Raw genomic sequence first — 226,409 nt, 5'->3', positions numbered from 1 at the left:
GAAATAGCGCGCCAGACTGTCGGAAAGCTGCTTCGCGCCCTGGCTGTCGACAGTTTGGGCAAGGGCCGGTGCACTGAAAGCAAAAACGAAAACAAGTGGTAAAACACGCTTCACGTCAGTTCTCCGTTGGTCTCGGAAGGCAAACCGTTTCGCGCTTCTGGTAGGGAAGAAGCGTTACGGCTGCAAGACGGTGACTGTAAGCCAAAACCCTAAGCCGCTAAAGCACCAGCCGCATCAGCGGCCGGCCGGGCTTGCGCTCCACAAGCCTCTCGAAACCGGCCTTCTCGAACACCCGTGACGAGCCGACGAACAGCCCGATCGAGCGCGAGTCACGCGAGAGATCGATCGGGCAGGCTTCCAGCAGCCTGGCGCCATTGTCGCGGGCAAAGGCGATGCCGCCGTCGACGAGGCGATGGGTGATGCCCCTGCCCCGCGCCTTGACGCGGATGAAGAAGCAGGAGATCGCCCAGACGCTCGCGTCGCCGGCGTCGGCCGGATCGATCGGCGCCGAACCCCTGCCCTGATTGTTCCACTCGGGCACGTCGGCGCGCGGACCGATCTGCATCCAGCCGACGGCCTTGCCCTCCTCGAAAGCCAGAAGTCCCGGCGGCGGGCCGGCTTCGATGCGCGCCTTGATGTGATCCTTGTTGCGCTCGCGGTCGCTCGCGCGGCGCTCCGCCGGCGTCAGCCGGAAATGCGTGCACCAGCAGCCGTAACAGGCGCCTTGCTTGCCGAACAGGTCCTCGAAGTCGACCCAACGCTCTGGTGTCAGCGGTACTATGGTCGTGCTCATACGTTCTCCCCAGGCCAAGCTTGTTGCCGGCCCTGCACTGTCGTACCATTGCGTTTGTTCTCTTTATGTTCGCAGCGATGGCGGCTCCTGTCAACAATCCCGAACACGGTTTTTGCCGCGACTGTCTGGCGCTGCAGCGCAGCGAGGCGCGCCGTTGCGAGCGTTGCGGCAGTCCGCGCCTCGTCCGTCATCCCGAGCTCTACCGGCTGCACATCGCCCATATCGACTGTGACGCCTTCTACGCGGCGATCGAAAAGCGCGACAATCCGGCGCTGAAGGACAAGCCGGTGATCGTCGGTGGCGGCCGGCGCGGCGTCGTCTCCACCGCCTGCTACATCGCCCGCATCCAGGGCGTGCGCTCGGCCATGCCGATGTTCAAGGCGCTCGAAGCCTGCCCGGACGCTGTGGTCATTCCCCCCAACATGGAGAAATATGTTCAGGTCGGCCGCGAGGTGCGCGCGCTGATGCAGGCGCTGACGCCGCTCGTCAAGCCGCTTTCGATCGACGAGGCGTTTCTCGACCTGGCCGGCACCGAGCGCCTGCACGGCATGCCGCCGGCGCTTGTGCTGGCGCGCTTCGCGCAGACCATCGAAAAGGAGCTCGGCATCACCGTTTCGGCCGGCCTCTCCTACTGCAAATTTTTGGCCAAGATCGCGTCCGACTTCCGCAAGCCGCGCGGCTTTTCGGTCATCGGCGAGGCTGAGGCGCCAAGTTTCCTCGCCGGGCAGCCGGTGACGCTGATCTGGGGCGTCGGCAAGGCGCTGGCCGCAACGCTGGAGCGCGACGGCATCCGCACCATCGCCCAACTGCAGCGCATGGAGCGCGGCGAGTTGATGCGTCGTTACGGCGTCATGGGCGACCGGCTCTACCGGCTTTCGCGCGGCGAGGACGATCGTCGCGTCGACCCCGACGGCGATGCCAAGAGCGTTTCGGCCGAAACCACCTTCGACACCGATATCGCCTCCCTGGCGGAACTTGTGCCGGTATTGCGCGGCCTGTCGGAAAAAGTCTCGGCGCGGCTGAAGAAATCCGGCATTGCCGGGCGCACCGTGGTGCTGAAGCTGAAGACGCAGGATTTCAAGCTCCGCACCCGCAACCGCCAGCTCGGCGATCCGACACGGCTGGCCGACCGCATCTTTCAGACCGGGCTCGACCTGTTGCGCCGCGAGGCCGACGGCACGAAGTTCCGCCTGCTCGGCATCGGCGTCAGCGATCTCTCCGACGACGGGAAGGCCGATCCGCCCGATCTGGTCGACATCCAGTCCCGCAAGCGCGCGCTGGCCGAAACCGCCATCGACGAGCTGCGCGACAAGTTCGGCAGGAAGGCCGTGGAGACCGGCTACACGTTCGGCAAGGGCCGCGGCGCCAGCCCGCCCGAGCCGATCGAGGAATGAAAACGGCTGCGGACGCGTCAGGCCGGCCCTGAATAACGACATACCTCGATCAGGTCCGCCGCAAATCGATCCGGCTCGTCACCATGGTCTTGCCGGTCTTCGGATCGGTGTCGGTCACCGTCAGCCGCATGCCGTCTCTGCCGGTCTTTTCGACGGTCAATTGCGCCTTGCGGTCGCCGTTGACCTCTTTTGCCCAACGGATGCCGAGGTTGAGCGCGTTGCCCTCGCGGCTGCCGTTCAACTGCGCAGGTCCCGTGCGCGAGCCGACATAGACGCCGGTATAGCCCGCGCCGCTCGCTTTCAGGTCGGCGCTGATCTCCCGCGTCATCAGGATGAGGCCCCGGCATTGGCCATCCAGCGACAGGGAGGTCGAGCTTGCGCCGGATTTGAAGGTGCAGGAGATGTTCACCGTCGGCGCACTGGCGCTCACCTTGAGGGTGCCGTTGCCGGCGAAGCTGCCCTGGAACGAGCGCAGGAAATCGGCATCGTCGGCACGGGCGTCCACGGCTGCCGTCAGGCAGCCGGCGAGCACAAGCAGCATCAGCGATTTCATTGGAGGTCTCCCCTCGGCATCGGACATGCCAAAGCTTACGGACACAACGACTCGAACGCGTGCGGCCGCTGCAGGTTCCGCCTTCAACGTGACCGTTTTTTTACGCCTCATCGCGCTGGCCCAGTCGAATGCATCGGCTAGCGGTTGCGGCAAGGGTCCTGGCTTGCGAAATAGCGCCCATGGCACCCGCTCCCTCGATCCCCAAGGCCGCGTTCTGGATGGCGCTGTCGATCGCCTCGTTCCTGGCGATGTCGGTCGCCGGCCGCACCGCGACGGCCGCGCTCAATGTCTTCCAGGTGCTGGAGCTGCGCTCGGTGATCGGCTTTTTCATCCTGCTGCCGCTGGTGATGACAAGCGGCGGCTTCAAGGCGATGCGCACCGAGCGCCCGCTCGCCCACGTCGCGCGCAACGTCGTCCACTATGCCGGCCAGGCCGCCTGGCTCTATGCGCTGACCTTGATTCCGCTGGCCGTGCTGATCTCGATCGAGTTCACGACACCGATCTGGACCGCGATCCTGGCGGTGAGCTTTCTCGGCGAAAGGCTGTCGCGGCCAAGGCTGACGGCGATCGTGCTGGGATTGATCGGGGTGGTGATCATCGTGCGTCCTGGCGTCGGCTCGATCGATCCCGGTCATCTCGTCGTGCTGGGGGCCGCCATGTGCTTCGGCGTCTCGGTGGTCATGGTCAAGTCGCTGACGCGAACCGAAAGCGTCGTGCGCATCATCTTCTGGATGCTGATCATCCAGTCCGTGGTCGGCCTCGTCCCGGCGCTCTATGTCTGGCGCAACCCGTCGGTCGAACTCTGGCCGTCGATATTCCTGGTCGCCTTCACCGGCATGTCTTCGCATTTCTGCATGGCCCGCGCGCTCAGCCACGCCGACGCGACCGTCATTTCGCCGATGGACTTCCTGCGCGTGCCGCTGTCGGCGCTGATCGGCTGGCTGCTCTACAGCGAGCAGATCGATGTCTTCACCGCGGGCGGCGCCTTGCTGATCCTGGCCGGCAATCTGCTCAACCTGCAGCGGAAAGCCCCGCCGACGGCGGAGGCGGAAGCCGCGGTTTCCTGAACTAGAGCGGGTCGGCCATTCACGGAAACGCTGACCCGCTCTAAGTATTTGTTTTACGCAATTCCGGACGGAAAACCGCTACGCACTTTTCCTGGAATTGCGCTAAACCAATTCCACTTCGACCACACCCGGCACCGCGCGCATGGCCGACGCGACCTGCGGCGAGATGCGGTAGCGATTGGGGAGCTCGATCTCCACCTCGCCCTGACCCGCGTCCTTGATAAGGACGAAGCTAACCTGCCCCTCGCCCTTCACGGAAAGCTGGTTGGCCAGGATGTTGATCGGCTGGGCGTCGCGCACGAAGATGCGCAGCGCCTTCTGGATGCGGCTTGCCTCGTCCTCCAGCGACTGCACTGTCTGGATGCGGAGATTGATGCCTTCCGGCCGATCTTCCGCCGAGACGGTGATCACCACCGAGCGGCCGGGTTCCAGCATGTCGCGATACTGCGCCAGGCCTTCGGAGAACAGCACCGCCTCATACTGACCCGTCGTGTCGGAAAACTGCACGACGCCCATCTTGTTGCCGGTGCGGGTCTTGCGCTCCTGCTTGGTGGTGACGGTGCCGGCGAGCCGGCCGGCCGCGGCGCCGCGCTTCACCGCGGCCGAGAATTCTCCCCAGTTCTGCACCCGCATCTTCTGCAGCGCGGCCTTGTACTCGTCGAGCGGATGCGCCGAGAGATAAAAGCCGACGACCTGGAACTCGCGGTGCAGCCGGTCGGCGGCAAGCCAGGGATCGGTCGCAGGCAGGTTGAGCGCCTGCGACTGGGCGCCAAGCGAGGCGCCGAAAATGTCGGCCTGGCCGGAGATTGCGTTCTGCTGCGCCAGCGAGGCGAGCCCCATCATCCGCTCGACACCGGCCATCATCTGGGCGCGGTCATGCCCGAAGCAGTCCAAGGCTCCCGCCATGATCAGGCTTTCGAAGACGCGCTTGCCGACGACCTTCGGATCGACCCGCTCGCAGAAATCGGCAAGACTCTTGAACGGCCTCTCGCCACGCATCTCGACGATATGCTCGACCGCGGCGTCGCCGACGCCTTTGAGCGCCGCCAGCGAATAGAAGATCTTGTTCTCGCCGACCTCGAATGGTCGGAAGCTGGTCATCACCGAGGGCGCCACCACCTCGATGCCGAGGCGCATCGCATCCTGCCGGAAATCGGCCAGCTTGTCGGTATTGCCCATGTCGAGCGTCATCGACGCGGCCAGGAACTCGACCGGGTAATGCGCCTTGAGATAGGCGGTCTGGTAGGACACCACCGCGTAGGCGGCGGCGTGCGACTTGTTGAAGCCGTAGTCGGCGAACTTCGCCAGGAGGTCGAAGATGAAGTCGGCCTGCGGCTTGGCCACGCCGCGCTCGACCGCGCCCGAGACGAAGCGCTCGCGCTGCTTGTCCATCTCGGCGCGGATCTTCTTGCCCATGGCGCGGCGCAGAAGGTCGGCTTCGCCGAGCGAATAGCCGGAAAGCTCCTGCGCGATCTGCATCACCTGTTCCTGGTAGACGATGACGCCTTGCGTCTCCTTCACCAGATGGTCGATCTTGGGGTGGATCGAGGCCATCTCTTCTTCGCCGTGCTTTCTGGCGTTGTAGGTCGGGATGTTCTCCATCGGACCAGGGCGGTAGAGCGCGACCAACGCGATGATGTCCTCGATGCAGTCCGGCCGCATGCCGATCAGCGCCTTGCGCATGCCCGCACTTTCAACCTGGAACACGCCGACCACCTCGCCGCGCGACAGCATCGAATAGGTGTCCTTGTCGTCGAGCGGAATGCGGGCAAGATCGATGTCGACGCCGCGCCGGCGGATGAGCTTCACCGCCGTCTCCAGCACGGTGAGCGTCTTCAGGCCGAGGAAGTCGAACTTCACCAGCCCGGCCTGCTCGACATATTTCATGTTGAACTGGGTGACCGGCATGTCAGAGCGCGGATCGCGGTACATCGGCACCAGTTCCGACAGCGGCCGGTCGCCGATGACGATGCCCGCGGCGTGCGTCGAGGCGTGACGGTAGAGGCCTTCGAGCTTCTGCGCCGTGTCGAGCAGCGTCTGGACGATCGGCTCCTTCTCCGCCTCCTCGGCGAAACGCGGCTCGTTGGCGATGGCATCCGCCAGCTTGACCGGATTGGCCGGGTTCTGCGGCACCATCTTGGAAAGCTTGTCGACCTGGCCGTAAGGCATCTGCAGCACGCGGCCGACGTCGCGCAGCACCGCGCGCGCCTGCAGCGTGCCGAAGGTGATGATCTGGCCGACCTGGTCGCGGCCGTATTTCTGCTGGACGTAGCGGATGACCTCCTCGCGCCGGTCCTGGCAGAAGTCGATGTCGAAGTCGGGCATCGAGACGCGATCGGGATTGAGGAAGCGTTCGAACAGCAGCGAGAAGCGCAGCGGGTCGATATCGGTGATGGTGGTCGAATAGGCGACCAGCGAGCCGGCGCCCGAACCGCGGCCCGGCCCGACCGGGATGCCTTGCGATTTGGCCCATTTGATGAAGTCGGCGACGATCAGGAAGTAGCCGGGGAACTTCATCTTCTCGATGATGCCGAGCTCGAATTCGAGCCGCTCGCGATATTGCTCTACCGTGTAGCCTGGCGTCGGCCCGTGCTTGGCAAGCCGCGCCACCAGCCCCTCACGCGCCTGGCGGGCAAGCTCGGCGGCCTCGGCCTTCTCGGCCGCGTCCTTGTCGGCGGCGTCGGCGCCGGTGAAGCGGGGCAGGATCGGGCTGCGGTTCTTCGGATAGTAGGCGCAGCGCATGGCGATCTCGACCGTATTGTCGATCGCTTCCGGCAGGTCCGAGAACAGCCGCGCCATCTCGGCCTGGCTGCGCAGGAAATTGTCCGGCGAGAGCCGCCGGCGGTTATCGGCGGCGACCACCGAACCCTCGGCTATGGCGATCAGCGCATCATGCGCCTCGTAGTCGTCGCGCTTGAAGAAGAAGGCCTCGTTGGTGGCGACCAGCGGCAATTCATGGGTGTAGGCGAGGTCGACCGTCGACTTCTCGACCATCCGGTCATAGCCCTGGACGCGCTCCAATTCGATATAAAGCCTGTCGCCGAACAGCGCTTTCAACGTCAGCAGCCGCTGCTCGGCGACGTCGCGGCGGTCGGCCTTGAGCGCGCTGCCGATCGGGCCGCGCGGGCCGCCCGTCAGGCAGATCAGGCCATCGCAATGGCCTTCCAGCATCGTGCTGGTCATATGCACCGGTTCGCCGGGCGGCGTCTCCAGATAGACCCGGCTGATCAGCCGAACCAGGTTGGCATAACCTACCTCGCTGGCGGCGATCAGGACGAGCGGCGACACGCCGGGTCCGTGCCGGCGGCGGTCGCGCTGGGCCTCGACCGCCTCGCCGGCAAAGGCGAGATCGATCTGGCAGCCGATGATCGGCTGGATGCCGTCCTTGACCGCCTTCTGGGCAAATTCGAGCGCGCCGAACAGATTGTTGGTGTCGGTCACCGCGATCGCCGGCGCCTGGTCCTTGGCCGCGTGGCCGACGATGGCGCCCAGCTGCAGGGCGCCCTCCAGCAGCGAATAGGCCGAGTGCACGCGCAGATGGATGAAGGTCCGCGCCGGCGCTTCCGGCTGCGCGGCCTTCACGGCTGCTTCGCGCTGCAGCGGGTCGCGTGGAAGTTCATCTGCCATGGGCTTCGTGTCGCTCGAAAGGACTCATCATCGGTGCAGATGTATTGTCCGGGAGCGCGCGATGCGAGTCCAGCGATCGCCTGTGCACAGCAAAGCCGTCAGGCGAATTCCATGATCACCGCGTCGACCGCCAGGCTGTCGCCGGGCTTGGCGTTGAGCTTCGCCACGGTGAGGTCGCGCTCGGCGCGCAGCACGTTTTCCATCTTCATCGCCTCGACCACGGCCAGCGTCTCGCCGGCCTTGACCTCCTGTCCTTCCGCGACGGCGATCGAAACGACGAGGCCGGGCATCGGGCAAAGCAGCATTTTCGAGGTATCCGGCGGCAACTTCTCCGGCATCAGCCTTTCGAGCTCAGCCGTGCGCGGCAACATGGCTTGAACCGTCACCGACATGCCTTTCCAGGCGATGTGAAACCCGTTCGGCACCGGCCGTATCTGCGCCGCAATTCCTTTGCCATTGACCGTGCCATGCCAGATCGCGTCGCCCGGCCGCCAGCCGGAGGCGACTGTCATGGGCTTGCCGCCATCGATCGACAGATCGACCTCCATCGGGATGGAGACCATGCCGTCCACGATGCTGACGGGAAGATAGTCCGTGCCGATCTTCGTCACCCAATCGCGCTTGAGATGGCCGGAATGCGGCGCCAGCCGCCCGCCGAGGCGGTCGAGCCGGTCCCGGCGCAGCAGTTCGATCGCGATGGCGATCGCGGCAAACACCGCTTTTTCCTCGCCATCCGGTTCGACCGGCGCGAAGCCATCCGGATATTCCTCGGCGATGAAACCGGTCGACAGCCGCCCCTCGCGCCAGCGCGGGTGCTGCATCAGCGCCGCCAGGAACGGGATGTTGTGCTCGATGCCGTCGACGACGAAGCTGTCCAGCGCCTCGGACATCGCGTCGATGGCTGCCAACCTCGTCGGCGCCCAGGTGCAGAGCTTTGCCACCATCGGGTCGTAGAACATCGAGATCTCCGAGCCTTCGGCGACGCCCGTGTCGTTGCGGATCACGATATCGCCGAACGTGCCCTCTTCCGGCGGCCGGTAGCGCGTCAGCCGGCCGATCGACGGCAGGAAGTTGCGGAACGGATTCTCGGCATAGAGGCGGCTTTCCACCGCCCAACCGTTGAGCTTCACGTCGCTTTGCCTGATGCCGAGCTTTTCGCCGGCGGCAATGCGGATCATCTGCTCGACCAGGTCGATCCCGGTGACGAGCTCGGTCACCGGATGCTCGACCTGCAATCTCGTATTCATTTCAAGGAAATAGAAGTTCTTGTCCTTGTCGACGATGAACTCGACCGTGCCGGCGCTCTGGTAGTCGACGGCCTTCGCCAGCGCCACCGCCTGCTCTCCCATCGCCTTGCGCGTCTTGGCGTCGAGGAACGGCGACGGCGCCTCCTCGACCACCTTCTGGTTGCGGCGTTGGACCGAGCACTCGCGCTCGCCCAGATAGAGCGCGTTGCCATGCGCGTCCGCCAGCACCTGGATCTCGATATGACGCGGATCGACGACGAATTTCTCGATGAAGACGCGGTCGTCGCCGAAGGAGCTTTTCGCTTCCGAGCGCGCGCGCTCGAAGCCGTCGCGGACTTCCGCCTCGCTCCAGGCGATGCGCATGCCCTTGCCGCCGCCGCCGGCCGAGGCCTTGATCATGACCGGATAGCCGATCTCGCCGGCGATCCTTTCGGCATGGTCGGCATTTTCGATGACGCCCAGCCAGCCGGGAACGGTCGAGACCTTGGCCTGGCTGGCGAATTTCTTCGATTCGATCTTGTCGCCCATCGCGCGGATCGCCTTGGGCTTCGGCCCGATGAAGACGATGCCTTCCTTTTCCAGCGCTTCGCAGAAGGAAGCGCGCTCCGACAGGAAGCCGTAGCCGGGATGCACCGCCTCGGCGCCGGTCTCCTTGCAGGCGGCGATGATCTTCTCAGGCAGGAGATAGCTCTGCGCGGCGGCCGGCGGGCCGATATGCACCGCTTCGTCGGCCATTTCGACATGCATGGCGTCACGATCGGCATCCGAATAGACCGCGACCGTGGCAATCCCCATCTTGCGCGCCGTCTTGATGACGCGACAGGCGATCTCGCCACGATTGGCGATCAGGATCTTCTTGAACATTCGGATGTCGTCCCTCCGGCGAAGCCTTCCAGTTCTATGGACAATTCCGGCGCGTCTCAAGTGTCTGCATCCCCTGCTCTCGGCGCCTGCCGCCGATTACGGAAAGCGCGCCGTAAAACGTCGCCGGAGGCGTTGGCCGCCACCCCCGAACCCGGTAAGGTGTGGTGGGCGCATGATGAATGGCAGGCGGTGCTCGCCGGGTAGGCCCGGCAGCCTGCCGCAAGCCGAAACTTTGAAGATAGCCTTGGGAGGAATGCCTCATGAAAACGCGTGCCGCAGTCGCTGTTGGTGCCGGAAAGCCGCTTGAGATCATGGAGGTGGACCTCGAAGGGCCGCGCGAGGGCGAGGTCCTGGTCGAGGTGAAGGCGACCGGCATCTGCCACACCGACGAGTTCACGCTCTCGGGCGCCGATCCGGAAGGCATCTTTCCGGCCATCCTCGGCCATGAGGGCGCCGGCATCGTCATCGATGTCGGCAAGGGCGTGACCTCGGTCAGGAAGGGCGACCATGTCATCCCGCTCTACACGCCCGAATGCCGGCAGTGCCCGTCCTGCCTGTCGAGGAAGACCAATCTGTGCACCGCCATCCGCGCCACGCAGGGGCAAGGGTTGATGCCGGACGGCACCTCGCGCTTCTCGGTCAATGGCGAGAAACTGTTCCATTACATGGGCTGCTCGACCTTCTCCAACTTCACCGTGCTGCCGGAGATCGCGGTCGCCAAGGTCAACCCCGACGCCCCCTTCGACAAGATCTGCTACATCGGCTGCGGGGTGACCACCGGCATCGGCGCGGTGATCAACACGGCCAAGGTCGAACAGGGTGCCACCGCGGTGGTCTTCGGCCTCGGCGGCATCGGCTTGAACGTCATCCAGGGTCTTCGCCTTGCCGGCGCCGACATGATCATCGGCGTCGATGTCAACAACGACAAGAAGGCCTGGGGCGAGAAGTTCGGCATGACGCATTTCGTCAATCCGAAGGAGATCGACGGCGACATCGTGCCTTATCTGGTCAACATGACCAAGCGCGGCGCCGACCAGATCGGCGGCGCCGACTACACCTTCGACTGCACCGGCAACACCAAGGTGATGCGCCAGGCGCTGGAGGCCTCGCATCGCGGCTGGGGCAAATCGGTCATCATCGGCGTCGCCGGCGCCGGCCAGGAGATTTCGACCAGGCCGTTCCAGCTCGTCACCGGCCGCACCTGGATGGGCACGGCCTTCGGCGGCGCGCGCGGCCGCACCGACGTGCCGAGGATCGTCGACTGGTACATGGAGGGCAAGATCCAGATCGACCCGATGATCACCCATACGCTGAAGCTGGAGGACATCAACAAGGGCTTCGACCTCATGCATGAGGGCAAGTCGATCAGGAGTGTGGTGGTTTACTAGGTGAAGGAGGTTCGGATTCGCTTCATCGACCACGAGAAGTCGACGATCCATCGGATACGGAACTTCGGCGAGGACTTGTGGCGCAGTTTTCGGGACAACAAGCAGGTCGAGATCGATCTGAATGAAATCGATCGCGCCAAAGATGAAATCTCCTATCTCGTGCATGGCAGATTTTTGAGGAGGAGCTTGAGCGAGGTGCATCGTCTGCTGAAGGTGCACTTCATGGAAAAAGAGGGTGGTCATCGACACAGGGTCGGCATGACCGAAACATGGGAGGAAGGACGAATGGCCGAGAAACTGCATCCGAAGATCGACAATGGGCTGCCCAAGGAGAGCGCATCCTTTACCGGCGGCACGCTGGTCTGCGCCTGCACCAGCAACCCGGTGAAGGTGAAGGTCAAGGGCCAGATCGCGCACAACCACGCCTGCGGCTGCACCAAGTGCTGGAAGCCGGAAGGCGCCCTCTTCTCGGTGGTTGCCGTTGCCGCCAGCGGCGATGTCACCGTGACCGAGAACGGCGACAAGCTGAAGGTCGTCGACTCCTCGGCCCTCATCCTGCGCCATGCCTGCACCGGCTGCGGCGTCCACATGTACGGCCCGGTCGAGCGCGACCATGCCTTCAAGGGCCTGTCCTTCATCCATCCCGAGCGCTTCGAGGAGGACGGCTGGTCGCCGCCCGGTTTCGCCGCCTTCGTCTCCTCGATCATCGAATCCGGCGTCGACCCGAGCCGCATGGCCGGCATCCGCGCCCAGCTCAAGTCGATCGGGCTCGAACCCTATGACTGCCTCAGTCCCGGCCTGATGGACTATATCGCCACCTGGACCGCGAAGAAGTCGGGAGCCCTGGCGGCCTGACAAGTCCTGCGATTTCTGCCATGGGGCTGGCTGACACGCCGGCCCCATGTTCGTTTGGAGTGACGATGCCCGCACCCACCATCTACGTCGATGCCGACGCCTGCCCGGTGAAAGCCGAGGTCGAGAAGGTCGCGGAGCGCCACGGCGTCATCGTCACCTATGTCTCGAACGGTGGCCTGCGTCCGTCGCGCGATCCGATGATCCGCAACATCGTCGTGTCAAAGGGCGCGGACGCCGCGGACGACTGGATCGTCGAGAACGCAAAGCTCAACGACGTCGTGGTGACGGCCGACATCCCGCTTGCCGCGCGCACGGTCGCGCTCGGTGCGCATGTGCTGGGACCCACCGGCCGGCCGTTTACGCCGGAGACCATCGGCATGGCGGTGGCGATGCGCGATCTCAAGCAGCACCTGCGTGAGACCGGCGAAAGCCGCGGCTTCAACGCCGCCTTCACCCCGCAGGATCGTTCGCGCTTTCTCGGCGAACTCGACCGCATCTTGCGGCGCGCGTTAAAATCCGTCACACCGGACTAGAAAAACCGTCGCCATCAGGCCGGCTATGACCACCGATACGCCCATCAGCGACCCGTTGCACCGGCACATGCAATTCGCGGTATCGGCCTGTGTCGGCGCCGCCGCGTTGGCAATCGCGCTGCTCCTCCGAGCGCCGTTCCCCTATTCGATCTCGATCGGCGCCAATGCGTTCTTCGCCGCCTTTATCATTCTCGTTCTGCGTCAGATGCCGCGGCTGACGGGCCGTTATCTGAGCAAGAACGCGCGAGAGATCGATCTGCCGCTTCTGGGCATCTTTGCCATCACGCTCGCCGTCGTCGGCATCGCCATCGTCCTGCTGTTCCAGCTGATCAATCACAAGGGCAGCAGTCCCATCGTGCTGAGTTTCGCGTTGCTGTCGATGCCGCTTGGCTGGTTCGCCATCCACACCATGGCAGCGCTTCACTACGCGCATGTCTATTGGATGGATGGGGATGCGCTTGATGCCGAAACCAAGAAGAAGATGCCGGTCGGCGGCCTCGAATTCCCCGGCGGCAAGCGGCCGGAAGGCTGGGATTTTCTTTACTTCGCGACTGTCATCGGCATGACCGCGCAGACTGCCGACACAGGGATCACGACATCGCATATGCGACGCGTCGTGCTTGTCCATTCAGTCCTGGCGTTCTTCTTTAATACCGTCATCGTTGCTGCCGCCGTCAACCTCGCCGTCAGCCTGGGCAGCCCGTAATAAATCCGTGATCGGATGAAACACCGCTTGGGTTGGCGACGTATTGGGGAGAGAACGCTACACTGAGGCCGCCACGGGATTGCGGCCAGAAGGGCAAGAACAATGGAAACCATTGCCAGGAGCCAACCCGCCACAGAGGCGGATGCCGCGCCGAAGGATGCGACGCTGATTTACCGGCAGTCGCGCTGGACGCGGCTGACGCACTGGCTGTGGGCCTTTTCCCTGTTCTTCATGCTGCTTTCCGGCCTGCAGATCTTCAACGCGCGACCGCAGCTCTATATCGGCAAGGAATCCGGTTTCGGATACAACAACACGATCCTCCAGATCGGCGCCGAGAACACCGACAACGGCCCGCGCGGCTTCACCCAGATTTTTGGCCATCGCTTCGACACCACCGGCGTGCTCGGCTGGTCCGGGCCGCCCGGCCAGGAGACGCCGCGCGCCTTCCCGGCCTGGGCGACAATCCCGTCCTACTACGACCTCGGCACCGCGCGCGTGGTGCATTTCTTCTTCGCCTGGGTGCTTTCCGCCACTTTGCTCGTCTGGCTGATTGCGGGCCTCGTCAACGGCCATGTCCATCGCGACCTCGCGCCGCGCCTGGATGATTTGCGCAGGCTGCCGAAAGACATCGTCGACCACGCGAAGCTGAAATTCCACCACACGCGCGAATACAACACGCTGCAAAAAATGGCCTATGGCGGCGTGCTTTTCGTGCTCTTGCCGCTGATGATCATCACCGGCCTTGCGATGTCGCCGAGCATGAATTCGGTGCTCCCTTGGCTCAATGAAATCCTGGGCGGCCGGCAGACGGCGCGCACCATCCACTTCACGGTCATGGTGCTGCTCGTCCTCTTCTTCATCATCCACATGCTGATGATTCTGGCGGCCGGCCCGATCAACGAGCTGCGCTCGATCATTACCGGCTGGTACCGCACGGACCCGCCCGAGAAACACGACGAGCCGGCCGAAAGGAGCATCTGACATGCCCAAGTTCCAGATAAGCCGAAGAAAATTCCTCACCTCCGCCAGCCTCGGCCTGTCCGGCATTATGCTGTCCGGCTGTGATGCCTTCGACAGCGGGCTCGGCATCGGCGGCGGCCTGCGCAGCTTCCTCGAAAACGCCAATGGCCTGACCTGGCGCGCGCAGCGCCTGCTTGCCGGCCGCGACGCGCTGGCGCCGGAATTCACCGAGGCAGACATCCGCCAGCCGCAGCGCCCGAACGGCGTCACCGCGCCCGACGACGACACCTATAAGGGCCTGCTTGCCAACAATTTCGCCGACTGGCGCCTGGAGGTTACCGGCCTTGTCGAAAAGCCGCTGTCACTCACCCGCGAGCAGCTCCAGAACATGCCGAGTCGTACCCAGATCACGCGCCACGATTGCGTCGAAGGTTGGAGCTGCATCGCCAAATGGACCGGCACGCCGCTGTCGCTGGTGCTCGACCAGGCTGTGGTCAAGCCGCAGGCGCGTTACGTCATGTTCCACTGCCTCGACACCATCGAGCAAAGCCTGTCTGGCGACATCAAATACTACGGCACCATCGACCTGATCGACGCCCGCCATCCGCAGACGATCCTGGCCTACGGCCTCAACGGCAAGCCGCTTCCGGTCGAGAACGGCGCGCCGCTGCGCGTGCGCGTCGAGCGCCAGCTCGGCTACAAGATGCCGAAATATCTCTACAAGATCGAGGTGGTCGACAGCTTCGCCAATATCGGCGGCGGCCGCGGCGGCTATTGGGAGGACAATGGCTACGACTGGTATGGCGGCATTTGATGGCCCACCGCCTGCAGGCCGAGCACGATCTTCCGTCAGCCGAGATCAACGCGATCGAGCAGCGTCTCAACAGCGACAACCGGCTTCTGACAGGCCGCGATGACCGTGGTCTCGTCTTTACGCTGCGGGACAAAACCGGACACGCTGTCGGCGTCGCCGCCGGCTATTCCTAGGCGGGGATCGCCGAACTCAAACTGATGTGGGTCGAGGAAACCTGCCGAGGTGTCGGCCATGGCAGGAAGCTGCTCGATGCTTTTGTCTCCGAGGCGGCCGCCCGAGGCGCGCGGCGCGTGTGGGTCTCGACACACGACTTCCAGGCGCCGGGCCTTTACGAAAAGGCCGGCTTCGAGCGCATGGCCGAATCCGCCGGATGGCCCGAAGGCCTTTCCAACATCATCCTTTGCAAGACGATGGTCCCCCGATAGGCAGCAACCGGGCGCGTCTGGCATTCAGTTATGCAGATCTTGGCGACACGATCATTCGTCCTGTGTGTCGTCCGGATTATCCACCATACAGCCGACTCCGTGGCATCCCTGATAGTTGCCGTGGGTATCGAAATTGGGATTGCCTTCCCTGTCGAATTGCGGCGTCGGGTCGATCCATCGGTCGTCGCGGCGCGGCTGCGGCCTCGGATAGTAATTGTCTGAATGGTGGCCGTGCTGGTTGTTGTTATCGAGGATCGCGCCGACGATGCCCCCGACAATGATGGCCGCCGCCGCATCGCCGGGAGACGGCCTGCGGCCGGAGCCGGCGACCAGGAATTCCGCCGAGCAGCCCTTGTCCACCCAGACGCCGCCGCCGTCATAGCCCCAGCTTGTGCCGTACTGGCAACGAGACTTCGACAGCCGGTTGGTCAGTTGAACGCCGCCGCGCGTGTCGACCCCGCAATAGGAATAGCGATAGTCCGCGCTGGAGCAGACCACGCGTCTGGGGCCTGCCGCCTGCGCTCCCTCGGGCAGAAGCGACAGCTTTGCCGGATTGCCCAGGAAGCAAGCCAGGAACATCATCGAGCCGGTAACTGCCATCCGCGCCGACATTGGCAAATCTCCATCAGGTTCCGCTATCGACAGAATGGCACCGCTGTGTAAATCTGACAACCGGAGGGGCCAGCAGCGAGGTTATATTCATGCGAGCTAAGATAGTCGCCGCGATTATACTTGCCTTTTCTGCCTGGTTTGCTCTTTTGCCGGCACGCGCCGATGACAGCCTCAAACATGTCATCGATCAGAAGACGCTGACGGTCGGGGTGGCAATCAATCCGCCCTGGATCCTCAAAAAGGCCGACGGGAAATTCGCGGGCTACGATGTCGATCTGACCAATGCGCTCGCCTCGGATCTCGGCGTTGAATTGAAGCTGGTCGAAGTACCCTGGAACGACCTGAAGACGCGGCTGCTCAAGGGCGACTTCGACCTGATCGCGGCCGGTTATGCCAACACGCCGGAGCGCGCCCGCGACGTCGTGTTCTCCAACCCCACGGGCACCGCCGACATTCGCATGGTTGCCTCAGTAGCCAGCGTCGGCAGGCGGCCAGGCAAGGCGCTGACGGCGCCCGGCTACAAGATCGCCGTGCTCTCCAATTCGACCGACGAGGCGGCGGCCAAGGAGGCTTTCCCGAAGGCGGAGATCTTATCCTTCGCCAACACCACCGACGTCTTTGCGGCTCTCATCGGCGGTGACGCGCAGGCCATGGTGGCCACGTCGCCGACGCCGCAGATGGCGGCCAGGCTCTATGACGCGAAATTCAAGCTGGTGGGTGGCCCGCTGCTGCGCACGCCGGAAGCCTTCGCCTTGCGCCCTGATGACATTCGCCTCGTCCAGTACGTCGACAACTGGATCGGCGCGCGCACCGCCGACGGCACCATCGCCGGCATCCGCCGCTACTGGTTCGGCGGCTTCAAATGGATGTCGCGCTTCGACACCAACGCCAAGCCGGACCAGGCCAAGCCGAAGCAGTAGCCTCAAGCCACCTTGTCGAGCAGCGGCTTCAGCGCCGGATGGATTTCCGGCGAGGCGTGCTTGATCAGCGTCAGCAGCGCGCGCTCATTGTCGCGCAGCGGACGCCGTCCATCGCCGACGCGCTCGGCAAGCCACCTGGCCTCGCCGGCGTCGATCGTCTCGGCGCGGCGGGCAAGCGCCTCGGCCGCCCTGTTCTTGGCTTCCCACTCGGCCTCGATGTCGCCGGGCGAATGGTAGGCTTCCATGATACCGGCGAGCCCGCCCGACACCATGCGGCTGAAGAAGCCGCCGATCTCCGGTTCGGCATGCTCCAGGAAGGTTTCGTGGCGCAGCGCCACCTCGCGCGTCGGCGGCTCGTAACCGGCCGAGCACATGACGTAATTGGCGATCGCCTTGACGAAGAGGTCGTTCCACGACGGATCGTTGCTGGCGGCCGCGGTCCGGTCGTTGATCCGGAACAGGATCTCGGCTTCGGCCTTGGTGACGGCGATGTTGCCGTGGCCGCCATAGGCATAGAGGATGCGGCGCAGAAGATCGACCTCGGCCTCGGCGATCAGCCCGGGTACAAGGTTGCCGCCAAGCATCAGCGGGCCTTTGCCGGCGATCACCGCATTGGCGACCTGCTCCAGCGCATAGGCCGAAAGTTGGCTGGGTGAGGATTTCGCCTCCTCCAGCACATGCACCAGAAGCTCGAGTTCGGTGCGGCTGTCCACCATGCCGTCGCGCGAGATGGTGCGGACCAGCCAACCGGCGTTCTCCTCGGAGATATAGCCCTCCGGTTTCTCCTGATAGACGATGTAGTCGGTCACCGCCTCGACGAAGAACAGCGCCCATTCCGGGCACTTGTCCCGTGCCGTCTGGTCGAGCGCGAAAAGCGCCTCGGCCTCGCCGCGGCTCACGACGCCGTCGGCGAACACTTCGCGCCGCAGCATCGTCACGTCCTCGGCCGTGATGCAGTTCTTGGAGGTCAGCCCTGCCACCGGAGCGCTCATGATCGATTCGCCCATCTGCCGTCCCTGCCCGTCGCCTGTTGCCGGCGAACCCAATGCATTGTCCGATTGAGCCTTATCAGCATTGTCTTGAGAAACCGGCAAATGACGTGGTTAGCGAAGACTTGTCAGCCAATGCATGCGGAAGCGCAGCAGCCGTCATTTGCAGGCCGGCATCACCTGAATATCAACACACCTAGATGTCGCTGGGAGGTGACAAGGTGTCGCCGACGGGCTATGGATGGCGCGTCGGGGACTCAGGCGACTGAGTCCCACCTGTTTGCGGGAGAGAGCAGCGAGAGCTGTCGCCGAAGGGGAAATCGCCCGAAATCTCTCAGGCAAAAGAACCGTTGACGGGAAAGACAACTCTGGAAAGTCGGGATTTTTCCCGCGCCGAAGGTGTAAGCGCTGCCGACAGAGTTACGGGGCGCGAGTCTCTCAGGCTTCAGACAGAGGGGCACGGACTGGACCGCGATTGGCGGTCGATTGCGTGCGACTCTGGAGATGACATGACGGGCGAAGACACCAAACACCTACCCCTCGAGGATTTGCACGGCGCGGCCGGCGCGCGTTTTGGCGCATTTGCCGGCTGGTCGATGCCACTCACCTATCCACCCGGCGTGATGAAGGAGCACCTCCACACGCGCGAGCATGCCGGCCTATTCGACATCTCGCACATGAAGCTGTTCGAGGTCGGCGGTCCGGGAGCCGCGGCGCTTCTCAATCGCGCCTGCCCGCTCGATGCCGGCGTGCTGGAGATTTCCCAATCCAAATACACTTTCTTGCTTAATGAGGCCGCCGGCATCAACGACGACCTGATCGTCACAAGGCTCGGCGACAATCGCTTCATGGTGGTCGCCAATGCGGGCAACGCGGCGGAGGACGAAAAGCACCTGCGTGCGCTGGCCGCTGATTTCGACGCCAGGCTCGAGCCGCTCGACCGCGTCTTCCTGGCGATCCAGGGCCCGGATGCCTGGGCAGCCCTTTCGCGCGCCGGCATAGAGACCGGCTCGCTGCTGTTCATGCACGGCGTCGAGCCTCGGCCAAACTGGTTCATGAGCCGCTCAGGCTATACCGGCGAGGACGGTTTCGAGATCGGACTGCCGGAGGCGGACGCCCGAGATCTTGTCGCCAAGCTGCTGCAGGACGAGCGCGTGCAATGGATCGGCCTTGCCGCCCGCGACAGCCTGCGGCTGGAGGCGGGGCTGTGCCTGCACGGCCAGGACCTGACACCCGAGATCGATCCGGCAAGCGCCGGGCTGATGTGGGCCATCCCCAAGGAAGTCCGCGCCTCCGGTGGTTTCATCGGCGCCGACGCGTTGCGCTCGATCCTCGAGCGCGGGCCGTCGCAAAAACGCGTCGGCCTGAAGCCGGATGGCCGCCAGCCGGTGCGCGCCGGCGCGGCGCTGGTCGACGCCGACGGCAAGCCGGCCGGCCACGTCGCCTCGGGCGGCTTCGGCCCTTCGACAGGCCACCCGGTCGCCATGGGATACGTCAACACCGCGCTGGCCAAGTCCGGTACCAGACTGTTCGCCGATGTCCGCGGGACGAAAATCCCGGTCGACGTCACGTCCCTGCCCTTCACGCCACACCGCTACCGCAAAGGATGATTTCCCGATGGCAAACACCTATTTTACTGAAGACCATGAATGGTTGCGCGTCGAAGGCGGGGTCGCCACCGTCGGCATCACCGACTACGCGCAGGAGCAGCTCGGCGATCTCGTCTTCGTCGAACTGCCGGAAATCGGCCGCAAGCTCGCCAAGGGCGACACCGCCGTCGTCGTCGAATCCGTCAAGGCGGCTTCCGATGTCTACGCGCCGGTGGACGGCGAGATCATCGAAGCCAACACGTCGCTGTCGTCCGACCCTTCGCTGGTCAATTCGGCGGCGACCGGCGACGGCTGGCTCTGGAAGATGAAGCTTTCCAACGAAAGCCAGCTCGCCAGCCTCATGGATGAGGCCGCCTACAAAGCCCATATCGGCTGATACCGGGATTTTAGAAATGACCGCAGCACCTATTCCCTTCTTGGCCCGCCATATCGGTCCCGGCCTCAACGATGTCAGAGCCATGCTCGCCGTCATCGGCGTTCCGTCCGTCGAGACACTGATCAGCCAGGCCGTGCCGAAGTCGATCCGTCTGGACCGGCCGCTCGCCCTGCCTGCTCCGGCCAGCGAAGCCGAAGCGCTGGCGGAATTATCGGCGATCATGGGGAAGAATACGGTGCTGAAGTGCTTCATCGGCGCCGGCTACCATGATGTTTTTGTACCGCCGGTCATCCAGCGGAACATGTTCGAGAACCCGGCCTGGTACACGGCCTACACGCCCTACCAAGCCGAGATCAGCCAGGGCCGTCTGGAAATGCTGTTCAATTTCCAGACCCTGGTCACCGAATTGACCGGCCTGCCGGTGGCCTCGGCCTCGTTGCTCGATGAAGCCACCGCCGTTGCCGAAGCGGTCGGCATCGCGCTGCGCCATCACCGCGACAAGCGCACCAAGGTAGCACTCGCCGGCACGCCGCATCCACAGACGCTCGATGTCGTGCGCACTCGCGCCGAGCCGCTGGGCACCGAGGTCGACGGCGAGACGATCGACGACAACACCGCCGCACTCCTCGTCTCGTGGCCGGACACCTTTGGCGTCTATGGCGACCACAAGGCAGCGATCGAGAAGGCCCGCGCCGCCGGCGCGCTGGTCGTCTTCATCGCCGACCCGCTTGCGCTGACGCTGACGGAGGCGCCGGCGAAGCTCGGCGCCGACATCGCCGTCGGTTCGATGCAGCGCTTCGGCGTGCCGATGGGCTTTGGCGGCCCGCACGCCGCCTATTGCGCTGTCACCGACAAATTGACCCGTCTGATGCCCGGCCGCCTTGTCGGCCAGTCAACCGATACCATGGGTCGCCCGGGCTATCGCCTCGCGCTGCAGACGCGCGAGCAGCACATCCGCCGCGACAAGGCTACGTCCAACATCTGCACCGCGCAGGCGCTGCTCGCCAACATGGCGACGGCCTATGCGATCTGGCACGGTCCCACCGGCCTGCAGGCGATTGCCGGGCGCGTCCACACCCTCGCCGACCGCCTTGCCACCGGGCTCAAGGCCGCCGGCATTTCGGTGCTCGGCACACGCCGCTTCGACACGGTGACGGCCGAGGTGAAGGGCAAGGCAGGCTCGATCGCCGCCGCCGCCGAGAAGACCGGCCGGCTTCTGCGCGTCATCGATGCCGACAAGATCAGCATCGCCTTCGACGAGACCTCCACCGACACCGATCTGGAGGCGATCGCGGCCCTGTTCGGCGCCAGGCCCGGCGCGGTGGAAGGTGGTTCCATGCCGGGCAAGCCGCGCGGCAAGGAGTTCCTCACGCAGCCGGTTTTCCATGAGAACCGCTCCGAGACCGAGATGATGCGCTTCCTGCGCCGGCTGGCCGACAAGGACCTCGCGCTCGATCGCGCCATGATCCCGCTCGGCTCCTGCACCATGAAGCTCAACGCCGCCGCCGAAATGATGCCGGTGAGCTGGCCGAGCGTCGCCAACCTGCATCCCTTCGCGCCGTCCGGCCATTCGGTCGGCTACCGCGCCATGATCGGCGACCTGGAAGCCTGGCTATCGGAGATCACCGGCTTCGATGCTGTGACCTTGCAGCCCAATGCCGGCAGCCAAGGCGAATATGCCGGCCTGCTCGCCATCCGCGCCTATCACCGTTCGCGCGGCGAGGGTCATCGCACGGTCTGCCTGATCCCGTCCTCAGCGCATGGCACCAATCCGGCGAGCGCGGCCATGGCCGGCATGAGCGTGGTGGTGGTGCGCTGCACCGAGGACGGCAACATCGACGTCGAGGACCTCAAGGCCAAGGCGGCCGAGCATTCGAAGGACCTCGCGGCGCTGATGTTCACCTACCCGTCGACGCACGGCGTCTATGAGGAAGGCGCGCGCGACCTCTGCGCCATCGTGCATGAGCACGGCGGCCAGGTCTATTTCGACGGCGCCAACCTCAACGCGCTGGTCGGCCTAGCCCGTCCAGGCGACATCGGCGCCGACGTCTGCCACATGAACCTGCACAAGACCTTCTGCATCCCGCATGGCGGCGGCGGGCCGGGTGTCGGTCCGATCGGCGTCAAGGCGCATCTGAAGCCTTATCTGCCGGGCCACGTTACCGAGGGCACGACCCATGCCGTGGCGGCGGCGCCCTTCGGCAGCGCCTCGATCCTGCCGATCACCTGGATGTACATCCGCATGATGGGCGCTTCGGGCCTGAAGCAGGCGACGGAGACGGCGATCGTCTCCGCCAACTACATCGCGACCCGGCTCGCGCTGCACTTCCCGCTCCTCTACAAGGGCAGGCACGACCGCATCGCCCATGAGTGCATCCTCGACACCCGCGTGCTCAAGGAGAGCGCCGGCATCAGCGTCGACGATATCGCCAAGCGCCTGATCGACTACGGCTTCCACGCGCCGACCATGTCGTTTCCGGTTGCGGGCACGCTGATGGTCGAGCCGACCGAGTCCGAGCCCAAGCGCGAGCTCGACCGCTTCTGCGAGGCGATGGTTGCGATCGCCGGCGAGGCGGCGAAGGTGGCGAAGGGCGAGTGGCCGCTGGCCGACAATCCGCTGGTCAATGCCCCGCACACCGCCGCCGAGGCACTCGCGGGCGAGTGGAAGCATCCCTATTCGCGGCTCGAGGCAGCCTATCCGGCGGGCGACGCCGATCTGGCGGCAAAATACTGGCCGCCGGTTTCGCGCATCGACAATGTCGCCGGCGACCGCAACCTGGTCTGCTCCTGCCCGCCGTTAACGGAATATCTCGGCGCCGCTGAGTAGCGGCCAACGTCAGGCAGTTTTCAGGGCTGGCCCGGTATCGGGCTGGCCGGTCTCTTCCTGAACGACGACGCGATTCCTGCCGGCGCGCTTGGCAGCGTACAGCGCGGCATCGGCCTCAGCCAGCACCTCGTCCAGGGTTCGGCCGTCGGCGCCGCCAAATCCCATGCCGCCGCTGACGCTGCTGCGCAGCGGGCCGCGATGGGTCGGAACGATCTCGGTACCGAAAGCGACGCCGATCCTGCTTGCCATGTCATGCGCCTTTTCCGGTGTCATGCGCGATATGACGAGCGCGAATTCCTCGCCGCCCAGCCGGAAGGCGTCGACACCGGTCCTGCCGTATTTCTTGATCACGGCCGCGAAGCGGCAAAGGACCTGATCGCCGACAGGATGGCCAAAGACGTCGTTGGTCGTCTTGAAATGGTCGAGATCGAACATGGCGACCGCCATGAACGGACCGAAGCTGCGATCGCCGTAAAGCTCGTTGAGCGCTCGGCGGTTCATCAGGCCGGTCAGCGGATCGGTCATCGTCTCGGCCTTCAGCTCGATCTGCGCCTGCAGATGGTGCAGCGAAAGCGTGAGCGCCCCGAGGCCGGTCATGCAGGCAACCGCGACGACGGAGTTCAACTGCTCCGCCCAGTTGTCGGGCGCGGCGCCGAGAACCCATTGCCCCTGGACGAGCAGCACCAGGCCGCACAGCGCGAAGGACACGCCACAGGCGCCGCTCAGGAATGAAACGACGAGCAGGATCCGGCGGTCGTGATCCCCCTTCATCCAGAACATCGTTCCGATCGCGCCGAGCAGCGCCGTCACCGCCGAATAGGTGATGAGGAAGCCGATGCCGTCGAAACCGAGATAGGTGATGGCGGCGCAGGCGGCCATGGCCGCAAACGTCGGCACGATGGCGCGGCGGTAGTCCCGGAAACCGAGATATTGCATGGCCGAGAGGCAGATAACGAGAAAGCCGAACGTCAGCAGCGCAAGCACGACCTGGCAGAGCCAGGGGCTGGCGTCCTTGGTATAGCGCCAGAACAGGACGACATGGGCAACGAGCACGAGTATGCCGCAGGCGACCGTCAGGATGAAGCGCCCCCGCGGCGTGGTGAACCAGATCGCAAACATGGTGATGCTGAGGCATGTGCCCGACAGCGCCGCCGCGAGCAGGAGCGAACTGAAATCCAACATTGTTGAGCCGCAGCCTCCTGGAAATCGTCGGTAACGCTGCATTCTAGGTTAACGGCGGCCCGTTGATACCGTTTTTAGCTAACCTTTCGACCCAACCTTGGGACAAGGTTTACAAAGCATCCACTACTTCGCTTGACAGACGCGAAGACTAGAAATTTCTGGTTTATATTGAAACAGTTCTTTCCACGAGCGCGAGGCAATCCGTGCGAAAACGGCATTCGCCCGATGTTGTGCACCTGGTGAGCCGGCTGACAAGCGGGCCATCCGCCAGCTGGAAATTCCGCCCTGTCGCTTTGATTTCGTCAATCGACAGACAGGAAATTGCCCGGTGAATTCCGGCGCAACGATTCAATCCAAGCCCGACAGGCTCTAGCTCTTGTTCAGCAGTGCCAGATTGGCATCGACCACGGTCTGGTCGGCCATTCCGGCCTTTGCTTCGAGCAGCAGGGTCCTTGCCTTGTTCTTGTTGCCGCGCAGGAGCTGCGAATAGCCCATGTTGTTGACGATCTGCGGCTTGCGCCCGGCGACCCTCAGCAATTGGGCATAGGCGCGGTCGGCGAAGTCGAAGCGGCCGAGTTCGTCATAGGAGGCGGCAAGTCCCATCCAGGCTTCCGCATTGTCGGCCTTGAGCTCGACCGCCTTGCGGAAATGCTGTTCGGCAAGGCCGAAATTCGCCTCGCGGAACTGCGCCTTGCCCTCCGCCAGGTCGGCGGCGCTGACGTCCTTGGCCGTCGGCTGGATCGCGGTGGTCTTGGTCGTGTCGACGTTTGCGTTCGTCGTGCAGCCGGTGATCATCAAGACGGCCGCCAACGCCGCCGCTGCCGTGGGAAGTCCGTGACGCATGCCCCTGCCCCATCGCCCGATTTGCCGGGTCGTTCTTCAACAAGGACAATACAGCACAGCGATTAAGCTTCGGTGCCGAAATGCAGCTAAATTTCGGTTGCGTGCAAAGGATGCGTTAACCAGGTGCCGCTGACGGGCTCAGTGCGAAGTCAGCTTCACGACGATCGGGATAATGGCGACCATCAGCACCACCGGCAGGATGCAGACCGTCACCGGCACCGACATCTTGGCCGGCAAGGCGTGCGCCTTCTCCTCGGCAAGCGACATGCGCTTGTGGCGCATCTCGTCGGAAAAGACGCGCAGCGAGCCCGACAGGCTGGTGCCAAGCTCCTTCGACTGCTGCAACAGCGTTGCGAAGGAGCGCACCTCGTCGAGGCTGAGGCGGTCGGCGAGCGCCTTCAGCGCATCGTCGAGGCTGCGGCCGGCCCGGAGTTCCAGCGACACCAGTTGCAGGTTCTGGCTGAGCGACGGATAGGTCCTGGCGAGTTCCCTCGAAACGCGCTCGATTCCGGCCTCCATGCTCATGCCGGCATCGGAGCAGACGATCATCAGGTCCATGAAATCGGGAAAGCCGTTGCGGTACTCGCGCATCTTTTCCCGCACCTTCTGGGTCAGCACCAGGCCCGGCAGGAAATAGCCGGCCGCTCCCGACAGGATGATGAAAGTCCAGCGGCTGGTCATGGTCGACTCGGCGCTGGCCGCCCAATGGTTGATCAGGAACGTGGAAAATGCCACGCCAACCAGAGCGGCAAAACGGATCAGGAAGAACATGCCGACGGCGCGTGGTTCCATGTAACCGGCCTGGATGAGCTTCAGGCGCAGCCGCGCGACGTTTTCCGGATCGCTCTTGGCGTAGAACTCCTGCGCCCGCCTCACCGCCTTCTCGTGCACGGCGCTGGTGTTCTTCCTGGGCGCCGGCTCCGCCTGCTCGACCGGTTCAGCCACCTCGACCTTCAGGCGGCGCTTGACCTCATTGCGATCGCCCTTGGCGACGACCAGCGGCCAGGCCATCGCGCCTCCGCCCAATACCAGCAGCAGCACCGCCACCGGCAGCGGCGAGGTCGGCGCGAGCGAGGCGAGGAAGCTAATGATGTCTTCCATCTCAGAACCTGAAATTCGACATCTTGAACATGATGGCGTTGCCGAGCAGCAGCCATAGGATGGAGCCGCCAAGCATGTACCAGGTTTTCGGTATCCCCCATACTTCCCGGTAGAACTGCGGCATGAGCGCCATGATGGCGGTGAACAAAAGCACCGGCACGGCGGTCAGGATATAGGCCGACATGCGGCCTTCGGTCGAAATGGCGCGCACCTTGCGTCGCAGCTTGCCGCGCTCGCGGATGGTCGACGACAGCCCGTCCAGAATCTCGCGCAGATTGCCGCCCGAACTGCTCTGGATCGACACGGCGGTGACGAACAGCGGCAGGTCCTCATGGCCGACCCGGTCGAACAGGTTGTTGAGCGCCGAAACCAGGTCGGAGCCGTAAGTCACCTCGTCGGCGACGACGCCGAACTCGGTGCCGATCGGATCGGCCATCTCACGCGCCACCATCGCAATCGCCACCGGCACCGGGTGGCCGGCCTTGAGGCCGCGCGTGATCAGCTCCAGCGCTTCCGGCAGTTGCAAACCGAAGCGCTTATGCCGGCGCTTGCGCAGAAAACGCATCGCCATCACCGGCAAGACCGGCAACAGCACCAGGAACAAGCCCAGGCCGAACAGCAAAGGCAGGCCGTACCAGACTGCGACAAGCGCCAGCGCGAACGCTATCCCCGACGTGATCATGAGGAATTTGGGCAGCGGCATGATCATGCCGGATTGCGTCCGCAAGGCGCGAAAACGATCGAGCGAGAACAGGGACCTGCCGCCTTCGACGCCGCGCTCCTTGCGCAGTTGGATCAGCACCTGCTCCTGGCTGATCTTGTTCTCCGCCAGCTTCATGCGGCGGTTGATCGCCGTGCGCTTGTCGCTGCGGCCGGCATAGAGGAGGTAGCAGCCTTCGGCGATCATGATGCCGGTGAGCGCTGCCGCGGCGTAGACGGCGTAGATCGGGCTGAACCCTTCGAACACCGGCTACTCCTGCGGCCGGCCGGGTTCGAAATATTTGCCCGGAAATTCGATGCCCATGTTGCGCAGGTCTTCGAGGAAGCGCGGGCGGATACCCGTCGCCTCGAAATGGCCGACGATCTTGCCGTCCGCCTCCATGCCGGTGCGCACGAAGCGGAATATCTCCTGCATCTGGATGACGTCGCCTTCCATGCCCGTCACCTCGGCGACGCTGGTCACCTTGCGCTTGCCGTCGGACAGGCGCGTCAGTTGCACGATGATGTCGAGCGCGCTGGCGATTTGACTGCGGATCGACTGCACGGTCATCGGCATGCCGGTCATGCCGAGCATCTGTTCGAGGCGCGAGATGGCGTCGCGCGGCGTGTTGGCATGGATGGTCGCCATCGAGCCTTCGTGGCCGGTGTTCATCGCCTGCAGCATGTCGAAAGCCTCCTCGCCGCGGCATTCGCCGAGGATGACGCGGTCGGGACGCATGCGCAGCGCGTTTTTGACCAGGTCGCGCTGCTTCAGCTCGCCATGGCCTTCGATGTTTGCCGGGCGCGTTTCCATGCGCGCGACATGCGGCTGCTGCAATTGCAGCTCGGCGGCATCCTCGATGGTGATCAGGCGCTCGTCCTCGGGGATGAAGGCCGACAGGGCGTTGAGCATCGTCGTCTTGCCGGTGCCGGTGCCGCCCGAGATGATGGTGGTCTTGCGGGCATGCACGGCCGCCGCCAGCACCTCGGCCATGTTCTGGGTGATGGCGCCGAATTCGACCAGCTTGTGCAGGCCGAGCTTGTTCTTGGAGAATTTGCGGATCGACACCAGCGGCCCGTCGACGCCGACCGGCCGAATGGCGGCGTTGAAGCGCGAACCGTCGAGCATGCGGGCGTCGACCATCGGCTGCGATTCATCGACGCGGCGGCCGACGGCGGCAACGATTTTGTTAATGATCCGAAGCAGATGCGCCTCGTCCTTGAACGGGATGTGAACCTGCTGCAGCTTGCCGCGCCTTTCGACGAAGCAGTTCTGATGGCCGTTGATCAGGATGTCGTTGATCTCCGGATCCTTGAGCAGCGGCTCCAATGGGCCGAGGCCGACCATCTCGTCGACGATATCGTCGACCAGCGCGTCGAGCTCGGCGGTGTTGATCGCCATCCGCTCCTCGCGCGTCTTTTCGGAGACGAATTCATGCACCTGGCGGCGCATCTCATCCTTCGGCAAACGCTCCAGCGCGACGAGGTTGATCTCCTCGAGCAGCATGCGGTGGATGCGCACCCTTGCGTCGAGCACCTTGTTGGCGCTCTTTCCAGGCGCGGCGTCCGGCTTCGGCGCGACCGGCTTGCGGGTCGTCGGAATGACAACGGCATGGTGCGCGACGGGCGCCGGTTCGGGCGGCCGCTGCGGACGGACGTCGCGGTTCTGCAGGTTGGAGAAGCGGCTGCTCATCCGGCTTTCCTCTTCAGCAAGCCTTTGCCGAGGCCGAAAAGCGACTTCGATTTCGCCGTCGTCGTGACCGCCTCCTCCGGCAGGATGATCTTCTTCAGGTCGTTGACGACATTGGCGTTAGGATCGATATCATGCAGCGGCACGCCGCGGTCGACGGCCTCGCGCACCAGCCGGTAATTGTTGGAGATGCCGCCGACAAAATGCTCGCCGAGAATATCCTGGACGTCGGCCTGCTTGATGCCGTTGTCGAACATCTTCTGCTCGAAGCGATTGACGATGACGTTGGGCTTCACTTCCTTGCCGGCCGTCTCGTAGATGGCCTGGATAAGGCGCTGCGTGTGGCGCAGGCAAGGCACGGTCATCTCGGCCACGATATAGAGCTTGTTGGAGCCGAGCAGCACCGTCTCGGTCCACGGAAACCAGGTGCGCGGCATATCGATGACGACATTGTCGAAATAGGCCGAGACGAGGTCGAGCATGCGCACCACGACGTCGGTCTTGAAAGACCGCATTTCCGACGGACGCGTCGGCGCGGCGAGCACACAAAGCCCGCTTCGATGTTTGGACAGCATCACGTCCAGCAACTGCCGGTCGAGGCGCTCGGGCTGGTTCTCGATTTCGGTGATGTCGAAACGCGGCTCGAGGTCGAGATATTCGGCGCAGGCACCCTGCTGGAAATTGAGGTCGACCACGCAGGTCGAGGCGCCGCGCGTCACCGAATGATGCAGCTGGAAGGCGGTCTGGAGCGCAAGCGTGGTGGTGCCGACGCCTCCGGCGGCCGGCATGAAGGTGTATATCTGCGACTCGCTGTTTTCCTCCCGCCCCGGCCCCTGCAACGCGCGGATGACGGAACGCACCAGATCGGCGGTGGTGATCGGCTTGACCAGGAAGTCGGCGACCTTGAGCTGCACCAGGATGCGCACCGCCGCGGCATTGAACTCCTGCGTGACGACGATCACCGGAACGCGGCCTTCCAGCCGGCGCATGATACGCTGCAGCGACTCGATCTCCTCGAGCTTGGCGGCGTCCATGTCGACGATGACGGCGCCGAAGTCGGTTTCCTGGACCTCGCCACGCAGCTCGTTGACGCTTTTCTCCACCGTCAAAAGCTCGATGACCTCGGAGGCCGCGAAAGCTGTTCGCGTATCCTGCGAAAACGCCCGGTCGGTGGAAACGAGCAGGATCTTCCTGGTGTTGGTGCCCGATGCCATGGTCTTCAGCCCGTCAGTTCGATGCCGTTGATGCTGATGTCGTTGGTGCCGACCCCGAACCGGCTTTCGCGCCCGCGGCACTGGTCGAGGAACTCGCGCTCTGCGCCGGAACCAGAAGCCTGGTGTTCTGGACGCCGTACTGCCAGGGGTCGACCATCTGCATGACCGTGTTGGACGCCTGGGCGTTGCCGGCCGCCGGCGTCACGCCTTCAGTGCGCACGTAGTCGTCGCTGGTGCACCCGGCGAGGGCGCCGGCGAGCAGCAAGGCGATGCAAGGAGCCAGACGCATGGGCTCAATCCTTCGGCAGATCGAGGAAGTGACCGGACGTCGTGGCGGCCACCGGGCGGGCTGCACTGCCGTCGGCCAGCGCCACGGGGCGCTTGGGCGCCGAGGCATTCACTTCCTCGGTGTTGTTCAGGAAGTAGTCGACATTGCTTGCCGGCCGCGTCCCGTCGGTCGGCTCGACCATCTTCTTCGACGGATCGACCGGCTTGACCAGGTAAGGCGTGACGATGATCACCAGGTCGGTCTCGCGCCGCTGATAGGATTTCGAGGAGAACAGCGGACCGAGCACCGGCAGCTTGCCGAGCCCCGGCAGGCGCGAGGTGGTGATGTCGTTCTGCGACTGCAAAAGGCCGGCGATCATGAAGCTCTGGCCATTCTTCAGGTCGACCGAGGTCTTGGCCCGGCGCACGATGAAGGCCGGGATGGAAATGCCGCTGCTGACCTCGATGGAGGCAGAAGTGTCGATCGAGGATACTTCCGGCGCGATGTCGAGGCTGACCAGCCCGTCCTTGAGAACGGTCGGCGTGAAATCCAGGCCGACGCCGTATTTCTTGTAGGTGACACTGATCTTGCCGTTGTCTTCGGAAACCGGGATCGGGAACTCACCGCCGGCAAGGAAGCTCGCCGTTTGGCCGGAGCGCGCGATCAGGTTCGGTTCGGCCAGCCGTCGAGCCAGGCCGCGCTCTTCCAGCGCCTTGATGGCGATGTCGATCGAGACGCCGTTGGAGAGCAGCCGACCGATGATCTCGCCGGTTCCCGCCCCCGTTATCTCCCCCGGATCGATGACGACGTCGCGACCGCCCATGCCGAAGGCAAAGTTGGCGCCGTATTTGGCACCGAGATCCTGTCCCGCCTGGCGGTTGATCTCGACGAAGCGGACATTGAGCTGAACCTGCTGCGAGGAGGAGATATTGACCGAGTTGATCACTTCCTCGTTGCCGGAGAAACGCGACGCGATCTTGCTCGCCTTCTCGGCCGCAACCGCATCGTCGGCCTCGCCCGACAGCACCACGCGGCCATTGGCCGATCCGACCTTGATCTTGGCATCCGGCACGCTGGCGCGGATGGTGCTCGCGAGTTGGTCGGTATCCAGCGTCACCTCGATATCGATGGTGCCGACGAGGTGCTTGTCCTGGTCGAAGAGGGCAATGCCGGTGGTGCCCAGATTGTTGCCCAGCACATAGAAGGATTTGTCGGTCAGCGGGTTGACGTTGGCGATCTCCGGATCGCCGATGACGATCTGGTAGAAGGCGGCGCTCGTCATGATCGTCTTCGGCTTGCCCTTGGCGACTTTGATCGAGGCGTTCTTGGTCGCCGACACGTAGACGACGTCATTGTTCGCCTGGGCCGGCGCCCCGAAGGCAAGCATTCCGGCGGCTGCCAGGAAGGCGCCCGCCGCCATTGCACGCAGAAGGCGCAGCCCTCTCGTCGTCCGTTCTTTGTTCAACACAGGCATTGTCCCGTCCCCGACCGGTCCCCACCGGCTATTGTTCTTGTTCCTTGGAAGGAACGACGTCTCCCTCGGCTTGCTTGGTAGGAACCTTGTATTCCTCGACCTGCGTGCCGCGCGACACGATCACCGTCTTGAACTTTGGCTCCTCCGGCTCCTTCGCCACCGCATTGGCCAGCGAGGCGGCGCTTGCCTCTGCGCTCGCGGCAACCGAGCCGCCGAAGGAGGAGATGGTGGTGAGCCCATTGTTGCCGGCGCTGGCGTCGGCGGCGGACCGCAAAGACAGCGACAAGGTGCCGACGGTGCGGGCGAGCGCGACTTTCTGCGCCCCTTCGTTCGTCACCTCGAGGGTCACGGAATTGGCGACCTGCGGCTCGGTCTTGCGCTCGTCCGCGCCCTGCCCGACGGACAGCACCTTGGCGTCCGAGACGACGATTTCGGATGTGACCGTCGAGCCGGATGCCCCTTGAGCATTCTTGGCCACTTCCTGGATTTCGCCGGCATCGCGCGTCAGCACGACGTCGACCCGGTCGCCCGGCGTGATGAAGCCGCCGACGCCGGCGATCTCGTCGGTGCGGATGGTCACCGCCCGCATGCCGGGCGAGAGCATGTTGGAAAGCGTCGCGCGGCCGTTCGGTCCCGACAGCTTGGCAAGCAGCACCGGCTCGTTGACTTCGATCGGCGACAGCACGACTCGGCTGCCTTCGGCAAGCAGCTTGTCGATGGTCGAGAAGGCGCCCTGCGGCAGCGAATCCTGCGGCCACGGAATTTCGGCGAGCGCGGACCGTCCGAGTTCCGTGCCGTAGCGCAGCGGCGCGCTCGCCACCACGATGGTCTTGAACTCGACCTTGGGCTCTTGCGGCACCGCGACCGATGCCACCTTCTGCTCGGAGGAGGCCCTCGCCTGGCTTTTGACCCAGAAGTCCGCGGCAAAGATCGAGATCGCGCCGAAAACGGCGGCGATGCCGATCATGGTTATGGCCCTGCCCCTCACAACGAAAACCCCTGACGCCCCGCGGTCTTTTGCTTGTTGACGCCCACGGTAACCATCATTGTTAAAGAATCAGGAATCCCGGGAGGCGCGGGCCGCCCTATTTCCGGCGGCTTGGTTATCGAATGGTTTTAGAATAAGAGAGACTTTGATCCCTGAACGGAACAGGAACCTCGTTCGCCCGCCAAAAGCGTGGCAGTATCGAGGAGTGATTCGCAGTACCGGACTTAATGGCCAGCATGGACGACAACAGCGATCTTTTCGGCAATCGGGAAAAGCAGCCGCAGCAAGTGCGCGCACCGTCGCGCCCGGCTGATCCGCTGGTTCAGGCGGCAAAGCGCTCGACCGCCGCCCGCGACGGCAGCGAAGGCTACAGCGCAGCCGACATCGAGGTGCTGGAGGGGCTGGAGCCGGTGCGGCGGCGGCCCGGCATGTATATCGGCGGCACCGACGACAAGGCGATGCACCATCTGTTCGCCGAGGTCATCGACAACTCGATGGACGAGGCCGTCGCCGGTTATGCCACCTTCATCGACGTCGAGCTTTCGGCCGACGGCTTCCTGACCGTCACCGACAATGGCCGCGGCATCCCGATCGATCCGCATCCCAAATTCAAGAAGCCGGCGCTCGAAGTCATCATGACGACGCTGCACTCGGGCGGCAAGTTCGACTCCAAGGTCTACGAGACCTCCGGCGGGCTGCATGGCGTCGGCGTTTCGGTCGTCAATGCGCTGTCCGATCACCTCGAGGTCGAAGTCGCGCGGGGCCGGCAGCTCTACCGGCAGAGATTCTCGCGCGGCATTCCGGTAAGCGGGCTGGAGCAGCTCGGCGAGGTGCACAATCGCCGCGGCACCAGGACGCGTTTCCATCCCGATGAGCAGATCTTCGGCAAGGGCGCAGCCTTCGAGCCGGCGCGGCTCTACCGCATGACGCGCTCGAAAGCCTATCTGTTCGGCGGCGTCGAGATTCGCTGGACCTGCGATCCTTCGCTGATCAAGGAGAAGGACCAGACGCCGGCTAAGGCCGAATTCCATTTCCCCGGCGGCCTGAAGGATTATCTCAAGGCCACGCTCGGCGACGAGTTCCAGGTCACGCGCGAGGTCTTCGCGGGAAAAAGCGACAAGCAAGGCGGCCACGGCTCGCTGGAATGGGCGGTGACCTGGTTCGGCGGTGACGGCTTCCTCAACTCCTACTGCAACACGATTCCCACCGGCGAAGGCGGTACGCACGAGGCCGGCCTCCGCAACGTGCTGACGCGCGGTCTTCGCGCCTATGCCGACCTGATCGGCAACAAGCGCGCCTCGATCATCACCACCGAAGACGTCATGATCTCGGCCGCCGGCATGCTGTCGGTATTCATCCGCGAGCCGGAATTCGTCGGCCAGACCAAGGACAGGCTGGCGACGATCGAGGCGATGCGCATCGTCGAGACCGCCATCCGCGACCCGTTCGATCATTGGCTGGCCGACAACCCGCAGGAAGCCTCGAAGCTTCTCGAATGGGTGATCGCGCGCGCCGACGAGCGGGTGCGCCGGCGCCAGGAAAAGGAAGTCTCGCGCAAGAGCGCGGTGCGCAAGCTGCGGCTGCCCGGCAAGCTCGCCGACTGTACGCAGAACGCCGCCGCCGGCGCCGAGCTCTTCATCGTCGAAGGCGACTCGGCCGGCGGCTCGGCCAAGCAGGCGCGCGATCGTGCCAGCCAGGCGGTGCTGCCGCTGCGCGGCAAGATCCTCAACGTCGCCAGCGCCGGCAACGACAAGCTTGCGGCCAACCAGCAGATCTCCGACCTGATCCAGGCGCTCGGCTGCGGCACGCGCACGAAATACCGCGACGAGGACCTGCGCTACGACCGCGTGATCATCATGACAGACGCCGATGTCGACGGCGCGCATATCGCCTCGCTGCTGATCACCTTCTTCTACCAGGAGATGCCGAACCTCGTCCGCGGCGGCCATCTCTATATGGCCGTGCCGCCGCTCTATTCGATCCGGCAGGGCGGCAAGGTGGCCTATGCCCGCGACGACGCGCACAAGGACGAGCTGCTGCGCACCGAATTCACCGGGCGCGGCAAGGTCGAGATCGGCCGCTTCAAAGGGCTTGGCGAGATGATGGCCTCGCAGCTCAAGGAGACCACGATGGATCCGAGGAAGCGCACGCTGCTCAGGGTCGACGTGAGCGAAGCCGAGGCGGCGACCAAGGATACCGTCGACGCGCTGATGGGCACCAAGCCTGAAGCGCGCTTCCGCTTCATCCAGGAACGCGCCGAGTTCGCCGAAGCCGACGTGCTGGATATCTGAACGCGGACTGGTCCATAACAGGCTCCGATACGGAGACTTTGATGTGGCCTGGACGCGGCTGAAAGAGTTTGTCGAGATACCGCTGAACGGCCTGACCCAGCCGACGCGCTCGGACTGGATTTTTGCCCTGCGCACGGTTTCGGCCGGGCTGATCGCGCTGCTTGCCGCCTACGCCCTCAACCTCGATCATCCGCAATGGGCGATGATGACGGTCTTCATCGTCGCCCAGCCGGTCGCCGGCATGGTGCTGGCCAAGGGCTTCTACCGGCTGCTCGGAACGCTGGCCGGCGGCCTGGCCGCAATCGGCATCACATCGCTGTTCGGCACCAATCCCTGGGTGCTGGTGACGGCGCTGGCGGTGTGGATCTGCATCTGCACGCTCGTCTCCTCGCTGCTGCGCAATCCGGAGGCCTATGGTGCGGCCCTTGCCGGCTATACGGCGATGATCATCAGCCTGCCGGCGTTCGGGCAGCCGCATCTCGTTGTCGATCTCGCCATCGCGCGCTGCGCCGAAATCGTGCTCGGCATCGTCTGCGCCGGCGTCACCAGCCGGCTGATCCTGCCGAAGCTGGCGGCGGACGCCATCATATCGAGACTGAAGCGCAGCATTCTCGATCTCGCGGACTATGCCGGAGGCGCCTTTTCCGGCGGCGACCCGGCTAGCCTTGCCGCGCTGCAGCGCAAGCTGATCACCGATGCCCAGACGCTTGCCGAGATGCGCACCTATGCGCGGCTGGAGGCGCCGAGCTTCGCCCCGCGCGCCCATCCGGTGCGGCGCACGATCGGGCAGCTTCTGTGGGCGCTCTCGGCGGCACGTGCGCTGCATACCCATGCCGCGCCGAAAAACGCGACGCTCATCCCCGTGCGCAGCGACTTGCAGGCTTTCGTCGGCGACCTGTCGGAAACGCCCGGCGCGCTTGACGATACCGGCCCCTGGGTTGCCCGGCTCGACGCGATCGCGGTCAAGGCGCGGGACGCGCCGGCCACGCCCACCGAACCCGGCGAAGACCGGGTCGGCACCCTCACCCGCCTCACCATCGCCGCCGATTTCGCGGAGGCACTGAAGCAGGTGATGCGTGGCCTGGACGCGCTTCGCTCGCCGGTCTCCGGGCCTTCCCGCGACCGGCGGCAGCCGGCGCTGGTGGTGCATCGCGACTATCACGCCGCCTGGCGCAACGCCGTGCGCGCCGCTCTCGCCACGCTCCTGGTGGCGGCCTTCTGGCTGACGACCAAATGGTCTGAGGCAGCCGGCACCGTCATCCTCGTTGCCGTCGTCTCCAGCCTGTTCGCAGCACGTCCCGATCCGGTCCAGTCCGCCTGGGGCTTCTTCACGGGAACGCTGCTGGCACTGCCCTTCGCCTTCCTCGTCGGCCAGGTCGCCCTGCCGGCGCTGCCCGGCTTCGGCTGGTTCACGCTCTTTGTCGTGCCGATCCTGGTGCCGGCGGCGCTCGGCATGGCCAATCCGCGCCATGTCGGCGTCGCCACCGCCTTCGCCATCAACTTCCTCGCTTTCCTCAGCCCGCACCAGCTGATGACCTATGATCCCGGCCCGTTTTTTGCCGGATCGGCATCGATCCTGGTCGGCATCCTGATTGCCATCGGCGTCTTCATCGTCGTGCTGCCGGCAAATCCCTGGGTCACCGTCGAGCGCATCTCGCAGGCGATGCGAGAGGACCTGGCGCGCCTTTGCCTGCACGAGCGCATCCCCCGGCGTTCGGCCTTCGAGAGCCTTGCCTATGACCGCATCAACCAGTTGATGCCGCAATTGCAACGGACAGGCAGGAAGGGTGATCCCATTCTGGGCGGCAGCATCGCCGTCGTCACCGTCGGGCTCGAAGTGCTGCGGCTGCGCGGCGCACAGGTGAATTCCGCCATGCCGCATGAGACGGTGGAATCGATCGCCAACTTCCTGCGCGGCCTGGCGCGGGAACTGCTGTTCAGGAGACATGGCGAACCGCAGACATCGACCGTCGCCGTGGCGAGACAATATGCGGCCGGCATCGCCGATCGCAGCGACCGGCCCGAAATGCTGCAGATCGCGGCCTCGCTGCGCATCATCGCCGCGGCGATGGAGGATTATCCGGATTTTTTCGCAAGGGGCCGAGGCTGACGCCTCATGCCGCTGCAATCGCCAGCGCGTGCCCGCGCGCGTTCTCTCGCAGCGCATCGAGGTGGATCGACTTCACTAGCCCGGCGAGATCGCCCTCGGCCGATTGCCCGCCGAGCTCCTTCAGCATCAGCCAGCTCACCTCCTGCACGCCGGCGACGCGCTTGCCATTGGCGACCTCGCGCCAGACCTTCAGCGCCCGCAGGATGATGCCATGCGTGGCGGCGGCGAGGCCGGCGCTGCGGAACAGCGCCTGCAGCGCCACGTCATGCCCGCCGGCCAAAAGTGCCCTCACCCGATGCTCGGATTGCTGGGCGAGCGCCACCAGCGCTGAGCCGAAGAAGTCGACCTTGCCATGCGCGATGGTGCGGATGATGAAGCCTGCGGTGAGATCGCCGCGCAGCCTCAGATGCTCGATCAGCGCGGCATGCTCCTCGGCGCGCGTGCCCTCGATCAATGTGACCGAAGCCTTCACGCAGGCATCGCGCATCACACGATCGGCGCGAGCGGCGCCCATCAATGCCAGCACCAGCGGCGAACCCTTCAGCGTCTCGCCAAGCTTGACCAAAAGCGTGTGCCTGCAATCGGCGGGAAGACGCGCGTCGGCGATCAGCGCCTCGCGCACAAGCGGCAGGTGACCGTGCCGCTCGGCCATGCGGCGGAAGCTCAGCGACGCGATGTGGGCGCCGCTGTTGGCGATCAGCGTGGCGCAGGCTTCCGGCTCGCCGATCTCGGCGATAGCGGCGGCAAGCGACATCGAGACGACCGGACGGTTGGCTATCAGCTTCTGGGTGGCTTTCTGGCCGCAAGCGACGCGGTCGATGAGATCGGCATCGGTAAGCAAAGGCGAACGCGCCAGCACCACTGCCGCCACTTCCGGCTGGTCGGAGGCGAGTGCTGCGATCACCTGCGGCGGCGCGTGGTGGCTCATCGACAGCGCTTCGGCGAGCGCCTGGCGGACCTTGGCGGAGACGTCGTCGAGCAGCAGTGTGAGCGCTGCCTCAGCCGCGCAGCGATCCTCGAACGGCAGGTCGGAATTGATATAGGCGCGGGCCAGCGCGCTCGCGGCTGCGGCTCGCTCGGAAACCCGCGCCGTATCGATCCATTTCAGAAAATGCGAAACAATCATGCCGACCAGCTACGCCCTTGCCGGAACGTTCCCGGCCCCGCTGGGAACGTTAGGCTGGAAATGGTTTACGAACGGTTCACCATGTTTCTTAACCGGCTTGATGGAGCCGCGACCAACGCCTATCAAGCAAGGATAAGCAGAGGAGATCGACAATGGCCGGGCTTTATCTGGAGGAGTTCGTCGTCGGCCATGTCTTCCGGCACACGCTGCGCAAGACCGTCACCGAAAGCGACAACATGCTGTTTTCGGTGATGACGCTGAACCCGCAGCCCCTGCATATCGATTTCGACTTCGCCGCCAAAAGCGAATGGGGCAAGCCGCTGGTCAATTCGCTGTTCACGCTCGGCCTGATGATCGGCATCTCGGTGAACGACATCACCGTCGGCACCACCGTCGCCAATCTCGGTATGAAGGAAACGGTGTTTCCGCATCCGGTTTTCCACGGCGACACGATCCGGGTCGAGACCACGGTCGTTTCGGTGCGCGGCTCGAAATCGAAGCCCGATCGCGGCATCGTCGAGTTCGAGCATCGCGCCTACAATCAGGCTGACGTTCTCGTCGCCAAATGTACGAGGCAGGCGATGATGATGAAGAAGGCAGCCTGATGCGCTCGCTGCTCTTCGTGCCCGGCGATTCCGAGCGCAAGCTGGAAAAGGGCCTTGGCGCCGGCGCCGACGTGGTCATCGTCGATCTCGAGGATTCCGTCGCCGCCGCCAACAAGGCAGCGGCACGCGCGGTTGCGGCGAGCTTCATCGCTAGCCGCCGGCAGCACATCAACTCCGCCATCTATGTGCGCGTCAACGACCTCTCGACCGGTCTGACCGACGACGACCTCGCGGCACTTGTTCCCGTAAAACCCGACGGCATCATGCTGCCGAAGTCGAACAGCGGACAGGATGTCCAGCAACTCGCCGCCAAGCTTCGGGTGCACGAAGCCGAGAACGGGTTGCCGGACGGCGGCATAAAAATCCTGCCGATCATCACCGAAACGGCGGCCGGCGTGCTGGCGGCGGCGAGCTATGCCGGAGCAAGCGCAAGGCTTGCCGGCCTGACCTGGGGCGCTGAGGACTTGTCGGCGGCGATCGGCGCGCGCTCGGCGCGTGACGAGAGCGGCCGCTACACCGACGTCTTCCGCCTGGCGCGCACGATGACCATCCTGGCCGCCGGCGCGGCCGAGGTCGCGGCGATCGATACGGTCTTTCCGGATTTTCGCGACATGGCTGCCTTCGAAGCCGAATGCCGCGAGGCCGAGCGCGACGGTTTTGCCGGCAAGATGGCGATCCATCCGGCGCAGGTGCCCGTCATCAACGCCGCCTTCACGCCGTCGGCGGAGGCGGTCGAGCGATCGCAGGCGATCGTCGCTGCCTTCGCAGCGGCGGGAAATCCCGGCGTGGTCGGCATCGACGGCAAGATGTACGACCGGCCGCATCTCAGACTGGCCGAACGGCTGCTGGCCCGCGCCAGGGCGGCGGGAATATCCGGCTGAATCCGGAGTCCGCTACCAGACCAAAGGGATCAGCCGGTAGCGAACAGCCGCAGCATAGTCATCATATCCGCGCAGGCCGGCGCGCAGCGCTTTTTCTTCGATGAAGGTGCGGATGGCGAGCAGCACGATGAAGACGAGCACCGATGCCAATCCCCACCAGGATCCGAGCAGCAGCGCGGTGCCGGCGAAATAGAGTATGGCGCCGGCATACATCGGGTGGCGGACGTAGCTGTAGGGGCCGGTGGTGATGACGCGTTGCCCGCGCTCGTCCTGGATCTTCACGACTGGCGCCGCGAAGCTGTTTTCGAGCATCGTCAGATAGCAGATCCAGATGCCGACAAGCAGGACCAGCGCGCCGATCGCTTGCACCCATACGGGAACCGCCGACCAGCCGAAACGAACATCCAACCCCATCAGCGCCAGCCAGCCGAAGATGCCGAGCAGCAATATGCTCAGCAATATCTTATCGGCCGCGGACTGGGTCTTCTGGATCGGAAGGCGGAGGCGCTCATTCATCAGACCCGGATCGCGCCGGGCGAGCGCCACACCCATGGTAAGGCTTAGGCCGACCATCACGACTATGTAGACCCAGGCTGCGGCCCAGTGCAGCGTACCTGCCGACCCAAACATCAGTGCGCCCATGACGCCGAACCACACGAATGTCTGGAGAACCAATTTCGCGATCATGACCAACCTTCCGTGACATGCCCCACGCTATTGGCCATATTAGACCAGCGGTCTATTATACCGACCGATGGTCTATTCTCAAGTCTTATCGACGTTCAGGCATCTGGACGGGAACGGTCGCGACGTGCAGAAGGTTTCGCTATGCCACGCATCATCAAGCATCCGGAACTCAGGCGAGAAGAACTGCTGAACCATGCCCAGGCCCTGTTCCTGGCGCATGGCTACGACAAGGCGAGCCTCAATGACGTGATTGCCGCCGCCGGCATCTCGAAAGGCGCCTTCTATCACTACTTCCCCTCCAAGGAGGCGCTGCTTGAAGCGCTGGCCGAGCGCTTCGCGAGACAGGCGCTGGCAGGTGTCCAGGACGTACTCGCCGATCCGGCGCTCGATCCGCTCGGGCGCCTCAATGCCCTGCTCGCAAAGTCGCGGCAGGCCAAGATCGAGACCGCGGCGGAAGCCTGGGCGCTTTTCGAGACGTTGTTCCGGCCTGAAAACCTGGTGCTGTTCCACCGCATCAATCTGGCGGCCAGCGCGTCGTTCTCGCCCGTGCTTGTCGAGATCATCCGGCAAGGCGTCGAGGACGGCACGTTCCGAACATTCGACCCGGAAGGCGTTGCCGACATCGTCATGCAGTTCGGCATGGCCACGCACGACGTCATCGCCAAGGCGTTCGCCAGCGGCAGCGATGCCGACTTGGAAATAGCGATCGAAGCCCTGGAGAGGCGCGTCAGGCTCTACGAGATCGCGCTCGACCGCATCCTCGGGCTGCCTGACGGCAGCATCCGCATCGGCGAACCGGGCTATGTGCGCGCCGTGATGACGGCAAGGCGCTCTAATCCTTCCCCCAGCGCGGCCGCCGCATCGAGAAAATCTCGTTGACGCTGGCATAGTCCATATAGCCGAGCCGGGCGACATTGCCGGCCCTGACGATGTCGAACTGGCCGTCCTTGAGATAGGCATCGTCGATATGGACGCCGACGACCTCGCCGGCGACGACGACGGCGCTGGTTTGCGTGCCGTCCAACGCCCGCGGACGAAGGATTTCCGTCACCTTGCATTCCAGAGCCGCCGGCGCTTCCGCCACACGCGGCGGCGCGACCAGGCGCGACGGCGCCATGGCGAGATCGGCGTACGCGAACTCGCTGACGCCGCGCGGCGCATCGACGGCCGTGCGGTTCATCTTCTCTGCCAGCTCACGGCTGACGAGATTGGCGACGAATTCGCCGGTCTCTTCAGCGAAGGTGGCGCTGTCCTTCGCGCCTTCGGATGAGAACCAGACAATGAAGGGTCGCGTCGAAAACGCATTGAAGAACGAATAGGGCGCGAGGTTGATCTCGCCGGCCTTGTTCAATGTCGATATCCATCCGATGGGGCGGGGCGCCACGATCGCCTTCGACGGATCGTGCGGCAGGCCATGCCCCTTCGAAGGCTCGTAGAACATTTTAGCCGGCCCAGGGTCCGGTGTAGTCGGCATAGAGCTTCGCCGGATCGGGCCGCGGCCGCTCCGGCGCAGGTCCTTGGTATGAGCCGATATGGACGAAGCCGATGACGCGCTCCTGCGGCGACAGCCCGAGGATCGCCCTACCCTCTGCGACGTCGGAATACCAGTTGCTGATCATGTTGGTGCCATAGCCCAGCGCATTGGCCGCGATCATCAGATTCATAGCCGCCATTCCGCCCGACAGGAACATCTCCCATTGCGGGATCTTGGGATTCTCGCGCGGCACCGACACCACGCCGATCACCAGCGGCGCGCGCGAGAAGCGCGCCAGTTCCTGGTTGTGCCGCCCTTCCGGCAGCGGCCCCTCGCGCTGCTCGGCAAGGGCCGCGAGCTTCTTGCCGATCTCGGCCCGCGCCTCGCCGCGGTAGAGGATGAACCGCCAGGGCTCGAGCCGGCCATGATCAGGAACGCGCGAGGCGGCTGCGATCATCGTGGCGATCTCCGCATCGCTCGGCGCCGGCTCCTTGAGGTCGGGAATGGGCGCGGAATTGCGGGTCAGCAGGAAGTCGATGATCGGCGACGCCATGGGCGCAAGTCTCCTAGAAACATCCAATTTTGAGCTGAAGCGCGCCATCGGGAGGCCGGGCGGCTCGGGCGATGACGCATTATGCGCCGGATAAAGAGCCCTGGCGGAACGCGGCAGGCTCTTGAGCCTTGAAATTGCCACCGCCTTGGGCTTCAACGCAAGGCATGTTTGAGGGGACTCTGCGCCTTGTCGTGGTCTGGCTGGTCGCCGCGCTGTTCGCGGTGCCGGTTTCGTTCGCGCTGGCCCAGAACGCCAACGAGGTCGACAAACTCAAACTGCCGGGCATTTCGAGCTATGCGACGCCGAAAAGCGAGAGGTCGCTGGCGCTCGGCAGCGGCGGCGCGATCACCCTTTCGGCGCAGCTGACCGACAAGGGCGCCGACATCACCCGCGGCATCGTCTGGCGCGTGTTCAGGCCGGAGCCCGCCAGCGACGGCAAGCTGCCGATGGTGGCGTCCGCGCATGGCGGCACGGCCGTGTTCCAGCTCGATCCCGGCAGCTACCTCGTCCATGCCTCCTATGGGCGGGCCGGCGCGACCAAACGCATCACCGTCGGCAAGGATGCCAAGCGCGAGAGCCTGGTCCTCGACGCCGGCGGCCTGAAACTTGACGCCGTGACGTCGGGCGGCGCGCATATCCCGCCGAAGAAACTCCGCTTCTCGATCTATGAAGGCCAGGCCGAGGCCAATGGCGACCGCGCGCTGATCGCCCCCGATGTCGAGCCGAACTCGGTGGTGCGGCTGAACGCCGGCACCTACCACGTCGTCTCGACCTATGGCGCGGTCAACGCGGTGATCCGCTCCGACATCCGCGTCGAGGCCGGCAAGCTGACGGAGGCCACCGTCGAGCACCGCGCGGCCGAGATGACGATGAAGCTGGTGCGCGAGCCCGGCGGTGAAGCCATCGCCGACACCTCCTGGTCCCTGCTCAACGAATCCGGCGATCCAATCAAGGAAGCCGTCGGCGCCTTCGCCTCGATGGTGCTGGCCGAAGGCCAATACACCATCATCGCCAAGAACCGCGACCGCATCTACCAGAAGGATTTTACGGTCGTGGCCGGGCAGAACCAGGAGATCGAGGTCGTGGCCAATGAATCGTCCGCCATCGATCCCGAGGAAGGCGCGGATTAACCTGTCGAGTTAAAGCATGTCTCCCGAAAGTGGGAGCCGGTTTCGGGACAAGACATGCGTAAAATCAAAAACCTAAAGCGCACGGAGCGAATCTGAAAGATCGCGACGCGCTTTAGGCGGCCTTGCGCATCCGCTTCGGCAGGAACGGTACGCGTCCCCTCGGCGCAGCCGGCGATGCCAGATCGAAAACGGCGCGATAAAGCCGGTCGAGCAGCGCCTTGCGGTCGCGCAGCGGCTCCAGTTCGTTCCATCCCAGCACATCGCCGATGCGCACCTCGATCGCCTTGCCGGACAGCCGCGCGAACTCGCGGATGAGCAAGGACGTCCGCAGCGTCAGCGACGCCTTGCCGACGAATTTCGCCACGCGGTTGTCGCGCTCGGCCATGTTCATCGGTCCGCTGACCAGGTGGAACAGGCGGCCGTTCTGGCCGGAAAAATGCATCGGGATGACGGAGGCCTTGGCTTCCTGGATGAGCTTGGCCGGGAACATCTTCCACGGCAGGTCGATCGCCCGGCCGAACCCTTTCGGCGCCGTGGCGACGCCGCCGGCCGGGAAGACGACGATGGTGACGCCTTCCTTCAGCAGCCGCACCGCCTCGTGGCGCACGGCCATGTTGTTCTTCAGCGCTTCCTTGGTCTCGGAAAAATCGATCGGCAGCGAATAGGCCTCCATCTCACGGATCCTCAGCAGATCCTTGTGGATCATGACCCGGAACGGTCGGCCGAGTTGCTCGACGAGCGACAGGACGGCAATGCCGTCGCCGATACCGAACGGATGGTTGGCGACGATCACCAGCGGCGTGTCCGGCAAATTCACCGGCGGCCACTGGGTGGCATTGCGCACCCTGACATCGATCAGCTCCAGCATGCGGCTGAACACGCGTTCACCCGTTGGGGCAACCTGGCGGCGCCAGAAATCATAGAGCACGGCGAAGCGGTCGCGTCCCGAGAGCCCTTCGACCGAATGGATGAACCACCGCGTCAGCGCCGGCTGATGCTGGTTGGCATAAGAGAGCTCGGGAAAGGGTCTTTCCCGCAGTTTCGGCTTGAGCATGACGGCTCGTTACAGGTTTGGCGTGACAGGCATGTGAAAATGGCGGTGGACCATGCCACCGCCATTGGAGGAGAGGTTCACGCCGCCCGGCGCTTGCGGTCCGGCGAGACCGCCTCGTCGGTCAGCGACTTCACCGCATCGGCGAGCTTCAGCGATTCCTGGTCGCTGGAGCCGAGCCGGCGGATATTGACGGTCTCCTCTTCCGCCTCGCGCTTGCCGCAGACGAGGATGACCGGCACCTTGGCTAGGCTGTGCTCGCGCACCTTGTAGTTGATTTTCTCGTTGCGCAGGTCGGCCTCGGCCAGCAGGCCGGCCGCCTTCAGCCGCTCGACGACCTTCATTGCATACTCGTCGGCATCGGAGGTGATCGTCGCCACCACCACCTGCAGCGGCGCGAACCACAGCGGGAAATGGCCGGAATAGTTCTCGATCAGGATGCCGAGAAAGCGCTCCATAGAGCCGCACACGGCGCGGTGCACCATGACCGGCTGCTTCTTCTCCGAATCCGAGCCGATATAGAAGGCGCCGAAACGCTCCGGCAGGTTGAAGTCGACCTGCGTGGTGCCGCATTGCCATTCGCGGCCGATGGCGTCCTTCAGCACGTATTCGAACTTCGGGCCGTAGAAAGCGCCCTCGCCCGGGTTGATCGAGATCTTGATGCGATTGCCGGAGCGCGTGCGGATCGTCTCCAGCACATTGCTCATGATCGCCTCGGCATGCTCCCAGGCCTCGTCGGTGCCGACGCGCTTGTCCGGCCGCGTCGACAGCTTCACGGCGACCTCGTCGAAGCCGAAATCGGCATAGGTCGACAGGATCAGGTCGTTGATGCGCAGGCATTCCGCGGCGAGCTGCTCCTCGGTGCAGAAGACATGCGCGTCGTCCTGCGTGAAGCCGCGCACGCGCATCAGCCCGTGCAGCGCGCCCGACGGCTCATAGCGATGCACGTTGCCGAACTCGGCAAGCTTTACGGGCAGTTCGCGGTAAGACTTCAATCCATGCTTGAAGATCTGCACATGGCCGGGACAGTTCATAGGCTTCAGCGCGAAGATGCGTTCGTCGTCGGTATCGTCGCCGGCAACCGTCACCTTGAACATCGCGTCGCGATACCAGCCCCAGTGCCCGGAGGTTTCCCAAAGGCTCTTGTCCAGCACCTGCGGCGCGTTGACTTCCTGGTAGCCGTGCTCGTCGAGGCGGCGGCGCATGTAGTTGACCAAGTTCTGGAACATCTTCCAGCCCTTGGCGTGCCAGAAGACGACGCCGGGGCCCTCCTCCTGGAAATGGAAAAGGTCCATCTCGCGGCCAAGCTTGCGGTGGTCACGCTTTTCGGCTTCTTCCAGCAGCGTCTGGTATGCCTCGAGCTGCGCCTGGTCGGCAAAGGCGGTGCCATAGATGCGCGTCAGCATCGGGTTGTTGCTGTCGCCACGCCAGTAGGCGCCTGCCACCTTCATCAGCTTGAAGGCGTTGCCGACCTGCCCGGTCGAAGCCATGTGCGGCCCACGGCAAAGGTCGAACCAGTCGCCCTGCGCGTAGATCTTGATGTCCTGGTCTTCGGGAATGGCGTCGACCAGTTCGACCTTGTAGCGCTCGCCCCTTTCGGCAAAGACCTTCTTCGCCTTCTCGCGCGACCAGACCTCCTTGGTGAACGGCTTGTTGCGGGCGATGATCTCGCGCATCTTCTTTTCGATGGCCGGGAAATCCTCCGGCGTGAACGGCTCGTTCCTGGCGAAGTCGTAATAGAACCCGTTCTCGATCACCGGCCCGATGGTCACCTGCGTTCCCGGCCAAAGCTCCTGCACGGCCTCAGCCAGCACATGTGCCGCGTCGTGGCGAATGAGTTCCAGCGCGCGCGGGTCGTCGCGGGTAATGATCTCGACCTTGCCGGATTTGCCGAGCGGGTCGGAAAGGTCGCGCACGGTGCCGTCGATCGCATAGGCCACGGCCTTCTTGGCCAGCGACTTTGAGATCGATTCGGCAAGGCCGGCGCCGGTCATCGCCGCGTCGTAGTCGCGGACCGAGCCATCGGGAAATGTCAGGGAAACGGAATTCAGCATCAGAGGTCTCCTATCCAGTCCCGCAAACGAGCGCGGGTGGTGAAAATGCATGTCGCAGGAATGTGCTGGAGCATGCAGAGGGTTAGCCGGAAGCGTCAATCACATGGACGATGGCCGGCGGGCGCGGTTTTAGAGGCAGTGTCGCGTCAGGTAAAGAGCCCCGTCAGGAAATGTCACCAGCGATATCGCAGCTTGGTCGCGAAGACTTGCGAACGGTCCGGGGACGGATTTGGATGACCGGATGGAAGACGCCACACCCAGTCGAACCGCCCTTCGCGTCGCGCGCTTGCGGGCAGTGCATCAACTTTCACCGCAGGCAGGACTGTTTCGCGACCGCTACGCCATAACAATTCTGGGTGACGGCGCCCCGGCGGCAGAGGAGCTCGAGCAGGAAGACGAGCACAGCCGCCGCATGCGCCTGTTCGTGGCGGCGCGCGCCCGCCTCGCCGAGGATTGGCTGGCGGCGTCCGTGCGGCGCGGTATTCGCCAGCTCGTGGTGCTCGGTGCCGGTCTCGACACCTTTTCGCTGCGCAACCCGCACCCCGATCTCGCGGTCTTCGAGGTCGACCACCCGGCAACGCAAGCCTGGAAACGTCGGCTTATCGCCGATGCCGGCCTCGCAGAGCCGCTGGGCGCCAAATTTGTGCCGGTCAATTTCGAGCGCCAGCTTCTGTCGGAGGAACTGTCGTCCGCCGGCCTGAGGCCGGCTGAGCCGAGTTTCTTCATGTGGCTTGGAGTGGTGCCCTATCTTACTCGGAAAGCGATCTTTGGCACGCTGTCCTACATTGCCGGCATCCCCGGCTGCGAGGTCGTGTTCGACTACAGCGAACCGGCTGAGAACCGCGATGCGGCCGGACAGGCCGCACTTGCCTTCCATGCCGGGCGCGTCGCATCCGTCGGCGAGCCCTGGATCAGCTTCTTCGATCCCGGCGCGCTGGCGAAATCCCTCAATGATCTCGGCTTCGACGAAATCGAAGATCTCAAAAGCGGCGCAATCGCCGCCCGTTTTTCGCGAGCCCCAAACGGCGCGACGAGCAATTCCGGCGGGCACATTCTTCGCGCCCGCCGAAGCGTCTGAAATCGGTCACTTCACCAGCCGCGGCAGGTCCTTCAGGAAAGCCGCCCGCGTCGCGGGACCCTTCGGCATGTCGCCGCGCCTGGCGTCGACAACCAGCCGGGCGAACACGATGCGGCGGCCGTCCTTCTCGGCCCAGCCGACGAACCAGCCGACCGACCGCTTGTTCTTATCGAGCGCCGTGCTGCCGGTCTTGCCTTGCACCGTCCAGTCGCCGGCCTTGAAGCTCGGGATAATCGCTTTTGTCATCTCATGCGCCTTCTCCGACACCGGCATTTTGCCGGCCAGCAGCCGGCGCAGGAAAGCGGCCTGCTCGACGGGCGAGATTTCGAGCGAGGAATCCACCCAGGAATTGGTCAGGCCGTCATCCTTGCCGGCGGTTCCGGAGACATCGGCATTGCCGTAACCGAATTTCGACACATAGCCGGCGAAACCTTTCGCCCCCAGCCGGCGCGTGATCTCGCGCGAATACCAGATGATGGAATCGCGTTCCCAGATCGTCGGATCTACCGTCTTGCGGTCGCGCTTCACCGCGTTGAACTCGGGCTTGTAGTCCCAGCTCGGCGTGTGCTGGTCGCTCAGGATGCCGGCATCGTAGCCGATCAGCGCCAAGGGCACCTTGAAGGTGGAAGCCGGGCTGACGCGCCGGTCGCAGACGCCGTCCTGGTAAAGCGTCGCGCCGCTTTCCGCATCCTGGATCAGCGTGCAGTGGATGTCTGCAAGGGGCGCCGATTGCGCCCGCATCGGCAGGCCGAGCATCCAGGCCAGAAGGAACAGAATAACGGCAATAAAGAACGGATAGCGGTCCATCTGGCGCATCGAAGCTCACTCCTGAAAGGGATTACGGGAGAGCGGCTTAGCGAGGCGTCTTGTCTCGATTTTGTCTCAAATTCGCAGTGTTTGTGCAGCTTGTCGTTAACCCTACCGGACCGTAAACGCAGCCTGCGAAACGTCGATGCGATCAGCCATCGGCTTGCCCGCGTTTCCTGCCGATCTGCCAGTAGCGCCACGGCATGAACCAGACATAACGCTCAGCAAGCGTCTCCGGAACGCGGTCGATGCCATGCGTTCCGAACGGCCCGCAGCGCGAGACCCGGAACAGCGCCATCCAGCCGCCGGCCCACAAGCCGTGGCGCGCGATCGCCTCATGCGCGTATTCGGAACAGGTCGGCAGATGCCGGCAGTTGTTGCCGACAAAGCCGGAGAGCGTCAGTTGGTAGAGGCGCACGAGCGACGTGCCGAGGACGCGGCCCGGCGTCTTGCGCCAGGGTCCCGGCCAGTTGCGCCCGCGCTGGGTAGGCCGGGCGCTGTGCATATGCCCATGGTGGTCAGCCAACCACTAGCTCCGCAGCGCGTTTCGCTGCGCGATAGATGTGGGCTTCAGACCCGGAACGCAATGCCCTTTTGCTCTCATGGCCTGGATCGGCGGATGGGATGCCTGTCAGTCCACGGTGCGTGGTGCAAGGAAGCCTCTGGATGGTCACGGCAACAGCGGCTGCGCGCGGCTTCGCCATGCCACTGAAAGGTGGCGATCCGTATGACGTCGCTCAAAATGGCCAGCAACTGGTTCATGGCAGGTCTCCTTCGAGCACCGATTAGACTGCCGCTGGCCTTCGCCTTCAAACGAGTATAGTTTCCGCTTCGGATAACTTGAGGTTATGCAAAATGAAGCGGGGCCGGTTGCCGCTGACGGCGCTGAGGAGTTTCGAAATGGCCGGCCGGCACTTGAGCTTCAGCCGCGCGGCGGAGGAACTTTACGTTTCGCAGGCCGCAATCAGCCGGCAGATCCGCGAGCTCGAGACCTTCCTGCGCCAGCCCCTATTTCTCCGCCTCCATCGCCGCGTCAAGCTGACGGATGCTGGTCGCCGGCTCCTCGACCAGTTGGTCAGGAGCTTCGATGACATCGACCGCGTGCTTTCGGATCTGGCAACCTCGCCGCCGCAGTCGGTGGTGCGCGTCAGCGTCGAACCCTCGCTTGCAGCGGTATGGCTGGTGCCGCGGCTCAACGGCTTTCGCCAGTTGCGGCCCGATATCGACGTTTACCTGGAGGTCGATCCGAGGTTGATCGAGTTCCGCAGCGATCAGCCCGAGCTTGCCTTGCGCTTCAGCCAGCGCGCGACCTCATGGCCGCGCAGCGATGCCGAGCGTCTGGCTTCGACCGTCGATTCACCGGTCCTGTCGCCGGCGCTGCTGGCGTCCGGCCCTCCCCTGGAGAGGCCGATCGACCTTCGTCATTACACGCTGCTGCACGAGGAAAACCGCCAGAGCTGGGCGCGCTGGTTCGAGGCGGCCGGCGTGCCGGCCGATGCCGTGCCCGCGCGCGGCCCGATGCTCGCCGACGCTTCGCTTTCGAAGCAGGCGGCATTGCTCGGCCACGGCGTGGCACTGGGCGATCTCTTGCAGATCGGCGACGAGCTTGCCTCCGGCGCGCTGGTCAAGCCCTTTGACATCGACGTCGCGTCCGGTGCCTACTGGCTGGTGGCGAGAAATTTGCGGGATCTTTCCGAGCCGGCCAGGGCTTTCGCCGACTGGATACGAAGCGAATTCGCCGTGACAAGGCGAGCGGCCTAGCACCCTGTCCTCAAGCCGCCTGTCCGGCGCGCTTCTTCTCAATCTGGCCGATCGCGTCGACCACGGCGTCGAAGGTCAGCATGGTCGAGGCGTGGCGCGCCTTGTAGTCGCGCACCGGCTCCAGATATTTCAAGTCGGCAAAGCGGCCCTCCGGCGGGGCGCCGTTCTCCTTCAGCATCTTCAGCATGGTCTCGCGCACCGCGCGCAGCTCATCCGCGTTGGCGCCGATCACATTCCGGGCCATGATCGAGGAGGAAGCCTGGCCGAGCGCGCAGGCCTTCACGTCATGGGCGAAATCGGTCACCACATCGCCATCCATTTTCAAGTCGACGGTGACGGTCGAGCCGCACAATTTGGAATGCGCCCTGGCGGTCGCATCGGGGTGATCGAGACGGCCGATCCGGGCGATGTTTCCAGCGAAGCCCAGAATTTTCGCATTGTAGACGTCGTCGATCATATTTTTCCAATCCGTCGCCGCCGAGCGAACAGCGTTTGCCGCTGTTGTGTCTTCCTTTCGCTCAGCACGACCATATATAATGGTCGCAGCCGGGCATCGACAAGGCAACCTCAAGCTATTGTCATTGCTCATCTGTTCACGCCGCTTGCGGGCTGGAAACCGGGCGAGTTTCACCCGAAGGTCGTGGTCCGTTCAACTCGTCCCACCTTTGAGTGGGACTACGGGAGACGCCTTTATGGATGCCGTCATCAAGAAACTCATGCCCCCTTCCTCCTACATGGAAAAGCCGGTTACCGACCGGCCGAGCGAGGCCGAGGTCGAGGCCGCCGTGCGCACGCTTTTGCGCTGGACCGGCGACAACCCCGATCGCGAGGGCTTGGTCGACACGCCGAAGCGTGTCACCAAGGCTTTCCGCGAAATGTTCAACGGCTACGACATGTGCCCGGCCGAGGAGCTTGGCCGCACTTTCGAGGAAGTGGCCGGCTATGACGATCTCGTCATCGTCAGGGACATCAAGTTCCACTCCCATTGCGAGCACCATATGGTGCCGATCATCGGCAAGGCGCATGTCGGTTACCTGCCGGACGGCAAGGTCGTCGGCCTGTCCAAGATCGCGCGCGTCGTCGACATCTTCGCCCATCGCCTGCAGACGCAGGAAGCGATGACCGCGCAGATAGCGGGCGTCATCCAGGACGTGCTCAACCCGCGCGGCGTCGCCGTGATGATCGAGGCCGAGCATATGTGCATGGCCATGCGCGGCATCCGCAAGCAGGATTCGACCACGCTCACCTCGACCTTCACCGGCGTCTTCAAGGACACGCCCGAGGAACAGGTGCGCTTCGTCACCATGGTGCGTGGCTGATCGCCGGCTTTCAGACCATGGTCCCGAAAAGTGGGACCCGGTTTTCGGATAAGATCATGGTCAAGCAAAAAGACGAACCGGCAATGTCGTCACTGCAATTTCCCGAAGCTCCAGCAGACAAGAAGGCGCTGGAGGAAGGCGCCGTCCTTTCTCCGCGCTTCGATGCCGCCGGCCTCGTGACCGTTGTCGTCACCGACGCCGGCGACGGCATGCTTTTGATGGTCGCGCACATGAATGCGGAGGCGCTGGCGCTGACGCTGGAAACCGGCATCGCGCACTACTGGTCGCGTTCGCGCAACGCGCTATGGAAGAAGGGCGAGACCTCGGGCAATTTCCAGCGCGTCGTCGAGATGCGCACGGATTGTGACCAGGACGCGATATGGTTGAGCGTCAAAGTATTGGGCCACGACGCAACTTGTCATACCGGCAGACGTTCCTGCTTTTATCGGACGGTGGGGCTCAGCGACGGCAAGGCGACGCTTGCCGACGATGGCAGCAAGCCGCTGTTCGATGCGCAAGAGACGTATCGGAAGCCGGTGTGAACCATTCAATATTCACAAATCCCTTATATTCACTATTCTCAAACATCCTTGTGGTAGAAGGGATACGGGACAAGGGGAGATCATGATGCTCGAATGGGCGTCATTGCGCAGCAGACCTGACGTTCAGGAGGCCAACGGCCCTGCATCGTCCGGCGGCGTGCCCGAACCGAAGTCGGCGAAGAAGATGGGCATCTCGCTGGCGCTCGGCGGCGGCTGCGCCCGTGGCTGGGCCCACATCGGCGTGCTGCGCGCGCTGGACGAAGCCGGCATCGAAGTGTCGATGATCGCAGGCACCTCGATCGGCGCGCTCGTTGGCGGCTGCTATCTTGCCGGCAAATTGGACGAGCTGGAGGAATTCGCCAGGAGCCTGACCAAGCGGCGCATCTTCGGGCTTCTCGATCTCAATTTCCGCGGCAGCGGCCTGTTCGGCGGCATGAAGCTCGATGCGCGTCTGCGTGAGCACGTGGACGGTATCCGTTTCGAGGATTTGATGAAGCCGTTCGTCGCCGTCGCCTCGGAAGTCCGCACCGGTCATGAGATCTGGCTGTCGAACGGCTCGCTGATCACCGCCATGCGCGCGTCCTACGCGCTGCCCGGCGTCTTCGAACCCGTGAACTGCAATGGCCGCGTGCTGGTCGACGGCGCCCTGGTCAACCCGGTGCCGGTCTCGGTCTGCCGCGCCTACGAGCAGCCGCTCGTCGTCGCCGTCAACCTGCATTACGACCTGTTCGGCCGCGCCGCGGTGATCAAGCACAGCGCCGGCGAACTGGTCGTCGAGAAGGACGCGCCGAGCCCCGGTCAGGCCAATCCTCAGCATCATCCACACCAGACCCGGCTCGGCGTCACCGGCGTCATGGTCGAAGCCTTCAACATCATCCAGGACCGGATTTCGCGCGCCAGGCTTGCCGGCGATCCGCCCGACATGTCGCTGCAGCCGAAGCTCAGCCATATCGGCCTGACCGAGTTCCACCGCGCCGACGAGGCGATCCGCCTCGGCTATCAGGCGACGATGTCTCAGATCAGCGAATTGACGCGGCTGCAGACGGTCCTGGCCTGATTTTTCCCCGCCTTATGCGAGCGCCGCATCCATGATGCGGAATTGCACCGTGCGATTGCCGTTCCAATGGTTCGCCGAGAGCGAACCGGCGACATGCACGGTCTTGCCTCTGTTCTTGAACAGAAATTCGCCGAGCGCGGTGTCGACGGCGCGGAATGCGATCGCCTGGATGTTGCCGCCGCTTTGCGACTGCAGGTCGGCGCGGATGTGATTGGTGCCGATCGGCCGCGCATCGGCAAGCCTGTGACGCGGCAGCACGAATACCGGCGCGATATGCCCGGCACCGAACGGGCCGGCTTTTTCCAGCGCATCGAGAAGCGAAAGCGTCGCGCCCTCGGCGGCTAAGGCTCCGTCGATCGCCAGGCTTTCCTCGCTCTGCAGCCGGAACACGTCCGCCGCCGCGCGCTCCTCGAAGAAGGCTCTGAGCGCGCCGAGCTTGGCGCGCTCGACGGTGATGCCGGCCGCCATGCCGTGGCCGCCACCCTTGACGATCAGCCCGGCATCGGCCGCCTCGCGCACCAGCCGGCCGAGATCGAAACCGGATACCGAGCGTCCCGAGCCTGTGCCGATGCCATTGGCATTGAAGGCAATAGCGAAGGCGGGACGGCGCGCATGCTCCTTGAGGCGGGAGGCAAGCAGCCCGACGATGCCGGGATGCCAGCTGTTGCTGGCGGTGACGACGATGGCCGGGCCGTTGCCGCCGGCGAGTTCGGCATCGGCCTCGGCGCGCGCCTGCGCCAGCATCTCCATCTCCATCTGCTGCCGTTCCTGGTTGAGCCGGTCGAGCGTCTCGGCAATGCTCGCGGCTTCCACCGGATCGTCGGTGGCGAGCAGCCGGCTGCCGAGCGCGGCATCGCCGATGCGCCCGCCGGCATTGATGCGCGGCCCGATCAGATAGGCGAGATGGAAAGTGTTGATCGGCTCGCCGATGCGCGAGACCCGCGCCAGCGCCGCCAATCCCTCATTCTTCTGCTGGCGCGCGACCTGCAGCCCCTTGACCACGAACGCGCGATTGACCCCGGTGAGCGGCACCACATCGCAGACCGTCGCCAGCGCGACGAGGTCGAGCAGGGAAAGCAGATCGACAGGGTCGGCGTTCGGCAGCCTCTCGCGCAGCAACTTCGCCGTCTGCACCAGGCATAGGAAGACCACACCGGCCGCGCAGAGATGCCCCTGCCCCGAGAGGTCGTCCTCCCGGTTCGGATTGACCACCGCGTCCGCCGCCGGCAGCGCGCCGCCGACCTGATGGTGGTCGAGCACCACCACATCAGCGCCGGCTTGCTTTGCCGCCTCGATCGAGGCGGCGCTGTTGGTACCGCAGTCGACGGTGACGATCAGCTTCGCGCCGCGCGAGATCAGCTCGCGCATGGCTTCCGGATTGGGGCCATAGCCTTCAAAGATGCGGTCGGGAATGTAGATTTCGGACGGCACCGAGAAATGCGTGAGGAAGCGCTTCAGCAGCGCCGACGACGCTGCGCCGTCGACATCGTAATCGCCGAAGATCGCCACCTTCTCGCCGGCCACGATCGCATCCGCCAGCCGCGCCGCCGCCTTCTCCATGTCGGTCAGCGAGGCAGGGTTCGGCAAAAGCTCGCGGATGGTCGGATCGAGGAAACGCTCGGTCTGCTCGGCCGTCACGCCCCGCCCCGCGAGCACCCTGGCGACGATGTCGGGCACGCCGTGGCCTTGCGCGATGGCCAAAGCCACCATGTCCTGCCGCTCGGTCAGCCGGTGCCCCCAGGAGACACCGGTCGCCGACTGCCTGACATCGAGGAAGAACCGTCTTTCGCCCGTCATGCGGCGCGCCGCCTGCACATCATCCTCTGGCAGATATCAATATGCGGCGGCCGTAGCAATTCCGGGAAAGCGAGCGGCTAAAGGAAACTGTGGAACGGCTTTCCGTCCGCAATTGCGTCGAAAGAATTCAAGCAAGGCGAAATCAAAACTTGTCCAGATCCTGATGGCGCGCCTTGATCTCGCGCACGGTGCGTGAGGACGAGCGCAGCACGATGGTATGGGTGGTGATGAAGGTACGGCCGAACTTCACGCCGTCGAGCATATTGCCGTCGGTGACGCCGGTTGCCGCAAACAGCACGTCGCCGCGCGCCATGTCCTGGGCGCGATAGACCCGCTTCGGATCCGAAATGCCCATCTTTGCGGCCCGCGCCACCTTTTCCGGCGTGTCGAGGATCAGCCGGCCAAGCATCTGCCCGCCGGTGCAGCGCAGCGCTGCCGCTGCAAGCACCCCTTCCGGCGCGCCGCCGGTGCCGAGATAGATGTCGATGCCGGTCTCTTCCGGATCGGTGGTGTGGATGACGCCGGCGACATCGCCATCGCCGATCAGCCGGATCGCCGCGCCCGTGGCGCGCACGGCGTCGATCAGGCTGGCATGACGCGGCCGGTCGAGGATGCAGGCGGTGATATCGGTCACCGCGACGCCCTTGGCCTTGGCCAGATTGGCGATGTTTTCGGCCGGTGAGGCGTCGATGTCGATGGTTCCCTCGGCATAGCCCGGACCGATCGCGATCTTGTCCATGTAGACGTCGGGCGCGAACAGCAGGCTGCCTTTTTCCGCGATGGCGATGACGGCCAGCGCGTTGGGCAGGTTCTTGGCGCAGATGGTCGTGCCTTCGAGCGGGTCGAGCGCTATGTCGACTGCTGGACCTTTGCCGGTGCCGACCTCCTCGCCGATATAAAGCATCGGCGCCTCGTCGCGCTCGCCTTCCCCGATGACAACCGTGCCCTTGATGGCCAGACGGTTGAGCTCCTGGCGCATGGCGTCGACCGCGACCTGGTCGGCGGCCTTCTCGTCGCCGCGACCGCGCAGCCTTGCGGCGGCGACCGCGGCTCGCTCGGTGACGCGCACGACTTCCATGGTAAGGATCCGGTCGAGGCCGGCAACGATGTTCTGGGCCATGTTCATGGATGGGCATTCCTCGTTGACGAACGCGGTTCAGTTCTGAACCGCTCTACTCTTTGCTTCGAGCAATCCCGGACGCAAAACCGCAGCGCACTTTTCCCGGAATTGCTCCACCTCCCGCCAGAGGCGCGCTTCTTCTGGCAAAGCTCCATGACAACGGCAAGACTTGCCATGTCAATTTTTGAAATTGCAGCAATATCAATCGATTGAAGGCGGAACGTGACCTAAAGCACGCCTCCCGCAAGTGGCGAGATCGCGACGCGCTTTGGGGTTATTCCGCCCGCTCGATGCGGATCACCTGCGGCTTGTCGGTGAGATGGCCGTCCTTGGTGACGCCCTCGACCGCCTTGCGCACCGCTGCTTCCGTCGTCTCGTGGGTGACGAGGATCACCGTCTTTTGCGCTTCGGTTTCCGGCCCGGCCGCCTGCTGGACGATCGATTCCAGCGAAATGTCGTTGTCGGCCATGCGCTTGGCGATTGCCGCGAAGACGCCGATGCGGTCATGCACGGTGAGCCGGATGAAATAGCCGCCGGCGTGGCTTCGCATCTGCGCCTTCCTGTATGGCTTCAGCTCCTTCGCCGGCCAGCCGAAGACCGGCCCGTGCTGGAAGCCCGGCCGGCTCTTGGCGATGTCGGCGATATCGCCGACCACCGCCGAGGCGGTGGCGTTGCCGCCGGCGCCGGGACCGGAGAGCAAAAGCTCGCCCAGAATGTCGGTCTCGATCGCCACCGCGTTGGTGACGCCGTGCACCTGCGCGATGACGGAGGCCGTCGGCACCATGGTCGGGTGCACGCGTTGCTCGATGCCGCTTTCGGTTCGCTGCGCGACGCCGAGCAGCTTGATGCGGTAGCCGAGATCGGCGGCCGCGCGGATATCGGCCTGGGTGATGTTGGAGATGCCTTCCATATAGATGTCGTTGGCGGCGATCCTGGTGCCGAAGGCAAGGCTGGTCAGGATCGACAGCTTGTGCGCCGTGTCGTGGCCCTCGATGTCGAAGGTCGGATCGGCCTCGGCATAGCCGAGCCGCTGCGCGTCCTTGAGGCAGGCGTCGAAGGAGATGCCTTCGGCCTCCATGCGGGTCAGGATGTAGTTGCAGGTGCCGTTGAGGATGCCGAAGACGCGGGTGACCTGATTGCCGGCCAGCGCCTCGCGCATCGTCTTGATGACCGGGATGCCGCCGGCCACCGCCGCCTCGTAGTTGAGCAGCACGCCCTTCTTCTCGGCGATCTCGGCGAGCTGCACGCCATGCTTGGCCAAAAGCGCCTTGTTCGCGGTGACGACATGGCGGCCGGCCTCGAGCGCCGCCTTGACCGAGGCCCGCGCAGGCCCTTCGTCGCCGCCGATCAGCTCGACAAAGACATCGATATCGGCCTTTTCGGCCATCTCCACCGCATCGTCGAACCACTTGGCGGTGGAGAGATCGACACCACGGTCGCGCTTCGGGTCGCGCGCCGAGACGGCTGTGACGACGATGTCGCGACCGCACTGGCGGGTGAGCTCGGCCGCCTTTTCGTCGAGCACGCGCGCCACCGAGGCGCCCACCGTGCCGAGGCCGGCAATTCCAACACGCAACGCTTCAGCCATGTCCGGCGACGCCCCTCAAAGATTGGTCGGTGTGATGTGCGGCGAGATCAGCGGCGGGCCGTGAGCGGCACGACATTATTGGGCTGCTTGGCGGTCGAGGCCAGGAAGCGCTTGATGTTGCGCGCCGCCTGCCGGATCCGGTGCTCGTTCTCGACCAGCGCCAAGCGCACGAAGTCGTCGCCGTGCTCGCCGAAGCCGATGCCCGGCGCCACCGCGACGTCGGCATGCTCGATGAGCAGCTTGGAGAATTCGAGCGAGCCGAGCTGGCGGAACTGTTCCGGGATCGGCGCCCAGGCGAACATCGAGGCCGCCGGCGCCGGAATGGTCCAGCCGGCGCGGCCGAAGGAATCGACCATCACGTCGCGCCGCTTGTGGTAGACCTCGCGCACCTCCTCGATGTCGGCGCCGTCACCGTTCAGCGCATGCGCCGCCGCCACCTGGATCGGCGTGAAGGCGCCGTAGTCGAGATAGGATTTGACCCGGGTCAGCGCCGCGATCAGCCGTTCGTTGCCGACCGCGAAGCCCATGCGCCAGCCAGGCATGGAAAAGGTCTTCGACATCGAGGTGAACTCGACGCAGACGTCGATCGCGCCCGGGACCTGCAGCACCGAAGGCGGCGGGTTGCCGTCGAAGTAGATCTCCGAATAGGCAAGGTCCGACAGGATGATGATGTCGTTCTTCTTCGCGAAGGCGACCACGTCCTTGTAGAAATCGAGCGAGGCGACCAGCGCCGTCGGGTTCGACGGATAGTTGAGGATCAGCGCTAGCGGCTTCGGGATCGAGTGGCGGATGCCGCGCTCGACGGCCGGGATGAAGCCGTCATCGGGCTCCACCTGCAGCGAGCGGATGACGCCGCCCGACATGATGAAGCCGAAGGCGTGGATCGGATAGGTCGGATTGGGGCACAGGATGACATCGCCCGGCGCGGTGATCGCCTGCGCCATGTTGGCGAAGCCTTCCTTCGAGCCAAGCGTCGCCACCACCTGCGTGTCGGGGTTGAGCTTCACGCCGAAGCGGCGGGCATAGTAGTTCGCCTGGGCGCGGCGCAGGCCCGGAATGCCGCGCGAGGACGAATAGCGATGCGTGCGCGGATCGCGCACCACTTCGCACAATTTGTCGACGATGGATTTCGGCGTCGGCAGGTCCGGATTGCCCATGCCAAGGTCGATGATGTCGGCACCGCGCGAGCGGGCGCTGGCCTTCAACCGGTTGACCTGCTCGAACACGTAGGGCGGAAGCCGGCGGACCTTGTGAAACTCTTCCATTTCAGTTCCAGACGATCAAAAGGGGGCGCTTTCGGCGCGCGATATAAACCTAATTGCAGTTAGGGTCGAGGGCCGGATCGCATTTGCCCTCGATCTGCTTCAGCGTGTCGTCGCCATGCGTCCTGGCGAGTGTGTTGAGCGCGGCCGTATTGGCGGCTGGTTTCGCGCCGCCGCCCTTGGCGAGCTGCGCCTGCTCGTCGGCCTTGAGCTCGCCGAGCTTGGCGGCGGTCTCCTCCTTGCTCAGTTGCTTGGCCGCGACCTGGGGACGAATATTGAGGTTCGGATAGGAACCGGTGTCCTTCGGTCCCTCCGCCAGCGCCGTCGGCGCCGAATTGTTCGCGCCGGTGCTGGTGCAGCCGCCGGCCAGCAGCGGCGCGCACAGCAGCGCGGCCGCGGCAGCGATGCGGCAAATCGAACCGGCGCCGAGAAAATAAGTCCCGCCAACATCAATCGTCATATTGTTTTCCTGGCAGCCGGGTTAGAGCGAGTTGGACCCGGTCGGATGTCCCATGATAATATGTCAAGAAAACGCTCCGGGAGGAACCCCGCGAACCATGTCCAAAGCGACCGATTCGGACAAAGCGGAAAATGACGGACCTTCGACCGTCGAGCAATATCTGGTGAAAGATCCCGAACGGTTCGCGCTGAACATGGCGCGCATGGTCGAGCAGGCCGGCAAGGCGGCCTCCGCCTGGGCCGAGCCGCGCGAGAAGGGCGAGGTGCGCGACCATGTCGCCGAACCCGTGGTCGACATGGTCAAGACCTTCTCCAAGCTCTCGGAATACTGGCTGGCCGACCCGCAGCGCGCGCTGGAAGCGCAGACGCGGCTCTTCGCCGGCTACATGACGGTCTGGGCGAACGCCATCCAGAAGGTCAGCCCCAATGCCGAAAGGCCCGAGGACGCGGTGAAGCCCGAACGCGGCGACAAGCGCTTCCAGGACCCGGAATGGGGCCGCAACGCCTTCTTCGATTTCCTGAAACAGGCCTATCTCGTCACCTCGCGCTGGGCCGCGGACCTGGTCGAGCATGCCGAGGGCCTGGACGAGCACACCCGCCACAAGGCGAGCTTCTACGTCAAGCAGGTCTCCAACGCGATCGCGCCGTCGAACTTCATCCTGACCAACCCGGAATTGTTCCGCGAGACCGTCGCCTCCAACGGCGAGAACCTGGTGCGCGGCATGAAGATGCTGGCCGAGGACATCGCCGCCGGCAGGGGCGACCTGAAGCTCCGCCAGGCGGACTACGCGCCGTTCGAGATCGGCAAGAACATCGCCACGACGCCCGGCAAGGTGATCGGCCGCAGCGACGTCGCCGAGATCATCCAGTACGATCCGACGACGGAGACGGTGCTGAAGCGGCCGCTGCTCGTCTGCCCGCCATGGATCAACAAATACTACATCCTCGATCTCAACCCGCAGAAGTCCTTCATCCGCTGGGCGATCGAGCAGGGCCACACCGTCTTCGTCATCTCCTGGATCAACCCGGATGAGCGCCACGGCGCCAAGGGATGGGAGGCCTATATCCGCGAGGGCCTGCAATACGGCCTCGACATCGTCGAGAAGGCGACCGGCGAGAAGGAGGTGAACGCGATCGGTTATTGCGTCGGCGGCACGCTGCTGGCGGCAGCACTTGCGCTTCTGGCGCAGGAAGGCGACCACCGCATCAAGTCGGCGACCTTCTTCACCACCCAGGTCGATTTCACCCATGCCGGCGACCTGAAGGTTTTCGTCGACGAAGACCAGGTTGCCGCGGTCGAGCGCTCGATGAGCGAGAAGGGCTACCTCGAAGGCACCAAGATGGCGACCGCCTTCAACATGCTGCGCTCGGGCGACCTGATCTGGCCCTATGTCATCAACAACTACATGCGCGGCAAGGACCCCCTGCCCTTCGACCTGCTCTACTGGAACGCCGATTCGACCCGCATGGCGGCGGCCAACCACTCCTTCTACCTGCGCAACTGCTATCTTGAGAACAATCTCTCGCGCGGCACGATGGAGCTTGCCGGCCGCACCGTCTCGCTGGCCGACATCACGATACCGGTCTACAACCTTGCCACGAAAGAGGACCACATCGCGCCGGCGCTCTCGGTGTTCCTCGGCTCGCAGTTTTTCGGCGGCGACGTCGAGTATGTGATGGCGGGCTCGGGCCACATCGCCGGCGTCGTCAATCCGCCCGCGGCGCACAAATACCAGTTCTGGACGGGCGGCAGGCCGGTGGGCGACTTCGGCCAGTGGTTCGCCACCGCGCACGAGCATCTGGGATCCTGGTGGACGCACTGGCAGCACTGGATCGAAAGCCAGGACAATGTGCATGTGCCCGCCCGCAAACCGGGCAAGCGTATGAAAACCCTGGGAGATGCGCCGGGCACCTATGTCAAGATGCGTGTGTAACGGACTGTAATGTCTGGTGAGTTGACGGGCTGGCAAAACAGGCCGAAATGGTGGCGTTAATCGTTTTCGCAACCTCAATTCGCCTTCAGACGCAGAATAAATCCGAGGCTTGCAGATACGATACAGATCCCGTTTCCGGTTCGGGAACAGGAGGTCGTCGCCAGGGGCACTGGAGCGCCACGGCGATGATGAACGGACCGGATGCCAAGGGGGAAATTTGTTTTGAAACCAGAGGGTTGGCGTCTCGCACGAAGGGAAAGCCGCAGCATAGCGGCAGCGCTTTTCTCAGTGCTTCTGGCCTCCTGCACCTCGACCGGCGACCCGACGATGTCGGTCGTCACGCCGGCCTATAATTCGACCGCCACCGAGATGAGCGCGGCTTCCGGCGCCAAGCCTGCAACTTCGACCGATTCGACCTTGCAGGTGACGTCGGCCTCCTCGGAAGCGTCATCGACCGTGATGAGCGAGGACGACAAGCCCCTGCCGGAAAAGGTCGCCTATGTGCCGGAGACCCGCCCCGGCGCCACCTTCCCCAGCGTCGCCGTTCCAGCGGGCGCCACCTCGATAGCCGGGAACACGCCGCAAGCGCTGGCGCAGCCCGCGCAGACGGCCGACGAGACGAAAGCCGCCGCCGAGAAGGTCGCCGCCGGCGACGCCGCAGCGGCCGCATCACAGGCGCAGGCTCAGGCTGCGCCGGTCATGAACGATGGCGGCGTCTACGTGACGGCGGGCGAGCCGCCGCAGCAGCCGATCGCCGCGCCCAAGAAGGGCCTTTTCGCCTCGCTGTTCAGCACCACGCCGGCCTCCGCCGCCACCGCGCCGCTGGTCAACACCCGTTCGGCCGACCAGCCCGCCGCCCAGGCCAAGACCACGCCGCCGCCGGCGAAGCCGATCGTGACGCTGGCCTCCGCGACGCCCGGCGACAAGCCGGTGCAGCTCGCTTCCCTCGGCGACGACAGCGGCAGCCACATCACCGGCGCCGACGCCCTGCCCGGCGTGCGCCAGACGGCGCTGTTCGAGATCAAGCGCAAGTCCGGCATCGACGACGAGAGCGACGTCGACCTCAACGAGGACGAAGGCGGCGGCTCCTACCAGGTGGCGTCCGCCGCCGGTATGGCGAGGCTCGCGCCCAACGGTCTGTTGAAGCAGAACGAAAGCGTCGACGTTGCGTGCCTCAAGCCCTCGCTGGTGCGGGTGCTGAAGACGATCGAGGGCCATTTCGGCCGCAAGATGGTCGTCACCTCCGGCTATCGCGACCCGTCCCGCAACCGCCGCGCCAACGGCGCCAAGAACTCGCTGCACATGTACTGCGCCGCCGCCGACATCCAGGTGCCAGGCGTCTCCAGGTGGGAGCTGGCGAGCTATGTCCGCTCGATGCCCGGCCGCGGCGGTGTCGGCACCTATTGCCACACCGAATCGATCCACGTCGACGTCGGCCCCGAACGCGACTGGAACTGGCGCTGCCGCCGCCGCGGCGGCGGTGGCGACGGCTGAGCCTCCCCAACCTCGTCATCCTTGGCGTAGCGACGCAAGCGGTGCGGGGACCCAAGCATCCATGCCGTGGCCCATGGGCGCAAGGGCAGTGCAGAAGATCCGAAACGCTGGCGGGACAGTACCCCCCTCTGTCCTGCCGGACATCTCCCCCGCAAGGGGGAGATTGGCAGTTTCGTCGGCGGTGCTCTTCCTCCAAAGTAGGCGATTGGCGAAAGCGGCGGTAACGTCCAATCTCCCCCCTTGCGGGGGAGATGTCCGGCAGAGACAGAGGGGGGTGTGAAGGAACGCGACGCCACAATAGCTGGCCAAAACCGCCCTTTTTCCCACCCTTGAAAAAAGTTGTCGCATGTGGCTGCAGATGGGTTGCCGGTTGCGAACAACGCAATTATAAGCCGCTTCGTCTGAGCGCGCCCATCGTCTAGCGGTTAGGACACCGCCCTTTCACGGCGGTAACAGGGGTTCGATTCCCCTTGGGCGTACCAGCTTTTTCAATAAGTTAGTTTCTGGTCGGCGTTTCAGTCCTGATGAGGGACCCGAAATGCAGTTTGTCATCTCGCCGATTCACCAAGCCGCGCCCAAAGGCGGACCCGTAAAGGTCAGACCGAAACGCGCTCCGATAGCGGCGATCTGATCCATGTCATCGGGGATGCGGCACTTGTGTGTCGCCATCTCCGCGAAGAAGCCCTCGAAGCCGCCGGGTGTCATGACGGTGAGCATTCTGGCGGGGCGATCGTCGAGCACCCGGAATGCGTGCTCGGTTCCGCGCGGAACGTGGACGACGCTGCCCGGACCGACAATACACGTTTGCCCGTTCATCCAGAACTCCACCTCGCCGGACTGGATGTAGAAGGTTTCGTCCTCTTCGTCGTGGATATGGCGCGGAGGACCATATCCCGGCTGGCTCAGGCTTTCGAATATTCCGAGCCGCGAGACCGTCTGCTCCGCGGTCAGGCAGATCCTATAGGTCGTGCCGAGCCATTGGACATTGTAAGGTACCGAAGCAGCGGCCATCGAAAACTCCCACGATCCGACGTCATTTCCGATGAAGGAGACTGCCAGAATCGATTTCATAATTGAAATCGATAGTCATTATAAAATATATTCGAGCGATGAATTTATCGAACTTCGATCTCAATCTTCTGCGGGTGCTCGACGCGCTTTTGCGCGAGCAATCGACCGTAAAGGCCGGAGAACGCATCGGACTGTCGCAACCAGCGGTCTCAGCCGGCCTGGGACGGCTTCGGCAGTCGCTGGGCGACCCGCTGTTCGTGCGCGAAGGGCAGCGCATCGTGCCGACGCAATACGCCCGCAACCTCGAACTTCCGCTTCGTCGCATCCTCGATGAACTGTCGGCGCTGCTTGCCGAGCCTGGCAGCTTCAATCCGGCCGACGCCGAGCAAAGTTTCAAGATCGCAGGTTCGGATTTTTTTGCCGAAATGCTGATGCCTCCGTTGGCCAATGCAATTTCCCAGCTTGCTCCAAGAATACAGGTCCAACTGGTGGACCTGGTGCCCAACGACTATGTCGGCACGCTCGAAAAGCATGGCATCGACCTTGCCCTTGTTCCCAAGACCGATTTCCCGGCCTGGATCGACTATCTTCCTGCCTTCCGGTCGACGTTCGTGACGATTGCCCGCGCCGGGCATCCAAGGCTCGAACGGGCGAAGGTGAAGCCGGGAGATGTCGTTCCGATCGACCTGTTCTGCGACCTCGGCCATGTCGTCTTCTCGCCCGAGGGCAAACTCAAGGCCATGGGCGATGCCGCGCTGGCCCGGATGGGGCGCGAACGGCGGGTGGCCATGACCCTGCCGGTGTTCGGCGGCGTCTGTAACGCGGTGGCGGGAAGCGATCTGGTCGCGCTCGTACCGGAACAACTCGCGCGCAAGGTGGCGTCCCGCTTGAGGCTGGAGATCTACATTCCGCCCATGCCGATCAATCCTGCCCTCGTCTGCATCGTCTGGCACAAACGCAATACAACCGATCCTACGCACCGCTGGCTGCGGGAAGTGGTGCTGAAGCTGCTCTCGCAACTGAATGCCAGTGAAACCGATAGCAGCGCCCATGAACCCCACGTGAGTGGAGAGCCGATGTCAGTGCCTGCTTGTGAGCTCAAGGGAAAGGGATAAGGCAGTCAAAAAACCGCCTTTGCCCGATAGTGCAAGAGTGGTTGAGGAAGCAGGCGCACATATCGACTAGCAGCCTCCGACCGCCTAAACCGTCCCAAACACCACTGTCTGCACCAACCCTCCCCCCGTGCGGTTCTCCAGCCGGATCGACCCGCCATACCGCTCGATGATCTCCTTCGCGATCGCCAAGCCCAATCCCGCGCCCGGGATGAACTGCGTGCGCGCCGGGTCTACCCGGAAGAACGGCTCGAACGCCTTGTTCAACAGGTCCGGCGGAATGCCGGGTCCGCGGTCGGCGATGGTCAGCACCGCACGGCCGCCCTGCCCGGACAGCGAAACGCTGCAGCTTTTGCCATGCGTGGCGGCGTTGACGATCAGGTTGCGCAGCGCGCGGCGCAGGCCGAGCGCGCCGGCCTTGACCGAGACATGATCGAGATGGTCGATCGTCACGGCGTGGCCGAGCGCCGTCATCTCGGTCTCGATGTCGCGGACCAGCCTGTCCAGTTCCACCGCCTCGACCGCGTCCTGGTTGACCTCCTCGCGCACCAGCCGGATGGCACTGTCGGCGATGCGGTCGAGTTCGTCGAGATCGCTCAGCCATTTCTCGCGGTCCTCGTCGAGGAATTCGGCCCTCAGCCGCATTCGGGTCATCGGCGTCCTGAGATCATGGCCGGCGGCCGCGACCAGGCGCATGCGGCTTTCCATCGCCGCCTGGAGCCGCGCGGAGAGCTGGTTGAGCGCATGCGCGGTGGCCCTGACTTCGGCCGACCCCTTTTCCGGAACCGTCGTCAGCACGCCGTCGGAACCGATCTTGCTGACAGCGGCCTCTAGCATTTCGAGCGGCCGCACCAGGACGCCGGTGAAATAGATCGACACCGGCGTGGCGCCGAGCACGATCAGCACCATCCAGCCCGCCAACCCGTCCCAGACGTCGCGCGGCGGGCCGAAATCGGGAACGTCGACGATCATCCAGCGATGGTCGGGCAGCGCGACCGAAGCGACCATGCCAGGTCTACCGGCATTGCGGCTGACGACCGCGGAGACGCCGACACCGTCATTCTGAAGAATCTCGTTCAGCACCCGTGTGTGCTTCCGGTCCTCAAAACCATTCGCCGGGCGGTCGCTCACGGTGACGGGCGCATCGCCGGCCTGTCGTACATGGCCCGGAACCAGCTGCACCATGTACTGGATCTGGTGGGCGAGCGGGCCCATGATCAGTTCGGGCGACGGCCCGCCGAGCACCTTGACCGCGACGAACGTGGCGAGGCCGACCACGCCCAGGATCGAAACGACAAGCAGGATGATCAGCCGGCGGCGCAGCGAAGTCATGCCTCAGTCTCCGCCGTTTCGACGCGGGCGGTCAGCTGATAGCCGCCATTGCGCACGGTCTTGAACAGCGGGTCCTCGCCGGCATCGGCAAATTTCCGCCGCAGCCGGCTCATCAGCACGTCGACGGAGCGATCGAGCGGATCGCGCTCGCGCCCCTGGGTCAGGTCGAGCAACTGGTCGCGCGACAGGAGTCGCCCCGGCCGGTCGAGGAAGACCTGCAGCAGGTCGAACTCGGCCCCGGTGAGGTCGATCGTCGAGCCGCCGGCATCGATCACCTTGCGCGTGTCGGGCTCCAGCCGGTAGCCGGCGAAATGGTAGACGCGAACCTTGGGCGGCGCGGCCTCTTCCGGCGCGGAGCGCCTCAGCACGGCGCGGATGCGCGCCGAGAGCTCGCGCGGATTGAACGGCTTGCCGAGATAGTCGTCGGCGCCGAGCTCCAGCCCGATGATGCGGTCGACATCCTCCTTCAGCGCGGTGAGCAGGATGACCGGAATATGCGGTTTGCGGTCACGCAAGCTCCGGCAGATGTCGAGCCCGGACCCGTCCGGCAGCATGACGTCGAGCACGATCAGGTCGAACTGGCCGGTGCCGAGCTTCTGCTCGCACTCGCGCCGGTCCGCCGCCACGGAGACCCTGAATCCCTGCCCGTCGAGATAGCGGCCGAGCAGCGTCCTGATCTCGCGATCGTCGTCGACGACGAGGATATGGGATTGTGCCTGCATGTCTGCCCGATTTGCCTTTTCGCCCCCGATAATAGGGAGTGGGGATTATAAGGAGTGCCGCCGCCGAGCGGCATGGAAAATTGCAACCGAATGTTTCTGTGGTGGCGCCGGAAACATTGGGAAACAAATCTCCTTTTTGCGGAAACCTTCGGCAACGCGCCGAAGCAAAGCGGCAAAAGACGCTTCCTATCCTCCTGCCATCGCAAGCATGAAGGAAAGGATTACGTCATGCGAAGCAGACTTTTGGCGCTCGGCCTGTTCTCGGTCGCGGCCATCCATCCCGTGCTGGCCGCCCAACCCGACCCTGGCGCACCGGGCGACCAACCGCCGGCAATCGGCCGGCAGGACGACGCGAATCCTGGCCCGATGCCCTGGCCCGGCCCGCATGGGCCGATGCGACACGGACCGCAGGGGCCGGAGGGCTTCCGCATGGGGCCGCCGCCGCCGGAAATGCTCGCCGCCCGGCTTTCGGCGCTCGAGACCCGCATCGGTATCCGCTCCGAACAGCTCGATGCCTGGCGCGACTACACCAGCGCGCTGCAGGCGGTGCTGGCGCCGCCGCGCTTCGACCACGGCTCCGGCGCTCCCGGCGGCCCTGAGGCAGGCGGACCGGCTGCTCCCGGCGCCCCCGACCAGGCGCAGCGCGATCCCTTCGCCTTCCAGGAGCGGCTAGCCGACGAGGTGACCAAACGCGCGGCCGCGGCCGCGAAGCTGAAGGACGCGATCGCCGCGCTGCGCGGCAAGCTGACGCCCGAACAGCTCGAAATCCTCGCTTCGGCGGATCGGCCGCACGGCCCGCCCCCCGGTCCATGGAGCGATCCGCCGGACGATGCAGCCGGCCCCGGAGGTCCGCACGGACAGCTCCAGCCACCCCTACCCCGGAATGGCGGGCAACTCTGACCGGCTGCGCCGGCCGGCCCGTTGACCCACCCGTTCACGGGCCGGCCGGTCCTTTCCTCCGATCGACGATGCCTCGCGCGGCCGTGGCTGCGCGGGGCGCATGGAGAGCACCATGTGGGAAGCCCTGATGATGCTGAGGCTGATCGCATCCGTCGCGCCCGGCTTCCCGGTCGGACGGCATGCGCCGCCGCCTACCCGGCGGGCCGCCGCGATCAAAGACGCGATCCGATTGAGCTTCGGGCGTTATCGCCTCGCGCTGCCACCGGCAACCGCCGAAGAGCCGCTTCGACGCACTGCTCGACCCTTGCCGACCACAACCGTCGCAACCAATGGGCGCTTCCTTCGATAGCGCTCCGCTTTGCTCGTACTCGGCCAACGCTCCCTCTTGAGGGTCGGATCGTCTAGCAACGATCTTCCAGCGCAAACCTCCAGCGAAAGATGATCCACGCCATGCGAATTCCATTCAGCCAGGCCTTCCTGCCGACACGCCGGCAAGCAACAATGGCGGCGCTCGGCTCAGCCCTCTTTCTGGCAGCCTGCTCGCAGGAGAAGAGCCAGGTGCCACCCGGCATGGGAGGCTCCGGCAGACCCGAGGTCGGCGTCGTCACCCTGCATCCGCAATCGGTCGCGATCACCGCCGAACTGCCGGGCCGCACGGCTGCCTCGCTCATTGCCGAGGTGCGCCCGCAGGTCGACGGCATCATCCGGCAGCGACTGTTCCAGGAAGGCGCCGAGGTGGTGGCAGGGCAGCCGCTCTACCTCATCGATCCGGTGAGCTATCAGGCAGCCTATGACAGCGCCGTCGCCGCCCAGCAGAAGGCAGAGGCCGCGCTCCCCACCGCGCAGGCCAAGTTCGACCGTTACTCCGGATTGCTGGAGCAGCATGTGGTGTCGAAGCAGGATTATGACGATGCCGCCGCGACATTGGCACAGGCTCAAGCCGATGTGGCGTCCGCCAAGGCCGGCGTCGAAACCGCGCGCATCAGCCTGAACCGCACATCGATCACCGCGCCGATCGCCGGCCGGATCGACAAATCCTCGCTGACGCCCGGAGCACTCGTCACCGCCAACCAGGAAACGGTGCTGACCACCATCCGCTCGCTCGATCCGATCAATGTCGACGTCACGCAGTCGAGCACCAACCTGCTCAATCTGCGCCAGGCGATCAACGAAGGCCGGCTGAAATTCAGCGGGACCAATGTCAGCGTCAAGCTGAAGCTCGACAACGGCACCATCTACGCGCAGAACGGCAAGCTGGAGTTCGCCGGCGCCAATGTCGACCAGTCGACCGGCACCTTCGCGCTCAGAGCCCAGTTCCCCAATCCCGACCGGCTGCTCTTACCCGGCATGTATGTGCGCGCCATCGTTGAGGAAGGCGTCGCGCAAAACAGCTTCCTGGTGCCGCAGCGCGGCGTCACCCGCGACCCCAAGGGCCAGGCGACGGCCATGGTCGTCAATACCCAGGGCAAGGTCGAGCAGCGCGTGCTCGGCGTGCGCAACAGCGTCGGCAACAATTGGCTGGTGGATTCCGGCGTCGGCGACGGCGACCGCGTCATCGTCGAGGGCCTGCAGCTGGTGCGCGCCGGAGGCGACGCGACAGCGGTCGAAGTGACGATCGACGAAACGACCGGCGAGATCAAGGACCGCGAGCAGAATTCCGCCTCGGCGACCGCCGCCGGCGGCAATGCCGCCGGTGCCGCCAAGCAGCCGGCCTCCGGCGCAACCGGGAACTGAAGCGATGTCGGGATTCTTCATCAACCGGCCGATCTTCGCCTGGGTGATCGCCATCGTGATCATGCTGGGCGGCCTCTTGGCGCTGCAGTCGCTGCCGATCTCGCAATATCCGCAGATCGCGCCCACCACGGTCAACATCAGCGCCAGCTATCCCGGCGCCGATGCCCAGACCGTCGAGAACTCGGTGACCAAGGTCATCGAACAGGGCATGACCGGCATCGACAATCTCGACTATATGACGGCGACGTCGACCTCGACCGGACAGGCCTCGATCACGCTGACCTTCACCAGCGGCGCCAACGCGGACACCGCCCAGGTGCAGACGCAGAACAAGCTGCAGCTCGTGCAGTCGCAGCTGCCGCAGGTCGTGCAGAGCAACGGCATCACCGTCTCCAAATCCTCGACCGGCTTCCTGATGGTCATCGGCTTCGTCTCCAGCGACGGCAAGATGAACTCGACCGACCTCGCGGACTATGTCGACTCAACCGTCAACGACACGCTGAAGCGTGTCGAAGGCGTCGGCTCGACGCAGCTTTTCGGCTCCGGCTATGCCATGCGCATCTGGCTCGACCCGGACAAACTAGCGCAATACGCGCTGATGCCGAGCGATGTCGCCACGGCCATCGAGGCGCAGAACACGCAGGTCTCGGCCGGCCAGCTCGGCGGCCTCCCGGCGCGCAAGGGCCAACAGCTCAACGCCACGGTAACGGCGAAGAGCCGGCTGCAGACCGCCGAGCAGTTCCGCAACATCATCCTGAAGAGCAACACCGACGGCTCGCTGGTGCGGCTGAACGATGTCGCCAAGGTCGAGATCGGCGCCGAAAGCTACACCACCCAAGCCCATTACAACGGCAAGCCGGCCGCCGGCGTCGCCGTCAGCCTGGCGACCGGCGCCAACGCGATCAGCACGGCGGAAGCGGTGCGCACGACGATCAATCGCCTGAGCTCGACCTTCCCGCAAGGCGTCGAAGTCGTCTACCCGTACGACACCTCGCCCTTCGTGCGCCTGTCGATCGAGGAAGTGGTGAAGACGCTCGCCGAAGCGATCGTGCTCGTGTTCCTGGTGATGTTTCTGTTCCTGCAGAACCTGCGCGCCACCATCATCCCGACGATCGCCGTACCGGTAGTGCTGCTCGGCACATTCGGCGTGCTCTCCTTCTTCGGCTATTCGATCAACACGCTCACCATGTTCGCCATGGTTCTGGCCATCGGCCTGCTTGTCGACGACGCCATCGTCGTGGTCGAGAATGTCGAGCGCGTGATGCAGGAGGAAGGCCTGCCGCCGAAGGAGGCGACGCGCAAATCGATGAACGAGATCACCGGCGCGCTGATCGGCATCGCCACCGTGCTGTCGGCCGTGTTCGTGCCGATGGCCTTCTTCGGCGGCTCCACGGGCATCATCTACCGGCAGTTCTCCGTCACCATCGTCTCGGCGATGGTGCTCTCGGTGCTGGTGGCACTGGTGCTGACGCCGGCGCTCTGCGCCACCATCCTGCGCCCGGCCAAGGACCATGCGAGGCAAAGGGGTCCGTTCGGCTGGTTCAACCGCATGTTCGATCGCGGCACCATCGCCTACCGCGACGGCTCGCACGGCATCATCAACCGTTCCTGGCGCTTCCTCGTCGTCTTCCTGGCCATCGTCATCGCCATGGGCTGGATGTTTGCCCGGCTGCCGAGCTCGTTCCTGCCGGAGGAAGACCAGGGCATCCTGATAACCAGCGTGCAATTGCCGGTCGGCGCGACGCAGGACCGGACCGAGCGCGTGCTTGCCCAAGTGACCGACCACTATCTCAAGGAAGAGAAGGACGCGGTCGACGGGGTGTTCACCGCTTCCGGCTTCGGTTTCGGCGGCGCCGGACAAAATGTCGGCATCGCCTTCGTTCGGCTGAAGGATTTCGACAAGCGCACAACGCCGGCAATGGCCGCGCAAGCGGTCGCCGGCCGCGCCATGGGCGCCTTCTCCAGGATCAGGGATGCGCAGGTCTTTGCGCTTGCTCCCCCCGCCATCCAGGGTTTCGGCAACACCAGCGGCTTCGACTTCTACCTGCAGGACGTCAACGGCGCCGGCCACGAGGCGCTCCTTCAGACGCGCAACCAGTTGCTGGCCTTGGCCAGCCAGAGCAAGCTGCTTGCCAGCACCCGCCCCAACGGCCAGGAAGATCAGCCGCAGTTCTCGGTCGACATCGACCAGGAAAAGGCCAGCGCCCTCGGCATCGGCCTCGCCGACATCAACAACACGCTGTCGAGCGCCTGGGGCAGCGACTACGTTAACGACTTCATCGATCGCGGCCGGGTGAAGCCGGTCTATCTGCAATCGGATTCGGACTTCCGCATGCAGCCGGAGGATCTGGACAAATGGCAGGTCCGCAATTCCGGCGGCGCGATGGTGCCGTTCTCGGCCTTCGCCTCCAGCCACTGGACCTATGGCTCGCCCAGGCTCGAGCGTTTTAACGGTTCGGCGGCGGTCGAGATCCAGGGCGCCGCGGCCGCCGGCCAGAGCTCGGGCGCCGCCATGGACGAGATCGACAGGCTGGTCGCGCAACTGCCCGCCGGCTATTCGCATGAATGGACCGGCCTGTCGCACCAGGAGAAGCTTTCCGGCAACCAGGCGATGTCGCTCTATGCGATTTCGGCGCTCGTCGTCTTCCTATGCCTCGCCGCGCTTTACGAGAGCTGGTCGATCCCGTTCGCCGTCATGCTGTCGGTGCCGATCGGCATCTTCGGCGCGCTGGCGGCGGCCACACTCTTCGGCCAGACCAACGACGTCTATTTCAAGGTCGGCCTGCTCACCACGATCGGCCTTGCCTCGAAGAACGCCATCCTGATCGTCGAGTTCGCCATTGAGCGGCAGGCGGCAGGCATGGGCCTGGTCGAGGCGACGCTCGAAGCGGCGCGACAACGCCTGCGGCCCATCCTGATGACGTCGCTGGCCTTCATCCTCGGCGTCACGCCTCTGGCGATCGCCAGCGGCGCGGGCTCGGGCGCGCAGAACTCAGTCGGCATCGGCGTCATGGGCGGCATGATCGCGGCGACCGTGATCGGCGTCTTCCTGGTGCCGCTTCTCTTCGTCACGGTGCGCCGCATCTTCAAGGGCAAGGCAGCCAAGCAGGATTCTGGGCAGGATACGGGCGGGACGCCAGCCACAGCCACTCAGCAATAAGGGTTTCTCACATGACAGGTTTCGAACGTGGTCTGCGGACCGCGAAGGGGCTGCTTTTGCCCGTGTTCACCGCCGCTCTGCTTTCCGGCTGCGTCGTCGGCCCCGACTATCGGACGCCTTTGATGGTGGTGCCGGCGACCTGGAGCGACCGGACGGGGACAAAGCCGGCCAAGCCGGCGGAATTGTCCAAATGGTGGCTGAAGCTGCGCGATCCCGAACTCAACGCGCTGGTCGAAGAAGCCGTTGCCGGCAATCTCGACGTCGCCGCCGCAAAGGCCAAGATTCGAAAAGCCCGCGCAAGCTACCGCCAAAGCGCAGGTGCATTGGCGCCGTCGCTGGACGGTTCCGCGTCGGCTACGCGCAACAAGTCGGCCGCGACCACCTCGGGCTCGAATTCCGTTTATAGCGAATACCAGGCCGGGTTCGACGCCAGCTGGGAACTTGACCTTTTCGGCGCCAACCACAGGGCCGTCGAGGCCGCACGCTATGGCCTGGACGCTTCGCAAGAAGAGCTCCGCTCGACCCTGCTGACCCTGGTTGGCGATGTTGCCTCCAACTACGTCCAGGCCCGCGGCTACCAGACACGCATCGCGCTCGCCCGGCGCTCGGCCGCATCGCAAAGGCAGACCGCCGAGCTCACCCGCACGATGGCGCTGGCCGGCACGGCTACCGCTGCCGATGTCGCCAAGGCCATGGGACAGGCGAGCAGCACGGAAGCCGACGTTCCGAGCCTGGAGGCGGGCTATGCCGAGTCGGTGCATCGCCTTTCCGTGCTGACCGGCCGGCCGCCGGCCGCGCTCATCGCGCGGCTGAAGCGCCCCACCCCGATCCCGACGCCGCGCCTGCCGATCCCGACCGGCATTCCCGCCGATATCCTGCTCACCCGCCCGGACGTGCGGATGGCCGAGCGGCAATGTGCTCAGTACACGGCCAAGATCGGCCAGGCCGAGGCGGCACGCTATCCGAGCGTCAGCCTGACGGGCGACATCAGCACCACCGCCCTCAAGCTCGGCGATCTCGGCAGGAATTCCACCATCGGCTGGTCCTTCGGCCCGACGCTCAGCGTGCCGCTGTTCAACGCCGGCCAGTTGCAGGCAGCGGTCGACGTCGCCAAAGCCCAGCGCGACCAGTATTTCATTGCCTATAAGGCCGCCGTGCTGACGGCGCTGGAAAACGTGGAAAACGCTCTCGTGTCGCTCTCGCAGGAGCGCATCAGAAACGGCAAGCTCGCCTCTTCCGCGAAATCCTATGGCGATGCCGCCCGGCTTGAAAGAACGCTCTACAAGGCGGGCGAGACAAGCCTTCTCGACGTGCTGGACGCCGAGCGTTCGGCCTATTCGGCGGATGACACGCTGCTGCAAAGCCGTGTGTCGATCGCCACCGATTACATCGCCCTCAACAAGGCGCTCGGCGGCGGCTGGGACGGCACGATCGACAGCTCGAAGCCGGAGATCATCGATGCCAAGACCGGCCCGCGACTGGCATCGAATACGCAGTGACAGGCGGGCCGCGATGTCCACCCGGCGTTCAACGGCTCAACAAATCTCCGTGAGCAATGACCGGACGCAATTCGCCACTATATTATTCACCCGTCGAGGTAATGATATGTCCAGCGCCTACGATCTTGGAACCAATCTGGTCCGCCGCATCTATGAAAAGCGCATAGATGCACCGGCGATTCTTGACGCCGGCACGCATTTCCCCAATGCCGCGAAGTTCACCGCGGCCTGGCAGGAGATCCGCGACGAGGCGCTTGCGGTGAAGCTGAACAAGGTGCCGCGTTTCCACGACATCATGCCGGAGCAGGCCGAGATTTCGGCCAATGACGGCCTCGATTGGCGCATGTTCGTGCTCAAGGCCTACGACATGACGATCCCGCAAAACCTGGCGCGGATGCCGACCCTCAGCCGGCTGCTGTCGGAATGCCCCGAGGTCAAATCGGCAGCCGTCTCATTCCTGGCGCCGCGCAAGCACATCCCGGCCCATCGCGGCCCCTTTCGCGGCATCATGAGATTTCATCTCGGCCTGGTTATTCCGAAACAGGCGGATGGCCGGCCGGCGACGATCATGATGATCAACCATGAGGAAAGGCGGATCGCCGACGGTGAGTGCATGCTGTGGGACGACACCTTCGAGCATGAAGTCATGAACAACGCCGATCAGCCACGAATTGCCTTGCTGCTCGATGTGTGGCGTCCGGAGATGCCGCTGGACATGGAGATCCTGTCCAGGCTGATCGTTCGCGGTGTGCAGGTGGGAATGCGCTACAGGGGCGTGTCTTTCGCCGGCTGAACCGGACGATTGAAGGTTATGCCCTCGCCTCGCGAGACGCCCTTACAGCATTGCCGCGCTTGCCGGGGAACATCACGTCCCTGGCGAGCAACCCGCTGACGCGGCAGAAGGCCATGAAGGCCCGGCAGGCTTCCTCCGCGCTCGCGACATCGACCGTCGCGCCGAAGCAGGCGTTGAAGGCGGCGTCATAGACCTTGCTCTGCCGGCGCTTCGGCCAGTTCTGCAGGAAGTCGAGCGCCTGTTCGACGCTGTAGATTTCCTCGACCGGCAGGCCGGGCGCGGGCGTGATGCGCACCGGCACCTCGAATTGCAGTCTGTCCATTCCCTGTCTCCCGAACTGGCGCGGTTGCAGCAACGCCATCCGTTCTGAAAAGTTTGCAAAAGTTGCTTTTGCGGCTTTCTGGCCCAGGAATGTGACCTCAGTGCGGTCGGCGGTGCGAGCCGAGGTACGGCGGATCGGCACTTGGCCGCGTGCTGCGTGGATATGTTCGTTCGACGGAGCGATGTAACCGCATCGCCCCGTCTGCCCGCCTTGCCATTGCATCTACTGGTTCGCCGGATCCGTCTCCGCCTCGTAGGCCATGCGAGAGACCACCATCAGCAGATAGGCGGACGGCCCGGCGAAGATGACGCCGAGCACGACCGCTGCCGTCCCTTCCATGCGAAGCGTTTCGGCGATTGCCCAGTAAACGGTGCCGATGCAGATCAGCGCCTGGACGGCGAGAAATGAAGCCGCCGAGGCGGCGCGCGTGAGGGCTTTGAACGTCTTGATACGTTGCATCGCGAAGTTCCGAATTGGCGCGCCATGCAACCGGCGGACGGCCGATAGCCGTCCCCGGGTCGCGGCGCGAAGGAATGTTTGGAGTGTGAAAGCTGCGGTCAGCGACCGACGGGCTCAGGAGGTTGGTGGCGCCCGAGGCTGGTTGGCATGCGAGAGCGGCGCTGCCGCAAAGGCAGGCACGATGTTCGTCGGCGCCGGCGAAGCCCGGCCAACGACGAGGAAATCGAATGACGGGGCGAGCGCGCCGGGATTGCCGTTGACGAGCTTTATGGGCGCCGGCCGCCCGGCGCGGGCTTCGACGCCCGGCGCCTTGCCGGTGACCCTCAGCAATGCAAGCGTTTCGCCCTGCCGCGTCGCGCTGATGCCGGCGCCGCCCGAGACCGCGGCTGCGGAAGCGGAGACTTCAGCCTGGGCGAAGCCCACCAGCGCGAGCATGAGCAGCGCCATCAAGGCCGAGCATGCGGCCCTGACCGGTAGCAGCCTCGATCTTGCGCGTTCCGATGCCGTCAACGGCACAAATCTCCTGTATACTGACTCGCCCTAACGCACGGGTTGGCGAAAGGAAAGCCCTGCGAACAACCCAGCCCGCGCCAACCCTGCGCCAGCGAATATTCCCCGCAACAGCCGGCTGAAGGCACTTCGTCCTTGAACCTTGCGGCTTCCGGTGCCAAATCTGGAGAAAATTCAGGCATCGGCTCGCGTCAGGAGCCAACCCACAAACGGACAAAATGGTCACTTATCTCGACGCCGCGACGGCACCCTTAAGAAACACCGGCCAGATCCGCCTCTATGGCGAGGAAGGCTTTGCCGGCATGCGCAAGGCTTGCGACCTGACCGCGCGCTGCCTCGACGAGCTTGTGCCGATGGTGAAGCCCGGCGTCACGACCGAGACCATAGACCGCTTCGTCTTCGAGTTCGGCATGGACCACGGCGCATTGCCGGCGACGCTCAACTATCGCGGCTACACAAAATCGTCCTGCACCTCGATCAACCACGTCGTCTGCCACGGCATTCCCGACAACAAGCCGCTGAAGGACGGTGACATCGTCAACATCGACGTCACCTATATCCTTGACGGCTGGCATGGCGATTCCTCGCGCATGTATCCCGTCGGCACGATCAAGCGCGCCGCCGAACGTCTGCTCGAGGTGACCTACGAATGCCTGATGCGCGGCATTGCCGCGATCAAGCCCGGCGCCCGCACCGGCGCCATCGGCGCCGCGATCCAGACCTATGCCGAGGCCGAGCGCTGCTCGGTGGTGCGCGACTTCTGCGGCCACGGCGTCGGCCAGCTCTTCCACGACGCGCCCAATATCCTGCACTACGGCATCGTCAACGAAGGCGTCGAAATGCGGCCGGGCATGATTTTTACCGTCGAGCCGATGATCAATCTCGGCCGCCCGCACGTGAAGGTGCTGTCGGACGGCTGGACGGCGGTGACGCGCGACCGCTCGCTGTCGGCGCAGTACGAGCACACGATCGGCGTCACCGAGACAGGCTGCGAGATCTTCACGCTGTCGCCGAAAAAGCTCGACCGCCCCGGCCTGCCGGCCTGAGGCGTATTGAGATTCGGGTCAGGCCGAGCCGAGACTAACGGGTTTCCGAGAACCGGGCGGGAGCGCATTTGCAGTACGTGAGCCCCGGCCGACGCCGACCGAGCCTTGACTACATAGTGACTCATGAGTGCTTCGGCCGGCGAATGCCGGAAGCGCAGGGCACTGCCATTCGCAGGCCGGCACGACTTCCGACTCTCTGCCTCCTGTAGCTATCCGATCTTCCAGACCTGAGCTCGGCCGGTTGTCGCGATCGTCGTGTAGCATTTTTGTTACACGCGACATCGGAAACCAATGCCGCTTCAACTACCTCATCGGACCATTGATCTGAGTCAACCGAGCATCTCTCCACGGCTGTCATTGCTGCAGCGCACCAAATTCGAAATTTCAAGGAGAGATATTATGGTGAGAGACTGGATGGGGTCGCGGCGGGGGATCACAGTTGCCATCGCCCTTGTCTTGGCAGGACTGCAGCAGGCTGCGGCGGCGGACGTGCAATCCGTGGACGTGACGCAGGCTCCTGTAGCCGCATCCGGCCCTTGGCAGATTCGCGCGCGCGCCCTGGGCGTGATCACGGACGACAAGGGCAACGTCAACGGAATCCCCGGCTCTGACCTTTCCTATTCGGATACGGTGACGCCGGAATTGGACATCTCCTGCTACTTCACGGACAATCTCGCCGCTGAACTCGTTCTCGGCACCACCTACGCCAATATCTACGGCGAGGGAACGATCAGCGGGTTGGGCAAGATCGGCAAGGTCTGGGTGCTGCCGCCTACGCTCACGCTGCAATACCACTTCACCGATTTCGGCGCCTTCAAGCCCTATGTCGGTGCCGGCGTGAACTACACGATCTTCTATAACCAGGATGCCGGCAGCGCCGACGCTCTCCATGTCAAGGACACATTCGGCGGCGCCCTGCAGGTCGGCTTCGATTACATGCTGGATCAGCATTGGGGCCTCAATTTCGACGTCAAGAAGCTCTTTTTGGAGCCGAAATTCGACGTCACGGTCGGCGGCACGAACTTTACAGGTAAAGCCAAGCTCAATCCCTGGCTGATCGGCACGGGCGTCACCTATCGCTTCTGACCAGGCAAAACGAAGCCGCTTGCCTGCATTTGAGTCGCTGTTCGGAGGGTGCTTTCTCGCGCCCTCCTCGCGCTGTGAGCGCCTTCGTCACCTTCAACACGCAAGCGCATACCGTCGACATGACCGAAGCCGAGGCGGGATTTCTCGCACTCGCGCCGAAAAAACTCGACTGGGCCCGGCCTGCCGGCTTAGAGTTCCTTCCTGCCGGGCCTTTTCCGGCCAAGAGCGGGCGGCCTATGGGGGAAACCGGCGACGACGAGCGGGGATTTTTCGCGGAGCTGCCGATCCGGCGGCCCGCGAAGGCCGAACCGGCCGAAAAGCCGCATTACCACGGCCATCGCGATCGTCTTCGCGAACGTTTCGTTGCCGGCGGCGCGGACGCCCTGCCTGACTACGAGTTGCTCGAGCTCCTGCTCTTCCGGCTGATCCCGCGCGTCGACACCAAGCCGATCGCCAAGGCGCTGATCGCCCGCTTCGGCTCGCTCGCCGAAGTGCTCGGCGCGCCGGCGTCGCTGCTCGAGGAAGTCAAAGGCATCGGCCCGGCGGTGGCGACCGATCTCAAGGTCATCGCCGCCACGGCACAGCGCATGGCGCGCGGCGAAGTGCGCGGCCGCGAGGTGCTGTCGAACTGGACGCAACTCCTCGACTATTGCCGCTCCGCCATGGCGTTCGAGACCCGCGAGCAGTTCCGCATCCTCTTCCTCGACAAGAAAAACGCGCTGATCGCCGACGAGGTGCAGCAGACCGGCACCGTCGACCACACGCCGGTCTATCCGCGCGAGGTGGTCAAGCGCGCGCTCGAACTTTCCGCCAGCGCCATCATCCTGGTGCACAACCATCCGTCCGGCGACCCGACGCCGTCACGCGCCGACATCGAGATGACCAAGCAGATCATCGATACGGCAAAGCCGCTTGGTATCGCGGTGCACGACCACATCATCATCGGCCGCAAGGGCAATGCCTCGATGAAGGGGCTGCTGCTGATCTAGGCCCCCCGCGGGCGCAAATAGCAACATGTGGCCACCGGCTAGTCGGCTCTGGAATTTCAACTGGAAATCGAGCATGATGCGGCTTGGCATTCCTGAATGCTTCGCTCTCCTGGGAATGCCGGGAGGAACGGGACATGGCGATTGCGCTTGTACTCGTTTTAGTCGTTGTGGGCTCGGTGTTGTTCCACTTCCTGAGCCCATGGTGGTGGACGCCGATTGCCTCGAATTGGGACTATATCGACAACACCATCATCATCACCTTCTGGATCACCGGCGTCGTCTTCAGCGCCGTCGTGCTTTTTATGGCCTATTGCGTGTTCCGCTTCCGCCATCGCGAAGGCAACCGCGCGGCCTATGAGCCGGAGAACAGGCGCCTCGAATCGTGGCTGACGGTCGTCACCGCCGTCGGCGTCACGGCCCTTCTGGTTCCAGGTCTGTTCGTCTGGAGCCGCTTCGTCAACGTTCCAAGCGAGGCGGCCGACATCGAGGTTATTGGTCAGCAATGGCAGTGGAGCTTCCGCCTGCCCGGCAAGGACGGCAAGCTCGGAACTTCGGATACCCGCGACGTAACCGCTGACAATCCGTTGGGCGTTGCCCCCAAAGATCCGAACGGCCAGGACGATGTCTTGGTCGAGGCCGCCGATCTGCACCTGCCGGTCGGCAAGCCGGTCAAGGTGCTGCTGCGTTCGATCGACGTGCTGCATGATTTCTATATCCCGGAATTTCGCGCCAAGATGGACATGATCCCCGGATCCGTCACTTATTTCTGGTTCACTCCAACCAGAACCGGAACCTTCCAGGTCTTGTGCGCCGAGTTATGCGGCCAGGGGCACCCGCTGATGCATGGCGTGGTCGTGGTCGACACCGAGCAGGACTACCAGGCCTGGCTCGGCCAGCAACAGACTTTTGCGCAATTGTCGGCGCCCCAGCAAACGGGCTCCGCGGACCGCCGGCCAGGAGAGACGACGGCGTCCGGTCCCGACATTGCGGCAAAACTCGAAACTGTCGAGGCCCGCTGAACAGGGCACGGAGGTGCTCCAAATGGTCGACGTCACACCCGCAGATGCCGTTCCGCCCGCCGAAGTCGGAGAGGTGGAACTGTACCATCCGCATAGCTGGTGGACGAAATATGTCTTCTCTCAGGACGCCAAGGTCATTGCGGTCCAGTATTCGGCGACGGCAACGGCCATCGGTCTTGTGGCGCTGGTGCTGTCCTGGCTGATGCGCCTGCAGCTTGGTTTTCCCGGCACGTTCGACTTCATCACTCCGGAAGCCTATTACCAGTTCATCACCGTGCACGGCATGATCATGGTGATCTACCTGCTCACCGCGCTCTTCCTTGGCGGCTTCGGCAATTACCTCATCCCGCTGATGGTCGGCGCCCGCGACATGGTCTTTCCCTATGTCAACATGCTGAGCTACTGGGTCTATCTGCTCGCCGTGCTCGTTCTGGTGTCGAGCTTCTTTGCGCCGGGCGGACCGACGGGCGCAGGCTGGACGCTCTACCCGCCGCAGGCCATCATGACCGGCACGCCGGGCGGCCAGGATTGGGGCATCATCCTGATGCTCTCTTCGCTCATCCTGTTCATCATCGGCTTCACCATGGGTGGCCTGAACTATGTGGTGACGGTGCTGCAGGGCCGTACGCGCGGCATGACCCTTATGCGCCTGCCGCTCACCGTCTGGGGCATCTTCACCGCCACCGTCATGGCGCTGCTCGCCTTTCCGGCGCTGTTCGTCGCTTGTGTGATGATGCTGCTCGACCGTCTGCTCGGCACCTCCTTCTTCATGCCGGCGATCGTCGAAATGGGCGAGCAGCTGCAGCACAATGGCGGCAGCCCGATCCTATTCCAGCACCTGTTCTGGTTCTTCGGCCACCCGGAAGTCTACATCGTGGCCCTGCCGGCCTTCGGCATCGTGTCCGACCTGATCAGCACGCATGCGCGCAAGAATATCTTCGGCTACCGCATGATGGTCTGGGCCATCATCGCCATCGGCGCGCTGAGCTTCGTGGTCTGGGCGCACCACATGTATGTCAGCGGCATGAATCCTTATTTCGGCTTCTTCTTCGCCACCACGACGTTGATCATTGCCGTGCCGACCGCGATCAAGGTCTATAACTGGGTGCTGACGCTGTGGCGCGGCGACATCCACCTCACCATCCCCATGCTGTTCGCGCTCGCCTTCATCGTCACCTTCGTCAACGGCGGCCTGACGGGCCTGTTCCTCGGGAACGTCGTCGTCGACGTGCCGTTGTCGGACACGATGTTCGTGGTCGCCCATTTCCACATGGTGATGGGCGTCGCGCCGATCCTGGTTATCTTCGGCGCGATCTATCACTGGTATCCGAAGGTCACCGGCCGGATGCTCGACGAGACGCTCGGCCGCTTCCATTTCTGGGTCACCTTCCTCGGCGCCTATCTGATCTTCTTCCCCATGCACTATCTCGGCCTTATGGGCGTTCCTCGGCGCTACGCCGAACTGACCGACATGACGATAATGACGGAGTCGGCCCATCATCTGAACTCGTTCATCAGCATCATGGCCTTCATCGTCGGCTTCGCCCAGATGGTGTTCCTGTTCAACCTGATCTGGAGCATCCGCCATGGCCGCGAGGCCGGCGGCAACCCTTGGCGGGCAACGACGCTCGAGTGGCAGACGCCTGAGACGCCGCCTGCGCACGGCAATTTCGGCAAGGAACTGCCGATCGTCTATCGCTGGGCCTACGACTACAGCGTGCCAGGAGCCAAGGAGGACTTCATCCCGCAGAACGTGCCGGGCTCCTTCGGCCTCGGCCCCTCCAGGGAGCCGGCATGAGCGTTATCGTTGTCTTTTTGCTGGTAATCGCCGGCTTTGCCGGCTGGTGGCTTTCGCACCAGGGGCTGACGGCGAAGCCATGGCTCGAGCAAGGCATGGCCGGGGATTTCGTCGACCTCGACCGGTCGCCCCTGCCCACCGCCAAGATCGGCCTCGGCGTCTTCCTCGCCGTCGTCGGCTGCCTGTTCTCGCTGTTCACCAGCGCCTATTTCATGCGCATGGGCCTGTCGGACTGGCGGCCGCTGCCGCTGCCGCGCCTGCTGTGGCTGAACACCGGCGTGCTGGTGCTGAGCAGCGTCGCGCTGCATTGCGCCGTGGTCGCCGCGCGCAGAGGCCAGTTGGACATGGTGAAGCTCGGTCTTGCAACGGCCGGGCTGACCGCCCTCGCCTTCCTGGCCGGCCAGTTGGCGGCCTGGCGGCAGCTGACCGAAGACGGCTACCTGCTGGCCTCCAACCCGGCCAACAGCTTCTTCTATCTGATCACCGCAATGCATGGCCTGCACATAATGGGCGGGCTGGTCGGCCTTGGCAGGACGAGCGCCAGTGCCTGGAACAGCGCCCGGCCGGAGCGGTTGCGCCTCGGCGTCGAGCTCTGCGCCATGTATTGGCATTTCCTGCTTTTCGTCTGGCTCGGCATCTTCGCCGTTCTGGCCGGCTGGGCGGCGACATTCATCGACATTTGCCGGCAATTGCTGACCTAGGAGGCAGGCGATGGCTGAGACGACACATAGCGGCCAGTTGAATCGCCCCGAGGGCTGGCGCGGTATCGCCGCCGATTGGGCCTCGGATCAGCGCGCGTTCAAGAACGTGTCCTGGGGCAAGGCCATGATGTGGATCTTCCTGCTCAGCGACACCTTCATCTTCGGTTGCTTCCTGCTTTCCTACATGACGGCGCGGATTTCCACCCGCGTGCCGTGGCCGAATCCAAGCGAGGTCTTCGCCTTGCGCATCGGCGGCTCGGAGATCCCCCTCATCCTGATCGCCATCATGACCTTCGTGCTGATCTCGAGCAGCGGAACCATGGCCATGGCGGTCAATTTCGGCTACCGCCGCGATCGCCGCAAAACCGCGATCCTGATGCTCTTGACCGCTGCGCTCGGCGCGACATTCGTCGGCATGCAGGCCTTCGAATGGACCAAGCTCATCACCGAGGGGGTGCGGCCCTGGGGCAATCCCTGGGGCGCCGCGCAGTTCGGCTCGTCCTTCTTCATGATCACCGGCTTCCACGGCACCCACGTCACGATCGGCGTGATCTTCCTGATCATCGTGGCTCGAAAAGTCTGGCGTGGCGACTTCGACACCGGGCGGCGCGGTTTTTTCACCAGTCGCCGTGGCCGTTACGAGAATGTCGAGATCATGGGACTCTACTGGCACTTCGTCGACCTGGTCTGGGTGTTCATCTTCGCCTTCTTCTATCTTTGGTGAGAAGCAGCTTTGTTGAGAGGCAGATATGGCTGAAGCAACCGCAAACGGTCTCGGACAACACGCACTGCATTCCACCCACGATGCGGCGGCCGTCACCAAGGCGGACACACATCAGGAACATCCGATCAAGCTCTATCTGGTGGTCTGGGCGTGGCTGTTCATCCTCAGCACCTGCTCCTATCTGGTCGACTATTTCGGTATCCACGGCTACCTCAGATGGTCGCTGATCCTGATCTTCATGATGCTCAAGGCGGGACTGATCGTCGCCGTCTTCATGCATATGGCCTGGGAGCGGCTGGCGATGATGTATGCGATCATCCTGCCGCCGATATTGGTGCTGGTTTTCGTGACGATGATGGTCCTCGAAGCCGACTATACGCTGTTGACCCGTATCGCATTTTTCGGGCCCGGCCCCTGACGCGCGGTTCGATCCAGCCGCGACACAACCAGCCGGGAACGGCGGGTGCCTTTGCCATGAAACAACTGGCCGTGAAACAATAAGGCCGCCCGTCCATTTTGGTTTGACGCATGCGTCGTGAACTCAAGCAGAGGACGCGGAAAATGACGATAGCAAGCAGACTAAGGAACTTTATTGACAGCAAGGGAATCCTCTACGACACCGTCGCGCATCATCGAACCGCCACCAGCAGACAGAGCGCCATCGCCGCGCATGTGCCCGGCAGCATCATGGCGAAGTCGGTGGTCGTTCACCACGAACTCGGTTATGCGCTGGCGGTGGTCCCAAGCACCCACAGGATCGAGCTCGGCAAGCTGCAGGACGTCATGGACAAGCGCCTCGGGCTCGCGTCCGAGGACGAGGTGGTATCGCTCTTCGATGATTGCGACATCGGCGCCATACCGCCGATCGGCGCCGCCTATGATGTGCCGGTTATTCTGGACGAAAGCCTCGGCGATGCCGCCGACATCTATTTCGAGGGCGGCGACCACAAGACGCTTGTGCATGTCAGCGGCAAGGATTTCCGCAACCTGACCACGGGCGCGCGTCAGGCGCGGTTCAGCCACCGGGCCTATTGAGCGCACACCGGCACTCTCGCCGGTCCGTCACAACAGGGCCTGCTCAGTTCGCCGGTCTGGGGCCAGCCGGCGGCTCTATAACCTTGCGGTACAAATGCCAGGTGGCGTGACCGAGAATCGGCAGCACCACAGCCAGTTCTGCGTGACGCGCATTAATGCATGTCGCCCAAAAGTGCGCAGCGGTTTTGGGAGAACGACATGCATCAAAACAAAGACTTAAAGCGCGTCGCCCGAATCCGCTTCAGCGTGACGCGCATTAATGGTCAGCCGCAGCGGCGCGCTGGCTCCAGAGCTGCTTTTTCGCTATCCTCAGGCTGCGAAGGTGAACGTCATGGACACGCGGACGCTTCTCATACTCGGCCTTGGCATAATCATCCTGCTGGCATTGGGCTTCTTTGCGCTGCCTTCGTGACGGCGCAGGGCGCAGCATTCCGGCAGCAGTGCCGACGATCTTCCTTCAGGATGAGCAGGCCACCACCGGTGGGGTTGCTTATTTGGAAAACTGTTTCAGATAAGCGATGACGTTGGCTATGTCCTGATCGTTCTTGAGGCCGGGAAACGCCATCTTCGTCCCTTTGACCATGGCCTTGGGATCGTGAAGATACGTTGTCAGGGTGGGCTCGTCCCATTTGACGCCGGATTTTCCGGCTTCGATCATGGCTGTCGAATAGGTGAAATCGGGGTGCGTGCCCGCCGTCCGGCCGATGACGCCGTTCAGCGATGGACCAACCTTGTTCTGGTCCTTGTCAGCGACGTGGCAAACCTTGCATTTGGTGAAGACCTTCTCGCCTGCAGCGGCATCCTGTGCCCGTGACGGATTCACGGTGAAAGCGACAGCAGGCATGATGGCTAAGAACGCGATTGCGCGCATGGCATTTCCTCCCTGATCGCCGTTGTGCCAGCGTGCCGGTCGCGGCGGCATGCCGCACTTCATGGCAGAGCGGAATATCCGCATCTCCGCAGTGGAGTTGCGCTACCTGCATACCACAGAATCCGGCCATCGGATAGGAAAGCCAACATTTTGCGAAGGGTTACAAGCCGAGCCGGCTCACGGCGGATCGGTGTTGCAGCTTGCCGCGATCTGGCCGATCGCCTCGGAGAGCCCGGCGAGCTCGAAATCGGCCTCGCCGCGCCCGGACAACAGGCCGAAACGCCATGACAGCAACAGACGGTTCGCCGAAACCAGCCGCTTGATGCCGTCATCGCCTTCCCTGACCAGCAATTTGCCGCGCGGGCCGACAGACCAGCTCTCATCGAATTTGCTGCCGCCGTCGACCATGACCGACATGGTGATCTTGCGGCTGGCGGAGACCGCGTCGTTGAGCTGCAGCCATTCGCTCCAGCGCGGCTCGCCGCCAGGCCGGCAGGCCAGCGTCAGCACCGGACTGTAGCCCAGCGCACCGCCGCCGGTGATCAACTTGTTGGTGGCGTGGAGTGATGCCGTTACCTGGCCGTCGCCGCCGGCGTCGACACGCCAGTTGCCGAGATCCGGACCGGCCTGAGCATTCTCCATGGCCGCGGCAAGCAGGAGCGCCGCGGCAACAACCACGCCCCTCGTCCTGAATGCCTGCCTCACCGGTACCTCCAAACGACCCTGCGAAATGCGATACCGCGCAGATAATCATCAACGTTCGGTATCGCCAGCAGTGGGAATTCATCTGAAGTCTGCTGTGTTGCCGTGCGGCAACAACGAAAAAGGCCGCCCGAGGGGCGGCCTTTCGAAATCAGATTGTCGAGCCGTTTTACTCGGCGTCCTTGGCGGCCTTCTTCTTCGGCGCGGCCTTCTTCTTGGGCTCTTCCGCCTCGTCGGCGGTTTCGCCCGCCTTTGCTTCGCTTGCCTTGGCCTCAGCCTTCTTCGAGGAAGCCTTCTTCGCCGGCTTCGCCTTGGTCGCGGTCTCTGCCTCCTCGTCGTCGGCCATCAGCTCTTCCTTGCTGACCTTGACGTCGTTTACCGAGATCTGGCCGAGCAGATAATCGACGACCTTTTCCTCGAACATTGGCGCGCGCAGCGAATTGATCGCCTCCGGGTTGTTGCGATAGAACTCGAAGGCTTCCTGCTGCTGGTTGGCCGGGAAGCGGCGAACCTGTTCGAACAGGCCGCGCTGCAACTCCTCGTCCGACACGGTGACGCCGGCCTTCTCGCCGATCTCGGCGAGAACCAGGCCGAGACGCACGCGGCGTTCGGCAAGACGCATATATTCGGCGCGCGCCTCTTCTTCCGTGGTCTCCTCGTCGGCGAAGGTACGGCTGGCCGCTTCGAGGTCTCGGTTGACCTGCGCCCAGATGTTGTTGAACTCGGCTTCGACGAGCTTCGACGGCGCCTCGAAGGAGTAGGCGGCGTCGAGCTGGTCGAGCAGCTGGCGCTTCACCTTCTGGCGGGTCATCGAACCGAACTGGTTCTCGATCTGGCCGCGCACGATCTCGCGAAGACGCTCCAGCGATTCCAGGCCAAGGTTCTTGGCGGTCTCGTCAGTGACTTCGAGTTCGCCGGGCTTCGCCACTTCCTTGACGGTGACGTCGAAGGTGGCTTCCTTGCCGGCCAGATGCGCCGCCTGGTAGTTCTCGGGGAAGGTGACGGTGACCAACTTCTCGTCACCGGCCTTGGTGCCGATCAGTTGATCCTCGAAGCCCGGGATGAACTCCTTGGAGCCCAGCACCAGCGGCTGGTCCGTGCCGGCGCCGCCGGCAAAGGCCTCGCCGCCGATCTTGCCGACATAGTCGATGGTCACGCGGTCGCCTCCGGCGGCCTTGCCATCCTTAGGCTCGTAGCTGCGCGCGGATTCGGCGACGCGCTTCACCTGGTCTTCGACTTCCGACCCCGGCACGTCGTAAACCTGGCGCGTCACCTTGATGTCGGAGAAATCCTTGATCTCGATCGCCGGGATGACTTCGTAATTGAGACGGAACTCGAAGTCGGCGCCGCCGGCCAGGATCTTCTCGGCTTCCTTCTCGTCCTCGGTCATGATCACTTCGGGCTGCATGGCAGCCTTTTCGCCGCGGCCCGAGATGATCGAGCGGGTCGAGTCGTTGAGGATCTCGTTGACGACTTCGGCCATGAACGACTTGCCGTACACCTTGCGCAGGTGCTGCACCGGCACCTTGCCCGGGCGGAAGCCGTTGATCCGCACCTTGTCGCGGGCGTCGTTGAGCCGCGCCATCAGCTTGGCTTCCATGTCACCGGCCGGCACGGTGATCTTGATCTCGCGCTTGAGACCGGAGTTGAGCGTTTCGGTGACCTGCATCCTAAAACCTTTGTTTTCACCAATGAGGCTGCCAAACGGTTCCTAGCCGTTCACAGCCTGCCGGTATAATCTTGCCGGAAATGGCTTTTGGTACGGAACCCGGTGATCTGACCGCTGTCGCGGCTCAAACTCTCCTGAACTACGCTTCCAAAATGTGAAGAAGTCTTTGTTTTTCCTACTTCTTCTTGCATTCTGCAGAAGCGGATAGTCGCGTCCCGTCACATTCGACACGCCTTTTGTCACAGGCTAGGCTAATTTTCAACTATCTTCGCGATTAGGCGAATGACGGCCATTTGGACCCCGACCCATTTGGACCCTCACATTGACAGAATGATGGCTACATGGGATTGCCGGGGAACGCGGATGTGGCGGAATTGGTAGACGCCCTGGATTTAGGTTCCAGTGCCGAAAGGCGTGGGGGTTCGAGTCCCTTCATCCGCACCATCCTTCGCTCTGACGAGCTTCGGGCGACGAGCCACCTGAAGATCAGTGAGCAAAAGGGCCTCTCCGAAGCCTTGGCAAAAGAACGACCGGAGCAATCAATTCCTGGCGGCGCGAGCAAGGCCTTACGCCCGCGGAGACAATTCCGCTTTTTGCCTATCCGATGCACTTGAAATAGCCCGTTAACAGGTTCTTAGTTGCAGCAGGTGGGTTGGGGCTCTGTCAGGTTGTGCGCGTCGTTTCTCTGGTTCTAGGGGTTGGGTCAGCTGTCGCCGCAGCGACATGTCAGGTTGAGGCTTTAGAGTACACTGCGGCCTCCTCTCCGGGCGGGCAGCCGATGCTTGTTGTCTCCGGTGAATTTGGCGCCAACGAACCCGTGAACGCCTTAGGCAACGCGGTTGCGAGCAGCGGGGCCAGGGTGATCGTATTCAACTCGCCCGGCGGCAATGTCGGCAGTGCGATTCGGCTGGGGCGCATGATCCGCGCGGCAGGGTTGGATACGCTTCAGGTTCGCCAATTGCAGTGCGCTTCGGCCTGCTCACTGGCCTTCTTGGGTGGCGTCCACCGTATTGCCGAACCAGGTTCTATCGGTATTCACCGGCCGTTCCTCAAACCGGCTGACGGGATGTCCAACGAAGAGGCTGACGCCCGTGTCCAGCTCGGAACGGCCGCAGTCCTAGCCTATGTAGTCGAGATGGGAGTGGATCCCAAGCTGATGGAATTGGCTTCGAGCTACGGCAAGCATGATATAAGATACCTGTCGGCGAGCGAAATGGCTGACTTGCGCGTGACCAATGCCGAAACGAGCCAATCGCCGGCAGATACATCGCAGATGTCTGCGAGGCCAAATCCCGCGCCCGTGCCTTCCCCTGTACCCGATGCCACGCAACAGCCGGAAAGCGTAGCGGTCGCCTTCGTCAAGGATCTCATCGAGCATCATGGCGACAACGACGATTTCGCTCTTGCTCAAGCTCAGGCGTCCTACGCTCCCACGGTCGACTATTATGGCAAGTTGACGAACCTGAGCTCGATCATTCAGGACAAGAGGAACTATTATCAGCGATGGCCTGAACGCGGATATAGCGTCCGCAATGACAGCATTATGGTCAACTGCGTTGACGATCGCTGCATTGTCTCGGGCGTCTATGACTGGGTTGTACGCAGCCCCTCGATACACAAGCAGGAAAAAGGCGTAGCAAACTTTAGCTATACGATTTCGATTGGTCCCTATCTCAAAATCATCGCAGAGACAGGCAGTGTTCAGCGATAACCGAGACCACCGTTCAGGCGGACCGTCGCGCTCACGCCAAGGCCGTACACACTAATAAAGCGGCTCCTCGAACAGCGTCTTGCTGCCGTCCATGAGCGCCTTGATCTGCGCCGCGCCGTTGGCTGACAGCGCCAGCTTGATGCCGAACGGCCGCACGCGCATGTCATTCTGGATCGCCACGCCCTGGCCTTCGGGCAGATAGAAGCGCTCGATCCCGTATTCCGGCGCGATCGTCATGTTGGGTGAGCGTAGATCCCAGCCATCCGCCACATGGCCGACAATGTCGGCCTCATCGGAAGCGGCAGGCGCCGGCGCCTGATCGAACCATGCCGCGCTCGGCTGCCAGTAGCCGTCGGCACCCTTCTTCAACCTGACGACGAGCTCGGAATCGTTGCTGGTGAACTTGCCTGGCGGAATGTTGGCGATGAGCCTCACCGGGATGCGCGATATGTCATAGCCAAGCGAGATGTAGTCGCCGCGCAGAAGATCGCGTGGGTCCACAGGCTCGATCTTCAAAACCACTTCCTTGCCGTTGCGCAGGATCGCCGCGCGTCCGGCAATGATCCAGCTCAGGAAGCCGATCTGGAAAAGCGCCAGCACCAGCGCCGAGATGATCAGTCTTTTCCCGGTCATGCCGCTGCTCCTCCCCCGGCAGGCGTCTTCATGCGCTTTTCGACGCGGATGATGACCAGCGCCAGTATCCCCAGCAGCACGGCCGCGGACAGGAAGAAGCCGGCCGTGCCTAGCATCGACTGCAACATCACAACATAGATGATGGCGAGTTCGAAGGCGAAGCCGGCATAGGCCACCCAGCGCAAGCCCCTGCTCTCACGACCGCCCAGCATGATCGCCGCGACGATGCCTGCAAGCGCGGTCGCTGAGGCAATCGCAAAGCCGCTGTTGTAGCTCGCCTCATCGCCCAGTTCGAACTGGACCATCGCCAGGCCGGCGAGAAAACCGATAAGCGCGTGCAAGGGCAGCCGGCCGCCGAGCTGCACGATCCTGTCGACGGGTTCCGCCGCGAAGATCGCAGCCGCGAACAGCGCCGCCGAGACGAGCACGAGCGGAATGGCGACTTGCAGCGTGTTGTGATCTATCGCCAGCAGCACGAGATAGAACAGGATCGACAGGACGATCAGGTGTCGCGCCGCCTGGCTGCGTGTCCAGAATGAAATGGCAAACAGCACCAGCGCAATTGCCGCGAAGAGATAGGGAAACTCGGCCCGGCGGAAAAATCCGCCCCATTTGAGGAACAACCAGGCATCGGCGATGCCGACCGCAGCCACGGTGAGGGGGTTCGAGCGCAATGCGACCGCCGCCAGCGCGGTGCCGGCGCACCAGGTCAGCAGCGCCGCGGCCTCGTCTCCCGACAGGTGATACATCTGGCCGATCAGCGCGATCGATCCGCCGAAGGCCGCGGCGGCGACGACCCACAGCGCCTCGCCGATCGCCGCGTGATCGCGTGTCTTCAGCAACGCACCGCCGACATAGCCGCCGACGATGACGGCAAACAGCGCTGCCACGCGCGCCAGCCGGGGAATGGCTTCCCAGTTGGCGGCCACGAAGATGAGTATCGCAGCGCCGAACAGCAGTGCGGCCATCATCGCCAGGATCGAGCCGAAGCTCAGCGAGGTGCGCTCGTTGGCGGCCACGTCGCGCGCCAATGCATCGGCCGTCGCCGCATCAATCAGGCCCGCCTCCCGCCAGCGGGCAATATCCGCCCTCACCCGTGTCGCATAGCCCGCCATGCGTTTCCCCCAAGCTTGGTCATTTTTTTAGCCGCAAGGGCCAAACCGTTGACGCAGCGGCATTTTCCGATTCGGTCTTCTTTGTGTCGCAAGCGTGAAGGGTCGTTAATGTTGCATTGCACAATTTGCATTGCTGCCATGCGCCAATGACACTTTTAAACCGATATGATCCGACCTATTTTCTGTTCGTACACAAACGGAATGATCCGAACTAAAGACGAAACGAGCACTACCATGAACCTGATCCGCAACTACCGCAACTGGCGCCGCTACCGGGAAACCGTTTCCGAGCTGAACCGCCTGTCGAACCGTGAACTGACCGACCTCGGCATCAGCCGCAGCGACATCCACTACGTCGCCCGCAAGGCGGTCTAATCCGCTTCGGACCGCGAATGGTCCGAACCAGTTTTGAGAAGAGTAAGACAATGAACCTGATCCGCAGCTACCGTAACTGGCGCGTTTATCGCGAGACGGTTTCCGAGCTGGGTCGGCTTTCGAACCGCCAGCTCTACGATCTCGGTATCGTTCGCGACGAGATCAAGACGATCGCCCGCAAGGCGGTCTAAGCAAGGCATTTCGCCAGGGTCGACCTCCTCCCCGACCCTGACGGATACGGCCAACCCTCACCTCCTCCCGAGGGTTGACCACCGAAACGGCGCCCGCCGGACCTCCTCCCCCGGCGGGCGTTGTTCTCCAAAAGGTTCCGCCCCTTTTCAACATGTGGCGGAAGGAATTTCGTCAAAGCCGACCTCCTCCCCGGCGATGGCGAATACGGTCGATCTTCACCTCCTCCCGAGGATCGACCCCCAAAACGACACCCGCCGGACCTCCTCCCCCGGCGGGTGTTGTTGTTTTTGGAGCAATTCCAGAAAAAGTGTGCAGCGGTTGGGCTCGGCGACGTCGCCGTAAGCCTCGTCCGGAATTGCGTAAAACAAATAGCTAGGGGGCAGTCTTCCCGCACCAGCCCGCCGAAGCCGGCAATTGCATTCGCCGCGCCAAGCGACTATTCCGGCGCTCATGAGCAAAGATCCCGTTCACGTCATCGGTGGTGGCCTCGCCGGCTCCGAGGCGGCATGGCAAATCGCCGAGGCCGGCGTTCCGGTCGTGCTGCACGAAATGCGCCCGGTGCGCGGCACCGATGCCCACAAGACCGACGGGCTGGCCGAGCTCGTCTGCTCCAACTCGTTTCGCTCGGACGACGCCGAGACCAATGCGGTGGGCCTGCTGCACGCCGAAATGCGGCTTGCCGGCTCGCTGATCATGAGCGCCGGCGACGCTCACCAGGTGCCGGCTGGCGGCGCGCTCGCCGTCGACCGTGACGCCTTCTCCGATGCGGTCACCGCGAAGATCAACGCCCACCCGCTGATCACCATCGTCCGCGAGGAATTGCCTGGCCTGCCGCCGGCGGAGTGGGACCAGACGATCGTCGCCACCGGCCCGCTGACGGCGCCCTCGCTTGCCCAGTCGATCGCCGAGGCCACGGGCGCCGATGCGCTCGCCTTCTTCGACGCCATCGCGCCGATCGTTCATTTCGACACGATCGACATGAACACCTGCTGGTTCCAGTCGCGCTACGACAAGGTCGGCCCCGGCGGCACCGGCAAGGATTACATCAACTGCCCGATGGACAAGGAGCAGTACCTCGCCTTCGTGGCGGCGTTGCTGGAGGGGCAAAAAACCGAGTTCAAACAGTGGGAAGGCACGCCCTATTTCGACGGCTGCCTGCCGATCGAGGTGATGGCCGAGCGCGGCGTCGAGACGCTGCGCTACGGGCCGATGAAGCCGATGGGCCTGACCAACATCCACAATCCGTCGGTCAAGGCCTACGCCGTCGTCCAGCTCCGCCAGGACAATGCGCTGGGCACGCTCTACAACATGGTCGGTTTCCAGACCAAGCTGAAGCATGCCGAGCAGGTGCGCATCTTCCGCACCATTCCGGGGCTAGAGAACGCCGAGTTCGCGCGCCTCGGCGGCTTGCACCGCAACACCTACATCAACTCGCCGACGCTGCTCGATCCGTCGCTGCAGCTCAAATCGCGGCCGGGCCTGCGCTTTGCCGGCCAGATCACCGGCTGCGAAGGCTATGTCGAGAGCGCCGCGATCGGCCTGCTCGCCGGCCGTTTCGCCGCCGCCGAACGGCTCGGCCAAGCGCCCTCGCTGCCACCGCCGACCACCGCCTTCGGCGCGCTGCTCAACCACATTACCGGCGGCCACATCGTTTCGGACGACGAGCCCGGAAAACGCTCCTTCCAGCCGATGAATGTCAATTTCGGCCTGTTTCCGCCGGTGGAGGCGCCGAAGGTCCAAGGAAAACGCCTGCGCGGCAAGGACAAGACCATCGCCAAACGCCATGCGATCACGACACGCGCGCTTGCGGATTGCCGCGAGTGGCTGGGATTGCCGGCGCGAGCGCAAGCCGCGGAATAGGCTTTTCGGTTCCGATTGGACGACCCATATGAAGTAGGATACTATCCTACTTTATATGCATGGAGCTATCCCGTGGAGTCCGCCGAGAAACTCTCCATCACCGTCACGCCAGCCATGGCCCGGATGATCCGCGAAAAGGTCGAGGACGGCTCGTTCGGGTCCGCGAGCGAAGTCATCCGCGCCGCACTCCGCGCCTTCCAACGCGAGGAAGAGGAGCATGCCGAGCGCATGGCCTCGATCCGGGCGCGGGTGAAGGCTTCGATTGAGGACAAGAGGCCAGCCGTTCCGCTCGATGAGGCGATCGCGAGGGTAAAGGGTCGGATTTCGCAGATGGCGCGAGACAGTGATGATTCAACGTCTCGCCGTCGTTCTTAGCGAAGCGGCCATATCCGATCTCGATGCTATTGCCGCCTATATTTTCGAAAGCAGCGGTAGCGGCAGTATCACTATAAGCTTCGTTGATCGCATCAGGGACCGCTGTCACAGCATCGGCAATGCGCCCCGCGGCGGGCGCCAGCACGATGACATTGTGCCGGGTCTGAGGACTGTCCCGTTCGAGCATTCCGCCGTCATCGCCTATATCGTCGAAAGCGATATCGTGCGCATCGTCAATATCTTCTACGGCGGCCGCGACTACGAAGCGCTGCTACGTGGCGGCGGTGAACCGTCCTGACTACTCCGCCGGCTCTGCGCCTGCGGCCGGCAGCCCTGGCCTGCCCGCCTCCGCCGGATTTCTCCGCACATAAGCCGCCTTCAGCGTCTCCGACGTGTCGCGCGAGCCGTCATGGCTCCAGCCGGGCGGCTGGATGAGATAGTTGAGGCGTTGGCTGAGCGTCAGCCCCGGCTTAGCCGCATCCTTGAACATGCCTATCCATTCGTGGAAGGCCACCTTCAGCGGATTGAAGGTGCCGATGTTCTTGACGATGCCGTAGCGCGGCCGGTCTCCCTCCAGTTCCTCGACGAAAGTGCCGAACATGCGGTCCCAGATGATCAGCGTGCCGGCAAAATTGGCATCGAGATAGCGCGGGTTGGTGGCATGGTGGACGCGGTGATGCGAGGGCGTGTTGAAGATGAGTTCGAACCAGCCCCACATCTTGCCGATCGTCTCGGTGTGGATCCAGAACTGCCAGACGAGGTTGAAGCCGAAGACGAAGGCGATCACGGCCGGGTGGAAGCCGGCGAGCACCAGCGGCGCCTGCAGGATGAAGGTGAAGGTGAAGAGGCCGGTCCAGCTTTGCCTCAGCGCCGTCGAAAGATTGTAGTGCTGGCTGGAATGATGGTTGACGTGCTCGGCCCAGACCCAGCGCACCCGGTGCGCGATGCGGTGATAGACGTAGTAGCGCAGGTCATCGAGCAGGAAGGCGGCGACAAAGACCCAGACCGACAGGCCGAGATTGAAGAAGCGGAACTGCCAGAGCCACACCAGCGCCCAATAGGACACGACGCCGAGCAGCAGACCGGCGACGACATTGCCCGTGCCCATCATCAGGCTGGCCAGCGTGTCGCGCGTCTCGAACGATCCCTTGGCGCGGCCGGTGCGCACCAGCCAGAGCTCGATCAGGATCGCCGCGACGAAGAACGGGATGGCAAGCTGGGTGACTTGCGGAAAATTGTAGTCGTCCATCACGCCGCCTTTCGGGTCCGATCGCGGGCTTGCAGCGCCGCCGCCATGGCCAGCGCGTCGGCTTCGTTGGCAAAGGCAAACCGCCCGCCTTTCCAGGTGAAATCATCCATCCGCAGCAACACCACGCTCCCTTCCCGCACCAGGGCGAGAACATCCCGCGGCGTGACGATGCGCGTCAGGAAACAGTCGCCGATGCTGTGAACGATGCCGCAGCGTTGCGAGCCGAGTTCGAGGAACGCGGCATGCCTGTCCGATGTCAGCCGCACGGCACCCGGCTTTTCGTCCGGAAAGTCTTGGGCAAAACGTGCGAGCGCCTGATCAGCAGTGGCAAACGTCGCGGTTGTCGTGCCACCGGTGAAATGCACGGCGGCGACCGACAGCGCGATGCCGAACACGACGAGGACAACCAGGACTGGCAGTGTCATGGAATGGCGGCTCCTCCGGCGGCTCGCATTTCTCTGACGCGAGTCCACGCGACGGAATCCCTAGCACGATTGACGTTTACGTCAAAGAGGCGCCCAGCCGCGCATGGCATGACGCAGGAGCAGCCAGTGCCGCCGCAAGGTCGAGAGCGTCGCAGTCGCAACGCGTGGGGAGCGGTCCGCGCTGTCCATCCTGGTGAGATAGGCGCGCGTCAGCGCAAGTGGCAGAAACGCGGGGCGCAGCGAAACGGGGAGAGCCGGCGCGCCCTTCTCGAAAGCGCCGAGATGCTCTCGCGCCAGCGCAATCATCGCCGCCACTGCGCGCTCCGCGCCAGGACCGCCGTCGCCCTTGACGAACTCTTCCGGTGTCGTTCCCGCGGCTGCCAGGATCTCGGCGGGCACGTAGCATTGGCCTCGCCTGCGATGCAGCGGCAACAAAAGCAGCAGGCCGGTGATCGCCTGCGCGCAGCCTGCCCTGCCCGCCAGTTCGGCAAAGCGTGGCGCGGCAGTTGGATCGAGCACCAACGCCGCAAGCTGGATGAGCGCCGCGGCCGTCTCGCCGCAATAACCCTCGAGGTCGGTCCGCGACGGCATCGGGTCGTCATAGAGGTCGAAGATGCGCGCTTCGAGCATGTTGTCGAAGGCCGCCTTCGGCAGGTGGCTGGCTGCGACCGCAGCCCTCAGCGCATCGGCGGTCGGATGACCGGTCTCCGCCCCGCCTTCGGCCATGATGACATCACGCCACCACTGCAGCCGGACCTCGCCCGGCAGCGGCTCATGGATGCGGTCGCGCACGCTGGCGATCTCGGCATTGAAGGCATAGAGCGCGAGCAGCGCGTCGCGCCTGTCGGCCGGCGCGTAGAGCGCGGAGAGGTAGCGGTCAGGGTCGGCGGCGCGCACCGCGTCCATGACGATGGTTGAGCCGCCTGCCATTCAATCGACGGCAATCAGCGCTGCGGCCACGGCGCGGTCCTCGGCCAGAAGCACGTTGTAGGTGCGCACGGCCGCCCCCGTCGACATCGGATCGGCAGAGATGCCGGCTTGCTTGAGCGCGGCGCGCAGTGCACCCGGCAGCGGCCGCAGATCCTTGCCGGTGCCGACGAGCAGGATCTCAACCCTGTCCGCTTGGGCGAAAAGCTTGTCGAAGTCCGAGGCTTTCAGCGCCAGCGGATCGGCCGGCTCCCAGCCATGAATGCCCGACGGCAGGCACAAAAGCGATCCGCGATGCGACATGTCGGCAAAGCGGAAGCCGCCATTACCATAAGCCTCAATCGGCGCCCTGCCCGGGAAATGCGCCTCGCGGATGATGATGCCTTTGGCCATGGGTCTAGAGCATGATGCCGAAAAGTGTGGAGCGGTTTTCGGACGATATCATGCTCTATCTCTTTGATTCAGAGCCGGATTCAGATTTCAGGTCGACTCGACCTGAAATCATCCGGCTCTGACGGCGTCAGGTCGTCACGGCCTTGCCGTTCGCCGTCTTCGTCTCCTCGGCGGTCGCGGATTGCGGCCGCAACTTGAAGAGGATCAGCAGCGGCGCGGCGATGAAGATCGACGAATAGGTGCCGAACACCACGCCGAACAGCATCGCCAGCGTGAAGGAACGGATCACCTCGCCGCCGAACAGCACCAGAGCCAACAGCGCCAGCGATGTCGTGACCGAGGTCAGCGTCGTCCTCGACAGCGTCTCGTTGATGGCATTGTTCAAGAGCTGCGGCAGCGGCATCTTCTTGTATTTTCTGAGATCCTCGCGAACGCGGTCATAGACGACAATCGTGTCGTTCAATGAGTAGCCGATGATGGTCAGGATCGCCGCCAGCGACGACTGGTTGAACTCCAATCCGGATATGACGAAGAAGCCGATCGTCATCACCACGTCGTGGACGGTCGCGACGATCGCGCCCACCGCGAACTGCCATTCGAAGCGGAACCAGACATAGAGCAGGATGCCGACCAGCGCGATCAACATCGCGATCGTGCCCTGCTTGGCCAGCTCTCCGGAAACCGTCGGACCCACCACTTCGACGCGACGGAAGTCGTATTGATCCTGGAGCTCGCCCCTCACCTTGTCGATAACCGTCTGCTCGGCATTCTCGCCGGCATCTTGTGTTCCGACGCGGATCAGGACGTCATTCGGGGCGCCGAACTGCTGCACCTGGATCTCGCCGATGTTGAGCTCGGATAGCCTGCTGCGGATGTCGCCGAGATCGGCGTCGCCCTGCTTGGACTGCACCTCGATCATCGAGCCGCCCTTGAAGTCGATGCCGTAATTGATGTCGATGGTCAGGAACCCGACGACCGACAGGATCGACAGCACGCTGGACAAGGCGAACGTCCAGCGGCGGATCCCCATGAACGGGATCTTGGTGCCCGGCGGGATGAAGGTGACGGGCGCCCTTGGCAATTCCTTCGGGCGGGCACGGCGCAGCCAGATCGCGACCAGCATCCGGGTGAAGGTGAAGGCGGTGAACACCGTGGTCAGGATGCCGATGGCGTAGGTGATGGCGAAGCCCTTGACCGGACCGGTGCCAAGAAAGAACAGCACCACGGTCGCGATCAGCGACGTGACGTTGGAGTCGACGATCGTCGCCAGCGCCTTGGAGAAACCGGTGTCGATCGCCTGGATGACGGAGCGGCCATTTCGTCGCTCTTCGCGTATGCGCTCGTAAATCAGAACGTTGGAGTCCACGGCCATGCCGATGGTCAGCACGATACCCGCGATACCTGGCAAAGTGAGCGTTGCGCCAAGCAGTGACAGCGCCCCCACGATCATCGCAACGTGCACGGCCAAAGCCACATTGGCGAGGAAGCCGAGGAAGCCGTAGGCCACGAACATGAAGGCGACGACGAGGATCGAGCCGATCACGCCCGCGATCTTGCCGGCATGGATCGAATCCTGACCAAGGCCCGGACCCACCGTGCGCTCTTCAATGATGGTGAGTTTGGCCGGCAAGGCGCCGGCGCGCAGCAGCACGGCGAGATCGTTGGCGCTCTCGGCTGTGAAGTTGCCTGAAATCTGCCCCGTGCCGCCGAGAATAGGTTCACGGATGACGGGCGCCGAAATGACCTGGTTGTCGAGGACGATGGCGAAAGGTTTACCGACATTCTGCTGGGTCGCCTGACCGAACCGGGTGGCGCCTCGCGAATTGAACGTAAACGAAACCACTGGCTCGTTTGTCTGCGAATTATAGGTCGGCGTCGCCTGCGACAGGTCTTCGCCCGACACGATGACGCGGTTCTCCACCAAATAGGGAACCGGAGGATCGTCTTGAGAATACAGGATCGAGTCGCCAGCCGGCGGCCGGCCTTTCATGGCGTCCTGGACCGGCATCGAGGTGTCGACCATCTGGAACGTCAGCTTGGCGGTCTGGCCGATAATGTCCTTAAGCCGCTGAGGGTTCTGAAGGCCAGGCACCTGAACGAGGATGCGATCGTCACCCTGCCGCTGCACGATCGGCTCGGTCGTGCCAAGCGCGTTGACGCGTCGTTCGACAACTTCGATTGCCTGTGACAACGCCGTTGTGGTCCGGTACTTGAGGCCGGCATCCGTGACGGTAAATTTCAGCAGCCCAGGCTCTGAATCATCCAGCGTCATCGACTGAACGGAGCCGCCGGTGAATAGACCGGCATTTACCGGATTTGTAATGGGTTTCAGCGCTGCCTTGGCCGCATCGACCTGGTTCTGGTCGCTGATGCGCACCTGCACGGTGCGACCGGTGCCGGAAAGCCCGGTATAGTTGATCTTGGCTTCGCGCAGCAGGGTCCTGATCTCGTCGCGCGTCGTCTCCAGTTGGTCCTTGATCAGATCGTTCTGATCCATCTGGAGCAGGATGTGCGAGCCGCCTTGAAGGTCGAGGCCGAGCGTCATCTGCCGTTTCGGCACCCAGCTCGGCAGTTGCGCCAGCGTGCTTGCCGGGAAGAGATTGGGCGCGGCGAGGATCACTGTGACGGCCACAGCCAGCCAGATCAGGATCATCTTCAGGCGCGAGAAATACAGCATTCGTTCTTATCCGTTCAGGCGTACAAGCGGCAGCGTTCCGCCATCGAGGTGATGATTACTTCTTGGCGTTCTGGTTCGCCACCGGCTCGCCCTTGACGCGCACGTCGGAGATCGTCGAGCGCAGCGCCGTCACCTTGGTTCCGCCGCCAAGGTCGATCTCCAGCTCATTGTCGTCGATCACCTTGGTCACCTTGCCGACGAAGCCGCCGCCGGTCACCACCGTATCGCCGCGGCGCACCGCGGCCAGCATCTCCTGGCGCTTCTTCAGCTGCGTGCGCTGCGGCCTGATGATCAGAAAATACATGATCACGAAAATCAGGACAAACGGCAAAATGCTGATGAACATATCGGGCGAGGTGCCGACGCCTTGGGCGTATGCCGGTGTGACGAACATCAAGAAACTCCTGGATGATTGAAAACCGCCCGGGGCGGCCCCGCAAAATTTGGGCGGAATATAGTCGGTAAAGTTGCCAATGCAACTGCGCGGGCTGGCGAATCCGTTGCTTTTCCAGCCGTTTGGCGCGTGCTAGAGCGTCGCAGCGGGAAGCGGCTTCGGCCTTGCCCAAAAGATCATGCTCCAACAAAAGCTTGGGGCTGGTTCTTGCAGCGCCGCCATGAAGCTTTATCCGCATTCCGAGATGCCAGGACAAAGATCCGAAATGACCGATAGCCAGGATGCCCTGAACAAGAAGCTCGACCGCCTGATCGAAGCGGTCTCCCGCCTCGCCCCGCCACCCGTGCCGGAGACCGACCTCGGCGTGGCCGATTGTTTCGTCTGGCAAGCCGATCCCGGCCATCTGGAGCCGGTGCGCAAGGTCAACCGCGTCGATATCGGTCTGATCCGTGGCGTCGACCGGGTTCGCGACATCCTGCTCGACAACACCGAGCGCTTCGCTTCGGGCTTTGCGGCCAACAATGTGCTGCTCTGGGGCGCGCGCGGCATGGGCAAGTCGTCGCTGGTCAAGGCCGTGCACGCCAAGGTCAACGCCTCGGACAAGCTCGACCTCCCGCTCAAGCTGATCGAGATCCACCGCGAGGACATCGACACGCTGCCCAAGCTCATGGGCCTGCTGAAGGCGGCGCCCCATCGCTTCATCCTGTTTTGCGACGACCTGTCCTTCGACCACGACGACACCTCCTACAAGTCGCTGAAGGCGGCGCTCGAAGGCGGCGTCGAGGGCCGGCCGGCCAACGTCATCTTCTACGCCACGTCGAATAGACGGCATCTGCTGCCGCGCGACATGATCGACAATGAGCGCTCGACCGCCATCAACCCGTCGGAGGCAGTAGAGGAAAAGGTCTCGCTCTCGGACCGCTTCGGCCTGTGGCTCGGCTTCCACAAATGCTCGCAGGACGAATATCTCGACATGATCGACGGCTACGTCCGCTATCACGACCTGAAGATCGACGCCGAAACGCTGCGCGCCGAGGCGCTCGAATGGGCAACGACGCGCGGCAGCCGCTCCGGCCGCGTCGCCTGGCAGTTCACGCAGGATCTGGCCGGCCGGCTTGGCAAGCCGCTTAAGGATTGACCGCGACCATGATCCCGAACCGGAAGGTCAGCAAAGCAAAAATTGGAAGCCGGTTTTCGGACAAGATCATGGTCAAACAAGACAACTGAAAAAGCCCGCCCCTGGCGGAGCGGGCTGAAGACGGCGGGCCGGACTGGAGGTCAGGCGGCCCGCAATTGTTCTTGTTCTATTCGAGGTAGCCGGACGGGTCGACCGGGGCCGAATTCTTGCGCACTTCGAAGTGCAGCTTCGGCGAGTCGGTGGTGCCGCTCATGCCGGACAGCGCGATCTCCTGGCCGCGCTTGACCTTCTGGCCGCGCTGCACCTCGATCGAGCTGGCGTGACCGTAGACGGTGACCAGTCCGTTCTCGTGGCGCACCAAAACGGTATTGCCGAATTCCTTGAGGCCGTCGCCCGCATAGATGACGACGCCGTTCTCGGCCGCCTTGATCGGCGTTCCTTCCGGCACCGCGATGTCGACGCCATCCTTGCCGGAGCCGAAGCCGGAGATGACGCGCCCACGCACCGGCCAGCGCATCTTGCCGATGCCGGTCGCATCCGGCGCCACCGCATCGTCGTCCTCGGCCTGCTGGATGACCTTGGCGTCCTTCTTCGGCGGCGTGTAGGAGGCGAGCGTCTCCGACGGCGTGGTCTTCGCCGGCGGCGTGGTCGCCGTCGTTACCGGATCGACGGCAGGCTTGGCGGCAGTCGCTGCAGGCTTGGCGGCGGCGACAACCGTGCCGCCGGCCGGGACCTTGAGCGTCTGGCCGATCTTCAAGAGGCCGTCCTTCATGCCGTTGGCCTGCTTGAGCGCCGTGGCGCTGACGCCGGTCTTGCGGGCAATCGAAGACAGGGAATCGCCCTGCTGGACGGTGTAGGTGCCCCCGGCGCCGGCCGGCTTGGCCTCGGCCATCTGCGGCGCGGGCTTGACGTTCTTCGAGCCGCTGGCGGCAGCCGATGCATCGACCTGCGCAGTCGACTTGCCGTCCTTGACTTTCGGCTGCTGCGGCAGCACGGCAACCTTCTCCGGCGCTCCGGCAGGCTGTTTCGGCGTAGCGGGCTTGGTGTTGTCGGCAACCTTCGGCTCGGCCTTGCTCGAATAGGCATAGGCGGGGATGACGATTTTCTGACCGGTCCTGATACCCTTGCCGGCATCCAGCCCGTTGACCTTGATGATCGCATCGGCCGGCACATGATACTGCCGCGCGAGGCCCGAAATCGTCTCGCCTTCCCGGACCACGATCTCGGTCGCGTGCGGCGCGGCACTTGCGTTGCGCACGGCATCGGGCTCGGCGGTCTTGAACGGCTTCGCGGCCGGCGCGACGGTGCCGGTGGTCGTCTTGTCGAGATGCGGCGCGGCGGGAGCTGGCGCGAGCGCCGGGGCCGAGGCGGTGCGCATCGGCTTTGCGGGTGCAGCGGCCTGCTGCGAGGGCGGAGGCAACTGCTGCGACGTCACCGGCTCGAGGCTGGAGCGGCTCACCGACTGGGTGTGGCTGCCGTCGACCGGCGCCGGCGCGGCCATATCGCCCGGATAGGGCTGGTCGGCGTTCTGCTTGCTGATGATGGAGCGCTGGTTGTTGGTGGACGACGTGAAGACGTCGTCGACACCGTTGAAGCGCATGGCCTGCGAGCTGCACCCGGCCGCGGCGCCGGCGATCACGAGGATGGCGCAGCCGCGCGCCAGATTGCGTCCGTTTGCCTTCAAACCATTGAATTGCATCGCACTAACCCGCACAGACCCGGTACACATTGGCCATGATTAAAGCGCGTTAATGTTACTGCGGGGTTAACCCATTAGAATCCGACGAAAATTTTCTTAAAACATTTTCGAGGGCCGCTTGGGGCGAGCTGAGATTCAGGTTAGCTCGAGTCGAGAAAGGCACGCGAGCACCAGCCTACGCCGGCCGAAACCCTAATTTAATTGCCACGCCACTCATGAGTGCTTCGGTCGACGATGGCCGGAAGCATTTGCAGGCCGGCCTCACCTGAATCCCAACCCAGTTAGATCACCGCGGCGACGCTGCGCAGGATTGGCTGCAGCCTGACCATGCCGATGTCCTCGCGCTCGAAACGGCTGCCGACCTTGGTAAGCTTGGCCAGCACCTGCTCGCCCTCCTCCGGGCCGATCGGCGCGATGACGATGCCGCCGCTCGACAATTGATCGAGCAGGAAGCGCGGCAAGCTCTCGAAGGCCGCCCAGGCGACAATGCGGTCGAACGGGCCTTCGTTGGGCAGGCCGTTGGAGGCATCTGCCTGGCGCACGATGGCATTGCTGATGCCCAGCGCCTCGAAGCGCTGCTTTGCCTGTTCGGTCAAGGTTTTGTAGCGGTCGACGGTGACCACGCGCGCAGCGAGCCGCGACATCACAGCGGCAGTGTAGCCCGATCCGGTGCCGATCTCGAGCACGCGGTTGCCCGGCTCGATGGCTAAAGCCGCGATCACCGCCGCCTGCAGATCCGCGCCTTCGATCGCCTCCCCGCATTCGATCGGCAGCATGCCTTCCGACCAGGCGATCGGATGGAACTGCGCGGACAGGAAACCGCGCCGCGGCGTCGCCTCGAAGGCGGCGATCAGCGCCTTCGGCGCCGTGCCCCTGCCGCGCAGGCGAAGCAGGAAAGCGGCAAAACCTTCGCGGTCGTCGAGGGTCGTGTTCATGCCAATGCCTTGTTCATGCCAATGCCTTGGTAAGCTGGTCGCGGAGTTCATGGGCGGTGAGGTCGAGCTGCAGCGGGGTCACCGACACCAGCCGGTTGCGCAGCGCGTGGAGGTCCGTGCCCTTCTTGCCTTCGACCGGCTCTCGGCCGAAGCGCAGCCAGTAGTAAGGCAGTCCGCGCCCGTCGCGGCGCTCGTCGACCCACAGGCTGTGCACGAGCTTGCCCTGCGACGTGACGACCGTGCCTTCGATCTCGTCGGGCGCACAGTTCGGGAAATTGACGTTGAGCAGAACGCCTTCCGGCAGCGGCGTCGCGACCAGCCTCTTCAGCAGCGCCGGCGCGAGCGCCTCGGTCGTCTCGTAGGGAACGACGCGGTCCTCGCCGACATAGGAATAGGCCTGGCTCACCGCGATCGAGCGCACGCCGAGCAGCGCGCCTTCCATGGCACCGGCGACGGTGCCCGAGTAGGTAACGTCGTCGGCGATGTTGGCGCCGGAATTGACGCCCGACAGGAGGAGGTCCGGCGGCTCGGGCAGGATCTTCTTCGTGCCCATGATGACGCAGTCGGTCGGCGTGCCGCGCACGGCAAAATGCTTCTCGCCGATCTTCCTCAGCCTGAGCGGTTCCGAGATCGACAGCGAATGCGCGTAGCCGGACTGGTCCTGCTCGGGCGCCACCACCCAGACGTCATCCGAAAGCGTGCGGGCAATGCGCTCGAGCGACGCCAGCCCCTCGGCATGGATGCCGTCATCGTTGGTCAGCAGGATGCGCATGAACTCATTTCGATTCGATCTTCGCGAGACCACCCATGTAAGGCCGCAGCACTTCAGGAATGGTTACGCTGCCATCCTCATTCTGGTAGTTTTCGATGACAGCAATGAGAGCGCGGCCGACCGCCGTGCCCGAGCCGTTGAGCGTGTGGACAAAGCGGTTGCCCTTGCCGTCCTTGTCCTTGTAGCGGGCATCCATGCGGCGCGCCTGGAAGTCGCCGCAGACCGAGCAGGACGAGATTTCGCGATAGGCGTTCTGGCCCGGCAGCCAGACCTCGATGTCGTAGGTCTTGCGCGCGCCAAAACCCATGTCGCCGGTGCACAGCGTCACCGTGCGGAACGGCAGGCCGAGCCGCTTCAGCACCTCCTCGGCGCATTGCGTCATGCGCTCATGCTCGGCAAGCGAGCTCTCCTGGTCGGTGATCGACACCAGCTCGACCTTGTAGAACTGATGCTGACGCAGCATGCCGCGCGTATCGCGGCCGGCTGAACCCGCTTCCGAGCGGAAGCACGGCGTCAGCGCCGTAAAGCGCAGCGGCAATTTCTCATGCGGCGTGATTTCCTCGCGCACGAGATTGGTGAGCGGCACCTCCGCCGTCGGGATCAGGCCCAGGCGTCCGTCGCCATGCGGCGTGAAGAATAGGTCCTCCTCGAATTTCGGCAGTTGGTTGGTGCCGAAAAGCACCTCGTCGCGCACCATCAGCGGCGGGATGATCTCCTCATAGCCGTGCTCGGTCGTGTGCAGGTCGAGCATGAACTGGCCGATAGCCCGCTCCATGCGCGCGAGCTGGCTCTTCAGCACCGTGAAGCGCGAGCCGGACAGCTTCGCCGCCCGCTCGAAATCCATCATGCCGAGCGCTTCGCCGATCTCGAAATGCTCCTTCACCCAGTTCGGACGCGCCGGCACCTCGCCGACGATGCGCTTGACGACATTGTCGTGCTCGTCCTTTCCGACTGGCACGTCGTCGAGCGGCACGTTGGGCAGCACTGCGAGTGCGTCGTTCAGCGCCTTATCGAGCTCGCGCTCGCGCGCCTCGCCGTTCTGGATGAACGCCTTGATGTCGCTGACTTCGCCCTTGAGCTTTTCTGCCAGCGCGGCATCGCCGGAACGCATGGCGTTGCCGATCTCCTTCGAGGCGGCGTTGCGGCGCTCCTGCTTGACCTGCAACTCGCTGAGATGCGCGCGCCGCGCCTCATCGCTGGCGATCAGGCCGTCGACCGTGGATTGCGCGTCGCCGGCCGACCACGAGCGCTTCACCAGCGCATCGATCAAAGCCTTCGGGTTGTCGCGAATCCATTTGATGTCAAGCATGGTTGATCCGTCCTCAAAGTAAGGTTCGAGGGCGTAAACCGCATCCTTGATCGATGCAAGACAGACGGGGCCGCCTGCCGCGTTTTTCCGGCTTTCGCCTAACCTGGCGCCTGCGTTGAAGAAGCGTCCGGCGCCTTCTCGTCTACGGTCTTTCCGCTCTCGCTCGCCTCGCGCGCCAGCCGATCGCGCTCCTGGCTGCGCTCGATCAGACGCGAGGACCAGATAGCGACCTCATAGAGAATGATGGTCGGGACAGCGAGGCCGCACTGGCTCAACGGGTCGGGCGGCGTCAGCACCGCGGCGACGACGAAGGAAAGGACAATCGCCCATTTGCGCTTATCGGCCAGCGCCTGCGACGACAGCAGGCCGACGCGAGTCAAAAGGCTGGTCACCACCGGGAGCTGGAACACCAGGCCGAAGGAGAAGATCAGCGTCATGATCAGGCTGAGATATTCCGACACCTTCGGCAGCAGCGAAATCTGCACCTGGTCATTGGTGCCGGCCTGCTGCATGGCGAGGAAGAACCACATCACCATCGGGGTAAAGAAGAAATAGACCAGCGAGGCGCCCATCAGAAACAGGATGGGCGAGGCAATCAGGAACGGCAGGAAAGCGTTGCGCTCGTTCTTGTAGAGACCCGGAGCGATGAACTTGTAGATCTGCGTGGCGATCAGCGGAAAGGCGATCACCATGCCGCCGAACATGGCGAGCTTCACCTGGGTGAAGAAGAACTCCTGCGGCGCGGTATAGATCAGTTCGACCTTGTGTGGGTCGAGCCCCGCCCATTGCGTCGCCCATTTGAACGGGATGACCAGAAGGTTGAACAGGCGCCTGGCAAAGAAGAAGCAGACCAGGAACGCGACGAAGAACCCACCCAGAGACCAGATCAGGCGGCGACGCAGTTCGATAAGGTGCTCGATCAGCGGCGCCGACGATTTCTCGATCTCTTCCTTCTCTTTGTCCGAGACGCTCACTTGGCGGCTCCCGCCGTTTTCTTGGCGTCGGCGGCTTTTTTCCCGGCCGGCTTCTTCGCCGCAGCCGGCGCTGCCTTAGCCTTGGGCGCTACCTTCTTGGCGGGCGTCGCGGCCTTTGCTCCCGCCGGCGCGGACGTTGCCGCCGATGCCTTGACCGTCTTCACCGCTCCACCCGCAGCCTTCGTCTTCGATGTCGCTGCCTTTTTTGCCGGCTCCGCGGGTGTGGCGGTCTGGGCAACAGGCGCAGTCACTGAAGCGTCGCTCATGGCCGGGAAGATCGGCGCGGCCGGGGCCGCTTCGGTCCCGCTGGCGCCGGGCATCTCCGTCGCGCCGTTCTTGAGCGGCTCGGCGGCTTGCGGCGATGCGTCGGGCGCCGCCACATCGGCGGCCGGCTTGGGCTTCATCATCGTATCGACGCCGGCCCGCACGTCGGCTGCCGCCTGTTCGAACGGATTGAGCTGCTTGCGGATTTCGGTCATCGGATTGAGGCTCCGAAGGCTGTCGACCGAACTCTTGACGTCATCGAGCTCGGCTTCCTTCAGGGCGTCGTTGAACTGCTTCTGGAAGTCAGCCGCCATCGCGCGCAATTTCGCCGCGGTGCGGCCGAACGTGCGCAGCATGTTGGGCAGATCCTTCGGCCCGACGACCACGATCATGACGACCGCGATCACCAGCAGCTCGCTCCAACCGACTTCGAACATGGCAATCTATTCCGACTAGTGCATGCCGCCCAAAAGCGCGAAGCGGTTTTGGGCTAACGGCATGTACAAAGCAACAACCGGGCTCAGCTCTTGCTGACCTTTTCCTTGCCCGGCGAAACGGTCTCGTCGGCGCGGTGCTCGACGGTACGCTTGTCGTCGACGTCGTCGTCAGCCATGCCCTTCTTGAAGCTCTTGATGCCCTTGGCCATGTCGCCCATCAGCTCGGGAATCTTGCCCCGGCCGAACACCAGAAGCACGATGACCAGCACGATCATCCAGTGCCAAATCGAAAATGAACCCATTGCCTGTCTCTCTTGAATGTTTTCCCTCGGCGATGATCTATGCGTTTTCGCTCAGGGATTCAAACACAACCGCAGTGAAGTTGATAAAATGGCTGCCCGATGTCACGCACTTTCGGCGTCGGCGGCTTGCTACGAATCGGCGCAGTCCTGCCCTTGAGCACCCAAGAGCGGCTTTTTTGCGTCACTCTTCCGTGACGCGCGGGGTCAGCAATCCGAGTTCCTCGAGGTCGATATCGGTCAGCGCATCCTCGTCCTCGGTCAGCGCATCCGGATCGGCAGGCGGGACGGGCATCGAGAAATTGGACGGCATGCGCGTCGACAGGAGCCCGGCGCCCTTCAGCTCTTCCATGCCGGGCAGGTCACGGATTTCCTCCAGCGCGAAATGGTCGAGGAAGGCGTCGGTGGTGCCATAGGTCACGGGACGGCCGGGCGTGCGTCGCCGGCCGCGCATCCTCACCCATTCGGTTTCGAGCAGCGTGTCCAGCGTGCCCTTGGAGGTTTCGACGCCTCTGATGTCCTCGATCTCGGCGCGCGTCACCGGCTGGTGATAGGCAATGATCGCCAGCACCTCGAGCGCCGCGCGAGAGAGCTTTCGCTGCTGGACCGAGTCCCGGCTCATCAGGAACGCAAGATCGCCGGCGGTGCGGAATGCCCAGGCATCGCCGACCCGCACCAGATTGACGCCGCGCTTGGCGTAGATCTCCTGCAGATCGGCCATTGCCGCCGTGATATTGACGCCGTCGGGCAGGCGCGCCGCCAATTGCCTTTCGCTGACCGGCTCGGCGCTGGCGAATATAATCGCCTCGGCCATGCGGACAGCTTCCGACAACTGCAGCCGCTCGGCGAGGTTCTCGATAGAGCCCAGTTCGGCCGTCTCGTCTTCCGGTTCGTCGTCGACCTTGAACGGGATGACCGAAGCGTTGGCGCGTTCGCTCATGATACCACCTCGACTGCCTTGACCCCTTGCGCGCGGCCGCGCAGATAGATCGGTGCGAAAACCTGATCCTGCCGCACTTCCAGTTTCCCCTCGCGCACCATTTCGAGCGTCGCGGCGAAGGAGCTGGCGACCGCCGTCCGCTTCTCTTCCGGCGTCGCCAGATATTGGATCAGGAAGCTGTCCAGCGCGGTCCAGTTGCTGACCGTCCCGATCAACCGCGCCAGCACTTCGCGCGCGTCCTTAAGCGACCAGACGGCGCGCCGGGCGATCGTCACATTGTTGATCGCCTGCCGCTGGCGCTGTTGCGCATAGGCGGTCAAAAGATCGTAGAGCGAAGCCGAATAGGCGTTGCGCTTCTCGATGATGACCATTTCCGGCATGCCGCGCGCGAAGACATCGCGGCCGAGCCGGTTGCGGTTGACCAGCCGCGCCGCGGCATCGCGCATCGCCTCCAGCCGCTTCAGCCGGAATTGCAGCACCGCCGCCAGTTCCTCGCCGCTCTCGCCCTCTTCGCCTGGCTGTTTCGGGATCAGCAGCTTCGACTTGAGGAAGGCGAGCCACGCCGCCATCACGAGATAGTCGGCCGCAAGCTCCAGCCTCAGCGCCCTCACCTTCTCGATGAAAGCCAGATACTGCTCGGCGAGCGCCAGGATCGAGATGCGGGCGAGATCGACCTTCTGGTTGCGCGCCAGATGCAGGAGAAGGTCGAGCGGCCCCTCGAAACCGGCGACGTCGACCACCAGCGAAGGATCGCCAGTGAGGCGTGAATCGTCGTTCTCGGCCCACAGACGGTCCATCGGTGCGGCCTTCGCGGCCTTGCTGTCCAATGTCTCCGCCACTTGCCCTTCCATCCCTTCGGTTCAGGCCACCGCTTCGAAATAGGTGGCGAATTCCTCGCGTATCGCGGTTTCGTCGGCGACGTCGCGGCTCCTTATATAGGTCAGTGCCCGCTCCGCCCTCGCCAAGGACTTGCCTGCGAGGGCCGTCGTGCGCGACGCGATGCCGGACATTTCCTCGAAAACGCCGTTGCAGTGAAGAACGAGATCGACACCTGCCGCAAGGATCGCGGCCGCCTTTGACGGGAAATCCCCAGAAAGTGCCTTCATCGACGTGTCGTCACTCATCAGGAGCCCATCGAAGCCGATCTCGCCTCGGATCACCTCGCTCACAACCTTGGCCGAGGTTGTCGCCGGATTGTCCGGGTCGACAGCGCTGTAAACGACATGCGCCGTCATCGCCATCGGCAGGTGATTGAGCGCCTTGAATGGAGCGAAATCGCGTCGCCGTAATGCGGCGAGCGGTGTATCGACCGTCGGCAGCGCGAAATGGGTGTCGGCAAAAGCGTGGCCGTGGCCCGGAATGTGCTTCATGACGGGCAGGACGCCGCCCGCCATCAAGCCTTCGGCCGAAGCTCGGCCAAGCTCGATCACGGCATTGGGCTTCGTGCCATAGGCACGAGCGCCGATCACCTCGCTCGCGCCTTTGACCGGAACATCTAGGACCGGCAGGCAATCGGCGGTGACGCCATGGCGCAGGAGATCGAAGGCGTGCAGGCGCGCCAGGAGCCATGCGGCGCGGCGGCCGGCTTCGCGATCGTCACGCCAAAGGGCGCCAAGCGCGCCGCCTGCCGGATAGTTCGGCGCCAGCGGCGGCCGCAGCCGCTGCACACGGCCGCCTTCCTGGTCGATGAAGACCGGAGCGTCCGGCCGTCCGACACAGTCGCGCATCGAAGCGACCAGGTCGCGGATCTGCTCGGTCTCTCCGATGTTGCGCGCGAACAGGATGAAACCCCAGGGGCGTTCATCCCGATAGAAGCTGATTTCCTCAGGAGCGAGCGATTTCCCGGCACAGCCGAGGATCATGGATTTTGATTCGGTCATGAATGGAATCTTAGGGCTTTGGCCAAGCAAAGGGAATCACCCCTGGCCCGCGACGCCCGAACCGGAAAACCGTCCACAACGAAACGCCGGCGCGGCCTTGCGGCGGCGCCGGCGTTGAAACGATCTGGGACGATCAGCGCGAGACGAAGCAGGTGCCGCCGGCCGCCTTATAGCTGGTGCACAGGTTGATCGCGTCGTTGCGCGACTGCGCCGGAACCCGGACGCGGTAGAACGTGCCCTTGCCGGCGATCTCTGCCTTGACGATGTTAGCCTTGCGCCCGGAAAGCACGCTGCCGTAGCGGCGCTGCAGGTCCTGATAGGTCGACTGGGCGCTTTCAACCGTCGGCTGCGAGGCGATCTGCATCGACCACGAGCCGCTGCCTGCCGCCGCCGCCGGATCGATGGAAGCGACCTGGTCGGGCTTGACCTCGCCGACGATGTCTACCGGCTGGTCGGAAGGGCGTGGCGGCGCCACCGGCACCTTCGCCGGCGTGTTGGCCGACTGGGCCTTGGCTTCATTCTTCGGCGCGGCATTGGGTATCGCTGGCTTGACCACCTCGGTCTGGTCGCCCTGACCGGCAGTCTGGTCGGTGGCCGGCGTGACCGTCCCCGTCGCCTGGGCGTCGCCCTGCCCGGCCGGAGCAACGTGCTGCGGCGCCGGATCGGCTGGCTCGGTTGCCGCCACTTTCGGCGCGGCAGGAGCCGGATCCTCGTGCGCGACCAGCGAGCCGTCAGGCTTCACCATCATGGTTTTGACCTTGCGCGGCGCTACGGCGACGACGTCATTGCCGGTCCCCTTGTCGGCCTCTTGCAGCACCTGGGCGATGCGGTCCTCCGATTTCGGCGTCGGAGCGGCCGGCTGCGCGGTGCCCTGGGCGCTACTCGGCGCTGCCGCGTCAGGACCCGACGCTACTGCGTCCGGACCCGGCGCTGCCGCGTCGGGATTGGCCGCTGCGTCGGCGCCAGACGCTGCATCGGTGTCGTCGGGCGAAAGATCGACGATCCGGCTCTGCGGCGGTTCCTTGGACGCCACGTCGATCGGCTCCTCGATGTTGGTCACCAGTTTCTGCTGCACCGGCTCGGCAGGCTTGGCCGCACCACCCTTGGCGACCGCGTCATAGACCTTGCTGTCCTGGTTCGGCACCACGGCGCCACCCGGATTCTCCGGCTTGACCTTGATCGGCGAATTGTCGGCCTTCACGATCACGGGCGCTTCGCTGCCGCCCTTGCCGCCAAAGGAGAAGGCAAGCGCGCCAAGGCCGCCCGCGATAACCACGGCGCCGACGAGCGCGGCAACCATCATGCCACGGCTGCGCGGCTTTGCTGCCTCCCGTTCGGCAAGGCCCGGCACAGTCATCGCCTCATCGAGTTCGGGATCGTAGTCGAGGTCATCGGTGGCGAAATCGTCCGCCTGCGAAACCGGCCGGCTGCCGGGCAAGTCGTCGGCATCGAATTCGCTCGCGGCTGCGGCATAGGACGCGGCCGCCGGAGCGGAGGTCGTCTCGGCGCGCAACTCGCGGCGATCATAGCCGGTCTTGAATCCGGCGCTGTAGGATTCGTCGTCATAACCCCGGCTCGGCGCCGGCGCCGTGGCGATCTCGGTCGCGTTCATCTCGCTGAGCAGACCCGCGAATTCGGCGTCGAGATCGTCATAGGCGGGCACCGCCGGCTGATCCTCCTCGAAGCTGAGCTCCGGAATATCGAGGTCGTCGGCCAGTGCGACTACGCGCTCCGGCACGTCGACCGTCTCGACATCGGGCACTTCCTCATACTGGCGAGGCTGCGGCGCCGAAGCCGGCTTGGCGTAGGCGGAATGGTCCTTCGCCGGCTCATCGCGGTAGGCCGGAGCCGCTATCTGCGGCGCGGGAGCCACCGGCTGCGGCGCGAACGACGCTTCCACCGGGGCGGCGACCGGGGTCACCCGACTCCACGACCGTGACGGCTCGGCGGGCGCGACCGGCGCGTCCATCTCGATGCCCTTGGCGAAGGCGGCATCGAAAGCCTCGTCATCGAAATCGATGCTCGGTTCGGCATTCTGCTCAGGCGCCGCCTCTTCGAAGCCCTGCCGGTCGAGTTCGTCGGCGAGCAGGCTATCGAGATCGGCATCGGCGGGTCGAGCGGTCTGCTCGTCGCGTGCAGGCTCGTGCTCATCGAGATCCCAATCGAGATCATCGGCGGCGGCCTGATGGCCGGTGTGGCCGGCCGGCTGCGGTGCCGAAGCGGGTTCCTTGGCGACTGGCATCGGGGCGGCTGCAATGGGGGCGGCCGGAGCCGGAGCGGCCGGAATGGGCCGCGCGGTCATGGCGCCGAGCAACGCGTTGAGTTCGTCTTCCAGGCTCCGCTCGCTGCTGGTCGCAGCCGGCTTGGCCGGCTCGACTGCGGCGACCGGCGGAACCGGCGCCGATACGGCCGCAGCAGGCTCGGCGAATGACGGCTCAGCCGCGGCGGCTGGCTCGACAGCGGGAACTTCCGGCTCCTCGGCAAGAGCATCACCGAAGTTGAGTTCGAAATCGTCTTCGATGACCTGATCGGCTGCGGCCTCGTGATCGGCGACGGGTTCAGGATCGACGGCGGGGGCCTCCGCCTCCTCGGCAAGGGCGTCACGGAAGCTGAGCTCGAAATCGTCTTCGACGACCTGATCCGCAGATGCTTCGTGGTCGCCAACAGGCTCGTAATCGGCGACGGGTTCGGGATCGGCTGCGAAATGCGCAACTTCCGCAGGCGCCTCGGCGGCCTCCAGCTGCTCGTCCTCGACAGCCGTCGGCTGCTCGTCCTCGACAGACTGCGGCCGCTCGTCATCGACCGACAGCTCCTGTTCCAGGATCAGCTCCTGCGGCTGATCGAAACCCAAATCGACGTCGGACATTACCTGATCGAATTCGGCCTGATCTACCTGGCTGTCGAAATCTTCGTCGGCGATCGATTGCTCGGCAGCGGCGTGAGCTTCCACCGGCTGAACATCGGCGGCCCCGGGGTGCTGCTCGATCTCGCGGTCGTCGAACGCCAGTTCGTCCTCGAGCGACATCTGCACGGCGTTGTCGAAATCGGCATCGAATGCGGCCTCGGCCGCGGGCTCGACAGCGGCAGGCTCGGCAGCCGCGACGGCGCCATGGCCGGCGTCGGGCCCATGATGGTCGATCTGGAAGCCGTCATCCAGCGAGGCTGCCATTTCCTGATCGATGGAAAGGTCGTCCTCCAGAGGCGAAACTTCGTCCTCCAGAGGCGAAACTTCGTCCTCGTGCGGCGAGACTTCCAAAGAGCGCGCGACCGCCTTGTCGAAATCATCGTCGAAGGGGTCGAAATCATCGTCGGAGGCAATATCGGCGGCCGGCTCCGGCGCACGCGGCGTGGCAAAGTGGGCGTGATCGGCCGCGTCGTCAAAGACGAAGTCCTGTTCGAAGGAAGCGGCAAGCTCGTCGTCGGTGAGTTGGTAGGCCGGCTGGTGCTGGACTGCCGGCTGCGTGACCGGCGCGCTTTCCTCGGCAGCGTCGAATTCGCCCATCAATTCCTTTTCGAGGTCGATGTCGAAGTCGCTCTCTTCCGCGGCCTGGTTTACGGGCGCGGCCTTCGCGGCCGCCGGCGTCTGCGGCCTGACCGGCTGACGCGGATCGAAGCCCATGATGCGGGTCAATTCCGCGAACGGATCGTCATCGGCGATGTGGTTGCTTGCGGCTGCTTTCAGCTGGGTTCTGTCTGCCATTATTGTTCCCGAACTCGCACACAGTCGGACGCCATGGACGTCGCGCAGGGTTGGCCCTTACCAGCGCAATGTGGGCAAAAGGTGACAGGTTTTTTAGTCAAACCTAACGCATTTCGGTAGGCGCATCAGCTCCTATCAGCGTCAGGCCGGAGGTCAAAACATCCGAAACAGCCTGCACCAGCCCTAGTCTGGCATACGTCAATTGTGGGTCGTTAACCTTAACAAAACGTAAGTCTGGGTTGTCGGTGCCCCGATTCCAGTGTGCGTGGAAGCTCGACGCCAGATCGTAGAGGTAGAATGCCAGCCGGTGCGGCTCCAGCGCAAGTGCGGCGGATTCGATCAGCCGTGGATATTCAGCCAGCTTCCGGATCAGGCCCATCTCGCCCTCATCCGTCAGCGACGAAACCGAGGCCACGAGCCGGTTGCGGTCGAAATTCGCCTCGCCCAGTTGCTCGCTCGCCTGCCGGAACACCGAGTGGCAGCGCGCCGAGGCGTATTGCACGTAGAACACCGGATTGTCCTTGGACTGCTCGGTGACCTTGGCGAAGTCGAAATCGAGCGGCGCGTCGTTCTTGCGGTAGAGCATCATGAAGCGGATCGGGTCGCGGCCGACCTCCTCCACCACGTCGCGCAGCGTGACGAAATCACCCGACCGTTTCGACATGCGCACGGGCTCGCCATCGCGAAACAGCTTCACCAGTTGACAGAGAAGGACCGTGAGCTTCACCGTATCGCCGGCGACCGCGCGCGCCAGTGCCTCCAGCCGCTTGACGTAGCCGCCATGGTCGGCGCCGAGCACATAGATCAGATCGACGAAGCCGCGCTCGACCTTGTCCTTGAGATAGGCGACGTCGGCGGCGAAATAGGTGAACGAGCCGTCGGACTTGACCAGCGCGCGGTCCATATCGTCGCCGACGGCGGTCGAGCGGAACAGCGTCTGCTCACGGTCTTCCCAGTCGTCCGGCTTCTCGCCCTTCGGCGGCGGCAGCTTGCCCTTGTAGATATGGCCCTTGAGCGTCAGGTCGGCGATCGCCGCCCGGATCTTCTTGGCATTGTCGGCATGCAGCGTGCGCTCGGAGAAGAACACGTCGTGATGCACGTTGAGCAGCGCCAGGTCCTCGCGGATCATCGCCATCATGGCGTCGACCGTGCGGTCCTTGGCGATCGCCAGCGCTTCCTCTTCCGGCATCTCCAGCAGGCTGCGGCCGAATTCTTTGGCCAGCGCCTGGCCGACCGGGACCAGATAGTCACCCGGATAGAGGCCCGGCGGGATCTCGCCGATGTCTTGGCCAAGCGCCTCGCGATAGCGCAGCATGGCCGAGCGTCCCAGCACGTCGATCTGCGAGCCGGCGTCGTTGATGACATATTCCTTGGTCACGTCGTAGCCGGCGAAGGCCATCAGATTGGCCAAAGTGTCGCCGACGACGGCGCCGCGGCAATGCCCGACATGCATCGGACCGGTCGGATTGGCCGAGACATATTCGACATTGGCCTTGCGGCCGCCGCCGATCTTCGAGCGGCCATAGTTGCGGCCCTCACCGAGCAGCGCCGCCAGATGCGCCTGCCAGAACCCGTCCTTCAGCCTGAGATTGACGAAGCCCGGCCCGGCGACGTCGGCGGACGCGATATCGGCATCGGCGCGCAGCACCTCGACCAGCTTCTCGGCAAGAGCGCGCGGGTTCTGTCCGGTGGGTTTCGCCAGCACCATCGCCGCATTGGTGGCAAGGTCGCCGTGGCTGGCGTCGCGCGGCGGCTCGACCGCGATGCGCGACAGATCCGGCGATGCGCCATCCTTGCCCTTCAGATCAAGGGTTTCGACGGCTTTTACGATCCGCGCGTTGAAATCGGCGAAGATATTCATCGGGTATGCTCTGGAAAATTGGTTATCGGACCGCCCGGAAGAGTCCGCTTCGAAACTCGCCCCGATGAGTCAGATGGCGTGGCTTTCGAGAACCGGAGCGGACATTTAAGTCCGTGAGCACCGGAAGCGGAGAAAGTCGCGTCAGATGGCCGCCAGGGTAGAGTTTCGAAGCGGGCTCTAGCTCAAATCGGGCGTATGGTCAAACAATCGCCTGTGCTCCTTGAGCGCATAGGTGTCGGTCATGCCTGCCAGGAAGTCCGCAACGCTGCGCGCCTTGATGCGATCTTCAGCGCGGTCGAGCCCTTCGCGCCATCCGTCGGGCATGGCGCGCGGATCGGCGAAATAGACATCGAACAGGTCGCGAACGATCCGTTCGGCGTCGGCCCGCACACGCATCACTTCGGCATGCCGATAGAGATGCTTGTAGAGAAAGGCCTTCAACTCCTTCTCTTCGGCAGCCATGCTTGCGGAGAAGGTGACCATCGTCTCGCCCGCCGCCCTCACCGCATCCGCGCTCTCCGGCTTGAGGCGCTCGATATTGGCGGTGGCGGAAGCAATCACATCCTCCACCATCAACGTGATCTGCCGGCGCATCAGCTCGTGGCCGGTGCGCACGTCATCGAGCTGCGGGTAGCGGGCGCGCACGCCCTTCAGGATCGAGCCCGGCAGGCCGACGTCCTCCAGCATGTCCAGCGTCAGGAAGCCGGAGCGCAGGCCGTCATCGATGTCATGGCTGTTGTAGGCAATGTCGTCGGCGATCGCCGCGCACTGCGCCTCGATGCCGGCGAAGCGGTCGAGCTCGAGGTCGTGCAGTTCGGAGTAATCGCGGATCGCCTGCGGCACGGGACCCTTGAGCCCTTTCCCGCTTGCGTCGGTCAGCGGCCCATTGTGCTTGACCAGCCCCTCCAGCGTTTCCCAGGTGAGGTTCAGCCCGTCGAAATCGGCGTAACGCCGCTCGAGCCTGGTGACGATGCGCAGCGACTGCGCATTGTGGTCGAACCCGCCCCAGGCAGCCATCTTCTCGTTCAGCGCCTCCTCGCCGGTATGGCCGAAGGGCGTATGGCCGAAATCATGGACCAGGGCGACGGCTTCGGCGAGGTCCTCGTCGCCGCGCAGCGCCCGCGCCAAGGCGCGGGCGATCTGCGCCACCTCGATCGAATGCGTCAGCCTGGTGCGATAGTGGTCGCCTTCATGCGCGACGAACACCTGCGTCTTATGTTTCAGCCGGCGAAAGGCGGTGGAATGGATGATGCGGTCGCGGTCGCGCTGGAACGGCGTGCGGGTCGGGCTTTCGGGCTCGTCGAACAGCCGGCCGCGCGACCGCGCCGGATCGCTCGCATAGACGGCGCGCGGCCGATAGCCGAATCCGATATCGCCGAGAGCGTCCTTGCTCATTCGCCCACCAGTTGACTTGCCCCCGCCCGCTTCATACCTATCATGGGAAACCGAAAGCAAGGTGACGCCGATGGGCGCGGATGCCAAGACTGCCATGAAGGTCGAGATGACCGACGCCGCCGCGAAGCGGATCGCCAAGATTGTCGCTGGCGAACCCGGCAAGAGCGCCTTGCGCGTTTCCGTCGAAGGCGGCGGCTGCTCCGGCTTCTCCTACAAGTTCGATCTCGTCGACAGTCGCAACGACGACGACGTCGCCATCGAGAAGGACGGCGCGACGATCCTGATCGACGACCTCTCGCTGGTCTATATGGGCGGCTCGGTGATCGACTTCGTCGACGACCTGATGGGCCAGTCCTTCCAGATCAGGAACCCGAACGCCGTCGCCTCCTGCGGCTGCGGCACCAGTTTTTCCGTCTGAACGATCCGATGCCTGCGATCGGCGCGGTCCGCCAGGTCGCGCTGTCGGCCGGGCGCGATCTCGATGCGACGCTGGCCTTCTGGCAGGGCGTGCTCGGCATGAGCGTGCATGCGCGCTACGATCCGCCGGGCATTGCCTTCATCATGGCCGGCGATGTGCGGCTCCTCTTCGCCGACGGCGTGCCGCCCGGCACCGTCTATCTCGACATTGCCGGTCTCGAGGCCTTCCATGCCGAGACGAAGGCCGCCGGTATTCCCTTCACCGCGCCGCCCGCGCTCGTGCACCGCGACACCGAGGGCCGGTTCGGTCCAGCGGGGGAAAGCGAATGGATGGCCTTTCTAAAGGATCCCGCAGGCAATACGATCGGCCTTGTCGAGCGCCTTGCGCCGGAACGAGATTGAGGTCCCCATGAAGATCGTCACCTGGAACATCAACGGCGTTCGCGCCCGCATCGGCAACCTCACCCACTGGCTGACCGAGAGCGCGCCGGACATCGTGTGCCTGCAGGAGATCAAGACCCTCGACGATCAGTTCCCGCGCGCCGAGATCGAGGCGCTGGGCTACAATGTCGAGACCAACGGCCAGAAGAGCTTCAACGGCGTCGCCATCCTCTCGAAGCTCCCCTTCGACGAAGTCAATCGCGGCTTGCCCGGCGACGATGCCGACGACCACGCGCGCTTTATCGAAGGCGTTTTCTCGACCGACAAAGGCGCCCTGCGCGTCGCCTCGCTCTATCTGCCGAACGGCAACCCGGTCGATGACGAGCGGAAGTTTTCCTACAAGCTGGCATGGATGGCGAGGCTGGAGCGCTGGGCGCAAGAACGGCTGAGGCTCGAGGAAGCGCTGGTGCTCGCCGGCGACTACAACGTCATCCCCGAGCGCGCCGACGCCAGGTTCCCCGACAACTGGCTCGGCGACGCGCTGTTCCAGCCGGAGACGCGGCAGGCCTTCCGCCGCCTGAAGAACCTCGGCTTCACCGAGGCCGTGCGCGCCGTCACCGACTCTGCCGATGTCTATACCTTCTGGGACTATCAGGCCGGCGCCTGGCAGAAGAACAACGGCATCCGCATCGATCATCTTCTGCTGTCGCCCGAGGCCGCCAACCGCTTTTCATCGGCCTCGGTCGAAAAGCATGTGCGCGCCTGGGAAAAACCCTCCGACCATGTGCCGGTGGCTATCGATCTCGCCTTGCAGCCGGCCTGAAGAAGCTATTCAGGTAACTCTCGCAGAACCCTGATATTGCCACAAATCGCGCGTTTGATGCGGGCTGTTGCGGGGGTTCGATGACGATCCGATTTGTTCTTTGCCCGATCGGCGTTGCGCTGGCATTTGCCACACCGGCGCCGGTGCTGGCCGCCCAAGCGTGCCTTGCCAACGGCAAATCGTTCAAGGTCGGCGAGACAGCCTGCCTGACTGTTGCCGGCGAAAGTCACCTTGCGCGCTGCGACATGGTTCTCAACAACACGTCCTGGACGAAGGTCAAGGACGTGTGCCCCGGCGAAAGCCAGGCGCCGAAATTGCACCCAACCTCGATATCGACGCCGACGCCAAGCGTGGTGCCGACGGAACCTACCGAGAACTGAGGAGCTGCCGATCTCCCCCCAAAGGGGGAGATTTGGCGCCGCTTACTGGTCGCCGTTGTTGCCCTTGGTCAGGATGTCGTCGGCGAGTGAAATCGCCGTGCGGCGGTCCGCCTCGCCGGCGGCGGCGAAGGCTTCTTCCTGCATGCTGCGGATCCAGGGCTGATCGGCCGGCGGAGCCCGCTCAAGTGCGGCCGTCATCATCGCCAGGCCGCGCACGACCTTGCCGCTCTGGAACAAGAGATTGCCGAGCGTCGCCTGCGCGCCGGCATGTCCCTTTTCGGCCGCGAGCTGCAGCCAGCGTCCGGCCTGCTTGACGCTGGCCTTCACACCGCCCTCGCCCTTCAGGAACATCTGGCCGATCTCGAACTGGGCGTTCGGGTTGCGGTAGTTGGCGGCGGCGCGCATGTAATATTCCTGCGCCGCGACCTCGTTTTCCTCGACCGGGCTGCCGGGAATGCCTTTGCGCAGATAGTCGCCGAGCGCCACAAGCGCGTCCGAGACATAGCTTTCCTCGGGCGAGCCCGGCTCGACATCCTGGTCGACGATCTCCGAGAAGAACTTGAAGGCCGCGTAGTCGTCGCGCGCCACGCCGTCGCCTTCGGCATACATGCGCGCAAGCTTCCAGGTGGCGCCGATCTGGCCGTTCTCGGCGGCGTATTTATAGGCCTCGACCGCCTGGTCCTTGTGGCCGTTCTTGTAGGCGGAAAAGCCGAACTGGAACACGGCCCACGGGCTCGACTGCGGCTTCACGCCGGTCTTGTCGTCGAACACCTTGTCGTCGAAGGCCATGGCCTGTCCGACGGCGCCCAAGGTCGCGACAGCGACCAGTGCCGGCAAGACAAATGACCTCAACACCTCAAATGTCCGCATAGCAGTGTGTTTCTTTCGCACCGCCCGGATGGGTGACCGCGCCGTCGCGGGCCGACCCTACGGTCTGCGCATATTTCCAGATCGCGCCGGACTGATAGTCGGTCTTGCGCGCCTTCCATTTCTTTGCCCGTGCCGCCAGTTCGGCATCCGACAGCGCCACCTCGATCGTGCCTTTCACGGCGTCGATCGAAATCACGTCGCCATCCTTGACGAGCCCGATCGGCCCGCCGACCGCCGCCTCCGGCCCGACATGGCCGATACAGAAGCCGCGCGTGGCGCCGGAGAAGCGTCCGTCCGTGATCAGCGCTACCTTGCCGCCCATGCCCTGGCCGTAGAGCGCCGCCGTCGTCGACAGCATCTCGCGCATGCCCGGTCCGCCGCGCGGCCCCTCGTAGCGGATGACGAGAACCTCGCCTTCGTGATAGTTGCGCTGCGTGACCGCTTCGAAGCACTCCTCTTCCGAATCGAAGCAGCGCGCCGGGCCTGAGAATTTCAGCTCCGACATGCCGGCGACCTTCACGATCGCGCCTTCGGGGGCAAGGTTGCCCTTCAAGCCCACAACGCCGCCTGTCTTGGTGATTGGCCGATTGGCGGGACGCACAACATCCTGGCTGTCATTCCAGGCAACATGCTCCATGTTTTCGGCCAAAGTGCGGCCAGTGACCGTCATGCAATCGCCGTGCAGGTAGCCGTGGTCGAGCAGCGTCTTCATCAGGAGTGGAATGCCGCCGGCCTCGAACATGTCCTTGGCGACATATTTGCCGCCGGGCTTGAGATCGGCGATGTAGGGCGTCTTCTCGAAGATCGCCGCCACGTCGAAAAGGTCGAACTTGATGCCGGCCTCATGCGCGATCGCCGGCAGATGCAGCGCCGCGTTGGTCGAGCCGCCGGTGGCCGACACGACCGTCGCGGCATTCTCCAGCGCCTTGCGGGTGATGATGTCGCGCGGCCGGATGTTCTTGGCGATCAGCTCCATGACCTTCTCGCCGGAGGCGAAATTGAAGCGGTCGCGCATCTCGTAGGGCGCCGGCGCGCCGCAGGAATAGGGCAAAGCCAGGCCGATCGCCTCGGCGACGGTCGCCATGGTGTTGGCGGTGAACTGGGCGCCGCAGGAACCCGCCGACGGACAGGCCGCCTGCTCTATCTCGAGCAGTTCCGCATCGGAGATCGTGCCGACCGAATGCTGGCCGACCGCCTCGAACACGTCCTGCACGGTGATCTGCCGGCCGCGATAGCTGCCGGGCAGGATCGAGCCGCCATAGATGAAGATCGACGGCACGTTGAGGCGGACCATCGCCATCATCATGCCGGGCAGCGACTTGTCGCAGCCGGCCAAGCCGACCAGCGCGTCGTAGCAATGGCCGCGCATGGTGAGCTCGACCGAATCGGCGATCACCTCGCGCGACACCAGCGACGACTTCATGCCCTGATGGCCCATGGCGATGCCGTCGGTGACGGTGATGGTGCAGAATTCGCGCGGCGTGCCGTTGGCGGCCGCTACGCCCTTCTTGACCACCTGCGCCTGGCGCATCAGCGAGATGTTGCAGGGCGCGGCCTCGTTCCAGCAACTGGCGACGCCGACCAGCGGCTGCGCGATCTCGGCCGCCGACAGTCCCATGGCGTAGAGGTACGAGCGATGCGGCGCGCGCGCCGGACCAACGGTCACGTAGCGGCTGGGCAGCTTGGCCTTGGAGATCACCCTGGCGTCCATACTCGTCCTTGCCGCCCCTCAATGCGGCCTGCCTCATCGCCGGGCCAACCTGGCACGCATCCCGAGACCTATTCGAGTTGCTCCGGGTTTATGGCGGGAAATGGGCAGTTCCCCCGACCTGACTTCTAGCGCAGGGGTTGTTCATAAACTGTTGCTAAAACGTCACAATTGTGAAGGGCGCGGTTTGTGACCCGCATATGCAACATAACGTCGGCCGATCGGGCCAGGCCGTTGATTGCACAACGAAAAAGGCCGGGCATTGCCCGGCTTTTTTCCCAATCCTTCGTGGCGACTTAGAACTTGATCTTTACGCCGCCCGAAATCGCGGTGACCAGATCGTTGCCGAAGTCGTAGCTGGCATCCGCCCCGACGACTTTGCCGTTCTCGCCAATCAATATCCCTGAATGGCCGCTGGTCATCACGCCAATCGCACCAGCCAGCCGAACCTCGATATTCGGCTTCGGCGTGTAGGCGACGCCGCCGCCCAGCGTCCAGGTATCGGTCTGGGCACCATAACCATGCGAGGTGCCGCGATCCCAAGAAAGCTGACCAGCGGCGCTCCACTGATCGTTGAACTTGTGGCCGATGCCGCCTGAAACCGTCCAGCCGTCCCGATACATCAGGTCAAGCGAGGTCACCTCTGCTGGAGAATTCGTGAAGCAAAGCGCGGCGGGAACACCCACAGGGCAGATCGGCACGCTCTGCAGCACGCTCCAGTTGACCCACTTGATCGAACCGAAGGCGAGCCAGCCCGGCGCGACGCCCGACTGTAATTTCAATTCCACCACATCCGGCATGTATTGCGTCGAGCCGTAGATCGGGATCGTACCCAAGCCAACATTCGTCAAGTCCAGCGTGCCCGAGATGTTGTCGAGCTTGACCTTCGAATTGTAGACGAGGCTCGCGCGCAGCGCGATGTCAGGGATTTCATAGGCGATGCCGGCGCGCCAGCCCCAGCCGTTGCTCGTCAGGTCCACACGACCAGTTCCACCGAAGTTGGGCACCAGCGGTGACACCAAGTCTTCCTTGAAGCCATAAACCTTCTGATAGAAAACACCGCCAATAAAGCGGAGCTGGCCCTTGCCCGCATCCATTTTGTAAGAGCAGGTTGCAGCGTAGTTGTCGCTCTTGATGTCGGTCTCCATGTTGGAGAACGCGCCGTTCCACACGCCGGGCGCAGTGTGCGCGCCCCAAGGCTGTGAGTAATCGACCATACAGTCGACACCCTGGACAACCTGGACCTTGCCGCCGATGCGCGGCACCCAATAATCCTCGGCTCCGTCAGCCGTGGTTCCGAAACCGAGGTCGGCCCCTCCGGGACCGCGCGCATTCTTGTACTTGCGATCCGGCATCACGAAAGTCGCTTCCGCTTCCGTGGCGAAAGGCGCTGGATCGAACAGCAGATCGATGTCGTAGCCGCCGCGCTCCAGGCCGCCGGCATGCGCCGGATGCATTGCCGCACCGATAAGAGTCAGCGAAAAGCACCCTGCCCCCAGCAGTGCTTTGAGCCGCAAAATGTTCATGGATTCCCTCCCCGAAAATACGCGGGATCAAGCTAGAACCAATTCGGGTAAATGGCGCAACAACGAATTCAGGGGCTGTACACGTACGCCCTTGACAGCTCGCATTTTCGCCATTGTACCCGGCCGCGAAATCGAGCCTAATCGCGGCCAATAGGTATCGATTGGCAGAAAAAAGCTGCAAAAACCTTTCAATGCAGCTCAAAAACAGGCCATTTTAGGGGAAAAAGGCCCCATTGTTACATTATGGCAACAATAGGGCCTAAAGTTTCCGTTTACGTCAAAATTAACGCAACGGCATGCCTATCTCGCAGGCAGATGACGCTTCGGAAAGTCGCTCTCCAGCGGGAGCGAATCTTGCCGTTCAGCCGGCGTCGCGAACCCTGGTCAAAGCGACCGAAAGCTTCTCCTGCGCCTCGCGATATTCGGCAAGCTTTTCGCGCTCGGCCTCGACCACTTCCTCCGGCGCGTTGGCGACGAACTTCTCGTTCGACAGCTTCTTGTGCAGGCGGGCGATCTCCTCGGTCACCTTGGCCAGTTCCTTCTGCAGCCGCGCGGCTTCGGCCGCAAGGTCGATCAGGCTGCCGAGCGGCAGAGAGATGGTTGCCTCGTTGAGGACGATCTGTGCCGAGCCCTTGGGCGGCGTCTCCGCCAGCGATATGCTGCCGATGCGCGCCAGGCGCTTGATCGCCTGGTCGTGGCGTTCGAGCCTCTCGCGCGTCGTTGCATTGGCGCCGATCACCGCCAAGGGCGCGATCGCTGCCGGCGGCACGTTCATTTCCGAGCGCACCGAGCGGATGCCCGAGACGAGATCGACCAGCCAGTTGATGTCGGCGGCCGCGTCGTCATCCTCGAAATCCGGCGACGGCCAGGCGGCGTGGCAAAGCAGCGAACCGCGCTCCTTGCCTTCGCCCGCCGTCTGTGCCCAGAGCTCCTCGGTCATGAACGGCATCATCGGATGCAAGAGCTTGTAGATCTCATCGAGCACGAAGGCGACGCAGGCACGGCTCTCAGCCTTGGCGGCTTCGTCCGTACCCATGAACACCGGCTTCAACAGTTCCAGATACCAGTCGCAGAACAGGTTCCACACGAAGCGGTAGGCGGCACCCGCCGCCTCGTTGAAGCGGTAGGTGGTGATGCCCTCGGTGACCGCGCGCGCCGCCCGCGTCAGCTCCGTCAGGATCCAGCGGTTGACCGCGAGCTTGGCGTCGTTCAGCCAGAAATCGTCGTTCCTGGCGACTTCGTTCATCTCGGCAAAGCGCGTCGCGTTCCAGAGCTTGGTGCCGAAATTGCGGTAGCCGGCGATGCGCGCCGGGTCGAGCTTCACGTCGCGCCCCTGCGCCGCCATCACGGTCAGGGTGAAGCGCAGCGCGTCGGCGCCATACTCGTCGATCAGATCGAGCGGGTCGATGACGTTGCCTTTCGACTTCGACATCTTCTGCCCGTTCTTGTCGCGCACGAGCGCGTGCACATAGACGGTGTGGAACGGCTCCTCGTCCATGAAGTGCAGACCCATCATCATCATGCGGGCAACCCAGAAGAAGATGATGTCGAAGCCGGTGACCAGCACATCGGTCTGATAGTAGGTCTTCAGCTCCTGCGTCTCGTCGGGCCAGCCAAGCGTCGAGAACGGCCACAGCGCCGAGGAGAACCAGGTATCGAGAACGTCCTCGTCGCGCGTCAGGATCTCGCCCGGCTGGAAATTCTCCAGCTTGTCCTCGACCCAGGCCTTCCACGGACCTTCCAGCGCCAGATAGTATTCGATCGCCGCGGCAAGCGCCTCTTCCTCGGTCTTCTCGACGAAGACGCGACCGTCCGGCCCGTACCAGGCAGGGATCTGGTGGCCCCACCAGAGCTGGCGCGAGATGCACCAGGGCTGGATGTTCTCCATCCAGTCGAAATAGGTCTTTTCCCAATTCTTCGGCACGAAGTTGGTACGACCTTCGCGCACGGAGGCGACCGCCGGCTTGGCGAGTTCTGCCGCGTTGACGTACCACTGGTCGGTCAGGAACGGCTCGATCGGCACGCCGCCGCGGTCGCCATGCGGCACCGTGTGGTGATGCGGCTCGACCTTGTCGAGGAAGCCGCCGGCTTCCATCAGCTCGACGATCTTCTTGCGCGCGACGAAGCGGTCGAGCCCGTCGAGCTCGTCCCAGACGGCGTGGCGCTCCGGCGTCACCTCTAGACCAGCGAGGTAGTCCTCATTGTCCTTGAGCTTGACGGCGGCTTCGACGGTCAGGATGTTGATCGCCGGCAGCTTGTGGCGCTTGCCGACCTCGAAGTCGTTGAAGTCGTGCGCCGGCGTGATCTTGACCGCGCCTGAGCCCTTCTCCGGGTCCGAATATTCATCGGCGACAATAGGAATCCGCCGGCCGACGATCGGCAGGATGACCTTCTTGCCGACCAGGTTGCGAAACCGTTCGTCATCGGGATGCACGGCCACCGCGGTGTCGCCGAGCATGGTTTCGGGACGCGTCGTGGCGACGGTGATGAATGTCTTCGGATTCTCGGGGTCGAACACCGCGCCTTCGACCGGATAGCGGAAATGCCAGAGATTGCCGTTGACCTCGTGCTGCTCGACCTCGAGATCGGAAATGGCGGTCAACAGCTTCGGATCCCAGTTCACAAGGCGCTTGTCCTTGTAGATCAACCCTTCCTTGTAGAGGGTGACGAAGACCTCCAGCACCGCCTTGGACAGGCCCTCGTCCATGGTGAAGCGCTCCCGGCTCCAGTCGGCCGAGGCGCCCAGCCGCTTCAGCTGGTTGAAGATCGCGCCGCCGGATTCGGCTTTCCACTCCCAGACCTTTTCGATGAACTCCTCGCGCGTCAGGTCGCGGCGATGGATCTGCCTTTCCATGAGCTGGCGCTCGACCACCATCTGCGTAGCGATGCCGGCATGATCCATGCCGGGCTGCCACAGCACGTTCTTGCCGCGCATGCGTTCGAAGCGCACCAGGATATCCTGCAGCGTGTTGTTGAGCGCATGGCCCATATGCAGCGAGCCGGTGACGTTCGGCGGCGGGATGACGATGGTGAAGGCTTCCGCCCCTTCCTCCGCGCCGGCGCCGGCGCGAAACGCGTCGGCCTCTTCCCAGATTTTGGCGATCTTCGGCTCGACGGTCTTGGCGTCGTAGGTTTTATCAAGCATGGAGGAATGGTCCGAGCTGTCGGGAATAAGCGTCCGGTGTAAATCGGAAGCTCTTGGCCGAGTCAACCGCGAGGAAGATAGTCCGTCTCGCCGAGATAGGCTTGCCGCGATCGACGGCAATCCCATGCGTCATCGCCAACGATCCCGCGGCCGCATTTTCCGGAAACGAAAGCGCCGCCCGACGGCGGTGCATTTTACCTTGAACGCGCGGATGAAATCACTGCGCGCCGCGCGCCACGCGCTCGATTTCCTCGCGCACCAGCCGTTCGACCAGCGTCGGCAGATTGTTGTCGAGCCAGTCCTGCAGCATCGGACGCAGCATCTCCTCGGCCATCTCGTCGAAGGTCTTCTTGCTGCGGCTGGCGAAGGCGTCGGAAAGCTCGCCGAACGCCGCCGCGACCTGCCGGCCCGCATGCTCGGAGAGGATCGCCGGCCGCGCCGACGGCGAGTCGGCTGACGATGGCGTCGAAACCTTGCCGGGCGCCGCGGTTTCGACAGTTGGCGCGGCAAGATCCTCCTCGTCGAGCTCGACTTCGGGCGCCGCTTCTGCCGGGCGCGCGGCCACCTTGGCCTTGACCGAGCTTCCGCCAACGGCGGCGATCTCGCGCCGCCAATCGGCGACGATCGTATCGGCGCTTTGCGGCGCGCTTGCCGCGGCAGCCGGCGCGTCGGGCTCCGCGGCGACCCTCGCCCCGACTTCGGCCAGAGAGTTGGGGGCCAGTGTGGCGGGGCCCGAGGTGGTGGGCGCAGGCGCCGTCTTTACCGGCTCGGGGCGCGCCTCGGCGCGCGCGATCGCCGGATCGGAGGCCGCGAGTTGGGCCTGCACCTCGGCCAGCGTCACCGGCTTCCTCGGGGCGGATTCCGCATTCAGCTCGGAACGGAAAGCATCGACTTCGGCTGACGGCGGCGCCGGCTGGAGGTCCTGGCGCAAGTCGGCGCTGTCAGCCGCCGGCTGCTTGCGGCCGGTGTCGCTGTCCTCGATGATCCTTCGGATGGAAGCCAGTATCTCTTCCATGGAAGGTTCGCGCTGTGCGCTGCTTGCCGTCGCCATCGTCACATCCGCCGCCCTTGTGACCAGTTCAAGATCTCCATTCCGGTCGGGCCGGAATTCGAATCAACGACGACAGCGTAACCGACCGATCGTCATCCGAGAATCCCCAATCTGGGGAGACGTTGGATTTCAACAGATTAGCTGATTCCGCCGCCAGCAGCCGGCCGGCTGCTTCTCCAACAAAAAAGCGCCGCGCATCCATCGGACGCGCGGCGCTTTTTGAAGCTTACACGAAAATCAGCGGCCGTCCGGCGTGCGCAGCCCGATCCACTTGTCCTTGACGGCGTTGTAGTGCTCTTCCGGCTTGTATTTCGTGACCGCCAGGCCGAGACGCTCAACCGACAGCCGCCCGACAGCGGAGAGGATGGCATAGCTCGCCACCACGACGTCATGCTCGGAGTTCGCCTGGTTGATCTTGGCGGTGATGACGGCGTTCTGGGCGTTGAGCACGTCGAGCGTGGTCCGCTGGCCGACATTGCGCTCCTCGATGACGCCGTTGAGCGCCAGTTGCGCGGCGGCGATCACCTGCCTGTTGGCATCCACGCTTTGGCGGGCAGCGGTGTATTGTGTCCACGCCGAGGCCACAGCCTGGCGCACCTGGTCACGGCTGACGTCGACTTCGATGCGCGCCTGGCTGAGCGATTCCTTGTTCTGCCGCACGATCGCCGAGGTCCGGCCGCCGGAATAGATCGGAATGGTCAGCGTGGCGCCGATATTGGCGGAAGTCGAAGTGCCGTTGGTGCCTGTGATGTCAGGAACGGAGTGGCTGTAGTTGTCCGAAATGCCGGCGGAAGCCGAGACCTGCGGCAGCAGCGCGCCTTCCGCCGATTTCACCGAAAACGCCGCGGCGTCGACGAGATGTTCGGTGGCGAGGATGGCCGGATGCTCGGCGGCGGCGATGGTGAAGGCCGAATCGATGCTTCCCGGCAACAGCTTGCCAACCGGCGCGGCCGCCTTGAGCTTGCCCGGCTCGTCGCCGACGATCTGGTGATAGGTAGCGGCACTGGCAAGAGCCGTCGCGCGGGCGGCGCTGAGCTGGGCCACTGCCGTGGCGCGCGAGGCATCGGCCTGGGCGACGTCGGTGCGGGTTCCCTCGCCGACCTCGAAGCGCGATCGTGCGGCGCGCGCCTGCTCGGTCAGGAACTGCAGGTTCTGTTCGGTCAGCACCGCGATCTGGCGATCGCGGATCACGTCCATATAGGCGCTTGCCGCGTTGAACAGGATATTCTCTTCGGTGTTGCGCAGGCTTTCGACCGAAGCCCTCACCTGCGATTCGGCGGCGGCGACATTGTTCTTGGTCTGAAATCCATCGAACAGCGTCTGGTTGATTTGGACGCCGAAGCTGCCCGTCGTTATTCTCCTGCTGATGCCCTGCCCGTGCGTGTTGGTGTAGTCGATGCTGCCCGAACCGGTGACGGTCGGCCGCCAGCCCGACTTGGCGATGGCGACGCCTTCATCGGTGACGCGCACGCCGGCCCGGGCGGAGTTCAGCTGGGAGTTGTATTGATAAGCTTTGGCGAGGGCGCCGGTGATGGTTTCCGCCGATGCGGCCAGCGGCGAGAGCGCTGTCGCCGAAATGAGCATGGCTGTCAGAAAAGTCTTGTGTAGGGGCGGCACGTATTATCCCTCATTCGTTTTGCATGGGAACCACGCCACGCAGCCTCTCCTTTCGGATCAGCCAGCGCCGCGTTGGTATCGTTCCCCCGCTGACTGCCCCCCGAAAATCCCCGGTCGAGCAAATCAGCAACGATTGTTCAAGCGCAAGCGATCATGACAGCGTCTTCGCCGCAAGGCAAAACCGCTTAAAATTCGAACGCATGGGCACGTTCGAAGCCCGGTAGTGGCTTAATTGCCGCATTAAATGCACGTCTTCCGGTTACAACCCCCCCTGCCTTGAAAAATAGGCGGGCCACGCCAGAGTTGCCCTGCCCCTCGACCACAACCAGGCGGCCGTTCTCGGCGAGTTGATCGAGCAATGCCGCAGGCACCTCCTCGACGCTGCCGTCAATGAAGATGACGTCATAGGGCGCCTTGGCGGCATGACCCTGCGGCAAAGGCCCGATCACCACCGTCACGTTCTGGCAATCCAGCGTCGAGAGCGTCGACTTCGCGGTTTCCGCCAGCGCTGCATCGCTTTCCAATGCAACCACCGATTTTGCGATTCGGGAAAGCAGGGCGGCCGAATAGCCGGTGCCGCAGCCGACATCGAGCACGCAATCGCCGTCGCCGATCTCGGCCAGTTGCAAAAGCTTTGCGAGCGGCGAAGGTTCCATCAGGTAGCGGGCGCCGCTGCCGTTGGCGCCTTCGGAAACACGGATGTCCTCGTCGATATAGGCGAGGTCGCGCTGGCCGTTACCGACAAAGGCTTCGCGCGGCACGGAAAGCATGGCTTCGATGAGCGGCGCGCTGGTCACGTCGGTGGTGCGGACCTGGCCATCGACCATCTTCACGCGGCGTTCGGAGAAATCAGCGTTCATGTTCCAACCAACCCGCTTTCCGCGTCAATCCGCTTCCCGCGCCCCATCCGATTCTCGGGCCAAGTTCGCGAGCCAATTCGACTGGAACCTGACGCTCCGGCGCGACGGCGCTGGAGCCCGGGCATTTGGAGGCCTCGCCCGGAATCGAACCGGGGTGCAAGGATTTGCAGTCCTCTGCGTAACCACTCCGCCACGAGGCCTTCCATGCTCCCGGCGTTCCGAGCGAACTCATTATGTTGACGGTGAAAGGTCGTCAAGCGCCGCAAGTTATTCCCGGCGCTTTCCCATGCGTCATCGGAGACAGTGGTTGCCAATCGCTTGCGGCCGATCTCGCGGTGCTTTCGGAACTTGCCGGTCCCTCTGGCGAGCACTCAGTCCGGCCGACGCCGGCGCTGCCACCAGACGACGAAGCGCCGCCTGTGGCGACGCACCATCGCGAATTCGTAGGACAGGACCAGCAAGCCCAGCGGAATCATCCAGAAACCGAGAACGGGCAGGAAGCCGAGGATGCCGCCGGCGATGAGCAGCACGCCGATCGCGATCCGCGACCCTCGCGAGCGCGGCATGGTGAATTCGCGGCCGAAGATCGTGATCTTCCGCGCCGGGGCGTTATCGTCGTCAGTTGCCGTCATTCAAACCAGATCCCATCCCGCGCAACCGAAGCCATCGCTACCAAAGCGACAACCCGACCGCTTTGTTCCGTGCCAGTGTGAAGCCGCTCATATGTGGGCATGCCGAAACGATGCCACAAATGGCCGCACAAAAAACTGGAGAAAAATTGCGAATTGCTGCTTTGCAAAGCCGAAAGGTGTTTGCTATAGGCTGCGCCACTCACGTCAGAGCCTCCGTTCCCCGGTAGCTCAGTGGTAGAGCAACCGGCTGTTAACCGGTTGGTCGCTGGTTCGAATCCGGCCCGGGGAGCCAATTGCCATTGATTTCATTACGTTTTTCGCGATAGTCGGGAACCTTCCCCGCTTTCTCTCCCTTGACGCTCGTGAAGAACTCCGCCGATTAGGCCGTTACCGCCCCAACTGGAATCGCCCGCCGCACTGTCTGCAGCCATATCGGTTCGCGTCATCGGATTTGTCCTCAAGGGCCTCGAGTGTCGATGGCTTGTTCCCTAAAATGTGACAGATCGGACACATGGCTAAGCCGTCTGCGACCGGGTGGTACTTGCGCAATCGCTCACTGACAAAACTGACGTGTCGGTGACGCTCAGCAGTCTGGGTCGCGATTTCTACTAGTCCACCATGTAGGGGCAACTCTGAGGCGTGCGCATGCATCTGGGGCTCCCGTTCTGACGGCTGCGAAGTCAGTTACCGTACCGCCGAATCACACCATAGGACGCACCCGCCGAAAAAAGTCTGCGCGAGTACACGAAAAAGCCCGACTCCCTTTCGAGAGACGGGCCTCGCACGGCTACCGGTATGGTTGACCACGGACGTCTGTGACCTAGCTTAGGGCTGACGATGGACCGTGCACACTCCGAAATGGCGGCATGGCGCGCACCGTGGGAGAACTCTCGGGACGTTGAGGACGGAGCGGTGCGAGCCGGCTTTTCGGAGTTCGGCGCGCTCTCGGCGGCCGACAACCAGCGGCCACGGCATCTTCAGGTTTCGTTTCAGGCGAAAATCATCTGCGCCGGCATGCCTGTTCGCGCAACCGGCGCCCCGCCATGCAACGACAAATTCGCACGGCACTGGAGGGCCCTGAAGCAGTGACGGCTTCGAGGGCAGGCAGAGGCTTTTAGCCAGCACCAACGCGAGGACCCACACACCGCCTCTCGAGCTTAAGATTACACCGAAGACCGCAAGGCACGGCGATGCCAGACCATCTTGCCGGAATTTACGCAGACAACACTGATCTCGCTCTCCTAGGGGGGTTGACGATCTTTGCCTTGATAGGCGTCTGTCTTGTGCTCCGGCGCATCCTTGTTGCGGTGCAACGGCATCATCTGAAACCAGATCCCTACCTGAGCGAAAGCAGGGTTGTTCCGCTCGAAGAGGCTTCCTGGGCTTGGGACCGCCCGGTCGACCTTGCAGCCGCGCCTGCATCTTCTCAGGCTGCCGTGCCCTCGACCCCGGTCCCGGATGTCCGACCTCAGGATCTCAACGATCGTCAATCCGGGGTGCGAAACGAGTATTTCGAAACAACATCCGAGGCTGGCGAAAGCTCATCCGGGGCCCTGCCCAATGCTTTTGCTCCGGCGACCGGCATCGCCATTGCCTCGCCTCCCCGCGTTCACAGCCCGACGAGTCTCGCGTTACGCTTGGGCGTCGCCGCAATCTGTCTGGCCGTGCCGCTTGGTTATGCAGTGACGAGACAAAGCTCTGTCGAAAGCGCCCCCGCTGTTTCGCAGGCTGATAGCCACCCCGATCTTTCACGTCCCGTCGAGCCTCCGGCGAGTGCTGCATTGGATATCAGTGGATCAACCCGCGGGCCCACGAGTGTCGAGTTGCCTAGCCTGGATCTGACGGCCGCCAAGCCACAGGTCGAGGCAGCTCTTGCTCAGGCGGCCGCTGCAAGGGAATTGGCCGGTCAGGAGCATCGGGCGATGGAAGAGGAGCGCGCCAGGAGTGCCTCTCTGCAGAGTGCGCTCCTGGAGTCGCGCAAGCAGATTGACGCGCTGAAGACAAGCATGGCAGCCGCCGGCGACGCCAGCGAGAAGCGTTTGCGCAACGAGCTCGCGGCAGCCCGCACACTCGACGCATTGCGGTGGATTACGCAAGACGCCCGCGCGCTGCTCGGCGAAACCCTGAACCATGTCGTTGTACAGATGCCCGCTGCCCGCCTTGAACGCCAGCGAACCGAACGGATGATGCGCGACCTGTCGCAAGCGCGGGCGCAAATTGAACAGCTTGGGGCCAAAGCTGCCGAGGATCGCGGCAAAGCCGAGGATTCGCTGGCGCAAGCGAGCGGCATGCTTGAGGAGGAGCGTCGCAAGTCGAAAGATCTTCGTGGCGACATCGCCGAAATGGAGCTGTCCAAGGCTGCGATCGCGGATACGGCCGAGCGGGAACGGACCGGCGCAGCCACAGCGCGAGAACGGGTCGAGCAGACCGCAAGCGAGACGGCGCAGGCGCTGGCACGGGAACACGCTTCAGCAGTCGCCGCCCGTGAGGACCTCAACAAAGTTCGCCTTGAGCGCGACGCGGCCGAACAGGAGCGAGCCAAGGCTATCTCAGCGAGAGAGCGTGCGGAGCAGGCCGCAGCCGAGACGGCGCAGGCTTTGGACCGGGAGCGCGCTTCAGCAGCCTCGACCCAAGAGGACCTTAACAAAGCTCGCCTCGAGCGCGACGCAGCCCGAGCACTTATGGGACAGGTCTCCGGGCTGAAGGAGGCTCTGGACAAGCAACGTGAAGCCACTGTTGCTCTGGCCCGCGACCTGGCCGCCGCGCGCGCCGACAATGACAAGCTCAGGGCTGAGCGCCGCAGCGCGCAGATTGAGCCGCCACTGAAGCCGCACTCTGGCCGCGCATCGGCCGGCACAGGCGAGATGAAGGCCGTCAGTCAGAAGACTGCGCGCAGCAAGGTTCGAAAGTCGTCGCGCGTGATCCGCGTGCGTTCTATCGCGCTTCCCTTTTCCCTCCGGCCAACACACTCGACGTTGGATTGAGCCCAAATGACTGGGAAGCTCGCGTTGAAGGCTCTGATCCTTGAGAGCGTCGGCGAGGCGTTCCGTGCTGTGCGCTATGTCAGCCCGATCACGCTGCCTTTCGCGTTCAATTCGCACCCGACTTGCGCCTGACGCGTCTCCCCACTGCCTTGATGTGCATAGTCGATGCTGACCTGAACGGGGGCCGAGATCGTATCTGGGCCCAACCGATTTAGGGGACCTGCGCTGCTGACGCGCACACTGGTTGCGCCAAACTGGGCGGCGGCCTGCTCGATTGCGTCATGGCAGGCCCGAACGACGTTATCCGGGACGCCCGGCAGCGCTTCGATTGGATAGACCGCTGGTGGAATAGCGATGTCTTCGGAAGGCTGCAGGGCGGGCGGCAGGTCGAGTGACTGTCCGCCGTCTGAAGACGGGGCGACCGTGGCGGCTTTGGCGGCCGTAGTTGGTGACACTGTCCCCATTGTAATGGTGCTGATCCCGTCTCCCTCCGACGGTGGGGCCGACGGTGGATCGCTGCTGGGGTCGCCGGGATCGCCGCCAGGTCCTTTGGGCGGGCCGCCGTTGTGGCCGTCGTCGTTTTGGCTGCCAGGGTCATGACCGCCGTCCTGACCGTGATGGCCGCCACCATCATGCCCTCCGCCATGCTGGCCGCCGGCTGCGGCTCCTGCGTAAGCTACCGCGACTGAGCAAGCGAATACGAAACATGCCAAGCTGGATCCTGGGGATTGGCGCACGGTAACCTCCAAAGGTGCGTCGGCCCGGCCATCCTTCCGCGGCATGCGGTCAGAACGGCGCAACCGCCGGTGTCCCCAGGCAAAACTCGCGACCTCGGCGCCCGCGGAACTAACTAGGGGATGAATCCGGTGTATCAAGGACGGGGGGCGTGGCGATGCCTGGCATCACCCATGGCTGAGGAAGGAGGCGGTTATCGTTGGGCCGCCTTGGTCCGACGGCTATCCTTATCCACGTACATCGCCCGTCCGCTGCTACCAAATCGTCGATTGCGGCAAAAAATCCGTCGCCAAATGCAAGAGGATTTCCGCTCCGATCTGCGAAGGGCGATAAAGCAATTTGGGCTCGAAGCCTCGCTACAACGCGGGGTCATGCGCTGCATTGTAGCGCTCGCTGTCATCTTGGCAGGATTTCTCGTCTGGATCGCCATCCGTCACTGACAGCCCGGCCACCCAAGCAGCCGGGCCAACTGTCACTTGTTGCCGGCTTATGTGACTAGCGTCTAGGCAGGGATGGTGCCACGTCCTACCACCCCAAGTGGATTATCTGGGAAAGATCGGCGATGTCGCCATAGATCATCGAACCTTTGACGAGAAAACACTTGCCATCCAGGACCTCGAAGAGCGGACTTGACGCCGTGCAAACCGGTGGAATCTTGCGGCCCCCGGCTTCGGCATAGCCGACGCTGATCGCGAGGATCGCGATAGTAATGAGAGTGGTCTTGCTCATATCTAACCGCTGAAGCCAACTGGCTCTTGGGCCGCAAAACCGGGTTGCCACCCCTTAAGTAGCATCGGGCAATGATGGCTTCATCATCGATTGGAATGACGAGGCAGTTGCATAACCATTGAGGCACGCGAACAAAAAGGCCCGGAAGCCCGAAGCCGCCGGGCCGCAAACGTTGGTCAACTTGGCAAACGTTTCCTTCGTTTGTATGGCGGAGACATTGGCAAGGGTTGATAATCTCCATTCAGCCGGAGCGATGCGAGCCCCGCCGGTCAGGTCCGGCGTGCGCTGGCCTACCCCGCCAGCCTTGCCGGGCCGCTAGCGCTTGGCAGCCGCCTGCCGGTGTCGCTCGAAGATTGCAATTTTCTGCCCGTAGGTAAGCCACATCTCGTTATGGCATCCGTCGCAGGTGAATGCCTTGACGCTCTTGATCCAGTAACCCTTCCTGACCATCGCCCGATTGCAGATTGGGCAATGAAGGATCATGTCTTAGTCGAACAGCGGCGATCTTCGTGAATAGGGTCGCCGCACCGGGAAGGATTATATTCCTCATCGCTTGCCGATTGCCAAGGGGTCAATCGGATTCTTCGATGTCTCTGGAGCCGTTAATCGCAGCCCGGATCGCCTCATAGGCACTGCCGATTTCCTCTTCAATCTCGTCCTCGGAAATACCTGCGGCCTTCGCATCGGTGAACAGCTTGGTCGTCAGCTCCGCTACAGAAATGATGTCCGCGCCTACGTTGCCGCGCATCACGTTGTCGGTGATCCACTTTCCAAAGAACTCTGCCCCGCGTTCGCTCATAATCGATGCCGCTCTTTGAGAATGTGGGCCTCCCGAAGCAGAGAACTCCAGTCAGTTCCAATCAACTTGATCAGCTCATGAGCCTGTTCTTGAGTGATACCCGCCTCTCTGACCAACCTATCCGCCAGCAGCAAAAGGACGCCTTCGCCTGTGCCTGCATTGCCGTTCTTGTTGCTCATGAAATCGACCTCTTAACCTATTCAACGATCAAGAGGGCGAGCCGTTCAGGTCACACGTAAGATTCCGCAGCATTAAGCCGGAGGTGACGACACCAGGCACATTGGGGGACACAGGTACCCGGCCTGTCGGGGAGTCGAGGGGTGACTAGGGCGTACAGGCCGGGCCCGTTACCCCGGTGTGGACGGGGCAGACATCCACTATGCACCGGCTTTCAACGCCCGGCACTGCTAATTTTTAGGATTATCTCGCCCAAAAGTGCGCAGCGGTTTTGGGAGAACGACATGCATCAAAACAAAGACTTAAAGCGCGTCGCCTGAATTCATTTCAGCGTGACGCGCTTTAATAAAAGCCCGTCGCCGGGACCATGTGGCGACGGGCTCTCGACCCAGAAGCGGACATGACCGCTGCCAGCCACAACCAGCAATGGCGAACGTCTGTTCCATGTACTTGCGAAAATATTAGCATCCGCTTGACGAAGCAGCCGGCCGCAGGGTCCGCCGTCCAGCCCTATTTCCTCGGCTATCGGCGGGCTGCCTTGGTCCGACGGCTATCTTTATCCACGTACATCGCCTCGTCCGCCTCAGCGATCAAATCGTCGATAGATTTCAACGTTTCCGTTGTTGGATTGTGGTGGGCGAAGCCCAAACTGAGGGCCAGCGCCGGCTCCCCCGCCGATTCGCTATTGTGATCTTCCACGGCGCTCGTGAGGCGGCGACGGAGAAGTTCGACGGCTGTCCCGTCGACGCCATCTGCCATCGCGATAAACTCGTCGCCACCGATTCTGGCGATCACATCGGACTCCCGGAAGACGGAACGCAAAACCTCCGCGGTCCTGATCAACGCCCGGTCACCCGCCTCATGGCCAAAATAATCGTTGATGTGCTTCATGCCGTCCAGATCGACGAAGGTCACCACCAACCCCGTTCTGGTCCTGGCGGCGCGCTTCACCACCTCTCTGGCGAGCACTGCGAAGCCACGGCGGTTGTGAAGGCCGGTAAGGTCGTCGACGAGCGACAAGTCCCTTATCTGCAGCACCATCCTATGGCGCTCCCGGGCATAGCGAATGGCGCGCACAATTTGCTGCCCGTCGATTTGCCCCTTGACGAGATAGTCCTGAGCGCCGTCGCGAACCGCTTGAATCGCCGATCCTTCGTCGTTGAGGCCGGTCAGCACGATGACCGGGACGTCGGGGGCTGTCGCCTGAAACCGCCGAAGCGTGTCCAAACCCGTGCTGTCGGGGAGAGACAAATCGAGCAATACGAGATCGAAGCTCTGGTCGGCGAACTGCTCGAGGCCATGGGCCAACCGATTCACTTCAGAGATCACGAAGCTCGTGCCACTGCCTTCCGCGAGCAGTTCCCGGATCAGCCGAGCATCACCGGGATTGTCTTCAACGAGGAGTATGTTTAACGGGCTTTCGCTCAACTCGCATTACTCCGGCGGTAGCTTCACAATCGAGAGCCAGAAGTTCTCGATGCCCCGTACCACGCGTACGAATTCATCCAGGTCGACGGGCTTGGTGATGTAACAGTTGGCATGCAGGTTGTAGCTGGTCAGGATATCTTTCTCGGCCTGCGAAGTGGTCAGCACCGCAACCGGGATACGCCGCAAGTTTTCGTCCGCCTTGATTTCGGCGAGAACCTGGCGGCCGTCCATTCGGGGCAGATTGAGATCAAGCAGGATCAGGTCAGGACGTGGCGCGTCGGCGTAGCGCCCTTCCCGCCGTAGCATTGACATGGCCTCGACTCCGTCTTGCGCGACGTTGAGTTCATTGCGCACCTTTGCGTCTCGCAACGCCTCGATCGTGAGCCGAGCGTCGCCTGGATTGTCTTCGACGAGGAGGATGTTGATGGCGCGTTCAGTCGAGTTGATGTTCATACCGTATCCATTTGAGGTGCCGAAGATGTTGGAGCCAACTTCCGTGCTTGGCTAGTGTCCTCTATATCCCGGCAGGGAAGCGTGAAGAAGAAGGTCGAGCCATGGTTGACCTCGGATTCGACCCAAATTCGGCCGCCGTGGCGTTCGACGACTTTCTTGCAAATGGCGAGACCGATGCCGTTCCCCGGATATTCGGCCCGTGTGTGCAAGCGCTTGAAAACGGCGAAAAGCTGCTCGATGTACTTGGCATCAATCCCGATACCATTGTCCGCGATCGAGAATAACCATTCCCCGCTGTCTCGCCGCGCCGCGATGTCAATTTCCGGGACGCGCTCGCCACGGAACTTGATGGCGTTGCCGATCAGGTTTTGGAACAGTTGGACCAACTGGAATCGATCGGCATCGATTTTCGGCAGTTCGGACTTTCGGATGATTGCGCCGCTCTCGATCAGCGCCGCCTTGAGGTTCGTCAAGGCGCGCTCGACCACAAGGTTGCAATCGATCGCCTCGAACGCGCTGCCCTGCGTGCTGACACGTGAGTAGACCAGCAGGTCGTTGATCAATGCCTGCATCCGCGCAGCGCCGTCCACGGCAAAATGGATGAACTCGTCGGCATCGGCATCCAACCGTCCCTTGTAACGTCTGCCAAGCAGTTGGGTATAACTTGCCACCATTCGCAGCGGCTCCTGCAAGTCATGCGAGGCGACATAGGCGAAGCGCTCCAGCTCGATGTTCGACCGGGCCAACTCGCTTGCCCTCAGGTCGAGCTCGCGTGTCTTTTCCGCGACACGCTGCTCCAGGGTGGCAGCATGCGCGTGCAGCTCGGATTCCCGGCTTTTGAGCGCGGTCGTCATTCGATTGAAGGCACGCGCCAAACGACCGAGCTCGTCGCTCGACGATTCAGGCAACACCACATCCCGCTCGCCAGCCTCGACTCGTCTGGCGCCCGCCTCGATGCGGCGGATGGGGTTGGTGATGGTTCGCGACAACAATCCCGACGCTGCCGATGCGACGAGCAAAAGCAGGCCACCAGCGATCGCGAGGCTCTGGCCGAGTTGATAAACAGGGGCGAATGCTTCGGCCTTGTCGAGTTTTGTGATGAGACACAAACCAAACTTCGGCATCCAGCGATAAACGGTGATCGCCGGAACGCCGCGGTAGTCATTGGAGAGATCCAGCCCATCATTGTGGTCAAGACAGAGCCGGGCCGCCACGCTTCGGTCCGAGGTAATGGTGCTCGCGTCGGCGTCGGTCAGCAGGCGCGGTCTGTTGACAAACTGCTTATGCGTGTCGATCAAGTATGCTTCGTCGGTCGCGCGGAGCCCCGCTCGTCGATCGACGGTACCAGCCAAACTCTCCGTTCCGAGACGGGCGACCAGAACGGCAACAAGTGCGCCGTTCCCGGCACGAAGCGGCGCGGACAAGAACGGCGACAACAGGGTGAGGTTCCTTGAACGGTCCGGCACCAGGTAGAGGCCGGCGCGGTTCTTGCCATTGGTGAAATAAGGCTCACCCGCGCCCTGGCGGCCGCGATCGGTAGGATCCGTTGCCGTCAGGACTCGGCCCGATTTCGGTTCCATCACGAAAAGTGCCACAAAGTCCTCGCCCCCTCCGGTGCGCGCTGCAAGATCTTCGCGGAAGTCAGCCCAATCGTCAGGCGTCGCATCCGCAGGAAGACCGGCAAGCTTGCTGAAGTCTTCGACAATGTGGGGCGATTCGCTGAGCCCTCGCAGCTCGCTCAGCTGCCCGTCAAGCCATGACCCGATCGCGGCCTGTTTTTCCAGTGCACGCGATTGGACCTCGGCAACTACGCTGCTCTCAAGCGCCGCCCTGCCCTGGTTGAACGCCAGCCATCCGGTCGCGCCGAGAAGAATTGCAGCGAAGAGCGCAAAAAGCAGGGTAAGCTTTTGTGAAATCCCAAGCCGCAAGAGCGGCAAGGGCTCTTGCGGATCTGCATGCGGTCGCATGCTCATTCCGCACTCGGTCGCGCGCGGCGGCGAAGCCGCAGCAAACCGATCCCCAACCAGGCGAGAGCCAGCGCTAGAAGGGCAGCGGGCAGCCAGATCTTCGCCGCCAATATGCGCCGTCGGACCGAAGTCGCCATGCCGAACAGGTCCGCCTTGGACTGCGCGGAATATCTAGCCTGCCAGACACTAAAGTCGCCTATCGACTTCCCCGTGGCTGGATCGACGAAAAAGCTGTGGCCATTATCCGTCATGTCGACGAGGGTACCTGAGACGGGCTCGACCCACAGAAAGCCTTCGCCGTCAGTCCCGACCCCGAAGCGCTCGGGTACGTCGGGAAGATAATCATAGGTCTTGGTCTCATCGAGGTCCGCAATCGTGAAGCGGTACACTGCGAGCGCCAGACCATCGACCACCTCATTGCGATCGAAAGCCAAGTGTCGTGGACCGCCATAATAGGGGTCCCAGACCTCATCAGCGACGTCTCTCAGCTGCGGCGGGAACATGAATTGCCCGCTGCGGCTAAGGTCGCCGTAACCCGCCACATTCCGGCGGGTCTTGCGATCGACGCCATAAAGGCCCGTGGTTTGATAGTTGACCTCACCGGTGTCGGTCGTCCAATCGATATGGCTCTGGACGATGGCAACGTCGCCGGTGGCGCTCAGCACTTGGTCGACACGACGGCCGTTCTGGTGGAACGCGGAGAAGGCCGCATCCGGCGTCTGCCGAAAGCGGCTGTCCGATTCGAGTATGACGCTACCGGTGTAGTCTGCCGGCAGCCTCTCCAAGACCGGTCCAAGGCTCAATCGAACAATCGCTGCGGCAGCGATCAAGAGCATTGGTGGCGCAAGGACCCACAGGAAACGCATCCAGCGCCGCGCCTGCGGCGCATTCACCATTGCCGATGCATGCGGAGCATCAGCTCCCATCGTTGCTCCCTTGGCTCGCCAGCGGCAATCGGGATCGCTCCTATGCAGACCAATATTCCATGCATACGTTCAGTCTATCTGCGAGCGGTCCTAAGTTAACTGCTTCCCACAGAGCTATCAAGATCAAGGATCTATTGCCCCTTGCGGATTCTCTTATCTTATCTGCAGAATAGCTAATATTTTGCTTACGATTTCGCCTCAAGCACCAGATGGTCCGGTGCAACGGGCCTTGGCAAGGTCGGGACATTGGCACGATCGGCGTCGGCACACCGGTACAACTGACTAGGGTTGTATCGCCTGCACGAGAAGCGGGAGGAAATCGTCCAGGCGACGATCAACGCACGCTACCTGAAGCGAAACCAGCCAACAGTCTCGCAGCTGGTCCGGGACGAGCTGACGTCGGAGAGCTGAAGCCGCCGCCGCATCGCCGAAACGATCATGGCCCTCCAGAAGCGTTAGCTCGGGAGCGACCTCTGACGCTGACGCGTGCGGTGCATGAGCTATGTCGGCTTTTCCCTCGGCCGTGGCCCTGAGCATGATTGCCAGAGAGATTTGGCTATGCGCGTTGATAGTCCGGCCCGAACGTCCGTGAGAACAGGCCGGCGGCCACGGTCCGCCGCCGAAGCTCCTCGATATCCTGCGAGTAGTCGCCGGTGTAGAGCTTAACGATCATCTGGTCGCGCGCCGCTCCAGTCAGATCGTAATGGAGATGGCCATATTTGAACGGGCTGGTATCCCGGCGTCTCCCCTGTGCGCGCCTGGTGACAACCCTGAGTTCCGCTTCGAAGGGCTCGACGCCGTGCAGCGCTACTTCGACGACCTTGCCGGTCTCGACGTCGGTTCCGATGGGGATTTCGACCACGGCTTTGCCGAGCGTGAGGCTGACAGCCCGCCCGGCGATGCCGCCAAACCGCGCCGGCTCGTCCGCACGGAGGCTCTCGGAGGCGGGATTCGTCTTCTCGAAACAGATCAGCGCCGCAATCGTGAGCACCACAAGGTTCACCAGTGCCCAATAGATTGCGACTGGCGAGAATTCCCCCGGAGGAATGCGCGCCCATTCCGGAATGATGTTGATCACAAGTCCGAGCGCAGTGGCCGCAATCAATATTGCCAGGCAGGCAAAGGTGTAGCCGTCGAATTTGTTGTCGACATTCGAGCTTCCCTTGGGTGTCACCCGAAACGGCCGCCCAAATGGCCGGATCAGGCTCGAAATCACCGTCGGCAGCATCCGGAAGGTGGAGAAGGCGCCGACAGCGCTCGAAACCACCGGCAGATAGCGCGTCGGCGTGATCCAGTGCATCAGCAGGAAATAGGCGACGAGAACAGGCAGCTGGTGGCTGACCAGATCGCCTGCTTCCGTGAAGAAGAGCGGAGGATACCCCGTCCAGAAATACATGGCAGGGACGATGAGGATCGCCAGGCGCACGAAATACTGCACGAGCCAGCTCACAGGCAGGAACATGATGCGCTGGAACAGGCTGAGACCCGGACCGCGAAGGGGTCCGTTGTGCACGAAAAGCGTCTGGATCCCGCCCTGGCACCAGCGTTGGCGCTGCACGAAATAGCCCTTCAGGTTTTCCGCGGCGAGCCCGATGGAAAGCCGCTCGTTGAGGTAGCGCGTCTTGTATCCCTTGTTCAGCATCGTCAGGGTCGTCAGCAGATCCTCGGTGATCGATTCCGTCGGAAAGCCGCCTATTGCCTCCAGTGCCGCGCGACGCGTGATCGAGCACGAACCACAGCAGAAGCTTATGTCCCAGGCATCCCTGCTGGCCGCCATCTCATCGAAAAAAAGGCGCTGTTCGTCAGGCCAGGACCGCTCCAGTCCGAGGTTGATCTGGACGGGATCCCTGTTGAAGAAATGCTGCGGCGTCTGCACGATGCCGATGCTGGGATCGGTGAAGAAAGGCAGTGTGCGTCGAAGAAAGTTCCGGTGTGCCACGAAATCCGCGTCGAACACTGCAACGAACTCGCCATCGCTCACCGTAAGGCCGTTGTTCATGTTGCCGGCCTTGGCGTGGGCATTATCCGGTCGGGTAACGTGGATTGCGCCCTTTTCTTCGCAGAACCGCCGAAGCCAATCCCGGCGCTGGTCGTCCAGGACGTATACTTTCAGCTTTTCCCCGGGATAGTGGAGGCCGAGCGCGCCAATGATGGTTCGCTCGAGCACGTCCAATGGTTCGTTGTAGGTCGGGATGAAGACGTCGACCGTCGGAAGCTCTTGCCGAGGCCGGCGGAAGAAATCGCTTGCGAGCGCATCCGCTTGGGCGCTGCGGTCGACATACCGGCTCATGATGATGAGGAAGAGCGTTATGTCGAAGAATGCGAGCAGTTCGATGCCATAGAGAAACCACACCCAATAGAAATCGAGGCCATCATCGGGATAGGGCAGCACGGTATCGGTGAGACGCCACCACAGATACCGGACAGCGACCGCGAAAACGATTGCGCAGGTGACGGTGCGCGCCCAGGTCTGGTACCGCGACCAGCCTTGGACGAAGATGAGGAAGAATGCCGCGACCAGAAAGGTCGGCGCCAGCGCTACCAGATACTGAACCATAGCCTCGTCAGCCACTGGGCCATCGTGAAGCTGCGCGTGTGGAAGCGGACCTGGACCGACCGCCCGACATGGCAGAAATTGCTGTAGTCGGTGTTGAGAGACGAGTTTGCGAGCGCCACCCTGATCCGGGCGTTGCGCCCTCTGCCGCTTGGAGGCATCGCCGCGAGTGTCGGCTCCTCTACCACCGCCGAATTGCCACGAACCGAAGTGACCTCACCGTCAATGACATTATCAGTCCCGAGGATGCGGACGTCCGCGGCTCGGCGCGGATAGATCTGGTCGAAATCGACCTCGGGAACCAGAATATCCACGAAAAGGTCGCGGCAATCGAGCACGCGCAGCAGTTCGTTTCCGGCGACGACGTTGGCTCCCGCAACGACGTTGTTACGCCAGATTACGCCGTTGAAGGGCATTGTCATGACCGCGCGTTCAAGGCTGTCGACCCGTCGCGCCTCCTCTGCCAGCTGCTTGGAAATCTCGCCCTGACGGGTGCGGCTTTCTGCGGCACGCGCATCGAGATCGGCGATCTGGATCGCCAACTCGTCCTGCCGCTGGTGCGAGTAAGGAACGTCGTTTTGCCCGTCCTCGAGAAAAACGCCTTGCCGCATCGCCTCCAGCTGCCGCTCCAGCCGTTTCAGGGTCAGGTGTTCGACTTCGACCTCCGCCGAGGCCGCGATCTCTGTCGCTTGCGCCTCGTCGACACTGCTCTGCGAAACGACGCCCCTCGCTATCAGCGCGGAATTGCGCTGGAGTTCCGCCGCACTCGCCGATCGCCGGGCCGCCAGCATCGTGATGCGTTGACGTGAAATCGCAATCTGCTGTTCGATGCTGTTGATCATCGCCTTGCTATAGGCATCGAAGCGTCGGCCCAATCTGGCACGCAGCGCCTCCAACTCGCTGCGCTGATTTTCGAGCGCCTGCACCCTGTTCCGCGTGGTCTCAAGTTCCGCGGCCAGCGATGTTTCGACGGCGCGATTCACCCGCTCGTTCCGGATCGTCAGCAGTACTGCATTTTCTGGCAGGTGCGTGCCGGTTTTCGGCGGCGTCTGCAGCACGGTGCCCTCGATCGGGGCCGAGATCTCGGCGAAACGCGCATTGATGGTGCCGTCGAGGCTGGTATATCCCGTGAGTCCAGGCAAGAGAGCAAGAACTGCGGCAACCAGCAGCAGGAACCCTACTGCAACTCGGACAAAGCGTTTGTTCCAAAACATGGGCGCCCACAAAACGATCTAACAGTCGTCATTGGTGACGGCACCCCTCGCCCGATCGCTACCTTAGCGCGCAACCGTTAACAATAACACTCCCGTTCAATGAGGGATTGGCGACAGAGGGAGGCTTGGCCTACGCAGACACGCCCTTGCGAACAGGGTTCGCGGACGGTCGGTGGCCTATCGGCGAGCTTGCGCGAAAAGGCGGCAGCTGCCGCCCCGCTGTGGGCCTTCTGGTGCTCGGGGCGATCATTCCGGATCTCGATCAGGTCGTTGCGGTGAACAGGAGACCCCCTGCGCCCTTAGGTCCGATCCTGCGGCACTGCTCGCCGGGGTAGCTATCGCCGAGCGTTCTTGCCAGCGGGTCTTCGTACTGAGCCCCGGTGAAGAGGTTGACTGACGGACAACTCGGTTAGTCCATCAAAAGCACCAAGGCGGGATGCAGCTTCTTCAGATTCGGCAATGATTTCGATTGCCAAGGGATGTCGGGCGTTCCACGCACGACGAGTCGAACATCGGGATGCTTGCGCACCTCGATGGTAAATTTCGCCAGCAGGTTGATACCGGACGAGTTGAGAAAGTGAAGGTCCTTCAAATTGAGCGTGATGGAAGCGGGATTTGAGGCAAGAACACTGGTCGCCAAAGCCGTGATCGGCGCACCGGCCTCGGAACTGGCAAGCCGCATTGCACCGTCGAAAAATATATCGCTTCCCTCAGTCCACACGCGGTAGTCGTCCGTCTTGATTTCCATAATCTGGCTTCGTTTCATTAGTTGTGAGTTTGCGAGATCGGTATGGAGGCATAAGTCTCCAGGCAGATCCGATCGTTTTCGTCGGCGGAGCTGAATATCCAGGCCAGGCGCGCGCCATAGTCGCTCATCAACGTCAGCAATCCGAGCCCGGAGCGCCCCGCGTCGGGGTTCGCGGCATTCGCTTCAATTCGCTGTATCAGCAGATCCTTGGGGTCGCCAACCGTGATGTCCGCCAGCAGGCTTTGGAACTCGGACGCGTTTTCCCCATCGACGTCATTCGACACCTTGAGCTTGAAGCTCTCCGAATCCATCGACGCCTCGATCACGATCTCGCCCGGTGCGCGAAACTTGACGGCATTTTCGATGAGTTCGTTGGTCAGATATCCGATGCTGTGCCGCACCTCCATGTAGTCATTGCGGGACGACTGGAAGCGCAATGCGAAAAGATCGGCGATGAAGTCCGAGGTCGTAGCACAATGACGCCAACTCAAGTCGAGAGGCCCGTCGAACAGCCGCACACGACTGACGCTCTCCTTCATCCCGATTGCAATGTCAGGGGTACCGAACAGCGCTGTCATTTCTATGTGTGCCTTATGATCACGAGTGTGATGTCGTCGTGGATCTTCTGGATTCCGATATGGGTCATCAGATCCTCGACGATTCCGGTCTTGATTTCCTCGGCGCTCCTGCCGTGACGCTTTTGCACGCTCTTGCAGAGCCGATCGAACCCGAACAGTCTTCTGTCTTCGTCCTCCGCCTCGGTCACTCCGTCGGTGTGCAACACGATCACGTCGCCGCTCCCGAACACGATGTCACGCGTGTCGATAAACTGCGAGATGTCATTCTCCAGGCCAACCGGCAGCCCCAGGTCAAGCGTATCGATGCGTTCGACGTCCCCATCCGCGCGCACGACGAGAACGTCCTCGTGCTGGCCGGAAAGCGTCACCCGTCCATCCTCAAAGTCAAGAAAGGCCAGCGAAAGATGCTTGTTGGTGTTCGTCCGCTCGATGTTCTTGAAGATCGCGCTGTTCAGCCGAACCAGAAACTGGTGCGGATCCCCTTCGTTGGCCTCCTGCAAGGCGCGTGCAACGGATTGGACCATCAGCATCAGCACGCCGCTCTCGAGACCATGACCGGTCACGTCGCCGATGCCGATCTTGACCCGTGATCCGTTCTGCAGGACGTCGTAGTAGTCCCCGCCGACCTCGTCGGCCGGCCGCATGTAGGCCGCGATCTCCAGCCCCGGAATCGCTTCGAGTTCGAATGGTTTCGGCAGGACCATCATCTGGATCTGCCTGGCAACCGCGAGCTCTGCGCCGAGGCGGACGTTCTCGTCCCGCAGCTTTTCGTTGAGTGCGGAAATCTCCTGATTTGCGTCGCCGAGCTCCCTGGTCCGTTCGTCGACGAGTTGCTCGAGGTTTTCCGTGTGAAAGCTGATCTGCTCAGCCATGCGGTTGAAGGCGATCCCTGCCGCTCCAACCTCGTCGCGTGTTGGAATGCTCACGCGCACTGAATAGTCTTTGGACTGGAGCCTCTGCGCGGCACTGGCGAGCGCCCTGAGGCCCGCGGTGATGCGCTTCGAGATTCCGAGCACCGCCGCAAAGACGATCAGAAGCGAAACGACGATCGCGGCGATCTGAAAGAGCAGGATACGGTTGGTTGCGCGCGAAATACTCTGCTGCGCGGTGAACAGGGACGCATAGATCTCCCGTTCGGGAACGACGATCCCGACCGACATCGTCTCGGACTTGACAGGCCCCGAACTCCACAGATTGATCGGCTTCAACCTCTTGAGGACGACGATATAGGGTACCCGCTCGCCGTTGTTGTCGAGCATGATGTGCTGGATGACCCCGTCATTGTTCTGGTCGAGCGGCAGCGATGCGATAGCCGGCTGCGTGCTTGCCCGCAGCGACCTCTCCAGGCCGGTGACGCCCTGCGTGCCCGCATCGCTCGACGACGTCAGGCCGATGATCGCCTGGCTCGACGGATTGATCGCCACCACGTTGCCAGTCGACATCGTGAGGAAGCCGAACCCGGTTTCGGCGATCTTCACGCGCTCGACGACTTCCGCGAGCTGGTCGAGCGTGATATCTGCACCCGCTACGCCGGCGATACCGGTATGATCGCGCGTCCACAGCGGGTGGAAAAAGCTGACGATCAGCTTTCCGGTGATGGCATCGGTGTAGGGCGCCGTCTGGGTAATATCGTCGGGGACCGGACGCGAGGCCGGGTCTCTCGCCCACTGCTGCCATGAGCCATAGATTCCCGGAAAGAAGAACTCCCAGAACTCCGCCTTGTTGTGACCTGGATAGAGTCGGTCGAAGGTCTGTGCCTGGTTCGTATACGGCACCGTCCTGAAGATCGGCCGTTCTTTTGGACCAATATAGTACATCTGCAGTTTGGACGATCCGCTGGCCATGAGAGTCGGCGCGACGAGATCGATCACGGTACTGTCTTCTATTTCCTGCTGAACGCCCGGCAGCGGACTGTGGTCGGCGCCCAGCAGGTAGCCCCAGACGCTTACCACGGAAGGCGCGCCCGGCAGATTCTGCGCCCAATCGCCCTGCGCGTCGTAGACGATCTTGACGGAGCCGGGCGCTTCACGCGCCAGCGTCGCTCCGACCTGTTGCTGCCTCTTCGGATCGTCGATCTGGGCCTGCAGCACGCCGGCCAGCGCCTTGACGTCCCCATGAACCCGATCGAGCAGCAGGTCGACACTCAATGCCGTCGACTCGGCATAGGAACGAATGTATTCCTGGTTTGCGGTCGTCAGGCCCTCGCCGACTTCCGATGTGGCATCGTGCGACAGCTTTTGAACGTTCCAAAGCGCCAGACCACCGCTCATCAGGAGATCGAACAGCACCGCGCCGCCAACGACCAATACGAATTTCGCCCGAAAGGAGCGCAGGCCGAAGCGCGGTGTATGCCCGCTGTCGGCTTTCATTGCGGTCGTCGCCCCGAAGCGACCCAAATCGGCCAACCCGCGTAACCCTTAGGGTGGAGCGCAGCGAATATATGGTCCTGGAAGCCCTGCCGGAACCGCGCAACGAATTCCGGTCCGTCGCCGCGCCTGGTCGCCATCTCGCCCGCATAGACATCCGCCCAGGCTGCAATGACATCCGCGAAGTCCTGCGGATCGCCGTCCAGGTTAGTGACCATGAAGGTCTCGACACGTATGTCTTCGAATCCGGCTTCGATCAGGTATCGCCGACTCTTGGGCCCAAGCTCGACATCCATCTCGAAATGCGCGAACAGCTTCGCCACCTCGTTGTATGTCCAACGAATGCTTTCGGCGCGCGGCTCGCCGAGGCAATGCGAATTCTTCTCGTTGGTGATGTAGACCCGTCCGCCCGGTCTGCATATGCGGTAGAGTTCCTTGAGGATGAGTTCAGGTCGATTGAAGATTTGAAGGGAATGCCGGCAGGTCACCAAGTCGAACTGCGCTTCGTCGAGCAGCATCTCCGATGCATCGCCATAGGTATATTCGATGCCCCGGAGATCGAACTCCCGCATCACGCGTCGGGCATAGGCGAGGCTTGATATGGAGTGGTCTAGGGCGACGATCCGAGATGGCTGGAACTCCTTCTGCACGAGCACGGCGAAATCGCCGATCCCACAGCAGATGTCGGCCATAACGATCCCAGGCCTCATGCCATGTCGCGGCAAGATTGCGCGCTCATGGCGCCAGGTCATCTTTGTCTGGGTGCGGAGGATTGGAACGAACCCGCCTTCCTCTAGGAAGCCCTGTCCCGGATAGAATGCACTGTCATACTCCTCGACGGTGATGTTCGGTTCGATCCTACTCAAGCGACCGAATTTTCGTGATGTCCATCCGACGACGCTTGACGTGATGACGACGAATCTCAGATCGGGTCGAGCGCGGCAGGCGTCGATGATGATCCTCGAAAAGGCGTGAAACGCCGCGTTGTTCATCTGCGTCAGGCGTCTGACATTGACGTAGAGGACGCCGCGCACACGGTCGATCGCATCGCGGAGCAAGGCTATGCTGGGCCCAAGCTCATCGATCGCCTGGGGCCGGACTACCCCCGATATGGCGAACTCCTGATTGTTCGCGTCGTAGCGCGCCTTGAAACGCGGGAGGAGGTCGTAGGGGCTCACCTCTGTTGGCCCTCAAGCAGAAGATCCACGACAAGCTTGATCGCGTCGCCGTCGGCTTCCTCGACCCTGAGTGTCGCGCCGTAGTCGACAGCCAGTTCCAGGAGTACGACCTCCCGGCTGGGCGCGAGATCCCCAGATACCGAGTTAAGGTATCGCTCCCTGGCTTCGGATCCTGCGACTTGCGCCACGGCCTCTTCGTAGAATTGGCGCTCCTCCGGCACGCAAGGAAATGTCAGCTCAATCCTATCCGTCGCGCCATGGCGAGACACCCTGCATGCCAGTTCGCCGTCGGCATGGCGCGTGCGAAAGACGACTTCCAGTAATTCGTTGAAGGCAGAGGAAAAGAGATTTGAGTGCCGTACCGAATCCGACCTGGTTTGACTGATCATGCGGGCCATGTAGGTCGAGACATAATCGCAATGCCTCCAAGCGGAGACAAAAGCCTTCATTTCCATGTCGATCTGGATCATGGGCTCAAAAGTCGGCTCGCCAGCCAGATCATGATGAACAGATCTCATCGGCAACCTCGCTTGTTCCATCAGAATTTGTGCCCCGGCGGGCGATGGCCTCCGAGACGATCGACCGTGATGCGCAAGTCACGGACTAACTCGAAGAATTGCGTAGTACCTGCCTCGATCGTTTCCTCTCTTCACATAGGGCGCAAGGCGCTAGCCCGCCCCGTTTGTTCCTCCATTGCTCGTCCCACCCTCCGCGGGACCCGATTGATGAAATCGCCAATTGCCTCGATTCCGAGCGGCTGTCCCAGGAAATTTCCCTGCAGGCAATCGCAGTTTTCCTTGATCAGCCACCGTGCCTGCGCCGACGTCTCGACGCCCTCGGCAGTGACGCTCATTCCCAGGCCGTGCGCCAGATTTATGATCGATCGCACGATCGTTTGGCCTTTGGAATCAGTCTCTAGGTCAGTAATAAAGTACTGGTCTATCTTCAACGTATCGAAGGGGAAATTCTTCAGGTAGCTTAAAGATGAATAATGCGTTCCAAAATCGTCCAGCGAAATGCGTATTCCCAAGACATTGAGAGTATTTAGTGTATCGATATTGTCGATCGTCTTCTCGAGAAGAACCGTCTCGGTTATCTCAAGTTCAAGTCGTTCGGCCCGGATTCCAACTTCATCGATGATCTCAGCGACCGTGTCCGTCAGCGAACCGCTAAGGAACTGAGCCGGCGACAGGTTGACCGCGACTGTCAGCGAGGAAGGCCACGTCAATGCCTGGCGACAGGCTTCATCGAGCACCCATCGTCCAATCTCGTCCATCAGACCGTCGGCTTCGGCGATCGGTATGAACACGCTGGGAGGAATGATTCCGATCTCGGGGTGCCGCCACCGCAATAAAGCTTCGAAACCGACCACCGACGAAGGAGGCCGAATGAGCGGCTGATATTCCAGATAGAGCTCTCCGCGCTTCAGCGCGGTTCGAAGACTACGCCTCAGATTCTCGCGTTGCTCGAGCAAGAGCAGCATCGCACGGTTGAAGATTCGAGCGCAGCCGCGTCCATCCGTCTTGGCTGCATAAAGGGCAATGTCGGCGGCTTTCATCAGCTGCTCGCCATCGGTCCCGTGCTCCGGCGCGAACGCAATTCCGATACTGGAGCCAACGAACACGGGGATGTCGTTGATGACGAACGGCTCCTTGAACGCATCGACGAGCGATCCGGCAAGGCGCTCCGCTTCCGCGGGCTGCTCCTTTGCCAATTGGATGACGGCGAACTCATCGCCGGCATAGCGGTACGCGGATTCGCCCTCCTGCAGCGCGTCGCGGATTCGGCCTGCCGCGAGTTGAAGAAGCGTGTCGCCCGCGCCATGGCCGAGCGTGTCGTTGACCGCTTTGAAATCGTCAAGGTCGATTTGCAGCAGCGCGGCTTTCGGCTTTGGTCCGCCGACGGCAGCCAGTGCCTGCTGCAGCCGCTCGCCGAACCGCCGCCGATTCTGCAGGCCGGTCAGCACGTCGTGCGTCGCCTGGTGGAGCAGAACTACATGCTCCTGTTCCTCCGCTGCGCTCCGCCCGCCCTGCCCTCTCGATTCGATGATTCCTACACCTTTTGCAGTGCCGAAGACGAAAACGGACCGGGGTGCCTCGCCCGATGATCGCGGCAAGTCGATGCTTGTCGGAGAGCCGCCCTGGAACACCCGGAGAAATTCGTCGCGACACCTCGCATCGAGGAAGCTCGGGTAGACCTCCCAAATGGCGGCGCCCGGCGTCACCACACCGCCGTACACGCCTTTGAGTCTGGTTGCGTAGTGCGTCAGGCGGAAGTCGCGGTCATAGAACGACACGAGATCGGCTGTGTTCGACAAGAGGTGAGCGAGAAGCGCTTCGTCAGTACTTGGAGCGCTGGAGGAAGGCCCCTCACTCTCCGTGCCGGCGCCGGATGCCTTTGGATGCAAGTGCCACCTCCATAGGCCTCGCCAATATGTCTCCCTCAGTCAAAAAATAGCATAACTGTCAAGCTTGGCAAACTTTCAACTCGCATGCTTAACAAGCGCGGTGTGCGGCGTAGTCGCGATGCGTGCTCAGCTGCGACTGACGGCCGTTTATCGACACGATGAACATTAATTAAACTTTACTAAATTAGCAATTCGCAGATAATTGGCGCAGCGCCAGACGTGAGTCGAAATATTGCGGCCCACGGGGAGCGCAGCGGCGCTCGCTGCCCGCGCGGGACTACCCTAGCAATTCGAAATCGGCTTTCTCGAATATTCGGTCTCCAGCCATGTTTTAGACGGTCCGCTCTCGTAGCGGCTGTCGGCGCGTTTCGAAATGACGCCATTGAGCCCGATTTTCGCGATGGCGCGAAAGAGCGCCAGCGCGTCGCCCTCAAAATGCTCACAGTATTGGATCTTGCCGGCGCCAGGCTGAACCAATTGCCGCAGCGCCCGCTTGCGCTGCAGCAAGGGCAAGGAGGCAAGATTGCGACCGTCGAGATGGAGGATGTCGAATGCGACGAACACCAGCCGGTTCGGCTCGTTCCAGATCGCGGCTTCCAGCCCAGGGGAATCGGGCGCACCCCGCACGCCTGACACAATCACCTCGCCGTCGAGGATGGCGGCCCGGCATGGCAGTTCGACCGCCAGCGCGATGGGCCAGTATTTTGTCGTCCAGTCACGGCCGTTCTTGTTGTAGAGACGCACGCCGCCCGTATCGATGATGATCTGCGTCCGGTAGCCGTCGAGTTCGGCCTCGTGAACCCACCCCTCATCTTGGGGCGGCCGCTCGACAAGAGTTGGCATCTGCGGCGGAATGAATTCCAGCCGGTCGCCGTCCACCTTGTCACGCTTACCCAACTACGCCACCATCTTTGACGGATAGCGGTGGCGCGAGCGGCACAGGCGATCCGATGTCCCCCAACTCGGACACCTGCCGCCTGTGCCGAGCCCCCCACTAAGCCATCGGGCCCCCACTAAGCCATTCTGCGACGGAATGAACGCCAGCCGGCCGCCCCGGCACGCTAACCTCGATTACGCCACCATCTTTGACGGACAGCGGTGGCGCGATCGGCACAGGCGGTGCGATATTCCCCCCAACTTGGAAACCTGCCGCCTGTGCCGAGCCCCCGCTAAGTCATCGCAAACATCTACGAATGAGGTCGCATTGTCGTTAGCTGCCCATCCAAATACTTATCCCGGCGTACATATCTCGATATCGGCGCGGCATCTCTCCCAGGGCTTGTGCTATTTGGGGTGCCGTCAGCCCACGCAGTCGCCGTGCCCAGTTACGGGATTGCCACCCGGCACGCAGCAGAACTCCGGGCCGCATTCTGATGAAAACGTCGCCGATCTCGACCGACGCCGACGGCCTGCTCAGCGTCCAAGCGCCTTGAGCCAATCCTCAAAGGAGGAGGCCTTCTCGTGCTCGCCAGGCGAAACAGAGTGAGCCGGGTGCGGCAATACCATGGTCCTGCGGCCTTCCCGGGGGCTGTAACCGAATTCCTTGCTGAACGCCCGGCTGAAGTTTGCCGCCGAACTGAACCCGAAGGCTTCCGCAATTTCAACAATGCGCCGGCTGTCCGCCGGATCGCTAAGCGCAAGATGGGCCGCCAAAAGTCGGCGACTTTGAATGTAATGGAGAACACCACCACTCGGTTCGAACAACTGATAGAGGCGAGATCGCGAGACGCCGAGCGCCCGGCACATCGAATCCGGTGTCAGACGAGCCGCATCCAGATTGTTTTGGACGTATCGACGCGCTCGCTCCATCAGCGCGACGCTCGCCAGTTGTTCGGCCGCCGCGGCATGTTCGGCCGGAGGCGCGAGGCAGGCAATGATCATGCTGCGTGTTGCGTGTACGATGCGGGGCAGATCTTCCGATGTGAGATTGCGCAGTCTTGTTACGATGCTGTTGATGTAGTCGATCAGAAGGTTAGCAAAGTTGCCCGACAGAATTGAATTGTTGTTTACGTCGAGGGTCCCCGCCGCATCGGCGAACAAATCACGCGGCAAATAGAGAAAGACACTTTCGGATTCCGTTGTCCTTCCGCGAAACGGGTAGCCAAGCGATCTGATCTCCAACTGGCCCGGCTGACCCTCCGCGACGCGGCGATCGACCTCCGTCCATGACCGGCCAGTATGTGGCAAGACGACATACCAGTGGTCGATCGAGCTGGACCGAAGCTTCGCGGCGGAACGCATATAGCTGTGCGCCGGCGCGCGCTGCTCAACGATCAGCATGCCACCAAGATTCCAAGCCGTGTGGTCGGCAGGAAAGCCGTCGTCCCGCGATTTGTTATCCGGCAACTTGACCTCGACAAGCGGCGCCACATGCGCTTGCCAAGCGGTGAATTGATCCTCTGGTGCCAGTTTGAGCGTTGAGAAGGACAACGGCTCCAGCACCGGCGCGAGTGGTGGGGCGGCCTCAGGTTGAACGTCGCGTGGCCAACGGCGTCGCTCACGCTCCGGCGCTTGCCCAGCATGCGCTTCGTCTTGCCTCTTAGCGTCTATCGCGCGTGGTGCCATATCCGATTCCGGTATGCCCATGCCCTCGCAATCATGTGGTGTATCCCGGGTATCTGGCAAGCCTGTCGACCGCATCGGCGATCACGCTGGATTACAGCAAGAAATGCATCCGGAGATAAGTTTCTGGATGCGAAGATAACGACACTCTTCAAACTGGTGCGTATAGATTCCAGCATCGTGAAAGCGATGTTGAGGAGACCACGAAATGAACGAAAAGCTCAAAGGAGAAGCTCGCCGCAAGATAATTCTTGATGGATACGTTAACAACGAGCCATTGAAAGATATTGCAGCGAAGCTCGGATGCTCGCTGGCGAGCTTGAAAGTCAGCGCCAGCAAGCTCGGTTGCACCAGAACACCAAAAGAGGCGGCGGACTTTCGCCGCGGCTTTTGCATACCGGAAAACAAGCGGCAAGATTATTATCAACTGATGACCTCCGGACAATATAGATCCCGCGAGTGTGCGCAGATTTTGGGGTTATTGACAACGCAATCACGAGGCGCAGAGTAATCTTTGCCCCGCTACTATGAGCGTTATTATCGCTTAGGCCACAGCAAAGGCCCGCCGCAAAGTACGAACGGCGGGCCCTGAAAGGCACTCAAATGCTGCGTCGGCGTTTCAATCGCACCTGTCTTAGCCCTCTCGATCTGGATGTTTGCGAACGCGTGTTCAATCAGGTCTGCGCGGATGAAGAGCTCGATCCTTTGGGCCTGGGCGCTGAAATTCTGGCGGTGATGGTTGTGGCCATTTTTCGAAACGCTCACACCAACGAGCGCGAACTGCTGGAGGCGGTCAGATCTCACCGGCAAAAAATCACGGAAATCGGCCGCTAGTACGCGCCGCTCAAAAATGCTCGTCGGCGCAGATCTGAAGGGGATCGGCAGCTCATAATTCGCCGTTTCGTTCAGCCCGGGGAGCCAAGTTTTCCAAAGCCCATGCCAGGTTTCCAACGTGCCGTCCTTGCGCACGGATGGCTCCTGCGCGATCTTGCCGACCATTTTCGGGAGGAAATCGTGCGAAACACTCTGGCATCGGCGCTGCTGTTGACGGCCGCCCTTTACGCGACTGGCGCCAACGCCCTGGACAGCAGCGGAACACCGGTTGTCGTAACCCCGCTTGCGTCCAAGACGACCACGGCCTCCGGCCAGCCGATCACGCTGCCGCAGAAGAATGTCGAGGTTCAGGTTTCGGCCTATCAGATCGCGCCGGGCGCGACCTTGCCGGTGCACAAGCACCCCTTCCCGCGCTACGCCTATGTCGAGGCCGGAACGCTTAAGGTCACCAATGTCGAGACCGGCGCCAGCAACACCTACAAAACCGGCGACTTCATCGTCGAGATGATCGGCCAATGGCACCAGGCCACCAATATCGGCGCCGACCCGGTCAAGCTCCTGGTGATCGACCAGGTCGAACAAGGCGCCAAGAACACGATCTTGCAGAACTGACCGAACGCATTGACGCGGACTGGTACCGCTGGCGGTAGTTGCTCATTGCACCACCACGCCGACGAGGGCTTGCGCGTATGCGTGAAGCTTGCGGGCAGCCTGCCGGTATTCGATCTCATCACCGCTGCAAACGGCCATGAACTGCGCCGCGAACTCCTGGGGGTTGTGGCGGGAGTTGCGAGCATGCCTTCCACGATCTTGGACATGTCGTGGTAGACGCGTTTCAGATCATTGTCGGAAATATCGAAGGAGATCGAATCCCTGAGCGCCTCCCAGCGCCGGAAGCCCGTCATGATCGGGCTTTCGTTCAAGTTTGCGGCGGAAGCCCTTTCCGTCGCGGCGGCTCCCATGGACGAAATGGAGACGATCGTGCCTGGCACGCTGCGTCTGGCCGTTTCATGAGATGTCATTTCCAAGTCCCCAAGGTTGAAGAAAAGCCAATCCGTATAGCCGGCGGCGCGATGCCGCATTGCTCTGCGTCAAATTCGACGACAGCCCGCGCTGGACCGATCGAAGCGGCTTCCGCGGCAATCGCCGCGATGCTAGGGCTGGTCTCTCTTGCAGGCTGGATGGATACTGGTGACCGACGCCCCAAAACCCCTGATCGAAATCTGCGTCGAGGGCATTGACGGCCTGCTCGCCGCTCAGGCCGCCGGCGCCGACCGGGTCGAGCTCTGCGCCAGCCTCGTCGAAGGCGGCATCACGCCGAGCCTCGGCACGGTGCGCGCCGCACTCGAACGCGCGACCATCCCTTTTCATGTCATCGTGCGTCCGCGCGGCGGCGATTTCCTCTACAGCGAGGCCGAATATCGGTCGATGCTTGCCGATGTCGGCGCCCTGCGCGATCTCGGCGTAGCCGGCGTCGTGGTCGGCTGCCTGACCGCTGACGGCGCCGTCGACGAGCTGCGCATGAGCGAGCTGACGCAGGCAGCCGGCCCGCTCAACGTCACCTGCCATCGCGCCTTCGACATGACGCGGGACCCAGCCGAGGCGCTCGAAGCGCTGATCCGCTGCAAGGTCGGCCGCGTGCTGACCAGCGGCCAGCGTGACACAGCGCTGGAAGGCGCCGATCTGCTCGCGCAGCTTGTTCGCCAGGCGGGCGGGCGCATCATCATCCTTGGCTGCGGCGCGCTGGCGCCCGACAATATCGGTGAAGTCCTGAGGCGAACGGCGCTGAGCGAAATGCATTTCGCCGCGCTTGCCGACGTGCCGAGCGCCATGCGCTACCGCAACCCGCATGTCGGCATGGGTGGCACCGACCTCGACCGTGAATATCGCACCACGGTGACCGACCAGACCCAGGTGGCGGCCACCATCGCGGCCGCGAGGGCCTGATGCCGGAAGAAACGATGTCGAAGGATCGGCTGCCGATCGAACGCGTCTCGCCTGCTGCCGAGGCCGCCATCCTTGCCCTCAACAACGAACATGCGGCCGAATTGTCCTGGCTGGAGCCGGAGCGGTTGTCGTTCCTTATCGGCCAGGCTTTCTACACGCGCCGCATCGGTGCTCTCGAAGCCTTCATCATGTGCTTCGATCAGAACGCCCGCTACGACAGCCCGAATTTTCTCTGGTTTCGCGAGCGTTATCCGCGCTTCGTCTATGTCGACCGGGTGGTTGTAGCGGCCGAGGCGCGCGGCCGCGGCCATGCCCGGCGCCTCTACGAGGATCTGTTCGACCATGCCCGGCGCGCCGGCCACACGATCGTCACCTGCGAGGTCAATGCCGATCCGCCGAACCCCGCCTCGGATGCCTTCCACGCCGCGCTTGGCTTTGCCGAGGTCGGCGATGCCGTGATTCATGGCGGCAAGAAGTCGGTGCGTTATTACGCCAAACCCATCACCGGCTGAACGGCCACTGGCCACCAAAACAAGCTGCAGCTAATGTGAGTGCTCCGCAGGCTGGGGGTGCGGCATCATGCCAAGCAACGTCTTCCGCTTCGACGAAAGCTGGGACATCCCGGAGGGGACGCCGCAGGAAGTGTGGGACGTATTGTCCGACGCCGAGTTGCTGCCGCTCTGGTGGGGCGACGCCTACAAGGAAGTCAAGCCCCTCGACAGGAAGGGCAAGGGTGTTGTCGGCTCGCGGGCCAGAGCCAGGGCGCGAGGCGCCCTGCCCTACGAGTTGAACTTCGTCATCGAGGCCGCCGAGCTCGAGCCAGGCCGTCTGGTGGTGGTGAAGACCTTCGGCGATTTCGACGGCCTGTGGCGGGCCGAATTGTCGCCGTCTGGAACCGGTACGCACGTCGACTTGATCTGGCAGGTCACGGTGGAGAGGCCGATCCTCAAACTCCTGGCGCCGTTGCTCAGGCCGGCATTCGCCTGGAACCACCGCTGGACCACGCCGCGCGGCGAAGCGGGGCTTCGGCGCTATCTCGCCGCGCGGAAGGGCAGCCAGGTCTGACCCACATTCACCAATTGCGGTTGAGCCAGCCTCGCGCCGGTTTTTCGACGATGTAGTAGCTCGCCAGCGCGCAGGCGAAGACCGCGGCCAGCATTGGGATCGGCGCGCTGTCCCGGTCATAGACGAATTTGTAGAAGGGCTGCTGCCAGAGATAGAGCGAATAGGACCACAGCCCGAGCATCACCATCGGCCGCGACGACAGCAATCCGGTCAGGTAACCGCCGGCGAAGTCGAGCGCGTTGACCGCAAGCGCCAGCAGCGGCACGCCGAGAATGTAATGCACAGGCGTCGGCACCGGATCGAGGAACAGCAGCACCGCGCCCGCGGCCGCCGCCAGCGCCACATGCTGGTTCCTCACGAAGGCCGGCAACCGTCCGTCGGCCTTGAGCAGGCAGATCGCGGCCGACAGCAGGATCGAAGCGATGTGCACGTCGGTGCGCCAGTAGCTGGTCTCGTAGTCCATGCCGAGAACCCAGTATGAGATGGCGCCGTTGGCCATTGCCAGCAATGACAATGCCACAAGCAGCCGCACGACATTGGCGCGCCCTGACACCACCACGCTGATCAGCGCCAGGATGACATAAGAATGCCCCGATGGCGAGCGACCAGAATGTGGCGAAGAAGGTCGAGCGCACCGGCGCGGTTAACGAGAATGCCGGCATAGTTATAGGTGAAGGTCAGCGCCGTCAGCGCCGCCTTCCACTTGAAGGCAATGAACGTGCCGGCGAGCCCGATCATTGCGGTGGCCACGAATACCAGCAGCGCCGGATAGATGCGCGAGAAGCGGCGCTTGAAGAATTTCTTCAGCGGAAAGCGTTCGATGAACAGTATCTCGCCCATCAGCCGACCGCTGAGCACGAAGAAGAACTCGACGCCGAGGACCCCGAGATTGATTCCCGGAACCGGGAAGAAGTGGCCGATCAGCACCAGCGCAATCGACAGGCCGCGCCAGCCGTCGAGATAGGCCAGCCTGGTTCGTGCCGCTTTGTCGGCTGCGGCCCGTGGCAGGGCGCCGGCCGTCGCGGAGATGTCGGTCATGCCGTCCCTTCGCAACTCGGAGGCCCCGGCACGGATAGCCGCGCCCGGGAACCGCTTCGTTTCCCGCCGCGCTTATTTTGCAATGCGGGATAATCTTGTGCAAGTGCGAAGGCATGAATTCTCAGGTAGCTCCTGCCAAGTAGCTGCAAATACAAAAGAAAAAGGGCCGCGACGGCCCCTCTCCTTTTCATCCAGGCAGCAGCGTTCAAGCGTTGGCAGCGGCCACCGCGCGCTTCGCCATCACCGCGATCAGATTGGCGCGGTAGTCGGCAGAGGCATGGATATCGCTCATCAGCCCCTTTGCCGGCACTTTCAGGCCGTCGAGCGCCGAGGCGTCGAATTTCTTCGCCAGCGCCGCCTCGATTTCCTTGGAGCGGAAGACGCCGTCGTCGCCGGCGCCGGTCACCGCGGCCCTGACCCCATCCTTGCCCTTGGTCACGAACACGCCGACGATCGCATAGCGCGAGGCCGGGTTGCGGAACTTTTGGTAGGCCGCCTTGGCAGGCGCGGTGAAGGTCACCGCCGTGATGATCTCGCCCTCCTTCAGCCCCGTCTCGAACAGGCCCTTGAAGAACTTGTCGGCCGCGATCTGGCGCTTGTTGGTGACGATGGTCGCTCCCAGCGCCAGCAGCGCCGCCGGATAGTCGGCCGCCGGATCGTTGTTGGCGATCGAGCCGCCGATCGTGCCCTTGTGACGCACCGCCGGATCGCCGATCAGCGAAGCCATATGGGCAAGCGCCGGACAGGCCTTCTTCAGCTTCTCGTCATTGGAAACGTCGTAATGCGTCGTCGCCGCTCCGATGGTGACCGTCTTGCCGGACACCTTGACGCCCTGCAGGTCCTTCAGCCGCGACACGTCGACCAGATCGGAAGGCGCCGCGAGCCGCGTCTTCATGGCGGGGATCAGCGTCATGCCGCCGGACAGAAGCTTGGCATCGCCGCTCTTCAACAGCTTGGCGGCCTCAGCGACAGAGGCGGCGCGATGGTAGTTGACCGAGTACATTTGTCTTCCTCCCTTCGGGGAAAGAGCGAATAGCGAGTAGCGAATAGCGAATAGGACCAATCCCTTCGCATCGCGCTTTCCCCTATTCGCTACTCCCTATTCCATATTCGCTTCATTTCAGTGCTTCTTGGCGCGGATCGCCGACCATACGGTCGACGGCGACGCCGGCATGGCGATATCGACGACGCCGAGCGCATCGGTGATGGCGTTGATCACCGCCGGCGGCGAACCGATCGCGCCGGCCTCGCCGCAACCCTTGATGCCGAGCGGATTGCCTGGGCACGGCGTGTTCGAGGTCGAGACCTTGAACGACGGCAGATCGTCGGCGCGCGGCATGGTGTAGTCCATGTAGCTCGCCGTCAGCAGTTGCCCGTTCGCGTCATAATGCGCGCCTTCCAGCAGCGCCTGGCCGACGCCTTGCGCGATACCGCCATGCACCTGCCCTTCGACGATCATCGGATTGATGATGTTGCCGAAATCGTCCGCCGCGACGAACTGGACGATCTCCGTCAGGCCGGTCTCCGGATCGATCTCGACCTCGCAGATGTAGCAGCCTGCCGGGAAGGTGAAGTTCGAGGGATCGTAGAACGCGGTTTCCTTCAAGCCGGGCTCCATGCCTGCCGGCAGATTGTGGGCGGTGTAGGCGGCAAGCGCCACCTGGAACCAGGGCAGGCTCTTGTCGGTGCCGGCAACCTTGACCTCGCCATTCTCGATGACGATGTCGCCCTCGTCGGCCTCGAGCAGATGGGCAGCGATCTTCTTCGCCTTGGCCTCGACCTTGTCGAGCGCCTTGGCGATGGCGGACATGCCGACGGCGCCGGAACGCGAACCGTAGGTGCCCATGCCCATCTGCACCTTGTCGGTATCGCCGTGGACGATCGAAACCGAATCGATCGGCACGCCGAAACGCTGGTTGACCAGCTGCGCGAAGGTCGTCTCATGGCCTTGGCCATGGCTGTGCGAGCCGGTCAGCACCTCGATGGTGCCGACGGCGTTGACGCGCACTTCCGCCGATTCCCAAAGGCCGACGCCGGCGCCGAGCGAACCGACCGCCGCCGACGGCGCGAGGCCGCAGGCCTCGATGTAGCAGCTCATGCCGATGCCGCGCAGCTTGCCGCGCTTGGCGGCATCCGCCTTTCGCTTGGTGAAGCCGGCATAGTCGGCCGCCTTCATCGCGGCGTCGAGCGAAGCGTTATAGTCGCCCGCGTCGTAGCTGAGGATTACCGGCGTCTGGTGCGGGAAGGAGGTGATGAAGTTCTTGCGCCTCAGCTCGGCGGGCGTCACGCCGAGCTCGCGCGCGGCCGTCTCCATCGTGCGTTCCAGAAGGTATGTGGCTTCCGGCCGCCCTGCCCCGCGATAGGCATCGACGGGGGCGGTGTTGGTGTAGACGGTGCGCACATTGGCGTGGATGGCCGGGATATCGTACTGGCCCGACAGCAGCGTGGCGTAGAGATAGGTCGGCACGCAGGACGAGAACAGCGACATATAGGCGCCGAGATTGGCTATCGTGTCGACTTTGAGCCCGGTGATCCGGTTGTCCTTGTCGAACGCCATTTCCACCATCGAGACATGATCGCGGCCATGCGCGTCGGCGAGGAAGCTTTCGGTGCGGTCGGCGACCCATTTGACGGGCACGCCGGTCTTCTTCGACGCCCAGAGGCAGACGATCTCCTCCGGATAGATGTAGATCTTGGAGCCGAAGCCGCCGCCGACATCCGGCGCAATGACGCGCAGCTTGTTCTCCGGCGCGACATTGTAGAAGGCGCTCATCACCAGCCGCGCGACATGCGGATTCTGCGACGTCGTCCAGCAGGTGTAGTGGTCCTCGGCCTTGTCGTAGTGGCCAAGCGCTGCCCTTGGCTCCATCGCATTCGGCACCAGCCGGTTGTTGACGATCTTCATGCGCGTGACATGTGCCGCCGACTTGATCGCGGCATCGGTTGCCTTGCCGTCGCCGATCTCCCAGTCGAAGATCAGATTGTTCTCGGCCTCGGCATGGATCTGCGGCGCGCCCGGCTGAAGCGCCTTGGTGGCATCGACCACAGCCTTCAGTTCCTTGTAGGTGATCTCGACCGCCTCCGCCGCATCGCGCGCCTGGCCCTTGGTGTCGGCAATGACGATGACGACGGCGTCGCCGACATAGCGCACCTTGTCGACGGCGAGCGGCGACCAGGCGCCCATCTTCATCGGCGAGCCGTCCTTGGAATGGATCATCCAGCCGCAGATCAGGTTGCCGATGCCGTCGGCCTTGAGTTCCTTGCCGGTCAGCACGCCGATGACGCCGGGCATGCCTTGAGCTTTCTTCACATCGATCTTCTTGATCTGCGCGTGCGCGTGCGGGCTGCGCACGAACGCGGCATGCTTCATGCCGGGAACCACCATATCGTCGACATAACGGCCGCCGCCGGTGATGAACCTCTTGTCTTCCTTGCGCGCCACGCGAGCGCCGACACCTTCGATACCCATTGCGGAAATTCCTCCCGTAAACAGCGAGTAGTGAGTAGCGAATAGCGAGTAGGGAACGATTGGAGTGGAGGCCGCCCAAACAGAGACCGGCTACTCGCTACTCCCTATTCGCTACTCGCTCGGGCCTCACGCAGCTTGCTTGGCCTTGCCCTTCGATCCCTTCGCCATCGCTTGCGATGCGGCGAGGATCGCCTTGACGATGTTGTGGTAGCCGGTGCAGCGGCAGATGTTGCCCTCAAGCTCGGAGCGCACGGTGGCCTCGTCGAGGCCTTCCGGATGGCGCGCGATCATGTCCGTCGCCGTCATGATCATGCCCGGCGTGCAGAAACCGCACTGCAGACCGTGATGCTCCCTGAAGGCTGCCTGCACCGGATGCAGATCGGCGCCGTTTGCCAGCCCCTCGATCGTCACGACGCTCGAACCCGAGGCCTGCGCCGCGAGCATCGTGCAGGACTTCACCGCCTTGCCGTCGACAAGCACGACGCAGGCTCCGCATTGCGAGGTGTCGCAACCGACATGCGTCCCGGTGAGACCGAGATTCTCCCGCAAGAAATAAACCAGAAGCGTTCGGTCTTCGGCAACGCCGCTGACTCGCTTTCCGTTTACCATCAACGATATGTCCGACATGAATCCTCCCTAGGTATTACCTTGGTAGTCCCGGCGCGGGTTATTGCCCGGCTGCCCCGGGCTATCCGCTATTCCTATACCGTATAATGCACCGGAAGAAGTGCCCCAAAGCGCCACGCTGCGAGAATGCAGTTCGTCCGAAACTCCGCATATTGTACTTTCGGTCATGCAGCACGAGGCCCGCCATTGCCAAAATGGCGGTTGAAGACAACAATGCCTTTCGACGCAAGCGGGCTGAACGCATACAAAAAAGCGTCGGAGGAAATGCAGGGAGGAAGTCGCTGGCCAACTCACGGACGCACTATGCTTGCGGCCTCTCGGCGCTCACCACGGATGAGCCCGACGCAACCGCCTTCGCCCGGATGGTCGCGGCGGAAGCCGTGGCCATGGACGCCGGCTTTGCGCTGCTTTTCTTTTCCCAGAGCCTCGTCGATGCGGCCGCCCTGTCGGAAGCGCTCAAGACATATGCACCCTCGCTTGACTATGCCGGCTGCTCGACCGCCGGTGAAATCACCCCTCAGGGCCTCGAGGAAGGCCATGTCCTTGCACTGCTGCTTCCTACCGCGTCCTTTTCGACGGCAAGCATCATGGTCGACAACCTCTCTTCGTCGAGCATGGACAGGATCACCGGCGAGGTGGCGGCGCTGAGACGTTCGCTTCGCGACCGTGTCGGGCAAGGGCGGGCCAAGGACACTTTCGCGCTCTGCTTTATCGACGGGCTGTCCTATGCCGAGGAAGCGGTGACCTCGGCCATCCACTGGGGGCTGGACGACATTCCGCTGATCGGCGGTTCGGCCGGCGACAACCTGAAATTCGAGACCACCAGTCTTATCTCGAACGGCAAGGTCGCTTCCGACAGCGCCATCGTCGTGCTGATCGCGACCGAGATCCCCTTCCACGTCTTCAAGACCGACAATTTCATTCCCACCGACGAGAAGCTGGTGGTCACTCAATCTGATCCCGATCACCGCATCGTGCGCGAATTCAACGCCACCAACGCCGCGGAGGAATATGCCGCCTCCGTCGGCATCGTGCCGGAGATGCTGACACCCTTAAGCTTTGCCTCGCACCCTGTCGTGGTGAAGGTGGGCGGCGAATATTACTGCCGCTCGATCCAGCGCATGCATGCCGACGGCTCGCTGTCATTCTTCTGCGCCATCGACGACGGCGTCGTTCTGTCCATCGCTCAGCCGAAGAACATGGTCGAAGCGACACGCGCCGCCCTGCAGGACGTCGAGCGCAAGCTCGGCGGCATCGACATGGTGCTCGGCTTCGACTGCGTGCTGCGCCGGCTCGACGCGCGCAACCGCCAGGTCTTCCGCGATATTTCCGAGCTCTACCGGACCAACAACGTCATCGGCTTCGGCACCTATGGCGAGCAGTACCGCTCGATGCATCTCAATCAGACCTTCACCGGCATCGCCTTTGGTGAGCGTCGGGCCGCCGAGTGACTGCCATGCCGCTTCGCGATATCGACGACCTCGAGAAGCTGAAGAAGATCAACGCCGCCCTGGTCAGCCGCGTCGAACGCTCGATGGACCAGCAGGTCAACGCCTTCTCTTTGTTCCAGACGGCGATTTCGCTGGAGAACCGGGTGCGCACCCGCACCGAGGAGTTGCACGCGACGCTGCACCGGCTCGAGCGGTCGAACATCGAGCTCAGCGCTGCTAAGGAAAACGCCGAGCAGGCGAATCTTTCCAAGACCAGGTTCCTCGCCGCCGCCAGCCACGACGTGCTGCAACCGCTCAACGCCGCGCATCTGTCGGTCTCGGCGCTCGCCGAAGTACAGACCAGCGAGGAAGGCAAGAAGCTGGTGCGCCAGGTCGAGCGCTCGCTGGAGACGATGGAAGACCTGCTGCGCACGCTGCTCGACATCTCCAAGCTCGACGCCGGCGTGGTCCAGCCCGAAATCAGCGATGTCAGCCTGGAGGCGTTGTTCTCCTCGCTGCGCTCGGACTTTCTTCCCGAAGCCGAAAAAAAAGGCCTGTCGCTAAAATTCCGGCCGGTCAATGTCGTCGTGCGCTCCGACCGCACGCTGCTGCGCCGCATCCTGCAGAACATCCTCTCAAATGCACTGCGCTATACCCGCTCGGGCGGCGTGCTGGTGGGCACCAGGCATCGCGGCGATACCATCCGCATCGATGTCGCCGACACCGGCTGCGGCATCCCCGACGACCAGCGCGAGGCAGTGTTCGAGGAGTTCCACCGCGGCATCTCCACGCTTGCCGATGGCGGACTGACGGGCGGGCTGGGCCTCGGCCTCGCCATCGTGCGTCGCATGGCGGCAGCACTTGGCCACCCCGTCACCTTTTCCTCGAAAGTCGGACGCGGAACGATCTTCCACATCGACGTGCCGATCGGCATGGCGCCAGCCGAGCCGGCCTCGACCGCCGCCGACATGGACCGGCCGCGCGGCTACGGCCTGTTCGGCACCAGGGTGCTGCTGGTCGAGAACGACACCGACGTGCTGAGCGCCATGACCTCGCTGCTCGAGCGCTGGCAGTGCCTGGTGCGCGCCGCGACCTCGACCGACGATGCGCTCGACCTCATCGGCGACACCGACTGGGTGCCCGACATCGTCATCGCCGACCAGCATCTCGACGGTGGCGATCTCGGCACCGCCACCATCGCCGAAGTGCGCGACTATCTGGGCCGGCCCGTGCCGGCGCTGATCGTCACCGCCGATGGCTCGGAGCTCGTCGCCAAAGCCGCCCGCGCCGCCGGCATCGAATTGATGCGCAAGCCGCTGAAGCCGGCACAGCTGCGCGCGCTATTGGCGCATCTGCTGGCTTAGAAATTACGCTCAAAACCCAGTCTGATCCCTGAACAGCTCCGTATTGTCCAGCTTCGACACCTCGATCACTGCCTGCGTGCGGCTGTAGACATTGAGCTTGCGCAAAATCTCCGAGACATGCGCCTTAACCGTAGTCTCGCCCACCTGCAGCTCATAGGCGATCTGCTTGTTCAGCATACCCTGGCGCAGCATCTGCAAAACCCTCAGTTGCTGCGGCGTCAGCGTCGCCAGCCGCTGCACCATGTCGGCGCGGTCGGTGCTGTCGGGGTCCGCCGGCTGTCCGCCATAGTTTTCCGGCACATAGACCGCGCCGTCCATCACCGAGCGGATGGCCGCGGCGAGATCGCTTTTCCTCGCCGATTTCGGGATGAAACCCGCGGCACCATAGGACAGCGCCTCGGAAATGATCTTCGGCTCCTCATAGCCCGACACGATCACCACCGGCAGGCGCGGATAGCGGGTCCTGAGCTGCAGCAGCCCTTCGAAGCCGTGCACGTCGGGCATGCTCAAGTCGAGCAGCGCCAGGTCGAACGGTTTTGCATCGGCGAGGAGATCGATCGCCTCCGCGATCGAGCGCGCCTCGACCGTATCGACGTCAGGATAGGCCATCTGCACGGCGCTATGCAGCGCCTCGCGAAACAGCGGGTGGTCATCGATGATCAGAAAGCGGGCGCGATCGCTGACGGGGGTCATTGCTCGGATTCAGGCATCGGTTCGATTTCGGTCGGCACAGGATAGTCCCGTCACCATGGTCAGATTATTGCCAAATAGTACATCGCCCGAAAGTCGCCTTGTCGGCAAAATAACAGGGCCAACGGTTTCATGATCGCCGTGCCTTGCCTGCTCGCCGAAATCGGCCGAATGTGCAGGCAGATTCACACTAAGGCAGAACCCAGCCGATGACAGACTTCGTCCTCCCGCCGCCAGCGATCGCCTCAGTCGCCATTGCCGGCTCGGGGGAGCGATTTGCCGTGCGTCGCATCTTCTGCGTCGGGCGCAATTACGCGGCACACGCGCGCGAGCTCGGCAATGACGAGCGCGACCCGCCCTTCTTCTTCACCAAGCCGGCCGACGCGGTGGTCGACAGCGGCGCCGAGATCCCCTACCCGCCATTGACCGCCAACCTCCACCACGAGATCGAGCTGGTCGTGGCGATCGGCAAAGCCGGCTTCCGCATTCCCCGCGGCGAGGCGCTCGCCCATGTCTGGGGCTACGGCGTCGGCGTCGACCTGACCCGCCGCGACCTGCAGGACCAGGCGAAGAAAGCCGCCCGCCCCTGGGACTGGTCGAAGGCTTTCGACCGCTCCGCGCCCTGCGGTCCGCTGGTCCCGGTCTCGAAGTCAGGCCATCCCGACAAGGGCCGTATCTGGCTCGCCGTCAACGGTGAGGTAAAACAGGACGGCGACCTCGCCGAGCTGATCTGGCCGGTCGCCGATGTCGTCTCGATCTGCAGCGAGGCGGTCGAGCTCCGGCCCGGCGACCTGATCTTCACCGGCACGCCGGCTGGCGTCGGCGCGGTTCAAGCAGGCGACAAGATCACCGGCGGCGTCGACGGCATAGGCGCCATTGAGGTGGCCATCGGCCAGCCGAGACCGTGATCCGATGAGCGACCTCGTCCTCCACAACTACTATCGCTCCTCCACCTCCTACCGGGTGCGGATCGCGCTGGAGATGAAGGGGCTGAGCTACACCTATGTGCCGCATCACCTGCGCCATGGCGAGCATCTCGAGCCGGCCTATCTCGCGGTCAATCCGCAAGGCCTGGTGCCGGCGCTGGTGCTGGACGACGGAACGCTGCTGACGCAATCACTGGCGATCATCGAATATCTCGACGAGATCGCGCCAGAGCCGCCGCTGCTGCCGAAGGATGCGCTGGGCCGGGCGCGGGTCAGGATGCTGGCGCAGATGATCGCCTGCGACATCCATCCGGTGAACAATCTGCGCGTGCTCACCTCGCTGCGCACCCTGTTCGGCGCCGGCGACGAGGATGTCGTGAACTGGTTCCGGCACTGGGTGAACGAAGGCTTCCAGCCGCTCGAGAAGATTTTGGCTTCGTCGCCTCAGACCGGCACCTTCTGCCATGGCGAGACGCCCGGACTGGCCGATATCTGCCTCGCCGCCCAGGTCACCAACAACGCCCGCTTCGGCGTCGACATGACGCCCTACCCGGTGATCTCGCGCATCCACGCCGCCTGCATGGCGCTGCCGGCGTTCCAGAAGGCGGCACCGCAGAACCAGATCGATGCCGAATAGAGAAGCCACAGACCCGGACGAAGCAAAGACGCTCGCCGACATTGAAGCGTATGGCTGCCACATCCTGTATGTCTTGGCAGAAGACGAGCTTCCGCCTTTCGCCTACTCGGTGGGGATAGAGCACAATTTCAAGGCTCCCGAATTGGTCATCATCGGGCTGAAACCGGAGCTTTCCCAAAGTATCATCAACGAGTATTGCCGGCGGGTGCGAAACGGCGAAACGTTCAGCATCGGACAGCGAGCGTCAGGTTTCCTGGGCGGCGGCTTCGACTGTCAGTTCGGCTCCGTCCATCCGGACCAATATCCCGAACATTTCGGTTGGGACATCTGGTTCTACGACGGTCCGGATTTCCGCGTCATGCAACTCGTGTATCCGAATACCTCGGGCATTTGGCCCTGGGACGCCGAAGCCGACGAGTGGTTCCGCAAGCGGCAGCCACTGCTCGACCAACCGCCATCGCCAACTTAGTTACGGACCGCCCAAACCCGCACTGTCTTTTGAATTGAACATATGAAAGCACTCCCATGAAAGCTGTCGTCTTCGAAAAATTCGGCGAGGCGCCGACGATCCAGACCGTGCCCGACCCGAAGCCGGCAGCGGATGGCGTCGTCATCAAGGTCGAGGCGACCGGCCTCTGCCGCAGCGACTGGCATGGCTGGATGGGCCATGACGACGGCATCACGCTGCCGCATGTTCCGGGACATGAACTGGCGGGCGTCGTCGTCGCCGCCGGCAAGCAGGTCAGCCGCTGGAAAGCCGGTGACCGCGTCACCGTGCCCTTCGCCGTCGGCTGCGGCCGCTGCTTCGAATGCACCTCCGGCAACCATCAGGTCTGCGAGCACCAGACCCAGCCGGGCTTCACTGGCTGGGGCTCGTTCGCCGAATATGTCGGCATCGAGCATGCCGACACCAATCTCGTGCGCCTGCCGGACGAAATGGAATTCGCCACCGCCGCCAGCCTCGGCTGCCGTTTCGTCACCTCGTTCCGCGCCATCGTCGACCAGGGCCGGGTGACGCCGGGCGAATGGGTGGCGGTGCATGGCTGCGGCGGCGTCGGCCTTTCCGCCATCATGATCGCCAGCGCCATGGGCGCCAATGTCATCGCCATCGACCTCACGGATGAGAAGCTGGAGTTTGCCAAGAAGATCGGCGCGGTGGCGACGATCAATGCCTCGACGACGCCCAATGTGGTCAAGGCGGTCAAGCAGATCACCAATGGCGGCGCGCATATGTCGATGGACGCGCTCGGCCACCCGACCACCTCGTTCAACTCGATCGCCAATCTGCGCCGGCGCGGCCGCCACGTTCAGGTCGGGCTGATGCTGGGCGAACATGCCCGCCCGCAGATACCAATGGACAAGGTGATCGCCTTCGAGCTCGAAATCCGCGGCAGCCACGGCATGCAGGCCTACCGCTATTCAGCGATGATGGAGATGATCCGAACCGGCAAGCTGAAGCCCGAGTTGCTGGTTGGCAAGAGGATCAGCCTCGAGGAAGCGCCCGCCGCGTTGATGGCGATGGGCGGTTTTGAAGGCATCGGCATCGGCGTGGTGACGAAGTTTTGAGTAGACCTTCTACCGCGCAAACTTCTTCGCCCCGAACACGCAGGCCACCACGCCAAGCGTGACGACCACCATCAGCGGGCTCACCTGTTCGTGCAGCAGCGTCGCCGCCAGCGCCAAGCCGAAGAAGGGCTGCAGCAATTGCAACTGCCCGACGGCGGCGATGCCGCCCTGCGCCAGGCCGCGATACCAGAACACGAAGCCGATCACCATGCTGAACAGCGAGACATAAGCGAGGCCGATCCAGGCGCCGGAGCCGACGCCGGCGAAGGACGGCGGCAGCGTCGCAAAAGTCAACGCCAGCATGACCGGCAGCGACAGCGCCAGCGCCCAGCAGATCACCTGCCAGCCGCCGAGCTTGCGCGACAGCGCCGCTCCTTCGGCGTAGCCCAACCCGCAGGCAACGACGGCGGCAAGCATTAACCCGTCGCCGACCGGTGACGCGGTCACGCCTTGCGTCAGGGCAAAACCCGCGACGAGCGCGCTGCCCAGGCATGAGAACAGCCAGAAAGCCGGGCGCGGAGGGTCGCCGCCGCGCAGCACGCCGAAGATTGCGGTCGCCAGCGGCAGCAGGCCGACGAAGATGATGGAATGCGCGGCGGTGACATGTTTGAGCTCCAGCGCCGTGAGCAACGGGAAGCCGACCACGACTCCAAGCGCGACGACGACGAGCGAAACCAGGTCCCCTCGCTCCGGGCGCTTCTCGCGGAACAGGAGCAGCATCGCGATCCCGAGCAGGCCGGCGATCGCCGCCCGGGCCGACGTCAGGAAGGTCGGGTCGAAATCCAGCACCGCCATACGCGTCGCCGGCAGCGACCCGCTGAAGATCAGCACGCCGATGAAGCCGCTGAGCCAGCCGTTGAAACTCTTGTCCATCATCCGCTCCGTTTGCGCTTCCGTATCGGGGCGGCGCATGGTGTTACCAGAGACAATGGAGTACAATTTCGCAAAACTGTAATGGTCTGCGGGGAAGTACAGATGGACAGGCCTGACCCGAATGCAGGCGGCCGAACGCTCGTCGAAACGGTCATGTCGGCCATCCGGCAGCGGATCGCGGCGCGCGTCCTGACGCCTGGCGCGCGCCTGCCGTCGATCCGCGCCTTCGCCGGCATCATGCAGGTGTCGAAGTCGACGGTGGTCGAGGCCTACGAAAGGCTCGCGGCGGAAGGCATGATCCGCTCGCGGCCCGGTTCCGGCTTCTATGCCGCCGGCCCGCTCGCGCCGCTGTCGCTGGCCGAGATCGGCCCGCGCCTCGACCGCGCCGTCGATCCGCTCTGGGTCTCGCGGCAGTCGCTGGAGGCGGGCGGCGAGACGCTGAAACCCGGCTGCGGCTGGCTGCCGGCCTCCTGGATGCCGCAGGCCTCCTTGCGCCGGGCTTTGCGCGGCGCCGCCCGAACCGACGATGCAGCGCTCGCCGATTACGGCACGCCGCTCGGACTGCCGGCGCTGCGGCAGTTGCTGCCCGCCGCCTCTCGGCGCACGGTGTCGAGGCTTCGCCCGACCAGATCATGCTCACCGAATCCGGAACACAGGCGATCGACCTGTTGTGCCGCTTCCTGCTCGAGCCGGGCGACACGGTACTGGTCGACGATCCATGCTATTTCAATTTCCATGCGCTTCTGCGCGCCCATCGGGCCAAGGTGGTCGGTGTCCCCATGACGCCTTCGGGGCCCGACATCGATCTTTTCGCGCAAGCGCTCGCCGAGCACCGGCCGCGCCTCTACATCACCAACTCCGCGCTTCACAATCCGACCGGCGCGGCGCTCTCGCCGGTCGTTGCGCACCGGCTTCTCAAGCTCGCCGATCAGTCGGACCTCGCCATCATCGAAGACGATATCTTCGCCGATTTCGAGCACACGCCGGCACCACGGCTGGCGGCCTTTGACGGCCTCGGCCGCGTCGTCCAGATCGGCTCCTTCTCCAAGACGCTTTCGGCTTCGGTGCGTTGCGGCTTCATCGCCGCGCCACGTGACTGGATGGAAGGGCTGATCGACCTCAAGATCGCCACCTCTTTCGGCGGCGGGCGGCTCTCCTCCGAACTGGTGCTGACCCTGCTGAAGGACGGCAGTTACCGCAAGCATGTCGAACAACTGCGCGCCCGCCTGGCCAGCGCCATGGCCGAAACCGCCGGCAAGCTGACAGCGATGGGCATCACGCCCTGGATCGACCAGCCCACAGGCATGTTCCTATGGTGCCGCCTGCCCGACGGCATCGACGCCGCCGACATCGCTCGTCACGCCCTGGCGGAAAATGTCGTGCTGGCGCCCGGCAATGCCTTCAGCCTGTCGCATACCGCCGGCCGGTTCATGCGCTTCAACGTCGCCCAATGCGGGGATGAACGCATTTTCAGGGCGCTCGAAAAAGCGATGGCAAAGGGAGGAAATGCGCCCCTGGACAGCGCTGCTTAGGTTGCTGCCCGCTTGCGGCGCTCATACATCATCACCAGCGTCTCGGCGGTCAGCGCTGGCTTCTGCTCGCCTTCGATCTCGACGGTGTTCGCGGCCTTCATCAGATACTGGCCGGGGCCGCGGTCCTCCATGGAAAGCAGCGTCGTGCGCAGCCTGATGCGCGCGCCGGATTTCACCGGCGCAAGGAAGCGCACCTTGTCGAAGCCATAGTTGAAAGCGGCTTGCGTGTTTTCCGGCACGATGCCCATCTCCAGCGCCAGCGCCCCGATGATCGACAGCGTCAGGTAGCCATGCGCGATCGTCGTGCGGAACGGGCTCTGCCGTTTGGCGCGTTCGGGATCGACATGGATCCACTGATGGTCGCCCGTGCATTCGGCGAACTGGTCGATGCGCTGCTGGTCGACCGTCGTCCAGTCCGACACGCCGACCTCCTGGCCGGCCATTGTGCGCAACTGCTCGAAGGTCGGCGGCGTTCTCGGCCGATTTTCCGTCATTCCTGCTTTCCCGGTGGCTCCCTGCCCGTCTCCCGACCACGAACCGGCGGCTCCTGTCAATTCGCGGCGCCCCGATTTCGTTCCCAGATGGGATTTCGCTCATAGAGTTGACGGTTTTACGGCAGGCAGAGACCGTGTAGCCGCGCCCGTCGGTTGTTCAACTGCCTGAATCGATGCGGAAAACTGGAACAGGTATGCCAGATGTTCACTTCTTGTCATAGCCGGCGCGGATTTCCGCCATTGCATCCTTGATCCTGTCGCGCAGGATTTCGATCGATTCGGTGCCCGACTTCTTGACGATCTCGGCCACCTCGCCGGCATTCTTCAGCGTCGTCTCGAAGGATTTCCTGGCGAATTCCACCTGCTTCGTCATCAACTCCTGCGGATGGCCCGGAACCTGGTAGTTCTGCGCCATCCGGGTGATTTCGCTGAGCGCGTCCTGCACCATCTCGCGCTGCCGCGACAAAACCGAGGACGCGCCGGCAGCACCTGCCCTGGCCGACTTTTCAAGAGCCTCGAGATTCTTGCGGTGGTGATCGAGGATTGCCTGAACGTCGACATTCGGCAGCTTCAGGTCGCGGCCGAATTTGCTGAACATATCCAGGAAAGAGTCGGATTCCGGTCGTTTCGCCATATCATCGCCTCCCGATCAGCCGCGCTTGCGGCGCCCTAAGGAGAGAATAGTGCACGGCCGGCCCGCGTCAATTGACGAGAAACAGCCGCTCCGCCGTGTAAAGCACCAAACCGGCCAAGCCGCCGATCACCATGCCGTTGAAGCGGATATATTGCAGGTCCTTGCCGATGTTCATCTCGATCAGCCGCGTCAACTGGGCCAGATCCCAGCGCTTGACCTGGTCGGCGATGAATTTCGACACACCGCTCTTCTGGCTCTCGACGAACGAAGCGAGCGCGACGACGAAGCCCTGGTTCATGTCGGCCCTGATCTGCGCATCGTCGGCCAGATGCCGGCCGACCTCGACGAACATATTGGCAAGATGCTCGCGGATCGCCGAATTCGGCGCGTTGGCGTCCTGCTCGATGAACAGGCGCAGACTGGCCCACGTGTCTCCGGCCAGCGCCCTGACTTCCGGACGGCCAAGGAAATCGCGCTTCAGCTTCTCGGCACGCCTTGCATATTGCTTGGACGTCCGCAGCCGTTCGATGAACGCAAACGCGAAACGGTCGAATTCGGCGCGCATCGGATGATCGGGATCGGCCCGCACCTCCTCGAGCAGCGACCCCGCGGAAGCGACGATCTTCTTCAACAGATAGGCATCGGCGCGGAACAGGTTGAACAGCGACGGTAATTCCTCGCGGATCTTTTCGCGCATCGCCGCCAGGGCCTTCTCGTCATTCAGGAAACGCCCGACCACCCTGATGAACTCGTCGAACAGCCTTTGATGGCGGCGGTCGTCGATGAGCGCCGACAGCAGCTCCGCGGCTAAAGGCGCCAGCGGCACCTTTTCTATCTGCTCCAGCAAGCGGCTGGTGACGAAGTCGCGCAACCCGGACTGCTCCACCGCGGCAAGCGTCTGCGGCACCAGCCGCGCGACGAATCGCGACAACCCCGCTGCGCGTTCGGTATCGGCAAGCCAGTCGGCGACGAGACCGGCAAAATCGACCTCGGCGAGTTTTTCCCGCACCGGCTCCGGCGCGAGGAAATTGGCTTCGATGAAACGGCCGAGATTGTCGGCGATGCGGTGCTGGTTCTCCGGGATGATGGCGGTGTGCGGGATCGGCAGGCCAAGCGGCCGCTTGAAGAGCGCCACGACGGCATACCAGTCGGCCAGGCCGCCGATTGTCGCCGCCTCGGCAAAGGCGGCGACGAAACCGAGCCATGGATGGCTGCCCTGGAAAGACGTGGCGAGCCCAAAGACAAGGATGCATAGGCCAAGCGCCGCGGCGGCGATGAACTTGATCCGCCGCAACGCCGAGAGCTTTGCCTGCGCGTCGGCGTCGAATCGAACCGGCGCGAGGGCTGGAGCTGATTGTGACATGAAAAGGCCGTTCCCTATTTGCACCCGAATTTATCTAGTGCCTGCGCCGGCGAATCGCTCGTTCAAAGCGTATTGGGGCGTACTGGGTTGCCATATGCGCCGACGTGCACAAAAAGTTGACAAGATTATTCAGCTATGTACCCCTCCAGTCTGGAATTGTTCCAAACTATGGGCCATATTCGGTCCAAGCTAATGTTTTCGCGAGGATACCATGCGGCTCACGCGCCAAACCAACTACGCGATGCGCATCCTGATGTATTGCGCCGCGAACACCGACAGGTTGAGCCGTATCCCTGAGATCGCCGCCGCCTATTCGGTTTCGGAGCTGTTCCTGTTCAAGATCCTCCAGCCGCTAGTCGAGGCCGGCCTGGTCGAGACGGTGCGCGGCCGCAACGGCGGCGTGAGACTCGGCCGCCCGGCGGAGCAGATCAGCCTGTTCGATGTCGTGCGCGTCACCGAAGAGAGCTTTGCCATGGCCGAATGCTTCGAGAACGACGCCGCCGAATGCCCTCTGGTCGATAGCTGCGCGCTGAATTCGGCGCTGCGCGAAGCGCTCAACGCCTTCTTCGCCGTGCTCTCCCGCTACACGATCGCCGATCTCATCGCCGCACGCCCGAGCGTGCGCCATCTGCTCGGCATCGACCTCTTGGAGCAGCGCGCCCCGGCTGCCTAAGCGGCCGATTGCGGCAGCACGAACGGCATGTTCGCCGAAGGCAGCACGCCAACCTTGAGGCGGCAGTCGAACACCTTCTCGATCAATTCGTCTTTCAGCACGTTCGCTGGCGTGCCGGCAGCCGCCAGTTGGCCGTGATGCAGCACGAAAATCTGGTCGGCATACATGGCCGTCAGGTTGAGGTCGTGCAGGATCGCCACCACGCCGCCGCCGCGGCGGGCGAAATCGCGCGCGATGTTCATGATGATCAACTGGTGCTTGACGTCGAGGCTGGAGACCGGCTCGTCGAGGAAGAGATAGCGCGGCCTGCCCTCCAGCACCGGCGCCCAGACCTGGCACAGCACGCGAGCGAGTTGTACGCGCTGCTGCTCGCCCCCGGAAAGCTCCTGATAAAAACGGCCGGCAAAGCCGTCGAGATCGACGCGCGCCAGCGCCCGCTCGGGCAGGCGCGCATCCTCGCCGGGCAGCACGCCCGAACGACCGCCGATCAGGCCGAGACGAACGATCTCGCGCACGGTGAAGGGAAATGACAGCGAGGTCGACTGCGGCAGCACGGCGCGCAGCGTTGCCGCTTCGACCGGCTTCATGGTCGATAGATCGCGGCCGTTGAGCGTGACAGCGCCGGTATAGGCGAGCTCGCCCGTCAGCGCCTTGAGCAGCGTCGTCTTGCCCGACCCGTTCGGTCCGACGATTGCCGTCACCTCGCCCGGCAGCGCCGCGAAATCGACATGGGATACGATGTGCTTGTTGCCGACCGCCACGGAGATGTCGCGTGCTTCGATCATGGACAGCTCACAAATCGACGATGCCGCGCTTGCGCAGCAGGATCCAGAGGAAGAACGGCGCACCGGCGACTGCCGTGACGATGCCGATCGGCAGTTCGGCCGGAGCGACGACGGTGCGGGCGACCGCGTCGGCGATGAGAAGCAGTGAGGCGCCGAGCACGGCCGAGGCCGGCAAAAGGTAACGGTTGTCCGGACCGATGGCGAGGCGCAAGAGATGCGGCACGACGATGCCGATGAAGCCGATGCCGCCGCTGACGGCGACCGACGCGCCGACCGCCGCCGAAACCCCGACGATGGCCGTATATTTCAAACGCTGCACCGGAATGCCGAGATGGCCGGCGGTCGCTTCCCCGAGCGCCAGCGCGTTGAGCCCGCGCGACAGGAAAGGCATCGTCGCCAGCGCCAGCAAGATCACCGGCCCGACGGTGCCGATCTTCGGCCAGGTCGCGCCGGCAAGCGAGCCGAGCTGCCAGAAGGTCAGGTCGCGCAATTGCCGGTCGTCGGCCATGAAGATCAGGATGCCGGTCAGCGCCATGGTAAGGGCTGCGATCGCCAGGCCGGCGAGAAGCATCGTGGCGACCGACGTCCGGCCGTGCCGCGTCGCGATGGCGTAAAGCAGCAACGTCACCGAAAGGCCGCCGAAGAAAGCCGCCAGCGGCAAGGCGAGAGTACCGAGAGCGAGCGTGACAGGTGCAAGCCAGGTCGTGCCGAGCACGATGATCGCCACCGCGCCAAGGCTCGAGCCGGCGGAGACGCCGATCAGCCCGGGATCGGCGAGCGGATTGCGGAACAGACCTTGCATCACCGCGCCGGAAACGGCGAGCGCGGCGCCGATCAGCACGCCGAGCAGGACACGCGGCATGCGGATGTCATAGACGATCAGCTGGTCGCGTGCGGCGAGCCCCGCATCGGCTGGCACGGCTCCGGTAAGCCAGTCACGAATGACGCGGACGGCGGACGCGTCGGAGGCGCCCGAGGTCAGCGACAGGAATATGGACAGCGCAAGCGCGAGCGACAAAAGCAGGATGACGGCCCTTGCCCGTGCCGAGCGGTCGCCATTGGCTGCCGTCGCCACCTTGCCTGCCGCGCCAGCGATCGACTGATCGGCCATTACCACTGGTCCGTGACCTGGCTGCCGTAGAGCGAGACGGCGAGATCGTGGATGGCTTCGGCTGTGCGCGGCCCGAAGCCCAGCAGATAGCCGCCGTCCATGCTGATCACCTTGCGGGCGGCACCCGCAGGCGTCGAGGCGATCGACGGATTGGCGAGCAGCTCATCCTCGGAGACCGGCGGCCCGGCGTTCTTCATGGTCAGGATCACGTCAGGCCTGGCCGTGACGATCGCCTCGTCCGACATCTGCTTGTAGCCGGAGAAACCCTCGACTGCGTTGACGGCGCCGGCCAGCTTGATGATGCCGTCGCCGGCGGTATCGCTGCCGGCGGCCAGGACCTTGCCGCCCTGCGTCGACAGCACGAACAGGATGCGCTTGCGCTGCTTGATCGAAGCCGCCTGCTTCTCGGCCGACTTCAGCTTCGCATCCATCTCGACCGCCAGTTTCTCGGCCTTGGCGTCGACGCCGAGCGCCTTGCCGACGACGCGGATCTTTTCGAGGATGCCTTCATGGCTGTAGTGCTCGGGCACCTCGATGAAGGCCACGCTCGACTTCTTCAGCACGTCGACGGCGTCCTTCGGGCCACTGCCGTGCAGGGCCAGGATTCCGGTTGGATTGACCGACAGCACGCCCTCCGGCGACAGCGCGCGCATATAGCCGACATCGGGCAGCTTGAGCGCGGCTTGCGGAAAATAGCTGGTCGAATCGCGGGCGACGAGATGCCCCTCCTCGCCAAGCGCATAGACGATCTCTGTGATCGAGCCGCCGATGGAGGCAATCCGCGAGGTGTCGGAAAAGACGACGGTACTGTCGTTGGCTTTCGCAGGCAGAACGGCGAAGGCCAGCATAAGACCGAGCAGTGGTGCAAGCACCGGGCGGAAACTGAAAACAACACGCGTCGGGTCTTGCCTCATGCAGCGGTCGGGCTGGGAATGCGGGGCAGGTTCTCGGCCAGGAAACGCCAGTCTTCCCGCTCGCTTTCGCCTTCTCGGCGCTTGCCGAAGAACTGGATGATCATGCCGCCATTCGCATCATAGGCCTCGAGCGAGGTTACATGGCCGTCCTTGGTCGGCTTTCGCACCGCCCAGACCTCATGGATGTGATCGGTCCTGAGATGCAGGTGGAAGGTCTCGTCGAGCACGTTGATCCAGGGTCCCATCGGCTTGACCGATTTGATCGGGCCGGAATGGATCTGGATACAGCCGCGGTTTCCCACGAAGCACATGATCGGCATCTCGCCCTCCGCGGCATGGTGGAACATGGCGCTCACCGCGCCATTGTCCAGCAGCCAGGCAAAGTCCTGGCCGACCATGCGCACCGCCTCGCGGCGGCTGAGCTTCAGCGTCTTCAGCATGCCGAAGAACTGATGCACGTCGGTCATCCGGCTCCAGCGGTCGCGCAGATCGTCGATGCTGGCAACCGAACCTTGGGCCTCCTCGCTGCCTTCCGAAACGCTTGAGGCGATCGCGATGGTCGGTTCCTGGTTCGACGATTCGAGGCCAGCCACCAGTTTCTGGTAGGCATAGAGGTTGGAGGCGGGGCGCAGATGCACCTTATGCACCGCCTCGCCGGCCGCATCGAAGAATTGCAGGCTGCGGCGGATCTCGCCGCCGTCGCGTTTTTCGACGGCAAAGCCATGCGCCCATACCTTTGGGAAGATGCGCAGGTCGATGTTCTCGCCGAGCGCCATGGCGTTGTGGTTGCCGGTGACGACCTTGTCGTAGACGCCGATCTTCTCGTGCACTGCGCTGTCGTTGCGGGTCAGCGCCATCACCTCGCCGACCGCTTCAAGGCCGGTCAGCAGGTCGTTGACGCGCGGCTCGACGCGTACCGCGCTAAGGCTGCAATGCGCCGCGACCAGTTCCGCCTCCGAGATGTCCAATTGAGCGGCTAGATCGCGCTCCCGCATTTTCGGATTATCTTCCCGCGCCCGCCGGATCTCTTCCGGCGACGGCTTAACGCGCTGGTCCATATCGTCCACCCGTATTGCCTGATGTCTCGTCAACCGCCTGCCGATCCTGTTCACTTGTTGAGGATCAACTTGCCCTGACGGGTGATCTTCAGGCGGTAGAGTGCGCCGTGATGCTCGATGCCGATCTCGTGCTCGCCCTGGAACAGCGTGTTGCTGGACAGCGTCCTCACCGCCATCGGCACCCTTTCATAGCGCATCTGCGTGTCGTCCGGCCGGCGGACGCGATAGCGGAAGTCGTTGGGATTGTGCGTGTTCATCGGGTCGGTCCTTCTGCTGTGCCGGCTGCCAGGCCGGGCCCTCTTAATGCCGATTCAATTCTTGACTCGAATTATCATGTTTACTAGTCAGTGCATTACCGGACTAAATGAGTCAACATTTAAGGCGCCGGATGTGATCAAAAATGCGAGCGAGCCCCGCGCCAGCCAGCATCGAGCCTGAAAATTGGAGTTGGGGCATGGGGTTGGTGAATTGGGGACAGACGGGCCAGGCGGACGCGGGCCCGGGCTTCCGATGGATGGCAAGCGGCATTGCCATATTGATGGCCGGAGCAGCGGCAATCGCGCTCGGCGTTCCGGCCGCGAAAGCTCAACAGGCGGTGCAGCCAGCGACCGATCAGCAGGCCGACCAAAAAAAGAAGGCCGATGAAAAAGCCGCTGCCGAAGAAACTCTGCTCGACAAGATCCTGGTCATCAGCCGCACCGGCGAGACGGCGATCCAGTCGCTGGCCTCGGCCAGCCATGTCGACCAAGAGCAGCTCGACCGCCGCATGGCGACGACGCCGAACGAGATGCTGCTCGGCGTGCCAGGCGTCACCGTGCAGGCCGACGCACGGCGCGTCAGCTCCAGCATCAACATCCGCGGCCTGCAGGACTTCGGCCGCGTCGCGGTGATCGTCGACGGCGCCAGGCAGGATTTCCAGCGCTCCGACCATGGCACGCAATCGACCTTCTACGTCGATCCCGAACTGATCAAATCCGTCGACGTGATCCGCGGCCCGGTCGCCAACACTTATGGCTCCGGCGCCATCGGCGGCGTCGTCTTCTTCGACACCAAGGACGCCGAGGACTTCCTCAAGCCGGAAGAAAGCTGGGCCGCCTCCGTCACCGGACGCTATGAAAGCAACGGCAAGGGCTGGACCACCAGCGCCAGCGGCGCCTACCGCTTCAACGAGAACTGGGACGTTCTGGGCAACATCGTCTATCGCGACTACGGCGACTACAAGAACGGCGGCGGCGACACCGTTGCCGGCACCGGCTTCGACGTGCTGAGCGGACTGCTCAAGACCACCATCCGTCCGAGCGAGAACAGCGAATTGAAGCTCGGCTGGGTCGGCTCGAGCGACGGATGGACGGAGACCAGCGGCGGCGTGCCCGCGAACGATGTCGATCTCAAGTCGAACACCTTCACCGCCCGCTACAACATCACCGACGATGCCAAGAGCTGGCTCGATCTCCACATCAACGCCTCCTACAACAAGACAGTTCTCGATCTGACGACGCTCGTTCCGCAGAACCGTTTCGATCCGACAACCGGCCTTCCCGTCGTGCTGCCCGCCGGCTCGCTGTCGACCTTCGATGTAGGGACGACCGACATCGACATCTGGAACACGTCGCGCTTCGAGACCACTGGCATTGCGCATGAGCTGACTTATGGCGGCGACTGGGTCGGCGACGACGTCGAGACGGGCGGCACGGCCGGCGGCGACAGCTTCTACACGCCGTCGGGCAAGCGCGACGTCTCCGGCGCCTACATTCAGGACAAGCTGACCTGGGAATGGCTCGAGGTCATCACCGGCCTGCGCTACGACAGCTACAGCCTGAAGGACTCCGACCACGAAACGTCAGGTGACCGGCTGTCGCCCCGCATCACCATCGGTGTCTCGCCTTTCGAAAGCGCTGGCCTCGCAGGCCTGCAGTTCTACGGCACCTATGCGGAAGGCTACCGCTCACCCTCGCTGACGGAGACGCTGATCAGCGGCAATCACCCGGCAGGCGTCACCTTCCCGTTCCTGCCCAATCCCAACCTCAAGCCTGAAACCGGCAAGACGGTCGAGTTCGGCGTCAACTACAAGCAGAACGACATTGTCGAGGCCGGCGACGCGCTGCGGCTCAAGGCCGCCTATTTCAACAACAATGTCGAGGACTATATCGACGGCGTCACGCTCTCGGCCTTCGACCCGACCAGCGGCTGCCCGTTCGGCCCGGGCATCCCGATCTGCTTCCAGTATCAGAACTTCGCCAAGGCCAAGATCAACGGCTTCGAACTGGAAAGCGTCTATGACGCCGGCTGGGGCTATGCCGGGCTTTCGGCTTCCATCATAAACGGCCACACCATCTCTTACGAAGGCGAGCGCGCCGACCTCGCCACCATCCCCTCCTCGCAGGTGACGGCGCAGCTCGGCTTGCGCTTCCTCGAAGACAAGCTGACGGTCGGTGGCGAGGTGCAATACAACGGCAAGCCCAGGGGCAACCCGGTGGCCAAGGACTATACGCTGGTCAATGCCTTCGCCAGCTACCAGGCGACGGACAATCTCAAGGTCGACTTCCGCGCCGACAATCTGTTCGACGTCAAATACACCAACCCGCTCAACGGCAGCACCACCGCCGTTCTCTATGAACCCGGCATCACGCTGAAGTTGGCGGCAACCATGCGCTTTGGAGGCTGAGAACTATGAACTTGACGGCATCGCTTCGTCTCCTGACCTCGGCGCTGGCGATGTCGCTTGGCCCGGCGCCGACCTGGGCTCAATCCGCGTCGGCGCCGGCCCTAAGCCTCGAGCTCAACGCCGCCCAGCCTTCCGACAAGGGCTGCCGGCTGACCTTCGTCGTCAACAACACGCTCGGCGCCGACCTGTCGAAAGCGGCTTTCGAGATCGCGCTGTTCAATGAGGCCGGTGTCGTCGACCGCCTCACCGTGCTCGATTTCAAGGACCTGCCCGCCGGCAAGACGAAGGTCACGCGCTTCGACCTTGCCGGCGCCGACTGCGGCAAGCTCGGCCGCGTGCTGATCAACAGCGCGACGGAATGCGCCGGCAACGGCGTCGAGCCGGCGGCCTGCATGCGCGGCCTGAAGACCTCAACCAAGACCGGCATCGCTTTCGGTATATAGAGGTGGGGTTGCATCCGGCCTTCCCACGAGACGCCATGGCATGGTCTGCCTGCGGTCTGCCGCCATGGGCGGCAACCGATCTTGATTTGACAATCACATGCCCTGCACGGCAGGTCTCGGCGCGAGACATGCAGGACATCAATCACCCCTTCGATGCAGGCGGCGAACCGGCGATCAAGCCGGCCGAGCCGCTCGTGCAGGCGCGGCAATCCGGCGGAGACCGGAGATGGACGGTGGCGATCATCGCCTCCGGCCTGCTCCATGGCGCCGCGGCGGCGGCGTTTCTGCTCGCGCCCCCCGGAACATTCGACGCCATGGACGCGATTCAGGCCGAAGGCACAGATCAGTCCGGCGCCAACGTCACCGGCAGCGCCCTGGACGACCAGTCGTCCGGCGCCGTGGATGTCACCTTGGTGCCCGATCCGCAGCCGGTGAAACGCCAGGCCGCGCAGCCCGCTCCGCCGGTCGAAGCGCAGCAACCTGCAAGCGAACCCCCGGCGCCTCAGCTTCCGCCGCAAGCTGTCAAGGAAGCCACTTCCACGCCCGATATCCTGGCGGCCACCAGCCCACGCCAGGACGACCAGAGTGTCCCCGCCGACAGCAAACCTACGCCCGCGACCGAACCGCAAAGCGCTGAAACGCCCCCTGCCGAGCCTCAACAGCCACCGGTCCCCAGTGCGACATCGAGCGCCCCGGCCGCATCGGCAGGGCCAAGCCAAACCATTGAAACCGGCGGCACGGCGGATGGCGACGCGCGCGATGCGCCGGTTATCGCCAGCAAGGGCAAGATAAAGGCCGCCGCCGGCAATGCCTTGGAATCCCGCTACAGCGGTGAAATCCAGAAGAAGCTCGCCCGCGCCAACCGTCGCGTTTCGAAATCGATCCAGGCCAAGGCTCGCAACAATGCCAGGGTGGTTTTCGTCGTCGCGGCCGACGGCAGCGTCAGCGACCTGCAGCTCACTGAAAGTTCAGGGTCCGCCGAGCTCGATCAGTTCGCTTTGACGCTGGTGCGCAAGCAAGCCCCGTTCCCTCCCATTCCGCCCGAGACCGGAAGGTCGAGTTGGGTGTTCAAGGCGCGGATCGGCCCTTTTTAAAGCCTTCGCCATCCTAATAATTAGAATTCATCCATTTCGAAAGGAAGCCAATGTACATCGCCATGAACCGCTTCAAGGTCCAGAACGGCTCGGAAGAAGCCTTCGAGGACGTCTGGAAGAACCGCGACTCCAGCCTTTCCGAGATGCAGGGCTTCAAGGAGTTCCACCTGCTGCGCGGTCCGGTCAACGAGACCGAGGGCTATACGCTGTTCGCCTCGCATACCGTCTGGGCAAGCCAGGAGGATTTCGTCGCGTGGACGAAGTCGGAGAACTTCCGCGCCGCCCACCGCAACGCCGGCACCTCGAAGGTGCACTATCTCGGCCACCCCCAATTTGAGGGATTTTCGGTCGTCGAAGGCGCCTGACCGCTAATGTGCAATGGCCAATCTCGACCGATAGTTAGGGTGTGTTGAGATTCAGGTCAGGCCGAGTCGAAAACGGCGGTTTCCGAGAACCGGAGCGGAGCGTACTTGAAGTACGTGAGCACCGACCTACGCCGGCCGTAGCCTTAACTGCCACGCCACTCTCATTTCATTTATGCTTCGGTCGGCGAAGGCCGGAAGCGCAGGAAGCCGCCGTTTGCAGGCCGGCATCACCTGAATATCAATACGCCCTAAGCAGCCGCGAGCAGACTGGCATTGCCGCCCGCCGCCGTGGTGTCGACGCAGACCGCGCGCTCATGCGCGTAAGCCGCCGGGTTGAGCACTTCACGGACCAAGGGCACGATCGGCCCGGCGCGCTCGGCGATCACCTTGCGCACGATGCGCGCCGCTTCTGGCGTGCCGGAGAAGGCGACGACGTCAACCTTCAGGGCCCGTGCCTCGACCGGATCCGGACGGCCGTCGATTGCAGCAAGCGGCAGTCCCTTGCCGGTCAGCGCCGACAGCACCGCCGGCGCGCCAGGCGCCACCGCCAGCACCGCATTGCCGGCGGCTAAAGCCTGGATCGTCTGAGCAAGCAGCGTATCGGCATCAGGTCCGAGGCAGAGCACCCGCCCGCGCGGCGCCAGCGACAGCGTATTGGCCTCGCCCGTCGGACCAGGCAGGTCGACCTGACCGAAATCGAGGCTCGCGGCGGCGGCAATTGCAGCCGCCCCCTTGCCGCGCAGATGTTTTCTCAGGATCGCCACGCGATCCGGCCGCGTCGACCAGCCGCCCAGCGCTGGATCCGGCAGATTGTCGGCAAGCTCGGTGGCGGTCACCTTGTGGCCTTCGCCAACCTCCGTGCCGGCCTCCGGACCTTTGCGGAAGCGGCGCAGATAGTGCGGCCCACCGGCCTTCGGCCCGGTGCCCGACAACCCCTCGCCGCCAAAAGGCTGCGATCCGACGACAGCGCCGATCTGATTGCGGTTGACATAGATATTGCCGGCATGAATGCCGTCGACGAAATGCTGGACGCGACCCTCGATACGGGTGTGCAGGCCGAAGGTCAGGCCATAGCCCTTGCGATTGATGGCCGCGATCACAGCATCGATATCGTCGGCGTCGAAACTGGCGACATGTAACACCGGTCCGAACACCTCGCGCTCCATTTCCTCGATGCCTTTGACGCGGAAGACATGCGGCGCGACGAAACGGCCGCTCTTCGGCGCTTCCAGCTTGGCGATCAGCCTGCCTTCCAGCCCTTTCTTGGTGCAATAGTCGCTGATCGAGGCTTGCGCCTCGTCGTCGATGACCGGGCCGACATCGGTCGAGATCACCCAAGGATCGCCGACGGTGAGCGCTTCCATCGCGCCCTTCAGCATTTCCAGCATCTTCTTCTCGACATCCTTCTGGACGTAAAGCACGCGCAGCGCCGAGCAGCGCTGCCCGGCGCTCTGGAAAGCGGAGGCAAGGATGTCGCGCACCGCCTGCTCGGGCAGCGCGGTGGAGTCGACGATCATCGCGTTGAGCCCACCGGTCTCAGCGATCAGCATCGCGTCAGGCGCCGCGGTTTCGGCAAGCTGTTTCTCGATCAGCTTGGCAACCTCGGTCGAGCCGGTGAAGCAGACGCCGGCGATGCGCGGGTCGGCGGTGAGCGGCGCGCCGACCGACGGACCGTCGCCCGGCAGAAGCTGGATGACGTCCTCCGGCACGCCGGCCTCGCGCAGCAGCTCGACGGCGCGGAAAGCGATCAGCGGCGTCTGTTCGGCAGGCTTGGCGATCACCGAATTGCCGGTGACGAGCGCCGCGGCGATCTGGCCGGTGAAGATGGCCAACGGAAAATTCCACGGCGAGATGCAGACGATCGCGCCACGCGCCTCAGTGCCCGCTTCCGCACTCGCCGCCTCGGCCGCGTAGTAGCGCAGGAAGTCGACGGCTTCACGCACTTCGGCGACCCCGTCGGCCAGCGACTTGCCGGCCTCGCGGGTGGCCAAAGCGAAGAATTCGGCCGCATTGGCCTCGTAGAGATCGGCGGCGCGGTTGAGGATCGCAGCGCGCTCGGCGACCGGACGCTTCGCCCAGGCAGGCTGCGCGTCGACGGCAATGCGCACGGCGGTCGCCACCTGCTTGGCCGCCGCCTCATGCACCGTGCCCACGACCTCGTCGGGCTTGGCCGGGTTGACGATCTGGCGCTGCTTGCCGTAGCCGGCGGCGCGCGTGATCGGCTTGGCGTGCCAGCGGTCCGCTCCGGCAAATTCCGCCCTCGCCTTGTCGATGGCCGCCAGCGTCACGGTGTCGGTGATGTCGAAGCCCCTGGAGTTGCGCCGGTTGGCGCCGAAGATCGCGGCTGGGCGCGCGATCGCCGGATTGGCGGCCGGACCCTGTTTCTCCACCGCCTCCAGCGGATCGCGCGCGATCTCCTCCGGCTCGACCTCTTCGTCGGTCAACTGATGGACGAAGGAGGAGTTGGCGCCGTTTTCCAACAACCGCCGCACCAGATAGGCGAGCAGGTCGGAATGCGCGCCGACCGGCGCGTAGATGCGGCAGCGCGTACCCTCGGACTTGCGCACCGTCTCGTGCAGGGATTCGCCCATGCCGTGCAGGCGCTGGAACTCGAAGGAATCGCGATCCTTCGCCATCGACAGGATGGCGGCCACGGTATGCGCGTTGTGCGTGGCGAACTGCGGGTAGATACGGTCCGTCATCGACAGCAGCTTTCGCGCACAGGCGAGATACGAAACGTCGGTGTTGGTCTTGCGGGTGAAGACAGGATATCCGGCAAGACCGAGCGTCTGCGCCCGCTTGATCTCGGTGTCCCAATAGGCGCCCTTCACCAGTCGCACCATGATGTTGCGGTTGTACTTCCTGGCAAGCGCGTAAAGCCAGTCGATGGCGAGTGCCGCGCGTGGCCCATAGGCCTGAACGACGACGCCAAAACCGTCCCAGCCGGCGAGCTCCGGCTCAGCCAGCACGCGCTCGATGACGTCGAGCGACAGGTCTAGCCGGTCGGCCTCCTCGGCATCGATGTTGAGACCCATGCGCGAATGCCGCGCGGCGAGCGCGAGTGACAAGAGACGCTCGGCCATCACCGGCAGCATCTTGTCCCTCTGCGCCACCTCGTAGCGAGGATGCAGCGCGGAGAGCTTGACCGAAATGCCGTGGTTGTAACGGATGTCGGGACCGTTCGAACCGGAATCGAGCGAGGAAATCGCGTCCGCATAGGCCCGGTGGTAGCGCAATGCATCGGCCTCGGTGCGGGCCGCTTCGCCCAGCATGTCGAAAGAATAGAGATAGCCTTTCTGGGTCATCGGCCGGCCGCGCTTGACGGCTTCGGCGATCGTGCGGCCGAGCACGAACTGCTCGCCCATCTCGCGCATCGCCGCCGCCACCGCCCTGCGGATGACCGGCTCGCCGAGCCTCCTCACCATGGCGCGCAGTGTGCCTTCGATGCCGCCCTCGCCTTCGTCCAGCACGCGGCCGGTCAGCATCAGCGCCCAGGTCGAGGCATTGACGAAGATGGAGCTCGAGCCGCCCGAATGCGCCGACCAGTCATGCGGCGCGATCTTGTCGGCGATGAGATCGTCGATCGTCTCGGTGTCCGGCACACGCAGCAGCGCCTCGGCCAGGCACATCAGCGCCACGCCTTCCTTGGTCGACAGGCCGTAGGCCGAGAGGAAAACCTCCATCAATCGAGGGTCCGTCGAGCCGCGCACCGCGCGCACCAGATCGGCGGCGCGGGCCGAGATCGCCTTGCGCTCCTCGGCTGAAAGCCCGGCCGTATCGGAGAGGCGCTTCACTGCCGCGTCTTCGTCGGGCAGGTAGTTGGCACGGATCTGCTGGCGGATGGCATCGAGCGGCATGTCGGGTCCATGAAAGCGAGCGTTGGGGAGCGGTCCGGCGGTCACCGGACCGATCGGCGAAAGCTAGCACAATTGGAAAATCCAGGTCGGTCCAAAGAAATCGACAGGATAGTCCATTTGAACTATCATATAATGTTGAAACCAATCATTTTGACCATCATATCGATGACCGAAGACCAATTGGACCGCATAGACCGCAACATCCTGTCCGCCCTCGGGCGCGACGGCAGGCTTTCCATGTCCGAACTGGCTTTGAAGGTCGGCCTGTCGAAGACGCCGGTGCAGGCGCGGGTGAAGCGGCTGGAGAAGGACGGCTACATAAGAGGCTACCGCGCCATCGTCGACCGCGAGCGCATGGGCGAAGGCCATGTCGCCTTCGTCCAGGTCAAGCTTTCCGACACGCGCTCAGCGGCGCTCGACGCGTTCAACCGCGCGGTGCAAGGCGTGCCGGAGATCGAGCAATGCCATATGATGGCGTCGAGCTTCGATTATCTGCTGAAAGTCCGCACAACCGACATCGCCGCCTATCGCCGGGTGCTCGGCGAGCGTATCTCGGCACTCCCCCACGTGGCGCAGACGTCTACCTTTGTGGCGATGGAGACGGTGAAGGATCGTTAGCGGAAGGCTCCCTGATCGGATCGGCTTGATCTCTAGCCCTTATCGATGCTTCGACAATCGCGAATTCCTCTCGCAAGGCCGCGAATTCGGCAACGAACTCGGGATCCTTGAACCAATCCTTGGCGGCGTCTTCAACGAGAACTGTTTTCCGGCTCATCGGACCTTCTTATCCCTTCATTCCGACAGCGTCTTGAGGAACGCCACCAGCGCCGCCCGCTCACGGTCGGAAAGATCGAGCGGATGCACCTCCGAAGCGCCTTCGACGCTCGCCGGCGCCTTCGAATAATGCTCGATCACTTCGTCCAGCGACGAGAACTGTCCGGCATGCATGTAAGGCGGTCGGGTGGCGGCGCCCCGCAGCGACGGCGTCTTGTAGGCGCGCACAAGCTGCTCACCGTCCTTCACCATGAAGCGCAGCTCGCGGCAGGCGCTTGCGTCCCCGTCGCGGAACTTGCCGAAGCAGTTGAAGGGATCTGCCTGAACTTGAGCCACCGCGTCGACCCGCCCGCGATCCGGCGGCAGATCCTTGACCGGTGGCACGCCGGTGTTGTGGAAAGCGTTGTCGGTGAAGCGCGGGCCGTTGTGGCAGGTCACGCAATTGGCCTTGCCGATGAACAGCTTCAGCCCGAGGATCTCTTCCGGCGAGAACGCCGCGTCGCCCTCAGGCCTGGCGCCGGTCGCAAGATCGATGGCGAAGCGGTCGAAGCGCGTCTCCGGAGGTTCGATCGAGCGCTCGAAAGCCGCGATCGCCTTGCCGATATTGGTAAAGACGCGATTGACATCGTCGGCCTGTCCGGCGGGCATGGCGCTCCACGCGGCCTTCTCTGCCTCGGTGCCGAGCGGGCTGGCATTGGCCGGCACCGTGGAAAGGTCGGGCAGCGGACCGAATATCCGCTCATAGCGCTCGCCGAACCGGTTCTTGATGTAGTGCGCGAAGGCGGCGCGGTTGCCGGCCTGCTCGAGCGGATTTTCGAGCGGCGTCAGCGCCTGCGCCCATAGGCTGTCGCGCCGCCCGTCCCAGAAGAACCATGGATCGCGCGCCACGCCGGCCAGCGGCATGGTGCGCCGGTTTGTGCGGCCGACGCCGACCGCTTGCGGCAGGTCGTCCTGGAACTGGCGGTCGATCTTGTGGCAGGTCGAGCAGGACACCGTGCCGTCGCGGCTCATGCCGGCATCGAAGAACAGCGTCGACCCGAGCGCCGCCGCGGCCGGCACGTCGGCGTACTGGTTCGTGGTGTCCGCTTTGAGCGCCGGCAGCGTGTTCAGCGCCAGCGAGGCGATGGTCTTCTTCTCGGCGTCGCTGAACCCGGGCTCGCCGCAGCCGCCAAGCAAGACGAGCGCGGCCAGAGTGGCCAGGCTTGCGACGTGGGCAAGACGCCTCATCGGCCACTCACAACACGATGTTGAAGACAACGGAATCGGAGCCCGCCGCCGCCGAGACGGCGAAGCGCAGCTGCCACCAGCCGCCCATGGTGAATTTCACCCCGTCGATGCGGTAGCGCCCCTCGCCCAGATAGTCGGTCGCCTGCGGACTGGTCGGCAGGCCGTGATTGTGCTGTGGCATGCCGCCGGAAACGGTGATCGCGGCGCCTTCCACCGGAGCACCGGCGGCGGTCTTCAGCGTCAGCAGCCAGGATTGCAGCTCGCCTTGCCGTATCACGCCGCGTTCCGGCTCGAAGCTCGCAACGAACAGGCCATTCGCCGTCTTCTTCGAGCGCGACGTGTCGGGACCTTGCGGCGAGTGCGGCGCCGTCAGGTAGACAACCGTCAGGACGCCGACCACCAGGGCGGCCAAACCAAGACCAGCGAGAATGTAACGCCATATCGATGCCAAACCGGTTCCTCTTCGGCTGATAACGTCACGGGCTGCGTGCCGCATCCCGTCCCGCCTGTGGGAAATCGCTTCTGGCGCAAAATTCGGCCTTAGCCAAGCATGGCGCTGCCGGTTGCAAAAAGCTACAGCAGCATCGTTTTAGGAGAAAGGAACCCCCATGGCCGCCAACGGTGTTGCTTCGATCGGCGAATGCATGCTCGAACTGTCGGGCCAGGCGGGGCCGAACTGGCGCATGGGCTTTGCCGGCGACACCTTCAACACGCTGTGGGCGCTGCATGCGCTGAGTCCGGACCGCCCGGCGACCTATGTCTCGGCCTTCGGCGATGATCCTTTTTCGCGCGATCAGATCGGCTTCTTCGCACAAAACGGTATCGGCATCGGCAACAGCCCGGTCATCGCCGGCGCAAGGCCCGGCCTTTACGCCATAACACTCACCGGAGCCGAGCGCGCCTTCACCTACTGGCGAAGCGACGCGGCGGCGCGCCAGCTGGCCTCCGATCCTGCAGCGCTGGCGAAAAGCCTTGAAAACCAGGCGCTTGTCTATTTTTCAGGAATCACCTTGGCAATTCTGGACGAAGCGGCGCGCAAGACCTTGCTTGCCGCTGTCGCCAAAGCCGGCGCAGCCGGTTCCCTCGTCGCTTTCGATCCAAACTACCGCCCCAGGCTCTGGCAGAACCGCGAGACGGCGCAGGTCGCGATCCTGGAAGCGCTTGCCGTCGCCGATATCGCGCTGCCGACTTTCCCCGACGAGCAGATGCTGTTCGGCGACGAGACACCGCAGGCGACCGCGGAAAGGATCGAGGGGCTGGTCGGCGAGGTCGTCGTTAAGAATGGCGAGCAGCCGGCGATGCTTGCCGTGAGCGGAGCGTTACAAACCGTGGCGGCCGTTCATGTCGCCACGCCAGTCGATACCACAGGCGCCGGCGATTCCTTCAATGGCGGCTATCTGGCCGCCCGGCTTGCCGGCCATGCGCCCGCCGACTCGGCTGTCCTTGCACATCGCGTCGCCGCCGCCGTCGTTCAGGTCCGTGGCGCGCTGGCGCCGTTCGAGACCCTGCGGGCTGCCTTCGGGAACTAAGGCTTCCCGATACCGCGATCAGGGCAGTCTGAACCGATATTCCGTCACTTGACGGTAGATCTGCCCCGGCCACAACGTGGCCTGCGGGAAATAGGGCCGGTTCGGCGCATCGGGCCACGCTTGCGCTTCGAGGCAGAAACCCGAAAACGCCTTGTAGCGGCGGCCATCCAGCCCGGGCGACGATGGCGCGACATACTGGCCGATATAGAGCTGCAAGCCGGGTTCCGTCGTCCAGACTTCCATCTCGACGCCCGAATTGGCGCCTTGCACCCAGGCCGCCTGGTGAAGCGGTCCACGGCTGGAGGCGAGGCAGAAATTCAGGTCGTAGGGAAGCTGCTCGCCTTCCGTTTCCATACGCAACGGCCGCGCCTGGCGGAAATCAAAGGGCGTGCCGTCGACCGGCTTTACCGCACCGGTCGGGATCATCTCGCCGTCGACGGGCGTGTAGGCGCTGGCATTGAGCATCAGCCGATGGTCGAGGATGTCGCCGTCCCCGCCATCGTCGAGATTGAAGTAGGAATGCTGCGCGAGGTTGCAGAGCGTCGGCTCCTCGCAGGTGGCGGTCAGTTCCATGCTGAGCGTGCCGGGGATCTTCAGCCGATAAGTGCAGGTGACGTCCAGCGCGCCGGGAAAGCCCATTGTGCCATCCGGATCGTGCAGCGTCAGCGTCACGAAATCGCGCCCATGCAGCGAGACGGTCCACGGACGGTGGAAATAGCCTTCCGAGCCGCCATGCAGCGTGTGCTTGCCCAGAAAGTTGCGTTCCGTCTGGTAGCGATTGCCGGCGATTGTGAAGCGGCCGTCGCGAATGCGGTTGGCGAAGCGGCCGACAACTGCGCCGAAATAGGCGCGGTCGGTCTCGTAGGGCTCGAACCGGTCGTAGCCCAGCACCAGCGGCGCGTCGTGACCGGTGAGCCGCAGATCCTGGATGATCGCGCCGAGTCCGATGATGTTGGCGGTGAGGCCGCCGCCGCGGATGGTGAAGCGGCGAACGGCCTCGCCCGCCTGCGTCGTGCCGAAGACCTCGCCGTCCTTCATCGCCATGCCCGAAATGCCAGTTTTTGATCAGTCGATTTAGGCCGGCGCCCTTTGATCCGGCAAGGGCAGGCCAGGCGCCTGCCCCGCTCCGTGATCGGCTATCAGAGGCCGAGGCCGCCGATGCAGACATATTTGGTGTCGAGGTAATCCTCGATGCCCTGATGTCCGCCTTCCTTGCCGAGGCCCGATTCCTTGACGCCGCCGAACGGCGCCTCGGGGGTGGTGATCAGGCCCTCATTGACGCCGACCATGCCGTATTTCAGCCCTTCCATGACCCGGAAGGCGCGGCCGAGATCGCCGGTGTAGAAGTAGCAGGCCAAGCCGAACTCGGTATCGTTGGCCAAGGCGATCGCCTCCTCCTCGGTGTCGAATTTGAACACCGGTGCGACCGGCCCGAAGATCTCTTCCTTCATGAAGCGCATCTTCGGCGTCGCATTGGCGATGACGGTCGGCTGGAAGAACGAGCCGCCGAGCGCATGGCGCTTGCCGCCGGCGACGACCTTGCCGCCCTTCGACGTCGCGTCGGCGATCAGTTCCTCGACCTTCTCGACCGCCTTATCGTCGATCAGCGGCCCCTGCTGGACGCCTTCTTCCAGGCCGGAACCGACCTTCAGATCGTTGCTGGCGGCGGCCAGCTTCTCGACGAACTTGTCATAGACGCCGGCCTGGACGAGGAAGCGGTTGGTGCAGACGCAGGTCTGGCCCGAATTGCGGTACTTGGCGGTGATGGCGCCGGTGACGGCGCGGTCGACGTCGGCGTCGTCGAAGACGATGAACGGCGCATTGCCGCCGAGCTCCATCGAGACTTTCTTGACCGTCACGGACGACTTCTGGATGAGGATCTTGCCGACCTCGGTCGAGCCGGTGAAGGTGATCTTCTTGACCAGCGGGTTGGCGCAGATCTCGTCGCCGATCTCGCCGGCCGAGCCGGTCAGGATGTTGATGACGCCCTTGGGGAAGCCGACCTCCTCGGCGAGCGCGCCCCAGGCGAGACCGGAGTAAGGCGTCTGCGAGGCCGGCTTGACCACCGCCGTGCAGCCTGCGGCCAGCGCCGGGCCGAGCTTGCGGGCAAGCATCGAGGACGGAAAATTCCAAGGCGTGATGGCGGCGATGACGCCGACCGGCTCCTTGGTCACCAGGATGCGGCGGTCGCCCCACGGCGACGGCACGATGTCGCCATAGGTGCGGCGGCCCTCCTCGGCGAACCAAAGGATATAGGCCGCGGCGGAGCCGATCTCGCCCTTGGATTCGAACAGCGACTTGCCCTGTTCGATGGTCAGCAGCTCGGCAAGCACGTCCTGATTGTCCATCATCGCGTCATGCAGCTTGCGCAAGAGCTTCGAGCGCTCGAGCGCGGTCGTCTTGCGCCAGGTCTTGAACGCCTCCTCGGCGGCCTCGATGGCGCGGCGCGTTTCGGCTTTGCCGGCCTTCGGCACGGTGCCGATCTTGAGGCCGGTGGCCGGGTTGTTGACGTCGACGGTCTGGCCGCTGTCGGCCTGCACCCATTCGCCGTTGATGAGATTGGCCTGGCGCATGAAATGGCTGGTTTTCTGAAGCATGGTCTGGCCTCCGTTCGGCGCGCTGATCGGCCGTTTTTCTGGATATTCGATGGGCGTGCAGGGCCGCACGCTGGCGCAATGCTCTTACCTAGGGAAAGCCCTGCAAGCAATCACAAGATGGCATATAGGGGTTGGGCCAGCAAAAGCGAGCGCCGGCCGGGCCGATTGGCTCTAGCCGAACACGTTGACGACCACCGTCAGCCAGAATGACGTGGTCAGCACAGCGCTTGCCGTGGCGATTGTCATCTGGTTCGAGGCCAGCGCCTGGCCGGTGTTGAACTGGACGGCGATGAGGTAGGAATTGACGCCGGATGGCAGCGCCGCCACCACCACGGCCACCTTTGCCGTCAGCGGCGGCAGGCCGAGCAGCCAGACCAGGAGAAGAACAAGCGCCGGCATCAGGAACAACTTGAGCACCGACAGCGTGAGCGCCGGCCGGATGTTGCCGGAGATGCCGAAGCGGCGCAGGCTGAGCCCCATGGCAAACAGCGCTATCGGCCCGGCCGTATCGGCCAGCGCGTCGACCAGCCGCCCGATAAGCGCCGGCAGCGGCGCGCCGATGAAGCGCCAGGCAAGCCCCGCCAGAATGCCGATGATCAGCGGATTGACGAACAGCCGCCTGAGAAAGTTCTTGATGACGCGCAGCGGATGCACCTGCTCGCCGCCGTTACGGCCGAACATTTCGAACAGCACGATCGAGGCCATCATCATGATCGGCAGGTGAACCGAGACCAGCAGCGACAGCACCTCGAAGCCGCTCGGACCAAAAATACCGAGGATGAAAGGTGCGCCGAGCAGCACGACATTGGAATAGGCCGAGGACACGCCACCGACGATGCCGGCGCGGGCGTCACGGCCGAAGATGCGCGTCGTGACCAGATGGCCGGCGGCCCAGGTGACGGCAGCCGACACAAAATAGGCGCCCCACAGCGACCAGGGCGCCACGCCGTGGAAATCGGACTTCACCATTGTCTGGAAGAGCAGCAGCGGCATCGCCACGTTGACGGCGAACTCGGATATGCCCTCCCCACTTGCCGGCCGCAGATAGCCGGTGAACCCGGCGAGATAGCCGAGCGCGACGAGGCTGAAGACGAAAAGAACGGTTTCGGTGAGCGGAGTCATTTTCGGGGCGGAGACATTTTTCCCGTGATAGGCGAGCCCCGATCGCGGTGCAATCGGCCAACGGAACCACCCTTCACCCACCCGCCGGTCCTCCGCTTGTTTTTCAGCCGGCTTTGCGGTCCCTATATGCCGATCATGGCCCCCGGCCTCTTGGGCAGCCACAAGGACTTCTCATGCTGCGACTTGCCCTGGCGCTTTTCCTGCTTGCCGTTCCGACCCTCGCCCACGCCACCGACGCGGGCTGGGCGCTGCTGCGCGACGGCGGCCATATCGTCCTGCTTCGCCACGCCTTCGTAACAGGCGCCGCGGACCCGGCGAATTTCGACATCGGCAATTGCTCGAGCCAGCTCAATCTTTCGGAGCGCGGCAAGCAACAGGCGAGCCGCATCGGCGCGCTCTTCGCGGCCCGTGCGGCCCCCATCGAGCGTGTGCTCTCCAGCCGCTACTGCCGCTGCCTCGACACCGCTCGCATCGCTTTCGAGTCCGAACCGGAACCCTTCGCGCCGCTCGATCTTCTGAAAACCGATCCGGCTGAGAAGGCCGCGCAGATGGCGGCGATCATAAAGGAAATCCGGGGCTATTCCGGATCCGACAATCTGGTGCTGGTCACGCATCTGGAGAACATCGTGGCGCTTACCGGCATCGCGCCGCGCGAGGGCGAGGCCGTGGTGGTGGCGCCGGACGGCGACGGCCTCAAGGTGCTCGGCCGGGTTACCTTCTGACACAGCCTCATGCTGGTGTTGCCGAAATACAACTCCCGGAAGACGCCGCAAATCCACCGCGACAATGGCGCTTGCGACAACCCGTCGCAGGGTCTATAGGCGCGCTCCCGGTCACGAAAACCGAAGCGAGCACAACGGTTGGAGCTTTCGTCTCCGCCCGCGCAGGCGGCTTTGCCGCGCTGTGTACGGTGCCGTTTCGGAGTGTTGGGACTTGCGGGTGTAGCTCATGGAGAGCGCCGGATTTGGCTCCGGAGGCAGGGTTCGATTCCCACACCCACGACACGGATAGCTCAGTTGGGTAGAGCATCAGACTCATAATCTGACGGCCGAAGGTTCGAATCCTTCTCCATTTGGCTGATAAGCCAAGGCACCCTTTTACGGTGTTATCTGAAAAACGGTCCGGGGACCGGATTGCGAGGACTTCACGGACGGCAGGGCTTCGGCCCCGCCGGCCCAAGATGTCTTGCGCCATCGGCTCGCGGCCAGGCCCGCGGTGACGATCAAGGCGCGGCAGTGCCGGCAAAGGAGGCTTTGGCCTCCATGCCCGCCTCGCCGCCCCGCGATCCGCTCCCGAAGGCCCGCCGCTTGGCGATGCCACCGGTCTCCGGATCATTCGTGCCCGGAATTGAGAAGAGACGATGGAAACGAGAAACGAAAGGACGATCGACGCATGACTTGACGCCTCGCATGGGGCCATGCCCGACAGGAGTAAAACAATGAAGACCATTCTCGAAAAGCTTCTTGGACGCCGGCGCGTCCTCGTGAAGGAAAATGAGCGTGCCGTCGCCCTCTACAAGGGCGAGATCCAGGCTGTCCTGATGCCGGGCGAGCATTGGCTCGCCAACCGGCGCGGCAACCTGGAAGTCTCCAGGCACGACCTGAAGAACCCGGAATTCGTTTCGGCTTACGAGAAGGCGTTGTTCGACAAGCTCCCGGATGTGGCCGCGCGTCATTTCACCGTCGTTCGCACCGGGCGCACCGACATTGCCGTCATCGAGCGCGACGGCGCCCTCCACGCCGTTCTCACTCCGGACCGCAAGCTCGTGCTGTGGACGGATGCCGGCCCGTGGAAGGTGACGTCCGTCGACACGGCGGCCGATCTGGCCGTCGATCCGGCCTTGATGCGCCGGATCGGGCAGGCCCGGAAGACGGAACACACGTTCCTGCATCCGGTCGTGGACGGCCAGGTCGGGTTGCTGTTCGTGGACGGCGTCTACACCCGCACGCTTGCCGCGGGCGTGCACGCCTTCTGGAATGTCGGACGTATGGTCCAGGTGAAGGTCGTCGACCTCAAGCGCCAGTCGCTTGACGTCGCCGGGCAGGAAATGCTGACCAAGGATCGCGTGACGATCCGCGTCAACATCGCCGCTGAATACCGGGTCGTCGATCCGGTGACGGCGGTGAGCACGGTGAAGGACTTCGCGGAAGCCCTCTACCGTGCCCTGCAGTACGCCTTCCGCAAGACGCTTGGCGCGCTCACGCTCGACCAGATCCTCGACAAGAAGGTGACGGTCGACGAGGAGGCGGCGGCCAAGGTGCGTGCCGACATGGCCGCGATCGGCCTCGAGGTCAGCGATATCGCGCTCAAGGATGTCATCCTGCCGGGCGAAATGCGCGAGATCCTCAACCAGGTGGTTTCGGCCGAGAAGCAGGCCGAGGCCAACGTCATCCGCCGCCGCGAGGAGACGAACGCCACGCGTTCGCTGCTCAACACGGCCAAGGTGATGGCCGAGAACCCGGTGATGCTGCGGCTGAAGGAGCTCGAGGCTCTCGAGGCCATCGCCGGCAAGGTCGAGCGGTTCACCGTCCACAACGGGACGGGCGGGCTGCTGAACGACCTGGTCAAGCTCCGCGAATAGCGGAAGTGTCGCAGCGTAAAATGGGAAGGGCCGCCGGTTCGACCGGTGGCCCTTCTTGTGTTTCCCCAACCCCCTACCCATCTGCCTCCGGCGCATCAGGCCTTTTCCTGCCGGGAAAAACCGATTAGACAGCGCCCAAACAAGATGCGGACAGATTCCGCCCGCAACCCGAAGGAAGAGCCCTTGTCCACGACGTTCGAGAAAGTCGCCAAGATCATTGCCGACACCAGCGAGATCGATATCGACACCATCACCCCCGAAAGCCACACCATCGACGATCTCGGCATCGACAGCCTCGATTTCCTCGACATCGTCTTTGCCATCGACAAGGAATTCGGCATCAAGGTGCCGCTGGAGAAGTGGACGCAGGAGGTCAATGACGGCAAGGCCTCGACCGACGATTACTTCGTCATGAAGAACCTGTGCGCCAAGATCGACGCGCTGGTCGCGGCCAAGGTCGCCTGATGCCGGTTGAGCGCGCGACCTTGACGCGCTCGGCGCGTGACCACGAAAATCGGCATCGATTTTCGGAAGGGATCATGCGCAAGACCAAGAAGCAGCCTCACCCGCAAAGCCGTCCATGAGCAGCCCCCACGACGTCGTCATCACCGGCATCGGCCTTGTCTCTTCGCTGGGAGAGGGTCCGGATGCGCATTGGCAGAAGCTGACCCGGCCGGGCCTCGAGCCGGTGCTCGATGCGACGCGCTTCGCTCCCTACACCATCCACCCCCTGCCCGAGATCGACTGGAACCTGCAGATCGCCAAGCGCGGCGACCAGCGCCAGATGGAAACCTGGCAGAGGCTCGGCACCTATGTTGCCGGCCTGGCGCTGGACGACGCCGGCATCAAGGGCAATGACGAGCTCTGCGCGACCATGGACATGGTGGTGGCGGCCGGCGGCGGAGAGCGCGACGAGGCCGTCGACACTGCAATCCTGGCGGCCTCCGAAACCCGCAACGATCGCGACGTGCTGCTCAACGAGAAGCTGACCACGGAATTGCGGCCGACGCTGTTCCTGGCCCAGCTTTCGAACCTGCTCGCCGGCAACATTTCGATCGTCCACAAGGTCACCGGCTCGTCCCGCACCTTCATGGGCGAGGAAGGCGCAGGCGTCTCCGCCGTCGAGACGGCCGCCGCGCGCATCCGCTCCGGCCAGTCGACCCATGTCCTGGTCGGCGGCGCGTTCCAGACAGAACATTCCGACATGCTGCTCGGCTATGAGCTTGCCGGTTACCTGCATCGCGGCCCCTGGAAGCCGGTCTGGCAGCGGCAGGGCGCCGAAGGCGGCGGCGTGGTCACGGGCTCCGGCGGCGCTTTCCTTGTGCTGGAGCGGCGCGAGCATGCGAAAAGCCGCGGCCGCAGGATCTACGCCGAGCTCGGACCGGTCGTTTCCGGCCGCGCCCGGCGCCGGCGCGGCGAGTTGAACACCGAGATCGCCAAGCTGCTGAAGCAAGCGGCGCTGCCTGATGGGGAGTTGCTGACCATTTCCGGTGCGTCGGGCGCGCACGCCGCCACCGCGGCCGAGAAGGAAGTGCTCGACGCCAACCCGGCGCTTGCCGTGCGCGCGTTCTCGACGCTCACCGGCCATATGAAGGAAGCGCAATTCCCCTTCGCGGTGGCGCTTGCGGCACTCGCCGTCGACCGCAAGGCCGGTTACCCTGTCTTCGATGCCACAGTGGAGCGGCCATTCGAAGGCGCGCCCAATTCCGTCCTTGCAACCGCGATCGGCTATCACCAATTCGAGGGCCTGGGGCTGATCAAAGCCGCATAGATTTGTTTTATGCAATTCCGTACGGAAAACCGCGACACGCTTTTCCCGGAATTGCTCTAGACCGAGGCACACAAAAACATGGCCAATCTCCGCGATCACATGGGCAGGCCGGTCGTCGCCGTGACCGGCATCGGCGTGGTGACCTCGCTGGGCGTCGGCAAGGCAGACAACTGGGCGGCGCTGACCTCCGGCAAATCCGGCATCCACCCGATCACCCGCTTCCCCGTCGATCATCTGAACACCCGCATCTCCGGCATGGTCGATTTCCTGCCGTCGAGCTCCAAGGGTGCCAGCCCCCTCACCTATGAGCTTGCCGAGACGGCCGCCCAAGAGGCGGTCTCGGAAGCGGGCCTCGATTCCGGCGATTTCGGCGGGCCGCTGTTTCTTGCTTCGCCGCCGGTCGAGCTCGACTGGGCCGACCGTTTCTCGCTCTACAATTCCGACAAGAAGGACAATGGCGCCGAAAGGTTGCTGCGGGTGGCGCGCGGGCTGAAGGAGCTCGACATCTTCGAGACCACACAGTTCGGTTCGATCGCCGATCACCTCGCCGACCGCTTCGGCACGCGCGGCCTGCCGATCACGTTGTCCACCGCTTGCGCCTCCGGCGCCACGGCCATCCAGCTCGGCGTCGAGGCGATCCGCCGCGGCGAATGCGACAAGGCGCTGTCGATCGGCGCGGACGGATCCGCGACGGCCGAAGCGCTGATCCGCTTTTCGCTCCTTTCGGCGCTCTCCACCCACAACGACATCCCGGAAAAGGCTTCAAAACCCTTTTCCAAGGATCGCGACGGCTTCGTCCTTGCCGAAGGTTCCGGCGCGCTGGTGCTGGAATCGCTGGAGGCGGCACTTGCCCGCGGCGCGACCATCCTCGGCATCATGCGCGGCTGCGGTGAGCGCGCCGACGACTTCCACCGCACCCGCTCCAAGCCCGATGCCTCGCCGGCGATCGCCACGGTGCGCGCCGCCCTTGCCGATGCCGGCTTGAGCGAGGACGAGATCGACTACGTCAACGCGCACGGCACCTCGACGCCGGAAAACGACAAGATGGAGCACCTGTCGCTGTCGACCGTGTTCGGCGAGCGGGTCGGCTCGATGCCGATCTCTTCGAACAAGTCGATGATCGGCCACACGCTGTCGGCCGCCGGCGCGGTCGAGGCCGCATTCTCGCTGATGACCATGCGCGAAAGCGTCATTCCGCCGACGATCAATTACGACAATCCGGATCCAGCGATCGTGCTCGACGTGGTGCCGAACAAGAAGCGCAACGCCGAAGTCGGCACGGTTCTGTCGAATTCCTTCGGCTTCGGCGGCCAGAACACCTGCCTTGTCATGGCGCGGGAACCGGTCTAAGCGGACGTTTTTCCGCCTCCAAAGTACCGACAGGCCAAATGCGCGCATTGCAACTTATCGAGGACCGCCGCCTTGAAACGGTGGACCTGCCGCCTCCCCCGCCGCCTTCGCTCGGCGAAGTGACGCTCCGCATCAAGGCGGTGGCGCTCAACCATATCGACGTCTGGGGCTGGCGCGGCATGGCTTTCGCCAAGCGCAAGCTGCCGCTGGTCATCGGCGCCGAGGCCTCCGGCGAGGTCGAGGCGGTCGGACCAGGTGTTTCCAATCTCCTGCCGGGACAGTTGGTGTCGATCTATGGCGCGCGCACCTGCGGGCTCTGCCGCGCCTGCCGCGAAGGCCGCGACAATCTCTGCGAGCATGTTTCCGGCGTCCACGGCTTCCATCTCGACGGCTTCGCGCAGGAGAAGATCAACCTGCCGGCCCGCCTGCTGGTGTCTGCGCCGCCCGGCGTGTCTGAGATCGGCGCCGCGGTCGCCCCCGTCACCTTCGGCACGGTCGAGCACATGCTGTTCGACAATGCCAGACTCGAGCCCGGCGAGACCATCCTTGTCCATGCCGGCGGCTCCGGCATCGGCACCGCCGCCATCCAATTGGCCAAGCGCATGGGTTGCACCGTGATCACCACCGTCGGGTCGAACGACAAGATCGACAAGGCGAAGGCGCTCGGCGCCGACAATGTCATCAACTACCGCGAGGACCGTTTCGAAGGCGTCGTGCGCAAGCTGACCAAGAAGAAGGGCGTCGACGTCGTCTTCGAGCACGTCGGCGCCGATACCTTTGCCGGCTCGATGCTGTGCTTGAAGCGCGGCGGCCGTCTCGTCACCTGCGGCTCGACCTCGGGCGTGTCGACGCAGGTCAATCTGATGCAGCTTTTCCAGCAGCAACTGAAGCTGCTCGGCTCCTTCGGCTGCCGCATGGAGAACATGGCCGACGCCATGCAGAAAATGGCGGCCGGACTCGTCTCCCCCGTGATCGATACCGAAGTCGGCTTCGACGACATCGACGCCGCGCTGAAGCGCATGGAAGGCCGCGACGTCTTCGGCAAGATCATCCTGCGCGTTTAAAGATGGTCGGCAAGGTGCTCAAGAAAGCCCGCCGGGACTTCATGTTCCGCTATGGCCGGCGGTTGCGCCAGATGGAGCACTGGCTGGTGGCGCGGCTGGCCATGGCGATGATCGGTCTGCTGCGTCTCTTGCCGCCGGACAGCGCGCTCAACTTCGCCGACCGAGTCGCCCGCCGCATCGGGCCGCTGGTCGGACGGCATCGGGTGGCCGTCAGCAATCTGCGCCTCGCCTATCCGGAAAAGAGCGATGCCGAGATCGAGGCCATCGCATCCGACATGTGGGGCAACATGGCCCGGCTGGCGGCCGAGTACATCTTCCTCGACGCCCTCTTCGATTTCGACCCGAACGCCGCCAAGCCGGGTCGGGTCGAGGTTCGCGGCATCGACCATTTCGTCGAGATCGCCGGCGAGAAGAAGCCGCATATCCTGTTCACCGGCCATCTCGGCAATTTCGAGTTGCTGCCGGTGGCGGCCGCCACCTTCGGCATGAACATCACGGCGCTCTTTCGCCCGCCCAACAATCCCTACCTTGCCGACTATATCCACTCGACACGCCGCTCGACGATGGGCGGCCTGCTGCCCTCCTCGACCGGCGCGTCATTTGCTCTCGCCGCCATTCTGGAGAAGGGTGGCACCATCGGCGTGCTGGTCGACCAGAAATTCACGGACGGCGTCGAAACGACTTTCTTCGGCCGTCCCTGCCAGAGCAACCCGGTGTTGGGTATGCTTGCCCGCCACTATGAGTGCGATGTCTATCCGGCCCGCTGTGTCAGGTTGCCGGGCAACCGGTTCCGCCTTGAAATCGAGGACAAGCTCATCTTGCCGCGCACCGAAGGCGGCAGCGTCGATGTTCATGCCACCACACAGCTTCTCGCCGACGTCGTCGAGCGTTGGGTGCGCGAGGATCCCGGACAGTGGATGTGGTTCCACAAGCGCTGGGAGATGAGCGGCCGCCGCCGCAAACGGCGTGGGCAGGCCAGAGAGGTCAGCTGAGCCTTCGGGCGGCATCAGGCGCTCAGCGCCGTTCTCCGGCTTGATCAACCCAGCCCGGGCACAACAGCGCCGATGTCTGCACAAGGAAAAGCCGCGAAGATCACGCTTCGCGGCTTTGATCCAGGCTAGCTGAACTGGCCGAGCAATTCCTAGAGGAACGGTATCGTTAGGTTGGGCCGATAGGTATCCATGGTCGCGCCATTGCGGTCTTCGGAGAGCAATGTATCCGAACCGAAGCTTGCCCGCAGCCCGATCACATATTTGTGGACGTTTACGCTGCCCGATGCTTCGGAGAAAGTCAGGTGGTCCAGCTGATAGCGGCCAAACACCGACCAAGGGGTCCCCGAGAACCGGTAGGTAGCCTGCAATGCCGCCGTGACGGTGTCGAAATGCTCGCCAAAGCCGGACAGCCGCGAGAAGCCGAGTTCACCGTCGAAACGCAGATCGTCCTGCGCGAAATACCGCACGATCCCACGGCCGCCCCAATTGTCGAAATGTTCGGACTCGCCGCTGGCCCGCAACTGTCCGTAGTAGACCTGGCCGTAAACCGTCACGTTGCCGAAATAGGCTTGGGCTTCGGGACCTACCGTGAAGGTATAGAGATCTTCGTCGCCAAACTCATCGCCGCCATATCCGGTGATCGTCGCAAATCCGCCCAGCGCATAGCTGCTTGGATCGCGCCAGTAGCCATGGATGGCGCCGCCGTAGCTGTAGATGTTGGTGCCTTCGATCCAAATCGAATCGATAACGGCGTCGGTCTGGATGTTCCAGCGGGCATCGATCGGGAAATTGATCCGAGCGGCGCCACCGGCAGTGGTGCCGTTTGCATCGTCCCCGGGAGTCGCGAAATAGATTCCGCCGAGATATACCTCCCCGTAGCCGGAGATATGCGGTTGTGCGAGTTCCTGGTCCAAAACGACTGGCGCATCGGCAGCAAAAGCCGAAGTTGCGGTTGCCGCGATCGCGGCGCCCAAAAGGAATCGATACATCATAGTTCCCCAAGCCGTCTTCGCTTACCATTGCCGCGTAGTGAAGGCCAGCTTACGCAATAGTGAAGGCAGCATAAGCTGTTGTTTTTCTAAGTATGTGAGGCTTTGCTGCAACGCTCCGAAAAGGGGCAGGCGCGCAGGCAGCAATTTCTGCCTGCGACCATCGGCGAACCTCTCCCGGCCCGTTTTCAGTCGGTCACGACGATCCGCGTGTTGCCGTAGCCGACTTCCTTCACCATCGAATAGAAGGTCGCCGCGTTGGCCGTATGCAGGCGCACGCAGCCATGTGAGGCTGGGCGTCCGAGATACCTCACTGCGCCCGTGCCGTGGATGGCATAACCGCCGCGGAAAAACACCGAATAGGGCATCGGCGACATCTCGTATTTGCGCGAGTACCACATCCGGGCTGTCCATTGCGGCCTATAGCTGCCGCGCGGCGTGAAGTAGCCCTTGCGCGCCGTCGACACGCTCCAACGATAAAGCACCTGGCCGTATTTGCTGACGGTCATCGTCTGCGACGACACGTCGATGTTGGCGACCAGCGAGGCCGCCCGACTTGCGATCGGCGTGCCGAGCAACGTGCTCGCCAGCACGGCTGCCATGAGAACGGACTTTTTCATGCGATCAAACCCCTTCGATTGCCCCTTGCCGTCACGCGGTTTTTTTCCATCATTTTGCCCGCAGGTGCGTTAAATACCACACACTCGTTGACGAATCCGCCAATCCGATGCTGCGAATTTGAACGATTTTCCCGCCATGGTTGCCGGTGCGGCACGCACTCTCGACGGTTTAACCCGTTGAGCCTGCCCTGATCATTGTTTGGCTCCGATTATTGTTTGACCCGATTATTGTTTGACGGCGAGCCAGAGGCCGCTTGCAAAACCACCGCGTTCCTCTTTCAATCCATCGGATGAATGAACTGCTGCTTCGGGCCGTCGATGACCGGGTCGACGACCTGGTCGCGCTGACCGCCGACCTGATCCGCTTTCCGACCGTCAATCCGCCAGGCGAGGCCTATCGGCCATGCGCCGAGTATCTTGGCGCGCGCCTCAAGAAGCTCGGCTTTGAAACCGAGTTCATTCGCGCCGAGGGCGCGCCCGGCGATACCGACCGCTACCCGCGCGTCAATGTCGTCGCCCGTTTCGATGGCCGCGCGCCGGGCGCTTGCGTCCACTTCAACTCGCACATCGATGTCGTCGAGGCCGGCGACGGCTGGACCGTCGATCCTTTTGCGGGAGTGGTGAAGGGCGGCCGGGTCTATGGCCGCGGTGCTTGCGACATGAAGGGCGGGCTCGCCGCTTCGGTCATCGCCGCGGAAGCTTTCATGCAGGTCTATCCCGAATTTCCCGGCGCCATCGAGATATCGGGCACGGTCGACGAGGAGTCCGGCGGCTTCGGCGGCGTCGCGCATCTGGCGAAGCTGGGCTACTTCTCCAGGCCGAAGGTCGACCACGTCATCATTCCCGAGCCGCTGAACAAGGACCGGATCTGCCTTGGTCATCGCGGCGTCTGGTGGGCCGAGATCGAGACCAAGGGCGAGATCGCGCATGGCTCGATGCCTTTCCTTGGCGACAACGCCGTGCGCCATATGGGCGCCGTGCTGCAGGCCTTCGAGGACGAGCTTTTCCCGGCGCTCGACCGCAAGATGACGCGCATGCCGGTGGTGCCCGAGGGCGCCCGGCGCTCGACCATGAACATCAACTCCATCCATGGCGGCCAGACCGAGGATTTCCGGCCAGGGCTCCCCTCGCCCAACGTGCCCGATTCCTGCCGGCTGACGATCGACCGCCGCTTCCTGCTCGAGGAAGACCTCGCAACCGTCAAAGGCGAAGTCACCGGCATCCTCGAACGGCTGAAGCGCGAGCGGAAGAAGTTCGATTACGAGATCCGCGACCTGATGGAGGTGCTGCCGCTGATGACCGAGCGCGACGCGCCGGTGGTCAAGGCCGTGGCCAAGGGCATCATGGAGGTCTTCGACCGCGAACCGGATTATGTGATCTCGCCCGGCACCTATGACCAGAAGCACGTCGCCCGCATCGGCCATATCTACGACTGCATCGCCTACGGCCCCGGCATCCTCGACCTTGCTCATCGGCCGGACGAATGGGTTGGCATCGCCGACATGGTGGAATCGGCCAAGGTGATGGCGATCGGCCTCAACGTGCTGCTGCGCGGCACGACCGGCTGATCCGGAAAAACATTTCCCTTGGCGCCGCCCGGCAGCACGAAACGCAATTTACTCGCGGGCCAAATCACGCTTCTATTCGCCGGGTTTGCGCGAATTTAAGCAAATGGGAGTTCAGCGATGAAATTGTGGAAGACCATTCTGGCCGCGGCCGTGCTGTCGCTCGCTGCCGCCACGTCGGCCTTTGCCGCGCGCACCGATCTCGTCATCGGCATTCCGCTCGAGCCCCCGCATCTCGACCCGACCGCGGGCGCCGCGGCGGCGATCGACGAAGTGCTCTATGCCAATGTCTTCGAGGGTCTTACCCGTATCGGCCCGAACGGCGAGGTGCTGCCCGACCTCGCCGAAAGCTGGACCATCTCGGATGACGGCAAGACTTACACCTTCAAGCTGCACACCGGCGTCAAATTCCATGACGGCAGCGACTTCGGCGCCGACGACGTGAAATTCTCGCTCGACCGCGCCCGCGCCGACAATTCGGTCAATGCCCAGAAAGGTCTGTTCGCGCAGATCGACAAGGTCGACGTGGTCGACCCGGCGACCGTCAAGGTGACGCTGAAGAATCCGCAGGGATCATTCCTCTACAATATGGGCTGGGGCGACGCGGTGATCGTGTCGCCGAAATCCGCCGACACCAACAAGGAAAAGCCGATCGGCACCGGTCCCTTCAAGTTCCAGGGCTGGGCCAAGGGCTCCTCGATCACGCTGGTGAAGTCGGACAATTACTGGGGGGCGCCTGTCTCCCTCGACAAGGTCGAGTTCCGCATCGTGCCTGACGCCGCCGCCGCCGTGCCGGCGCTGCTTTCCGGCGACATCCAAGCCTTCCCCTTCTTCGATCCCGACAGCGTCTCCCAGGTCAAGGACGACCCGCGTTTCCATGTGGTGATCGGCGCGACGGAAGGCGAAACCATCCTCTCGATCAACAACAAGAAGCCGCCCTTCGACAAGCTGCAGGTGAGACAAGCGATCTCCTATGCGCTCGACCGCAAGGCGATCATCGACGGCGCTTCGGCCGGTCTCGGCGTGCCGATCGGCTCGCACATGTCGCCCGCCAACAAGGACTACGTTGATCTCACCGGCCTCTATCCGCACAATGTCGCCAAAGCCAAGGAACTGCTGAAGGAGGCCGGCCTCGAAAACGGCTTCAAGGCGACGCTGAAGCTGCCGCCGCCTTCCTATGCGCGGCTTGGCGGCGAAATCATCGCCTCCGAGCTGCGCGATGTCGGCATCGACCTGGAGATTATTCCGGTCGAATGGGCGCAGTGGCTGGATCAGGTCTTCACCAAGAAAGACTACGACCTGACCATCGTCTCCCACACCGAGCCCAACGACATCGATATCTATTCGCGCAAGGATTATTACTTCAATTACGACAACCCGACCTTCGACAAGATCATCGCCAGCCTCAACCTCACCTCGGACGAAGCCAAGCGCAAGGAACTGCTCGGCGAAGCGCAGAAGATCCTTGCCGACGACGCCGTCGTCGGCTTCCTCTACGAACTGCCGAAGGTCGGCGTCTGGGACGCCAAGCTGCAGGGCCTGTGGGAGAACGCGCCGATCCAAGCCAACGACCTTACCAAGGTGAAGTGGACGGACTGACGGCCGGTGCGATCCCCCGGTCGCCTCCGATGACCGCCTACCTCGCAAAACGCCTCATCATCGCGGCCGTCACGCTGGTGCTGGCCTCGATGGTGGTGTTTGCGGTGATGGAAATCCTGCCCGGCGACCCGGCGCGTCTGATGCTGGGCTTCAACGCCAGCGCTGACCAGGTTGAGCTCTTGCGCAACCAGATGGGGCTCAACGCGCCGCTTGCCCTGCGCTACCTGCACTGGGCGGGCGGATTGCTCAGCCTCGATTTCGGCCGCTCCTATACCTATTCGGTGCCCGTCGTTGATCTTGTGCGTGAACGCGTCGTGGTCTCTCTGCCGCTGGCGCTGATCGCGCTGGCGCTCTCGACGGTCATTGCCATTCCGGTCGGGCTGTTTTCCGCCAGCCGGCAAGGCCGGGCCGGCGACACACTTGCCATGGGAGCAGCCCAGCTTGGCGTCGCCGTGCCGAACTTCTGGTTCGCGCTGATGCTGATCTACCTCTTCGCCGTGTGGCTGCGGCTGGTGCCGGCCGGCGGTTTTCCTGGCTGGAATGCAGGCGTCTGGCCAGCGCTGAAGTCGTTGCTGCTGCCGGCCGTCGCGCTGGCGCTGCCGCAGGCCGCGATCCTGGCGCGCGTCGCCCGCTCGGCGCTGATCGAGGTGCTCAACGAGGACTATATCCGCACCGCGCGCGCCAAGGGCCTGCCCTACCGCGCCGTGCTCTGGCGCCATGCGCTGCGCAACGCCATGATCCCGGTGCTCACCATACTCGGCCTGCAATTCGCCTTCCTGCTTGCCGGCACCATTATCATCGAGAATGTCTTCTACCTGCCGGGGCTCGGTCGGCTGGTGTTCCAGGCGATCACCCAGCGCGACCTGATCGTCGTCGAGAGCGTCGTCATGCTCTTGGTCGCGGCCGTCATCGTCGTCAACCTGCTGGTCGATTTCTCCTATGCGGTCGTCGATCCGCGGCTGAGAGGCCGGCAATGACGATGCGCATCGAGCTGCCAGAGGAAACCTTCGCCGGCGTCCTGGCCAAGGCCTTCGGCAACCGCTCGTTCCTCATCGGCTTCGTCATCACGCTGCTGGTGGCCGCGGTCGCGCTGCTTTCCTTTGTCTGGACGCCCTATGACGTCACCAGGCTGGTGATCGCCGACAAGACGCAGGCGCCCTCGGCGGCGCACTGGTTCGGCACCGATCATTTTGGCCGCGACATCCTGTCGATGATCATGGTCGGCGCCCGCAACTCGATTGCCGTGGCGCTGGTTGCGGTCGGCATCGGCATGGGCGTAGGCGTGCCGCTCGGCGCCTTTGCCGCCGCGCGCGGCGGCATCGCCGACGAGGCTCTGATGCGCGTCAACGACCTCGTCTTCGCCTTCCCGGCGCTGCTTTCGGCGATCATGATCACCGCCATCTTCGGCCCCGGCGCCGTCAACGCCATCATCGCCATCGGCATCTTCAACATCCCGGTCTTCGCCCGCGTCGCCCGCGCCGGCGCGCTGGCGATCTGGCCGCGCGAATTCATCCTTGCCGCGCGCGCCGCCGGCAAGGGCATGACCGAGATCACGGTCGAGCACATCCTGCCCAACATCGCGACCCTGCTGCTCGTCCAGGGCACCATCCAGTTTGCGCTGGGCATCCTCGCCGAAGCCGGTCTTTCCTATGTCGGCCTTGGCGCGCAGCCGCCGATGCCGAGTTGGGGCCGCATGCTGTTCGACGCGCAGACGCGTATGGTGACGGCGCCCTGGATGGCGATCTTTCCCGGTATGGCGATCGTCGTCACCGTGCTGGGGCTAAACCTGCTCGGCGACGGCATCGCCGACATACTCGATCCGAAATCGCGGCGGCAGCGATGAGCCTGCTCGATATCGAGAACCTGTCGCTGTCGATCGGCGGGACGCCGATCCTGAAGGAAGTCGATCTTGCGATCGCGCCCGGCGAAGTGGTCGGTCTGGTCGGCGAATCGGGCTCCGGCAAATCGATGACGGCGCTGACAATCATGCGGCTGCTGCCGCATCTGGCCCAAGCCAGCGGCCGCGTCACCTTCGACGGCATCGATATCCTCGGCGCGAGCGAGGACCAGATGTGCGCGCTGCGCGGCGATGATATCGGCATGGTCTTCCAGGAACCGATGACGGCGCTCAATCCGGTCAAGACGATCGGCGAGCAGGTGGCCGAAGGCATTCGCTGGCACACCAAGGCTGGCCGCGCCGAGGCAGAGGAACACGCACGAAAAATCCTGGACCGGGTCGGTCTGCCGGAGACAAGATTCCCGCTGTCGCGCTACCCGCATGAACTGTCCGGCGGCCAGCGCCAGCGCGTCGTCATTGCGATCGCCTGCGCGCTCAAGCCAAAGCTCTTGATCGCCGACGAGCCGACGACGGCGCTCGATGTGGTGCTGCAGGCGCAGATACTCGACCTGCTGCGCGACCTGGTCAGCGAGAACCGCATGGGCCTTTTGCTCATTTCGCACGACCTGGCGGTGGTGACCGAAATGTCTGACCGCCTGACCATCCTGCGCCGCGGCGAGGTGACGGAAGCCGGCGACACCGCGCGCACGCTGTCGGAGCAGCTCCACTTCTACACGCGCGAGCTGGCGCTAGCCTCGATGCACGTGCCGGCGCGTCCGAAAACCCACCTTGCCGGCTCCGCCAAGCCGCTGCTCGAAGTTGAGAGCGTCAGCCGGGATTATCCGGGGCGACGCAAATCCTTGTTCCGACCGGCAGCGTCGATCCGCGCCGTCGACGAGGTCTCGCTGACCATCGAGCCGGCCCAGTCGGTGGCGCTCGTCGGGCGCTCCGGCTGCGGCAAGTCCACGCTTGCCCGCATGATCCTGGCGCTGGACAAGCCTACGGCCGGCGCCATCCGCTTTCGCGGCGAGACCATCACCGGCAAGGCGGAGGCAGCGCTAAGACCGGCACGGCGCGACATGCAGGTGGTGTTCCAGGATCCCTACGGCTCCTTCGATCCGCGCCAGAAGGTCGAGAGGCTGGTCGCCGAACCGCTGCATCTTCTGGAGAAGCAGCCGACCAGGGCCGAGCGCCGCGAGATGGTCGCGCACGCGCTCGACGAAGTCGGGCTCGGTCCGCGCGACATGGACAAATACCCGCATGAATTCTCGGGCGGCCAGCGCCAGCGCCTGTCGATCGCCCGCGCCATCATCACCCGCCCGAAACTGGTCGTCGCCGACGAGCCAGTCTCGGCGCTGGATGTCTCGATCCGCGCCCAGATCCTCGATCTCTTCGCCGAACTCAACCAGAAGCTCGGCATCGCCTATCTCTTCATCACCCACGACCTGACGGTGGCTCGCGCCATGTCGGACGAGGTGCTGGTCATGCAGGAGGGCAAGATCATCGAGCGCGGTCGGACCGCCGACGTGCTCGACAACCCACGCTCGGAAGCGGCGCAGGCACTGGTCGCGGCGGCGCCCGATCTTCACCGCGCGATCACGCGGCGCATGCAGGAACAAGGGTGAGCAGCCGGTTCGCACCGCGCCGACAGCGAGCGCCGGGACGCTGCGAAGCAGCGGAGACCCGGCCGACCGCCGGTCCTCAGCTTTCCGGCTTGACCAAATCAACCGGGCTGATGCCGAGCAGGTCGAGCGTGCGGCGCAGAAGCTTCACCTCGCTCTCCGCCAGCTTGGAATCCGCCTTGGCGATTTCGGCCATGTGTCGGGCGAGCAGTTTGCGCCGCTCGACATCGAGGTCGCGGAACAGCGCGACCGCCTGCGAGCCGTTGGTCTCGTAGCCATAGTCGTTGAGATATTCGATGACGCTGTCGATCGAGGATTCTTGAATGCCGAAGGCTTCCCTGCAGATGCGCCGGAAGGTGACCATCTCGCTCTCCGAAACCGACCCGTCGGCCAGGATCATGCGGAACAGCATCAGAAGCTCCGCCGACAGCACCGGATCGTCCGCCACCTTGCGCACCCCCGGGTCGCCCTCGAAGATCGAGCGTATCTGATCAAGCAGCGCCATCGCCATTAGCCTTCCTTCGCTATTCCGTTCGATTGTTAGCGTGAAATCGGTCTTGCGCAAACTGGGCGCGCATGATGGAAGCTGCGGCTCCCCCCGCCTTGACCTTGGCCTGATGATCGACCTTACCCTGCAGACCGTCCTCATACTCACCGCCGCCGCTTTCGCGGCGGGCTTTGTCGATTCGATCGCCGGCGGCGGCGGCCTGATCACCATTCCGGCGTTGCTTCTGGCGGGTTTCTCTCCGGTCGCAGCGCTCGGCACCAACAAGCTGCAGGGCATGTTCGGCTCCGGCTCGGCCACCATCCACTATGCCGCCAACGGCCAGGTCAATCTGCGACGCCAACTCCCCTCCGCGCTGCTGGCGCTGGTCGGCGGCGCCATCGGCGCCCTGCTGGCGACGGTCGTGCCCGGAGACCTCCTGCGCGCCCTGCTGCCGGTTCTTCTGGTCGCGATTGCGCTCTACTTCGCGTTCAAGCCCAACATGGGCGACGTGGATCGTGTCGAGCGCCTGTCACCGTTTCTGTTCGGTCTGACGGTCGTGCCGGCCGTTGGCTTCTATGACGGTTTGTTCGGCCCGGGCACCGGCTCATTCCTCATGCTGGCCTTCGTTGCGCTCGCCGGTTACGGCGTGCTCAAGGCGACGGCGCACACCAAGCTGCTCAACTTCGCCTCCAACATCGGCGGCTTCACCGTCTTCGCCGCCGTCGGTGTCGTCTACTGGAAGATCGGTCTGATGATGGGCGTGGCGCAGTTCCTCGGCGCACGCCTCGGCGCCAGCCTCGCCATCCGCATCGGCGCCCGGCTGATCAAACCGCTGCTGGTGATCGTGTGCGTGGCGCTGGCGATCAAGCTCCTGGCCGACCCGGCCAATCCGTTACGTCAGCTGATTGGTGTGTGACGGTCCTGCTGGTAGAATTCGGGTGTTGCGAATCATGTTGGAGGGACAGACATGAATCTCAGTGCACCCACCCAGATCGTGTTCATCATTTCGTTGGTCATCGCCATCATCGGCCTTCTCGCCGCTCTCGGCCTTCTTGCGTTCATTCCTCTCGCGGCGGTGTGGATCATGCTCATCGCCTATATCGTGCTTGCCGCCGGCTGCCTGATGCGCGGCGCATAGCGACTCGCAGATCTCTGGCAACTCGAAGCGCCCGGCCCTGCCGGGCGCTTTTGATTCTAGGGCATGGTCTGCTAGGTTCGGCCGATGTCTGACGAGACTGAGCGCCATCGACAAGACAATCGGTCCCCGGCCCTCCATTTCGAGATGGTCCGGCGCCAACCCGCCGCGTCGCTCGCCGGCATCGTCACCGATATCTGCGGCTACCGTGAGATATCGCCCGGCCATTTCCGCATCGTGGAATATGCCTCGCTCACCGTGCCGCTGGTGATCAGCTTCGCCGAGGCCTTTGCGATCGGGCTCGGCCGCAGCCCAGGCGACAATGACCGCTACGCCAGCTTCGCCGCCGGCCTCTATGCCGGGCCGGTCATGATCGAATCCTTCGGCGGCGCCTGCTGCGTCCAGGTCAATTTCACGCCGCTGGGCGCCAGGCAATTCTTCGGCCTGCCGATGAGCGAGTTGCGGGACCGCATGGTCGGGTTGGACGATGCGCTGGGCTTTGACGGCATCGCATTGCGCGAACGGCTCGGCGAAGCGTCGGATTGGGACACGCGCTTCGACATAGCCGAAGGCTTCATCGCCGGCCGCCTTGCGGAGGCAAATGCGTTGTCGCCGGAAATCGCCTGGGCCTATAGGACGGTCATTGCATCGGGCGGCCGCACCCGCGTTTCCGCGATCGCCGGCGAGATCGGCTGGAGCCGCAAGCATCTCGCGGCCAAATTCACCGACGCGATCGGCATCGGCCCGAAGACATTGTCACGCATCGTGCGCTTCAACCGCGCGCTTTCCCTGTCGAAGCGGCAGGACGATGACTGGGCCGGCATCGCCGCCGATTGCGGCTATGCCGACCAGGCGCATCTGGTTCGCGAGTTCCGCCAACTTGCCGGCGAAACGCCGACCGCGCTCGCCGCGCTGGCATAGGCTCTCGCCCCGACCAGGTAACATTTCTTCAAGACGCCGGAACGCTTTAGCCTGAGATTGGCTTCCATCAAGTCATCAGGGAGTTTGTCATGCCCACGGCAACGGAAGCACCTCGCATCTATCCCGCCTTACGCTACAGGAACGCGGCCCAGATGATCGACTGGCTCCGCGATGCGTTCGGCTTCGAAGTGCGTGCCCGCTATGGCGATGGCGATATCGTCCATCATGCAGAGCTGACCTTCGCCTCCTCGATGATCATGCTGGGCACGGCGCGCGACGACGACTACGGCAAGATGGTCGGCGAGCCGGGCGGCGGTGGCGGCAAGTCGATCTACGTCGCCGTCGACGATGCCGACGCCGCCTATGCCAAAGCCAAGAAGGCCGGCGCCAAAATCATCCAGGCGCTGGTCGACCGTGACTACGGCAGCCGCGAGTTCATCTGCCTCGACCCGGAGGGCAATGTCTGGTCCTTCGGCACTTACTGGCCGAAAGCCGGCGAGAAGGCGTGAGGCCTCATCGACGGCGCTCGAGGTTAGCGAAAGCAGCCCAACTTCGTCATCCACGGGCGAAGCAGGAGGAGACCCGAGGATCCATTCCGTGACCTTGATCGAAGGGCGCAGCGGAGCAGAATTCTGCACCGTTGCAACGCCTTGACGTCACGGCATGGATTCAATGGTCTGCGCGCGTCGCTTCGCTCCTTGCTTCGCCATAGAATGACGAACCCGATGAGCGTCTTCACCAAGTTCAAACGTATTTGGTGAGAAGCCTATCGCGCCAGGGCGAAAATCGCGTCGCAGTCGAGATGCCTCTCCAGCTCCGCCGCGACCTCGTCCAGCGCCTTCTCGACATCGGCGCGGTAGTCGATGCCGCCGCCGCTGACGCCCAGGCTCTTCAAATACGCGGCACGGAAAGCGTCGGCGGAGAACAGCCCGTGCAGGTAGGTTCCGATCACCTTGCCGTCGGCGGAGACCGCGCCGTCCTCGACGCCGTTGATGATCGCTGACGGCCGCGCCGTGTCCGGACCGGTGGTGCGGCCGAGATGGATCTCATAGCCTTCGAGCGGCAGGCCGAACTGCACCGAACGGGCGCTTGAATTGCGCACCGTCTTTTCCGGCTCCATCACCGTTTCGATGTCGAGCAGACCGAGGCCTTCGGCCTCGGTGACGCTGCCTTCGATGCCTTCGGGATCGCGCACCATGCGGCCGAGCATCTGATAGCCGCCGCAGATGCCGACGACATGGCCGCCGCGCTTGCGATGAGCGGCAAGATCGCGATCCCAGCCATTCTCGCGGAATCTTGTCAGATCGCCGATCGTCGACTTCGAGCCGGGAATGACCACCAGCCCGGCGTCCTCCGGCAGCCTCTTGCCCGGCGGCACGAACACCACCTCGACCTGCGGCTCGGCCTTGAGCGGGTCGAGGTCGTCGAAATTGGCGATGCGCGCCAGCATCGGCACCGCCACCTTCAGCGCGCGCTTCTCGCCGGAAGCGAGACGCTCGAGCACGACCGAATCTTCCGACGGCAGGCGCGCAGCAGCCTTCAGCCAGGGAACCACGCCGAAGCACGGCCAGCCGGTGAATTTCTCGATCGCGCTTATGCCGTCGTCGAACAGCGAAACGTCGCCGCGGAACTTGTTGATGAGATAGCCGGCGATCATGCGCCGGTCTGCCTCCGGCAGGATCAGATGCGTGCCGGCGACCGAGGCGATGACGCCGCCGCGGTCGATGTCGCCGACCAAGATCACCGGCACATTGGCGCGCGTCGCGAAGCCCATATTGGCCATGTCTCGGCTCCTGAGATTGATCTCGGCGGGCGAGCCGGCGCCTTCGACGATGACCAGGTCGGCGCCCTCGCCGACCTTCGCCCAGGACTCCAGCACCGCATCCATCAGCCGGGCCTTCATCGCCTGATAGTCGCGCGCCCGTGCCTCGCCGAACACCTTGCCCTGCACCACCACTTGCGAGCCGATATCGCTTTGCGGCTTGAGCAGCACCGGGTTCATGTGCACGGTCGGCGTCACTCCGCAGGCCAGCGCCTGCAGCCATTGCCCACGGCCGATCTCGCCGCCGCCGGCTTTGTCGTCGCCGGGAATGTCGGCGACGGCGGCATTGTTCGACATGTTCTGCGGCTTGAACGGCCTGACCTTCAGCCCGCGTTTTCTCGCGGCCCGGCAGAGCCCCGCCACCAGCACGGTCTTGCCGACATCCGAGCCGGTGCCCTGCAGCATGATCGCTTTGGCCATCAGCCCCTGCCCCCGGCGCCGCCAATAGTCGACTTCTGCGCCAACGGTCCGCCGCGCCAGACATAGAGCGCCATCAGCGGCTCCTTGCCGGTGCGCATGGCGTGACTGACATTGGATGCGTGATAGACGACTTCGCCGGCCTCGCGAACGTGAAAGTCGCCCTCACCCATGCGCCACTCGGTGCCACCGGTCAGCGGAATATAGATCTCTTCGGCGATGAGATGATGGTCGGGGTAGACGATGTCGGGCCCGAGGATCAGCAGGCCGGCCGCGACCGCGTCGTTGACGAAATGCCCGCGCGTGCCGAAAACCTCCAGCCAGCCGTAATTGTCGATGAAAGCCTGGCCGAAATCGGCGGCCGTGTAGGTCTGCCCCCAGCGCAACTCGTTCCGGTGATCGGCCGCGAACTGCGCCAGCGGCCTGATGTCCGGCGGCGCAAGCTCCGTGATGCGATCGAGATGGCGTACGCAGCCGAGCGAGCGCGGTTCGAGCGGGCGAGAGGGCATGTGCCAATCGATGCGCGCGACCGCGTCCGCGATCAGATCGCTGTCGACGCCGGCGAGATAGAGGTGGAACCGGTCCAGCAACTCATCGAAAACTGTCGGCACGCCGGGCTCCGTTGATCAATCCATGCACAGCCGGTCCGCAGGGCGCCGGGTTGCGCGGCGGCATCATTGGTCTAGATTGGTCGCTGCGCAAAGCCAAAAACGACAGGCCACAAGGCCTGAAACGACAGGGAGCACGCCATGGACGCGGCAGTCGATGCGGGCACTGGCCAATTCGAACTCACCGAGGAGCAGCGCGCCATCCAGGAGATGGCTCAGGCCTTCGCGGCAGACCGTGTCGCGCCGAATGCGCTCGACTGGGACCGGGCCAAACACTTTCCCGCCGATGTGATCCGCGAGACCGGACCTCTCGGCCTCGGCGGCATCTATGTCCGCGATGATGTCGGCGGCTCGGCGCTCGGGCGTCTCGATGCGGTGCTGATCTTCGAGGCGCTGGCCCACGCAGATCCGGCCTTCTCATCGTTTATCTCGATCCACAACATGGCCGCCTCGATGATCGACCGCTTCGGCAGCGACGAGCAGCGCCAACGCTTTCTGCCGAAGCTGACCTCGATGGAATGGCTGGCGAGCTATTGTCTGACCGAACCCGGCTCGGGCTCGGATGCCGCTGCGCTGAAGACGCGGGCGGTGAAAAGCGGTGGCGACTATGTCTTGAACGGCGCCAAGCAGTTCATCTCGGGCGCCGGCGACAGCGACCTCTATGTCGTGATGGCGCGCACCGGCGGCGACGGACCGAAAGGCATCTCGACCCTCGTCGTGCCCAAGGATGCGCCGGGCCTCTCCTTCGGCGCCAACGAGCACAAGATGGGCTGGCACATGCAGTCCACCCGCCAGGTGATCTTCGAGGACTGCAAGGTGCCGGCCGAGAACCTGCTTGCAACGGAAGGCGCGGGCTTCGGCATCGCCATGGCCGGGCTCGACGGCGGCCGGCTCAACATCGCCGCATGCTCGCTGGGCGGCGCACAATCGGCGCTCGACAAGGCGCTGACCTACACGAGCGAGCGCAAGGCCTTCGGCTCCAAGATCAACCAGTTCCAGGCACTGCAGTTCAGGCTGGCCGACATGGAGACTGAGCTGCAGGCCGCCCGCATCTTTCTCTACGCCGCCGCCTCGAAGCTCGACCGCAAGGCGCCCGATGCCGGCAAATGGTCGGCGATGGCCAAGCGCTTCGTCACCGACATCGGCTTCAATGTTGCTAACGAAGCGCTGCAACTGCATGGCGGCTACGGCTATCTGCACGATTACGGCATCGAGAAGCTGGTGCGGGATCTGCGCGTCCACCAGATCCTCGAAGGCACCAACGAGATCATGCGCGTCATCATCGCACGCACGCTGATAGGCCGCTGAAAGCAGACATTTTCGGGAGGAAACAATGACCACCATTGCCTTCATCGGCCTCGGCAACATGGGCAATCCAATGGCCGCCAATCTGGTCAAGGCGGGCCATGCGGTGCTGGGCTTCGACCTCGTGCCCGAGAATCTTACAGTCGCGAAAGAACACGGCGTGACAGTGATGGCGAACGCCGTCGCCGCGGTGAAGGACGCCGATGTGGTCATCACCATGCTTCCCGCCGGCAAGCATGTGCTGTCGGTTTATGAGGACATCGCGTCGAAGGCAAAGAAAGGCGCATTGCTGATCGATTCCTCGACCATCGATGTCGAATCGGCGCGCAAGGCGCATGCGATTGCAGCCAGGCACGGCCTGCCCTCGATCGACGCGCCTGTCTCAGGCGGCACCGGCGGCGCCACCGCCGGCACGCTGACCTTCATGGCCGGCGGATCCAACGAGGCTTTTGCCGCCGCCGAACCGATCCTGAAGCCGATGGCCGGCCGCATCGTCCATTGCGGCGGCGACGGCGCCGGCCAGGCCGCCAAGATCTGCAACAACATGATCCTCGGCATCTCGATGATCGGCGTCGCCGAGGCCTTCGTGCTGGCCGAGAAGCTTGGCCTGTCGCATCAGGCGCTGTTCGATGTGGCCTCCACCTCTTCCGGCCAATGCTGGTCGCTCACCACCTACTGCCCGGTGCCAGGTCCCGTTCCGGCTTCACCCGCGAACCGCGACTACAAGCCGGGCTTTGCCGCTGCGCTGATGCTGAAGGACCTGAAACTGTCGCAGGAAGCCGCGCAGGGCGCAGGCGCAGTGACGCCTTTGGGCGCCGAGGCGACGCAGCTCTACGCGCTGTTCAACGCCCAAGGGAATGCTGGCGCCGATTTTTCCGGCATTATTAATTTCCTGCGCGGCGATCGAACCTAAGCTACTGCTTTCAAAGGATTATTAGTGCCATTCTTTGACAGACAGCCGGCAAATTTAGATTTGCTTAAGGTCTCGATAACTCACCGGTAACGATGTGCCTTTAAAACGGACTGCGAGGCGGACATCGCAACCGCCCGGCGCTCCGGATCAGGTCTCGCGTACCGGAGCCCGTAAGTTTCGCAAGTCGCTCGTAGCGAAACGCCATGCGTATCTGGCAAAGCCGCGTTCCCCTTGGAGCGCGGTTTTTGCGTTTTGCGGTGCAGCTATATCCCGATCGCCGCGTTCGGGATCGGCACGTGATCTTCATTCTTCAGCACGATCGGCGCATCGACGCCGTCGATCCGCACCACGAGCAGACGCATGCTCCATTGGCCGGCGTTGCGGACAAGGTGCGAGAACACGGTTCCCTTGCCCCTGGCGCCATGGATCGGAATGCCGAATTGGGCATCTCCCGTCCCGCTCGCTTCGACATTGATGTGGCCCCCGATCCAGAAATTGTCGGTCATATCGTCGCCAATGGCTGCTTTCACGCGCTCGTCCGCGCGGATGACATCCATGGTCATCCGATAGGCGTCGTTGCCTTTCAGGATATAGGGAACGCTGCCGACCGTCGCCGCGCAGCCGCCGATGCCGACCACCCAGACGACAAGGCCGGCAATCGCCCAGTTGCGCTGCGTCCTGCGGAAGTGCTCGGCATCGCGCCAAGTCCCGTTCCGCCAGGCCCAGCGGCTGCCGCGCGCGCCCAGCACGAAGATCATGACGATGTTGACGAGAGGGATCAGCGCCAGCAGCGCGATGAAGGTGTTGTTGCCGATACCCCAGATCCAGTTGAGCAGGAATGCGCCCCAGTTCCAGCGGTCGAGCTCTGGCGGGATCTGGGCAGACTGGTTGAGCGGTTGCACGGCCATGATTTCCTCCCGGCACAGTTGCCTGACGGGTTTTAGAGCATGATCGGCGGCAGGGAACAGCCGGGCGTCATCATGATGACGCCAGGCTGTGGTTTCGTCAGCGCTTCCGCAGATCCGCCTCGGCAAGGTCGAGCGCCCTGGCGATACGCTCGCAGGCCATGTCGATCGTGTCGCGCGTCCAGATCAGCGGCGGCGAAAGAATCATCGTGTCCCCGGTGGCGCGCAGCATCATGCCTTGCGAAATCGCGTGGTCGCGCACGACCACGGCAGCGCTGCCCGACGGCAGGTAGCGTTCCTTGGTCGCCTTGTCCTTGACGATCTCGATTGCCCCCATCAGGCCGATCGAGCGCACCTCGCCGACCAGATTATGGCCGGCGATACGCTCCTGCAGCGCCTGCGCGAAATAGGGACCGGTGTCGGTCCTGACCCGTTCGACGAGGCCCTCCCGCTCGATGATCTCAAGGTTCTTCAACGCCACCGCGCAGGCGACCGGATGACCGGAATAGGTGTAGCCGTGATAGAACTCGCCGCCCTTCTCGACCAGGGTCGAGGCAATGCGGTCACTGACCAGCAGCGCCGACAGCGGCTGGTAGCCGGAGGTCAGCGCCTTGGCGGTGGTGATTGTGTCGGGCTCGACGTCGAAGGTCTGCGCCGCGAACCATTCGCCGGTGCGGCCATAGCCGGTGATCACCTCGTCGAGCATCAGCAGCACGTCGTATTTGCGGCAGATGCGCTGCACCTCGGGCCAATAGCTCATCGGCGGGATTTTTACGCCGCCCGCGCCCATCACCGGCTCGCCGATGAAAGCCGCGACCTTGTCTGCGCCGGCTTCGAGGATCGCGTCCTCGACGGCCTTGGCCGCGCGGATGCCGAAATCATGGTCGCTTTCGCCGGGCAGCGCGAGCTCATAGGCATAGGGCATCATCACATGAACGATGTTGGGCACCGCGCCGCCAAGCTGTTTGTGCATCGGCTCCATGCCGCCGAGCGAGGTGCCGGCGATCGTCGAGCCGTGATAACCCATCTTGCGCGAGATGATGCGGTTCTTCTCCGGCTTGCCTTCGAGCGCCCAGTAGTGGCGGACGAGCCGCAACGCCGTGTCGTTGGCCTCCGAGCCGGAGGAGCCGTAGAAGACCTGGCTGACATGCTTCGGCGCCAGCTCCGCCAGCTTCTTCGACAAAAGCACAGGCGTCGGCGTCGAGCATTTGAAGAAGGAATTGTAGTAAGGCAGCTCCTTCATCTGGGCATAGGCAGCGTCCGCCAGTTCGTCGCGGCCATAGCCGACATTGACGCACCAAAGGCCCGCCATGCCGTCGAGGATTTCCGCTCCTTCGGAATCGTAGATGAACGGGCCGCCGGCGCGGGTGATGATGCGCGAGCCGATCTCGCGCAGTTCCTTGTGGTCGGTGAAAGGGTGAAGGTGATGCGCGGCATCGATTTGCTGAAGCTGCTTCAGCGAATAGTTCTGATAGGTCATGGATTTGATCTTTCCTCTTGAATCAATCCGGCGGGAGCCGGGGCGGATTCGTCAGAGGAAACGGGGCGGCGAATAGCCAATGCGGGCGCACAGCCGCAAAAGCTCGGCACGAAGCGTGCGCGGTGACGGCGTCACCGCGACCCCGAAGGCGCCTGATGTGCTGATGCGGACCATGGCGGCAGCTTAAGCTGCCTGCCATATTGAATTCAAGCCGTGCCGCGTTTTCAGTCTAGCATCGGATCGTCCGAAAACCGGCTTCCACTTTTCGGTCCGATGCTCAGCGCCCGCTGCAGAAAGACATAGCGCATCGCCGTCTGGGCAGCCTGCGGGCGCCGGTCGCCGCGTCCGCCATGTCCGCCTTCGGTTTCCTCGAAGAACAGCGTCCTAGTGTACCCTGCTGCCTGCAGCCGTGCCGCCATCTTGCGCGCATGACCGGGATGGACGCGGTCGTCGGCGGTCGAGGTCATCAACAGCACCGGCGGATAGGCGGCGCCGGAAGAGATGTGCTGATATGGCGAATAGGCGCCAAGCCATTCCGCCTCCTCCGGCTTCGACGGGTCGCCATATTCGGCGATCCAGGAAGCGCCGGGAGGCAGTTCGGTGTAGCGCAGCATGTCGAGCAGCGGCACGTCGATGATGACGGCGCCGAACAGCTTCGGCCGCTGCGTCAGCGACACGCCGGTGAGCAGGCCGCCATTCGAGCCGCCCTGGATGCCGAGCTGTGCCGCCGTGGTGATGCCGCGCCTGACCACATCCTCGGCCACCGCGGCGAAATCGTCGAAGGCCTTCTGGCGGCTGCCCTTGAGAGCGGCCTGATGCCAGGCCGGACCGAACTCGCCGCCGCCCCGGATATTGGCCTGCACATAGGCATTGCCCTTGTCCAGCCAGAGCCTGCCGCGAATGCCGGCATAGCCGGGCAAGAGCGGCACTTCGAAGCCGCCGTAGCCATAGAGCAGCGCCGGCACCGGCCCTTGCTGGGCGCGTCGCCGCACGACGAAATACGGGATCATCGTGCCGTCCTTCGAGCGCGCCTCGAACTGCTCCGAAACATAGGGCGAGGCGTCGAAGCGGGCCGGCTGCGATTTCACGGTTGCCAGCGTTTCGCCATTGTCGTCCGACCAGATGATCGAGCTCGGCGTCAGGAAATCGGTGAAAGAGAAGGAGACGCTGGAGCCGAAATGCTCGGCATGGCTGATGCCGACATTGCCGTTGTCCGGCAGGCCGACCGGCTTCAGCGACCAGCCGTTCCCGGTGCGATCGCAAACGACGACCTTGCCGCGCACATTGTCCATCAGATTGATGAACAGCCGGTCCTGCGTCCTGGCGAGGCCGGCAACGGAAACACGATGCTCCGGTTCAAGCAGGGTTTCGAATGGTCCAAACACGCCGGTTTCGATCCAGCTCTCGAAATCCACGGAATAGAGCCCGTCGGGCAGGCAGCGCGTGCCGTCGGGCGCGGTCCATGGGCTGCGCACGCCGAAGACAAGCTGTCCCTTGAAGATCGCCGTGTCGGTGGCATCGTCGGGCAGCGGGATGCGCTTGTTCTCGCCCGAAGCCAGCCGCAGGAAGCTGTGCGAAGTGAAGAAGTCGATCGTCTTGCCAAGCAGCACATGCCGCTTGTCGCCGTCGAACTCGACGCCGCCGCCGACCGCGAGGTGCTGCTTCTCGGCCTCGAATATCGGCGTTGCGTCTTCCAGCTTCGTGCCGCGTCGCCAGAGCTTGATCACGCGCGGATAGCCGGACTGGGTCTTGTCACCGTCCTCGAAGGCCGCCGAGACGATCACCGTGTCCTTGTCCAGCCAGGAAAAGCCCGACTTCGAGGCCGGAGCGCGAAAACCGTCCGCGATGAAGGATTTCGTCGCGATGTCGAACTCGCGCATCTCGCTGGCATCGCCGCCGTCTGGCGACATGGAAAGCAGGCAGCGATCGAAATCGGGGTAGAGCCGGCTGGCGCCGCCGAACACCCATTTCACGCCCTCTTTGGCCGAGAGCTGGTCGAAGTCGATGATCGTTTCCCATTCCGGCTTTTCGGTCTTGTAGGAAGCGACCGGCGCGCGGCGCCAGAGGCCCAGCGCATTGGTCTTGTCCTGCCAGAAATTATAGACGTGGCCGGCAAGTGCCGCCCCTACCGGGATATTGTCCTCAGCGGTCATCAGGTCGAGCGCGGTCTCGAACGCCGGCTGATAGGAAGGATCGCCCTGCAGTTCGCCGACCGTCACCGCATTCTGGCGATGGACCCAGTCGAGCGCCTCCTTGCCATCGCGGTCTTCCAGCCAGAGGAAGGGATCCTCGGGCGCCATTTCAGAGTGGGTTTTGGTCATTGCACTGGTCATACGGGTCTCCGGGTCTGGCGGCCCTGCCTACATCGCGTTCGCCGCGCCAACATTCAAGAGCGACGCTGCCTGAGCCCGGCTTGGCAGATCGGGCCAGCCGAAGTGCCGTTCCGTCATGTCGCTTCCCTCGCCCTAGTGGTCGCCGCCTCCTTACCGGCGCCATTGCCGGCGGTCCATTATGCCGGCCACTTTCGCATCCCATGAGGCTTCTTATGACTGCCGCTCTTCATCCCGCCGAACCGGCATTGGCAACCGATCGCGCCCGCCGCGGCGGCCGTGCGGGAAAGCGCGCCGGCGGATCGGCCGCCTTCGAGCAGCCTGCTTTCCGTCAGTTGAAGAACCCACTGACGCCGACGAAGTTCGTCTCCGACGACGAATTGGAATCGATCCACCTCGCATCGCTGCGTGTCTTGAAGGAAATCGGCGTCGACGTGCTGCACGAGGAAGCCCGCCGCATCATGAAGGCGCATGGCGCAGATGTCCGCGAGGGCAGCGAGCGCGTACGCTTCGACAGCGACATGATCCTTGAGCTTGTCTCGCACTGCCCGTCGGAATTCACGCTCCATGCCCGCAATCCGGCGCATAATCTGCGCTTCGGCGGCAACAACGTCATCCTTTCGATGATGGCTTCGGCGCCCAATTGCTCCGACCTCGATCGCGGCCGGCGGCCCGGCAACCAGGCGGATTACCGCAACTTCCTGCGCCTGGCGCAGATGCACAACATCCTGCAGTGCACCGGCGGCTATCCGGTCGAGCCGATCGACATCCATCCCTCGATCCGGCACCTCGAATGCATCCGCGACCTCGCCACGCTGACCGACAAGGTCTTCCACATCTACTCGCTCGGCAAGGAGCGCAATGTCGACGGCATCGAAATCGCCCGCATCGCCCGCGGCGTCAGCCACGAGCAGCTGATGGAGGAACCGTCGGTCTTCACCATCATCAACACCAATTCGCCGCTCAAGCTCGACGTGCCGATGATGGAAGGCATCATCCAGATGGCGAGCAAGGGGCAGGCCGTCATCGTCACGCCCTTCACGCTCTCCGGCGCCATGGCGCCTGTCACCATCGCCGGTGCGCTGGTGCAGCAGAACGCCGAGGCGCTCTCCGGCATCGCCTTCGCGCAGATGGTGAAGAAGGGCGCGCCGGTCGGCTATGGCGGCTTCACCTCCAACGTCGACATGAAGTCCGGCGCGCCGGCCTTCGGCACACCCGAATACATGAAGGCGCAACTCGTCGGCGGCCAGCTTGCCCGCCGTTATCAAATTCCCTATCGCACCTCCAACACCTGCGCCGCCAACACGGTCGACGCCCAGGCGGCCTATGAGAGCGTCTTCTCGCTCTGGGGCGCCATCCAGGGCGGCGGCAATCTGATGATGCACGGCGCCGGCTGGCTGGAAGGCGGCCTGCGCTGCTCCTATGAAAAGACCATCCTCGACATCGATCTCCTGCAGATGGTGGCCGAGTTCCTGACCCCGCTCGACCTCTCCGAGGATGCCCTCGGCTTCGACGCCATCCAGTCGGTCGGTCCGGGCGGCCATTTCTTCGGCACCCAGCATACCCAGGAACGCTACAAGACCGCCTTCTACTCGCCGATCGTCTCCGACTGGCGCAATTTCGAGACTTGGGCCGAGGCCGGCTCGCCGACGGCGCTGGAGCGGACCAACAAGGTCTGGAAGGAGCGCCTTGCCGCCTACGAGGAGCCGTATATGGACCCGGCCATCCGCGAAGAGCTCAACGACTTCGTCGAGAAGCGCCGCGCCGAAGGCGGCGCGCCGACGGATTTTTGATCATCAATGTCATTGATGAACAGTCGACCCCCACTCCGTCGAGCTTCGCTCGCCACCTCTCCGCCGATCGACGGAAGAAAGGAAAGGCGCGAGCCTTTGCCGGGAGGCGCCCTTCCTCTCCCTCCGGAGGGGGGAGAGGTGGCGCTGCGAAGCAGCGACGGAGTGGGGGAAGCCGTTCGTGAAACGCGAAGTCGCCGCAAAGCGGGCGCGACCCAGCAAGCAGGAAATCAAGCGGATTTGGTGCACGGTCGACCCCCACTCCGTCGAGCTTCGCTCGACACCTCTCCCCCGATCGACGGGGGAGAGGAAAGGTGCGAGGCGATTCCAGCTGGCTCCTTTCCTCTCCCTCCGGAGGGGGGAGAGGTGGCGCCGCGAAGCGGCGACGGAGTGGGGGAAGCCGCTGATCAAACCCGCAGTCGGCGAAAACCCGGGACAACCCTGCGGGCACGAAAGCTCAGACAGACAGGCAATCAGGCCGAAGCATTGCTTTGGCTCGAACTGAAGGGTCGCAAGCTCGGCGGCTACCGCTTCACGCGCCAGTTTTCCATCGGCCCCTATTTCGCCGACTTCGCTTGCCGCGAGCGTTGGCTTGTCGTTGAGGTCGATGGGCACCAACACGCCGACAGTTCATATGACCGTCGCCGTGACGACTTCATGCGCGCGCAAGGCTATTCGGTCCTGCGTCTTTGGAACCATGACGTTCTGAAACATCGTGCTTCCGTCTGTGAAACCATCCTCGCCGCGCTTGACGGCAGGCTGGCCGAAGACATCGCCGTGTCCGATCTCCGCTTTGTTTTCACATCCCCCTCACTCGATTCAGTCTCTGCAAAAACGGACCTATCTGTATGAAATCCCACGTAAAAGCGGTTGTCATTGGTGGCGGCGTCGTCGGCTGCTCGGTGCTCTACCACCTCGCCAAGGCCGGCTGGACCGACATCATGCTGATCGAGCGTTCGGAGCTGACCTCCGGCTCGTCCTGGCACGCGGCGGGCGGCTTCCATACGCTGAACGGCGACCCGAACGTCGCCAAGCTGCAGGCCTATACGGTCCAGCTCTACAAGGA

General features: G+C 63.6%; 211 protein-coding genes, 5 tRNA genes, 1 pseudogene and 1 riboswitch (2 of these 218 cut by a window edge). Of the genes and pseudogenes, 101 read left to right on the top strand and 116 right to left on the bottom strand.

Annotated elements, in window-relative coordinates:
* Positions 1–114, bottom strand: partial view of a hypothetical protein gene (locus tag EJ070_RS23545; RefSeq protein ID WP_126093488.1) — the start only. The gene continues 1,449 nt to the left of window position 1, outside the view; the window shows 114 of its 1,563 coding nt (coding positions 1–114); its start codon is at positions 112–114; its stop codon lies beyond the left edge, outside the window.
* A 103-nt stretch (positions 115–217) separates the two neighbouring features.
* Positions 218–793 (bottom strand): GNAT family N-acetyltransferase, encoded by a 576-nt coding sequence (locus EJ070_RS23540; protein ID WP_126093487.1) that lies wholly within the window; start codon positions 791–793, stop codon positions 218–220.
* Positions 794–858: 65 nt separating this feature from the next.
* Here EJ070_RS23540 and EJ070_RS23535 point away from each other — a divergent pair, with 65 nt between their 5' ends.
* Complete coding sequence (locus tag EJ070_RS23535; protein WP_126093486.1) at positions 859–2,187, top strand: DNA polymerase IV; 1,329 nt, start codon at positions 859–861, stop codon at positions 2,185–2,187.
* 49 nt (positions 2,188–2,236) lie between these two features.
* Here the strand turns inward: EJ070_RS23535 and EJ070_RS23530 are convergent, their stop codons facing one another.
* Positions 2,237–2,740, bottom strand: coding sequence for a hypothetical protein (locus EJ070_RS23530; RefSeq protein ID WP_126093485.1), 504 nt, complete (start codon positions 2,738–2,740; stop codon positions 2,237–2,239).
* 179 nt (positions 2,741–2,919) lie between these two features.
* On the opposite strand from EJ070_RS23530, the gene EJ070_RS23525 reads away from it, so the two are divergent.
* Positions 2,920–3,807, top strand: a complete 888-nt coding sequence (locus EJ070_RS23525; RefSeq protein ID WP_126093484.1) for a DMT family transporter — start codon at positions 2,920–2,922, stop codon at positions 3,805–3,807.
* Positions 3,808–3,909: 102 nt separating this feature from the next.
* Here EJ070_RS23525 and dnaE read toward each other — a convergent pair whose 3' ends face one another.
* Positions 3,910–7,434 carry a DNA polymerase III subunit alpha gene (dnaE, locus tag EJ070_RS23520; protein WP_126093483.1) on the bottom strand — a complete coding sequence of 1,175 codons (3,525 nt, stop codon included), beginning with the start codon at positions 7,432–7,434 and terminating at the stop codon, positions 3,910–3,912.
* Between the two features lie 98 nt (positions 7,435–7,532).
* The gene (locus EJ070_RS23515; RefSeq protein ID WP_126093482.1) at positions 7,533–9,545 is read right to left on the bottom strand and encodes an acetyl/propionyl/methylcrotonyl-CoA carboxylase subunit alpha; all 2,013 of its coding nucleotides are present in this window, start codon (positions 9,543–9,545) and stop codon (positions 7,533–7,535) included.
* A 260-nt stretch (positions 9,546–9,805) separates the two neighbouring features.
* Here EJ070_RS23515 and EJ070_RS23510 point away from each other — a divergent pair, with 260 nt between their 5' ends.
* The 8 genes from EJ070_RS23510 (at position 9,806) to EJ070_RS37185 (ending at position 15,226) form a co-directional block, all read left to right on the top strand.
* Positions 9,806–10,933 carry an S-(hydroxymethyl)glutathione dehydrogenase/class III alcohol dehydrogenase gene (locus tag EJ070_RS23510; RefSeq protein WP_126093481.1) on the top strand — a complete coding sequence of 376 codons (1,128 nt, stop codon included), beginning with the start codon at positions 9,806–9,808 and terminating at the stop codon, positions 10,931–10,933.
* A gap of 285 nt (positions 10,934–11,218) precedes the next feature.
* Complete coding sequence (gene gfa, locus EJ070_RS23505; RefSeq protein WP_126092883.1) at positions 11,219–11,788, top strand: S-(hydroxymethyl)glutathione synthase; 570 nt, start codon at positions 11,219–11,221, stop codon at positions 11,786–11,788.
* A gap of 65 nt (positions 11,789–11,853) precedes the next feature.
* Positions 11,854–12,321, top strand: coding sequence for a YaiI/YqxD family protein (locus EJ070_RS23500; RefSeq protein ID WP_126093480.1), 468 nt, complete (start codon positions 11,854–11,856; stop codon positions 12,319–12,321).
* Positions 12,322–12,346: 25 nt separating this feature from the next.
* Positions 12,347–13,027, top strand: coding sequence for a DUF1345 domain-containing protein (locus EJ070_RS23495; RefSeq protein ID WP_126093479.1), 681 nt, complete (start codon positions 12,347–12,349; stop codon positions 13,025–13,027).
* Positions 13,028–13,129: 102 nt separating this feature from the next.
* Positions 13,130–14,008 (top strand): cytochrome b/b6 domain-containing protein, encoded by an 879-nt coding sequence (locus EJ070_RS23490; protein ID WP_126093478.1) that lies wholly within the window; start codon positions 13,130–13,132, stop codon positions 14,006–14,008.
* Position 14,009: 1 nt separating this feature from the next.
* Entirely contained in the window at positions 14,010–14,801 is a 792-nt protein-coding gene (locus EJ070_RS23485; protein WP_126093477.1) for a molybdopterin-binding protein, read from the top strand.
* Entirely contained in the window at positions 14,801–14,974 is a 174-nt protein-coding gene (locus EJ070_RS37190; protein WP_245464653.1) for a hypothetical protein, read from the top strand. Before EJ070_RS23485 ends, EJ070_RS37190 begins: the two co-directional genes overlap by 1 nt.
* Before the next feature lie 6 nt (positions 14,975–14,980).
* Positions 14,981–15,226, top strand: a complete 246-nt coding sequence (locus EJ070_RS37185) for a GNAT family N-acetyltransferase (RefSeq protein WP_348628929.1) — start codon at positions 14,981–14,983, stop codon at positions 15,224–15,226.
* A gap of 51 nt (positions 15,227–15,277) precedes the next feature.
* Here EJ070_RS37185 and EJ070_RS23475 read toward each other — a convergent pair whose 3' ends face one another.
* On the bottom strand, positions 15,278–15,838 hold the full coding sequence (locus EJ070_RS23475) for a DUF3011 domain-containing protein (protein ID WP_126093476.1): 561 nt from the start codon (positions 15,836–15,838) through the stop codon (positions 15,278–15,280).
* Positions 15,839–15,927: 89 nt separating this feature from the next.
* On the opposite strand from EJ070_RS23475, the gene EJ070_RS23470 reads away from it, so the two are divergent.
* Positions 15,928–16,758 (top strand): transporter substrate-binding domain-containing protein, encoded by an 831-nt coding sequence (locus EJ070_RS23470; protein ID WP_126093475.1) that lies wholly within the window; start codon positions 15,928–15,930, stop codon positions 16,756–16,758.
* A gap of 2 nt (positions 16,759–16,760) precedes the next feature.
* On the opposite strand, the gene EJ070_RS23465 is transcribed toward EJ070_RS23470, so the two are convergent.
* A complete protein-coding gene (locus tag EJ070_RS23465; RefSeq protein WP_126093474.1) occupies positions 16,761–17,765 on the bottom strand; it encodes a hypothetical protein in 1,005 nt (334 codons plus the stop codon).
* Positions 17,766–18,020: 255 nt separating this feature from the next.
* Positions 18,021–18,107, top strand: a riboswitch (glycine riboswitch).
* 149 nt (positions 18,108–18,256) lie between these two features.
* Between EJ070_RS23465 and gcvT the strand changes: the two genes are divergently transcribed.
* Genes gcvT through gcvP form a run of 3 tightly spaced genes read left to right on the top strand, consistent with a single transcriptional unit; the run spans position 18,257 to position 22,560 of the window.
* Positions 18,257–19,357, top strand: a complete 1,101-nt coding sequence (gene gcvT / locus EJ070_RS23460) for a glycine cleavage system aminomethyltransferase GcvT (protein WP_126093473.1) — start codon at positions 18,257–18,259, stop codon at positions 19,355–19,357.
* A 7-nt stretch (positions 19,358–19,364) separates the two neighbouring features.
* The gene (gene gcvH, locus EJ070_RS23455; RefSeq protein WP_126093472.1) at positions 19,365–19,733 is read left to right on the top strand and encodes a glycine cleavage system protein GcvH; all 369 of its coding nucleotides are present in this window, start codon (positions 19,365–19,367) and stop codon (positions 19,731–19,733) included.
* A gap of 16 nt (positions 19,734–19,749) precedes the next feature.
* A complete protein-coding gene (gene gcvP, locus EJ070_RS23450) occupies positions 19,750–22,560 on the top strand; it encodes an aminomethyl-transferring glycine dehydrogenase (protein WP_126093471.1) in 2,811 nt (936 codons plus the stop codon).
* 9 nt (positions 22,561–22,569) lie between these two features.
* Here gcvP and EJ070_RS23445 read toward each other — a convergent pair whose 3' ends face one another.
* The 9 genes from EJ070_RS23445 to cpaB form a co-directional block, all read right to left on the bottom strand.
* On the bottom strand, positions 22,570–23,742 hold the full coding sequence (locus tag EJ070_RS23445; RefSeq protein ID WP_126093470.1) for a GGDEF domain-containing protein: 1,173 nt from the start codon (positions 23,740–23,742) through the stop codon (positions 22,570–22,572).
* Positions 23,743–24,111: 369 nt separating this feature from the next.
* Positions 24,112–24,585: a hypothetical protein gene (locus EJ070_RS23440; RefSeq protein WP_126093469.1), complete on the bottom strand. Its 474-nt coding sequence runs from the start codon at positions 24,583–24,585 to the stop codon at positions 24,112–24,114.
* 138 nt (positions 24,586–24,723) lie between these two features.
* On the bottom strand, positions 24,724–25,686 hold the full coding sequence (locus EJ070_RS23435) for a type II secretion system F family protein (RefSeq protein ID WP_126093468.1): 963 nt from the start codon (positions 25,684–25,686) through the stop codon (positions 24,724–24,726).
* Position 25,687: 1 nt separating this feature from the next.
* Positions 25,688–26,653 carry a type II secretion system F family protein gene (locus tag EJ070_RS23430; RefSeq protein ID WP_126093467.1) on the bottom strand — a complete coding sequence of 322 codons (966 nt, stop codon included), beginning with the start codon at positions 26,651–26,653 and terminating at the stop codon, positions 25,688–25,690.
* Between the two features lie 3 nt (positions 26,654–26,656).
* Positions 26,657–28,078 carry a CpaF family protein gene (locus EJ070_RS23425; RefSeq protein WP_126093466.1) on the bottom strand — a complete coding sequence of 474 codons (1,422 nt, stop codon included), beginning with the start codon at positions 28,076–28,078 and terminating at the stop codon, positions 26,657–26,659.
* Positions 28,075–29,289: a response regulator gene (locus EJ070_RS23420; protein ID WP_126093465.1), complete on the bottom strand. Its 1,215-nt coding sequence runs from the start codon at positions 29,287–29,289 to the stop codon at positions 28,075–28,077. The genes EJ070_RS23425 and EJ070_RS23420 overlap by 4 nt, the downstream gene beginning before the upstream one ends.
* Positions 29,290–29,302: 13 nt before the next feature.
* Positions 29,303–29,578 (bottom strand): hypothetical protein, encoded by a 276-nt coding sequence (locus EJ070_RS23415; protein ID WP_126093464.1) that lies wholly within the window; start codon positions 29,576–29,578, stop codon positions 29,303–29,305.
* A gap of 4 nt (positions 29,579–29,582) precedes the next feature.
* The gene (locus tag EJ070_RS23410; protein ID WP_245464958.1) at positions 29,583–30,977 is read right to left on the bottom strand and encodes a type II and III secretion system protein family protein; all 1,395 of its coding nucleotides are present in this window, start codon (positions 30,975–30,977) and stop codon (positions 29,583–29,585) included.
* Between the two features lie 82 nt (positions 30,978–31,059).
* Complete coding sequence (cpaB, locus tag EJ070_RS23405) at positions 31,060–31,998, bottom strand: Flp pilus assembly protein CpaB (RefSeq protein WP_126093462.1); 939 nt, start codon at positions 31,996–31,998, stop codon at positions 31,060–31,062.
* A gap of 257 nt (positions 31,999–32,255) precedes the next feature.
* On the opposite strand from cpaB, the gene parE reads away from it, so the two are divergent.
* Positions 32,256–34,310 (top strand): DNA topoisomerase IV subunit B, encoded by a 2,055-nt coding sequence (parE, locus tag EJ070_RS23400; RefSeq protein ID WP_126093461.1) that lies wholly within the window; start codon positions 32,256–32,258, stop codon positions 34,308–34,310.
* 43 nt (positions 34,311–34,353) lie between these two features.
* Complete coding sequence (locus tag EJ070_RS23395) at positions 34,354–36,420, top strand: FUSC family protein (protein WP_126093460.1); 2,067 nt, start codon at positions 34,354–34,356, stop codon at positions 36,418–36,420.
* A 4-nt stretch (positions 36,421–36,424) separates the two neighbouring features.
* Here the strand turns inward: EJ070_RS23395 and EJ070_RS23390 are convergent, their stop codons facing one another.
* Positions 36,425–37,546 carry a DUF2336 domain-containing protein gene (locus EJ070_RS23390; RefSeq protein ID WP_126093459.1) on the bottom strand — a complete coding sequence of 374 codons (1,122 nt, stop codon included), beginning with the start codon at positions 37,544–37,546 and terminating at the stop codon, positions 36,425–36,427.
* Positions 37,547–37,698: 152 nt separating this feature from the next.
* Here EJ070_RS23390 and EJ070_RS23385 point away from each other — a divergent pair, with 152 nt between their 5' ends.
* Together EJ070_RS23385 and EJ070_RS23380 are read left to right on the top strand one after the other, a co-directional pair.
* Positions 37,699–38,151 carry a MaoC family dehydratase gene (locus tag EJ070_RS23385; protein WP_126093458.1) on the top strand — a complete coding sequence of 151 codons (453 nt, stop codon included), beginning with the start codon at positions 37,699–37,701 and terminating at the stop codon, positions 38,149–38,151.
* On the top strand, positions 38,151–39,032 hold the full coding sequence (locus EJ070_RS23380; RefSeq protein ID WP_126093457.1) for a CoA ester lyase: 882 nt from the start codon (positions 38,151–38,153) through the stop codon (positions 39,030–39,032). Before EJ070_RS23385 ends, EJ070_RS23380 begins: the two co-directional genes overlap by 1 nt.
* A gap of 12 nt (positions 39,033–39,044) precedes the next feature.
* On the opposite strand, the gene EJ070_RS23375 is transcribed toward EJ070_RS23380, so the two are convergent.
* Complete coding sequence (locus tag EJ070_RS23375) at positions 39,045–39,719, bottom strand: isoprenylcysteine carboxylmethyltransferase family protein (protein WP_126093456.1); 675 nt, start codon at positions 39,717–39,719, stop codon at positions 39,045–39,047.
* A 141-nt stretch (positions 39,720–39,860) separates the two neighbouring features.
* On the opposite strand from EJ070_RS23375, the gene EJ070_RS23370 reads away from it, so the two are divergent.
* The gene (locus tag EJ070_RS23370) at positions 39,861–40,598 is read left to right on the top strand and encodes a TetR/AcrR family transcriptional regulator (RefSeq protein ID WP_126093455.1); all 738 of its coding nucleotides are present in this window, start codon (positions 39,861–39,863) and stop codon (positions 40,596–40,598) included.
* Here the strand turns inward: EJ070_RS23370 and EJ070_RS23365 are convergent.
* Together EJ070_RS23365 and EJ070_RS23360 are read right to left on the bottom strand one after the other, a co-directional pair.
* Complete coding sequence (locus EJ070_RS23365) at positions 40,552–41,160, bottom strand: flavin reductase family protein (protein WP_126093454.1); 609 nt, start codon at positions 41,158–41,160, stop codon at positions 40,552–40,554. The two genes, EJ070_RS23370 and EJ070_RS23365, sit on opposite strands and share 47 nt — an antisense overlap.
* Position 41,161: 1 nt before the next feature.
* Complete coding sequence (locus EJ070_RS23360) at positions 41,162–41,746, bottom strand: nitroreductase (RefSeq protein ID WP_126093453.1); 585 nt, start codon at positions 41,744–41,746, stop codon at positions 41,162–41,164.
* A gap of 164 nt (positions 41,747–41,910) precedes the next feature.
* Here EJ070_RS23360 and EJ070_RS23355 point away from each other — a divergent pair, with 164 nt between their 5' ends.
* Positions 41,911–42,876, top strand: a complete 966-nt coding sequence (locus tag EJ070_RS23355; protein ID WP_126093452.1) for a hypothetical protein — start codon at positions 41,911–41,913, stop codon at positions 42,874–42,876.
* A 112-nt stretch (positions 42,877–42,988) separates the two neighbouring features.
* On the opposite strand, the gene EJ070_RS23350 is transcribed toward EJ070_RS23355, so the two are convergent.
* Complete coding sequence (locus tag EJ070_RS23350; protein ID WP_126093451.1) at positions 42,989–43,930, bottom strand: GNAT family N-acetyltransferase; 942 nt, start codon at positions 43,928–43,930, stop codon at positions 42,989–42,991.
* 77 nt (positions 43,931–44,007) lie between these two features.
* A complete protein-coding gene (gene thrS, locus EJ070_RS23345) occupies positions 44,008–45,981 on the bottom strand; it encodes a threonine--tRNA ligase (protein WP_126093450.1) in 1,974 nt (657 codons plus the stop codon).
* A 241-nt stretch (positions 45,982–46,222) separates the two neighbouring features.
* Between thrS and EJ070_RS23340 the strand changes: the two genes are divergently transcribed.
* The gene (locus tag EJ070_RS23340; protein ID WP_126093449.1) at positions 46,223–47,059 is read left to right on the top strand and encodes an SAM-dependent methyltransferase; all 837 of its coding nucleotides are present in this window, start codon (positions 46,223–46,225) and stop codon (positions 47,057–47,059) included.
* Between the two features lie 6 nt (positions 47,060–47,065).
* Here EJ070_RS23340 and blaOXA read toward each other — a convergent pair whose 3' ends face one another.
* Together blaOXA and yidD are read right to left on the bottom strand one after the other, a co-directional pair.
* Positions 47,066–47,875, bottom strand: coding sequence for a class D beta-lactamase (gene blaOXA / locus EJ070_RS23335; RefSeq protein ID WP_126093448.1), 810 nt, complete (start codon positions 47,873–47,875; stop codon positions 47,066–47,068).
* 142 nt (positions 47,876–48,017) lie between these two features.
* A complete protein-coding gene (gene yidD, locus EJ070_RS23330; protein ID WP_189350018.1) occupies positions 48,018–48,392 on the bottom strand; it encodes a membrane protein insertion efficiency factor YidD in 375 nt (124 codons plus the stop codon).
* 329 nt (positions 48,393–48,721) lie between these two features.
* Here yidD and EJ070_RS23325 point away from each other — a divergent pair, with 329 nt between their 5' ends.
* Complete coding sequence (locus EJ070_RS23325) at positions 48,722–49,627, top strand: LysR substrate-binding domain-containing protein (protein ID WP_126093447.1); 906 nt, start codon at positions 48,722–48,724, stop codon at positions 49,625–49,627.
* 10 nt (positions 49,628–49,637) lie between these two features.
* On the opposite strand, the gene EJ070_RS23320 is transcribed toward EJ070_RS23325, so the two are convergent.
* A complete protein-coding gene (locus EJ070_RS23320) occupies positions 49,638–50,084 on the bottom strand; it encodes an iron-sulfur cluster assembly scaffold protein (RefSeq protein ID WP_126093446.1) in 447 nt (148 codons plus the stop codon).
* Between the two features lie 235 nt (positions 50,085–50,319).
* Between EJ070_RS23320 and folE the strand changes: the two genes are divergently transcribed.
* From folE to EJ070_RS23305, 3 genes are all read left to right on the top strand, one after another.
* On the top strand, positions 50,320–50,946 hold the full coding sequence (gene folE, locus EJ070_RS23315; RefSeq protein ID WP_126093445.1) for a GTP cyclohydrolase I FolE: 627 nt from the start codon (positions 50,320–50,322) through the stop codon (positions 50,944–50,946).
* Between the two features lie 83 nt (positions 50,947–51,029).
* Positions 51,030–51,488 (top strand): phosphoribosyl-AMP cyclohydrolase, encoded by a 459-nt coding sequence (gene hisI / locus EJ070_RS23310; protein ID WP_126095880.1) that lies wholly within the window; start codon positions 51,030–51,032, stop codon positions 51,486–51,488.
* Positions 51,489–51,573: 85 nt separating this feature from the next.
* Positions 51,574–52,545 (top strand): patatin family protein, encoded by a 972-nt coding sequence (locus EJ070_RS23305; protein ID WP_126095879.1) that lies wholly within the window; start codon positions 51,574–51,576, stop codon positions 52,543–52,545.
* Positions 52,546–52,557: 12 nt separating this feature from the next.
* Here EJ070_RS23305 and recJ read toward each other — a convergent pair whose 3' ends face one another.
* From recJ to EJ070_RS23280, 5 genes are all read right to left on the bottom strand, one after another.
* Positions 52,558–54,342 carry a single-stranded-DNA-specific exonuclease RecJ gene (gene recJ / locus EJ070_RS23300; RefSeq protein ID WP_126093444.1) on the bottom strand — a complete coding sequence of 595 codons (1,785 nt, stop codon included), beginning with the start codon at positions 54,340–54,342 and terminating at the stop codon, positions 52,558–52,560.
* Between the two features lie 142 nt (positions 54,343–54,484).
* Positions 54,485–55,468, bottom strand: a complete 984-nt coding sequence (gene glpX, locus EJ070_RS23295; RefSeq protein ID WP_126093443.1) for a class II fructose-bisphosphatase — start codon at positions 55,466–55,468, stop codon at positions 54,485–54,487.
* Positions 55,469–55,736: 268 nt separating this feature from the next.
* Positions 55,737–57,050: a homoserine dehydrogenase gene (locus EJ070_RS23290; protein WP_126093442.1), complete on the bottom strand. Its 1,314-nt coding sequence runs from the start codon at positions 57,048–57,050 to the stop codon at positions 55,737–55,739.
* A gap of 47 nt (positions 57,051–57,097) precedes the next feature.
* On the bottom strand, positions 57,098–58,315 hold the full coding sequence (locus EJ070_RS23285; protein ID WP_126093441.1) for an LL-diaminopimelate aminotransferase: 1,218 nt from the start codon (positions 58,313–58,315) through the stop codon (positions 57,098–57,100).
* Positions 58,316–58,364: 49 nt separating this feature from the next.
* The gene (locus EJ070_RS23280; RefSeq protein WP_189350016.1) at positions 58,365–58,772 is read right to left on the bottom strand and encodes a hypothetical protein; all 408 of its coding nucleotides are present in this window, start codon (positions 58,770–58,772) and stop codon (positions 58,365–58,367) included.
* Between the two features lie 97 nt (positions 58,773–58,869).
* Here EJ070_RS23280 and phaC point away from each other — a divergent pair, with 97 nt between their 5' ends.
* The 3 genes from phaC (at position 58,870) to EJ070_RS23265 (ending at position 62,681) form a co-directional block, all read left to right on the top strand.
* Complete coding sequence (gene phaC, locus EJ070_RS23275) at positions 58,870–60,705, top strand: class I poly(R)-hydroxyalkanoic acid synthase (RefSeq protein WP_126093440.1); 1,836 nt, start codon at positions 58,870–58,872, stop codon at positions 60,703–60,705.
* A gap of 327 nt (positions 60,706–61,032) precedes the next feature.
* Complete coding sequence (locus EJ070_RS23270) at positions 61,033–62,199, top strand: YcbK family protein (protein WP_245464957.1); 1,167 nt, start codon at positions 61,033–61,035, stop codon at positions 62,197–62,199.
* A 407-nt stretch (positions 62,200–62,606) separates the two neighbouring features.
* Positions 62,607–62,681: transfer RNA gene (locus EJ070_RS23265), tRNA-Glu, on the top strand.
* Positions 62,682–62,760: 79 nt separating this feature from the next.
* Here the strand turns inward: EJ070_RS23265 and EJ070_RS23260 are convergent.
* The gene (locus EJ070_RS23260) at positions 62,761–63,210 is read right to left on the bottom strand and encodes a quercetin 2,3-dioxygenase (RefSeq protein WP_126093438.1); all 450 of its coding nucleotides are present in this window, start codon (positions 63,208–63,210) and stop codon (positions 62,761–62,763) included.
* A 62-nt stretch (positions 63,211–63,272) separates the two neighbouring features.
* On the opposite strand from EJ070_RS23260, the gene EJ070_RS23255 reads away from it, so the two are divergent.
* On the top strand, positions 63,273–64,325 hold the full coding sequence (locus EJ070_RS23255) for a LysR family transcriptional regulator (RefSeq protein ID WP_245464651.1): 1,053 nt from the start codon (positions 63,273–63,275) through the stop codon (positions 64,323–64,325).
* 84 nt (positions 64,326–64,409) lie between these two features.
* Here EJ070_RS23255 and EJ070_RS23250 read toward each other — a convergent pair whose 3' ends face one another.
* Complete coding sequence (locus EJ070_RS23250; RefSeq protein ID WP_126093437.1) at positions 64,410–65,654, bottom strand: ATP-binding protein; 1,245 nt, start codon at positions 65,652–65,654, stop codon at positions 64,410–64,412.
* Complete coding sequence (locus tag EJ070_RS23245; RefSeq protein WP_126093436.1) at positions 65,651–66,376, bottom strand: response regulator; 726 nt, start codon at positions 66,374–66,376, stop codon at positions 65,651–65,653. The genes EJ070_RS23250 and EJ070_RS23245 overlap by 4 nt, the downstream gene beginning before the upstream one ends.
* 228 nt (positions 66,377–66,604) lie before the next feature.
* On the opposite strand from EJ070_RS23245, the gene EJ070_RS23240 reads away from it, so the two are divergent.
* From EJ070_RS23240 to EJ070_RS23215, 6 genes are all read left to right on the top strand, one after another.
* Positions 66,605–67,276, top strand: coding sequence for a hypothetical protein (locus tag EJ070_RS23240; RefSeq protein ID WP_126093435.1), 672 nt, complete (start codon positions 66,605–66,607; stop codon positions 67,274–67,276).
* A 112-nt stretch (positions 67,277–67,388) separates the two neighbouring features.
* A complete protein-coding gene (locus EJ070_RS23235; RefSeq protein WP_126093434.1) occupies positions 67,389–67,625 on the top strand; it encodes a hypothetical protein in 237 nt (78 codons plus the stop codon).
* A 101-nt stretch (positions 67,626–67,726) separates the two neighbouring features.
* Complete coding sequence (locus EJ070_RS23230) at positions 67,727–69,010, top strand: efflux RND transporter periplasmic adaptor subunit (RefSeq protein ID WP_126093433.1); 1,284 nt, start codon at positions 67,727–67,729, stop codon at positions 69,008–69,010.
* Between the two features lie 4 nt (positions 69,011–69,014).
* The gene (locus EJ070_RS23225) at positions 69,015–72,170 is read left to right on the top strand and encodes an efflux RND transporter permease subunit (RefSeq protein WP_126093432.1); all 3,156 of its coding nucleotides are present in this window, start codon (positions 69,015–69,017) and stop codon (positions 72,168–72,170) included.
* 11 nt (positions 72,171–72,181) lie between these two features.
* Complete coding sequence (locus EJ070_RS23220) at positions 72,182–73,669, top strand: efflux transporter outer membrane subunit (RefSeq protein ID WP_126093431.1); 1,488 nt, start codon at positions 72,182–72,184, stop codon at positions 73,667–73,669.
* A gap of 106 nt (positions 73,670–73,775) precedes the next feature.
* Positions 73,776–74,462, top strand: a complete 687-nt coding sequence (locus tag EJ070_RS23215) for an aspartyl/asparaginyl beta-hydroxylase domain-containing protein (protein ID WP_126093430.1) — start codon at positions 73,776–73,778, stop codon at positions 74,460–74,462.
* Positions 74,463–74,478: 16 nt separating this feature from the next.
* On the opposite strand, the gene EJ070_RS23210 is transcribed toward EJ070_RS23215, so the two are convergent.
* The 3 genes from EJ070_RS23210 to EJ070_RS23200 form a co-directional block, all read right to left on the bottom strand.
* Positions 74,479–74,784: a DUF982 domain-containing protein gene (locus EJ070_RS23210; protein ID WP_126093429.1), complete on the bottom strand. Its 306-nt coding sequence runs from the start codon at positions 74,782–74,784 to the stop codon at positions 74,479–74,481.
* Positions 74,785–75,006: 222 nt separating this feature from the next.
* Positions 75,007–75,243, bottom strand: coding sequence for a hypothetical protein (locus EJ070_RS23205; RefSeq protein WP_126093428.1), 237 nt, complete (start codon positions 75,241–75,243; stop codon positions 75,007–75,009).
* A gap of 114 nt (positions 75,244–75,357) precedes the next feature.
* Complete coding sequence (locus EJ070_RS23200; protein WP_245464650.1) at positions 75,358–75,753, bottom strand: hypothetical protein; 396 nt, start codon at positions 75,751–75,753, stop codon at positions 75,358–75,360.
* Between the two features lie 218 nt (positions 75,754–75,971).
* Between EJ070_RS23200 and map the strand changes: the two genes are divergently transcribed.
* The 10 genes from map to EJ070_RS36370 all read left to right on the top strand — a co-directional run bounded on the left by map (position 75,972) and on the right by EJ070_RS36370 (position 84,563).
* Positions 75,972–76,799 carry a type I methionyl aminopeptidase gene (gene map / locus EJ070_RS23195; RefSeq protein ID WP_126093427.1) on the top strand — a complete coding sequence of 276 codons (828 nt, stop codon included), beginning with the start codon at positions 75,972–75,974 and terminating at the stop codon, positions 76,797–76,799.
* A gap of 399 nt (positions 76,800–77,198) precedes the next feature.
* Complete coding sequence (locus EJ070_RS23190) at positions 77,199–77,885, top strand: OmpW family protein (RefSeq protein ID WP_126095876.1); 687 nt, start codon at positions 77,199–77,201, stop codon at positions 77,883–77,885.
* Positions 77,886–78,121: 236 nt separating this feature from the next.
* The gene (gene radC, locus EJ070_RS23185) at positions 78,122–78,874 is read left to right on the top strand and encodes a DNA repair protein RadC (protein WP_126095875.1); all 753 of its coding nucleotides are present in this window, start codon (positions 78,122–78,124) and stop codon (positions 78,872–78,874) included.
* Between the two features lie 134 nt (positions 78,875–79,008).
* Complete coding sequence (gene coxB / locus EJ070_RS23180; RefSeq protein ID WP_126093426.1) at positions 79,009–79,893, top strand: cytochrome c oxidase subunit II; 885 nt, start codon at positions 79,009–79,011, stop codon at positions 79,891–79,893.
* A 22-nt stretch (positions 79,894–79,915) separates the two neighbouring features.
* Positions 79,916–81,691: a cytochrome c oxidase subunit I gene (gene ctaD / locus EJ070_RS23175; protein WP_126093425.1), complete on the top strand. Its 1,776-nt coding sequence runs from the start codon at positions 79,916–79,918 to the stop codon at positions 81,689–81,691.
* Positions 81,688–82,392, top strand: coding sequence for a cytochrome c oxidase subunit 3 (locus EJ070_RS23170; RefSeq protein WP_126093424.1), 705 nt, complete (start codon positions 81,688–81,690; stop codon positions 82,390–82,392). Before ctaD ends, EJ070_RS23170 begins: the two co-directional genes overlap by 4 nt.
* 10 nt (positions 82,393–82,402) lie before the next feature.
* Positions 82,403–83,116, top strand: a complete 714-nt coding sequence (locus EJ070_RS23165) for a heme-copper oxidase subunit III family protein (RefSeq protein ID WP_126093423.1) — start codon at positions 82,403–82,405, stop codon at positions 83,114–83,116.
* Positions 83,117–83,141: 25 nt separating this feature from the next.
* Complete coding sequence (locus tag EJ070_RS23160; RefSeq protein ID WP_126093422.1) at positions 83,142–83,534, top strand: cytochrome C oxidase subunit IV family protein; 393 nt, start codon at positions 83,142–83,144, stop codon at positions 83,532–83,534.
* A gap of 143 nt (positions 83,535–83,677) precedes the next feature.
* Entirely contained in the window at positions 83,678–84,151 is a 474-nt protein-coding gene (locus EJ070_RS23155) for an aminoacyl-tRNA deacylase (RefSeq protein WP_126093421.1), read from the top strand.
* 259 nt (positions 84,152–84,410) lie between these two features.
* Positions 84,411–84,563, top strand: coding sequence for a hypothetical protein (locus tag EJ070_RS36370; RefSeq protein ID WP_189350014.1), 153 nt, complete (start codon positions 84,411–84,413; stop codon positions 84,561–84,563).
* 78 nt (positions 84,564–84,641) lie between these two features.
* Here the strand turns inward: EJ070_RS36370 and EJ070_RS23145 are convergent, their stop codons facing one another.
* From EJ070_RS23145 to tig, 3 genes are all read right to left on the bottom strand, one after another.
* Complete coding sequence (locus tag EJ070_RS23145) at positions 84,642–85,022, bottom strand: cytochrome c family protein (RefSeq protein ID WP_126093419.1); 381 nt, start codon at positions 85,020–85,022, stop codon at positions 84,642–84,644.
* A 177-nt stretch (positions 85,023–85,199) separates the two neighbouring features.
* Complete coding sequence (locus EJ070_RS23140) at positions 85,200–85,664, bottom strand: hypothetical protein (RefSeq protein ID WP_126095874.1); 465 nt, start codon at positions 85,662–85,664, stop codon at positions 85,200–85,202.
* Positions 85,665–85,893: 229 nt separating this feature from the next.
* On the bottom strand, positions 85,894–87,393 hold the full coding sequence (gene tig, locus EJ070_RS23135; protein WP_126093418.1) for a trigger factor: 1,500 nt from the start codon (positions 87,391–87,393) through the stop codon (positions 85,894–85,896).
* 359 nt (positions 87,394–87,752) lie between these two features.
* On the opposite strand from tig, the gene EJ070_RS23130 reads away from it, so the two are divergent.
* Positions 87,753–87,837: transfer RNA gene (locus EJ070_RS23130), tRNA-Leu, on the top strand.
* A gap of 334 nt (positions 87,838–88,171) precedes the next feature.
* Complete coding sequence (locus EJ070_RS23125) at positions 88,172–89,104, top strand: hypothetical protein (protein WP_126093417.1); 933 nt, start codon at positions 88,172–88,174, stop codon at positions 89,102–89,104.
* 51 nt (positions 89,105–89,155) lie between these two features.
* Here the strand turns inward: EJ070_RS23125 and EJ070_RS23120 are convergent, their stop codons facing one another.
* Both EJ070_RS23120 and EJ070_RS23115 read right to left on the bottom strand, forming a co-directional pair.
* Entirely contained in the window at positions 89,156–89,737 is a 582-nt protein-coding gene (locus EJ070_RS23120; RefSeq protein WP_126093416.1) for a GDYXXLXY domain-containing protein, read from the bottom strand.
* The gene (locus EJ070_RS23115) at positions 89,734–90,852 is read right to left on the bottom strand and encodes a DUF2157 domain-containing protein (RefSeq protein WP_126093415.1); all 1,119 of its coding nucleotides are present in this window, start codon (positions 90,850–90,852) and stop codon (positions 89,734–89,736) included. The genes EJ070_RS23120 and EJ070_RS23115 overlap by 4 nt, the downstream gene beginning before the upstream one ends.
* 234 nt (positions 90,853–91,086) lie before the next feature.
* Here EJ070_RS23115 and EJ070_RS23110 point away from each other — a divergent pair, with 234 nt between their 5' ends.
* From EJ070_RS23110 to EJ070_RS23090, 5 genes are all read left to right on the top strand, one after another.
* A complete protein-coding gene (locus EJ070_RS23110) occupies positions 91,087–91,227 on the top strand; it encodes a DUF1127 domain-containing protein (protein ID WP_082056373.1) in 141 nt (46 codons plus the stop codon).
* A gap of 50 nt (positions 91,228–91,277) precedes the next feature.
* A complete protein-coding gene (locus EJ070_RS23105; RefSeq protein WP_126093414.1) occupies positions 91,278–91,418 on the top strand; it encodes a DUF1127 domain-containing protein in 141 nt (46 codons plus the stop codon).
* A gap of 451 nt (positions 91,419–91,869) precedes the next feature.
* Positions 91,870–93,279: a methylenetetrahydrofolate--tRNA-(uracil(54)-C(5))-methyltransferase (FADH(2)-oxidizing) TrmFO gene (trmFO, locus tag EJ070_RS23100; protein ID WP_126093413.1), complete on the top strand. Its 1,410-nt coding sequence runs from the start codon at positions 91,870–91,872 to the stop codon at positions 93,277–93,279.
* Positions 93,280–93,351: 72 nt separating this feature from the next.
* Entirely contained in the window at positions 93,352–93,654 is a 303-nt protein-coding gene (locus EJ070_RS23095) for a type II toxin-antitoxin system ParD family antitoxin (protein ID WP_126093412.1), read from the top strand.
* Positions 93,626–93,952: a type II toxin-antitoxin system RelE/ParE family toxin gene (locus EJ070_RS23090; protein ID WP_126093411.1), complete on the top strand. Its 327-nt coding sequence runs from the start codon at positions 93,626–93,628 to the stop codon at positions 93,950–93,952. The genes EJ070_RS23095 and EJ070_RS23090 overlap by 29 nt, the downstream gene beginning before the upstream one ends.
* Here the strand turns inward: EJ070_RS23090 and EJ070_RS23085 are convergent, their stop codons facing one another.
* The 6 genes from EJ070_RS23085 to yajC all read right to left on the bottom strand — a co-directional run bounded on the left by EJ070_RS23085 (position 93,953) and on the right by yajC (position 99,719).
* Positions 93,953–94,903: a sterol desaturase family protein gene (locus EJ070_RS23085; RefSeq protein ID WP_189350012.1), complete on the bottom strand. Its 951-nt coding sequence runs from the start codon at positions 94,901–94,903 to the stop codon at positions 93,953–93,955.
* Positions 94,903–95,328 carry a hypothetical protein gene (locus EJ070_RS23080; RefSeq protein ID WP_126093409.1) on the bottom strand — a complete coding sequence of 142 codons (426 nt, stop codon included), beginning with the start codon at positions 95,326–95,328 and terminating at the stop codon, positions 94,903–94,905. Before EJ070_RS23080 ends, EJ070_RS23085 begins: the two co-directional genes overlap by 1 nt.
* Before the next feature lie 81 nt (positions 95,329–95,409).
* Positions 95,410–96,258, bottom strand: a complete 849-nt coding sequence (locus tag EJ070_RS23075; RefSeq protein WP_189350010.1) for a phytoene/squalene synthase family protein — start codon at positions 96,256–96,258, stop codon at positions 95,410–95,412.
* Positions 96,259–96,648: an Mth938-like domain-containing protein gene (locus EJ070_RS23070; RefSeq protein ID WP_126093408.1), complete on the bottom strand. Its 390-nt coding sequence runs from the start codon at positions 96,646–96,648 to the stop codon at positions 96,259–96,261.
* Between the two features lie 127 nt (positions 96,649–96,775).
* Positions 96,776–99,325: a protein translocase subunit SecDF gene (gene secDF, locus EJ070_RS23065; RefSeq protein WP_126093407.1), complete on the bottom strand. Its 2,550-nt coding sequence runs from the start codon at positions 99,323–99,325 to the stop codon at positions 96,776–96,778.
* 55 nt (positions 99,326–99,380) lie between these two features.
* Positions 99,381–99,719, bottom strand: a complete 339-nt coding sequence (yajC, locus tag EJ070_RS23060) for a preprotein translocase subunit YajC (RefSeq protein WP_067000009.1) — start codon at positions 99,717–99,719, stop codon at positions 99,381–99,383.
* 265 nt (positions 99,720–99,984) lie between these two features.
* Here yajC and EJ070_RS23055 point away from each other — a divergent pair, with 265 nt between their 5' ends.
* The gene (locus tag EJ070_RS23055) at positions 99,985–100,857 is read left to right on the top strand and encodes an ATP-binding protein (protein WP_126093406.1); all 873 of its coding nucleotides are present in this window, start codon (positions 99,985–99,987) and stop codon (positions 100,855–100,857) included.
* Between the two features lie 166 nt (positions 100,858–101,023).
* Here EJ070_RS23055 and EJ070_RS23050 read toward each other — a convergent pair whose 3' ends face one another.
* The 13 genes from EJ070_RS23050 to EJ070_RS22990 all read right to left on the bottom strand — a co-directional run bounded on the left by EJ070_RS23050 (position 101,024) and on the right by EJ070_RS22990 (position 117,322).
* Positions 101,024–102,556: a peptidoglycan DD-metalloendopeptidase family protein gene (locus tag EJ070_RS23050; RefSeq protein ID WP_126093405.1), complete on the bottom strand. Its 1,533-nt coding sequence runs from the start codon at positions 102,554–102,556 to the stop codon at positions 101,024–101,026.
* Positions 102,557–102,837: 281 nt separating this feature from the next.
* On the bottom strand, positions 102,838–103,491 hold the full coding sequence (locus EJ070_RS23045) for a protein-L-isoaspartate(D-aspartate) O-methyltransferase (protein ID WP_126093404.1): 654 nt from the start codon (positions 103,489–103,491) through the stop codon (positions 102,838–102,840).
* A gap of 13 nt (positions 103,492–103,504) precedes the next feature.
* Positions 103,505–104,263, bottom strand: a complete 759-nt coding sequence (gene surE / locus EJ070_RS23040) for a 5'/3'-nucleotidase SurE (protein ID WP_126093403.1) — start codon at positions 104,261–104,263, stop codon at positions 103,505–103,507.
* 4 nt (positions 104,264–104,267) lie between these two features.
* On the bottom strand, positions 104,268–105,572 hold the full coding sequence (gene serS / locus EJ070_RS23035) for a serine--tRNA ligase (protein WP_126093402.1): 1,305 nt from the start codon (positions 105,570–105,572) through the stop codon (positions 104,268–104,270).
* Positions 105,573–105,670: 98 nt separating this feature from the next.
* The gene (gene tatC, locus EJ070_RS23030) at positions 105,671–106,546 is read right to left on the bottom strand and encodes a twin-arginine translocase subunit TatC (RefSeq protein WP_126093401.1); all 876 of its coding nucleotides are present in this window, start codon (positions 106,544–106,546) and stop codon (positions 105,671–105,673) included.
* The gene (gene tatB, locus EJ070_RS23025; protein ID WP_126093400.1) at positions 106,543–107,247 is read right to left on the bottom strand and encodes a Sec-independent protein translocase protein TatB; all 705 of its coding nucleotides are present in this window, start codon (positions 107,245–107,247) and stop codon (positions 106,543–106,545) included. Before tatB ends, tatC begins: the two co-directional genes overlap by 4 nt.
* Before the next feature lie 83 nt (positions 107,248–107,330).
* Positions 107,331–107,549: a twin-arginine translocase TatA/TatE family subunit gene (locus EJ070_RS23020; protein ID WP_095815328.1), complete on the bottom strand. Its 219-nt coding sequence runs from the start codon at positions 107,547–107,549 to the stop codon at positions 107,331–107,333.
* 181 nt (positions 107,550–107,730) lie between these two features.
* On the bottom strand, positions 107,731–108,486 hold the full coding sequence (gene scpB, locus EJ070_RS23015; RefSeq protein ID WP_126093399.1) for an SMC-Scp complex subunit ScpB: 756 nt from the start codon (positions 108,484–108,486) through the stop codon (positions 107,731–107,733).
* Entirely contained in the window at positions 108,483–109,283 is an 801-nt protein-coding gene (locus tag EJ070_RS23010) for a ScpA family protein (protein WP_126095872.1), read from the bottom strand. Before EJ070_RS23010 ends, scpB begins: the two co-directional genes overlap by 4 nt.
* A 63-nt stretch (positions 109,284–109,346) precedes the next feature.
* Positions 109,347–110,366 carry a beta-N-acetylhexosaminidase gene (gene nagZ, locus EJ070_RS23005; RefSeq protein WP_126093398.1) on the bottom strand — a complete coding sequence of 340 codons (1,020 nt, stop codon included), beginning with the start codon at positions 110,364–110,366 and terminating at the stop codon, positions 109,347–109,349.
* Between the two features lie 133 nt (positions 110,367–110,499).
* Positions 110,500–114,066 (bottom strand): SPOR domain-containing protein, encoded by a 3,567-nt coding sequence (locus EJ070_RS23000; RefSeq protein ID WP_126093397.1) that lies wholly within the window; start codon positions 114,064–114,066, stop codon positions 110,500–110,502.
* 103 nt (positions 114,067–114,169) lie between these two features.
* Positions 114,170–115,927 carry an arginine--tRNA ligase gene (argS, locus tag EJ070_RS22995; protein WP_126093396.1) on the bottom strand — a complete coding sequence of 586 codons (1,758 nt, stop codon included), beginning with the start codon at positions 115,925–115,927 and terminating at the stop codon, positions 114,170–114,172.
* Positions 115,928–116,104: 177 nt separating this feature from the next.
* Complete coding sequence (locus EJ070_RS22990) at positions 116,105–117,322, bottom strand: deoxyguanosinetriphosphate triphosphohydrolase (protein ID WP_126093395.1); 1,218 nt, start codon at positions 117,320–117,322, stop codon at positions 116,105–116,107.
* Positions 117,323–117,392: 70 nt separating this feature from the next.
* On the opposite strand from EJ070_RS22990, the gene erpA reads away from it, so the two are divergent.
* From erpA to EJ070_RS22970, 4 genes are all read left to right on the top strand, one after another.
* Positions 117,393–117,740, top strand: a complete 348-nt coding sequence (gene erpA, locus EJ070_RS22985; protein WP_126093394.1) for an iron-sulfur cluster insertion protein ErpA — start codon at positions 117,393–117,395, stop codon at positions 117,738–117,740.
* A gap of 8 nt (positions 117,741–117,748) precedes the next feature.
* Complete coding sequence (locus tag EJ070_RS22980; RefSeq protein ID WP_126093393.1) at positions 117,749–118,141, top strand: VOC family protein; 393 nt, start codon at positions 117,749–117,751, stop codon at positions 118,139–118,141.
* Between the two features lie 7 nt (positions 118,142–118,148).
* Positions 118,149–118,943, top strand: a complete 795-nt coding sequence (xth, locus tag EJ070_RS22975; protein WP_126093392.1) for an exodeoxyribonuclease III — start codon at positions 118,149–118,151, stop codon at positions 118,941–118,943.
* Between the two features lie 80 nt (positions 118,944–119,023).
* Entirely contained in the window at positions 119,024–119,323 is a 300-nt protein-coding gene (locus tag EJ070_RS22970; protein WP_126093391.1) for a hypothetical protein, read from the top strand.
* A 42-nt stretch (positions 119,324–119,365) separates the two neighbouring features.
* On the opposite strand, the gene EJ070_RS22965 is transcribed toward EJ070_RS22970, so the two are convergent.
* From EJ070_RS22965 to EJ070_RS22925, 9 genes are all read right to left on the bottom strand, one after another.
* The gene (locus tag EJ070_RS22965; RefSeq protein ID WP_126093390.1) at positions 119,366–120,193 is read right to left on the bottom strand and encodes a tetratricopeptide repeat protein; all 828 of its coding nucleotides are present in this window, start codon (positions 120,191–120,193) and stop codon (positions 119,366–119,368) included.
* Complete coding sequence (gene ilvD / locus EJ070_RS22960; protein ID WP_126093389.1) at positions 120,180–121,904, bottom strand: dihydroxy-acid dehydratase; 1,725 nt, start codon at positions 121,902–121,904, stop codon at positions 120,180–120,182. The genes EJ070_RS22965 and ilvD overlap by 14 nt, the downstream gene beginning before the upstream one ends.
* Before the next feature lie 293 nt (positions 121,905–122,197).
* On the bottom strand, positions 122,198–123,427 hold the full coding sequence (locus tag EJ070_RS22955) for an OmpP1/FadL family transporter (RefSeq protein WP_126093388.1): 1,230 nt from the start codon (positions 123,425–123,427) through the stop codon (positions 122,198–122,200).
* Positions 123,428–123,788: 361 nt separating this feature from the next.
* Positions 123,789–126,572: a valine--tRNA ligase gene (locus EJ070_RS22950; RefSeq protein WP_126093387.1), complete on the bottom strand. Its 2,784-nt coding sequence runs from the start codon at positions 126,570–126,572 to the stop codon at positions 123,789–123,791.
* Between the two features lie 217 nt (positions 126,573–126,789).
* The gene (locus tag EJ070_RS22945) at positions 126,790–127,623 is read right to left on the bottom strand and encodes a PopZ family protein (protein ID WP_126093386.1); all 834 of its coding nucleotides are present in this window, start codon (positions 127,621–127,623) and stop codon (positions 126,790–126,792) included.
* A 237-nt stretch (positions 127,624–127,860) separates the two neighbouring features.
* Positions 127,861–129,240, bottom strand: coding sequence for a TolC family outer membrane protein (locus EJ070_RS22940; protein ID WP_126093385.1), 1,380 nt, complete (start codon positions 129,238–129,240; stop codon positions 127,861–127,863).
* A 185-nt stretch (positions 129,241–129,425) separates the two neighbouring features.
* Positions 129,426–130,100, bottom strand: a complete 675-nt coding sequence (locus EJ070_RS22935) for a protein-L-isoaspartate O-methyltransferase (protein WP_126093384.1) — start codon at positions 130,098–130,100, stop codon at positions 129,426–129,428.
* Between the two features lie 126 nt (positions 130,101–130,226).
* A tRNA-Cys gene (locus EJ070_RS22930) sits at positions 130,227–130,300 on the bottom strand.
* A 171-nt stretch (positions 130,301–130,471) separates the two neighbouring features.
* On the bottom strand, positions 130,472–130,732 hold the full coding sequence (locus tag EJ070_RS22925; protein WP_126093383.1) for a hypothetical protein: 261 nt from the start codon (positions 130,730–130,732) through the stop codon (positions 130,472–130,474).
* Positions 130,733–130,949: 217 nt separating this feature from the next.
* Between EJ070_RS22925 and EJ070_RS22920 the strand changes: the two genes are divergently transcribed.
* The 3 genes from EJ070_RS22920 to EJ070_RS37480 all read left to right on the top strand — a co-directional run bounded on the left by EJ070_RS22920 (position 130,950) and on the right by EJ070_RS37480 (position 133,848).
* Positions 130,950–131,024, top strand: a tRNA-Asn gene (locus tag EJ070_RS22920).
* A gap of 958 nt (positions 131,025–131,982) precedes the next feature.
* Positions 131,983–133,716 carry a hypothetical protein gene (locus EJ070_RS37180; protein WP_245464649.1) on the top strand — a complete coding sequence of 578 codons (1,734 nt, stop codon included), beginning with the start codon at positions 131,983–131,985 and terminating at the stop codon, positions 133,714–133,716.
* A gap of 6 nt (positions 133,717–133,722) precedes the next feature.
* Positions 133,723–133,848, top strand: a complete 126-nt coding sequence (locus EJ070_RS37480; protein ID WP_281059625.1) for a hypothetical protein — start codon at positions 133,723–133,725, stop codon at positions 133,846–133,848.
* A 1,128-nt stretch (positions 133,849–134,976) separates the two neighbouring features.
* Here the strand turns inward: EJ070_RS37480 and EJ070_RS22905 are convergent.
* From EJ070_RS22905 to EJ070_RS22825, 17 genes are all read right to left on the bottom strand, one after another.
* Entirely contained in the window at positions 134,977–135,180 is a 204-nt protein-coding gene (locus EJ070_RS22905) for a hypothetical protein (protein WP_126093382.1), read from the bottom strand.
* Positions 135,181–135,751: 571 nt separating this feature from the next.
* Entirely contained in the window at positions 135,752–135,979 is a 228-nt protein-coding gene (locus EJ070_RS22900) for a DUF768 domain-containing protein (protein ID WP_126093381.1), read from the bottom strand.
* Positions 135,976–136,158: a hypothetical protein gene (locus EJ070_RS22895; protein ID WP_126093380.1), complete on the bottom strand. Its 183-nt coding sequence runs from the start codon at positions 136,156–136,158 to the stop codon at positions 135,976–135,978. The genes EJ070_RS22900 and EJ070_RS22895 overlap by 4 nt, the downstream gene beginning before the upstream one ends.
* A gap of 520 nt (positions 136,159–136,678) precedes the next feature.
* Entirely contained in the window at positions 136,679–137,584 is a 906-nt protein-coding gene (locus EJ070_RS22890; protein WP_126093379.1) for a GGDEF domain-containing response regulator, read from the bottom strand.
* 6 nt (positions 137,585–137,590) lie between these two features.
* Positions 137,591–138,037 carry a response regulator gene (locus tag EJ070_RS22885; RefSeq protein WP_126093378.1) on the bottom strand — a complete coding sequence of 149 codons (447 nt, stop codon included), beginning with the start codon at positions 138,035–138,037 and terminating at the stop codon, positions 137,591–137,593.
* A complete protein-coding gene (locus EJ070_RS22880) occupies positions 138,034–140,010 on the bottom strand; it encodes an ATP-binding protein (protein ID WP_210211957.1) in 1,977 nt (658 codons plus the stop codon). The genes EJ070_RS22885 and EJ070_RS22880 overlap by 4 nt, the downstream gene beginning before the upstream one ends.
* Positions 140,007–140,930 carry a porin PorA family protein gene (locus tag EJ070_RS22875; RefSeq protein ID WP_126093377.1) on the bottom strand — a complete coding sequence of 308 codons (924 nt, stop codon included), beginning with the start codon at positions 140,928–140,930 and terminating at the stop codon, positions 140,007–140,009. The genes EJ070_RS22880 and EJ070_RS22875 overlap by 4 nt, the downstream gene beginning before the upstream one ends.
* Positions 140,931–141,486: 556 nt before the next feature.
* Positions 141,487–143,487, bottom strand: coding sequence for a glycosyltransferase (locus EJ070_RS22870; RefSeq protein ID WP_126095868.1), 2,001 nt, complete (start codon positions 143,485–143,487; stop codon positions 141,487–141,489).
* Positions 143,469–144,698 (bottom strand): HlyD family efflux transporter periplasmic adaptor subunit, encoded by a 1,230-nt coding sequence (locus EJ070_RS22865; RefSeq protein WP_126093376.1) that lies wholly within the window; start codon positions 144,696–144,698, stop codon positions 143,469–143,471. Before EJ070_RS22865 ends, EJ070_RS22870 begins: the two co-directional genes overlap by 19 nt.
* Positions 144,699–145,107: 409 nt before the next feature.
* Positions 145,108–145,446 (bottom strand): hypothetical protein, encoded by a 339-nt coding sequence (locus EJ070_RS22860; RefSeq protein WP_125005859.1) that lies wholly within the window; start codon positions 145,444–145,446, stop codon positions 145,108–145,110.
* A gap of 17 nt (positions 145,447–145,463) precedes the next feature.
* On the bottom strand, positions 145,464–146,024 hold the full coding sequence (locus tag EJ070_RS22855) for an ATP-binding protein (protein ID WP_189350008.1): 561 nt from the start codon (positions 146,022–146,024) through the stop codon (positions 145,464–145,466).
* Positions 146,025–146,026: 2 nt separating this feature from the next.
* Positions 146,027–148,393 (bottom strand): SpoIIE family protein phosphatase, encoded by a 2,367-nt coding sequence (locus EJ070_RS22850; protein ID WP_126093375.1) that lies wholly within the window; start codon positions 148,391–148,393, stop codon positions 146,027–146,029.
* Positions 148,390–149,568, bottom strand: coding sequence for a class I SAM-dependent methyltransferase (locus EJ070_RS22845; RefSeq protein ID WP_126093374.1), 1,179 nt, complete (start codon positions 149,566–149,568; stop codon positions 148,390–148,392). The genes EJ070_RS22850 and EJ070_RS22845 overlap by 4 nt, the downstream gene beginning before the upstream one ends.
* Entirely contained in the window at positions 149,565–150,038 is a 474-nt protein-coding gene (locus EJ070_RS22840) for a ubiquinone biosynthesis methyltransferase UbiE (protein ID WP_245464648.1), read from the bottom strand. Before EJ070_RS22840 ends, EJ070_RS22845 begins: the two co-directional genes overlap by 4 nt.
* Positions 150,039–150,217: 179 nt before the next feature.
* Positions 150,218–151,885 (bottom strand): EAL domain-containing protein, encoded by a 1,668-nt coding sequence (locus EJ070_RS22835; RefSeq protein ID WP_126095866.1) that lies wholly within the window; start codon positions 151,883–151,885, stop codon positions 150,218–150,220.
* 372 nt (positions 151,886–152,257) lie between these two features.
* On the bottom strand, positions 152,258–152,872 hold the full coding sequence (locus EJ070_RS22830) for a DNA ligase (protein WP_126093372.1): 615 nt from the start codon (positions 152,870–152,872) through the stop codon (positions 152,258–152,260).
* A 516-nt stretch (positions 152,873–153,388) separates the two neighbouring features.
* Positions 153,389–154,540: an AraC family transcriptional regulator gene (locus tag EJ070_RS22825; RefSeq protein ID WP_245464647.1), complete on the bottom strand. Its 1,152-nt coding sequence runs from the start codon at positions 154,538–154,540 to the stop codon at positions 153,389–153,391.
* A 205-nt stretch (positions 154,541–154,745) separates the two neighbouring features.
* On the opposite strand from EJ070_RS22825, the gene EJ070_RS22820 reads away from it, so the two are divergent.
* The gene (locus tag EJ070_RS22820) at positions 154,746–155,048 is read left to right on the top strand and encodes a hypothetical protein (protein WP_126093371.1); all 303 of its coding nucleotides are present in this window, start codon (positions 154,746–154,748) and stop codon (positions 155,046–155,048) included.
* 26 nt (positions 155,049–155,074) lie between these two features.
* Here EJ070_RS22820 and EJ070_RS22815 read toward each other — a convergent pair whose 3' ends face one another.
* The gene (locus EJ070_RS22815; RefSeq protein WP_126093370.1) at positions 155,075–155,536 is read right to left on the bottom strand and encodes a hypothetical protein; all 462 of its coding nucleotides are present in this window, start codon (positions 155,534–155,536) and stop codon (positions 155,075–155,077) included.
* 15 nt (positions 155,537–155,551) lie between these two features.
* Between EJ070_RS22815 and EJ070_RS22810 the strand changes: the two genes are divergently transcribed.
* From EJ070_RS22810 to EJ070_RS22795, 4 genes are all read left to right on the top strand, one after another.
* The gene (locus tag EJ070_RS22810) at positions 155,552–155,983 is read left to right on the top strand and encodes a cupin domain-containing protein (RefSeq protein ID WP_126093369.1); all 432 of its coding nucleotides are present in this window, start codon (positions 155,552–155,554) and stop codon (positions 155,981–155,983) included.
* A gap of 579 nt (positions 155,984–156,562) precedes the next feature.
* The gene (locus tag EJ070_RS22805; protein WP_245464646.1) at positions 156,563–157,318 is read left to right on the top strand and encodes a copper homeostasis protein CutC; all 756 of its coding nucleotides are present in this window, start codon (positions 156,563–156,565) and stop codon (positions 157,316–157,318) included.
* Positions 157,318–157,830, top strand: coding sequence for a GNAT family N-acetyltransferase (locus EJ070_RS22800; protein ID WP_189350006.1), 513 nt, complete (start codon positions 157,318–157,320; stop codon positions 157,828–157,830). The genes EJ070_RS22805 and EJ070_RS22800 overlap by 1 nt, the downstream gene beginning before the upstream one ends.
* 67 nt (positions 157,831–157,897) lie before the next feature.
* The gene (locus tag EJ070_RS22795) at positions 157,898–158,383 is read left to right on the top strand and encodes an SRPBCC family protein (RefSeq protein WP_126093368.1); all 486 of its coding nucleotides are present in this window, start codon (positions 157,898–157,900) and stop codon (positions 158,381–158,383) included.
* A gap of 7 nt (positions 158,384–158,390) precedes the next feature.
* Here the strand turns inward: EJ070_RS22795 and EJ070_RS37175 are convergent, their stop codons facing one another.
* The 5 genes from EJ070_RS37175 to EJ070_RS22775 form a co-directional block, all read right to left on the bottom strand.
* The gene (locus EJ070_RS37175; RefSeq protein WP_245464645.1) at positions 158,391–158,942 is read right to left on the bottom strand and encodes a hypothetical protein; all 552 of its coding nucleotides are present in this window, start codon (positions 158,940–158,942) and stop codon (positions 158,391–158,393) included.
* A 5-nt stretch (positions 158,943–158,947) separates the two neighbouring features.
* Positions 158,948–159,421: an acyltransferase family protein gene (locus tag EJ070_RS37170; RefSeq protein WP_245464644.1), complete on the bottom strand. Its 474-nt coding sequence runs from the start codon at positions 159,419–159,421 to the stop codon at positions 158,948–158,950.
* Between the two features lie 205 nt (positions 159,422–159,626).
* The gene (locus EJ070_RS22785; RefSeq protein ID WP_126093367.1) at positions 159,627–160,424 is read right to left on the bottom strand and encodes a xanthine dehydrogenase family protein subunit M; all 798 of its coding nucleotides are present in this window, start codon (positions 160,422–160,424) and stop codon (positions 159,627–159,629) included.
* Positions 160,425–160,541: 117 nt separating this feature from the next.
* Positions 160,542–162,890 (bottom strand): xanthine dehydrogenase family protein molybdopterin-binding subunit, encoded by a 2,349-nt coding sequence (locus tag EJ070_RS22780; RefSeq protein ID WP_126093366.1) that lies wholly within the window; start codon positions 162,888–162,890, stop codon positions 160,542–160,544.
* Between the two features lie 126 nt (positions 162,891–163,016).
* On the bottom strand, positions 163,017–163,517 hold the full coding sequence (locus EJ070_RS22775) for a (2Fe-2S)-binding protein (RefSeq protein ID WP_126093365.1): 501 nt from the start codon (positions 163,515–163,517) through the stop codon (positions 163,017–163,019).
* Positions 163,518–163,903: 386 nt separating this feature from the next.
* On the opposite strand from EJ070_RS22775, the gene EJ070_RS22770 reads away from it, so the two are divergent.
* Both EJ070_RS22770 and EJ070_RS22765 read left to right on the top strand, forming a co-directional pair.
* Positions 163,904–164,968, top strand: coding sequence for an FIST signal transduction protein (locus tag EJ070_RS22770; RefSeq protein ID WP_245464643.1), 1,065 nt, complete (start codon positions 163,904–163,906; stop codon positions 164,966–164,968).
* A 5-nt stretch (positions 164,969–164,973) separates the two neighbouring features.
* Positions 164,974–166,311, top strand: a complete 1,338-nt coding sequence (locus tag EJ070_RS22765; protein WP_126093363.1) for a hybrid sensor histidine kinase/response regulator — start codon at positions 164,974–164,976, stop codon at positions 166,309–166,311.
* A gap of 9 nt (positions 166,312–166,320) precedes the next feature.
* Here EJ070_RS22765 and EJ070_RS22760 read toward each other — a convergent pair whose 3' ends face one another.
* Entirely contained in the window at positions 166,321–167,004 is a 684-nt protein-coding gene (locus EJ070_RS22760) for a response regulator transcription factor (RefSeq protein WP_126093362.1), read from the bottom strand.
* A gap of 206 nt (positions 167,005–167,210) precedes the next feature.
* Here EJ070_RS22760 and EJ070_RS22755 point away from each other — a divergent pair, with 206 nt between their 5' ends.
* From EJ070_RS22755 to EJ070_RS22740, 4 genes are read left to right on the top strand one after another with little or no spacing between them, the layout of a single operon-like run.
* Positions 167,211–167,909: a fumarylacetoacetate hydrolase family protein gene (locus tag EJ070_RS22755; RefSeq protein WP_126093361.1), complete on the top strand. Its 699-nt coding sequence runs from the start codon at positions 167,211–167,213 to the stop codon at positions 167,907–167,909.
* Positions 167,910–167,913: 4 nt separating this feature from the next.
* Entirely contained in the window at positions 167,914–168,564 is a 651-nt protein-coding gene (gene maiA / locus EJ070_RS22750; RefSeq protein ID WP_126093360.1) for a maleylacetoacetate isomerase, read from the top strand.
* A complete protein-coding gene (locus EJ070_RS22745; protein ID WP_126093359.1) occupies positions 168,554–169,033 on the top strand; it encodes a DUF4262 domain-containing protein in 480 nt (159 codons plus the stop codon). The genes maiA and EJ070_RS22745 overlap by 11 nt, the downstream gene beginning before the upstream one ends.
* 56 nt (positions 169,034–169,089) lie before the next feature.
* Positions 169,090–170,130, top strand: coding sequence for a zinc-dependent alcohol dehydrogenase family protein (locus EJ070_RS22740; protein ID WP_126093358.1), 1,041 nt, complete (start codon positions 169,090–169,092; stop codon positions 170,128–170,130).
* A 9-nt stretch (positions 170,131–170,139) separates the two neighbouring features.
* Here the strand turns inward: EJ070_RS22740 and EJ070_RS22735 are convergent, their stop codons facing one another.
* Positions 170,140–171,003, bottom strand: a complete 864-nt coding sequence (locus tag EJ070_RS22735; protein ID WP_126093357.1) for a DMT family transporter — start codon at positions 171,001–171,003, stop codon at positions 170,140–170,142.
* A 102-nt stretch (positions 171,004–171,105) separates the two neighbouring features.
* Between EJ070_RS22735 and EJ070_RS22730 the strand changes: the two are divergent.
* Positions 171,106–172,535, top strand: a pseudogene (locus tag EJ070_RS22730) (PLP-dependent aminotransferase family protein).
* On the opposite strand, the gene EJ070_RS22725 reads toward EJ070_RS22730, so the two are convergent.
* From EJ070_RS22725 to EJ070_RS22715, 3 genes are all read right to left on the bottom strand, one after another.
* Entirely contained in the window at positions 172,532–173,029 is a 498-nt protein-coding gene (locus EJ070_RS22725; protein ID WP_126093356.1) for a MaoC family dehydratase, read from the bottom strand. The pseudogene EJ070_RS22730 and the gene EJ070_RS22725 overlap by 4 nt on opposite strands.
* A gap of 205 nt (positions 173,030–173,234) precedes the next feature.
* Positions 173,235–173,663, bottom strand: coding sequence for a phasin family protein (locus tag EJ070_RS22720; protein WP_126093355.1), 429 nt, complete (start codon positions 173,661–173,663; stop codon positions 173,235–173,237).
* A gap of 67 nt (positions 173,664–173,730) precedes the next feature.
* Positions 173,731–175,026: a DUF445 domain-containing protein gene (locus tag EJ070_RS22715; protein WP_126093354.1), complete on the bottom strand. Its 1,296-nt coding sequence runs from the start codon at positions 175,024–175,026 to the stop codon at positions 173,731–173,733.
* 211 nt (positions 175,027–175,237) lie between these two features.
* On the opposite strand from EJ070_RS22715, the gene rirA reads away from it, so the two are divergent.
* The gene (gene rirA / locus EJ070_RS22710) at positions 175,238–175,699 is read left to right on the top strand and encodes an iron-responsive transcriptional regulator RirA (RefSeq protein WP_126093353.1); all 462 of its coding nucleotides are present in this window, start codon (positions 175,238–175,240) and stop codon (positions 175,697–175,699) included.
* Here rirA and EJ070_RS22705 read toward each other — a convergent pair.
* Genes EJ070_RS22705 through hemP form a run of 5 tightly spaced genes read right to left on the bottom strand, consistent with a single transcriptional unit; the run spans position 175,696 to position 179,824 of the window.
* Entirely contained in the window at positions 175,696–176,484 is a 789-nt protein-coding gene (locus EJ070_RS22705) for a heme ABC transporter ATP-binding protein (protein WP_126093352.1), read from the bottom strand. The genes rirA and EJ070_RS22705 overlap by 4 nt on opposite strands.
* A gap of 7 nt (positions 176,485–176,491) precedes the next feature.
* Positions 176,492–177,595, bottom strand: coding sequence for an iron ABC transporter permease (locus tag EJ070_RS22700; protein ID WP_126093351.1), 1,104 nt, complete (start codon positions 177,593–177,595; stop codon positions 176,492–176,494).
* A complete protein-coding gene (locus EJ070_RS22695; RefSeq protein WP_126093350.1) occupies positions 177,595–178,509 on the bottom strand; it encodes a hemin ABC transporter substrate-binding protein in 915 nt (304 codons plus the stop codon). Before EJ070_RS22695 ends, EJ070_RS22700 begins: the two co-directional genes overlap by 1 nt.
* Entirely contained in the window at positions 178,506–179,567 is a 1,062-nt protein-coding gene (locus tag EJ070_RS22690) for a hemin-degrading factor (protein ID WP_126093349.1), read from the bottom strand. The genes EJ070_RS22695 and EJ070_RS22690 overlap by 4 nt, the downstream gene beginning before the upstream one ends.
* Positions 179,568–179,617: 50 nt before the next feature.
* On the bottom strand, positions 179,618–179,824 hold the full coding sequence (gene hemP / locus EJ070_RS22685; RefSeq protein WP_126093348.1) for a hemin uptake protein HemP: 207 nt from the start codon (positions 179,822–179,824) through the stop codon (positions 179,618–179,620).
* 257 nt (positions 179,825–180,081) lie between these two features.
* Between hemP and EJ070_RS22680 the strand changes: the two genes are divergently transcribed.
* The 4 genes from EJ070_RS22680 to EJ070_RS22665 all read left to right on the top strand — a co-directional run bounded on the left by EJ070_RS22680 (position 180,082) and on the right by EJ070_RS22665 (position 184,134).
* On the top strand, positions 180,082–182,232 hold the full coding sequence (locus EJ070_RS22680; RefSeq protein WP_126093347.1) for a TonB-dependent hemoglobin/transferrin/lactoferrin family receptor: 2,151 nt from the start codon (positions 180,082–180,084) through the stop codon (positions 182,230–182,232).
* Between the two features lie 5 nt (positions 182,233–182,237).
* Positions 182,238–182,675, top strand: coding sequence for a hypothetical protein (locus tag EJ070_RS22675; RefSeq protein ID WP_126093346.1), 438 nt, complete (start codon positions 182,238–182,240; stop codon positions 182,673–182,675).
* Positions 182,676–182,803: 128 nt separating this feature from the next.
* Positions 182,804–183,769 carry a TonB family protein gene (locus EJ070_RS22670; protein ID WP_126093345.1) on the top strand — a complete coding sequence of 322 codons (966 nt, stop codon included), beginning with the start codon at positions 182,804–182,806 and terminating at the stop codon, positions 183,767–183,769.
* A 50-nt stretch (positions 183,770–183,819) separates the two neighbouring features.
* The gene (locus EJ070_RS22665) at positions 183,820–184,134 is read left to right on the top strand and encodes an antibiotic biosynthesis monooxygenase (protein ID WP_126093344.1); all 315 of its coding nucleotides are present in this window, start codon (positions 183,820–183,822) and stop codon (positions 184,132–184,134) included.
* 248 nt (positions 184,135–184,382) lie between these two features.
* Here the strand turns inward: EJ070_RS22665 and putA are convergent, their stop codons facing one another.
* A complete protein-coding gene (putA, locus tag EJ070_RS22660) occupies positions 184,383–187,991 on the bottom strand; it encodes a bifunctional proline dehydrogenase/L-glutamate gamma-semialdehyde dehydrogenase PutA (RefSeq protein WP_126093343.1) in 3,609 nt (1,202 codons plus the stop codon).
* 165 nt (positions 187,992–188,156) lie between these two features.
* On the opposite strand from putA, the gene EJ070_RS22655 reads away from it, so the two are divergent.
* Positions 188,157–188,609: an Lrp/AsnC ligand binding domain-containing protein gene (locus EJ070_RS22655; protein WP_126095862.1), complete on the top strand. Its 453-nt coding sequence runs from the start codon at positions 188,157–188,159 to the stop codon at positions 188,607–188,609.
* Positions 188,610–188,783: 174 nt separating this feature from the next.
* Here the strand turns inward: EJ070_RS22655 and EJ070_RS22650 are convergent, their stop codons facing one another.
* Positions 188,784–189,992 (bottom strand): cytochrome c peroxidase, encoded by a 1,209-nt coding sequence (locus EJ070_RS22650; RefSeq protein WP_126093342.1) that lies wholly within the window; start codon positions 189,990–189,992, stop codon positions 188,784–188,786.
* Between the two features lie 7 nt (positions 189,993–189,999).
* A complete protein-coding gene (locus EJ070_RS22645; RefSeq protein ID WP_126093341.1) occupies positions 190,000–190,443 on the bottom strand; it encodes a FixH family protein in 444 nt (147 codons plus the stop codon).
* A gap of 157 nt (positions 190,444–190,600) precedes the next feature.
* Here EJ070_RS22645 and EJ070_RS22640 point away from each other — a divergent pair, with 157 nt between their 5' ends.
* Complete coding sequence (locus tag EJ070_RS22640; protein WP_126093340.1) at positions 190,601–191,521, top strand: sugar kinase; 921 nt, start codon at positions 190,601–190,603, stop codon at positions 191,519–191,521.
* Positions 191,522–191,539: 18 nt separating this feature from the next.
* Here EJ070_RS22640 and EJ070_RS22635 read toward each other — a convergent pair whose 3' ends face one another.
* The 3 genes from EJ070_RS22635 to EJ070_RS22625 all read right to left on the bottom strand — a co-directional run bounded on the left by EJ070_RS22635 (position 191,540) and on the right by EJ070_RS22625 (position 195,240).
* Positions 191,540–192,565: an aldose epimerase family protein gene (locus EJ070_RS22635; RefSeq protein WP_126093339.1), complete on the bottom strand. Its 1,026-nt coding sequence runs from the start codon at positions 192,563–192,565 to the stop codon at positions 191,540–191,542.
* Between the two features lie 95 nt (positions 192,566–192,660).
* On the bottom strand, positions 192,661–194,118 hold the full coding sequence (locus EJ070_RS22630; RefSeq protein ID WP_126093338.1) for an NAD-dependent succinate-semialdehyde dehydrogenase: 1,458 nt from the start codon (positions 194,116–194,118) through the stop codon (positions 192,661–192,663).
* 171 nt (positions 194,119–194,289) lie between these two features.
* Entirely contained in the window at positions 194,290–195,240 is a 951-nt protein-coding gene (locus tag EJ070_RS22625; RefSeq protein WP_126093337.1) for an AEC family transporter, read from the bottom strand.
* Positions 195,241–195,413: 173 nt separating this feature from the next.
* Between EJ070_RS22625 and EJ070_RS22620 the strand changes: the two genes are divergently transcribed.
* The 8 genes from EJ070_RS22620 to EJ070_RS22580 all read left to right on the top strand — a co-directional run bounded on the left by EJ070_RS22620 (position 195,414) and on the right by EJ070_RS22580 (position 202,998).
* Positions 195,414–195,962 carry a histidine phosphatase family protein gene (locus EJ070_RS22620; protein WP_126093336.1) on the top strand — a complete coding sequence of 183 codons (549 nt, stop codon included), beginning with the start codon at positions 195,414–195,416 and terminating at the stop codon, positions 195,960–195,962.
* Positions 195,963–196,245: 283 nt separating this feature from the next.
* Positions 196,246–196,311: transfer RNA gene (locus EJ070_RS22610), tRNA-Ile, on the top strand.
* Between the two features lie 367 nt (positions 196,312–196,678).
* A complete protein-coding gene (locus EJ070_RS22605) occupies positions 196,679–197,821 on the top strand; it encodes a slipin family protein (protein ID WP_126093335.1) in 1,143 nt (380 codons plus the stop codon).
* 183 nt (positions 197,822–198,004) lie between these two features.
* Positions 198,005–198,286: an acyl carrier protein gene (locus EJ070_RS22600; RefSeq protein WP_125003297.1), complete on the top strand. Its 282-nt coding sequence runs from the start codon at positions 198,005–198,007 to the stop codon at positions 198,284–198,286.
* Between the two features lie 115 nt (positions 198,287–198,401).
* Positions 198,402–199,592: a beta-ketoacyl-ACP synthase gene (locus EJ070_RS22595; protein ID WP_126093334.1), complete on the top strand. Its 1,191-nt coding sequence runs from the start codon at positions 198,402–198,404 to the stop codon at positions 199,590–199,592.
* 78 nt (positions 199,593–199,670) lie between these two features.
* Positions 199,671–200,942, top strand: coding sequence for a beta-ketoacyl-ACP synthase (locus tag EJ070_RS22590; RefSeq protein ID WP_126093333.1), 1,272 nt, complete (start codon positions 199,671–199,673; stop codon positions 200,940–200,942).
* Between the two features lie 38 nt (positions 200,943–200,980).
* The gene (locus EJ070_RS22585) at positions 200,981–202,006 is read left to right on the top strand and encodes a zinc-binding dehydrogenase (protein WP_126093332.1); all 1,026 of its coding nucleotides are present in this window, start codon (positions 200,981–200,983) and stop codon (positions 202,004–202,006) included.
* 2 nt (positions 202,007–202,008) lie between these two features.
* Positions 202,009–202,998 carry a lipid A biosynthesis lauroyl acyltransferase gene (locus tag EJ070_RS22580; RefSeq protein ID WP_126093331.1) on the top strand — a complete coding sequence of 330 codons (990 nt, stop codon included), beginning with the start codon at positions 202,009–202,011 and terminating at the stop codon, positions 202,996–202,998.
* Positions 202,999–203,147: 149 nt separating this feature from the next.
* Here EJ070_RS22580 and EJ070_RS22575 read toward each other — a convergent pair whose 3' ends face one another.
* Both EJ070_RS22575 and EJ070_RS22570 read right to left on the bottom strand, forming a co-directional pair.
* The gene (locus EJ070_RS22575; RefSeq protein ID WP_126093330.1) at positions 203,148–203,987 is read right to left on the bottom strand and encodes a hypothetical protein; all 840 of its coding nucleotides are present in this window, start codon (positions 203,985–203,987) and stop codon (positions 203,148–203,150) included.
* 188 nt (positions 203,988–204,175) lie between these two features.
* The gene (locus EJ070_RS22570) at positions 204,176–204,607 is read right to left on the bottom strand and encodes a L,D-transpeptidase (protein ID WP_126093329.1); all 432 of its coding nucleotides are present in this window, start codon (positions 204,605–204,607) and stop codon (positions 204,176–204,178) included.
* Positions 204,608–204,897: 290 nt separating this feature from the next.
* On the opposite strand from EJ070_RS22570, the gene EJ070_RS22565 reads away from it, so the two are divergent.
* The 5 genes from EJ070_RS22565 (at position 204,898) to EJ070_RS22545 (ending at position 211,233) form a co-directional block, all read left to right on the top strand.
* Positions 204,898–206,175, top strand: a complete 1,278-nt coding sequence (locus EJ070_RS22565) for an acetylornithine deacetylase/succinyl-diaminopimelate desuccinylase family protein (RefSeq protein WP_126093328.1) — start codon at positions 204,898–204,900, stop codon at positions 206,173–206,175.
* 117 nt (positions 206,176–206,292) lie between these two features.
* Complete coding sequence (locus EJ070_RS22560; RefSeq protein WP_126093327.1) at positions 206,293–207,771, top strand: ABC transporter substrate-binding protein; 1,479 nt, start codon at positions 206,293–206,295, stop codon at positions 207,769–207,771.
* Between the two features lie 29 nt (positions 207,772–207,800).
* The gene (locus tag EJ070_RS22555; protein ID WP_126093326.1) at positions 207,801–208,748 is read left to right on the top strand and encodes an ABC transporter permease; all 948 of its coding nucleotides are present in this window, start codon (positions 207,801–207,803) and stop codon (positions 208,746–208,748) included.
* Positions 208,745–209,614 carry an ABC transporter permease gene (locus EJ070_RS22550; protein WP_126093325.1) on the top strand — a complete coding sequence of 290 codons (870 nt, stop codon included), beginning with the start codon at positions 208,745–208,747 and terminating at the stop codon, positions 209,612–209,614. Before EJ070_RS22555 ends, EJ070_RS22550 begins: the two co-directional genes overlap by 4 nt.
* A complete protein-coding gene (locus EJ070_RS22545) occupies positions 209,611–211,233 on the top strand; it encodes a dipeptide ABC transporter ATP-binding protein (RefSeq protein WP_126093324.1) in 1,623 nt (540 codons plus the stop codon). Before EJ070_RS22550 ends, EJ070_RS22545 begins: the two co-directional genes overlap by 4 nt.
* Before the next feature lie 76 nt (positions 211,234–211,309).
* On the opposite strand, the gene EJ070_RS22540 is transcribed toward EJ070_RS22545, so the two are convergent.
* A complete protein-coding gene (locus tag EJ070_RS22540; protein WP_126093323.1) occupies positions 211,310–211,741 on the bottom strand; it encodes a TerB family tellurite resistance protein in 432 nt (143 codons plus the stop codon).
* Between the two features lie 106 nt (positions 211,742–211,847).
* Here EJ070_RS22540 and EJ070_RS22535 point away from each other — a divergent pair, with 106 nt between their 5' ends.
* The 4 genes from EJ070_RS22535 (at position 211,848) to EJ070_RS22520 (ending at position 214,282) form a co-directional block, all read left to right on the top strand.
* On the top strand, positions 211,848–212,633 hold the full coding sequence (locus EJ070_RS22535) for a TSUP family transporter (RefSeq protein WP_126093322.1): 786 nt from the start codon (positions 211,848–211,850) through the stop codon (positions 212,631–212,633).
* A gap of 51 nt (positions 212,634–212,684) precedes the next feature.
* Positions 212,685–212,855 (top strand): hypothetical protein, encoded by a 171-nt coding sequence (locus tag EJ070_RS22530; protein ID WP_126093321.1) that lies wholly within the window; start codon positions 212,685–212,687, stop codon positions 212,853–212,855.
* 84 nt (positions 212,856–212,939) lie between these two features.
* Positions 212,940–213,773, top strand: coding sequence for a helix-turn-helix transcriptional regulator (locus EJ070_RS22525; protein WP_126093320.1), 834 nt, complete (start codon positions 212,940–212,942; stop codon positions 213,771–213,773).
* A gap of 89 nt (positions 213,774–213,862) precedes the next feature.
* Positions 213,863–214,282, top strand: a complete 420-nt coding sequence (locus EJ070_RS22520; protein WP_126093319.1) for a VOC family protein — start codon at positions 213,863–213,865, stop codon at positions 214,280–214,282.
* A 257-nt stretch (positions 214,283–214,539) separates the two neighbouring features.
* Here EJ070_RS22520 and EJ070_RS22515 read toward each other — a convergent pair whose 3' ends face one another.
* On the bottom strand, positions 214,540–216,015 hold the full coding sequence (locus EJ070_RS22515) for a cobyric acid synthase (protein ID WP_126093318.1): 1,476 nt from the start codon (positions 216,013–216,015) through the stop codon (positions 214,540–214,542).
* Positions 216,015–216,623 (bottom strand): dimethylsulfonioproprionate lyase family protein, encoded by a 609-nt coding sequence (locus tag EJ070_RS22510; RefSeq protein WP_126093317.1) that lies wholly within the window; start codon positions 216,621–216,623, stop codon positions 216,015–216,017. The genes EJ070_RS22515 and EJ070_RS22510 overlap by 1 nt, the downstream gene beginning before the upstream one ends.
* Positions 216,624–216,761: 138 nt before the next feature.
* Between EJ070_RS22510 and EJ070_RS22505 the strand changes: the two genes are divergently transcribed.
* Together EJ070_RS22505 and mmsB are read left to right on the top strand one after the other, a co-directional pair.
* Positions 216,762–217,928: an isobutyryl-CoA dehydrogenase gene (locus tag EJ070_RS22505; protein ID WP_126093316.1), complete on the top strand. Its 1,167-nt coding sequence runs from the start codon at positions 216,762–216,764 to the stop codon at positions 217,926–217,928.
* A 25-nt stretch (positions 217,929–217,953) separates the two neighbouring features.
* Entirely contained in the window at positions 217,954–218,838 is an 885-nt protein-coding gene (gene mmsB, locus EJ070_RS22500; protein WP_126093315.1) for a 3-hydroxyisobutyrate dehydrogenase, read from the top strand.
* 263 nt (positions 218,839–219,101) lie between these two features.
* Here the strand turns inward: mmsB and EJ070_RS22495 are convergent, their stop codons facing one another.
* From EJ070_RS22495 to EJ070_RS22480, 3 genes are all read right to left on the bottom strand, one after another.
* On the bottom strand, positions 219,102–219,746 hold the full coding sequence (locus tag EJ070_RS22495; RefSeq protein ID WP_126093314.1) for a cytochrome c oxidase assembly factor Coa1 family protein: 645 nt from the start codon (positions 219,744–219,746) through the stop codon (positions 219,102–219,104).
* A 97-nt stretch (positions 219,747–219,843) separates the two neighbouring features.
* Positions 219,844–221,223, bottom strand: a complete 1,380-nt coding sequence (locus EJ070_RS22490; protein ID WP_126093313.1) for an aspartate aminotransferase family protein — start codon at positions 221,221–221,223, stop codon at positions 219,844–219,846.
* Positions 221,224–221,447: 224 nt separating this feature from the next.
* A complete protein-coding gene (locus EJ070_RS22480; RefSeq protein WP_126093312.1) occupies positions 221,448–223,556 on the bottom strand; it encodes a prolyl oligopeptidase family protein in 2,109 nt (702 codons plus the stop codon).
* A gap of 212 nt (positions 223,557–223,768) precedes the next feature.
* Here EJ070_RS22480 and EJ070_RS22475 point away from each other — a divergent pair, with 212 nt between their 5' ends.
* The 3 genes from EJ070_RS22475 to EJ070_RS22460 form a co-directional block, all read left to right on the top strand.
* Complete coding sequence (locus tag EJ070_RS22475; protein WP_126093311.1) at positions 223,769–225,346, top strand: trimethylamine methyltransferase family protein; 1,578 nt, start codon at positions 223,769–223,771, stop codon at positions 225,344–225,346.
* A 363-nt stretch (positions 225,347–225,709) separates the two neighbouring features.
* Complete coding sequence (locus EJ070_RS22465; RefSeq protein ID WP_126095861.1) at positions 225,710–226,195, top strand: DUF559 domain-containing protein; 486 nt, start codon at positions 225,710–225,712, stop codon at positions 226,193–226,195.
* On the top strand, positions 226,192–226,409 hold the start of the coding sequence (locus EJ070_RS22460; protein WP_126093310.1) for an FAD-dependent oxidoreductase. Its footprint extends 2,353 nt past the window's final position; 218 of the gene's 2,571 nt are visible here — the first part of the coding sequence; the start codon lies at positions 226,192–226,194; its stop codon lies off the right edge, out of view. The genes EJ070_RS22465 and EJ070_RS22460 overlap by 4 nt, the downstream gene beginning before the upstream one ends.

Origin of the sequence: Mesorhizobium sp. M1E.F.Ca.ET.045.02.1.1, from assembly GCF_003952485.1 — a bacterium.
Lineage (GTDB): Bacteria > Pseudomonadota > Alphaproteobacteria > Rhizobiales > Rhizobiaceae > Mesorhizobium.
This window is presented reverse-complemented; position numbering and strand designations above follow the sequence as displayed.

Excerpts from the sequence above, each read along its gene's own strand:
- EJ070_RS23210 (WP_126093429.1), bottom strand. The coding sequence starts at position 74,784 with ATGGACAGACTGCAATTCGAGGTGCCGGTGCGCATCACGCCCGCGCCC.
- EJ070_RS23215 (WP_126093430.1), top strand. The coding sequence starts at position 73,776 with ATGTCCAGCGCCTACGATCTTGGAACCAATCTGGTCCGCCGCATCTAT.
- tatB (WP_126093400.1), bottom strand. The coding sequence starts at position 107,247 with ATGTTCGAAGTCGGTTGGAGCGAGCTGCTGGTGATCGCGGTCGTCATG.
- EJ070_RS23380 (WP_126093457.1), top strand. The coding sequence starts at position 38,151 with ATGCGCTCGCTGCTCTTCGTGCCCGGCGATTCCGAGCGCAAGCTGGAA.
- EJ070_RS23055 (WP_126093406.1), top strand. The coding sequence starts at position 99,985 with ATGACCGATAGCCAGGATGCCCTGAACAAGAAGCTCGACCGCCTGATC.
- EJ070_RS23260 (WP_126093438.1), bottom strand. The coding sequence starts at position 63,210 with ATGGCCGCTGCTTCGGTACCTTACAATGTCCAATGGCTCGGCACGACC.
- EJ070_RS23365 (WP_126093454.1), bottom strand. The coding sequence starts at position 41,160 with ATGTTCTACGAGCCTTCGAAGGGGCATGGCCTGCCGCACGATCCGTCG.
- EJ070_RS22865 (WP_126093376.1), bottom strand. The coding sequence starts at position 144,698 with ATGTTTTGGAACAAACGCTTTGTCCGAGTTGCAGTAGGGTTCCTGCTG.
- EJ070_RS23160 (WP_126093422.1), top strand. The coding sequence starts at position 83,142 with ATGGCTGAAGCAACCGCAAACGGTCTCGGACAACACGCACTGCATTCC.
- EJ070_RS22490 (WP_126093313.1), bottom strand. The coding sequence starts at position 221,223 with ATGACCTATCAGAACTATTCGCTGAAGCAGCTTCAGCAAATCGATGCC.
- EJ070_RS23475 (WP_126093476.1), bottom strand. The coding sequence starts at position 15,838 with ATGTCGGCGCGGATGGCAGTTACCGGCTCGATGATGTTCCTGGCTTGC.
- EJ070_RS23245 (WP_126093436.1), bottom strand. The coding sequence starts at position 66,376 with ATGCAGGCACAATCCCATATCCTCGTCGTCGACGACGATCGCGAGATC.
- EJ070_RS23235 (WP_126093434.1), top strand. The coding sequence starts at position 67,389 with ATGTGGGAAGCCCTGATGATGCTGAGGCTGATCGCATCCGTCGCGCCC.
- blaOXA (WP_126093448.1), bottom strand. The coding sequence starts at position 47,875 with ATGCGCCAGATGGACCGCTATCCGTTCTTTATTGCCGTTATTCTGTTC.
- EJ070_RS23115 (WP_126093415.1), bottom strand. The coding sequence starts at position 90,852 with ATGGCGGGCTATGCGACACGGGTGAGGGCGGATATTGCCCGCTGGCGG.
- gcvP (WP_126093471.1), top strand. The coding sequence starts at position 19,750 with ATGACCGCAGCACCTATTCCCTTCTTGGCCCGCCATATCGGTCCCGGC.
- EJ070_RS23420 (WP_126093465.1), bottom strand. The coding sequence starts at position 29,289 with ATGGCATCGGGCACCAACACCAGGAAGATCCTGCTCGTTTCCACCGAC.
- EJ070_RS22895 (WP_126093380.1), bottom strand. The coding sequence starts at position 136,158 with ATGAGCAACAAGAACGGCAATGCAGGCACAGGCGAAGGCGTCCTTTTG.
- EJ070_RS22625 (WP_126093337.1), bottom strand. The coding sequence starts at position 195,240 with ATGACTCCGCTCACCGAAACCGTTCTTTTCGTCTTCAGCCTCGTCGCG.
- EJ070_RS22970 (WP_126093391.1), top strand. The coding sequence starts at position 119,024 with ATGACGATCCGATTTGTTCTTTGCCCGATCGGCGTTGCGCTGGCATTT.
- EJ070_RS22640 (WP_126093340.1), top strand. The coding sequence starts at position 190,601 with ATGGCCGCCAACGGTGTTGCTTCGATCGGCGAATGCATGCTCGAACTG.
- parE (WP_126093461.1), top strand. The coding sequence starts at position 32,256 with ATGGACGACAACAGCGATCTTTTCGGCAATCGGGAAAAGCAGCCGCAG.
- EJ070_RS22775 (WP_126093365.1), bottom strand. The coding sequence starts at position 163,517 with ATGTCGGACATATCGTTGATGGTAAACGGAAAGCGAGTCAGCGGCGTT.
- EJ070_RS22800 (WP_189350006.1), top strand. The coding sequence starts at position 157,318 with ATGCCGGAAGAAACGATGTCGAAGGATCGGCTGCCGATCGAACGCGTC.
- EJ070_RS22690 (WP_126093349.1), bottom strand. The coding sequence starts at position 179,567 with ATGGACCAGCGCGTTAAGCCGTCGCCGGAAGAGATCCGGCGGGCGCGG.
- EJ070_RS23045 (WP_126093404.1), bottom strand. The coding sequence starts at position 103,491 with ATGAACACGACCCTCGACGACCGCGAAGGTTTTGCCGCTTTCCTGCTT.
- dnaE (WP_126093483.1), bottom strand. The coding sequence starts at position 7,434 with ATGGCAGATGAACTTCCACGCGACCCGCTGCAGCGCGAAGCAGCCGTG.
- EJ070_RS22695 (WP_126093350.1), bottom strand. The coding sequence starts at position 178,509 with ATGAGGCAAGACCCGACGCGTGTTGTTTTCAGTTTCCGCCCGGTGCTT.
- EJ070_RS23515 (WP_126093482.1), bottom strand. The coding sequence starts at position 9,545 with ATGTTCAAGAAGATCCTGATCGCCAATCGTGGCGAGATCGCCTGTCGC.
- EJ070_RS22875 (WP_126093377.1), bottom strand. The coding sequence starts at position 140,930 with ATGGGAGCTGATGCTCCGCATGCATCGGCAATGGTGAATGCGCCGCAG.
- EJ070_RS22585 (WP_126093332.1), top strand. The coding sequence starts at position 200,981 with ATGCGCGCATTGCAACTTATCGAGGACCGCCGCCTTGAAACGGTGGAC.
- EJ070_RS22535 (WP_126093322.1), top strand. The coding sequence starts at position 211,848 with ATGATCGACCTTACCCTGCAGACCGTCCTCATACTCACCGCCGCCGCT.
- EJ070_RS22950 (WP_126093387.1), bottom strand. The coding sequence starts at position 126,572 with ATGCTTGATAAAACCTACGACGCCAAGACCGTCGAGCCGAAGATCGCC.
- EJ070_RS22980 (WP_126093393.1), top strand. The coding sequence starts at position 117,749 with ATGCCTGCGATCGGCGCGGTCCGCCAGGTCGCGCTGTCGGCCGGGCGC.
- EJ070_RS23240 (WP_126093435.1), top strand. The coding sequence starts at position 66,605 with ATGCGAAGCAGACTTTTGGCGCTCGGCCTGTTCTCGGTCGCGGCCATC.
- EJ070_RS23470 (WP_126093475.1), top strand. The coding sequence starts at position 15,928 with ATGCGAGCTAAGATAGTCGCCGCGATTATACTTGCCTTTTCTGCCTGG.
- mmsB (WP_126093315.1), top strand. The coding sequence starts at position 217,954 with ATGACCACCATTGCCTTCATCGGCCTCGGCAACATGGGCAATCCAATG.
- EJ070_RS23190 (WP_126095876.1), top strand. The coding sequence starts at position 77,199 with ATGGTGAGAGACTGGATGGGGTCGCGGCGGGGGATCACAGTTGCCATC.
- EJ070_RS23325 (WP_126093447.1), top strand. The coding sequence starts at position 48,722 with ATGAAGCGGGGCCGGTTGCCGCTGACGGCGCTGAGGAGTTTCGAAATG.
- EJ070_RS22965 (WP_126093390.1), bottom strand. The coding sequence starts at position 120,193 with ATGCGGACATTTGAGGTGTTGAGGTCATTTGTCTTGCCGGCACTGGTC.
- argS (WP_126093396.1), bottom strand. The coding sequence starts at position 115,927 with ATGAATATCTTCGCCGATTTCAACGCGCGGATCGTAAAAGCCGTCGAA.
- EJ070_RS23110 (WP_082056373.1), top strand. The coding sequence starts at position 91,087 with ATGAACCTGATCCGCAACTACCGCAACTGGCGCCGCTACCGGGAAACC.
- EJ070_RS22935 (WP_126093384.1), bottom strand. The coding sequence starts at position 130,100 with ATGAACGCTGATTTCTCCGAACGCCGCGTGAAGATGGTCGATGGCCAG.
- yajC (WP_067000009.1), bottom strand. The coding sequence starts at position 99,719 with ATGTTCGTCACACCGGCATACGCCCAAGGCGTCGGCACCTCGCCCGAT.
- EJ070_RS23225 (WP_126093432.1), top strand. The coding sequence starts at position 69,015 with ATGTCGGGATTCTTCATCAACCGGCCGATCTTCGCCTGGGTGATCGCC.
- maiA (WP_126093360.1), top strand. The coding sequence starts at position 167,914 with ATGAGCGACCTCGTCCTCCACAACTACTATCGCTCCTCCACCTCCTAC.
- EJ070_RS23370 (WP_126093455.1), top strand. The coding sequence starts at position 39,861 with ATGCCACGCATCATCAAGCATCCGGAACTCAGGCGAGAAGAACTGCTG.
- EJ070_RS22650 (WP_126093342.1), bottom strand. The coding sequence starts at position 189,992 with ATGAGGCGTCTTGCCCACGTCGCAAGCCTGGCCACTCTGGCCGCGCTC.
- EJ070_RS22580 (WP_126093331.1), top strand. The coding sequence starts at position 202,009 with ATGGTCGGCAAGGTGCTCAAGAAAGCCCGCCGGGACTTCATGTTCCGC.
- EJ070_RS22680 (WP_126093347.1), top strand. The coding sequence starts at position 180,082 with ATGGCAAGCGGCATTGCCATATTGATGGCCGGAGCAGCGGCAATCGCG.
- rirA (WP_126093353.1), top strand. The coding sequence starts at position 175,238 with ATGCGGCTCACGCGCCAAACCAACTACGCGATGCGCATCCTGATGTAT.
- EJ070_RS22590 (WP_126093333.1), top strand. The coding sequence starts at position 199,671 with ATGGCCAATCTCCGCGATCACATGGGCAGGCCGGTCGTCGCCGTGACC.
- EJ070_RS22575 (WP_126093330.1), bottom strand. The coding sequence starts at position 203,987 with ATGTATCGATTCCTTTTGGGCGCCGCGATCGCGGCAACCGCAACTTCG.
- EJ070_RS22525 (WP_126093320.1), top strand. The coding sequence starts at position 212,940 with ATGTCTGACGAGACTGAGCGCCATCGACAAGACAATCGGTCCCCGGCC.
- EJ070_RS23010 (WP_126095872.1), bottom strand. The coding sequence starts at position 109,283 with ATGGACCGTCTGTGGGCCGAGAACGACGATTCACGCCTCACTGGCGAT.
- EJ070_RS22850 (WP_126093375.1), bottom strand. The coding sequence starts at position 148,393 with ATGAAAGCCGACAGCGGGCATACACCGCGCTTCGGCCTGCGCTCCTTT.
- EJ070_RS22515 (WP_126093318.1), bottom strand. The coding sequence starts at position 216,015 with ATGGCCAAAGCGATCATGCTGCAGGGCACCGGCTCGGATGTCGGCAAG.
- EJ070_RS23540 (WP_126093487.1), bottom strand. The coding sequence starts at position 793 with ATGAGCACGACCATAGTACCGCTGACACCAGAGCGTTGGGTCGACTTC.
- EJ070_RS23485 (WP_126093477.1), top strand. The coding sequence starts at position 14,010 with ATGCCCAAGTTCCAGATAAGCCGAAGAAAATTCCTCACCTCCGCCAGC.
- EJ070_RS22495 (WP_126093314.1), bottom strand. The coding sequence starts at position 219,746 with ATGGCCGTGCAACCGCTCAACCAGTCTGCCCAGATCCCGCCAGAGCTC.
- EJ070_RS22670 (WP_126093345.1), top strand. The coding sequence starts at position 182,804 with ATGCAGGACATCAATCACCCCTTCGATGCAGGCGGCGAACCGGCGATC.
- EJ070_RS23305 (WP_126095879.1), top strand. The coding sequence starts at position 51,574 with ATGCTCGAATGGGCGTCATTGCGCAGCAGACCTGACGTTCAGGAGGCC.
- xth (WP_126093392.1), top strand. The coding sequence starts at position 118,149 with ATGAAGATCGTCACCTGGAACATCAACGGCGTTCGCGCCCGCATCGGC.
- EJ070_RS23510 (WP_126093481.1), top strand. The coding sequence starts at position 9,806 with ATGAAAACGCGTGCCGCAGTCGCTGTTGGTGCCGGAAAGCCGCTTGAG.
- ctaD (WP_126093425.1), top strand. The coding sequence starts at position 79,916 with ATGGTCGACGTCACACCCGCAGATGCCGTTCCGCCCGCCGAAGTCGGA.
- gcvH (WP_126093472.1), top strand. The coding sequence starts at position 19,365 with ATGGCAAACACCTATTTTACTGAAGACCATGAATGGTTGCGCGTCGAA.
- EJ070_RS23090 (WP_126093411.1), top strand. The coding sequence starts at position 93,626 with ATGATTCAACGTCTCGCCGTCGTTCTTAGCGAAGCGGCCATATCCGAT.
- secDF (WP_126093407.1), bottom strand. The coding sequence starts at position 99,325 with ATGCTGTATTTCTCGCGCCTGAAGATGATCCTGATCTGGCTGGCTGTG.
- EJ070_RS22675 (WP_126093346.1), top strand. The coding sequence starts at position 182,238 with ATGAACTTGACGGCATCGCTTCGTCTCCTGACCTCGGCGCTGGCGATG.
- EJ070_RS22780 (WP_126093366.1), bottom strand. The coding sequence starts at position 162,890 with ATGGGTATCGAAGGTGTCGGCGCTCGCGTGGCGCGCAAGGAAGACAAG.
- EJ070_RS23105 (WP_126093414.1), top strand. The coding sequence starts at position 91,278 with ATGAACCTGATCCGCAGCTACCGTAACTGGCGCGTTTATCGCGAGACG.
- EJ070_RS22720 (WP_126093355.1), bottom strand. The coding sequence starts at position 173,663 with ATGGCGAAACGACCGGAATCCGACTCTTTCCTGGATATGTTCAGCAAA.
- EJ070_RS23145 (WP_126093419.1), bottom strand. The coding sequence starts at position 85,022 with ATGCGCGCAATCGCGTTCTTAGCCATCATGCCTGCTGTCGCTTTCACC.
- EJ070_RS23270 (WP_245464957.1), top strand. The coding sequence starts at position 61,033 with ATGTCGGTCGTCACGCCGGCCTATAATTCGACCGCCACCGAGATGAGC.
- EJ070_RS22665 (WP_126093344.1), top strand. The coding sequence starts at position 183,820 with ATGTACATCGCCATGAACCGCTTCAAGGTCCAGAACGGCTCGGAAGAA.
- EJ070_RS23445 (WP_126093470.1), bottom strand. The coding sequence starts at position 23,742 with ATGTTGGATTTCAGTTCGCTCCTGCTCGCGGCGGCGCTGTCGGGCACA.
- EJ070_RS22700 (WP_126093351.1), bottom strand. The coding sequence starts at position 177,595 with ATGGCCGATCAGTCGATCGCTGGCGCGGCAGGCAAGGTGGCGACGGCA.
- radC (WP_126095875.1), top strand. The coding sequence starts at position 78,122 with ATGGGGGAAACCGGCGACGACGAGCGGGGATTTTTCGCGGAGCTGCCG.
- EJ070_RS22755 (WP_126093361.1), top strand. The coding sequence starts at position 167,211 with ATGACAGACTTCGTCCTCCCGCCGCCAGCGATCGCCTCAGTCGCCATT.
- EJ070_RS22555 (WP_126093326.1), top strand. The coding sequence starts at position 207,801 with ATGACCGCCTACCTCGCAAAACGCCTCATCATCGCGGCCGTCACGCTG.
- EJ070_RS22715 (WP_126093354.1), bottom strand. The coding sequence starts at position 175,026 with ATGTCACAATCAGCTCCAGCCCTCGCGCCGGTTCGATTCGACGCCGAC.
- tig (WP_126093418.1), bottom strand. The coding sequence starts at position 87,393 with ATGCAGGTCACCGAAACGCTCAACTCCGGTCTCAAGCGCGAGATCAAG.
- EJ070_RS23410 (WP_245464958.1), bottom strand. The coding sequence starts at position 30,977 with ATGGCGGCGGGCGCCTTCCTGGCAGCCGCCGGAATGCTTGCCTTCGGG.
- EJ070_RS22505 (WP_126093316.1), top strand. The coding sequence starts at position 216,762 with ATGGACGCGGCAGTCGATGCGGGCACTGGCCAATTCGAACTCACCGAG.
- EJ070_RS22530 (WP_126093321.1), top strand. The coding sequence starts at position 212,685 with ATGAATCTCAGTGCACCCACCCAGATCGTGTTCATCATTTCGTTGGTC.
- EJ070_RS22475 (WP_126093311.1), top strand. The coding sequence starts at position 223,769 with ATGACTGCCGCTCTTCATCCCGCCGAACCGGCATTGGCAACCGATCGC.
- EJ070_RS23155 (WP_126093421.1), top strand. The coding sequence starts at position 83,678 with ATGACGATAGCAAGCAGACTAAGGAACTTTATTGACAGCAAGGGAATC.
- EJ070_RS22605 (WP_126093335.1), top strand. The coding sequence starts at position 196,679 with ATGAAGACCATTCTCGAAAAGCTTCTTGGACGCCGGCGCGTCCTCGTG.
- EJ070_RS23390 (WP_126093459.1), bottom strand. The coding sequence starts at position 37,546 with ATGATTGTTTCGCATTTTCTGAAATGGATCGATACGGCGCGGGTTTCC.
- EJ070_RS23435 (WP_126093468.1), bottom strand. The coding sequence starts at position 25,686 with ATGGAAGACATCATTAGCTTCCTCGCCTCGCTCGCGCCGACCTCGCCG.
- hisI (WP_126095880.1), top strand. The coding sequence starts at position 51,030 with ATGTCGTCACTGCAATTTCCCGAAGCTCCAGCAGACAAGAAGGCGCTG.
- EJ070_RS22880 (WP_210211957.1), bottom strand. The coding sequence starts at position 140,010 with ATGAGCATGCGACCGCATGCAGATCCGCAAGAGCCCTTGCCGCTCTTG.
- EJ070_RS22595 (WP_126093334.1), top strand. The coding sequence starts at position 198,402 with ATGAGCAGCCCCCACGACGTCGTCATCACCGGCATCGGCCTTGTCTCT.
- EJ070_RS22990 (WP_126093395.1), bottom strand. The coding sequence starts at position 117,322 with ATGAGCAAGGACGCTCTCGGCGATATCGGATTCGGCTATCGGCCGCGC.
- glpX (WP_126093443.1), bottom strand. The coding sequence starts at position 55,468 with ATGAACATGGCCCAGAACATCGTTGCCGGCCTCGACCGGATCCTTACC.
- EJ070_RS23170 (WP_126093424.1), top strand. The coding sequence starts at position 81,688 with ATGAGCGTTATCGTTGTCTTTTTGCTGGTAATCGCCGGCTTTGCCGGC.
- EJ070_RS23000 (WP_126093397.1), bottom strand. The coding sequence starts at position 114,066 with ATGGCAGACAGAACCCAGCTGAAAGCAGCCGCAAGCAACCACATCGCC.
- surE (WP_126093403.1), bottom strand. The coding sequence starts at position 104,263 with ATGCGCATCCTGCTGACCAACGATGACGGCATCCATGCCGAGGGGCTG.
- EJ070_RS23290 (WP_126093442.1), bottom strand. The coding sequence starts at position 57,050 with ATGGCTGAAGCGTTGCGTGTTGGAATTGCCGGCCTCGGCACGGTGGGC.
- scpB (WP_126093399.1), bottom strand. The coding sequence starts at position 108,486 with ATGAGCGAACGCGCCAACGCTTCGGTCATCCCGTTCAAGGTCGACGAC.
- EJ070_RS37480 (WP_281059625.1), top strand. The coding sequence starts at position 133,723 with ATGACTGGGAAGCTCGCGTTGAAGGCTCTGATCCTTGAGAGCGTCGGC.
- phaC (WP_126093440.1), top strand. The coding sequence starts at position 58,870 with ATGTCCAAAGCGACCGATTCGGACAAAGCGGAAAATGACGGACCTTCG.
- EJ070_RS22905 (WP_126093382.1), bottom strand. The coding sequence starts at position 135,180 with ATGAGCAAGACCACTCTCATTACTATCGCGATCCTCGCGATCAGCGTC.
- EJ070_RS23490 (WP_126093478.1), top strand. The coding sequence starts at position 13,130 with ATGGAAACCATTGCCAGGAGCCAACCCGCCACAGAGGCGGATGCCGCG.
- EJ070_RS22725 (WP_126093356.1), bottom strand. The coding sequence starts at position 173,029 with ATGACGGAAAATCGGCCGAGAACGCCGCCGACCTTCGAGCAGTTGCGC.
- thrS (WP_126093450.1), bottom strand. The coding sequence starts at position 45,981 with ATGCTGAATTCCGTTTCCCTGACATTTCCCGATGGCTCGGTCCGCGAC.
- EJ070_RS22705 (WP_126093352.1), bottom strand. The coding sequence starts at position 176,484 with ATGATCGAAGCACGCGACATCTCCGTGGCGGTCGGCAACAAGCACATC.
- EJ070_RS23070 (WP_126093408.1), bottom strand. The coding sequence starts at position 96,648 with ATGGCCAAAGGCATCATCATCCGCGAGGCGCATTTCCCGGGCAGGGCG.
- EJ070_RS23125 (WP_126093417.1), top strand. The coding sequence starts at position 88,172 with ATGCTTGTTGTCTCCGGTGAATTTGGCGCCAACGAACCCGTGAACGCC.
- EJ070_RS22870 (WP_126095868.1), bottom strand. The coding sequence starts at position 143,487 with ATGGTTCAGTATCTGGTAGCGCTGGCGCCGACCTTTCTGGTCGCGGCA.
- EJ070_RS23140 (WP_126095874.1), bottom strand. The coding sequence starts at position 85,664 with ATGGAGAATGCTCAGGCCGGTCCGGATCTCGGCAACTGGCGTGTCGAC.
- EJ070_RS22560 (WP_126093327.1), top strand. The coding sequence starts at position 206,293 with ATGAAATTGTGGAAGACCATTCTGGCCGCGGCCGTGCTGTCGCTCGCT.
- EJ070_RS22795 (WP_126093368.1), top strand. The coding sequence starts at position 157,898 with ATGCCAAGCAACGTCTTCCGCTTCGACGAAAGCTGGGACATCCCGGAG.
- EJ070_RS22820 (WP_126093371.1), top strand. The coding sequence starts at position 154,746 with ATGAACGAAAAGCTCAAAGGAGAAGCTCGCCGCAAGATAATTCTTGAT.
- EJ070_RS22760 (WP_126093362.1), bottom strand. The coding sequence starts at position 167,004 with ATGACCCCCGTCAGCGATCGCGCCCGCTTTCTGATCATCGATGACCAC.
- EJ070_RS22860 (WP_125005859.1), bottom strand. The coding sequence starts at position 145,446 with ATGGAAATCAAGACGGACGACTACCGCGTGTGGACTGAGGGAAGCGAT.
- EJ070_RS22885 (WP_126093378.1), bottom strand. The coding sequence starts at position 138,037 with ATGAACATCAACTCGACTGAACGCGCCATCAACATCCTCCTCGTCGAA.
- EJ070_RS22955 (WP_126093388.1), bottom strand. The coding sequence starts at position 123,427 with ATGAACATTTTGCGGCTCAAAGCACTGCTGGGGGCAGGGTGCTTTTCG.
- EJ070_RS23165 (WP_126093423.1), top strand. The coding sequence starts at position 82,403 with ATGGCTGAGACGACACATAGCGGCCAGTTGAATCGCCCCGAGGGCTGG.
- EJ070_RS23075 (WP_189350010.1), bottom strand. The coding sequence starts at position 96,258 with ATGGCAGGCGGCTCAACCATCGTCATGGACGCGGTGCGCGCCGCCGAC.
- folE (WP_126093445.1), top strand. The coding sequence starts at position 50,320 with ATGGATGCCGTCATCAAGAAACTCATGCCCCCTTCCTCCTACATGGAA.
- EJ070_RS23535 (WP_126093486.1), top strand. The coding sequence starts at position 859 with ATGTTCGCAGCGATGGCGGCTCCTGTCAACAATCCCGAACACGGTTTT.
- EJ070_RS23085 (WP_189350012.1), bottom strand. The coding sequence starts at position 94,903 with ATGGACGACTACAATTTTCCGCAAGTCACCCAGCTTGCCATCCCGTTC.
- EJ070_RS22540 (WP_126093323.1), bottom strand. The coding sequence starts at position 211,741 with ATGGCGATGGCGCTGCTTGATCAGATACGCTCGATCTTCGAGGGCGAC.
- EJ070_RS22740 (WP_126093358.1), top strand. The coding sequence starts at position 169,090 with ATGAAAGCTGTCGTCTTCGAAAAATTCGGCGAGGCGCCGACGATCCAG.
- EJ070_RS37190 (WP_245464653.1), top strand. The coding sequence starts at position 14,801 with ATGGCCCACCGCCTGCAGGCCGAGCACGATCTTCCGTCAGCCGAGATC.
- EJ070_RS23375 (WP_126093456.1), bottom strand. The coding sequence starts at position 39,719 with ATGATCGCGAAATTGGTTCTCCAGACATTCGTGTGGTTCGGCGTCATG.
- EJ070_RS23355 (WP_126093452.1), top strand. The coding sequence starts at position 41,911 with ATGTTTGAGGGGACTCTGCGCCTTGTCGTGGTCTGGCTGGTCGCCGCG.
- EJ070_RS37170 (WP_245464644.1), bottom strand. The coding sequence starts at position 159,421 with ATGACCGACATCTCCGCGACGGCCGGCGCCCTGCCACGGGCCGCAGCC.
- gcvT (WP_126093473.1), top strand. The coding sequence starts at position 18,257 with ATGACGGGCGAAGACACCAAACACCTACCCCTCGAGGATTTGCACGGC.
- EJ070_RS23530 (WP_126093485.1), bottom strand. The coding sequence starts at position 2,740 with ATGAAATCGCTGATGCTGCTTGTGCTCGCCGGCTGCCTGACGGCAGCC.
- EJ070_RS23080 (WP_126093409.1), bottom strand. The coding sequence starts at position 95,328 with ATGACACTGCCAGTCCTGGTTGTCCTCGTCGTGTTCGGCATCGCGCTG.
- EJ070_RS22855 (WP_189350008.1), bottom strand. The coding sequence starts at position 146,024 with ATGACAGCGCTGTTCGGTACCCCTGACATTGCAATCGGGATGAAGGAG.
- map (WP_126093427.1), top strand. The coding sequence starts at position 75,972 with ATGGTCACTTATCTCGACGCCGCGACGGCACCCTTAAGAAACACCGGC.
- nagZ (WP_126093398.1), bottom strand. The coding sequence starts at position 110,366 with ATGACCGAATCAAAATCCATGATCCTCGGCTGTGCCGGGAAATCGCTC.
- cpaB (WP_126093462.1), bottom strand. The coding sequence starts at position 31,998 with ATGATCGGCATCGCCGCCGTTTTCGGCGCGATCTCGATCTTTGCCGCG.
- EJ070_RS23250 (WP_126093437.1), bottom strand. The coding sequence starts at position 65,654 with ATGACTTCGCTGCGCCGCCGGCTGATCATCCTGCTTGTCGTTTCGATC.
- EJ070_RS23385 (WP_126093458.1), top strand. The coding sequence starts at position 37,699 with ATGGCCGGGCTTTATCTGGAGGAGTTCGTCGTCGGCCATGTCTTCCGG.
- EJ070_RS23020 (WP_095815328.1), bottom strand. The coding sequence starts at position 107,549 with ATGGGTTCATTTTCGATTTGGCACTGGATGATCGTGCTGGTCATCGTG.
- EJ070_RS23360 (WP_126093453.1), bottom strand. The coding sequence starts at position 41,746 with ATGGCGTCGCCGATCATCGACTTCCTGCTGACCCGCAATTCCGCGCCC.
- EJ070_RS22620 (WP_126093336.1), top strand. The coding sequence starts at position 195,414 with ATGCTGCGACTTGCCCTGGCGCTTTTCCTGCTTGCCGTTCCGACCCTC.
- EJ070_RS23525 (WP_126093484.1), top strand. The coding sequence starts at position 2,920 with ATGGCACCCGCTCCCTCGATCCCCAAGGCCGCGTTCTGGATGGCGCTG.
- EJ070_RS23500 (WP_126093480.1), top strand. The coding sequence starts at position 11,854 with ATGCCCGCACCCACCATCTACGTCGATGCCGACGCCTGCCCGGTGAAA.
- EJ070_RS23440 (WP_126093469.1), bottom strand. The coding sequence starts at position 24,585 with ATGCGTCACGGACTTCCCACGGCAGCGGCGGCGTTGGCGGCCGTCTTG.
- EJ070_RS22925 (WP_126093383.1), bottom strand. The coding sequence starts at position 130,732 with ATGACGGCAACTGACGACGATAACGCCCCGGCGCGGAAGATCACGATC.
- EJ070_RS23465 (WP_126093474.1), bottom strand. The coding sequence starts at position 17,765 with ATGGGCGAATCGATCATGAGCGCTCCGGTGGCAGGGCTGACCTCCAAG.
- trmFO (WP_126093413.1), top strand. The coding sequence starts at position 91,870 with ATGAGCAAAGATCCCGTTCACGTCATCGGTGGTGGCCTCGCCGGCTCC.
- EJ070_RS36370 (WP_189350014.1), top strand. The coding sequence starts at position 84,411 with ATGGTCAGCCGCAGCGGCGCGCTGGCTCCAGAGCTGCTTTTTCGCTAT.
- EJ070_RS23220 (WP_126093431.1), top strand. The coding sequence starts at position 72,182 with ATGACAGGTTTCGAACGTGGTCTGCGGACCGCGAAGGGGCTGCTTTTG.
- EJ070_RS22630 (WP_126093338.1), bottom strand. The coding sequence starts at position 194,118 with ATGCTTCAGAAAACCAGCCATTTCATGCGCCAGGCCAATCTCATCAAC.
- coxB (WP_126093426.1), top strand. The coding sequence starts at position 79,009 with ATGGCGATTGCGCTTGTACTCGTTTTAGTCGTTGTGGGCTCGGTGTTG.
- EJ070_RS22945 (WP_126093386.1), bottom strand. The coding sequence starts at position 127,623 with ATGGCGACGGCAAGCAGCGCACAGCGCGAACCTTCCATGGAAGAGATA.
- EJ070_RS22550 (WP_126093325.1), top strand. The coding sequence starts at position 208,745 with ATGACGATGCGCATCGAGCTGCCAGAGGAAACCTTCGCCGGCGTCCTG.
- EJ070_RS22480 (WP_126093312.1), bottom strand. The coding sequence starts at position 223,556 with ATGACCAGTGCAATGACCAAAACCCACTCTGAAATGGCGCCCGAGGAT.
- EJ070_RS22785 (WP_126093367.1), bottom strand. The coding sequence starts at position 160,424 with ATGTACTCGGTCAACTACCATCGCGCCGCCTCTGTCGCTGAGGCCGCC.
- EJ070_RS23120 (WP_126093416.1), bottom strand. The coding sequence starts at position 89,737 with ATGACCGGGAAAAGACTGATCATCTCGGCGCTGGTGCTGGCGCTTTTC.
- EJ070_RS22655 (WP_126095862.1), top strand. The coding sequence starts at position 188,157 with ATGACCGAAGACCAATTGGACCGCATAGACCGCAACATCCTGTCCGCC.
- EJ070_RS22735 (WP_126093357.1), bottom strand. The coding sequence starts at position 171,003 with ATGGACAAGAGTTTCAACGGCTGGCTCAGCGGCTTCATCGGCGTGCTG.
- EJ070_RS23285 (WP_126093441.1), bottom strand. The coding sequence starts at position 58,315 with ATGGAAGAGTTTCACAAGGTCCGCCGGCTTCCGCCCTACGTGTTCGAG.
- EJ070_RS23340 (WP_126093449.1), top strand. The coding sequence starts at position 46,223 with ATGGAAGACGCCACACCCAGTCGAACCGCCCTTCGCGTCGCGCGCTTG.
- EJ070_RS22825 (WP_245464647.1), bottom strand. The coding sequence starts at position 154,540 with ATGGCACCACGCGCGATAGACGCTAAGAGGCAAGACGAAGCGCATGCT.
- gfa (WP_126092883.1), top strand. The coding sequence starts at position 11,219 with ATGGCCGAGAAACTGCATCCGAAGATCGACAATGGGCTGCCCAAGGAG.
- ilvD (WP_126093389.1), bottom strand. The coding sequence starts at position 121,904 with ATGGACGCCAGGGTGATCTCCAAGGCCAAGCTGCCCAGCCGCTACGTG.
- EJ070_RS23495 (WP_126093479.1), top strand. The coding sequence starts at position 12,347 with ATGACCACCGATACGCCCATCAGCGACCCGTTGCACCGGCACATGCAA.
- EJ070_RS23280 (WP_189350016.1), bottom strand. The coding sequence starts at position 58,772 with ATGACGATTGATGTTGGCGGGACTTATTTTCTCGGCGCCGGTTCGATT.
- EJ070_RS23415 (WP_126093464.1), bottom strand. The coding sequence starts at position 29,578 with ATGCGTCTGGCTCCTTGCATCGCCTTGCTGCTCGCCGGCGCCCTCGCC.
- putA (WP_126093343.1), bottom strand. The coding sequence starts at position 187,991 with ATGCCGCTCGATGCCATCCGCCAGCAGATCCGTGCCAACTACCTGCCC.
- EJ070_RS22840 (WP_245464648.1), bottom strand. The coding sequence starts at position 150,038 with ATGATCCAGATCGACATGGAAATGAAGGCTTTTGTCTCCGCTTGGAGG.
- erpA (WP_126093394.1), top strand. The coding sequence starts at position 117,393 with ATGGGCGCGGATGCCAAGACTGCCATGAAGGTCGAGATGACCGACGCC.
- EJ070_RS22520 (WP_126093319.1), top strand. The coding sequence starts at position 213,863 with ATGCCCACGGCAACGGAAGCACCTCGCATCTATCCCGCCTTACGCTAC.
- EJ070_RS22745 (WP_126093359.1), top strand. The coding sequence starts at position 168,554 with ATGCCGAATAGAGAAGCCACAGACCCGGACGAAGCAAAGACGCTCGCC.
- EJ070_RS23320 (WP_126093446.1), bottom strand. The coding sequence starts at position 50,084 with ATGATCGACGACGTCTACAATGCGAAAATTCTGGGCTTCGCTGGAAAC.
- EJ070_RS23350 (WP_126093451.1), bottom strand. The coding sequence starts at position 43,930 with ATGCTCAAGCCGAAACTGCGGGAAAGACCCTTTCCCGAGCTCTCTTAT.
- EJ070_RS23230 (WP_126093433.1), top strand. The coding sequence starts at position 67,727 with ATGCGAATTCCATTCAGCCAGGCCTTCCTGCCGACACGCCGGCAAGCA.
- EJ070_RS22815 (WP_126093370.1), bottom strand. The coding sequence starts at position 155,536 with ATGGTCGGCAAGATCGCGCAGGAGCCATCCGTGCGCAAGGACGGCACG.
- EJ070_RS22545 (WP_126093324.1), top strand. The coding sequence starts at position 209,611 with ATGAGCCTGCTCGATATCGAGAACCTGTCGCTGTCGATCGGCGGGACG.
- EJ070_RS22770 (WP_245464643.1), top strand. The coding sequence starts at position 163,904 with ATGGACGCCGGCTTTGCGCTGCTTTTCTTTTCCCAGAGCCTCGTCGAT.
- EJ070_RS22635 (WP_126093339.1), bottom strand. The coding sequence starts at position 192,565 with ATGGCGATGAAGGACGGCGAGGTCTTCGGCACGACGCAGGCGGGCGAG.
- EJ070_RS22765 (WP_126093363.1), top strand. The coding sequence starts at position 164,974 with ATGCCGCTTCGCGATATCGACGACCTCGAGAAGCTGAAGAAGATCAAC.
- hemP (WP_126093348.1), bottom strand. The coding sequence starts at position 179,824 with ATGAACACGCACAATCCCAACGACTTCCGCTATCGCGTCCGCCGGCCG.
- EJ070_RS22565 (WP_126093328.1), top strand. The coding sequence starts at position 204,898 with ATGAATGAACTGCTGCTTCGGGCCGTCGATGACCGGGTCGACGACCTG.
- EJ070_RS23050 (WP_126093405.1), bottom strand. The coding sequence starts at position 102,556 with ATGCAATTCAATGGTTTGAAGGCAAACGGACGCAATCTGGCGCGCGGC.
- EJ070_RS23205 (WP_126093428.1), bottom strand. The coding sequence starts at position 75,243 with ATGCAACGTATCAAGACGTTCAAAGCCCTCACGCGCGCCGCCTCGGCG.
- serS (WP_126093402.1), bottom strand. The coding sequence starts at position 105,572 with ATGCTTGACATCAAATGGATTCGCGACAACCCGAAGGCTTTGATCGAT.
- EJ070_RS22900 (WP_126093381.1), bottom strand. The coding sequence starts at position 135,979 with ATGAGCGAACGCGGGGCAGAGTTCTTTGGAAAGTGGATCACCGACAAC.
- recJ (WP_126093444.1), bottom strand. The coding sequence starts at position 54,342 with ATGACGGGCGAAAGACGGTTCTTCCTCGATGTCAGGCAGTCGGCGACC.
- EJ070_RS23425 (WP_126093466.1), bottom strand. The coding sequence starts at position 28,078 with ATGAGCAGCCGCTTCTCCAACCTGCAGAACCGCGACGTCCGTCCGCAG.
- EJ070_RS22570 (WP_126093329.1), bottom strand. The coding sequence starts at position 204,607 with ATGAAAAAGTCCGTTCTCATGGCAGCCGTGCTGGCGAGCACGTTGCTC.